Below are 228,703 nucleotides of genomic sequence, written 5' to 3'. Positions count from 1 at the left end.
CGCATAGTTTTGCTGCGGCATTTGCGGCGCATACTGCGGCTGTGCGCTGGCCTGAGGGCGACCATATTGTTCTGCCCCGGGAATGGGGTCGGAGCCGCGGCTCTGACCGCCGCCAAACAGCCCGGAGAGGAACCCGCCGCTGCTCGGTTTTGCCGCCTGTAGCTGCGTCACCTGGCTTTCCAGCGCCTGGATACGATCGTTGAGCTGCTTGATGGCGGCTTCCTGGATCAGTATCGTTTGCGCCATGTAATAGGGCGCGGCGGGCTGCTCTTTGATGTGTTGCGCAATCCGCTCCTCGGCGCTGGCATCGCGCGAAGCGCTCTGCGTTCCGGCCTCTTTCAGGCGGGAAAACAGTCCATCAATAAGGCGTTGTTCTTCAGATTGCATGGTACTTTCCTCTGTCATACTGGTCGTTTAGCGTCAGAGTGCGACCGAACATGCCATGTTGTAAATATGTTGATGCGTAAAGCTATGCATAAATGTGTTACCGTTTACGCCAGCCAGCGGCTGAAAAATAATCTTTTTGAATAAGTAAATCTGGAATCACACTTAATGCAATGATAGGTTTACGCGATAAATCCTTTTGTTGCCTGTGATGAGCAGGTTTTGCTAGAGCAATGTAACGTTTGTTTTACGCTTATTGCCGGCGATTTTGCCGGTACCATTGCTGACTATTCGTATTCATTTTCCCGCGATATGCGGAACCAGGGGGTCTTCGGTAATGACATTGCCAATCTTTCTCATCGGGCCACGCGGCTGTGGTAAAACGACAATCGGCCATGCGCTGGCGCGGGCGCGTCATTACCAGTTCACCGATACCGATCATGCGCTGCAGGAGCGCGAGCAGCGTACGGTCGCGACTATTGTTGAGCAGGAGGGCTGGGCGCGTTTTCGTGAGCTGGAGTCAGAGGCGCTGAAAGCGGCCGCGCGACCGGAGACGGTGGTGGCGACCGGCGGCGGCATTATTCTGGCTGAAGCTAACCGCCAGTTCATGCGCGAAAACGGCGTGGTGATTTACCTGCAGGTGCCGGTTTCGGCGCTGATCGAACGCCTTGAAGCCTATCCGAAAACCGAGCAGCGCCCGACGCTGACCGGTAAACCGGTGCGCGATGAAGTCGGCGAAGTGCTGGCGCAGCGGGAAGCGCTGTATCGCGCAACCGCGCATCATATTATTGATGCCACCGCGACGCCGGATGACGTCGTCGGACACATTCTGGCGACCTTACAGAATGTCTTCGCGCCGCAAGAGGCTCAATGCGTCGAGGCCGCAAGAGAGTAACGGGACGCCGGCCGCGCTGTGAGTTAAGACTTTACTGACGGTAAACGACGCAGGGGCCCCTATACTTAATAGCTCTGATGGCCGAAGAAGGAAGAGCTATGCCAACCCAACCTCCATATCCGAGAGAAGCGCGTATTGTTGCCGTTGCGAAAGGTCCCGCAGGCCAGGGGGAGACCTGGTATCAGCTGCGTGCCGATTTCCCGACTCCCGATTCACTGATCAGCGAACACCCCACGGAACAGGAAGCGCTGGACGCGAAACAGCGCTACGAAGACCCGGATAAATCATAATCTCGCCCGCCCGGCATTCTCTTTGCTCAGAGCAATTCCGGGCCTCCATCACATTTTTAATTCATCAGCGCTGCTGATGATTCCCTAAGGTACGGATTTTTCAGGCATGCGCCTGAGGCCACATCAATCTTTACATTCAACGGCGGCGGTAAGCTGCTACGCTTCTGGACGGTTGATTTTTAGTCAACGGGGGGGCGAAGTGGTGTGCAGTAAGCCTGTGCTGAAGCAGTGGTAGTGAAAAGGTACGTGATATGAGTACAACGATGGCTATTTTAACCGTTGGCGTGGTACCGGTGGCTGAAGTTTTGCCGCTTTTAACCGAACATATCAGGGAAGAGCAGATCACTCATATTAGCCTGTTAGGCAAAATGACGCGTGAAGATGTTATGGAAGATTATGCCCTTGATTCCGGCGATGAACGCCTGCTGACGTTATTGAATGATAACCAGCCGGCCGAGGTTTCGCGCCAGAAGGTCGAGCGTGATTTAAAGCATATTATCGCGATGCTCGACAGGCAAGAATATGATGTCATTCTGTTTTTGAGTTCCGAAATGCTCAGCGGCCTCACGGCGCGCAATGCCATTTTACTGGAGCCGCAGCGGATTATTCCGCCGCTGGTGGCATCGATTGTTGACGGGCATCAGGTCGGGGTTATCGTTCCCGTTGAGGAGGTGCTGCCCATGCAGCAGCAAAAGTGGCTTTCGTTAGAAAACGCGCCTTACTACGCGTTGGCCAACCCGATCAGCGGCAGCGATAGTGATTTATTGAGCGCCGGACGGGCGCTGCTGGAGCAGGGCGCAGACGTGCTGGTGCTGGACTGCCTGGGTTACCACCAGCATCATCGCGACGTATTGCAAAAAGCGCTGGATGTGCCGGTTCTGCTGTCAAATGTGCTGGTTTCCCGGCTGGCTGCAGAACTATTAGTTTAACATGGTCCGATAGATTAATTTTACGTGACAGGGGCAAGGAGCGCCCCCTATATTGAGGCTTCAACAAAAGATCATAAGGGCTTGTTTATGCTTCAAAGCAATGAATACTTCGACGGAAAAGTGAAATCGATTGGCTTCACCAGCAGCAGCACCGGCCGCGCGAGCGTCGGGGTGATGGCAGAAGGGGAATATACCTTTGGTACCGCGCAGCCGGAAGAGATGACGGTGGTGAGCGGTGCGCTGAATGTGCTGCTGCCGGGGGAAACCGAGTGGAAAGTGTATGCCGCCGGTGAAGTGTTCAATGTACCAGGCAACAGCGAGTTTCATCTGCAGGTGGCTGAGCCAACCTCTTATCTGTGCCGCTATCTGTGATTCCTCGCCTTCCTGCCGCGGCAGGAAGGCATGTTGCCCGCTTTGTCGAGCGCATCCGGCGCTGATTAGCGCTGTGCTTCTCCGCCGAGAGCTTCCACCAGATTCTGAATCAATGCCGCCAGTTCGCCGGTCATCAGAATAAAGTCGGCGTCAAAACGCTGAGCGAAATCTTCCCGGTCAATATCTTCATTCTGGTCACGCAGTTCGTCGCAGAACTTCAGACGTTTGATTGAACCATCATCGCACATCAGGAACTGAATACGCTGCTGCCAGTCGAGCGCCAGTTTGGTCACGACTTTCCCGGCTTCAATATGCACGGCGATTTCATCGCTGACCAGATCCTGTTTCTTCGCCCGAATGACGCCGCCGTCTTCCAGCATGGCTTTCAGTTCGGCTTCATCCAGCAGCTGGAAACCCTGAGCGACGCTCCCGGAGCGGACCCATTCGGTCAAGGTCAGCTCGATCGGATTTTCCAGCGCCAGCGGAACGACCGGCAGAGAACCTAAGGTTTTACGCAGCAGCGCCAGCGTATCTTCCGCTTTCTTGGCGCTGGCGCAGTCGACCATGATCAGCCCGTTGACGGTATCGATCCACATCATTGTCTGGCTGAAACGGCTGAAGGCGCGCGGCAGCAGCGAGTGCAGCACTTCGTCTTTCAGCGAATCTTTCTCGGTTTTTTTCAGCTTACGGCCCTGATCGGCTTCCAGCTTGAGGATCTTTGCTTCCAGCGCCTGTTTGATCACCGGTGACGGCAGGATCTTCTCTTCTTTACGTGCGCAGATCACGATCTGACCATTTGCGGTATGCGTCAGCGCATCGCTGTGCGAACCCATCGGCGATACCCAACCGGTCTTCGCCATATCCTGGCTACCACAAGGGGTAAATGTCAGCCCGGCCAGCTGTTTTTCCATCTCCTCGGCACGCAATGAAATCTCGCGGCTGAGACGGTAAACCATTAAATTTTTGAACCACAGCATGATAATTTCCACGGCGTTGTCGTTAAATCCAGCGGGCATGATAGCGAATTGTCGCTATGCTTGCATTGTTAATCGGGGAGAGGAGCTTACAGTGCGTATTGGTATTGATCTGGGCGGCACAAAAACAGAAGTCATTGCTCTGAGTGACCAGGGAGAGCAGTTATTCCGCCACCGTTTGCCGACTCCACGCGAGGATTATCGGCAAACAATAGAGAATATCGCGACGCTGGTCGGGATGGCGGAGGACGCGACCGGGCAGCGCGGCAGCGTTGGCGTCGGGATCCCGGGGTCGATTTCGCCCTATACCGGGGTAGTGAAGAATGCCAACTCCACCTGGCTCAACGGTCAGCCGTTTGATAACGATCTGAGCCAGCGCTTAAACCGCGAAGTACGCCTGGCGAATGATGCCAACTGCCTGGCGGTTTCCGAAGCGGTAGACGGCGCCGCCGCCGGGGCGCAGACCGTGTTTGCGGTGATCATCGGTACCGGATGCGGGGCCGGCGTGGCGATACAGGGCCGTTCCCATATTGGCGGTAACGGCACCGCCGGGGAGTGGGGTCACAACCCGCTACCGTGGATGGATGATGATGAACTACGCTATCGCGCCGAAGTGCCGTGCTATTGCGGTAAGCAGGGATGTATTGAAACCTTTATCTCCGGGACCGGTTTTGCCACGGACTACCAGCGTTTGAGCGGCCAGTCGCTCACGGGCAACGCGATTATGCAGCGGGTTAGCGAGCAGGATCCGCTGGCCGAGCAGGCGCTGAAGCGTTACGAGATGCGTCTGGCGAAGTCGCTGGCCCACGTGGTCAATATCCTCGATCCGGATGTGATTGTCCTCGGCGGTGGGATGAGCAACGTTGAACGCCTCTACCAGACGGTTCCTGAACTGGTGAAATCATGGGTATTCGGCGGGGAGTGCGAGACGCCGATTCGAAAAGCCGTACACGGCGACTCCAGCGGCGTGCGCGGCGCGGCCTGGCTGTGGCCGCTGTAAATCAGCGTGACCCCGTTGCCCTGGTCAGCAGGGGCAACGGGGAGTTAATCACAGAGCGGGGATCTCATCCAGGTGAGAGTAAATCGTCAGCCCTCTTTTTTTCCCTTCCTCGACATCAAGATCGGCGCCCCGGGACTCCCCCGGTATACGCAAAATCGCGTCGCAGCGGCTAATCAAACGATGGGCGACGGGATATAAAAACTCTTCGCTGATCGGATCGCCTGTTTCCTTTGAACCAGCGGCTTTGGCCAGAGGTAAAGCGAGCCACTCGCCAATCACGGGAATATGCCCTTTACGATAAATATTCAGCGCAACCTGTGCCATGGCGTTCAGGTTGGCAGCAATCAGTTCCGGGCGATCATTGGTGCCGCTGCGGACGGGACCCGCAACCAGGATAAGACAACTTTTCATCTCTCAGACCTTCTTAATATGTGAGCGGGAAGACGGGAAACCCGATGGATATCCGCAAAGGCGTTTTTACCTGGCGCGTATCTGTCGGGGACATTGCTTCTGCACGTTTGTGCACGAATGGCGGTGATAATAGATTTTTTCCGCTTTTAGTGGCTTAAACGTCATGTTGATGCCTGTTTATTCTCTCTTTAGAAAATAAAACGAAACTATCATGCATATTCATGCATGATCAAGATGATTCGTGAAATTGCGGCAAGGATAATGCACCGGAGAAGTGCGACCTTTCCGCGAAAGGAAAGGTCTGCGCAGGGGAAAGGCTCGGGGGTTACTCGATGGAAAACATTTTATCCAGCCGGCTGTAGCCAAGACCGTTGATTTTCTTAACTTTGATCTGCACCGGAATGCGCTCTTTCATTGCTTCAACGTGGCTTATTACGCCGATCACCTTACCGCTGGCATTCAGGGCGTCGAGCGCATCCAGCGCGGTATCGAGCGTTTCGCTATCGAGCGTGCCGAACCCTTCATCAAGGAACAGCGAATCGATGCGCGTTTTGTGACTCACCAGATCGGACAGCGCCAGCGCCAGCGCCAGGCTGACAAGGAAACTTTCACCGCCGGAGAGGGTCCGCGTATCGCGTACCGCATCCGCCTGCCAGGTATCAACCACCTCCAGCTCCAGTGCTTCGCTGGCCTTGCGCTGGAGCTGGTAGCGCCCGTGCAGGCGATTGAGCTGATGGTTCGCCAGCCAGACCAGGTTATCCAGCGTTAGCCCCTGGGCGAATTTGCGGAACTTATCGCCCTCTTTAGAACCGATTAGCGCATTAAGCCATGCCCAGTCCTCGAGCTGCTGCCCGGCAAGCGCGATCTCCTGATGCAATGCCTGCTGGCGTTGCTGGTTTCCGGCATTCTGTTTCAGCTGTTGGCGGATCTCTCCCTGGCGGGCGCTGTTTTCCCGCAGCTGCGGCGCCAGCTGGAGCAGACGGGCCTGGACCTGTTCCAGCGGTAGGGTGAGGTCGACGTCTGTCGGCGGTTGCTGCTGATGCCGGGCGAGCGCGTCGCGAGCGCGCAGCGCCAGAGCGTTATTTTGCTGTACGGCATTTTCCAGCGCCTGTTTAAGCCGCTCCAGCCGCTGGCGCGTCTCTTCGTCGAGCAGAGCGGCGAGAAAGGCCTGCTGGTCGGCAAACGGGCTGCTGGAGAGGGCGGCAGCGAAGCGGGTTTGCGTCTCCCGCAGCGCTTCCTGCTGCTGGCTCTCCTGCTGGCTCAGCGTCCGCCACTGGCTTTGCAATGCCAGGCAGTCGTCATGCACCTGACGCCAGCCCGTCAGCGGCGCCGGATCGGCTATCTCGTCCGTTGACGGAAGGGGCTCCGGCTCTGTCGGTGGAAGTGTTTCCAGCAGCGGCGTCAGCTGTTGAAGCTGCTCCTGAAGCGCGACGGATTGGTTCTGTTGTTCCTGCCACAGGCGGCTCTCGGCTTCCCGCTGCGCCAGCCACTCCGCCGTCCGATCGGCCTGCGGAACGCTGAGCGCGAAGGGCGAGAGTTCTGTCTCCAGCTGCGCGCGCCGTTGTTCCTGCTCCTGCTGGAGCTGCCTGAGCTGTTGCTCGCCCGCCTGCTGCCGGGCCTGCCAGGCCAGTCGCTGCTGGTGCTGATACAGCTGCTGTTCGCTCTCTTGCTGGGCCGCCAGCCAGCCGGGAATATCATCCTGCGGCTGCAGGTCGCAATGGAGTCCGCTGACGGTTGTCTGCCATTGTGAGGTGAGCGCTTGCTCCTGCTGAAGGAGAGAGTCCAGCTCTTCTTTCTCTTTAACCTGTTGTTTAAGCAGTGCCTCAAGCTGGCCGCGCAGCTGGGCGCCTTCTTCCGCCAGCTGTTTGACTTCACGCTCCAGACTATCCCGGCGGGCCTGATTCACGCCGGGCTCCAGCGCCCGGTATTGTGCGACGGCCGGGTGTTCGCTGGAACCACAGAGCGGACAAGGGGCTCCGGGCTGCAGGCGAGCGCGCTCTTCCTCCAACCCGACAATGCGCGCTTCCAGCTCACAAATAGCCTTCACATCGCTGAATTGCTGATGTTTTTCTTTGTAGGCCAGGCGGCGCTGGGCCAGGGTTGTTTCCAGCTTTTCCTGTTCCTCACGACGAGCCTGCTCCGTGGTTTGCAGCTGCTGCTGACGCTGGCGAAGCGGCAACAGGCGGCTATGCAGCGTCGAAAGCTGCTGGCGTAACGGGCGGGCGGCGGCGTGCTGCGCCAGGCTGGCGGTGACCTGGTCGGCATCCAGCGTCAGCGTCGCAGGCGGCAGCTCTGCCAGCTTGCGGGCGATTTCCGCCAGGCTCTGTTGCACGACGTTCTGTTGCCGGGCATCGCTCGCCTGCTGCTGGAAGACGGCCCGCCAGCCCGCCAGCGAGTTTCCCCACTGGCGATAGCGATCGTGTTCGTTAAGCCACAGGTTGAGGGCGTGATGGGCATCCTGCAAGCGGGTCATCTGCCGGCTGGCGGCAAGGCGGATCCCGGCGCGCAGCCGCAGCTTGTCCTGTAAGCGAGTATTCACTTCCTCCACCTGGCGGTGGGTTTGCGCCAGCGCGGCGCTTTGTTCCTGCTGTCGGGTCCACAGCGGACGAAGCTGCTCTGCCGGCTGCGCGTTGAGCAGCGCTGCAAGCTGCGGCTGGGCCTGATCCAGCGCCTGCTGCGCGTCCTGCAGCCGGACCTGAGCCTGCGAGGCTTCCGCGCTGAGCTCCTGCTGGCGCAGCAGCCACTGCTGCGCGGCCTGCAGGCGGGCTTGCTCCGAAAGCTGTAGACGCTCTTCATCAGTAAGTGCTTGCAAACTTTGCTGTAGCGCCTGCTGCTGCTCATCACTCAGCAGCAGAACGCCGGAGGCCTGGGCCTGAAGTTTCTCCAGTTCGTTGCGGGCAAGCTTATGCTTTTCAAACACCTGTGCTGAAATTTGGCCATAGATTTCGGTGCCGGTCAGCTCTTCCAGCAGCTCAGCGCGTTCTTTTGGTTTGGCGTTGAGGAACGCGGCGAACTGGCCTTGCGACAGCAGCATTGAGCGGGTAAAGCGACCGTAATCCAGTCCGGTGAGCGAAGCGGTCAGTTCGAGCTTATCTTTGACTTTATCGGCAAGGATCTGCCCATCGTCGCAGCGGGCCAGCTCAACGCGCGGGGCCTGCAGGTTGCCCTCCGGCTGATTGCGGGCGCGGTTCTGGCTCCAGAAGGCGCGATAGGCCGTCCCTTTGACCTCGAATTCCACTTCCGCCAGACACTCGGCGGTATCGCGGGTCATCAGATCGTTTTGCGATTGCGACACGCTGCTCAGACGGGGCGTTTCGTGATACAGCGCGAGGCAGATCGCGTCCAGCAGAGTGGTTTTCCCGGCGCCGGTGGGGCCGGTGATGGCAAACAGCCCGTTGCTGGCGAACGGTTCTGCGGTGAAGTCGATTTTCCATTCGCCTTTTAACGAGTTGATATTTTTCAGGCGCAAACTCAGAATTTTCACAGGTGCTCCTCACCATTCAGACTATGCAGCGTTTCGTTGAACAGCTGCGTCAGGCGTAGCCGCTGCGCCTCTTCCAGCGTTTCCTGCGCCAGCCGGCGTTCAAACACCTCCTCGACCTGCAGTTCGCTCAGCGTCTCCCGCCGCTCTCCCGCCAGGATGCGTTCACGTTGGGCGCGGCTGCGGCGAACCAGCAGCACTTCCACCGGCAGATCTTCGGTCTGGGCCTGAATTTTTCGCTGAATATCATGGAGATATTCGTCACTGGTAATTTCAATATCCAGCCAGACGACCGGCTCCTGAGGGGCGTCCCGCCACTGGGTAAGCTGTTCGCTGATGCTGGAGAAATCGCCTTTCAGCACTGCCAGCGGCTGCGTCACCGGCACCGTCAGAGGAAGCACCTCCGCCAGGTGCCCGTCGCTGAAGGTCACCAGATTGACGCTTTTGCTTTTGCCCGTCTCATCAAAGCTGAGGGCGATGGGCGAGCCGCTGTAGCGAATATGGTCGCTGCCGCCGATCTTCTGCGCCCGGTGAATATGGCCGAGGGCAACATAATCAACGGGGGGAAAATGGCTGGCGGGGAACGCCTCCAGCGTGCCGATGTAGATATCGCGCACCGCATCGCTCTTGCTGGCGCCAACGGTGGTCAGGTGGCCGCTGGCGACGATCGGCAGCGGACGATCGCCGCGCAGGGCGCAGGCGGCTTCGTACTGCTGCTGATAATAGTCGCTGATAGCGTTCAACAGCAGCTGCTGTTTTTCGCCGCCGGAGTGTCCGGCCTGGCTGGTGACCAGCTCGCGCGGGCGCAGGAAGGGGACCGGGCAAAATATGGCGCCGGGCGTGCCGTCGCGCTGCGGCAGAATAAAGGGAGCATGGCCGGCGCTGGCCACCACCGTGGTTTTCAGAAAGGCCAGAATATCGCGGGATTCATTCAGCGTCGCCACCGAATCGTGGTTGCCCGCCAGCACCACCAGCTGGCAGCCGGTTTGCTGAAGCTGAACCACGAATCGGTTATACAGCTCGCGGGCGTAGCTTGGCGGTGAGCCGGTATCAAAGATGTCGCCGGCGACAATAATGGCATCGACCTCGTGCGCCTGCGCGCTGGTCAGCAGCCAGTCGAGAAAGGCCGAGTGTTCGGCGGCGCGGCTCTTGCTGTAAAAATTCTGGCCAAGGTGCCAGTCAGAGGTGTGGATGATGCGCATAAGTATTCCCTGGCGAAAAAGCATAGGCGCATTATATACCTGTCATCCCGCAGGTTGCCCCTTTAACGCCAGCAGGATCGATTGTTACTCCTTGTCATTATTAAAAATCCGCTATCATATGACGGTCATTTTCTTCATAAATCTGTCACAAAACTGACGCATAATGGCGCCGCACTCTATACTGATGGCTAAAAAATACAGGGTAAATAATGGCGAGAAGAATTCTGGTCGTTGAAGATGAAGCTCCGATCCGCGAAATGGTCTGCTTTGTTCTTGAGCAAAACGGCTTTCAGCCCGTCGAGGCGGAAGATTATGACAGTGCGGTGAATCAACTCAATGAACCCTGGCCTGATTTGATTCTCCTCGACTGGATGCTGCCGGGCGGATCGGGTCTCCAGTTTATCAAGCTGCTCAAGCGTGAGGCGATGACCCGCGATATTCCGGTCGTCATGCTCACCGCTCGCGGTGAAGAAGAGGATCGCGTACGTGGTCTGGAAACCGGTGCCGATGATTACATCACTAAGCCTTTTTCACCGAAAGAGCTGGTGGCGCGAATCAAAGCGGTGATGCGCCGTATTTCGCCGATGGCGGTGGAAGAAGTGATTGAAATGCAAGGGCTTAGCCTTGACCCTTCCTCCCACCGCGTGATGACCGGTGAAAGTCCGCTGGACATGGGGCCGACGGAGTTTAAATTGCTACACTTCTTTATGACTCACCCGGAACGCGTCTACAGCCGCGAACAGCTGCTGAATCACGTCTGGGGGACCAATGTGTATGTAGAAGACAGAACGGTGGATGTGCATATTCGCCGTCTGCGTAAAGCGCTGGAACATAGCGGCCATGACCGGATGGTACAAACGGTCCGCGGCACGGGATATCGTTTCTCCGCCCGTTTCTGAATCTCGACAGGAGTGTGAACCGTGCTGGAACGGCTGTCATGGAAAAGGCTGGCGCTTGAGCTTTTCTTATGTTGTATCCCGGCCCTGATTCTTGGGGCGGTGGTGGGTTATCTGCCGTGGTTTTTACTGGCGGCAGTAACCGGACTTCTCATCTGGCATTTCTGGAATTTATTACGTCTTTCATGGTGGCTATGGGTCGACCGTAGCATGACGCCACCGCCGGGAAGAGGCAGCTGGGAACCGCTGCTCTACGGCCTTCACCAGATGCAGATGCGCAATAAAAAGCGCCGACGCGAACTGGGTAGTCTGATCAAACGCTTTCGTAGCGGGGCTGAGTCTTTGCCCGATGCGGTGGTGCTGACGACGGAGGAGGGGGCCATCTTCTGGTGTAATGGCCTGGCCCAGCAGATCCTCAATTTGCGTTGGCCGGACGACAGCGGACAAAATATTCTCAACCTCCTGCGCTACCCTGAATTTGCTCATTACCTCAAAAACAGGGATTTCTCAAAGCCGCTCAATCTGGTCCTCAATACCGCTCGTCATCTGGAGATCCGCGTCATGCCCTACAGCGACAAACAGTGGCTGATGGTGGCGCGCGATGTCACGCAGATGCACCAGCTGGAAGGCGCGCGGCGCAACTTTTTTGCCAACGTCAGCCATGAGCTTCGCACGCCGTTAACGGTACTGCAGGGCTATCTGGAGATGATGCAGGAGCAGGTGCTGGAAGGGATGACGCGCGAAAAAGCGCTGCATACGATGCGCGAGCAAACCCAGCGCATGGAGGGGTTAGTCAAGCAGCTGCTGACGCTGTCGCGGATTGAAGCGGCGCCGACGCTGGCCATGAATGACAAAATCGACGTGCCGATGATGCTGCGGGTGGTGGAGCGGGAAGCCCAGACGCTCAGCCAGCAGAAGCAGACGCTCCACTTCCACGTCGATGAGACGCTGGTGGTACTGGGCAACGAAGAGCAGTTGCGCAGCGCGATCTCCAATCTGGTGTATAACGCAATCAACCATACGCCAGCGGGGACAGAGATTACCGTCAGCTGGCAACGGGCGCCGCATGGCGCGTTGTTCAGCGTCGAGGATAACGGTCCGGGGATTGCGCCCGAGCACATTCCGCGTCTGACCGAGCGATTCTATCGCGTGGATAAGGCGCGTTCGCGGCAAACCGGCGGCAGCGGTCTTGGGCTGGCGATCGTCAAACATGCGGTGAATCATCACGACAGTCGTCTGGAAATTGAGAGTACGGTAGGCCAAGGGACGCGTTTTAGTTTCTTACTCCCGGAACGTTTAATTGCCAAAAAAAGCGCCTGAACGCACCCTTGTCAACATGACTTGCCAATGACCAGCTTCGGCTGGTCATTTTCGTTTGCAGTCACTTTTTAGCCGCGTAATTAATGAACGCCTGCTGCTTTTTTGTTCGCATGATTAGCCGGAGGTTTTCCTTAGATATGGTCAATAATCCCGCTCATAAAAATAGACTTAGCATAATCATCTGCTTTTGCGATCCCGCCTTGCATTAAAACGTTATAAGCGTTTAAATTGCCCCCCATGCAGTCGCAGACAGACTGTTTTTGCGTGGTAATTCAAAAAACAATTCTTTCCCACGCGTGTTCGGGAGCATATCCCGCTGATTTTTCCGGCAACCACCGCTGTATCCTCCCTCAGGGGAAGACACGGTATTTTCCGTTTGTTAACAACACCACATCCACAGGCAGTAATGAATTTATGACCCATCAGTTAAAATCTCGCGACATTATCGCGTTGGGCTTTATGACCTTCGCGTTGTTCGTTGGCGCAGGCAACATTATCTTCCCTCCGATGGTGGGTTTACAGGCTGGTGAACACGTCTGGACCGCCGCTATTGGCTTTCTGATTACCGCCGTGGGTTTACCGGTGCTGACGGTCGTGGCGCTGGCGAAAGTCGGCGGCGGCGTGGAAAGCCTGAGTACGCCGATCGGCAAAGTGGCCGGCATCCTGCTGGCCGTGGTCTGCTACCTGGCCGTTGGCCCGCTGTTTGCGACGCCGCGTACCGCAACGGTCTCTTTTGAAGTCGGGATTGCCCCGCTGACCGGCGACGGCGCGATGCCGCTGATGATTTACAGCGTGATCTATTTCGCGCTGGTGATCCTGGTTTCGCTCTATCCGGGTAAACTGCTGGATACGGTAGGCAATTTCCTCGCCCCGTTGAAAATTATTGCGCTGATCATTTTGTCCGTTGCGGCAGTTATCTGGCCGGCTGGCCCGATCAGCAATGCGCTGGAAGCTTACCGCACCGCGCCGTTCTCTAACGGCTTCGTCAACGGCTATCTGACCATGGATACGCTGGGTGCCATGGTATTCGGTATCGTCATTGTTAACGCCGCACGCTCCCGCGGCGTAAGTGAAGCGCGCCTGCTGACTCGCTACACCGTCTGGGCCGGACTGATGGCCGGCGTGGGGCTGACGCTGCTGTATCTGGCGCTGTTCCGCCTCGGGTCTGATAGCGCGACACTGGTGGATCAATCCGCTAACGGCGCGGCGATTCTGCATGCCTATGTCCAGCACACCTTCGGTGGCGCGGGGAGCTTTATGCTGGCGGCGCTGATTTTCATCGCTTGTCTGGTCACTGCGGTGGGCCTGACCTGCGCCTGCGCTGAATTCTTCGCGCAGTATCTGCCGTTATCCTATCGCTCGCTGGTGTTTATCCTCGGTATTTTCTCGATGGCGGTCTCCAACCTGGGGCTGAGCCATCTGATTCAGATTTCGATTCCGGTACTGACGGCTATCTATCCGCCATGTATCGCCCTGGTGGTCTTAAGCTTTACCCGCAACTGGTGGCATAATTCGTCCCGCGTCATTGCGCCGGCCATGTTTATCAGCCTGATGTTTGGTATCATTGACGGCATTAAATCGTCGGCATTCGCGGACATGTTACCGGCCTGGACCTCGCGTCTGCCGCTGGCTGAACAGGGTCTTGCCTGGCTGATGCCTACCGCCGTGATGGTGGTTCTGGCGGTGATCTGGGACCGTGCGGCAGGACGTCAGGTGACCTCCAGCGCGCATTAACCGACGGTTTTAATCAGTGTTAAGCCACGGGACTTTGGGTCCCGTGGTTTTTTGTTTTTCAGGTAATCCTCTTTTGCGCCTGCTCCGGCGAAGGCCTGAAGAGAAAAACGGCATGGAATACGATGGAAAGTAGTAACAAACTTAAGCGCGGGCTAAGTACCCGGCATATCCGCTTTATGGCGCTGGGATCCGCAATTGGTACCGGCCTGTTCTATGGTTCAGCTGACGCCATTAAAATGGCGGGCCCGAGCGTCCTGCTGGCCTATATTATCGGCGGCGCGGCCGCGTATATTATTATGCGCGCGCTGGGCGAAATGTCGGTACATAACCCTGCCGCCAGCTCATTTTCCCGCTATGCGCAGGATTATCTCGGCCCGCTGGCGGGCTATATCACCGGCTGGACCTACTGCTTTGAAATTCTGATTGTCGCGATTGCCGACGTGACGGCTTTCGGAATTTATATGGGCGTCTGGTTTCCGACGGTACCGCACTGGATCTGGGTGCTCAGCGTGGTGCTGATTATCTGCGCCGTCAATCTGATGAGCGTTAAGGTCTTCGGCGAGCTGGAGTTTTGGTTCTCGTTCTTTAAAGTTGCCACCATCATCATCATGATTATTGCCGGTTTCGGCATCATTATCTGGGGTATCGGCAACGGCGGACAGCCCACCGGCATCCATAATCTGTGGAGTCACGGCGGCTTCTTCAGCAACGGCTGGCTGGGAATGGTGATGTCGCTGCAGATGGTGATGTTCGCCTACGGCGGGATAGAGATCATCGGTATCACCGCCGGTGAAGCGAAAGACCCGGAGAAATCCATTCCGCGCGCGATTAACTCGGTCCCAATGCGCATTCTGGTGTTCTATGTGGGCACGCTGTTCGTGATTATGTCCATTTATCCGTGGAATCAGGTGGGCACTGACGGCAGCCCGTTCGTGCTGACCTTCCAGCATATGGGCATTGCGTTTGCCGCCAGTATCCTTAACTTTGTGGTGCTGACCGCCTCGCTGTCGGCGATTAACAGCGACGTCTTCGGCGTCGGACGTATGCTGCACGGCATGGCCGAGCAGGGCAGCGCGCCGAAGATTTTCGCCAAAACCTCGCGTCGCGGGATCCCGTGGGTGACGGTGATGGTGATGACCGTTGCGCTGCTGTTTGCGGTCTATCTTAACTACATCATGCCGGAAAACGTCTTCCTGGTGATTGCGTCACTGGCCACTTTCGCCACCGTCTGGGTGTGGATCATGATCCTGCTGTCGCAGATTGCCTTCCGCCGTCGCCTGTCGCCGGAAGAGGCGAAAGCGCTGAAGTTTAAGGTGCCGGGTGGCGTCGCCACGACGGCCGTGGGTCTGGTGTTCCTCGTCTTTATTATTGCGCTGATTGGCTACCATCCGGATACCCGTATCTCGCTGTACGTCGGTTTCGCCTGGATTGTGCTGCTATTGGCTGGCTGGAAGTTGAAAACTCGCCGCGACCGCCAGCTGGCGCAGGCACAGTAACGCTCCCCCGCGCCTGCCGGATTTGGCAGGCGCGTTCTCCACCCCCATTATCCTCCCCCAATAATTCCTGTGATGATGAGTCATACGCCGGTGGGCTGTGGCAAGGTGTGCCCATTCTAAAGAGAGAGGAATGACGATGTTGAAGGCATGGCACCTGCCTGTGGCTCCGTTTATCAAGGAGCAGCAGGAACGACTCTTTATCACTTTATGGCTCAGCGGCGACGATCTGCCGCAGCGGGTGACGTTGCGTGCGGAAGAAGATAATGAAGAGCTCTCGCTGCCGATGCACCGACTGCGCCAGGAGCCGCATCCGGGCGTCGTGGCGTGGCGGGGCGAAATCAATCTTGCCAGCGGCCAGCCGCGTCGGCGCTACAGTTTTAAGCTGCTGTGGGCGGATCGTCAGCGCTGGTTCACGCCGCAGGGCTTTAACCGTTTTCCGCCGGCGCGACTGGAACAGTTCGCCGTCGATCTGCCGGATAGCGGCCCGCAGTGGGTGGCCGATCAGGTCTTTTATCAAATTTTCCCTGACCGTTTTGCGCGCAGCGAGACACGAGAAGCGGAACAGGATCGGGTCTATCATCATCACGCCGCCGGGCGCGATATTGTCCGGAAATCGTGGGATGAGCCGTTAACCGGCGAAGCGGGCGGGTCGACGTTTTTTGGCGGCGACCTCGATGGGATCAGCGAGAAACTGCCGTATCTCAAGCAGCTTGGCGTAACCGCGCTCTATCTGAACCCGGTATTCGTCGCCCCCAGCGTGCATAAATACGATACCGAAGATTATCGCCGCGTCGATCCGCAATTCGGTGGCGACGGTGCGCTGCTGCGTCTGCGCCACAACACGCAGCGAGAAGGGATGCGTCTGATTCTTGACGGTGTGTTTAACCATACCGGCGATTCGCACGCCTGGTTTGACCGCCACCAGCGCGGCAGCAGCGGGGCGTGTCACCATGACGATTCGCCGTGGCGCGACTGGTTTACCATCTCTCCAGAAGGGGAAGCACATAGCTGGCTGGGCTACGCCAGCCTGCCTAAGCTGGATTATCAGTCCGCAAGCCTGGTGAATGAAATCTACGCCGGAGAAGACAGCATTGTCCGCCACTGGCTGAAAGCGCCGTGGAGCATGGACGGCTGGCGGCTGGACGTGGTGCATATGCTGGGTGAAGGCGGCGGGGCGCGCAACAACCTGCGCCATATTGCCGGTATTACCGCGGCGGCGAAGCAGACGCAGCCCGAATCCTTTGTCTTCGGCGAGCACTTTGGCGACGCCCGCCAGTGGCTCCAGGCGGACGCTGAAGATGCCGCCATGAACTACCGCGGTTTTACCTTCCCGCTGTGGGGATTCCTCGCCAATACCGATATCTCTTACGATCCGCAGAAGATTGACGCGCAGACCTGCGTCGCCTGGATGGATAACTATCGCGCCGGGCTGTCGCATCAACAGCAGCTGCGGATGTTTAACCAGCTGGACAGTCACGATACCGCGCGCTTTAAGTCGCTGCTGGGCAAAGATGTCGCACGCCTGCCGCTGGCGGTCGTATGGCTGTTTTGCTGGCCGGGCGTCCCCTGCATCTACTACGGCGATGAAGTGGGCGTCGATGGCAACAACGATCCCTTCTGTCGTAAACCCTTCCCGTGGGATCCCGCCCTGCAGGATACCGTGCTGCTGGGACTGTATAAGCGGATGGCGAAGCTGCGCAAAGCCAATAAGGCACTGCGATACGGCGGCTGCCAGGTGATTTATGCCGAAGAGAACGTGGTGGTATTTGCTCGCGTGTATAAGCAGCTGCGCGTGCTGGTGGCCATCAACCGCGGCGAAGCCTGCGAAGTCGTTGTCGAGGATTCGCCGCTGCTGGACGTTGGCGAATGGCAGGTGAAAGAGGGCGCCGGCACGTTGCATGATGGTGTGCTGAGCCTGCCTGCTATTTCCGCCAGCGTCTGGTTCAGCCGTCAGGAGTAGAGCTGGTTCAGGAACGGGTGCGGAGAATCGCCTCCCGCCACCAGCGCTGGGCGAGGCCGTCGTTGTCGCTGCGCCAGGCGATATAGGTGAGATCTTTCTCGCGGCAGGAGAGGACCGGCTTTTCTATCAGCTCTCCGTTCTCCAGCCACGGCTGCGCGATATGGCGAGGTAAAAAACCGCAGCCCAGCCCGGCGCGCAGCAGCGCCACCTTACTGGCAAAATCGTCGACGCGAATTTGCGGCTGTTCGGCGAGGAGATTGCTGTTGAGCGGATGGCAATAGCGGGCGCTGTCGCTAATCACCACCGCGCGATGCAGGCTCAGCTGCTTGTTATTGAGCGGCTGCGTCGCCTCGGCGAGCGGGTGAGCGGGAGCGACAACGAAGACATTATCCAGCGCACCGACCATTTTCCACGACCATTCGGCGGAGGTGGGCGGTTCGTTGATGGCGCCGAGCATAATATCTGCGCCGTTGCGGGTCAGCTCTTCCCAGGATCCGGCCAGCGTATGGTGGGTAAAGTTGAGCCGGGTTTGCGGATTTTGCGCGTAAAAAGCGTCGATCAGCGGCAGCAGACGTTCAAAAGGGAAAGAGGCATCGAGCGCGATAGCCAGATCCCGCTCCCAGCCGGCTTCCAGCTGTACGGCCTGTTTTTCCAGATCTTTTGCGGCGTTAATCAGCAAACGCCCCTTCTCGAGCACCATTCTGCCGGTATCGGTAAACTTCGCCCGATGACCGCTGCGATCCAGCAGGGTGATATCCAGATCGCTTTCCAGCTTCTGGATCATATAGCTCAGGGCGGCAGGGGTCTTATACAACGACTCTGCGGCGGTGGCGAAAGATCCGTGGGTATCTAACGCGTCCAGAATCAGCAGAACATCAAGGTTTAAGCGCATCCATTACTTACCGGTTAACAAGGGTGACTCAGTTTTACCGAAGCCGGATGGTCAATGCCAGTGAATAATTTAGAACCCTTTCGCGTAAATTTTTGATTAGTATTGCTAACCAGACAGCCAACTTTTTATATTTTGACCCGATGGTCTTGCTCTCTTTCCGCCTTCATACCTCTGAAATTTATCGCCCGTAGCTTATGTATTTAGCAATAGCACGGAGAATTTCTTTAATAACTCGTTAGAAATAACTGACTATACTCAGCAGGCTTTATCCGTCACGATTCAGACCCACAGCAACTTGTTTTATATCTCTTTAACTCATTGATTAAGAAGGTATGTCATGTCTATTCGGGAACTGATCGATCCAACCAACTCGACCCTGATTTTTATTGACCATCAGCCGCAGATGTCGTTTGGCGTTGCCAATATTGACCGCCAGACGCTGAAAAACAACACCGTTGCCCTGGCTAAAGCCGGCAAAATTTTTAATGTTCCGGTTATTTATACTTCCGTTGAGACCAAAAGTTTTAGCGGCTATATCTGGCCAGAATTACTGGCGGTCCATCCGCAGGTTAAACCGATTGAACGTACATCGATGAACTCCTGGGAAGATGCCGCTTTTGTTGAGGCGGTCAAAGCCACCGGACGCAAAAAATTGATTATTTCTGCGCTGTGGACCGAAGTGTGCCTGACCTTCCCGGCGCTGATGGCTTTGGAAGAGGGGTTTGAAGTCTACGTGGTTACCGACACCTCCGGCGGCACCTCCGTTGACGCCCATGAACGGTCAATTGACCGCATGGTGCAGGCCGGTGCAGTTCCGGTCACCTGGCAGCAGGTCCTGCTGGAATACCAGCGCGACTGGTCACGCAAAGAGACGTATGACGCGGTCATGGATCTGGTTCGCGAACACAGCGGCGCTTACGGGATGGGCGTGGATTACGCCTACACCATGGTGCACGGTGCGCCGGAACGTAAAGCCTGAATACACTTCATCCTTCAGGCAGCCTCTTTGTTGGCTTCGTTGGCCCGCCCCGGTCACTGACTTATGTCAGTTCCCGGGGACGTACAAGCTTGCCGCCTCGAGGCAGCATGAATGATTTTGTGTATTGTCATTGATGGAGAATAACGGCAATTTCCGCCATTCTCCGCAGCAAGGAGCCCGGTCATGACGCAACAGAAATCGGTGACCCTGGTAATAAGCCATACGCTCGATCCCGAGCACGGGAAACGCTATGAGCAGTGGTTAGGCAAAATTATGCCTGTCGCGGCAGAGTTTCCCGGCCATCTGGGCGCTAACGTGATTCGCCCGACCGCCGGGCAGAATTTGTGGAGCGTCATTATTCGTTTTGACACCATTGAACACCTCTATGCCTGGACGCAGTCAGAAACGCGTCGCGAACTGGTTGCGGAAATTGCGCCGCTGCTCAATGAAGGCGATCGCACGGAAGTGCGGACCGAACCCGCATTCTGGTTCACTCCACCGGCAGCGAATGTACGCCAGCCGCTACGCTGGAAGCAGTTTCTGATGACGCTGCTGGTGATCTTTCCCAGTACTAACCTGGTGCCCTGGCTGACCGGGATGTTCCTTCCCTCGTTGCGGGGAAGCCTGCTGCTGCATTTGATAAATGATGCCTGTGTGGTCGCGCTGGTGGTCTGGTTCTGGATGCCCATCGTGACCCGTCTGTTTGCTGGCTGGTTAAAGAAAAACTGAGTCAGCCTCCTGAAGGAGAGCGTTATGTCGCAAACTGCCACACTGATCCTGACCAACGGCCGAATTCATACCCTTGACCGCACGAACCCGCTGACCGAGGCGATCGCGATCGCCAACGGCAAGATCCTCGCCACCGGCAGCCGCGATCGGATCATGAGTTTTGCTGCGCAAGGGACGCAGATCATTGATCTACAAGGCCATACGGTGATCCCCGGCCTGAACGATTCCCACCTGCACCTGATCCGCGGCGGGCTGAATTATAATCTCGAGCTGCGCTGGGAGGGGGTTCCGTCGCTGGCGGACGCGCTGCGCATGCTGAAAGATCAGGCCGATCGCACGCCGTCTCCGCAATGGGTGCGCGTTGTCGGCGGCTGGAGTGAATTTCAGTTCGCCGAACGGCGCATGCCCACCCTCGAGGAGTTGAACGAGGCGGCGCCGGATACGCCGGTATTTGTCCTCCATCTCTACGATCGCGCGCTGCTGAACCGTGCGGCGCTGAAAGCCGTGGGTTACACCAAAGAGACGCCGGATCCGGCCGGCGGTGAAATCGTGCGCGATAGCCGCGGTAACCCCACCGGGATGCTGATCGCCAAACCTAACGCGATGATTCTCTATGCGACCCTGGCGAAAGGGCCGAAGCTGCCGCTGGAGCAGCAGGTCAATTCGACGCGCCAGTTTATGCGTGAGCTGAACCGGCTTGGCCTCACCAGCGCGATTGATGCCGGGGGCGGTTTCCAGAACTACCCGGAAGATTATGAAATTATTGAACAGCTGCATGCGCAAGAGCAGATGACCGTGCGTATTGCCTATAACCTGTTTACCCAGCGGCCAAAACAGGAGCTGGATGATTTCGAACGCTGGACCGATATGCTGAAACCGGGACAGGGGACCGACTTTTTCCGTGCCAACGGCGCCGGCGAAATGCTGGTCTTCTCGGCGGCGGATTTTGAAGATTTCCTGCAGCCGCGTCCGGACCTGCCGGAAGGGATGGAAGACGAGCTGGAGCGGGTGGTACGCCATCTGGTGGAACACCGCTGGCCGTTCCGCCTGCATGCCACCTATGATGAATCCATCAGCCGGATGCTGGATGTTTTTGAGAAGGTGAACCGCGATATTCCGTTTAACGGCCTGCACTGGTTCTTTGACCATGCGGAGACCATTACCGAGCGGAATATTGAACGCGTGAAGGCGCTCGGCGGCGGTATCGCGGTACAGCACCGAATGGCTTTCCAGGGCGAATATTTTGTCGATCGCTATGGCAAAGAGGCGGTTAAGCATACGCCGCCGGTGGCGAAAATGCTGGCGCTGGATGTGCCGGTGGGACTGGGGACCGATGCGACGCGTGTCGCGAGCTACAACCCGTGGACCGCGCTCTACTGGCTGGTCTCCGGGCGTACCGTGGGCGGCATGGCGATGTATGACGACAGCAACCGTCTGCCGCGCGAGGTGGCGCTGGAGCTGTGGACCGCGGGCAGCGCCTGGTTCTCCAGTGAACAAGGTAAAAAAGGGCGTATTGAGAAAGATCAGCTGGCCGATCTGGTGGTGCTGTCCAAAGACTATTTCAGCGTGCCGGAAGAGGAGATCAAAGGCATTGAGTCGGTGCTGACGGTGGTTGATGGCAAAGTGGTTTATGCCGCAGGGCATTTTTCGCCGCTGGCGCCGCCGCCGATTCCTGTTCTGCCGGAGTGGTCTCCGGTGGTCAAGGTGCCGGGCCACTATCGTTCCGCTCCGCCTGCGGCGGCGAAAATCGGGGCGATAGTCCAGATGCACCAGTGCTGCGGCAGCTGCGGCGTGCACGGTCATCAGCATGATATTGCCCGTCAGTCGTCGGTGCCGGTATCGGACGAGCAGGCGTTCTGGGGCGTGATGGGCTGTTCCTGCTTTGCGTTTTAGCCTCTGACAGGTTAACGCGCTCCCCCGGCGAGGCCGCCGGGGGAGCGCGGAGCGCGACCATCTGATGACGCATCAACGATATGCCGGGCTTAGCCCCGGTTCTGAGAGCCAAATAGCTGGATCCGGCGGGCGACCATCTCGCGCACGGGCAGCAAGCCTTGGCGGATAACTTTGCGCGGATCGTTAATATCGTGACCGTTATCGGCGGCGAACAGCGCTTTCACGGCTTCGCACCAGGCGTACATATTCTCGGTGTTGACGTTAATTTTTGCCGTACCGCAGGCAATTGCTTTGCGCATATCGTCGTCAGCAATACCGGTCCCGCCGTGAAGTACCAGCGGTACTTTAACAAGCTCTGATATGGCTTTCATTTCGGCAAAGCCGAGTTTAGCCTTCCCTTTATAAAGCCCGTGCGTAGAACCGAGCGCTGCCGCGAGGCAGTCTACCTGCGTTTCGCTGACCAGGGTAAAGCACTCCTGCGGATCGGCATAGATAACCTCAGAATTCACGATGCCATCTTCACTGCCGGCAATGGTTCCCAGCTCGGCTTCAACGGAGATGCCTCTGCTGTGCGCCAGGTCGACCAGATGGCGGGTGATCGCCAGGTTTTCCGCAAACGGCAAATGGGAGCCATCAAACATAATCGAGCTAAAGCCGGCTTCAATGGCCGCTTCGCAGGCCTCGCGCGTGGTCCCGTGATCGAGATGCAATGCGACAGGAATATCAATCTGTAGATAGTCCATCGCATTGACCACGATGTCATGAATGCATTTCAGGCCCAGCATATGTTTTACCGTACCGCCGGAGACCCCCAAAATAATGGGTGAGCGGAGCTGTTGCCCGGTGCTTAATACGGCGCCAACCCATTCCAGATTATTAATATTGAACTGCCCTACGGCATAACCGTCCCGTAGGGCATGCTGAAGCATGTCCTTCATAGAAACTAACATAATCACCTCGGAATCAATTATTCATCAAAATACTGCGTTAAGTTTCTTTCGTAGCTGTTTAATGCATTATGAACAACGGCAAGATCCGGCATGGATTCACGAACACCTTTTTTCTCAATAGAGATTGCGGCGGTCAGGCTGGCAAAAAGAATAATATTATCGATATGCCATGAATAATGAACGCCGTAAGTGAAAGCACCATGAAAAACATCGCCGGCGCCGGTCGTATCGACGGCCTGACATTGCCAGGCGGGGACAATGTGCAGCATCCCGCTCTTTAAAAAGGCACAGCCTTTTTCTCCAAGAGTAATAAAAGCCTCACCCCGGCAGATTTTATTCAGTTCGAGAAGGGCTGTTTTTAGCTCTTTCTCAGTGCTCAGCGCGCGGTAGCTCATATAGTCTCTGGCGAAATGTTCACTGACGACGAAATAATCAGTCCAGGCCGCCAGTTTGATATTACTGGCACGTAATGAGCCGCCATCCATGACCACGCGGGCCGCGGGGAGTTTTTTAATTAAATACTCGCTGATTTCCGCTTCATGACCATCAATTAACAGGGTCACCGGTTCTTCTGAAGCAATAAGGCGCTGTGCGAGATCGTCAAGTTTCAGTTTTTGATCGTAGGTCAACGAAGGTGGCGTTTGCATTTTACGGGTAATAATGGTTCGCGAGCCCGTTAAACGGTTAACCAGCACCGATGCCAGCGGGGTGATCATCTCATCGGAAAAGACGATGTGGCTGGTATCGACTCCGGCCTGAGCAAATTCATCGACGATACGCTGACCGTAAATATCCGCATTGAGATGACCGATGTAATAGACATCCTCGCCCCATAATCCCAGCAGCCATGCGGCATTTGCCGCCGGACCGCCGCCGCTTTCAATAAAGTCGTGGCAGAAGTTTTTGGTGTTTTCCTGCGGCCACTCATTCAGAAAGAAGAACTGATCAAAACATGAAAATCCTATGGACAATATAGCCATAACTACTCCTGATAATGTCGTCAGCTGCGGGAAGAATGCTTCCCGCAGGGAAAAATGAAACCCTATTCATTTTTCTTATTCGCCGTCAGCGCTTCGTAGCTGAGCGTATCTCCTACCACGCGCACTGAGCGGAAGCAGAAAGGCACCAGCAGAGCGATGAGCAGGGCGAGGCAAATCAAATAGATGGTTATCTGGCCAAACTGGGTAAACGCATTACCGATAATGATGCCCCATACCGCGAAATCAAAATCGGCAAAGGTGCTGTTCTCAAAGCCCAGGCTGCCTAAAGCCGGGAGCAACATCGCCGGCAGGAAGGCGAGGAAGATGCCGCCAATGAACGAGGCAATGACGCAGCCGCGCTTGCCGCCCAGCTTGTCGGCGAAGACGCCGGAGGTCCCGCCGCAGAAGAAATGCGGCACCATGCCGGGAATGATTAGCGCCATGCCGAAGGCGCCCAGCAGCAGCATTCCCACCAGACCACCGATAAAGGAGCTGATAAAACCGACGACCACCGCCGTTGGACTAAACGTAAAGAACACCGCGCAGTCTACGGCCGGAATCGAATCGGGAATCAGCTTCTGGCTAATCCCCTGGAATGCCGGTACCAGATCGCCAAGGATCAGACGCACGCCGTTGTAGACGATGGCGACGCCGACGGCAAACTGCAGCCCGGTCAGGATAGAGAAGATCAGCATGTTCTGATCCGTGATTGTCCGCAGGTATTCGGTGCCGGCCACGGCGCTACAGACAAAGTAGATAACGAACATCACGATCCCGGTAGTGACCGTGGTATCGCGCAGAAAGCCCCATTTTTCAGAGATTTCGGTATCGGCGAAAGAGTTCGCCGGGTTGCCGGTTTTGCTGGCGATCCACGCGGAGATGTAATACCCCAGAGAGCCAAAATGCCCCATCGCAATGCCGCCATCTTCGGTGACCTGCTTGGTATAGCGCTGACCGATTGCCGGGGAGATCGCCGACCAGGAGCCGAGTAAGAACCCGCCAATCAGTACCAGCATCCAGCCGCGGAATTCTGCCGCCTGCAGTACCGCAGAGAACAGACAGGCGAGGAAGAATGAGTGGTGACCGGTAAGGAAGATATATTTATACTTAGTGCAGCGAGCAATAAGCAGGTTAAAAATAAAACCTAACAGCAATATACTCATGGTTTCAACACCCAGTACCTTCTGGGCGACGGAAACAATAGCCTCGTTGTTAGGAATAACGCCACGAATATTAAATCCGGCTTCGATAATTCCGCCGAGCGGATTGAGGTTGGCAACGATAACCCCTGCACCGGCGCTGAGCATTAAATAACCGAGGATGGGCTTTAAGGTACCGGTGAGAAGTTTATTTCCGGGGGAACGCAGTGCCACTAAACCGACAAATGCGATAATCCCCATCAGAAATGCGGGTTGGCTGAATATTTCTGATAAGAATGTAAGTATAGCCTGCATGATCGTATCCTTAGAGCCTATCCCATTAGGCTATTTTATTTGCCATTTTGGCCCTGGGCAGTGCTCAAAATCCTCACGTACTGCGTGTACGCTCCGGTTTTTCCGCGCTGTCCGTGTCCAAACTGGCTGCAACAATGTACGCCTGCTGGGGTAGGCTCTTAATAATGATTAAGAATGAGTTGCAGCAATTTTTGTCAGAGCGTCGGTAATATCTTCAGCAATTTTTGCTTTATGTACATAGCTGCGAATAATGGCGACCTGACAATGCGCAGGGAACTGATTGGCTAATTCTTTGATGGTGATATAGAGATCGGCTTTCTCTCCGACGGCATTAGCAAAATCAACAGAGGCGACGTCAGCTTTGATCCCTAATTCATCACATATTTTTTTGACATTGCTTGCGGCCATTAATGAACTGCCAATCCCGTTACCACAAACTGTTCTGATAACTAACATAATGACGACTCCATTTTATTGTGGATGAAATTGAATACGGCATTGATGTCATGCTCTTCGCGAAGGAACGACACAATATCTGATTCAATCAGTGTGGCGATTATCTGGATCATTTTTATATGGTTATCGGCGTCGGCGCCGGCGATACCGATAATGACGCTCACCGGGTCAAACTCTTCGTGACCAAAGTGAAGCGGCTGGCGGGTGGTGATTAAAGAAAAGCCGGTGCGGATGGCCCCCTTTTCGGGGCGCGCGTGGGGCATCGCCAGGCCGCTATCAATAACAATGGCGGGACCAAAATCCTTATAGACGTCGAGCATCGCGGTGATGTATTCGGGGCGACAAATTTGCTGGCGGGCAAGTAGCGTCCCGGATAATTCGATAGCCTGACTGGCGCTGGTAATGTTCTGATCAAGTGCGATTAACCGGCGATCAAAAATGATTTCCATAATCCAATCCTTAACGCATTTATTTTCTGAGTTAAATCATGACGAAATAGAACACAGGAAATCATGGTTCAGATCACATTTGAATTTTTAAACCTTGAAGTTGATCACAGCGAAATGATTTTTGCGTTATTTTTTTAGGGAAAATAACATTTATTATTATGTTAATTATCAATTAGTTATAATTTTGTATTCAATTATTGAAATAATATCAGGTGGGAAAGATTAAAAATAGGAGCGATTTATTTTTTAGAAGTGTTTTGCGTATCACAAATATCATGGCAGTTTTTTATCAAAGTTTGAGTTTGCTAACAAAAAAAGCCATCTGAAAAGCATGAGGGAGCGGCGACTGCGCGATAGAGCGCAAAATGTGCTGCGGCAGGAGATAAAAAAGGCCCGCATGCGCGAGCCTTTTTCTGAACATGGGCCGATTACAGGCTGGACACGTTCTCGGTCAGGTATTTAGCTACGCCTTCCGGAGAAGCGGCCATACCTTCTTTTCCTTTTTCCCACTGTGCCGGGCAAACTTCACCGTGCTCTTCGTGGAACTGCAGCGCGTCAACCATACGCAGCATTTCGTCGATGTTACGACCCAGCGGCAGGTCGTTAACCACCTGGTGGCGAACTACGCCGTTAGCGTCGATCAGGAACGAGCCGCGCAGCGCCACGCCTTCGTCCGGGTGTTCGATACCGTAAGCTTTCTGGATTTCACGTTTGATATCAGCAACCATCGCGTATTTAACCGGACCGATACCGCCCTGGTCTACCGGGGTGTTACGCCATGCGTTGTGAACGAATTCAGAGTCGAAGGAGACGCCAACGACTTCTACGCCGCGCTTCTGGAATTCTTCATAACGTTTGTCAAAAGCGATCAGCTCAGACGGGCAAACGAAGGTGAAGTCCATCGGCCAGAAGAACAGGACGGTTGCTTTACCGTTGGTGTGTTGTTTGAAGTTGAATTTCTCAACGATTTCGCCGTTACCTAAAACAGCTGCTGCGGTAAAATCCGGAGCCTGACGAGTGACCAGAACCATATGATTCTCCTGTTAATAATAAGGTTAATTGGAACGCAACGCGGGCAAGTATAGGGACAGGTTCATGCGAACTCAACGTGACGTTGACAATCAATGAGATAGGTTTTGCCTATCAATTTATATCGGAAAACGGTGTTCAGAATAGCCTTTCTGTGAGAAAGCGCAATCTTTATAGTTCGCGCCTGGTGGCCTGCGCCATCATTCGCGGATAAAAATGCCAGAACTGCTGCTCGAGTTTATCGTAGTGCGTATCCAGATCCTGCCAGGAGTCGCGCAGGGCATCAAGGCGCGGACGACGGCTGGCCATGCCGTTGAGGACGCGCTGAATAAAGTCCATATCTTCATAGCGTTCAAGCCAGCGCTCCGACCACAAATAGGCATTGAGATTCACGAAGCGCGGCGGCGAATCGGGTAATACCGGCGTGACCTGTGCCTGGGCATAGCGGACAAACTCGTTGAGCGGCATATCAGGTGAAATACGCGCCCAGTGATGCGACAGGAAGTGATCCCACATCACATCCAGCGTAATGGGCGCCACGCGGCGGGTCTGCGGGCGAAACCAGTCGCGGGCTGCTTTGACTTCCGGCAGATTATCGGTCATGACATCGATGCGCCGGTGCATAAAAATACCGTCGACAATGTCGGCCGGGTAGTCCGCCTGGGGATTGCCGCGAACGAAATCTGCCAGAAGATTGCCGGGCAGGGAGCTGTCGGCGAGATGGGCTAAGTGCAGGTGTGCAAGAAAATTCATATACCTTTTATCCTTCAAACTGCCTCTTTATTGGCTTCAGCTTCCCGGCTCATCTTTGAGCCTCGTCCTCTCGGACCGCCACTCCGCGGCGTTCAAATCTGTTCCTGACGAATTTGTCATTCAGCTGCCGCGTCGATGCATCTTGAATGGTTTTGTGTATAGATTATGTTATTCGTCCAGAGGGGTAAAGGTTGCAGGGAGGACGCCCCGGCACTAGACTACCCGCCTCTTTATTTAGTCTGAGCCACCGTCATGCGCGTTACCGATTTTTCCTTTGAACTACCCGAATCCCTGATTGCCCACTACCCGCAGCCGGAGCGCAGTCGCTGTCGCCTGCTGTCGTTAGACGGTCCGACGGGAGCGCTGACGCATGGGACTTTCACCGATTTACTCGACAAACTTAACCCGGGCGATCTGCTGGTCTTTAACAATACCCGGGTGATCCCGGCGCGCCTGTTCGGCCGAAAAGCCAGCGGCGGCAAGATTGAAGTGCTGGTCGAGCGCATGCTGGATGACAAACGTATTCTGGCGCACATTCGCGCATCTAAAGCCCCGAAGCCGGGCGCCGAGCTGCTGTTGGGCGATGATGAAAGCATCAACGCCACGATGGTGGCACGTCACGACGCGCTGTTTGAAGTCGAATTTAACGATGAACGTCCGGTACTGGATATCCTCAACAGCATCGGCCATATGCCGCTGCCGCCGTATATCGATCGTCCGGACGAAGACGCCGACCGCGAACTGTATCAAACCGTCTACAGCACCAGGCCGGGGGCCGTAGCCGCGCCGACCGCAGGCCTGCACTTTGACGATATGATGCTGGAGAAGCTGCGCGAGAAAGGGATTGAAATGGCGTTTGTGACGCTGCACGTTGGCGCGGGGACATTCCAGCCGGTGCGCGTGGAGACCATTGAAGATCACATCATGCACTCCGAGTACGCCGAAGTGCCGCAGGAGGTCGTTGATGCGGTGCTGGCGGCGAAAGCGCGCGGCAACCGGGTCATCGCGGTAGGCACCACCTCCGTCCGTTCGCTGGAGAGCGCGGCGCAGGCGGCGAAAAACGACCTGATTGAGCCGTTTTTCGGCGACACGCAGATTTTTATCTATCAGGGGTATCAGTACAAAGCGGTTGATGCGCTGGTGACCAACTTCCATCTCCCTGAATCAACTCTGATTATGCTGGTTTCCGCCTTTGCTGGCTATCAGCACACCATGAATGCCTACAAGGCTGCGGTAGAACAAAAATATCGCTTTTTTAGCTACGGGGACGCGATGTTTATCACGTACAATCCGCAGGCTATTTTTGAGCGTGTCGGGGAATAACTCCGCGACATGAGTGTTTAACGTCAGACTGTTTTTCTGACGCAGGAGTTAAAATGAAATTTGAACTGGATACCACCGACGGACGCGCCCGCCGCGGCCGCCTGGTGTTTGATCGCGGCGTGGTTGAAACGCCAGCCTTTATGCCCGTTGGTACCTACGGCACCGTAAAAGGGATGACGCCGGAAGAAGTTGAAGCCACCGGCGCGCAAATTATCCTCGGCAATACGTTCCACCTGTGGTTACGTCCGGGCCAGGAAATCATGAAGCTACACGGCGACCTGCATGATTTTATGCAGTGGAAAGGGCCTATCCTGACCGATTCCGGCGGCTTCCAGGTGTTCAGCCTCGGCGATATCCGCAAAATTACCGAGCAGGGCGTCCACTTCCGCAACCCGATTAACGGCGACCCCATTTTCCTCGATCCGGAAAAATCGATGGAGATTCAGTACGATCTCGGTTCCGATATCGTGATGATCTTCGACGAATGTACGCCGTATCCGGCGGACTGGGATTACGCTAAGCGCTCGATGGAAATGTCGCTGCGCTGGGCGCAGCGCAGCCGCGACCGTTTTGACTCTCTTGGCAATAAAAATGCGCTGTTCGGCATTATCCAGGGCAGCGTTTACGAAGATTTACGTGATATCTCCGTTAAAGGTCTGGTAGATATCGGCTTTGATGGCTACGCTGTCGGCGGTTTGGCTGTCGGTGAGCCGAAGGAAGACATGCACCGTATCCTGGAGCACGTTTGCCCGCAGATCCCGGCCGACAAACCGCGCTATCTGATGGGCGTCGGCAAGCCAGAAGATCTGGTTGAAGGGGTGCGTCGCGGTATCGACATGTTCGACTGCGTCATGCCAACGCGCAACGCGCGTAACGGCCACCTGTTCGTCACCGATGGCGTGGTGAAGATTCGTAATGCGAAGCATAAAAGCGACACCGCGCCGCTGGATGCCGAGTGTGATTGCTATACATGTCGCAATTATTCACGCGCTTACTTGCATCATCTCGATCGTTGCAACGAAATATTGGGTGCGCGCCTCAATACCATTCATAACCTTCGCTACTATCAGCGTTTAATGGCTGGTTTACGTAAGGCTATCGAAGAGGGTAAATTAGAGGGCTTCGTGGCCGATTTTTACCAACGTCAGGGGCGACCTGTTCCTCCTTTGAACGTTGATTAATTTTAATAATGAGGGAATTTGAATGAGCTTTTTTATTTCTGATGCGGTAGCAGCAACCGGTGGCGCGGCGCAGGGTAGCCCGATGTCTCTGATTCTGATGCTGGTGGTGTTCGGTCTGATTTTCTACTTCATGATCCTGCGCCCACAGCAGAAGCGCACCAAAGAACATAAAAATCTGATGAACTCTATCGCCAAAGGCGATGAAGTGCTGACGAATGGCGGCCTGGTAGGTCGCGTCACGAAAGTGGCTGAAAGCGGATACATTGCTATCGCGCTGAACGATACCACTGAAGTGGTTATCAAACGTGACTTCGTCGCTGCCGTTCTGCCGAAAGGCACCATGAAGGCACTGTAATCCACTTTTCCCTAAGGGAACTGCCGTGTTAAACCGTTATCCTTTGTGGAAGTACATCATGCTGGTCGTCGTCATTATCGTCGGCCTGATGTATGCGCTCCCCAACCTGTATGGTGAGGATCCGGCCGTTCAAATCACTGGCGCGCGCGGTGTCGCCGCCAGTGAGCAAACGCTGATCCAGGTCCAGAAAACGTTACAAGAAGAAAAAATTACCGCTAAGTCTGTGGCACTGGAAGAGGGCGCAATCCTTGCGCGCTTCGACACCACCGATGTCCAGCTGCGCGCACGTGAAGTGCTGGTGGACGTGTTAGGTGATAAATACGTCGTGGCGCTGAACTTAGCTCCGGCGACTCCTCGCTGGTTAGCGGCTATCCATGCCGAGCCGATGAAGCTGGGTCTTGACCTGCGCGGCGGCGTACACTTCCTGATGGAAGTGGATATGGACACCGCGCTGGGAAAACTGCAGGAACAAAATATCGACAGCCTGCGCAGCGAGCTGCGTGAAAAAGGCATCCCTTACTCCACCGTGCGTAAGGAAGACAATTATGGTCTGAGCATCGCTTTTCGCGATAGCGCCGCACGCGATCAGGCCATCTCCTGGCTGAGCCCGCGTCACCGCGATCTGGTTATCTCCACGCAGGGCGCTACTGGCCTGAAAGCGGTGATGACCGATGAGCGCCTGAAAGAAGCCCGCGAATACGCCGTGCAGCAGAACATCAACATTCTGCGTAACCGTGTTAACCAACTAGGTGTTGCCGAGCCGCTGGTACAGCGTCAGGGCGCCGACCGTATCGTGGTTGAACTGCCGGGTATTCAGGATACCGCTCGGGCGAAAGAAATTCTTGGCGCTACGGCGACGCTGGAATTCCGTCTGGTTAACAGCAACGTTGACAGCGCCGCAGCCGCTTCCGGCCGTGTCCCTGGCGACTCTGAAGTGAAAGATACCCGTGAAGGTCGGCCGGTTGTGCTGTACAAGCGCGTGATTCTGACCGGTGACCATATCACCGACTCCACTTCCAGCATGGACGAGTTCAACCAGCCGCAGGTTAACATCTCGCTGGACAGCGCCGGCGGCAACATCATGTCTAACTTCACCAAGGACAACATCGGCAAACCGATGGCGACCCTGTTCGTGGAGTACAAAGACAGCGGTAAGAAAGATGCCAACGGTCGTGCCATTCTGGTGAAAGAGGAAGAGGTGATTAACATCGCCAACATCCAGTCTCGCCTGGGTAACAGCTTCCGTATTACCGGTATCAGCAACCCAAATGAAGCGCGTCAGCTCTCTCTGCTGCTGCGTGCGGGTGCGCTGATTGCGCCGATTCAGATCGTTGAAGAACGTACCATCGGCCCGACTCTGGGTATGCAGAACATCAAGCAGGGTCTGGAAGCGTGTCTGGCCGGTCTGGTGGTGTCTATCCTGTTCATGATTTTCTTCTATAAGAAATTCGGTCTGATCGCGACCTCTGCGCTGGTGGCTAACCTGGTGCTGATCGTCGGTATCATGTCCCTGCTTCCTGGGGCCACGCTGAGTATGCCGGGGATTGCGGGTATCGTGTTAACCCTTGCGGTAGCGGTCGATGCTAACGTACTGATCAACGAACGTATTAAAGAAGAGTTGAGCAACGGACGTTCCGTTCAGCAGGCGATTGATGAAGGTTACCGGGGCGCATTCAGCTCGATCTTCGATGCGAACATTACGACGTTGATCAAAGTTATCATCCTGTACGCGGTCGGTACCGGTGCAATTAAAGGGTTTGCGATTACTACCGGTATCGGTGTGGCAACCTCGATGTTTACCGCTATCGTCGGCACCCGTGCCATCGTGAACCTGCTGTACGGCGGCAAGCGCGTTAAAAAGCTGTCTATCTGAGGAGTGCGTTGTGGCACAGGAATATACTGTTGAACAATTGAACCACGGCCGTAAAGTCTATGACTTTATGCGCTGGGACTACTGGGCTTTCGGCATTTCAGGTTTTCTGCTGATTGCCGCCATTGTCGTGATGGGCGTGCGCGGTTTTAACTGGGGTCTGGATTTCACCGGCGGTACGGTGATCGAAATTACCCTCGAAAAACCGGCCGAACTGGACCAGATGCGCCAGGCGCTGCAGAAGGCGGGCTTTGAAGAGCCGCAGGTGCAGAACTTCGGCAGCAGCCGCGACATTATGGTACGTATGCCGCCGGTACATGATGCCAACATCAGTCAGGAGCTGGGCAGCAAGGTCGTTAACGTGATTAACGAATCGACCAGCCAGTCCGCGACGGTTAAGCGAATCGAGTTCGTGGGGCCGAGCGTCGGGGCTGACCTGGCGCAAAGCGGCGCGCTGGCGCTGCTGGCGGCATTAATCTGTATCCTGGTGTACGTTGGTTTCCGTTTCGAGTGGCGTCTTGCCGCCGGGGTCGTTATCGCTCTGGCGCACGACGTGGTCATTACGATGGGCATCCTCTCGCTGTTCCATATCGAGATTGACCTGACTATCGTCGCCTCGCTGATGTCGGTTATCGGCTACTCGCTGAACGACAGCATCGTGGTATCTGACCGTATCCGTGAAAACTTCCGTAAGATCCGCCGCGGTACGCCGTATGAGATCTTCAACGTGTCGTTGACCCAGACGCTGCATCGTACCTTGATCACCTCCGGAACCACGTTGGTGGTGATCCTGATGCTGTATCTCTTTGGTGGCCCGGTTCTGGAAGGCTTCTCGCTGACCATGCTGATCGGTGTCTCCATCGGTACGGCCTCGTCTATCTACGTGGCGTCCGCACTGGCGCTGAAGCTGGGCATGAAGCGTGAGCATATGCTGCAGCAGAAGGTAGAAAAAGAAGGGGCGGATCAGCCGTCAATTCTGCCGTAAATCCGGCGCGTTCAGATAAAGCAATCCCGGTCGCAAGGCCGGGATTTTTTTATTACAGCCCGGCCAAATTTCGCTACTCTCCACTCATTAGCTTAATGAGATGGAGATCCCCCATGTCCGCCATAGTCCTTTCTGCCGTCGCCGAACCCACCGTCTGGCACGATGTGCCTTCCGTTACGCTCAGCGATCAAACGCTACGCCAGCGTAAAGCCAGGGTACTTGCGCAAATGCGCCGGCATGGCTATGACACGCTGATCGTGTATGCCGATAAAGAGCACGGCGGAAACTTCGAATATCTCACCGGCTTTATCCCTCGTTTTGAAGAAGCATTGCTGGTACTGCATCGCGAAGGGGAGGCGGTGCTGGTGCTGGGCAATGAAAACCTCAAGCTGGCGGCCTTTGCCCGGCTGGAAAACCGGGTGATCCATGCGCCGTGGTTCTCGTTGCCGAATCAACCCATGAGCAATGAAAAGAGTCTGCCTCAGCTGCTGCAGGATGCCGGTATTAGCAGCGGGAAAACGCTGGGCCTGGTAGGCTGGAAGCTATTCACCGGCAGCGCTGACGACCGTTCACAGATGTTCGATCTGCCTGCTTTTATCGTTGACGCCATTCGGCAGGCTGCAGGGCCGCAGGCGGTTGTGGTCAATGCCACGGCAATATTTATCGCGCCAGATGGCGGAGTGAGAACGGTAAATTCAGCCAATGAGCTGGCGCATTATGAATATGGCGCCAACCTGGCGTCGACGGCGATCCTCACGGCTTTGAATGCCATCGAGCCGGGGAAAACGGAAAAACAGATCGGCGCGCTGCTGGCAGCAGAAGGCCAGCCCAACAGCGTGGTGATGATTGCCGCTACCGGCGATCGTTTCGCCGATGCCCGTCTCTATCCTGGCGATAAGGTTATCCGTCGCGGCGATAAGTTTTCGCTCACTACCGGGTTTAAAGGCGGCTTAAGCAGCCGGGCAGCCTATGTAGTCGGCGATGAAACGGAGCTGGCGCCGGAGGTGGCGGACTACCTCGATGTGGTGGCGAAGCCCTATTTCCGGGCGGTAGTCAGCTGGCTGGAGAACCTGCGTATCGGTATGCGCGGCGGTGAGATGTATGATCTTATCGAGCGGGTGTTACCGAAAGCAGAGTATCACTGGCATTTGAACCCCGGCCATCTGGTCGCCGACGAAGAGTGGCTGTGTTCTCCTGTAGGGCCGGACTCTCAGGCCAGTATCCGCAGCGGCATGCTGCTGCAAATCGATATTATCCCCTCACGGGCGGGCTATGCCGGGGCCAGTATTGAAGATACCGTAGCGGTTGCGGATGAGGCGCTACGTGAGGAGCTGGCGGAGAACTGGCCGACTCTCTGGCAGCGCATCGTTACCCGGCGGGCCTATATTCGCCAGCAGCTGGGGATTGTCCTGCCGGAGGAGGTGCTGCCGTTTTCCAACACCGTGGGCTATCTCCGTCCCTGGCTGCTGGATAAGCAGCGGGCCCTGGTTTGCTCGGCGGGTTAATCGCAGACGGCGATCGCTCCTGACAGTACGCTGTCAGGAGCCCTGCCATACACTCCTCCTGAACCCAAACAATGGACAGGAGGATGTATGAACAACGTAATTAACTGGTTTGAAATTCCGGTCGCTGACATGGATCGTGCCGTGGCGTTTTACGAGCCGGTGCTGCAGGTGACGCTGCGTCGGGAAAATATGGATTGTGCCGAAATGGCCGTTTTTCCGTATCAGGATCCGGCCCCCGGCGGCGCGCTGGCGAAGTTTGACGGGGTTAAACCTGCCGATCAGGGATGTATTATCTATCTGCATACTGACAATCTGGCCGCCACGCTCGACCGCGTGAATTCCGCTGGCGGGAGCTGCGTCTTTGGCCCGCTTGAGCTGTCGAACGATATTGGCACCATCGCGCTGTTTATGGATAGCGAAGGTAACCGGATTGGCCTCCATCAACCTAAATACCTGTCCCATTAATGCGTTTGACGCCTGCGGGACGGGCCTGACCATGAGATAAGCTAAAAATGAGCCGACGCGCCGACCGCCTTTTTCAAATCGTGCAGATCCTGCGGGGGAGAAGATTAACCACCGCCGGACTGCTGGCGGAGCGGCTCGGCGTATCGGAGCGCACCATCTACCGGGATATCCGCGACCTGTCGCTCTCCGGCGTGCCGGTGGAGGGTGAGGCCGGAAGCGGATATCGCCTGCTGGCAGGCTACAGCTTACCGCCTCTGATGCTGACGACCCAGGAGTCGGAAGCGCTGGTGGCCGCGATTCGGCTGCTGCAAACCTGGGGGGGCGAATCGCTGTCCCAGGCGCTGGAGTCGGCTCGGGAAAAGATGCTCGCGATTTTACCTGAGGAGAGTCGGCGTAAGGCCGAACAATCGCGGCTATTTGCGCCGGATTTTGGCGCCCAGGGCTACAGTAAGGCACAGTTTGATCTGGTGCATCGGGCGGTTTCCGGTCAGCGGGTGCTGGCGCTGCACTACCGCGACGAAGCGGGAAAGGTGTCGCAGCGTGAAGTGCTGCCGCTGGGGCTCTTTTTCTGGGGCGAACGCTGGCTGCTGGTGAGCTGGTGCGAGCTCCGCGACGATTACCGCTGCTTTCGTCTCGATCGCTGCCTGGACGTGGCTGCTACCGGGCGCCTTTTCAGCGAGCGGGCCGACCGTTCATTGAGTGATTTTCTGCGTAAGGTGAGGTGCGAGGAGCGTGAGCCATAATGCGCGTCAATCGATATCCCCGGCGCAGAGGCCGGGGACCATCAGGCAGGATTAGAAGTTGTAACCCACCACGAAGTAACCACCCCAGCCGGTAGAGCGTACGTTGAAGTCGCCATCGCCGAAGTTGAGCTTCGCATCATCGGCCCACTGACCGCCGTTATGCCAGTAACGGGCCACAACGGAGTAGTGCCAGTGCGCGTAGTTCAGCGCCAGGATGTGGCTGGAGGCGATGGAGTTGCTGGTGCGCGCGTGCTTGCCGTTCATGTCATAGAAGTTGTCATCGCCCAGATCGGAACCCCAGTCAAAGTTGGTGAAGCCGATGTAGCTCAGCGAGCCGCCCCACAGGTCGGTCAGCGGGACAAAGTATTTCACTTTGAAACGGTAGCCGTCCCATTCGTTTTCGTTGGATGCGCCATAGTTCTGCCACTGATATTTCGCATAGACGTTCAGAGACAGGCTCATCGGCAGACCGGTATCGATATCGGTACCCAGACCCATATACCAGGTGCTCTGCTCCTGAGAATCGTTACGACCCATATCGTAGATATAGTTGTTCGCGAAATACCACTCTTTGAACGGGCCGAAGCTGAGATCGGTGTTGGTCAGCTTATCGATAGAGAAACGCGGTTCGATTTCCATAAACAGCGGAGAACCGTTGTTCCAGATACCTTTTGCCGTGCTGTTGCCGCCAAAGAACACCGGCGCATCGATATAGCCATAGAAATCAAACCAGTCTTTTTTAGCAAACGCTTCGTATTCCAGATAGGTATCGTTACGGATTTGCGGTCCAAAACGGGTGTGGTAGCTACCCACCACGTTTACACTCTGGTGCCACCAATCAGACAGGTACTGCGGTTTTTCGTTTTCTGCCGCGCCAGCAGTGAACGATGTGGACAGCGCCAGTACGGCGCCTGCTGCCAGTAATGTTTTTTTCATAATGATGCCACTGTTTAAATTAAGCCAAAAGGCGTTAAGAACGTTGCCGAAGCGTTTCTAAATATTTCGTCTTTCTGTGGGGGTCTATTATAGAAATCATTGCTCACAAAAATACGTGTTGTTTCACATAACGTAAACATACGTAATCGATTGCGTTCACGATTCTATGCATTTCCTGACAGAATGCCACTGAAATTCATCCATACAGTCAATTTTTACTGAACTGTTTAGAAAAATTGTAAATGGATTTCTGGACGGGGGGCCCGGGTGTCGGCGACACCCGGTGAAGGGGATTATTGTGCGGTGGCGGGCTGGATATCGTGAATGCGCAGGAAGCCGAGCTGCTCCGGCGTGATGCCGTTCAGACGTAGCGGAATATCAACGTCGCTCGGCGCCAGGATGCTGGCGGGGGCGCTAATCAACCGATCGTGCACGTTAACTTCCTGATAATTCTGCGTGGTGCCGCTGATTTGCCCCCAGGCAACGGTGGCGCTAAACGCCGGTAGCGGGTCGTTTGATTCCCCCTGAATACGCAGCGTCAGGCGGGTACCGTCGGCGTCGGCGGCAATATCACGCAGCGACATACGCAATGTGCCGATTTGGCTTTCGAGGCGCGCCGGAGTCCTGGCGCCGGGCAAAAGATAAACGCCGCTGGTGGATTTCGCATTCAGAGCGTTTTGCTGGCTAATTTTCACCGTCTGCTGATTAAGCTGAGTCATCTCTTTGCTCAAGGTGCTTACGCTTTCATGCATTTGACGGACTTCGCTTTGCTGCGCGCAGGCGCTGAGTGTGAACAGCGTGGTCAGCATCGCCAGCTTCAAATAACGTCTTGTCATGGTCATGGATTCCGTTTTCAGGGGATACTTTATGGTAGATCGTCTCCGTCCACGAGCCATAGATCCTTTGTCTCAAAAGCTCTTTCTTTGTTGTCGGGGCACTTCGCGGTAAACTACCCGTCAGTTTAACTTCCTGTCAGGACGCGCTATGCATTGCCCTTTCTGTTTCGCCGTAGATACCAAAGTGATCGACTCTCGTCTGGTGGGTGAGGGCTCTTCTGTGCGTCGTCGTCGGCAGTGCCTGGTTTGTAACGAACGTTTCACCACCTTCGAGGTGGCAGAGCTGGTGATGCCGCGTGTGGTCAAGAGCAACGATGTGCGGGAGCCCTTCAATGAAGATAAGCTGCGCAGCGGAATGCTGAAAGCGTTGGAAAAACGGCCGGTCAGCGCCGATGATGTGGAAATGGCGCTCAATCATATCAAAACCCATTTACGCGGTACCGGTGAGCGCGAAGTCCCGAGCAAAATGATCGGCAACCTGGTGATGGAGCAGCTGAAAAAGCTCGATAAAGTTGCCTATATCCGCTTTGCTTCCGTCTATCGCAGTTTTGAAGATATCAAAGAGTTCGGCGAAGAGATCGCCCGCTTACAGGACTAAGCCATGCATGATGAAATGTACATGGCGCGAGCGCTTAAGCTGGCGCAGCGCGGGCGCTTTACGACCCATCCCAATCCGAATGTCGGCTGTGTGATCGTCAAGGACGGCGAGATTGTCGGCGAAGGTTTTCACTATCGTGCCGGCGAGCCGCATGCGGAAGTTCATGCGCTGCGCATGGCCGGCGAAAAAGCCCGGGGCGCCACTGCCTATGTGACGCTGGAACCCTGCAGTCATCACGGCCGAACGCCGCCGTGCTGCGACGCGCTGATTGCCGCGGGCGTTACCCGCGTCGTGGCCGCCATGCAGGACCCTAACCCGCAGGTGGCCGGGCGCGGCCTGTATCGCCTGCAGCAGGAAGGAATTGACGTCAGCCACGGCCTGATGATGGGCGAAGCCGAAGCGCTGAACAAAGGCTTTCTTAAGCGGATGCGCACCGGTTTCCCTTACATACAGCTAAAAATGGGCGCTTCGCTGGATGGTCGCACCGCGATGGCCAGCGGCGAAAGTCAGTGGATTACCTCGCCGCAGGCGCGACGCGACGTGCAGCGCCTGCGTGCGCAAAGCCATGCGATCCTGACCAGCAGCGCGACCGTCCTGGCAGACGATCCGGCATTAACCGTACGCTGGGAAGAGCTCGATGCCGATATTCGCGCCCGCTACCCGCAGGAAAATCTGCGTCAGCCGCTGCGTATTGTGATCGATAGCCATAATCGCGTTACTCCTGAGCACCGCATCGTGCAGCAGGCGGGAGAGACGCTGTTTGCCCGCACTCAGGCCGATGATCGCAGCTGGCCGGAAAGCGTGCGAACGCTGATCGTGCCGGAACATAACGGCCATCTCGATCTGGTGTTACTGATGATGCAGCTTGGCAAACAGCAGGTTAACAGCATTTGGGTGGAAGCGGGCCCGACGCTCGCCGGCGCGCTGTTGCAGGCCGGACTGGTGGACGAGCTTATCGTCTATATTGCGCCTAAACTGTTAGGCAGCGACGCACGCGGGCTATGCGTGCTGCCGGGGCTTGAGAAACTGGCCGATGCCCCCCATTTCAAATTCAACGAGATACGCCAGGTAGGCCCCGATCTTTGCCTGCATTTAGTGGGCGCATGATCTCCCCCTGGCAAGGGAAAACAGCATCGCTACGCGAAATCATTCAAGATGCGTCGAGGCAGCCAACCCGAGAACCCCCGCTTGCTTACAGCGGTAAGCGACCGGGATCGACAGGCGCAGCCAACGCGGAGGCAGTTTGAAGGATGAAGTGTATAAATTATTATGATAGAATCCGCCCCCCTTGCGGGGCTATATGAACCCGAAGGAAGAGTATGAACATTATTGAAGCTAACGTTGCTACCCCGGACGCTCGCGTCGCCATCACCATTGCGCGTTTCAACAACTTTATCAATGACAGCCTGCTGGAAGGTGCTATTGACGCACTCAAGCGCATCGGTCAGGTAAAAGATGAAAATATTACCGTTGTTTGGGTTCCAGGCGCGTATGAGCTGCCGCTGGCGGCTGGCGTGCTGGCTAAAACCGGTAAATATGACGCAGTGATTGCTCTGGGTACGGTGATTCGTGGTGGTACCGCGCACTTTGAATATGTGGCTGGCGGAGCAAGCAATGGCCTCGCACATGTCGCGCAGGACAGCGAAATCCCGGTAGCCTTTGGTGTTCTGACGACAGAAAGCATTGAACAAGCCATCGAACGCGCTGGTACCAAAGCCGGTAACAAAGGCGCAGAAGCTGCGCTGACCGCGCTGGAAATGATTAACGTATTGAAAGCCATCAAGGCCTGAATTTTTTTGTAAGGGGAATTCCGTGAAACCTGCTGCTCGTCGCCGCGCCCGTGAGTGTGCCGTCCAGGCGCTTTACTCCTGGCAGTTGTCCCAGAACGACATCGCTGATGTTGAATACCAGTTCCTGGCGGAACAGGATGTCAAAGATGTCGACGTTCTGTATTTCCGCGAACTGCTGTCCGGAGTGGCGACTAACAGCGCATACCTCGACGGCCTGATGAAGCCGTACCTGTCCCGCCTGCTTGAAGAGCTGGGTCAGGTGGAGAAAGCGGTACTGCGTATCGCCCTGTTCGAGCTGTCTAAACGTGACGATGTTCCGTACAAAGTTGCGATTAACGAAGCTATCGAACTGGCGAAAACCTTTGGCGCCGAAGACAGTCATAAGTTTGTTAACGGCGTGCTGGACAAAGCAGCCCCGGCAATTCGTCCCAACAAAAAGTAAACTCCAGGCCGGGTCTCGCGGGATGTCATCCACGCAAGGTCCGGCCTTATTCTTTTCTTTTGCTGAGGCATAACGTATGGCATGCGGCGAATTTTCCCTGATTGCCCGTTATTTTGATCGCGTAAAAAGCATGCGTCTCGATGTGGAAACCGGCATCGGCGACGACTGCGCTCTCCTGAACATTCCCGAGAAAAAAACGCTGGCAATCAGCACCGACACCCTGGTGGCGGGCAACCATTTTTTACCTGATATCGATCCTGCCGATCTGGCTTACAAGGCGCTGGCGGTCAATCTGAGCGACCTCGCGGCGATGGGCGCCGAACCGGCGTGGTTGACGCTGGCGTTAACGTTACCGGAAGCGGATGAAGCGTGGCTGGCAGCGTTCAGCGACAGCCTGTTCATGCAACTCAACTATTACGATATGCAGCTGATCGGCGGTGATACCACTTGCGGTCCGCTGTCGATGACCCTGGGTATTCACGGTTTTGTCCCGCCTGGGCGCGCTTTGAAGCGTTCCGGGGCGAAACCTGGCGACTGGATATACGTCACCGGCACCCCCGGCGACAGCGCCGCAGGATTGGCCATTTTGCAGGATCGTCTGGTGGTGGCGTCAGCCGCTGATGCCGACTACCTGCTGGCGCGCCATTTGCGCCCGATGCCGCGCGTATTGCAAGGACAGGCGCTGCGCGATCTGGCCAGCTCGGCCATTGATCTGTCCGACGGTCTGATTTCCGATCTGGGGCATATTCTGAAGGCCAGCGGCTGCGGCGCGCGGATCGATCTTGACGCAATGCCGTTATCCGATGCGCTGCTGCGCCATGCAGAGAGGGAGCAGGTGCTGCGCTGGGCGCTCTCTGGCGGTGAAGACTACGAACTGTGCTTTACCGTGCCTGAACTTAACCGCGGCGCGCTTGATGTGGCTATCGGCCAGCTTGGGGCGCGCTTTACCTGCATTGGACAGATTAGCGCCGAGGCGGACGGTTTGCAGTTGATGCAATCCGGTAAACCGGTCCAGCTGGATTTACAGGGGTACGATCACTTTGGTGCGTAGTAAAGATATCGCAAAAAGCCGCCTCAATATGCTGAATCCCTGGCATTTGCTGGCGACCGGTTTTGGCAGCGGGTTAAGCCCCGTGGTGCCCGGCACAATGGGCTCGCTGGCGGCGATTCCGTTCTGGTATCTGATGACCTTTCTTCCCTGGCAGCTCTATTCGCTGGTGGTGATGATGGGCATCTGTATCGGGGTTTATATCTGCCATCGCACGGCGAAAGATATGGGTACCCACGATCACGGGAGCATCGTCTGGGACGAGTTTGTCGGGATGTGGATCACCTTGATGGCGCTACCGACGCTTGACTGGCAATGGGTCGCCGCCGGGTTTGTGATCTTCCGCATTTTTGATATGTGGAAACCGTGGCCGATTCGCTGGTTTGACCGCAATATCCACGGCGGGATGGGGATCATGGTCGATGATATCGTCGCCGGCGTGATTTCGGCGGGCGTGCTGTATGTCATAGGCCATCACTGGCCGATTGGTCTTTTCTGAGCTCACTCCTCGGGTGAGTTTGCCCGGGCCAGTGGCCCGGGCGGCCCGCTTATTTAAAACCCACAATCGGATGCGGCTGGTACGGCGCTTCCAGCTTTTCTACCTGTTCAGGCGTCAGCGTTAAATCCACCGCGCCCAGCAGGTCGTCGAGCTGCTCCTGTCTGGAGGCTCCGACGATTGGCGCCGCGACGCCGGGTTTACTCAGCAGCCAGGCCAGCGCCACCTGGGCGCGATTGGCGCCGAGTTCTTCCGCCACTTCAGCAAGATTCTGCGCAATCTGCGCATCGTTTTCATCGGTTGCGCTGTAGAGCGATTTGCCAAACTCATCAGAGACCAGGCGGGCAGTGGTTTCGCCCCACGGACGGGTGAGGCGACCCCGCGCCAGCGGGCTCCAGGGGATGACTGATACGCCAGCACGATGGCACAGCGGCAGCATCTCGTTCTCTTCTTCACGATAGATCAGGTTGTAATGATCCTGCATGGTGACAAAGCGCGCCCAGCCGTTGCTCTCCTGAAGCTGCAGCGCCTGCGCAAACTGGCGGGCGTGCATCGATGAGGCGCCGATATAGCGTGCTTTCCCGGCCTTAACAACCTCATTTAGCGCTTCCAGGGTCTCTTCAATCGGCGTGCTGTAGTCCCAACGATGGATCTGCAGCAGGTCGACATATTCCATACCTAAGCGGCGCAGGCTGTCATCGATAGAGCGCAGGATCTGCGCACGCGAGAGGCCCTCCGGCAGATCCCCGACCTGGTGATACACCTTTGTGGCCACCACTACTTCGTCACGGCGGGCGAAATCGCGCAGCGCACGGCCGACAATCTCTTCACTGCTGCCGTCAGAGTAGCTGTTTGCGGTATCAAAAAAGTTGATGCCGCCTTCCAGCGCACGTTGAATGAGCGGACGGCTGCTCTCTTCAGGTAGGGTCCAGGCGTGCTTGCCCCGATCCGGCTCGCCAAAGGTCATACAGCCGAGGCAAAGTCGGGAGACCCGCAGGTGGGTTGCTTCAGGTGTGATGTAGTGCATGAACGGCTCCTGCTATCAACATAAAGGGTATCCTTTAAGCATAGCAGGCGCCGTTAGCGGAGAGGGTTCAGGCCAGCCAGGCGGTGATTTTGGCTTCGATACCGGCGGCATCAAGGCCGAGGTCGGCGCGCACTTCTTCCTGGGTCCCCTGGGGAATAAAGAAGTCCGGCAGGCCGATATTCAGCACCGGAACCACACGACGATGGGCCATCAGCAGCTCATTCACGCCGCTGCCCGCACCGCCCATAATGGCATTCTCTTCCACCGTCACCAGCACATCGTGATCGGCGGCAAGCTGCAAAATAAGCGCATCATCGAGCGGTTTGACAAAACGCATATCGACCAGCGTGGCGTTGAGCTTGTCTGCCACCTGCGCCGCTTCCGGCAGCAGAGTGCCGAAGTTGAGTATCGCCACTTTTTCGCCCGTGCGTTTCACCACGCCTTTGCCGATTGGCAATGAAGCCAGCGGCTCCAGCGTGGCGCCGGTGCCGGTCCCGCGCGGGTAGCGAACCGCGCTCGGCCCTTGATTGTAGTGATAGCCGGTGTAGAGCATCTGACGGCACTCGTTTTCGTCGCTCGGCGTCATGATCACCATATCCGGAACACAGCGCAGGAAGGAGAGATCGAATGCTCCCTGATGCGTTTGTCCGTCGGCGCCGACGATTCCCGCGCGGTCGATGGCAAACAGAACCGGCAGCTTCTGGATAGCGACATCGTGGATCACCTGATCGTAGGCGCGCTGCAGGAAGGTGGAGTAAATGGCCACCACCGGCTTGTAGTCGCCGATCGCCAGGCCGGCGGCGAACGTCACCGCGTGCTGTTCCGCAATCGCCACATCGAAATACTGGTCAGGGTATTTTCTGGAAAACTCGACCATCCCCGAGCCTTCGCGCATAGCCGGCGTAACGGCCATCAGCTTGCTGTCTTTCGCCGCGGTTTCGCACAGCCAGTCGCCAAAAATTTTCGAGTAGGAGGGCAGGCCGCCGCTGCTTTTCGGCAGGACCCCGCTGGTATGGTCAAATTTCGGCACCGCGTGGAAGGTAATCGGGTCTTTTTCCGCCGGCTCATAGCCGCGACCTTTTTTGGTCATAATATGCAGGAACTGCGGTCCTTTCAGGTCGCGCATATTTTTCAGCGTATTGACCAGACCGAGGACATCGTGACCGTCAACCGGGCCGATGTAATTAAAGCCCAGCTCTTCAAACAGGGTTCCGGGAACGACCATCCCTTTGAGATGTTCTTCGGTGCGTTTGAGCAGCTCTTTAATCGGCGGCACGCCAGAGAAGACCTTTTTGCCGCCTTCGCGCAGCGTGGAGTACAGTTTTCCGGAGAGCAGCTGCGCCAGATGGTTATTCAGCGCGCCGACATTTTCGGAGATCGACATTTCGTTGTCGTTCAGCACCACCAGCAGATCGGGTTTGATATCGCCCGCATGGTTCATGGCCTCAAACGCCATACCTGCGGTAATGGCGCCGTCGCCAATGACGCAGACCGCACGTCGCTGTTTGTCTTCTTTCGCCGCGGCAATCGCCACCCCGATACCCGCAGAAATGGAGGTCGATGAGTGGCCGACGCTCAGCACGTCATATTCACTTTCGCCGCGCCACGGGAACGGATGCAGCCCGCCTTTCTGCCGAATGGTGCCGATTTTATCGCGGCGTCCGGTCAGAATTTTATGCGGGTAGGCCTGGTGGCCCACGTCCCAGATCAAACGGTCAAAAGGCGTGTTATAGACGTAGTGAAGCGCCACGGTCAGTTCGACCGTGCCGAGGCCGGAGGCAAAATGCCCGCTGGAACGGCTGACGCTGTCCAGCAGGTAGCGCCGGAGTTCGTCGCACAGTTTCGGCAGGCTGTCTTTCGGCAACAGACGCAACTCCTGGGTGGAATCCACCAGTGCCAGGGTTGGGTATTTGGCAATATCAAAACTCATCAGAGACTCTTATTGTTTATTTATCGCGCTGAATTATGTAATTCGCGAGCGCTTCCAGTGCCGTAGTATCCAGAGATTGCGCGGCCAGCTCACTCAGCGACTGACGGGCATCTTCAATCAGGTCGTGCGCTTTTTTACGCGCTTGTTCAAGTCCCAGAAGCGCAGGATAAGTACTTTTGCCTAGCTGCTGGTCAGCTCCCTGACGTTTGCCAAGGGTCGCAGTATCCCCTACCACGTCAAGAATGTCATCCTGGACCTGGAAGGCGAGACCGATATTTTGCGCATAGCGATCGAGCGCCGGCAGGGCCGCACGACCGCGTTCACCTGCGCTCAGCGCGCCCATGCGCACCGCGGCGCATATCAGCGCGCCGGTTTTGTGGCGATGAATACGCTCCAGCGCCTGCAGGTCAACCTGGTGGCCTTCGGCTTCCAGATCCAGCGCCTGTCCGCCGCACATACCGGCGACTCCGCTGGCGTGGGCCAGCGTCGAAACCATCGCCAGACGATCGCTGTCCGGCACTTCAGGCATCGGCGCATCACTCAGTATAGAAAATGCCAGCGTTTGTAGGGCGTCTCCGGCAAGAATTGCGTTCGCTTCGCCAAATTTAATGTGGCAGGTCGGCAGACCGCGGCGCAGATCGTCATCGTCCATGGCGGGCAGATCGTCATGCATCAGAGAGTAAGCATGGATGCATTCAACGGCGGCGGCCGGTGCATCCAGCGTTGTCCGGCTGACGCCGAACATTTCGCCGGTAGCATAGACGAGGAACGGACGCAGGCGTTTACCGCCTAATAGTGCGCCGTACTGCATGGCTTCAACCAGTGGAGTGTTCTGAAAAGGCAGCGGAGCGAGGAAACGGCGTAGCGCGTCGTTGGCCTGCTCAACGCAAGCGTGTAATTGTTGCGAGAAGTCCATTTATTCAGCATCCGGTGTAAACGGCGTCAGCGGGCTATCCTCGCTGTCGGCCAGCAGAATCTGGACGCGCTGTTCGGCCTGCTGCAATCGGGCCTGCCCCTGACGCGCCAGCTGTACGCCGCGCTCAAATTCGCTGAGCGCCTCTTCTAACGGTAGCGCGCCGCTTTCCAGACGATTAACAATCTGCTCCAGCTCGCCCAGGGCGGTTTCAAAGCTGGCCGGGGCCTCATTTTTCTTTGGCATAGTGAATATAGACTCTTGTAATGTCGCGACACCAATATGGTAACGAAGTCACGTGGTTAAGCAAATATACACCTCATCCTTTCGCGGAATCGTTGCCGAAAGCGCGCAAACGGGTGGCTGACAAGTGGGTTATGCCCCCGTCGCGCGCGGGCATCCTGAATGATTTTATGTAAAACGCGCAATGCGAGGCGCAATGTACTCAATGGTGATATACTGCGCTCCCTGGATGCAGGCACCGCGGTGCACTGCAGTACAACTTTTGCTTAAAGCCCCGTCGGGCTTGCCAACGAACTATTGTCGCCATGAAGTTTATCATTAAATTGTTCCCGGAAATCACCATCAAAAGCCAATCCGTGAGATTGCGCTTCATTAAGATCTTAACCGGGAACATTCGTAACGTTCTCAAAAACTATGATGAGACGCTTGCCGTCGTTCGTCATTGGGATCATATCGAAGTTCGCGCGAAAGACGAAAATCAGCGTCCGGTTATTCGCGATGCGCTGACCCGAATCCCGGGTATCCACCATATTCTGGAAGTCGAAGACGTCCCGTTTACCTCACTGCACGATATTTTTGAGAAAACGCTGCCGCTGTGGCGCGAAGCGCTGGAAGGCAAGACTTTCTGCGTGCGCGTAAAACGTCGCGGCAAGCATGAGTTTACCTCTATCGAAGTGGAACGCTACGTCGGCGGTGGCCTGAACCAGCATATCGAAACGGCGCGCGTGAAGCTGACTGACCCGGACATTACGGTCAATCTGGAAATTGAAAACGATCGTCTGCTGCTGGTAAAAGGGCGCTACGAAGGCATCGGTGGTTTCCCGATCGGCACGCAGGAAGATGTGCTGTCGCTGATTTCCGGCGGCTTCGACTCCGGCGTTTCCAGCTACATGCTGATGCGTCGCGGCTGTCGCGTGCACTACTGTTTCTTTAACCTTGGCGGCGCCGCGCATGAAATTGGCGTTCGTCAGGTGGCGCACTACCTGTGGAACCGCTTCGGCAGTTCGCACCGCGTTCGTTTCGTGGCGATTAACTTCGAACCGGTCGTGGGGGAGATCCTCGAAAAAGTCGACGATGGTCAGATGGGCGTGGTGCTGAAGCGCATGATGATCCGCGCGGCGTCGAAAGTCGCCGAGCGCTATGGCGTGCAGGCGCTGGTGACCGGCGAAGCGCTGGGCCAGGTGTCCAGCCAGACCCTGACCAACCTGCGTCTGATTGATAATGTCTCCGACACCCTGATTCTGCGTCCGCTGATTTCGCACGATAAAGAGCACATCATCGACCTGGCCCGTGAAATCGGCACCGAAGATTTTGCCCGCACCATGCCGGAATATTGCGGTGTGATTTCGAAGAGCCCGACCGTGAAAGCGGTGAAGGCGAAGATTGAAGCAGAAGAAGAGAACTTCGACTTTAGCATCCTCGATAAAGTGGTGGCGGAAGCGAATAACGTGGATATTCGCGATATCGCCCAGCAGACTCAGCAGGACGTGGTGGAAGTTGAAACCGTGACCGGCTTTAGCCCGAACGACGTCATTCTGGATATTCGTTCCGTAGACGAACAGGATGAGAAGCCGCTGAAGGTTGAAGGCGTTGACGTTGTGTCATTGCCGTTCTACAAGCTGAGCACCCAGTTCGGCAATCTCGACCAGAGCAAAACCTGGTTGCTGTGGTGCGAACGCGGCGTGATGAGCCGTCTGCAGGCGCTGTACCTGCGTGAGCAGGGCTTTGAGAACGTGAAGGTTTACCGCCCGTAAACCGCGAACAATCACGGTCATCCCGGATAAGGCTCTCTGCCTTGTCCGGGCGACCGCCTCGGCAAATCAGGCTTCGTAGTAGTTATAAATTCCCGCCGCCATGACCAGCTGTGACGCAACCTCATGGGCTTTTTCACGCCCGACCAGCAGGTCGATCATTTTGAGTGCAAAATCGATGGATGTTCCAGGCCCCTGGCTGGTGAGCAGGTTGACCCGCGGATCCCAGACCACGCGCTTGTCCTGCCACTGCTCTTCAGGGATGCGATCCTTGAGGGCCGGAAAACCGGTCATGTTGCCGATCGGGAAAAGGTTATGCGGCACCAGTACGGTCGCCGCCGCCGCGCAGATGGCGGCGACAATGCGTCCGGAAAGATGAAACTGGCGGACCGTTTCTACCAGCAGCGGGCTGTCACGGAAATATTCCGCGCCTTTTATCCCGCCGGGAAGAACGATAATGTCATAATCGCCGTCGGCGACCGCTACCAGCGGCGCATCCGCCAGCAGCTTGACGCCTCGCGAGCAGACGATGGTCAGGCTGCCATCGCTGGCGACGCTGGCCGTGGTGACCTGCACGCCGCCGCGGACCAGTAAATCCATTGTGGTGACCGCTTCGGTCTCTTCGCTACCAGGGGCGAGGCAAATCAGTGCCGACGCGCTCATATTCATTCTCCTTACGCTTTACCAGTTCAAACAAACGGGCGTTTTCCGGTACGGCAAGGCCGTGAGCGCGGGCGCGCTTCAGTAGAAAACCGGTGATATAGTCGATTTCCGTACGACGCTGCGCGCGGATATCCTGCAACATCGAAGAGATATTTTCTGCCGTACTTTCAATTACCTGATGGACATAAAATAACAGGTTTTCCGGTGAAGTATGAATACCTTCGCGCTCCATGACCGCAGCGACCTCCCGGCAGATGACCTCAACTTCCTGCGGGTAGTCGCGCAAATCGCCGTTGCGGCACTCTTTCAGCGCCGTCAGCGGGTTAATTACGCAGTTGACCGCCAGCTTGCTCCACGTTGCCGGGCGGATATTATTATGCCAGGCGACGTCCGGCAGGACGCGTTGCAGGGTATCAGCCAGGTCGCTGTAATCCTGCGGATAGTCTTTCGCCGGGCCGATATGCGTCGTGCCGTTGGCGACGTGCACAATGACGTTGCCGTCGCGGCGTGCGGCCTGGGTTGTCGAGCCCTGCAGCAGCGGCTGCTGCACGCCTTTCAGTTCATCAATGGTCCCCATCCCGTTATGGATAAGCAGGATCGGAGACGCGGCGGGTAGAGTGTGCGCCAGATTTTTTACCGCGGTGGAGACCTGCCAGGCTTTTAGCGTCACCAGCAGCAGGTCGCTGCTGGCGAGAAAGTCAGGATCGTTGGCGGTTAACGACTCATTAAAAATCGTCCCGTCAGTCTCGATCAGATTGACGCTACAAAAGGGTTGTGGGACGCGTAACCAGCCCTGGACATCGTGTCCGTGTTTGCATAACGCGGTTAGCCACAGCTGCCCCAGCGCACCGCATCCGAGTACGGTTACTTTCATTGTTCCTCCTCACCTGCGACTACCCCAGGCATTTATAGCTAAAGTATATACTCGTTGCGCTACCGGCTGCAGCCCACACCGCGGTGGCCTGGCGGGCATTGCGCATCTGAACATCGGCTATGCTTGCGGGATAACCAGTTGAGTTATGTCGCGTTGCGGGTATTATGCAACGCAAAAGAAACAGAAGGAGAGGAAAAGATGCCATCTTTCGATATTGTCTCTGAAGTCGATCTTCAGGAAGTTCGAAACGCCGTAGAGAATGCGACCCGTGAAGTGGAGTCGCGTTTTGATTTTCGTAACGTTGAAGCGAGCTTCGAACTGAACGAAAAAAACGAGACCATCAAGGTCCTCAGCGAATCTGATTTCCAGATTAACCAGCTGCTGGATATTCTGCGCGCGAAGCTGTTAAAACGCGGCATTGAAGGCAGTTCTATCGAAGTGCCGGATGAGTTCGTACACAGCGGGAAAACCTGGTTTGTCGATGCGAAGCTGAAGCAGGGGATTGAGAGCGCGACGCAGAAAAAAATCGTCAAGCTGATCAAAGACAGCAAGCTGAAGGTGCAGGCGCAAATTCAGGGCGAAGAGATTCGCGTCACCGGTAAAGCGCGCGACGATCTGCAGGCGGTTATGGCGCTGGTGCGCGGCGGCGACCTGGGACAGCCGTTCCAGTTCAAAAACTTCCGCGACTAAGTCGGGTGTGCGCTGGCGTATCATCTGTAAACGTCAGCCAATAAAAAAAGCGGGGCATTCCCCGCTTTTTTTATACCCCTTTGATGGCCTGCTCAATTTCGAAGCGGTTGGTCACCTTGCTGTCGATTTTGATATACACCGAACGTTCGTCGGGCACCACCAGAACCTGTTTGACCCCATCTGTGCGCTGCAGACGCTCTTGCAGCGCGCCATCGGCCACCACCTCATCGGGAATTTCGACCCGCAGGCTGCTGACGTACGGCGGTTCGCTCATCGTCCCGGCAACCAGCAGCCACAGCATCGCCAGCAGCGCGCCAAGCAGGAATACGGTTTGTGAATCAAAGAAGCCGTCTACCCAGCCGCCCAGCGCGCCGCCAATCGCCACGCCAAGGAACTGGCTGGTCGAATAGATGCCCATCGCGGTACCTTTATAGCCCGCCGGCGACTCTTTACTGATTAAAGAGGGAAGCAGGGCTTCCAGCAGGTTGAAGGCGAGGAAGAACAGCTGAACGCCGGCGACCAGCTCCCAGAAATAGCCGCCTGCCCCCCACAGGACAATTTCGGCCACCAGCAGCAGCGCGACGCAGAACAGGAACACGTGTTTCATCTTGCGCTTCACTTCGGCATAGATGATAAACGGCACCACCGAGACAAACGAAATCAGCATGGTGACCAGGTAAATTTTCCAGTGTTCGGCGGCGGGGAAACCGGCGGCTTCCAGCTGCCCTGGCAGGGCCACAAAGGTGGACATCAGCATGATATGCAGGCACATAATGCCGAAGTTGAGCTTCAGTAGTTTCGGCTCGGCAAGTACTTTGCTGAAACAGCCCTTTACCATACCCGATTCGCGGTTCAGGACGTGGTTGTGACTGTCTGGCACCACCCACAGCGTCAGCAGGATGCCGATCGTCGCCAGGACGGCGATCATCCAGAACAGCGCATGCAGGCCCAGCTGGTGAGTAATAATCGGTCCCAGCACCATGGCGATGGCAAAGGTGACGCCAAAACTGACGCCGATAAAGGCCATCGCCTTCGTGCGGTTCTGTTCGCGGGTTAAATCGGAGAGTAGCGCCATGACCGCTGCGGCAATAGCGCCGGAACCCTGCAGCGCGCGTCCAAGAATAATGCCCCAGATGGAGTCGCTTAGCGCGGCGATTACGCTACCGATAACGAAGATTAACAGGCCGCCGACAATCAGCGGTTTACGACCAATACGGTCGGAGAGCAGGCCGAACGGAATCTGGAATACGGCCTGAGCCAGGCCATAGATACCAATGGCCAGGCCAATCAGCGCTTCGCTGGCGCCCTGTAACGCCATGCCATAGGTGGTCAAAACCGGCAGAACCATAAACATGCCGAGCATACGCAGCGAGAATACGGTCCCCAGACCCCAGGTCGCGCGCAGTTCACCTGGCGTCATTTTATTGTCGTTCATTACCACCTCAATCTAAAAACTGCGACTAGTGTAGTGGTGGTAGCCAGAAGCGTAAATAAATGTTTGTTTAACAGATATTACCGCTGTGTTGCATGATGAGGTAAACGCGGGGAAAACAAAGAAACCAGTGGAGAAGACTCCACTGGTTAATGGCATTTATTGTAAATTAAAGTCAACCCATTGGCTGCCGGCATCGGCGGATTTCACGCATTGCTCCACCCAGTAGACGCCGTGCAGACCTGCTTCAACGTCCGGGTACCAGAAGCTCTCCAGAAACGCGCGATCGCCCCGATCCATCGCATCGATGGCTATCGCATAGCGCCGGTAGAGGTTTGCCCACGCTTCAAACAGCCCCTCCGGGTGGCCGCCACCGATACGATCGTCTGCCAGGGCCGCGGCGCTGAGATACGGCATGCCGCGTTCAAGTACCCGCGCCGGCTCACCTTGTACCTCGTAGCTGAGCTGGTTAGGATGCTCATCCCACCACTCGATGCTGGCTTTCTCACCGACGATCCGCACCTTCTGCGAGTGCATCGCGCCGCTATTGACCGCGCTGGTCCACATTGAGCCGACGGCGCCGTTATCGTATTCCATCAGCACAAAGGCGTTATCTTCCAGCGGCGCGCGCGATGCAACGAAGCTCTGGCGGGAACACATCAGACGGCGAATGTTGAGGTGCGGTGCCATCGTTTCGGCCACAAAGAGCGGATGCGTTGCCAGGTCGCCCAGCACGTAGCTTGGTCCGGCATACTTCGGCGTAACGCGCCAGCGGGTTGACTCCGCCTGCAGCTCAACGGCTTCATTATGAAAACCGTGGGCAAACTGCATATTGATAATTCGAATCTGTCCGAGCAGCCCGTCGGCAATCATCTGGCGCGCCTGCTGAATCATCTGATACCCGGCATAGCCGTAAGTGACGCCGACGATTTTGTTATGCTTGATGCTCAGCTCCCGCAGCTCCTGGGCTTCCGCGGCGGTAAAGCAGAGCGGTTTTTCGCAGATGACGTGCAGTCCGGCTTCCAGCGCCGCTTTGGTAATGGCGAAGTGGGTATTGTTCGGCGTGGTTACCGATACCACTTCAATACCGTCAGGGCGCAGGGCCTCTTCGCGGAACAGCGTTTGATAATCGGCATAGCAGCGTCCCGGCGCGATCCCGAGCTGTTCACCAAACTGACGTCCGCGTTCGGCATCAATATCAAAAGCGCCGGCCAGCAAGGTAAAGACATTGTCACGTAGCGCGGCCGAGCGGTGGCTGTAGCCGATCTGGCTGGTGGCTCCGCCGCCGACCATTCCCCATCGCAGGGAGCGGGACAGGGGTTTCATGCCGTTTAACATGGTGTTCTCCTTGATACAAAGTACGGATGTCTGATGAGATTCGCTCCCTGCTCCAGGAAGCGGGACAGGACCCTGGCGCCACTCCTGGCGACGAAACTGTCGCCTGAGGAATGGCAAGGTAGATTAAAAATATTTATTTCATTTTTAGTATTATATGAAATTAAATTTTTATTTATGAGAGAGGGATCGAAAAATTATCAAGATTATCCTCACCGTCCAGTGGGGCGCTGAAAAGCGACGATTTGGCTAAAAGCGTATCAAATTAGATGATTAACCCTGCTTTTATTGATGTTTATGGACAGGGATGTGTGAGCGCGCGAGGGGATGTGCTGAGATAATGAGCAATATGATTTCATTTAGTATTTAAATGAAATTTATTTTTCTTTTTCTCCGCAATAAAGACAGCGGAAAAGTCGGCGCAACGGGGGATTACGCCGACATCTGTTTATGTGGATTGGCCCGCCTGGCCTGCCGCCCGCTGAATGGCGGCAACGATCTCCAGGGAACGCAGCGCATCGGCAGCATCGATCAGCGGTTTCTCCTCGCCGGTGATGACCTGCAAAAAGTGGTCAAGCTGCAGCATGAAGGGATCGATAGCTTCGACCTGAAGCCTGTCACTCAGCAGCGGGTGGAGCCAGCCGCGCGCTTCGCCATAGCGCCACCACTGCATCTGCGGGATCGCCAGCGCGCCGCGGGTACCGGAAATCAGATAGCAGTTTTCCGGCGCGTGGGCGTAGATCGCATTTTCTCCCGAGTTCATCTCCCAGCTCCAGGGGCCGACGCCGCAATCGGTGAGTACCGCGCTACCTAATGCTCCGCTGGCGAAACGAAGGTTTACCACCGCGCTGTCTTCGTTGGCGAAACGGCGTACGGCATGGGAGGTAAAGGCCTGCACCTGGTCGATTTCACCAAACAGGTAGCGCATCAGGTCAATATCATGGACCAGATTGACCAGCAGCGGTCCCGCGCCGGGTTCACGGCGCCAGGCAACGTCAAAATAATCATCCGGCTTTTGCAGTACCCAGTGCGCGGAGACGGTGACGATTTGCCCGAGTTCGCCGCTGTCGATCAATGTCCTTGCCGCGGCGATCAGCGCGTTGTGCCGCCGGTGGTGCCCCACCAGCACCGGAACCTGATGGCGAGCAGCGGCGTCGACCAGTTCCCGGGCGCGTTGCGGCGAGTCGGCGACAGGTTTTTCGACCAGCACCGGGATCCCGCGTTCGATGCAGGCCAGAGCGCAGGGCAGGTGCAGAATATTGGGCGTGGCGTTAATCACCCCCTGCGGCTGGACCGCGTCCAGCATGGTTTCAACGTTGTCATACCCTGCGATACCCAGCGATTGCGCCAGCGCCTGCGCCTGAGGTGAAGGATCGGCCAGAGCGACCAGCTCAGCCCGTGGGTTAGCGCGGATCACCGCAATATGTTTGCGTCCGATGGCGCCCGCGCCAATGACGGCAAGACGAATTTTGCTCACGACAGACTCCTCAGCGTGGGGGACGGGGCAGGGGAGGTAGATTCAGCATCGCTGGCAAATAGCCCCTTCACCACCAGACCGACGACGGTTAATGCCGCCGGGATCCCAAGGATTAAAAAGACGTTTTCGAAGCTGAGATTGAGCGCCATCATTTCCGCGCCGGCAAAGGCGCTGAGGATGGCGCCCATTCGGCCGACGCCGTGCATCCAGCTGGAGCCGGTAGCGCGCGCCTGGGTCGGATAATAGCGGGCGGAAAGCGCATTCATGCCGGTATTCGCGCCGTTCAGGCAAGCGCCGCTGACGAAGGCCAGCAGGCACAGCAGCGCAAAACTGGCGGCAGCGTAGCCCATGGCCATCGTAAACAGGCCGCCGATGGCATAAATCAGCCCCAGCGCGCGATGGGGATTGATGCGATCCATTAGCCAGCCGGCAAACAGAGAGCCTACGGTGCCGCCGGCCTGATAAATCGCCGTCATCACCGCCGCCTGGCTGACGGTCAGTCCCACCTCTTTGACCAGCGTCGGCAGCCAGCTGCCGAGGATATAAACCAGAAACAGGCCCATAAAATAGACCAGCCATAGCATCAGTGAGCCGAGGCGGTAGTGGCGCGAGAGGACCAGGCGCATGGCGTTGGTATTGGCGGGCTGCGCCGGGAGCGTGAATTCAGCGTTATCCGCAATTTGCCCCGGATAGAGCCGTTGTAATATCGCCCGGATTCGTGCCGCCGGCGCGCGTTTAACCACCAGAAAGCGCACCGACTCCGGCAGCAGCCAGATAAGCAACGGCGCGAACAGCAGCGGAAGAACCCCGCCGAGCGCCATCAGCGAATGCCAGCCAAAGCGCGGGATCAGCCACGAGGCGGAAAAGCCGCCCGCCGCCGCGCCAAAGGTAAAGCCGCAAAAAATCACCGTAATCAGAAATGAGCGCTGGCGCTCGGGGGCATACTCCGATACCAGCGTGCCGATATTGGGCATCGCCGCACCGAGTCCCAGTCCGGTCATAAAACGGAAGAAAATCATCTGTTCGATGTTCTGCGAGAAGGCGGTGACGATCGTCCAGAAACCAAAGAAAAAGACGCTGTTGACGATGATTTTCTTTCGCCCCAGCCAGTCGGCGAGCGGCCCGGAGAGGAGCGCCCCCAGAGCCAGGCCAATCAGCGCCGCGCTGATGACGAAGCCGAGCTCGTAGTTGGTTACCCCCCATTCATGCTTCAGCGTCGGGGCGATAAACCCCATAATCGCAATATCAAAACCGTCGAGCGCAATCACGCAAAAGCCTAAGAAAACCACCAGTTTCTGGAAACGGCTGAGCGGATTACCGTTGATTAACTCTCTGACATCCAGGCGTTGGGTCTGAGTCATAGGGTTTTCCTTATGCGCAGGTGTGCAGGTAAGACTGCGCGGCATTGAACAGCAACCGCGCGCGGTTGAGGGCGGGCAGAGCGCCCTGGGCGCCGCTTAACGGGACTTCCAGCGATACCGGTAGCGTCGTCGGCAGCGCGGACATCAGCCCATGCAGATCCAGCCCGCCTTCGCCCGGCACCTTCCGCGCGGCGCGGGCCTGGTGGATCAGTTCCTGTTCGTTATCGGGAATCTGCGCCGGAGCGTCACACAGCTGCATATAGTTGAGGCACTCTGGCGGCAGGTCGGCGAGGCTGGAGAGCGACTCTCCCGCGCGCCAGAAGTGGATGGCGTCAATCAGAATCCCAATATCCGCTCGCCCGCTGGCCGAAATCAGCCGCCTGGCGTCAGCGATAGTACGCAGCTGGGTCCACGGCATGGGCTCCAGATTCATGGTTAAGCCATACCCCCGGCCGGCTTCGGCGAGCGCGGCAAGATTTTCAGCGCTGCGGGTCAGGTGGTTATCGTTGCCGGCCACCAGCACCTGACGAGCGCCCAGGCGCGCGGCGGTTTCAAGGAAGTTTTCCAGGCGGGCATTAAGCGAAAAGTCGCTCGTCAGACGCACGATTTCGACATCTGATACGCGAATACCGGTCTCCATCAGCGCAGAGAGCGTTGCGCGAACGGTCGCGGTATCGCCGAGCATATCGTAGTCAGGATCGGTCGGCGTGGCAGGGAGCAGACGCAGGCCGACATGAGTAAAGCCGCTTTGTGCCGCGATCCGCACCTGTTCCGGTGGCGGAACGTCGAGCACGGTGAGCGCGGCGAGGGACAGGGTTCGCATGTTCATAAAAGACTCCGGTACAGTTGCAGGTGATTGTTGTTATGTGTACTGCCGTCCCTGGTAAGATGTCGGTTACGATGCTGTTTTTGTTATATTGGCGGCCAGTGTTTTCCCCACCAGATAGCCAAAGGTCATGGCCGGACCGAGCGTAATACCGCCGCTGGGGTAGTACCCCTGCATCACGCTCGACATATCATTGCCAATGGCGTAGAGGCCAGCGATCGGCTGCTGATGCGCATCCAGCACTCGCGCCTGTTCATCGGTTTTCAGCCCGCTAAAAGAGCCCAGCGAACCCGGTAAAATACGCACCGCATAAAAGGGCGCATGGCGCAGCGGACCCAGCGTTGGATGATGAGGATGCCTGGCATCCCCCTGGGCCCGGTTATAGGCCGAGACGCCGCGCTGAAATTCCGGGTCCTCTCCTCGCGCGGCGTAGTCGTTAAAACGCGCCACCGTCTCTGCCAACTGCCCGCCATCGATGGCGCAATGTTCCGCCAGCGCCGCCAGCGTGGGGGCCGAGTGGAGATAGCCCGTGCGCAGCCATGCTGCCGGCGAAAATGGAAAGGGGCGGGCGTGGCCCAGACCATAGCGGCGCAGCGTCCGGCTATCGGCCAGCAGCCACGCTGTCGGCTGCTCTCCCGCAGGCGTTGCGGCCAGCAGCGCGGCAATAAAGTCGTGGTAGGAGTCGGCTTCATTAGTAAAACGCTTTCCATTGGGCAATACGGCGATAAACCCCGGCTTCGCGCGTTCAACCAGGTGCGGGAAGACCAGCTGCAGGCCGCTTGCGAGGGTGACGCGGGAGACCGGTGCCCAGGCCATGGCGTGTTTGAGCGAGGCGTCGAACTGACCGCCGACCGACTCCCCGAGCCGGATACCGTCCCCCTGATTACCCGGCGGCGCGGCGGAGAAGTGGCCATAGCCGTCCGCTGCATGGGGAACCTGCTGCGCCAGGCGTTGGCGATCGTGTGGAAAGCCGCCGCAGGCGAGGATCACGGCGCCGGCGTGAACCTCAATATCGCCATCATCGCTACGCAGTACCGCGCCGCTGACCCCGGTCGATGATGTCAGCAGGCGAGCGACGGGGGCATTCAATTGAATACTGACGCCAGCGTCGAGCGCCGAACGCAGCAGGCGGCCCATCAACGCGTTACCATTAACCAGATACTGCCCGCGGCCAGTTCGCAGTCGCTGCCAGCCGTGGCGCAGCAGACGCCGGGCGGCATACAGCGCCGATCGCGGGGAGCGGGTTGCATTAAAAAAGTGCGCCATGTCGCTACCGCCGGCGATGCCCATGCCGGCGAGGCTGATGGTTTCCAGCGGCGGGCGCAGACGATGCAGCCAGTCGCCAAGCAAGCGTCCGTCAAACGGTTGTGCCGTCACCGAACGCCCCCCCTGGGCGTAGCCCGGTGACATGTGAAAATCCGGCATCTTACTGCCGGAGAGAAACTGCACCGCCGTATGGCGGCGGAAGAAATCGATCATCTCCGGGCCCTGCTGCAGGAAGGTGAGCAGGCGGGCATCGGCGGGCTGACCACCCATTTCATGCTGCAGATAGGTTAGCGGCGCGTCCTCTTGTTCCTGAATGCCCTCTTCGCGGGCGAGCGGGTTGCGCGGTATCCACAGCCAGCCGCCTGACCAGGCGCTGGTGCCGCCGACGACCGACTCTTTTTCGGCCAGCAGGACGCTGGCGCCCTTGAGGGCGGCGGTCACCGCGGCGGAAAGCCCCGCCGCGCCGGAACCGACGACCAGCACATCCACCTTTTTATGCCCGCTCATCTCCGGCTCCTTATTGCAGTGGTGAAAAATCAACAGGACGCAGCAGGACCGACTCCAGCCGCTCAACGGCCGCCAGTTCGCGGTTTTTACGCGAGAAGGTCAGCCAGCGTTCGTCCTGCGCCATGCGCGCCCGGCGTACCAGGCGATCGTCGAGGCTCTCGTAAGCCCAGATATGCACCACCTGATTCACGACGCCGATTTCGGTGAAGAAAAAACCGATCAGCTTACCGAGGTGCTCGGTCTGGACCGCGTAAGCATCGCTTTTGTACAGCGCCAGCCAGTCGGCCATTTTCAGCGGATTGAGGGTGTAGGTGCGTTTTTCATAGATCATGATGTTTCTCCTGTTGATGGGGTTAGTTGGTGTGTCATATGACGGGCACAGAGATAGCCGAAGGTCAGCGCCGGGCCGAGCGTAATGCCGGGACCGGGGTAGGTGCCCGCCATCATGGAATCCATATCGTTACCAACGGCATAAAGGCCTTGGATCGGCTGACGTTGTTGATTAAGGACCTGGGCATTCTCGCTGGTGACCAGGCCTCGCGACGTGCCTAAATCTCCGGTGTAGAGGGTGATGGCATAAAACGGAGCCTTCAGCAGCGGGGCATTGCAGGCGTTCGGTTGATGGCCCGGATCGCCCATCGCGCGGTTATAGCTGTTACCGCCTTTGGCGAATTGCGGATCTTCTCCCTGCGCGGCATCGCGGTTGTAGCGGGCCACCGTCCCGGCGAGCGCTTGTGCGTCAAGTCCCAACTGTTGAGCAAGCCGGGCGAGGGAGTCCGCTTTGTGCAGGTAGCCGGCCTCGATCAGCGCATCGTTGTTAACCGGCGCGGGCCGCGCAAGACCGAGGCCGTAGCGTTTCATCGCCAGGGCATCGCAGATCAGAAAACAGGGGGCGTTTTCGGGTTGGCTTTGCATGGCGCTGGCGAAGTGGTGGTAAGAGTTTGATTCGTTGACGAAACGTTCCGCCTTTTGGTTGACGGCGATAACTCCCGGCTTGGCCCGGTCGGTGACCAGGTGCGGGAAGCGTTCTTCGCGCCCGTCGGCGTGGCGCAGTACCGAGACCGGCGCCCAGAAAAAATTGGACGGCAGGTCGGCGCCTTCGCAGGCGTTGAGTGCGCTGGCGAGACGGAAGGCGGCACCATCATTGCCGGCTGGCGACATGGAGTAATGCTCGCGGGTATGCGGCCGGTAGCGTGCCGCCAGCTCTCCTGCGGCAAAGCCGCCGGCGGCCAGCACCACGCCGCAGCGCGCCTGTAAGGTCTCTTGTCGGCCGTCGCATTCAATATTGACGCCGGTGACCGCGCCCTGATGCTCAATCAGAGAAAGGACGTTGACGTTCAGCCGGAGCGTCATGCCTTTGCGCAGCGCCACGGTGGCCATGCGGGCAATCAGGGCGTTACCCATCGCCAGCCGGGTACCGCGCGGGTGGCTGATGCGGTCGCGCGCATAGCGTAGCAGCAGTTTCGCGCAGTGCGATAACGAGCGCAGCGAGCGGCGCATGTCCAGAAAATGCTGGATATCCACGCGGTTGACCATCATGCCGCCAAATAACAACATTCCCGGTGGGGGAGCGCGCAGATCGCGAAAGCGATCGCCGAGCTGGCGCCCGTCGTACTCCACAACCTCCAGCGCGCGTCCGCAATCAACGGCGCCCGGCTCATCAGGATAATAGTCCGGTGAGAGGGAGCGCAGACTGTACTTCACCGCGCCCTCTTTTTCGAGGAACGCCAGCGCCTCGCGCCCGGAAGCGACAAACGCATCGACGATGTCCGGACGATAGTTCTGTTCGCCGACGATCGTTTTCAGGTAGGTTTTGATCGCGTCCGCCGCGCCGCTTTTCCCCTGCGCACGCGCCTGATCGGTATCGTTGATCCATACCGCTCCGCCGGAGATTGCCGAGGTACCGCCAAACTGCGGCGCTTTTTCCAGCATCAGCACCGACAGCCCTTTGCAACAGGCCGTGACCGCGGCGGCAAATCCGCCGGCGCCGCTACCGATGACAATCACATCCCAGCTTTTCATGCCGCGGCCCCCTGTTCCTGCGGGATGGCTCCGATGAACTGCCCCATGAGCTTCATCTGCGCCAGCGCCATTTCGGGGCCGGTTTGTACCACGCAGCCGCGCGCCTGGGCGAAAGTCAGCAGCGGCGTGATTGCCGGTGCGGTAACGACGTCCGCGACATGGGTTGTCGGGGTGAGGGTTTCCAGTAAAGCCTGCGGCAGCGGCAGCGGATCGAAGTTTGCCATCCCGGCCGGAGAGCCGTTTACCAGCAGATCGAGACCGTTCAGGGTGTCAGGCAGCGCGGTGAGTTGGACCTGGGGGAAATGGGTGGCGAGGCGGTTATGCAGCAGCTGCAACGTGGTCGGATTCTGGTCGTGTAGCGCCAGCTGGCGGATACCGGCTTCACACAGCCCCCAGGCGATGGCGCTGCCGACGCCGCCGCAGCCGGAGAGCAGCGCGCTCTTTCCTTCAGCCTGAAAACCGTGGGCCGCCGCGGCCAGAGAGAAACCGACGCCATCCAGCATATCGCCCTGCAGACGACCATCCGCCAGTTTGCGAATGACATTCACCGCGTTGAGATGGCGGGCACGCGGCGTTAACTCATCCACCAGCGTGGCGGCGCGCTGTTTATGCGGCACGGTGACCAGTACACCGCTCATGTTCAGCCATCCGCGTAACGCCAGCAAATAATCCGCCACCGCTTCCGGGGCGATATCGACCGGGATCATCACGCTGTCCATCTGCTGGTCGGCGAAGTAGCGGTTGAAGTTTTCCGGTGATTTAACCTGAGTAATCGGATGGCCGATAACGGCAACGACCTGCGTGAATCCACTGACCATTTCAAACCTCATTTGTTAAATGAATGTTGTGAAAGTATTTCAGCGGAACCTGAGAGCGACAACGCAGAATTCGGACGTATTGGTTGTTAATCGCACCACCACTGCGATAATCGCAGTGAATCGATGGCAATGTTGCAGAAATGTGAGCTGATATGCAAAACACAATACATCCGCGCGATTTGATAGTCGGTCTGCAAAAAGGACTGGCCTTGATCCAGCTTTTTTCCAAAGATTTTCCCCGGCTCAGCGTACCTCAGGCGGCGAAAATGAGTGGCCTGACGCAGAGCGCCGCGCGACGTTTTCTGCTGACGTTGCTGCACGAACGCTATGTACAGACCGACGGGCGCTACTACTGGCTGACGCCAAAAGCGCTGCGCCTGGGGCAGGCCTATGTTGATTCGGCCCAGTTCCCGCGCATGGTCCGCCCCATCGTTGAGTACATTGCCAGCCGCACGGAAGAGCATGCGTCGGTAGGGGTGATTGATGAAGATGAACTGGTGTATATCGCGCGCAGCAAACATACGCCGTTTAACTCGACCTCGGTGCGGTTAGGGGAGCGGGTGCCAATATTCTGCACCGCCGGCGGGCGACTCTGGCTGGCCTCGCTGCCGGAAGACGAGTGCGAGATGATTTTGCGGCGAATCAAACGCGAACAGCGCACGCCGTATACGGTGACGGACGTGGCGATGCTGATGGACAAAATTGCGCTGGTGCGGCGCCAGGGGTTTGCCACTATCGAGCAGGAGTTTGAAATTGGGATGCTGGTTCTGGCGGTGCCTCTATCCGACAGGGAAGGGATGTACTGGGGGGCGCTGAGCCTGACCTCTCATCAGTCGCGGACTTCGCTGGATGCGTTGTGTCGCGACCATCTGGATCTGCTGTATAGCGCGCAGGCGATGCTGGTGGGATAACTCCGGGCAATAAAAAACCCCGCCGGAGCGGGGTTTGTCAGAGCGACAATCTTATCTGACGTAGGCCAGCAGATTGTGTGAATCCGGCACCATAAAGTCGACGGACATCATGACCGACAGCGCGGTAATGGCGACGATAGAAAAGACGAACAGCTTACGCGCCCAGACTTTATCATCCGCCACTTTGTAACCGCGCAGCGCCATCCCCAGCCACCAGACGCTCACCGCGGCCGCAACGACCAGGTATTTATACCCGGCGTAGCCACCCAGCGACAGCATCAGCGTAGCGACAGCAAAAGCCACGATGTACAGCGTAATGTGGTTTTTCGCCACGGAAATACCTTTCACGACCGGCAGAACCGGAATGTTCGCCGCCTGATAATCCTTGAAGCGGAAAATCGCGATGGCGTAGGAGTGAGGCATTTGCCACAGGCTGAAGATAGCCAGCAGAATCGCCGCGCCGCTATCGAAATTACCGGTCACCGCACAGTAGCCAATCACCGGCGGCGCAGCGCCGGAGAGAGAACCAATCAGCGTGCCGTAGACGGAGTGGCGTTTCATGTACAGGCTGTAGACGCCGACATAAACCACGAACCCCATCACCCCCAGCCAGCAGGCCAGAGGGTTAGCGCCAAACCACAGGAGCATGAAGCCAGCAATACCCAGCAAGGTGGCGTATACCAGCGAAACTTGTGGCGAGATCAGCCCTTTGACCAGCACCCGGTTTTTCGTCCGTTCCATCTTACGATCGATGTCACGGTCGATGTAGTTGTTGAATACACAACCCGAGGCGACCACCAGGGACACCCCAAGGAGCGTCCATGTAAACAGCGGATAGTCGATGTGGCCCTTGGAGGCCAACAGGAAACCGCCGATCACGGAGATCAGGTTGCCAAAAATGATGCCAGGTTTCGTTACTTGCAGGTATTGCTTAAACATACTTGCCGCTCTTAGTGCATCATCATGTTGTAGTTCAGGTTCCACATAATCCAGATGGAGCCAACAACAACGATAGCAATGATGATTACGGTGAAGATAAACGCGGTCAGGTTCCAACCTTCGTCAGACTTGCTGTTCATGTGCAGGAAGTACACCAGGTGTACCAGAATCTGCACAACAGCAGTGACCAGGATAGTTCCCAGAATAGCCGCATGCGATGCGGAGCCACTCATAACCATAGCAAACGGAATAACCGTCAGAATGATCGACAGGACGAACCCTGTCATGTAGCTCTTTACGCTGCCGTGAGAAGCGCCGTTATGATCGCTAGAATGACTCATTACATTGCCCCCATCAGATAAACAACCGAGAACACGCAGATCCACACAACGTCCAGGAAGTGCCAGAACAGGCTCAGGCACATGATACGGGTGCGGTTAGTGTTGGTCAGACCACGACGTGAAACCTGAACCATCAGCACCGCCATCCAGATCAGACCGGAGGTGACGTGCAGACCGTGGGTTCCGACCAGCGCGAAGAACGCTGACAGGAAGCCGCTGCGATCCGGGCCCATACCTTCAACAATCAGGTGATGGAATTCATAGAGTTCCATCGCGATGAACCCTGCCCCGAAGAGGAAGGTCAGCGCCAGCCAGGAGACAACCTGGCTCTTGTTGTTTTTGTACATGGCGATAGCCGCCATGCCGTAGGTGATGGAGCTGAACAGCAGCAGCGCGGTTTCAACCAGAACGAACGGCAGTTCAAAAATATCTTTACCGGTCGGTCCGCCAGCCGTGCCGTTCACCAGAACGGCATAGGTAGCAAACAGGGTGGCGAAGATAATGCAGTCGCTCATCAGGTAGATCCAGAAGCCGAATACCTTCATCGGCCCTGTATCGTGGTGCCCGTGTTCATGCGCGTGGGCGTTATGCGCAAGAGTATCAGTTGCCATTTTTCAGCCCTGCTTTGTTAATCTCATCGAAATGCTGATTTTCCAGTTTTTCGACTACTGCAACCGGCACGTAGTAATCCACGTCCTCGTCAAAGCTCTTAATAATCCAGGTCACCAGGATACCGACGAAGCTTGCAATCGCCATCCACCAGATGTGCCAGATCATCGCGAAACCAAACACCGTTGCGAAAGCAGCAATAACGATGCCCGCGCCGCTGTTTTTCGGCATATGAATCTCTTCATAGCCAGCCGGTTTCTTATACGCTTCGCCTTTTTCTTTCATTTCCCAGAACGCGTCACGTTCGTGAACGACAGGAACGATAGCGAAGTTGTAGAACGGAGGCGGAGAAGAGGTTGCCCACTCCAGAGTACGGCCGCCCCACGGGTCACCGGTCAGGTCGCGGTTCTGTTCGCGATCGCGGATAGACACGTAGAACTGAATCAGCTGGCAGAGGATACCGCAGGCAATCAGCGCCGCACCGCATGCCGCAACAACCAGCATCGGGTGGAACTGCGGGTCAATCTGCTGGCTCAGGCGACGGGTCATCCCCATGAAGCCCAGCACGTACAGCGGCATAAATGCAACGAAGAAGCCGATGATCCAGAACCAGAAAGCGCGTTTGCCCCAGGTTTCGTTCAGCGTGAAGCCAAAGGCTTTCGGCCACCAGTAGGTCAGACCAGCAAAGCAACCGAATACCACACCACCGATAATGACGTTATGGAAGTGGGCAATCAGGAACAGACTGTTGTGCAGCACGAAGTCCGCGCCCGGTACCGCCAGCAGAACGCCGGTCATACCACCAACAGAGAAGGTCACGATGAAGCCGATAGTCCACAGCATGGCTGAGTTGAAGACGATGCGGCCCTGGTACATGGTGAACAGCCAGTTGAAGATCTTAACCCCGGTCGGGATGGCGATAATCATGGTGGTAATACCGAAGAAGGCGTTGACGTTCGCGCCGGCACCCATGGTGAAGAAGTGGTGCAGCCAAACGATGAACGACAGAACGGTAATACACACTGTTGCCCATACCAGCGAGGTGTAGCCAAACAGACGCTTACGCGAGAAGGTTGCAGCGATTTCGGAGAACACCCCGAAGACCGGCAGAACCAGGATATACACTTCCGGGTGGCCCCAGGCCCAAATCAGGTTGATGTACATCATCATGTTGCCACCCATATCGTTGGTAAAGAAATGGGTGCCCAGGTAGCGGTCCAGGGTCAGCAGCGCGACGGTGACGGTCAGGATTGGGAAGGAGGCGATAATCAGGATGTTGGCGCACAGAGATGCCCAGCTAAATACTGGCATCTTGAACATCGTCATGCCAGGGGCACGCATCTTGATAATGGTCACGAAGAAGTTAATACCGGTTAACGTCGTACCAATACCGGATAGCTGGAGAGCCCAGATCCAGTAATCGACCCCAACGCCCGGACTGTACTCGATTCCCGACAGCGGCGGATAGGCCAGCCAACCGGTCTGAGCGAATTCACCGACGCCCAGAGACAAGTTAACCAGAATCACGCCCACAACGGTGAACCAGAAGCTCAGGTTGTTGAGGAACGGGAAGGCAACGTCGCGCGCACCGATCTGCAGCGGAACCACGAGGTTCATCAGACCGATAACAAACGGCATCGCTACGAAGAAGATCATGATAACGCCGTGGGCGGTAAAGATCTGATCGTAGTGGTGAGGCGGCAGGAACCCTGCTTCCCCGGCCGAGGCCAGCACCTGCTGGCTACGCATCATAACGGCGTCAGCGAAGCCACGCAGCAACATCACGATTGCTACGATGACATACATGATACCGAGTCGTTTGTGGTCGACCGAAGTCAGCCACTCATTCCAAAGGTAGGACCACTTACCGAAGTAAGTGATTGCCGCCAGAAGCGCCAGTCCCCCGATGATAATCGCAGCCACCGTAACCACAATAATGGGTTCGTGGTAGGGCACTGCATCCAGTGTAAGTTTTCCGAACATCGTTTTCTTCCTCGGCCCCTTAGTGAGCGGTTTCCGCGTGGCTCATGTCCATGCCTTCCATCCCTTCGTGCGCTGCGTGCTCGCCTTCAGGTTGGGACATATCCATGCTCTTGCCATGAGACATAAATTTGTTCACAACATCTTTAAACAAATCCGGTTTCACGTCAGAGAAGTATTCCACTTTGTTGTATTCGCTAGGCGCAGCCAGTTTGTCGAAGGCCGCCATGGAGTCCATAGTGTTCGACGACTGTTTCGCTTTCGCTACCCACTGATCGAAGGTTGCACGATCCGGCGTGGCGATAGCTTTGAACTTCATACCAGAGAAGCCCGGGCCGCTATAGCTTGCGGAGATACCGTCATAAGTGCCAGTTTCATTCGCGATGAGGTGCAGCTGAGTCTGCATCCCGGCCATTGCGTAAATCTGGCTGCCTAAACGTGGGATAAAGAACGAGTTCATCACGGAGTTAGAGGTCACTTTGAAGTGTACCGGTACGTTCGCCGGGAAGGCGATTTCGTTGACGGTAGCAATACCCTGTTCCGGATAGATGAAGAACCATTTCCAGTCCATCGAAACAACTTCGATGACGATCGGTTTCTCTTCGTGAGCAAGCGGTTTGCTTGGCTCAAGTGCGTGAGTGGTTTTCCAGGTCAGAACGGCCAGGAACAGGATGATCAGAATAGGAACCGTCCAGACCACAGCTTCAACTTTGTTGGAGTGTGACCAGTTCGGGCTATACTTCGCATCTTTATTACTCGCACGATACTTCCAGGCAAATCCTACTGCCATTAAGACGGCGGGAATAACGACAATCATCATCAGGCCAAAGGCCGTCAGTATCAGAGAACGTTGCTCCAGTCCAATCTGTCCTTTTGGGTCAAGGAGCGCAGAATCACAACCACTGAGTAATACAGTACCTGCGATTAATGACATCCATCCCAAACTTTTATTGTATTTCCTAAGTCTCATTGAACGACCTCAATTCCACGGAATCTGGTGGCGCTTAAAGTGTACGGGCATTTTACGGGAAGGTTGCATTACTGTAAACATGATTGGGGCTGTGTCAGTTCTGTGTTAGCGGGTTCTGCTCGCTTTGTCACATATGTAACCGAGTGTGACGCTGATGCTTGCAAAGCACGTTATATGCAGGATCTATAACGAAAGAGATAAGAATGGATGGGCTTATGGGGTAATGAGTATAAACATCCGAAAAATAACACAACTAATTAACAATTAATTATCAAATAAAAGACATTGCGCGGCGGCGATATTAAATCGCTTTTGCTGAATCGGTTAAATTATTTAATGTTTTGAATAAAAGTTGTCAATAACTTCCAAAAATGTAAAGCGCACAAAACAACAAATGAAAAATGAACAATATAAAATCGTTAATAAGCCGTTATAATTACGATCAGTGATTACAACGGCTAATAACAGCGCAATGATGCGTTAAATCAGCGCACTCTTCCGTAACGCCAGATAATCCAGCAGACTTCCGAGCACAACGCCGGCGATGGCGGTGAGGGCCGCAATTTCCAGTAGCGTGGGCAGGAAGGAAAAAGAGGTGAAGTCGAGGGCATTGAGTATCAGCAACAGCAGCCATATGCCCAGCATCAGCGAACCCACGGCCAGAATCAGCAGCGCCAGCGTATAGGTCTGTGGATAGTCCGTGCGCGGAATAAAGCTTCCGGTGCGTTGCGTGTACTCCAGGGTTTGCCGGCAGAGCAGCAGGAGCACAATTCCCGGGACGGCGGCAAAGACAGAGAACAGATAAAACGTCGGCCAACCGTGAGCTTCGACGAACCAGCCGGCAATGGGCCCGACGTACACGCGACCGACTGCCGATAGCGCGGACAGCAAAGCAAACTGGGTGGCGGAAAACGATTTATTACACAGGGTCATTAACAGGGCGACAAATGCCGCCGTGCCCATACCGCCGCACAGGTTTTCGAAAAAGACCGCCGTCGCCATGGAGTAAAGATGTTTATCGGTAATCGACAGCAGCCAGTAGCCGGCATTGGATACGCCCTGTAGCACGCCGAAAATCAGCAGGGCGCGAAACAGAGTGAGGCGCTGCATGAGTACGCCGCCGTAAAGTGCGCCAACAATCGTCGCGAAAAGTCCCAGCGTTTTATTGACCATTCCCACCTCGCCGGCATCAAAACCGACTCCGCGAATCAAAAACGTGGTGGTCAGACTCATCGCAAAGGCATCGCCGAGCTTATAAAGGACGATTAACAGCAGGATCAGCCAGGCGTTGTTACGTCCGAAGAAGTCGCGCAGCGGTTCGGCGACCGCCTGTTCGAGGCTTTTTGGTACCGGAATCACATCGCTCGGTTCTGGCGCCAGCAGGGTGGCGATAATGCAGGGAATCAGCAGCACGGCCATCAGCCAGTACATTCCCTGCCAGCCGAGCCAACGGTCAGCCAGCCACAGCGCCAGGCCACCGGAGACCAGCATCCCCAGGCGATAGCCCAGCACGCTGATGGCCGCGCCAGCGCCGCGCTCCTCTGCCGTCAGCACATCGGTTTTCCACGCATCGAAGACGATATCCTGCGATGCGGAGCAGAAGGCGATAACGACCGCTAATGCGGCCATCCAGCGGAGCTGGGTCGAAGGCTCAAGGAATCCCATGGCGGCAATGGCGATAAGCAGCAGAAACTGCGTGGTCAGCAGCCAGCCGCGGCGCCGGCCAAGAAACGGCGGCGTGTAGCGGTCCATTAACGGCGACCAGAGAAACTTAAAGACGTAAGCCTGGCCAACCAGCGAGAAGAAGCCGATCGTTTTCAGATCGATATTTTCAACGGTCATCCACGCCTGGAGCGTGCCGGAGGTCAGCGCCAGAGGCAAGCCGGAAGCAAACCCTAGGATCAGCAAAATAGCTGATTTAGGCTGCTGGAAAATGCGTAAGTAGTGGTTGGACATGGCTTATGGCGCCAACCCGGCGCAAGGCCGGGTTGGCGAACGATCAACGCGCGTTTTGCTTGATGAAATCATGAATGCTGGTGTCCTGCGCCATATCGGCGATGGTATCGGTCAGGACGCTGTTCACCGCATTGGCGATATTCTGGTTGGAGGCCTGGAAGGCGCCTTCAACAGAGTAGCTTGCGCGATAGTTTTTGGTCATTTTGGTGCCGTTCGCGGCGGTGGCGATAATCGCGATATCTGCCTTCGTGGCGATGTTGTAGCGCACGTTGCCCTGGGAAACGTCGGCATACAGTTTATTCACGATAATCTGCAGATCGACTGCGCCGTTCGGCCCAATCATATAACCGCGCGCGGTCATTTGTTTTTCCAGCACTTCCTGCAGCAGGAAGCGCAGGTCGCGGGAGGCGGTCAGCGTAACCTGTTGGTTATCGCGGGTGACCTTCGCCAGCGCCTGATCCGGACGCTGGTCCGCACCGTTAATGCTGACGGTGACGCCCATCAGGCTTGGGTCCTGCTGCGGCAGGCTCATTTTCGGCGATACATCAATGGTAGTCGGAGGCGTCGCGCATCCTGCCAGCATAAACATCGCGACCAGCGGGAAAAGAATTTTCTTAAACATGTTCAGGGTCTCAGCGCATGGTGTTGTTATACCCGTCATACTTCAGGCAACGGTTGCGTTAGCGGCTCTTGTTCGCCCTCGTCACTCGCTTCAGCAAGCGCCTGAGGACTCTCCCGTTTGTAGCCTTTCCGTCGCTCAAATCTATTTCGGGTCATTGAGGAAAATTACCGCCATCATAACATCGCCAACGGCGAGGGGAAGTGGCAACGCATGTAAATTCATCGCGTTGTACATTTTATCGCCGTCTCCCATTTTTATCGCGATCCAGGCGGACGTTCTGGGGGAGAGAGTGAGTAAACTTGATACTTTTGAATGAAAATATCAGAAGAATGCTAATTTTTTGTTGTTTTCCCCTAATGGAAGCGGTAAAAGCGGCTAACATTTAAAAGGAATGGCGGCATCTCAGCGTTGTCGGAGGAGAAAATTCATGATGATACGTGAACAGATCGAAGCAAAACTTAGGGCAGCGTTCGACCCCGTGTATCTCGAAGTCGTGGATGAAAGTTATCGCCACAATGTCCCGGCTGGCTCTGAAAGTCATTTTAAAGTGGTGTTGGTGAGCGATCGTTTCACCGGCGAGCGTTTTCTGAACCGTCACCGTATGATCTACGGTACGCTGACTGAGGAGCTGTCGAGCACTGTGCATGCGCTGGCGCTGCATACCTATACGATTAAAGAGTGGGAAGGGCTTCAGGACACGGTATTTGCATCTCCTCCTTGTCGCGGTGCGGGAAGTATCGCCTAGAAATCGTATTTGCAACCGCGGGAACTTTTCCAGTATGTTGCGTGAAGATTTATCAAAAAACGGCCTGCGGGCCGTTTTGTTTTGTCTGAAAATGTGTGCAGTGGGCGCTTTTAAAGACAAATTTGCGCGGGAATTGTGAAAAATGCCGCAGCCGTGGGCGACAACCGTTCTCGACTCACAAAAGTGATGCCGCTATAATGCCGCGTCTTATATGAATGTCTTCGGGATGATTCTGGCGACAGGGAATGTGTTTCTGATTGAAGAGGGCATCCCGGTTCTGCGAAGCAACGTACACGCGCTTCCAGAGTTGACCGAGCACTGTGATTTTTTTGAGGTAACAAGATGCAAGTTTCAGTTGAAACCACTCAGGGCCTTGGGCGCCGTGTAACGATTACTATCGCCGCTGACAGCATCGAGAATGCTGTCAAAAGCGAGCTGGTCAACGTGGCGAAAAAAGTTCGCATTGACGGCTTCCGTAAAGGGAAAGTGCCGATGAATGTTGTTGCTCAGCGTTATGGCGCATCCGTTCGCCAGGACGTGCTGGGCGACCTGATGAGCCGTCACTTCGTTGACGCGATCATCAAAGAGAAAATCAATCCAGCCGGCGCACCGAACTACGTTCCGGGCGAATACAAGCTGGGTGAAGACTTCACCTACGCGGTAGAGTTCGAAGTTTATCCGGAAGTTGCGCTGCAGGGTCTGGAAACTATCGAAGTTGAAAAACCGGTTGTTGAAGTGACCGAAGCTGATGTCGACACCATGCTGGACACGCTGCGTAAGCAGCAGGCTAACTGGAAAGACAAAGATGGCGCTGTTGATGCAGAAGACCGCGTAACCATCGACTTCACCGGTTCTGTTGACGGCGAAGAGTTCGAAGGCGGCAAAGCGACTGACTTCGTACTGGCGATGGGCCAGGGTCGTATGATCCCAGGCTTTGAAGACGGTATTAAAGGCCACAAAGCGGGCGAAGAGTTCACTATCGATGTGACCTTCCCGGAAGAATACCACGCAGAAAACCTGAAAGGTAAAGCGGCTAAGTTCGTTATCAACCTGAAGAAAGTTGAAGAGCGCGAGCTGCCGGAACTGACTGCTGAATTCATCAAACGTTTCGGCGTTGAAGATGGTTCCGTAGAAGGTCTGCGCGCTGAAGTGCGTAAAAACATGGATCGCGAGCTGAAAGGCGCCGTGCGTAACCGCGTGAAGTCTCAGGCTATCGAAGGTCTGGTTAAAGCGAACGACATCGACGTGCCGGCTGCCCTGATCGACAGCGAAATCGACGTTCTGCGTCGTCAGGCTGCTCAGCGTTTCGGTGGCAATGAGAAGCAGGCTCTGGAACTGCCGCGCGAACTGTTCGAAGAGCAGGCTAAACGCCGCGTAGTTGTCGGTCTGCTGCTGGGCGAAGTGATTCGTACCAACGAGCTGAAAGCTGACGAAGAGCGTGTTAAAGGCCTGATCGAAGAGATGGCTTCCGCTTACGAAGATCCGAAAGAAGTTGTTGAGTTCTACAGCAAAAACAACGAACTGATGGACAACATGCGTAACGTCGCGCTGGAAGAGCAGGCTGTTGAAGCCGTTCTGGCAAAAGCGAAAGTGTCTGAAAAAGCCACGACCTTCAATGAACTGATGAACCAGCAGGCGTAATTTCGCCCACGGTTTAACGTTCAGGTAAAACCCGTTGCCGAGAGGCGGCGGGTTTTTTTTTATCGCAGCAATAGCTTCAGGATGAGTGCGAAAACGCGATATCAATGATAGCGTTACGACAAAAGCTTGTTATGCTTGAATTATGATTGCATCGTCCCCACAACGAGGAGACGAAACTGCACGCGTGAAATCATGCATAATGACGAAGCGTGTCTGTCGGGATTTGTTCAGGTTACGGGCGTAAGGCCGATATCCAGGTAATTTGAACGATGACGGACAGAAGACTCTGGCTGATAATCCGTCCATAAGGTTACAATCAGTGCGGCAGGTTTATTCAAAATTAATCCAGGAGACGGAAATGTCATACAGTGGCGAACGAGATAACTTTGCACCCCATATGGCCCTGGTGCCGATGGTCATTGAACAGACCTCGCGCGGTGAACGTTCTTTTGATATCTACTCCCGTCTGCTCAAGGAACGCGTCATCTTTCTGACCGGCCAGGTGGAAGACCACATGGCGAATCTGATCGTGGCGCAGATGCTTTTTCTGGAAGCAGAGAACCCGGAAAAAGACATTTATCTGTACATTAACTCTCCGGGCGGGGTGATCACCGCCGGGATGTCGATTTACGACACCATGCAGTTCATCAAGCCTGACGTGAGCACCATTTGTATGGGCCAGGCGGCATCGATGGGCGCGTTCCTGCTGACCGCAGGGGCAAAAGGCAAGCGTTTCTGCCTGCCGAATTCCCGTGTGATGATCCACCAGCCGCTGGGCGGCTATCAGGGTCAGGCGACGGATATCGAAATTCACGCCCGCGAGATCCTGAAAGTGAAAGGGCGGATGAATGAACTGATGGCACACCATACGGGTCAATCCCTTGCGCAGATTGAGAACGACACCGAGCGTGACCGTTTCTTGTCAGCCTCCGAAGCGGTGGAATACGGCCTGGTCGATTCCATTTTGACCCATCGTAATTGATGCCCCTGGCGCAAGGGGGCCGCTATACTTGTCTGGAGTAGGGCGGCACAACGCTTATCAGCGGCTTGCGCCTGAGAATGGCATTTGCGTCGTCGTGTGCGGCACAAAGAACTTAATAAGAGGTTTGGACTCATGACAGATAAACGCAAAGATGGTTCGGGCAAACTGTTGTATTGCTCTTTTTGCGGCAAAAGCCAGCATGAAGTGCGTAAGCTGATCGCCGGGCCATCCGTGTATATCTGCGACGAATGCGTTGATTTATGTAACGACATCATTCGCGAAGAGATTAAAGAAGTCGCGCCGCATCGTGAACGCAGTGCGCTGCCGACTCCGCACGAAATCCGCCACCACCTGGACGATTACGTTATCGGCCAGGAGCCGGCGAAAAAAGTGCTGGCCGTTGCGGTATACAACCACTACAAACGCCTGCGCAATGGTGATACCAGCAACGGTGTTGAGCTGGGTAAAAGTAACATTCTGCTGATCGGGCCGACTGGTTCCGGTAAAACGCTGCTGGCGGAAACGCTGGCGCGTCTGCTGGATGTACCGTTCACCATGGCGGACGCCACCACCCTGACCGAAGCCGGTTATGTCGGTGAAGACGTCGAAAACATCATTCAGAAGTTGCTGCAGAAATGTGACTACGACGTACAGAAAGCGCAGCGCGGTATCGTGTACATCGATGAGATCGACAAAATTTCCCGTAAATCGGATAACCCGTCGATTACCCGCGATGTCTCCGGCGAAGGCGTGCAGCAGGCGCTGCTGAAGCTTATCGAAGGAACCGTTGCCGCGGTACCACCGCAGGGCGGGCGTAAGCATCCGCAGCAGGAGTTCTTGCAGGTTGATACCTCCAAGATTCTGTTTATCTGCGGCGGCGCGTTTGCCGGTCTGGATAAGGTTATTTCCCATCGTGTCGAAACCGGTTCAGGTATTGGTTTCGGCGCGACGGTAAAAGCCAAATCTGACAAAGCGAGCGAAGGTGAGCTGCTGTCTCAGGTTGAGCCGGAAGATCTGATCAAATTTGGTCTGATTCCGGAGTTCATCGGTCGTCTGCCGGTCGTTGCAACGCTGAATGAGCTGAGCGAAGAAGCGCTGATTCAGATCCTGAAAGAGCCGAAAAATGCCCTGACCAAACAGTATCAGGCATTGTTTAACCTGGAAGGCGCTGAGCTGGAGTTCCGCGATGAAGCGCTGGACGCGATCGCCAAAAAAGCGATGGCGCGTAAAACCGGTGCTCGTGGTCTGCGTTCCATCGTTGAAGCCGCGCTGCTCGATACCATGTACGATCTTCCGTCAATGGAAGACGTGGAAAAAGTGGTCATCGATGCTTCCGTTATCGACGGACAAAGCAAGCCGTTGCTGATCTATGGCAAACCGGAAGCGCAGCAGGCGTCTGGTGAATAATTAGCCAACTTGCTCAAGCAGTTAACAAAAAGGGGGGATTTTATCTCCCCTTTTATTTTTCCTGCATTCCCGCCGTTGAATGTGTGGAATACATCCCCATATACTGGATTACATATTAACGGCGTCGCGATGACGAGTCGTGCCGCTGGCTACCTGGCGGACTTTAAACTAAGAGAGAGCTCTATGAATCCTGAGCGTTCTGAACGCATTGAAATCCCCGTATTGCCGTTGCGCGATGTGGTGGTTTATCCGCACATGGTCATACCCCTGTTTGTAGGGCGGGAAAAATCTATCCGTTGTCTTGAAGCGGCTATGGACCATGATAAAAAAATCATGCTGGTTGCGCAGAAAGAAGCTTCGACGGATGAGCCGGGTGTAAATGATCTTTTCACCGTCGGGACCGTGGCGTCAATTTTACAGATGCTGAAGCTGCCTGATGGCACCGTCAAAGTGCTGGTTGAAGGCCTGCAGCGCGCGCGTATTTCTGCACTGTCTGATAACGGCGAGCATTTTTCAGCGAAAGCAGAGTACCTGGAATCGCCGGTGATCGACGAACGCGAGCAGGAAGTCCTGGTGCGCACCGCGATCGGTCAGTTTGAAGGCTACATCAAGCTGAACAAGAAAATCCCGCCGGAAGTGCTGACGTCGCTCAACAGCATCGACGATCCTGCGCGTCTGGCTGATACCATTGCTGCGCACATGCCGCTTAAGCTGGCAGATAAGCAGTCCGTCCTCGAGATGTCCGACATTAACGAACGTCTGGAATATCTGATGGCGATGATGGAATCGGAAATCGATCTGCTGCAGGTTGAGAAGCGTATTCGCAACCGCGTGAAAAAGCAGATGGAAAAGTCTCAGCGTGAGTACTATCTGAATGAGCAGATGAAGGCCATCCAGAAAGAGCTTGGCGAGATGGACGATGCCCCGGACGAGAACGAAGCGCTGAAGCGCAAGATCGACGCGGCAAAAATGCCGAAAGAGGCGAAAGAAAAAACCGAAGCGGAACTGCAAAAGCTGAAGATGATGTCGCCGATGTCGGCGGAAGCGACCGTCGTACGCGGCTACATCGACTGGATGGTGCAGGTGCCGTGGAGCGCGCGCAGCAAGGTCAAAAAAGATCTGCGTCAGGCTCAGGAGATCCTCGATACCGACCATTACGGCCTGGAGCGCGTGAAGGATCGTATCCTTGAGTATCTCGCAGTACAGAGCCGCGTCAACAAGCTGAAAGGGCCGATTCTGTGCCTGGTTGGACCGCCGGGGGTGGGTAAAACCTCGCTGGGCCAGTCCATCGCTAAAGCCACCGGCCGTAAGTACGTGCGTATGGCGCTGGGCGGCGTGCGTGATGAAGCGGAAATCCGCGGTCACCGCCGGACCTACATCGGCTCAATGCCGGGCAAACTGATCCAGAAAATGGCGAAAGTGGGGGTGAAAAACCCGCTGTTCCTGCTGGATGAGATCGACAAAATGTCCTCCGACATGCGCGGCGATCCGGCCTCAGCGCTGCTGGAAGTGTTAGATCCGGAACAGAACGTGGCGTTTAACGACCACTATCTGGAAGTGGACTACGATCTGAGCGATGTGATGTTTGTGGCGACCTCTAACTCCATGAACATTCCGGCGCCGCTGCTGGATCGTATGGAAGTGATTCGTCTGTCCGGTTATACCGAAGACGAAAAACTGAACATCGCCAAACGTCACCTGCTGTCTAAGCAGATTGAGCGTAATGCGCTGAAGAAAGGCGAGCTGACCGTAGAGGACAGCGCGATCGTCGGGATTATTCGCTATTACACCCGTGAAGCGGGCGTGCGTGGGCTGGAGCGTGAAATTTCCAAGCTGTGCCGTAAGGCGGTTAAACAGCTGCTGCTGGATAAGTCACTGAAGCACATCACGATTAATGGTGATAACCTGCATGATTTCCTTGGCGTGCAGCGCTATGACTACGGTCGTGCGGATAGCGAAAACCGCGTCGGCCAGGTCACCGGTCTGGCATGGACGGAAGTGGGCGGCGATCTGCTGACCATCGAAACCGCCTGTGTGCCGGGTAAAGGCAAGCTGACCTATACCGGTTCGCTGGGCGAAGTGATGCAGGAGTCTATTCAGGCTGCGCTGACCGTGGTCCGTTCGCGTGCGGATAAGCTGGGAATTAATTCGGATTTCTACGAAAAACGTGATATTCACGTTCACGTTCCGGAAGGGGCGACGCCGAAAGACGGTCCGAGCGCCGGTATTGCGATGTGTACCGCGCTGGTCTCCTGTCTGACGGGGAATCCGGTACGCGCTGACGTCGCGATGACGGGGGAAATTACCCTGCGTGGTCAGGTGCTGCCAATCGGCGGTCTGAAGGAAAAACTGCTGGCGGCACATCGCGGCGGCATTAAGACTGTTCTGATTCCTGATGAAAATAAACGTGACCTTGAAGAAATTCCAGATAACGTTATTGCCGATTTAGATATCCATCCGGTGAAACGAATCGAAGAAGTTCTGACACTTGCGTTGCAGAACGAACCATTCGGCATGCAGGTCGTCACGGCAAAATAGTGATTTCGCGCAAATAGCGCTAAGAAAAGTGGGGCTGGGAAGTAAATTCGTACTTGCCAGCCTTTTTTTGTGTAGCTAACTTAGATCGCTGGCAGGGGGTCATCTACAACTCTGTTGTAAGGGCATGACAGTCCTGATATAACTGCTGCGCGGTCGCACCACGAAGGATTCTGGTGCGATATAAATTATAAAGAGAGGAAGAGAACAGTGAATAAATCTCAACTGATTGACAAAATTGCTGCGGGTGCGGACATTTCTAAAGCTGCAGCCGGACGTGCGTTAGATGCTTTAATTGCTTCTGTTACTGAATCTCTGCAGGCTGGAGATGACGTTGCGCTGGTCGGGTTTGGTACCTTTGCTGTGAAAGAGCGCGCTGCCCGTACTGGTCGCAACCCGCAAACAGGTAAAGAAATTACCATCGCTGCTGCCAAAGTGCCGGGTTTCCGTGCCGGTAAAGCGCTGAAAGACGCGGTAAACTGATCGGCTTCCCATCAGGGAATGTGACGAAGTACAAGGGCGCATCGCGAGATGTGCCTTTTTTATTTGCCCGGAACCCGACTTTATGTGTGTTTGTACGCACTTGTGGGCTGACAATCACCCCATTTTCTTGTCAAAATAGGTCCTCACGCGCGGCAGCCATCACGTGCTATGCTGCGCGAGCTAAAGTCATCTACAGCGGAGCGTTGTTACACCATGATGGACAACCTACGCACGGCCGCCAATAGCGTCGTGCTCAAGATTATTTTCGGTATCATCATTATCTCGTTCATTTTGACCGGGGTGAGTGGTTACCTGATTGGCGGCAGTAACAATTATGCCGCGAAAGTTAACGACCAGGAAATTGGTCGCTCACAGTTTGAAAATGCCGTTGCCAGCGAACGTAACCGTATGCAGCAGCAGCTTGGCGATCAGTTCTCTGAACTGGCGGCCAACGAAAACTACATGAAAACCATGCGTCAGCAGGTGCTGAACCGTCTGATTGACGAGTCGCTGCTTGACCAGTACGCCCGCGAACTCGGACTGAGCGTCAGCGATGCTCAAGTCAAACAGGCTATCTTCCAGACTCAGGCTTTCCAGACTGACGGCAAATTTGATAACGAACGTTTTAGCGGTATCGTGAATCAAATGGGCATGACCACCGATCAGTACGCGCAGGCGCTGCGCAACCAGCTGACAACTCAGCAGCTGATTAATGCCATTGCCGGTACTGACTTTATGCTGCCCGGTGAATCCGATCAGCTGGCTGCGCTGGTATCCCAGCAACGCGTAGTGCGTGAAGCCACCATCGATGTCAATGCACTGGCGGCGAAGCAGACGGTGACCGATGAGGAAGTCAACGCTTACTACCAGCAAAACCAGGCCCGTTTCATGGCGCCGGAGCAGTTCCGCGTGAGCTACATCAAAATGGATGCGGCTGGCATGCAGGAGAACGCCTCTGACGAGGAAATCCAGTCCTGGTATGATCAGCATCAGGATCAGTTCACGCAGCCGCAGCGTAACCGCTACAGCGTGATTCAGACCAAGACCGAAGCCGATGCCCAGACGGTTCTGGATGAGCTGAAGAAAGGGGCCGATTTCGCCACCCTGGCGAAAGAAAAATCTACCGACATTATCTCTGCCCGCAACGGTGGCGATATGGGCTGGATGGACGATGCTGCGACGGTACCAGAGCTGAAAAATGCCGGTCTGAAAGAAAAAGGCCAGCTTTCTGGCGTGATTAAATCTTCCGTTGGTTTCCTGGTTGTTCGTCTTGATGATGTTCAGCCGGCGAAGGTTAAACCGCTGGCCGAAGTTCGCGATGATATCGCGGCGAAAGTGAAGCAGGAAAAAGCGCTGGATGCTTACTACGCGCTGCAGCAGAAAGTGAGCGATGCCGCCAGCAATGATAACGAATCGCTGGCCAGCGCCGCACAGGCTGCGAATGTGAAAGTGACCGAAACCGGCTGGTTTGGGCGTGACAATTTGCCAGAAGAGCTGAACTTTAAACCGGTTGCCGATGCTATCTTCAACGGCGGTCTGGTGGGCGAGAACGGTACGCCGGGCAGCAACTCCGATATCATCACCGTCGATGGCGATCGCGCCTTTGTTCTGCGTATCAGCGAGCACAAAGCGGAAGCCGTGAAGCCACTGGCAGATGTGAAAGCGCAGGTTATCGATATCGTCAAACATACCAAAGCTGAACAGCAGGCGAAGCTGGATGCAGACAAGCTGCTGGCCGCGCTCAAAGATGGTAAAGGTGACGAGGCGATGAAAGCCGCAGGTTTAAGCTTCGGCCCGGCGCAGACGCTGGCACGTACCGGTCAGGATCCCTTGAGCCAGGCGGCGTTTGCTCTGCCGCTGCCGCAGCAGGGTAAACCTGTCTACGGTATGGGTAGCGACATCAAAGGCAACGTGGTGCTGCTGGCGCTGGATGAGGTCAAAGCCGGCGACATGCCGGAAGCGCAGAAAAAAGCCATGGTGCAAGGCATCACGCAGAACAATGCTCAGATTGCTTTCGAAGCGCTGATGAGCAACCTGCGTAAGTCCGCGAAAATTAAACTCGGCGATGCTATCGACCAACAGCAATAATTTCGTGACGCTTCGCAAAAATCAGTAACGTGATGTAATCCTCAAAGGCCGCTTTCGCGGCCTTTTCCATTTCTGCGGTTTGTCTTTTGTACTCTATTTCCACCCTCGCTATTGTGATCCCGCTGTCTACAAACAAGGAGATAACAGCATGAAACGTGGATTGAAAACGCTTATTGCCGCCGCCGTACTGGTTTGCGCGGCAGGACATCAGGGTGTACTTGCCGCCCCTTCCAGCGGGAAAATGTCGGCGACGGCAAAGGAGAGCGTGCAGACGCCGCAGGCGAAGGTGCCTGAGACGTTAAACGCGACTGAGAATGATGGAATCAGGGTGAGTATCAATAGTGCCAGCGCAGAGGAGCTGGCAAAGGCTTTGAATGGCGTCGGTCTGAAGAAAGCGCAGGCAATCGTGAGCTATCGCGAAGAGTACGGACCATTTAAAACCGTTGACGATCTTAAGCAGGTCCCGGGGATGGGGCACTCGCTGGTGGAGAGAAATCTGTCACATCTGAAGTTATAAATTTTCAGCACAAGTTTGCACAGTCGTCATTATTTGCCAGAATGAAGAGGTCACATAAGTGGTGTGACCTCTGACCTCAAAACAACAATGAAAGATAAGGCATGTGCGCTATGCAGACACAAATCAAAGTTCGCGGCTATCATCTCGACGTCTATCAGCACGTCAATAATGCGCGTTATCTGGAATTTCTCGAAGAGGCGCGTTGGGACGGCCTGGAAAGCAGCCCGGCTTTTCACTGGATGACCGCACGCAACATCGCCTTCGTGGTGGTGAATATCAATATCAATTATCGCCGCCCGGCGGTGTTAGGCGATGTGCTTACCGTCACCAGCAAACTGGAACAGCTGAACGGGAAAAGCGGAACATTAAGCCAGGTGGTAACTCTCAATCCTAACGGCGAAGGGGTAGCCGATGCGCTAATCACCTTTGTCTGCATCGATCTTAAAACGCAGAAGGCGCTGCCGCTGGAGGGGGAACTGCGCGAGAAACTGATTCAGCTGGAGCCTTGCTGACAGGCCAGTCGGAGGCATGTGTCCCGGATGCGCTATCGCGCATCCGTCTCAGCTAACGGCCATAGAGAAAATGCCGGGCGGTGGCTGATGCCTTACCCGGCCGACGGTGCGTTGCGGATTTGGTACTGGAATTGCGCTGACCGGCTACGGGCTTGATGTCATGCGCGGATCTTACAGGCCCGGTATGGCGTCAGCCGCTACCGGGAAATGACCGGTTACTGTAGCCCGGTTTTCTGTTTCATCACTGCCATAATACCCGGCCGATCGGCCTCGTACTGGCTTAGCCCGTTGGCGCGCAGGTTACAGGCCGCGCACTGTCCGCAGCCGTCGCCTTTAATGCCGTTATAGCAGGTCAGGGTTTCATGGCGCACCAGTGCTAACTGGCCCCAGTAATCGGCTAAGGCCCATGTCTCGGCTTTGTTAAGCCACATCAGCGGCGTCTCGAAGCGAATATCTTTCGCCATTCCGAGGCTGACGGCATGGTGCAGCGCTTTCACGAACTCATCGCGGCAGTCCGGGTAGCCGGAAAAATCGGTTTCGCACACGCCGGTAATGATCGCCTCTGCCTTAACCTGGTAGGCGTAAATCGCCGTCAGGGTTAAAAACAGGATATTACGCCCGGGCACGAAGGTATTCGGGATACCGCTGGCTTCCGGCTCATAGTCCGGCACCGGGATGTTATCGCGGGTCAGGCTGCTGACGGCAAGCTCGTTAAGCAACGTCACGTCGAGCACCTTATGGGCAACGGCGCCCAGCTTTAACGCCAGAGAGCGAGCGACGTCAATTTCCGCGCGGTGGCGTTGGCCATAATCAAAAGTGACGCAGTGCACTTCATCGTACTGTTGCAGAGCCTGCACCAGGCAGGTCGTTGAATCTTGTCCTCCGCTGAAGACAACTACGGCGCGTTTCATGGCAATTCCTGACAATCAAAGTGAAAGCGATATGGTAGCGCCTGATGGGCGCGGCGACCAGCTTCATCACGGCGGCGATGCCGGTAGCCAGGCGCTGGTGAAATCAAACCAGCCCCGGGCGTTAAGCTGCAGGCCGTTTACGCCCGGTGGGGCACTGATGCGATAATTGTAATTAAATAGCGGCGTCATGATGGCATCGTCCATCAGGATATTGAAGACATTGCGCAACGCTTCGTTGCGGCTGCGTTCTTCAGGCTGCGCCTGGACGGCATCGAGGGTGGCCTGCAGATGAGCATACTGTGCCCCGGTCAATAAATGAGGCCACATCGTATCGCAACGCAGCCACTGTTCCAGCGTGTATTCCGGCGCTTCGCCGATCAGCCGATCGCCCATGACCAAATCCGCCTGCGCCAGTTCCTGGCAACCGTGCCAGTTTTTGGCGTCGTGAAAAATGAGCTTCAGTTCACAACCGAGGGCGGCAAGCCGTAGGCGGAGCTGTTCTGCCATCGTGTGCAGTTCGACCGGCAGGTGATACAGCAACGTAAGCTGTTCGGGCAGAGGAATATCCTGATTCTCTGGCCCCTGGGGAATGGTCCATCCGGGCAACACCTCGTTGCTGGGGGTAATCAAATCTTCGTCGAGCGGAAGCGTCTTCAGCAGTGAAGAGCGGTGAATCAGCGATACCAGACGTTGCGCCTGAGCTTTGCTGAGGCGAGGGCTCTGACGCAGCGCCAGGTAGCAAAACCCGAGGCTGATGCTATTGCTGACCTGACGAAGATTTGCCAGCTTGTCCGGATCGCCAATGGTAATCTGCACCGGGTGGCGGCAGCTGGTGCCCAGATTCTGCTCAAACAGCTGGGGAGTGATCCAGTACTCCACCGCCTGGATCAGCGGGTGGTTCAGATGATAGCGCGGATGATTCTCCAGCCGCACCAGCTCCGGGCTGAACAGTTTCAGACGGAACGGCCCGCTACCGACCGTGGGTTCATCGGGATGCGCCAGTAAGCTGCCGTCGCTGGCGAGGCGGAACGGTAGCCAGTAATCCGGGCGATGCAGCGTAATCGTCAGACACTGCGCATGCGTGACATCAATTCGGTTAATGCTGGCAAACAGGGTACGCAGGGCGGGCAGCTCCAGCAACATCAGCAGCCGCCGCCGAAGCTGCAGCGTTTCTATCGGATCGCCATTATGCCAGAACAGCGTTGAGCGGATATAAAACTGCCAGCGCAGGCCGTCCGGCGATACCTGCCAGTGGTGGGCTAAATCACCGACCGGAGCGCTATTTTGTGCTCCGAAGCGCGTCAGGCCAGAAAAAATTTGCCCGGCAAGATGTTGTTCGGCGCGACCGGGTAAAAACCCCGGCTGCAGAGCGTCAAGCGGGCGATAGTAGGGAATGCGCAAAGTCGGCGTATTGTTTTGCCACTGACCGCCAAGAAAAGGTGACAGCAGCGCCTTCAGCTCTTCCGTCGCCAGCTGAGCCAGCTCCAGCGCATTTTTCTGCTGGCCGTTATTCAGCGCCAGCTCCATCATCTCATTACGTAAGGCGTCTGGCGCGGTATGAAAAATCAGCGTGCCGCGTTTTCCACGCCCGGGAGTCGCCTGCCAGCTCAACCAGCCGGCCTCCTGCGCCTGGCGAAGCAGCGTTCGAATATGGCGCTCGCTGCAAAAACAGCGTTCTGCCAGCTCACTTACGGTCACCTGCTGTGGCGCGCCGGAGGAGGGGAGCCACAGGCGCTGGTACTGGTTCAGCCGGTTCAGTAATCTCATATACACTTCATCCTTCAACCTGCCTCTGCGTTGGCTACGCTTGCTCACCCCGGTCACTTACTGGAGTAAGCTCCCGGGGATTCGCGCACTTGCCGCCTTGATGCAGGCCGGATGATTCTGTGTATATTCATCTCACCTGACAAGACTGCCTCTGCGCTGCTTGCGCTTGCTCACCCGGTGATTTACTGGAGTAAGCTCCCGGGGATTCGCGCACTTGCCGCCTTGATGCAGGCCGGATGATTCTGTGTATATTCATCTCACCTGACAAGACTGCCTCTGCGCTGCTTGCGCTTGCTCACCCCGGTCACTTACTGGAGTAAGCTTCCGGGGATTCGCGCACTTGCCGCCTTGATGCAGGCCGAATGATTTTGTGTATCTTCATCTCACCTGACAAGACTGTCTCTGCGCTGCTTGCGCTTGCTCACCCGGTCATTTACTGGAGTAAGCTCCCGGGGATTCGCGCACTTGCCGCCTTGATGCAGGCCGAATGATTTTGTGTATATTCATCTCACCTGACAAGACTGCCTCTGCGCTGCTTGCGCTTGCTCACCCCGGTCACTTACTAGAGTAAGCTTCTGGGGATTCGCGCACTTGCCGCCTTGATGCAGGCCGAATGATTTTGTGTATATTCATCTCACCTGACAAGACTGCCTCTGCGCTGCTTGCGCTTATTCACACCTGTTACCCAGGCTGTCCTTCGGCCTCGCCCCTTCGGAGCCTGCGCGAGCACGGTTTGTAAAACCGGAACAATAAAATTTATCTATTCACTATTACTTCCGTATATCTCAGGTGATACTGGAACTCAAGTAAAACTCACCGTGCTTTTGGGAGCTCACATGGCAAGACTCGCTGCTTTTGATATGGACGGCACGCTGCTGCTGCCGGACCATCGTCTGGGAACGTCAACGCTCTCAACGCTGAAGCGCCTGCGCGATCGTGACATTACCCTGACCTTTGCCACGGGACGCCATGCGCTGGAAATGCGCCACGTCATCGGTGAGTTCTCGCTGGATGCTTACTTAATTACCGGCAACGGTACGCGGATTCACGCGCTGGATGGTGAAGAACTGCACCGTAGCGATCTTGATCCTGGCGTCGCGGAAGCGGTGCTCCACCGTCGCTGGGATACGGCGGCCAGTATGCACGTCTTTAACGACGGTGGCTGGTTTACCGGGCAAGCGATGCCCGAGTTGCTCAAAGCGCATATTTTCAGCGGCTTCCGCTATCAGATATACGATCCCAGGCGGATGCCGACGGATAACGTCACCAAAGTCTGCTTCTGCGGCGATCACGACGATCTCCAGCGGCTCAACGTTCAGCTGGCTGAAGCACTCGGGGATCGCGCGCATATTTGTTTTTCAGCGTTCGACTGCCTGGAAGTGCTGCCGAATGGTTGTAATAAAGGCGCTGCGCTGGCGGTACTCAGCCAGCATCTGGGCCTGTCGATGCAGGATTGTATGGCGTTTGGCGACGCCATGAACGACCGCGAAATGCTCGGTAGCGTGGGGCGCGGGGTCATTATGGGTAACGCAATGCCGCAGCTCAAAGCTGAACTGCCGCATTTACCGGTTATTGGAGACTGTCGCCATGAAGCGGTCTCCCATTTTTTAACTCATTGGCTGGATAATCCCGATCTTCCTTATTCCCCCGAATAAACAGACCCTTCCAGCAAGCCAGGCACCCTTGGTGTCTGGCTTTTTTTATTGGGTGTTCACCATCTCCGCGATTTTTGCCTGCCACGGAGTGATATCGCCGATCTGGCTCGCGACCCACTGCGGGTTGTAATAGCTTTCCAGATAGCGTTCGCCGCTGTCGCACAGCAGAGTGACGATAGAACCGGTACGGCCCTCAGCGCGCATACGCACGGCAAGCTCAAGCACGCCCCACATATTGGTGCCGGTGGAGGCGCCGACTTTGCGACCAAGCAGCGTTTCCAGCCACAGGGCGGTGGCGACGCTGGCCGCGTCCGGGACCCGCAGCATCTCATCGACGACATCAGGAATAAATGATGGCTCGACGCGCGGACGACCGATACCTTCGATTTTGCTTCCGACCGGGCTGCGCAGGCCGGCATCGCGGCTCTGCCAGTAGTCGAGGAACACCGAGTTTTGCGGATCAACCACCAGCAGCTGCGTATCATAGCCCTGACAGCGGATATAGCGGCCAATCGTGGCCGAAGTCCCGCCGGTCCCCGCACTCATCACGATGTATGAGGGCTGCGGATGCGGTTCATGGGTCATCTGCCGAAAGATGCTGTCGGCAATATTGTTATTGCCGCGCCAGTCCGTCGCCCGTTCAGCGAAGGTAAACTGATCCATATAATGGCCGTTCAGTTCGCGAGCCAGTCTTTCGGAGGCGGCATAGATTTCACACGCGCTCTCGACAAAGTGACAGCGTCCGCCATAAAACTCAATCTGCTCAATTTTGCGTTTTGCCGTACAGGAAGGCATGACGGCGATAAACGGCAGACCGAGCAGACGCGCAAAGTAGGCTTCAGAAACCGCCGTCGAGCCGGAAGAGGCTTCGATAATCGTCGTCCCTTCCTTAATCCAGCCGTTACACAGGCCGTAAAGGAACAGAGAGCGCGCCAGGCGGTGTTTCAGGCTGCCGGTAGGATGGGTGCTCTCATCTTTCAGGTAGATCTGAATACCCGGGAACCCGGGCAGCGCGAGGCGAATAAGGTGCGTGTCGGCGGAACGCTGATAATCGGCGTTGATTTCACTGATTGCGTGTTTTACCCAGGCGCTATTCATCGTCATTTCCTGTTTGTCATTTTGTGCCCAGCTTAACGGAAGTGTGAGGAAAAATTGTTGCTATTTAGCCTTTCAATTACAATGAAGGGAGAAAATTTTTCTCCGGAGGTGCCTCATGCTAGATAAAATTGACCGTAAGCTGCTTTCTTTACTGCAAACTGACTGCACCCTCTCTTTGCAGGCGCTGGCTGATGCCGTTAATCTGACCACCACGCCCTGCTGGAAACGGCTGAAGCGGCTGGAAGATGAGGGGATCCTGCTCGGGCGCGTGGCGCTGCTGGATGCCGAAAAGCTGGGGCTCGGTCTGACGGCATTTGTACTGATTAAGACCCAGCATCACAGCAGCGACTGGTACTGCCGCTTCGTCAGCGAAGTCACGCAGATGGCGGAAGTCCTCGGCTTCTGGCGTATGGCGGGAGAGTATGATTACCTGCTGCGGGTGCAGGTGGCGGATATGAAACGCTACGATGATTTTTATAAACGGTTGGTGAACAGCGTCCCCGGGCTGTCTGATGTCACTTCGAGTTTCGCGATGGAACAGATAAAATACACCACTGCCTTACCTATTGATTAACGGCGTTTGCCGCGACGATTTATACACTCAGGATTTAACTGCTTGCGATTATTTGCTCAACTTAGCTGGTACTTCCGCCGGGAGTGGCGCCGTTATCTCGGTGCTATTGCCCTGCTGGCCATTATCGCCGTTTTACAGCTGATTCCGCCAAAGGTGGTGGGAATCGTGGTTGACGGCGTCACCAGACAACATTACACCGCGGAGAAGGTGTGGATGTGGATCGGCGCGTTGGTCCTGATCGCGGTGATGGTCTATCTGCTGCGCTACGTCTGGCGCGTGCTGCTTTTTGGTGCCTCTTATCAGCTGGCCGTGGAGCTACGGGAGGACTTTTACCGTCAGCTCAGCCGTCAGCATCCGGCTTTTTATCTGCGCCACCGCACCGGCGACCTGATCGCGCGCGCCACCAACGATGTTGATCGGGTGGTTTTTGCTGCGGGGGAAGGGGTGCTGACGCTGGTGGACTCGATGGTGATGGGCTGTGCGGTATTGATCGTGATGTCGACGCAAATCAGCTGGCAGCTCACCCTGCTGGCGCTGCTGCCGATGCCGGTGATGGCCCTGGTTATCAAGCGTAACGGTGATGCGCTCCATGAACGCTTCCGCGTCGCGCAGGCGGCATTCTCCAGCCTCAACGATCGTACTCAGGAGAGCCTGACCAGCATCCGCATGATTAAGGCCTTTGGCCTGGAGGACCGGCAATCGGCGCAGTTTGCTGCCGATGCGGCGGATACCGGCAGGAAAAACATGCGCGTGGCGCGGATTGATGCGCGCTTTGATCCGACTATCTATATCGCGATTGGCACGGCTAACCTGCTGGCGATCGGCGGCGGGAGCTGGATGGTGCTGCAGGGCAGTATGACCCTCGGCCAGCTAACCAGCTTTGTGATGTATCTCGGTTTGATGATTTGGCCGATGCTGGCGCTGGCATGGATGTTTAACATCGTGGAACGCGGCAGCGCGGCCTACAGTCGGATCCGCACGATGCTCGAGGAGGCGCCGACCGTCAACGATGGTCATGAGCTGGCCCCGGAAGGGCGCGGTGCGCTGAGCGTCGCCGTACGCGAATTTATCTATCCGCAGGCGAATAAGGCCTCGCTGGAGAAGGTCAACTTCGTGCTCCAGCCTGGGCAAATGCTGGGCATTTGCGGGCCAACCGGCGCAGGGAAAAGCACGATTCTGGCGCTGATTCAGCGCCACTTTGACGTCACGCAAGGGGATATTCGCTTCCATGATATTCCGCTGACGCGGCTGCAACTCGATAGCTGGCGCGCCCGGCTGGCGGTAGTGAACCAGACGCCGTTTCTGTTTTCCGACACCGTCGCCAACAACATCGCGCTCGGCAGGCCCGATGCAACGCCGGAGCAAATTGAGCATGTTGCGCGGCTGGCCAGCGTGCACGACGATATTCTGCGCCTGCCGCAGGGATATGAAACGGAAGTCGGCGAACGCGGCGTGATGCTGTCCGGCGGGCAAAAACAGCGCATTTCCATCGCCCGCGCGCTGTTGCTGGAAGCCGAGATTCTGATTCTTGACGATGCGCTGTCGGCGGTGGATGGCCGGACCGAGCATCAGATATTGCATAATCTGCGGCAGTGGGGGGAGGGGCGAACGGTTATTATCAGCGCCCATCGCCTGTCGGCACTGACTGAGGCCAGCGAGATTCTGGTGATGCAACACGGGCATATTGTCCAGCGCGGTCGTCACGATGGACTGGTGGCGCAGCCCGGCTGGTATCGCGATATGTATCGCTATCAACAGCTGGAAGCGGCGCTGGACGATGCGCCGCAGGATCACGAGGAGGCCGCTGATGCGTAGTTTTTCCGAGCTCTGGCCGACGTTAAAACGCCTGCTGGCCTACGGTTCCCCGTGGCGTAAACCGCTGATTATCGCGGTGGTGATGATGTGGATTGCCGCGGCCGCCGAGGTCAGTGGTCCGCTGCTGATCAGCTACTTTATCGATAATATGGTGGCGAAGAACTCGGTGCCGCTGAAGCTGGTCTGCGGTCTTGCCGCGGCCTACCTCGGCCTGCAGATCCTTGCGGCGACCCTGCACTATAACCAGTCGCTGCTGTTTAACCGCGCCGCCGTTGGCGTGGTGCAGCAGCTGCGCAGTGATGTGATGGATGCCGCGCTGCGCCAGCCGCTGAGCGAATTTGATACCCAGCCGGTCGGGCAACTGATCTCCCGCGTCACCAACGACACGGAAGTGATCCGCGATCTGTACGTCACGGTGGTGGCGACGGTGCTGCGTAGCGCGGCGCTGATAGGCGCAATGCTGGTGGCGATGTTCAGCCTTGACTGGCGCATGGCGCTGGTGGCGCTGACTATTTTCCCGGCGGTGTTGATCGTGATGATGATTTATCAACGCTACAGCACGCCGATCGTGCGTCGGGTACGGGCCTGGCTGGCCGATATCAACGACGGCTTTAATGAAGTCATCAACGGGATGGGTGTGATCCAGCAGTTCCGCCAGCAGGCGCGTTTTGGCGAGCGGATGCGCGAAGCCAGCTATGCGCACTATCTGGCGCGGATGCAAACGCTGCGCCTCGATGGTTTCCTGCTGCGTCCGCTGCTGAGCCTGTTCTCAACGCTGGTGCTCTGCGGGCTGCTGATGCTGTTTGGATTCAGCTCGGCCGGCACAATTGAAGTCGGGGTGCTGTACGCCTTTATCAGCTACCTGGGGCGCCTGAATGAGCCGCTGATCGAGCTAACAACCCAGCAGTCGATGCTTCAGCAGGCGGTCGTCGCCGGCGAGCGCGTCTTCGAACTGATGGATCGCCCGCGTCAGGCGTGGGGCCAGGACAGTGCGCCGCTGCGCAGCGGCACCGTGTCAATTGAGAATCTCTCTTTTGCTTATCGTGGCGATCGTCTGGTGCTGCAGGACATTAACCTGGATATTCCGTCCCGTGGTTTTGTGGCGCTGGTGGGGCACACCGGCAGCGGTAAAAGCACCCTGGCCAGTCTGATGATGGGCTACTACCCGCTGAGCAAAGGGGAAATTCGTATCGACGGTCGCCCGCTCGCTTCACTGAGCCACAGCGCGTTGCGCCAGGGCGTTGCCATGGTGCAGCAGGATCCGGTGGTGCTGGCGGATACCTTTTATGCCAACGTCACGCTCGGTCGCGATATCAGCGAGGCGCAGGTCTGGGAGGCGCTGGAGTCGGTGCAGCTGGCAGAACTGGCGCGCGGAATGAGCGAGGGGATTTATACGCAGCTGGGCGAGCAGGGGAATAATCTGTCGGTGGGACAGAAGCAGCTGCTGGCGCTGGCGCGGGTGCTGGTGGATACCCCGCAGATTTTGATTCTCGATGAAGCGACGGCGAATATCGATTCCGGCACCGAACAGGCGATTCAGCAAGCGTTGGCTAAAGTTCGTCAGCACACCACGCTGGTGGTGATTGCACATCGTCTGTCGACGATTGTTGAGGCCGACACCATTCTGGTGCTCCACCGTGGGCAGGCGGTTGAGCGTGGCAATCATCAGCAGTTGCTGGCAGCAAAAGGGCGCTACTGGCAAATGTATCAGCTGCAGCTGGCCGGCGAAGAGCTGGCTGCCAGCGCGCAGGAAGAGTCGCTGATCGCCTGATGCACTATAAGCAAGCACCTGTGCTGGCGCGGTTTAGCATGGTGCAAAAATGCAACGCCTGATGCACTGAAATGGTGCGTTTTTGGCTGTGGTCGGCGTTTTTCCGCTACCTTCTGCCACTGTTGTGCTGTTTTCTTCGTTAAAAGGGCCGCTATGCGGCCCTTTTTCATTTCTGGCATAGCCCTTGCTTTATTCCCTGTGTGTTAGCTGCTGCCATTACGAATTCAGAGCGGAGGGGACTTATGAAGCTGGTTACCGTGGTAATCAAACCATTCAAACTGGAAGATGTGCGTGAAGCGTTATCTTCCATCGGCATTCAGGGCCTGACGGTCACTGAGGTAAAAGGGTTTGGCCGTCAGAAAGGCCACGCCGAGCTGTACCGTGGTGCCGAATACAGCGTCAATTTTTTGCCAAAGGTGAAGATTGATGTCGCGATTGCCGACGATCAGCTTGATGAGGTCGTTGATGTGATTAGTAAAGCGGCCTACACCGGAAAAATTGGCGATGGCAAAATTTTCGTCGCCGAGTTGCAACGCGTTATTCGCATCCGCACCGGCGAAGCCGACGAAGCGGCACTGTAACGTCCAGACCACACAGTGATGGGGATCGAGAAAATGAAAATAGCAACAATGAAAACGGGTCTGGGTTCGCTGGCACTGCTTCCGGGGCTGGCGATGGCCGCACCGGCGGTGGCAGATAAAGCCGACAACGCCTTTATGATGATTTGCACCGCGCTGGTGCTGTTTATGACCATTCCGGGCATTGCGCTGTTCTATGGTGGCCTGATTCGCGGTAAAAACGTGCTCTCTATGCTGACCCAGGTCATCGTCACCTTTGGGCTGGTATGCGTGCTGTGGGTGGTTTATGGCTACACCCTGGCGTTTGGTACCGGCGGCAGCTTCTTCGGCAGCTTCGACTGGGTATTATTGAAAAACATTGAGCTGAAAGCGCTGATGGGGACCTTCTATCAGTACATCCACGTCGCTTTCCAGGGCTCCTTCGCCTGCATCACCGTTGGCCTGATCGTGGGCGCGCTGGCTGAACGTATTCGCTTCTCCGCGGTGCTGATTTTCGTCGTCGTCTGGATGACGCTCTCCTATGTGCCGATTGCACACATGGTATGGGGCGGTGGTCTGCTGGCGACGCACGGCGCGCTGGATTTCGCCGGTGGTACCGTAGTGCATATCAACGCCGCCGTTGCCGGTCTGGTGGGCGCCTATATGATGGGCAAACGCGTTGGCTTTGGCAAAGAAGCGTTCAAACCGCATAACCTGCCGATGGTCTTCACCGGGACGGCAATCCTGTATGTTGGCTGGTTTGGCTTTAACGCCGGTTCCGCGAGTGCGGCGAACGAAATTGCCGCGCTGGCTTTCGTCAACACCGTTGTGGCGACCGCTGCGGCTATTCTGGCCTGGACCTTCGGCGAATGGGCGACCCGCGGTAAACCTTCTCTGTTAGGTGCCTGTTCCGGGGCGATTGCTGGTCTGGTTGGCGTTACCCCGGCATGTGGTTACATCGGTGTAGGCGGCTCACTGATTGTGGGTCTCGCCTCCGGCCTGGCGGGTCTGTGGGGGGTAACGGTTCTGAAACGCTGGTTGCGTGTTGATGACCCGTGCGATGTGTTCGGCGTACACGGTGTCTGCGGTATCGTGGGCTGTATCCTGACCGGTATCTTTGCCGCAACCTCTCTGGGCGGCGTCGGCTATGCGGAAGGCGTTACCATGGGCCATCAGCTGCTGGTACAGCTGGAAAGTATCGGCATCACTATCGTCTGGTCCGGCATTGTGGCCTTCATCGGTTATAAAGTGGCGGATATGACCGTAGGTCTGCGTGTTCCGGAAGAGCAGGAACGCGAAGGTCTGGATGTCAACAGCCACGGCGAAAACGCCTACAACGCCTGATAAATTGAGTCATCTCCAGTAGCAGCAAAGCCTCCCGTCGGGAGGCTTTTTTTCGTCATGAGGGATAGCATCAGGCGTTATCCCTCGCCCATGACATCTTACGCGTTACGGTTACGCATGACCCCTTCCTGCACCGTTGATGCCACAAGCGTGCCATCCTGAGTATAAAACTCACCGCGAACGAAGCCCCGGGCGCTGGACGCAGAAGTGCTCTCAACGCTGTACAGCAGCCAGTCGTTAATGTTGAACGGGCGATGGAACCACATTGAGTGGTCGATCGTCGCTACCTGCATCCCCGGCTCCAGGAACCCGACGCCGTGCGGCTGGAGCGCCACCGGCAGGAAATTGAAATCGGAAGCGTAGCCCAGCAGATATTGATGGATACGAATATCCTCCGGCACCGCGCCGTTAGCGCGGATCCACACCTGACGGGTTGGCTCCGCAACGTGGCCCTTCAGCGGGTTGTGAAACTCAACCGGGCGGATTTCCAGCGGTTTGTCGCTGAGGAACTTATCTCTGGCCTGCGGCGGCAGCAGGTGTGCCAGCTTGCGCGCGATGTCGGTTTCGGAAGGCAGACCATCCGGCGCAGGGGCGGCCGGCATCGATTTCTGGTGCTCATAGCCGGGTTCTGGCGCCTGGAAAGAGGCGGTCATATAAAAAATGGGTTTCCCGTTTTGAATGGCCGCGACCCGACGGGCGCTGAAGCTGTTACCATCGCGCAGCACTTCGACGTCATAAATAATCGGTTTCTGGCTATCGCCAGGGCGCAGGAAATAGCTGTGGAATGAATGGATCAGACGCTCGGCAGGCACGGTTTCTTTCGCCGCGTACAGCGCCTGACCGACGACCTGGCCGCCAAAAACCTGACGTAAACCCAGATCTTCACTCTGCCCGCGGAATAACCCTTCTTCAATTTTTTCCAGATTCAATAATGCCAGCAGATTGGTTAGTGCCTGACTCATATTTACCCTCAATCAATGATAACTGCCTTGCGCAGCGCGTATTGAGGCCAAGTATAACCTGGAATCGCAAGTGGTCCGATGGGTGTAATAATCTGAATAAAGGGCCATTTGCAGGAAGAGAACTGAGATCTGTGCCACACTTATCCACGATGCCAATGTTACTGCTCGCCAGTCGGCAGGACATACTCCTGCAAGTAAAGGGATGAAAAGGAGAACATAATGAAATTTGCCTATATGTTAAGTGCTTTAGCCGTTGCAACCGCGTTGACCGCCTGCGCGAATAATCACGGCGCCACGACGGCCAATAACGCGGCTGCCCCCGATCCATATGGCATTGCGTCACTGACTTCTTCGCAGCAGCAGCCTAATGTATCAGGGACTATCTCGATCCGGCAGAGAGTCGCCCTACCGCCGGATGCGGTACTGACTGTCACCTTATCGGATGCGTCACTGGCCGATGCGCCGGCGCATGTCCTGGCGCAGAAAACGGTTCGTACCGAAGGTCAGCAGCCGCCGTATAACTTTGTCCTGCCTTACAACCCGGCGGATATTAAACCGAATGCCCGCATTTTGCTGAGCTCAGCCATTACGGTTAACGGTCAGATGATGTTTATCACCGATACCGTGCAGACGGTGGTGAATGGGGGAGGGAACCGGGCCGACCTGATTCTGGTGCCGGTACAGCAGACGGCCGTACCGGTCGCCAGCAGCGATGCTCCTGCCGCGCAGTAAGCCATCTATGCCCCTGCCGAGGGGCATTTTTTTACCTTCAGTAAATCCAGCGATAGTGCTGCAGATCGATATGGCCGCTGCCGGACACCTGGACACCTTCAGCCAGCAGCGCCTGGCGCTGGCGCTGCAGATCCGGGCCAGTAAGGGAAATGTCGCCGTGGCGGTTGACCACCCGGTGCCAGGGAAGCGTGGAGCCTTCAGGCAGGCGCTTGAGGACCCCGCCAACCTGGCGCGCCGCACGGGGTGAACCCGCCAGCCGTGCGATATCGCCATAGGTGGCGACGTAACCTTCCGGAATTGAGGCCACAATTTGCCAGACCCGCCGGGGAAAAGTGTCGTGAGAATCCATCGTGCGTCCTGTAAACCGGGAAAGGCTCAGAATAAGCGCTGACTGAGTGGCTGTACAGCGTGGGGCTGTACGGGGCTGACGATAGTGAAATCGAGCGCGAGGCCAGAAATCGACATCCCGTGCACGTTGCCGTGCGAACCGATGGCTATCAAGCTTTCGAAAAATTTCAGGTACCGGGAACGAGGATTGATAATCAGCGTGGCCCGCAGAGAAGCGCGCTGCTGTGAGAGAATCGGGCAGACGAGGCGGCCGCGGGCTTCGAAGGGCCGTCTGCGCAAATCACTACGCCGCAGGACGCCGACCGTGGAATAGAGCATCTCAGCCGGGGCAACGTCGCGTTGCCGGTCTCGCCAGGGTTAGACAAGCTTTTCGCCCGTCGCTGCACAATAAACCAGCATCCGGTTGGGGTGAGCTTGCAATTCGTTGGTCCAGTAGGGATAATGCGGCTGCGCGTTGGATAACGACGCTCTCAATGGGGGCTCTGTTGGTTCTCCCGCAACGCTACTCTGTTTACCAGGTCAGATCCGGAAGGAAGCAGCCAGAGCAGACGACGTGTGTGCCGGGATGTAGCTGGCAGGGCCCCCACCCAATTCTGGGGATCCCTGTCTCTTTCCTTGTTTTTCCCATGCTCCAGCGTACAGCAAAAAGACCCGCTTTCGCACTCTGCATGTTGGACTGTTTTTCCCTGATTATTGTGCTCCCGAATCGTGCCAGCACGAGAAGTAGCGGAAAGTTTGCGGATCATCGTGCCTGCCAGTACCGCCTCTAAAAACCCCCTCGGTTTATGCTTTAAAAACATATGTCATAAATTTGAAATAATAATGAAATATTAATGTCATTTTCATGTCACAAATAACTGGCAGATTATCTCTGGGAATTTATTACCCGATCGGCAGCTGAAAATATATGTCTGGATCAGTTTGTTAACTTCGTGTATTAATTATGATAAATTTATTGCACGGGAAGCATGACGATGACTACAGTAGTTTTGAACGTAAAAATTGATGCGGAGTTAAAAGAAAAGCTGCGTCATTATGCGGAAGTAAATAACGAGAATCTGGGTACTGCAACGGAGAAACTGCTGCTGCTGGCATTTCAAATAGCAGATTCAGCAGGTGAGGCGGGGGTTTCGGAAGAGGATATCGATAGCCAGCATACCGAAGAGGAAGCTTCTCCATTAACCCCTAAAGAAATCAAAGCATTAAGAAAAATTCTGAAGAAGAAAAAATGAAACAACAACTCTCTACAGCCAGCAACTATAGCGAAGCCTGCGACTTGTTACGTTCAGGATATGTTAAGCATGTTCGCCTCAACTGGAATATCGGTAGTGATGAGTTCTTTCGCATTGCCTCCGACTGGTGTGATACCGGGGCGAAAATAAAAAAAGATGAAGATGGTTTTATTATCTCGTTAAAAAGCTTTCCTATCCCACGCCAGCATTAATGAAATTTATTCATTGATGTCATCGGGCTGACATATAGCAATGACATCATGAAGTGCAATTTATAAAAAACATCTCATATGCGTCATGGATGATGACTTTTGACGGGCTGAACCCAGCCCGTCGATATTTTATTATATTATTTTACGCATTCGCGTATTTTCACTCTGTTGCGTCAGACCCGCCCACACTGGCTGCAGGGTTGTAAACGCATTGCGCAACTCCTCATCGTCGAGGGTGAAAGGTAAACGCAAGTAGCGGTCAAAGGCGCCAGCCAGACCGAAGCGTGTCCCGGTACCAATATGAATCCCAAGACTCTCCGCTCTTGCTGAGAAGATCGTCGCCAGCATGCCCGGTAATTCTACCCAAAACGACAGTCCGCCTTCAGGCGATGTGAAGCGCCAGCGGGGAAAGTATTCCGTCATGAGCGCGCCACACATATCGCGGCGCGCGGCCAACATTGCTCGACGCGCCGGGAACCAGGTGCGATCGTTTTCGAGCAGCCAGCTGCAGGCCAGCTGTTCAAGCAGCGGGGTGCCCAGGTCGAGTGAATCCCGGGCCTGAACTAACGAGGCAATGGTACGTGAGGAGGCGCGGATCCAGCCGATACGCAATCCCCCCCAGAAACTTTTTCCGGCCGAGCCAATCGTGATCACCGGCGCCTCGGGATTGAAGGTCGCCAGCGGCGGCGGCGGCGGAGCGTTGTACCATAAGTCCACCATTGTCTCATCGACCACCAGCGTCGTACGCGTTTGTGCCGCCATATCGGCCACCCGCTGACGGGTGGCGCTATCCATACAGCGACCGGTCGGGTTATGAAAATCAGGCATCAGCCATGCCAGCCGCGGCGCGGTTTGCGCAATGGTTGCCGCCAGTCCGTCGCAGTCCCAGCCGTGCTGCGGCAGGGCGACGCCGACCGGCCGGCAGGAGGCGCCCTGAATGGCGCTGATCGCCATGGGATAGGATGGCGCATCAATCACCACCCGGTCGCCTGGTCCGGTTAGCAGGCGAAGCACCAGCGAAAATGCGCTCAGTGCGCCGTTCACAATCATCACTTCCTCGCTGCGGGTTGGAAGACCTCGTTCGCAGTAGCGGCGGGCTATCGCCTCCCGCAATACCGGCAGACCGTGCTGATCGTAACCGGTATTGGACAGATGCTGCGGCAGCATTGTCAGGGCCTGATGATAGGCCTGGTGAATCTCAGGTCCGGCGCTCAGAGCGGCGGTGGCCAGATTGACCGATGAGGGACGGAAGTCCACTTTTGTCACCGTGTCCGCTCGTTCCGGCAGCGCGATACGCGAACCGCTTCCCTGACGACTGTAAAGATATCCCTCTTCACGCAGCTGGCCGAGCGCGCTGGCGATGGTGGTGCGGCTGACGTTCAGGGCCGCGGCCAGCTCCCGTTCGCCCGGGAGGCGCGTCTCCAGCGTCAGGCGACCATCGAGAATCAGCAGACGCAGGGCGTCCGCCAGCTGGCGCCAGAGCGGCGTTCGGGTCGAAGACTCTTGCCAGTGGCCCAGCAGGCGTACCAGCGATTGCGTACCGAAGCGACGAGAAACCATAGCGATCCACTTTTAAAAAACTGGCCATTAATTATCAATCCATTTTTGCTGATGATGGCGAGGTCCGCAATCATCCAGAGGTAAAATAAAAAATGTTACGTCGATTAGTGCAGCTCTATATCGGTCTTGTTCTGTACGGCGTGTCGACCGCGTTGTTTGTTCATGCCAATCTGGGTGCCGATCCGTGGGATGTTTTTCATCTTGGCGTGGGTAAGCAGTTTGGCCTCGATTTTGGCACGGTGATTATTCTGACCGGGGCTGCGGTACTGCTGTTGTGGATCCCGCTGCGTCAAATGCCGGGTCTGGGAACGGTCAGCAATGTGATCGTGCTGGGGCTGGCGGCAAACGCCACGCTGGCCGTTCTGCCGCCGATGGAGTCGCTGGTGTTGCGCGGTCTGATGCTGATCGGCGCTATCGTGCTGAATGCTCTGGCCACGGGGATGTATATTGGCGCCGGTTTTGGCCCCGGACCGCGTGACGGGCTGATGACCGGTTTGCATGCCCGTACCGGATGGTCTTTGCGGGGGATCCGCACCGTCATTGAGCTATCGGTCCTGGCGATCGGCTGGGCGCTGGGCGGTACCGTTGGCGTCGGCACCGTGCTTTATGCGCTGACGATTGGGCCGCTCATCCAGCTGTGTTTACCCTGGTTTCGCCAGCCGACGGTGCGCAAAGCGGTCAACGCTACCGGTGAGGTCGTCTCCTGATTTTATCCCGTGACCAGGGATGAGGGCTAAACTTAGCCTTACAGATGCGGCCGGGTTCGCCGGTCGCGCTGTTCACTTCGGAGATCATACTCATGAAGTACGTTGATGGTTTTGTCGTTGCCGTGCCCGCGAAAAATAAGGAGGCCTATCGCGAGCTGGCAGCAAAGGCCGCGCCGCTGTTTAAAGAGTTTGGTGCGCTACGGGTGGTGGAGTGCTGGGCGGACGATGTGCCGGACGGTAAGCTCACCGATTTTCGCATGGCGGTGAAAGCCGAGAGCGACGAAGAGGTCGTGTTCAGCTGGATAGAATATCCGTCAAAAGAGGTGCGCGACGCGGCGAATGCCACCATGATGGCCGACCCAAGGATGAAAGCATTCGGCGATAGCATGCCGTTTGATGGTAAACGAATGATTTTCGGCGGCTTCCTGCCATTACTGGATGAATAATCTGTCCCGCCGTCCCTTTCCTGTGCAAGGGGACGGCAGGGGCGGGGTCAGGATACTTTGGTAAACAGATGGCGATAATCGCGCACCTCGCCGTCGATACGAAACAGACCGCCGCCGCTATAGTGCAGGGTCTGCGGCCACCTGGGCTGCGGTTTTACGCGTGCCGCCACCACTTCAAAAATAAAGAAGTTATAGCTGTCCACCAGCGCATCGTCGAAGATCCGGCATTCAAAGCTGGCGTGGCATTCGGCAATGGACGGCGCGGAGACCTGTTCACTGGCTTCCGCGGTGAGCCGGAAGGCGGCAAACTTGTCCACCGCGTCACCGTCACAGTTCCCGATTCTGGCGACCGTCTCCGCCATTGCGGCATCTGGCAGGTTGATAACGCACTCCCCGCTGCGGCGAATCATGTCGAAACTGATATTGCCGGCGGAAATCATGCAACCTACCAGCGAGGGGGAAAACTCCAGCACCGTATACCAGCCAAGGGTCATGATATTATTTCGATCCTGCCAGCGGCTGCTGATTAAGACGACGGCGCCGGGTTCCAGCCAGTGGCGCACATCGTGTAAAGGCCAGGGATATTTTTGCATCTGGGACGTCTCCCTTCATGGATTTACCTTAAGCGTAGCGCAATGCGCTTTAAGGTTATTTTCCGCCCACAGAATAAACTGCTCTTTCGGCAAGGCCGGGCTGTATAGCCAGCCCTGGGCGTAGAGCACATCGTGCTGACACAGCCAGTCGCGCTGTTCTGCTGTTTCGACGCCTTCGGCAATGGTGGCCAGATGGAGCGCTTTTGCCATTTTGATGATATGCGGCGTCAGCGGCTTATATTCGAGGGTATCGACGAAGGATTTGTCAATTTTCAGGATATCGACATCCAGTTTTTGCAGGTAGCTGAGGCTGGAATAGCCGGTCCCGAAATCATCGATTGAAATACTGTGCCCCACCTGACGATAGCGGGCGATCACCGGCAGAGTGGTCTCGGGATCGACGAAACCGCGCTCCGTCAGCTCAAGCGTAATTTGCGCCGGCGCGATCTCCCACTGCCGCAACAGATCGGCCAGAAGGGCTGGCAGGGTAGGCGAGCGCAGATCGTCGACCGACAGATTAATCGAAATGTGGAGTTCCGGATGCATGTGCAGCCACCGGCCGAGTTCGGCGAAAATTTTCCGCACAATATCTTCGGTTAAATGGGTAATGAGCCCGGTCTCTTCGGCAAGCGGAATAAAAATATCCGGCGATAAAAAGCTGCCGTCGGGCTGCTGCCAGCGCGCCAGGGCCTCGGCGCCGACGATTTTGCCATCTTTCAGCGAGACGATGGGCTGGTAATGGACCCGAATCGCGTCGGAGTGCAGCGCATCCAGCATCCCATAGCGCGGCGAGCGTAAGGTGCGGCGCAGTCGCAGTAGCAAAAATGAGGTCAGCAGACTGATAAACAGGCCGAGGGGAAGCCACAGCACCAGCTGATGGCGGAATTTTTCCTGCAGCGGTAGCGTGGATGACCAGGTGGCGATAGCCAGCCCCAGTTCAGGAATACGATGGAGGCGATAAACCGTGTTATCGACGGTGAGCGTCTGGCCATCCAGGTGCTTGATTTGCTCCCAGACCACCGGGTCGAGAGGTTCGCTGCTGGTAATGACCTGCTTTTCTTTCATGCCAAACAGAATGGCGTGAATATTTTCATGGCCGGGCGAGATGATATCGATAAATGAGGCGGGATCGATCATCACGACATGATTCTGACTGCCTAACGCCGTCATTTTGTGCTTCAGACCGAGATCGTTGACCGTAGTGAGCCAGGCCCGATAGCCGTCGGTGGTGAGGTGGTCGGGGGCTGGAAAGGAGACCGGGGTACTGCGATCTTCAAGAGAAGAACATTGCGGTACCGAACCTTTGAGCCACAGTACCTCCTGCACATAGCGATGGGTATAGGCGATTCGGCGCATCGCGAGCAGATGCTGTGGGCTGCAGGCGGCAGCGCTGTGGGCATCGGCTTCCTGCAGCGCTTCTCTTGCCTGGCTCGCCACCTGCTGAATGCGCATCAGCACGCGGGAAGAGTAGTTATCCAGTTCGGAATAAAACAGTATTGTTGCCTGGCTGGTCGCCAGCCAGATGCTTAAGGCAATCGGTACAATAACGGCGAGTATCAATACCCCGGTCACCAGACTCACCAGATTCCTGGTCGTCATGCGCATGTCCTTATGTTATTGGGGTTTTGATGAGTATATCCGATAGCGGAGAAAGGTCGCAGACGAGCGACAATTATTATTGGATTTAAAAAATGCCCGAATCACGACATGGCGCGGATATCGGGCTAACAGTGGATGATCCGCAGCGGTCGAGGCAATGAGCGGTGCGAATTAAAACGAGGGCTGGAGCTGGATGCCGATAGCTTGCGTTATCAGCATCCGGGTTCAGTTTACCGCGTAATCATGACAGCCAGATGTTTTTTAATGAGCATCCGGCGCAGTAATATCGGCGCTGATCCGCAGATCGTTTTCATCGAAAACCATACAGAAGCGGTCGTCGAAGGCGACGTCGATTTTCTGCCACGGGCGGAAGTGAACATCGCCGGGCAGCAGAATTTTTACGTTGTCATGTCCATAGCACTGGCCGAACAGGTAGGTGTTGTTCCCCAGGCGTTCAACCACTTCACATTGAAACTCCACGACCGTGCCGCTGCGAACGTCGGTCGACAGGTGTTCCGGGCGAATCCCCAGCGTCACCGCATCACCGGGTTGCAGCGGCGAGGTGGTGATATTCAGCGTCAGGCTATGATGCTGCGCCATCTGTACGGTGAGCTGCCCCGGCTGCCAGGCGCTGACCGTGGCGGGCAGGAAGTTCATTTTCGGTGAGCCGATAAAACCGGCGACGAACCGGTTGACCGGGTTGTAGTACAGCGCCATCGGCGACCCCATCTGCTCGACTTTCCCGTAGTTCATCACCACGATTTTATCGGCCAGGGTCATCGCTTCCACCTGATCGTGGGTGACATACACCATCGTGGTTTTTAGCTCATGGTGCAGTTTGGCGATGTGCAGACGCATCTCGACGCGCAGCTCCGCATCCAGGTTCGAGAGCGGTTCATCAAACATAAACACCCGCGGGTTACGTACGATGGCGCGGCCGATTGCCACACGCTGGCGCTGGCCGCCGGAGAGCTGTTTCGGTTTGCGGTCCAGCAGATGGGTCAGCTGTAGCGTTTTAGCCACCATTTCGACCTGACGACGAATCTCGTCCTTTGGCACTTTATTGACTTTCAGGCCATAGCCCATATTTTCCGCCACCGTCATGTGCGGATAGAGCGCATAGGACTGGAAAACCATGGCCACCCCGCGGTGGGCGGGCACCACATCATTCATCACCTCATCACCGATCAGCACCTCGCCATCGCTGACCTCCTCAAGTCCGGCGATCATCCGCAGCAGGGTCGATTTCCCGCAGCCGGATGGCCCGACAAAGACCGCAAATTCACCGTCTTCGATATCAAGATTGACCTGGTGCAGCGTCACGGTAGTACCAAACCGTTTGGTGACATTCCTCAGTCGTATATTGGACATCAACATTCCCCGGGGTTAGTAATCGTTATTTGCCGTTGGGATTAGGGTTGCAGTGGTTTTTTGTATTACGTGTAACAACCAGGCTGAACAATGCTCAACAGCGCTGAAATCATGGGATGACTATAACTTCCAGTATTTTTGAGCCCTACATCGATGTTTCATTTCTGCAATCACGATCACACAACTGGTAGTCTGGTGTAGTTTTATACGCCTTCAAAGCGTAGCGTATAACAAATCAGGAAAATCTGGATTTAGCGTTGTAAGTCGCCATTTATCAGTTGATTCAAACACAGCGATAAATGAATTCATCAAATAAAAACCAATAAATTGTTATACCTTCACATGAGGTTGATAATGAAAAAGAACATCCTTGCTGCACTTATCCTCACGACTCTGGCTGCCGGGCAGCTTGTCAGCCTGCAGGCGCACGCCGCCGGTCAGCTGAACGTCTGGGAAGACATCAAGAAATCCGACGGGATTAAAGCCGCGATCGGCGATTTTGAAAAACAGTACGACGTTAAGGTCAACGTGCAGGAGATGCCTTATGCACAGCAGCTGGAAAAGCTGCGCCTTGATGGTCCGGCCGGGATTGGCCCGGATGTGCTGGTGATCCCGAATGACCAGCTCGGGGGGGCGGTTGTGCAGGGGCTGCTGTCGCCGCTGACGCTGGATCAGGCGAAGCAGGAGGTATTCACCCCGGCGTCAATTAATGCCTTCCGGCTGGATAACGTGCTGTATGGCGTGCCGAAAGCGGTGGAAACCCTGGTGCTGATTTACAACAAAGAGCTGATCGACAAACCGCTGGATAGCCTGCAGGCGTGGTTTGACTATTCGAAAGCGCAGCGGGCGCAGAACAAATATGGCCTGCTGGCCAAGTTCGATCAGATCTATTACAGCTGGGGGGCGATTGGCCCGATGGGCGGCTATATCTTCGGCAAAAACGAGAAGGGCGGTTTTAATCCGCAGGACGTCGGTTTGAATAAACCCGGCGCGGTCGAAGCCGTTACCTTCCTGAAAAAATTCTATAGCGACAAGGTCTTCCCGGCGGGGATCCTCGGAGATAACGGGCTGAATGCTATCGACTCGTTATTCACGGAGAAGAAAGCGGCGGCGGTGATCAACGGTCCATGGGCGTTCCAGCCGTACGAAGCGGCGGGGATTAACTACGGCGTTGCGCCGCTGCCGATGCTGCCAGACGGCAAACCGATGAGCTCGTTCCTTGGCGTAAAAGGGTACGTGGTGTCGACCTGGAGCAAAGACAAAGCGCTGGCGCAGCAGTTTATTGAGTTTATCAACCAGCCTCAGTACGTGAAGGCGCGCTATGTGGCAACCGGCGAGATCCCGGCGCTGAAAGCAATGATTGACGATCCGCTTATCAAGAATGACGAGAAAGCCAGCGCGGTGGCGGTGCAATCTGCTCGCGCCACGGCGATGCCGGGTATCCCGGAAATGGGCGAAGTGTGGGGGCCGGCGAACGCGGCGCTGGAGCTCAGCCTGACCGGCAAACAGCCGCCGCAGGCGGCGCTCGATAATGCCGAGAAACAGATCAAGATGCAGATCGAGGCTATGCAGGCCAGCAACCAGTAATCGTGATGTCCGTCATTTTAAGGTGACAGGCGCGTTGGCCGCTGACCTGTTACCCGGATTATCAGGGCATAGATGTAAAGAAGCGGGAGGAGGACCTCCCGTTTTCAGAAGGAGTGGTGTGTGATTATCAATCCCAGCGAAAATATTGCCGAGTCGCGCGGCGCAGGACGTCATGCGTGGTGCGGCCTGCTGCTGGCTGTCGTGCCGGGTTTTGGCCAGTTTTATCATCGCCAGTGGCTGAAGGGGCTTGTCTTCCTGGTCCTGTTGAGCAGTTTCATGGGGGTTTTTTATGACTTCCTGCAGGAAGGCCTGTGGGGGCTCTACACCCTGGGCGAGGAAGTCCCGAGGGATAACTCCATTTTCCTGTTGGCGGAAGGGATCATCAGCGTGCTGATCGTCGCTTTTGGCCTGCTCATTTACTCTCTTTCGTTGCGCGACGCCTGGGTTAACGGCAGAAAGCGCGATGAAGGCGTGGCGCTGAACAGCGTGCGCAAACAGTATCAGATGCTGTTGAACCAGGGGTTTCCCTATCTGATGATCAGCCCCGGCTTTATTTTGCTGGTGTTCGTTGTCATCTTCCCGATTCTTTTTGGCTTTGCCATCGCGTTCACTAACTACAACCTCTACCACACGCCGCCGGCGAAGCTGGTGGATTGGGTGGGTTTTAAAAACTTTATCAATATTTTCACGCTCTCTATCTGGCGCTCGACCTTCTTTGACGTGCTGCAGTGGACGGTGGTGTGGACGCTGCTGGCAACGACTCTGCAATGCACCGTCGGTGTGCTGCTGGCAATCCTCGTGAACCAGAAAGATCTGCGCTTTAAACCGATGATTCGCACTATTTTTATCCTGCCGTGGGCGGTTCCGGGGTTTGTCACGATCCTGGTGTTTGCGGGGATGTTTAACGACTCGTTTGGGGTGATCAACAACGCGATTCTGTCGTTCTTTGGCATTGGCCCGAAGGCGTGGCTGACCGATCCGTTCTGGACGAAGACCGCGCTGATCATGATGCAAACCTGGCTGGGTTTTCCGTTTGTCTTTGCCATGACCACCGGCGTGCTGCAGGCGATTCCTGACGATCTTTATGAAGCTGCGACCATGGACGGCGCCAGCGCCTTTACCCGCCTGCGGACCATTACGTTACCGCTGGTGCTGTACTCGATCGCGCCGATCATTATCACCCAGTACACCTTCAACTTTAACAACTTCAACATCATTTACCTGTTCAACAACGGCGGTCCAGCGGTCGCCGGTTCGAACGCCGGCGGGACGGACATTCTGGTGTCGTGGATCTACAAACTGACGATGTCGTCTTCGCAATATGCCATTGCGGCGACCATTACTATCCTGCTGTCGATATTTGTCGTCGGCCTGGCACTGTGGCAGTTCCGCGCCACAAAATCCTTCAAAAACGATGACATGGCGTAAGGGAAGCAACATGGCTAAATCACCCAGTATTAAACGCGAAAAGTGGATTCGCCTGTCACTCACCTGGCTGATTGTTATCCTGGTCTCGGTGGTGATTATCTATCCGCTGGTCTGGACCGTCGGCGCGTCGCTGAATGCCGGAAACAGCCTGCTCAGCACCTCGATTATTCCGGAGAACCTGTCATTCCAGCACTATGCCGACCTGTTCAACGGCAATGTGAACTACCTCACCTGGTACTGGAACTCGATGAAAATCAGCTTCATGACCATGGTGCTGACCTTAATCAGCGTCAGTTTTACCGCCTACGCCTTTTCCCGCTTTCGTTTTAAAGGGCGGCAGAATGGACTGATGTTGTTCCTGCTGCTGCAGATGATCCCGCAGTTTTCTGCGCTGATTGCGATCTTCGTGCTCTCGCAGTTGCTGGGACTGATCAACAGCCATCTGGCGCTGGTGCTGATCTACGTTGGCGGCATGATCCCGATGAATACCTGGCTGATGAAGGGCTATCTCGACGCGATCCCGAAAGATCTGGATGAGTCGGCAAGAATGGATGGTGCCAGCAGCTTCCGTATTTTCTTTGAGATCATTATGCCGCTGTCAAAACCGATTCTCGCGGTGGTGGCGCTGTTTTCATTCACCGGTCCGCTGGGCGATTTTATTTTGTCGAGCACCATCCTGCGTACGCCGGACAAATACACGCTGCCGATTGGCCTGTACAACCTGGTGGCGCAAAAAATGGGCGCCAGCTACACCACTTACGCAGCAGGAGCGGTGCTGATTGCCGTTCCGGTCGCGATTCTCTACCTGGCATTACAAAAATACTTTGTTTCCGGCCTGACCTCTGGCAGTACAAAAGGATAACCCCATGAAAAGATTAACACCCGCGTTGCTTGCTGTTTGTCTGGTATGCAGTTTTTCCCCCGCTGCACTGGCCGCCGAGGCGCTGCAAACGCGCGCATTTCGCGCGCTGCCTGCGGATTTTATTAAAGGCGCTGATATCTCTACGCTGCTGGATGCGGAAAAGCACGGAGCAAAGTTTTATAACCACAACAACCAGCAGCAGGATCCGATCGCCATTTTGAAGGCCGATGGCGTGAACTATGTCCGCCTGCGCCTGTGGGTTGACCCGAAAGATGCGCAGGGTCAGGGCTACGGCGGCGGTGATAACGATCTGGCGGCGACGCTGGCGCTGGCAAAGCGGGCAAAAGCGCAGGGTATGAAGCTGCTGCTGGATTTCCACTACAGCGATTTCTGGACCGACCCGGGTAAACAATTCAAACCGAAAGCCTGGGAAAAAATGGATTATCCGCAGCTGAAAACGACCATTCACGACTACACCCGTGACACCATCGCCCGCTTTAAACAGGAAGGCGTTCTGCCGGATATGGTGCAGATTGGCAATGAGATAAATGGCGGCATGCTGTGGCCGGAAGGCAAAAGCTGGGGGCAGGGCGGCGGTGAATTTGACCGTCTGGCTGGCCTGCTGAATGCGGCAATCGACGGCCTGAAAGAGAATCTGCAGAATGGCGAGCAGGTGAAAATCATGCTTCATCTGGCTGAAGGCACTAAGAACGATACCTTCCGCTGGTGGTTTGATGAAATCAGTAAGCGCAACGTACCGTACGACATCATCGGTCTGTCGATGTACACCTACTGGAACGGCCCGATTAGTGCGCTGAAAGCGAATATGGATGATATCAGCAGGCGCTATAACAAAGATGTGATCGTCGTGGAAGCCGCCTATGCCTATACCCTGGAAAATTGCGATAACGCGGAAAACAGTTTCCAGGCCAAAGAAGAAAAAGAGGGCGGTTATCCGGCCACGGTACAGGGACAATATAATTATATCCACGATTTAATGCAGGCCGTTGCCGATGTTCCCGACCAGCGCGGGAAAGGTATTTTTTATTGGGAACCGACCTGGATCGCCGTGCCGGGAAATACCTGGGCTACATCGGCGGGAATGAAATATATCCACGATGAATGGAAGCAGGGTAATGCCCGGGAAAATCAGGCGCTGTTTGATTGCCAGGGAAAAGTATTACCTTCAGCAAAAGTCTTTAATTAATCGTTAAGTTTTACACTTCAGGATGTTTATTATGAATAAATTTGCGCCTTTGAGTCCGAAGGTCAATGCGCTATTGCATGGCGCTGACTATAACCCGGAACAGTGGGAAAATTATCCCGGTATTATCGATCAAGATATTGCCATGATGCAGCAGGCTAAATGCAATGTCATGTCGGTGGGGATTTTCAGCTGGGCCAAACTTGAACCTCAGGAAGGCGTATTTGAATTTGGCTGGCTGGACAGCATTCTGGATAAGCTGTACGCCGCCGGTATTCACGTATTTCTGGCTACGCCAAGCGGCGCGCGCCCGGCCTGGATGTCGCAGGCCTATCCGCAGGTGCTGCGAGTGGGGCGCGACCGGGTACCGGCGCTGCACGGCGGACGGCATAACCACTGTATGACGTCACCGGTTTATCGGGAGAAGATTTTTAAAATCAACAGCCTGCTCGCGGAACGCTACGCACAGCATCCGGCGGTTCTCGGCTGGCATATTTCCAATGAATATGGCGGAGATTGCCATTGTGAACGCTGTCAGGCGCGGTTCCGCGACTGGCTGAAAGCGCGTTATCAAACGCTGGATAATCTCAATCACGCCTGGTGGAGCACTTTCTGGAGCCATACCTACAGCGACTGGTCGCAGATTGAGTCGCCGGCACCGCAGGGGGAAGTGTCCATTCACGGGCTGAACCTTGACTGGCGTCGCTTTAACACGGCGCAGGTCACGGACTTCTGCCGCCATGAGATTGCCCCGCTGAAGGCGGCGAATGCCGACCTGCCGGTGACCACCAACTTCATGGAGTACTTCTACGATTACGACTACTGGCAGCTGGCGCAGGCGCTGGATTTCATCTCCTGGGATAGCTATCCGATGTGGCATCGCGACAAAGATGAAACCACGCTGGCCTGCTATACCGCGATGTACCATGACATGATGCGCAGTCTGAAGGGCGGTAAGCCGTTCGTGCTGATGGAATCAACGCCGAGCGCCACCAACTGGCAGCCGACCAGTAAGTTGAAAAAACCGGGGATGCATATTCTCTCCTCCATGCAGGCTGTCGCCCACGGGGCAGACTCAGTTCAGTATTTCCAGTGGCGTAAGAGCCGTGGCTCGGTGGAGAAATTCCACGGCGCGGTCATTGACCACGTTGGTCATCTGGATACCCGCGTCGGCCGCGAAGTCAGCCGGCTGGGTGATATGCTCAGTCGTCTGCCTGGCGTGGTGGGCTGTCGCACCGATGCGAAAGTGGCGATTATCTTTGACCAGCAAAACCGCTGGGCGCTGGATGATGCGCAGGGCCCGCGTAATCTCGGGATGGAGTATGAAAATACCGTTAATGAACACTACCGGCCATTCTGGGAGCAGGGTATTGCGGTCGATATCATCGATGCCGATGGCGACCTGAGCGCCTACCAGCTGGTTATCGCCCCGATGCTGTATATGGTTCGCGATGGGTTTGCCGCGCGCGCCGAAGCGTTTGTCGCCGACGGAGGCCATCTGGTGACCACTTACTGGACGGGGATCGTTAATGAGTCCGATCTTTGCCACCTTGGTGGTTTCCCGGGACCGCTGCGCAACCTGCTGGGGATTTGGGCGGAGGAGATTGATTGCCTGAATGACGGCGAGCGCAACCTGGTTCAGGGGCTGGCAGGCAACGAAGGCGGGTTACAGGGGCCGTATCAGGTGCGCCATCTGTGTGAGCTGATTCATGCCGAAAGCGCCCGGCCGCTGGCAACCTATCGTGATGATTTCTACGCCGGCCGCCCGGCGGTGACCGTGAATCATTTCGGCAAGGGGAAGGCCTGGCATGTCGCCTCACGCAACGACCTGGCTTTCCAGCGCGATTTCTTCGCGGTTATCAGCCGGGAGCTGGCCTTACCGCGGGCGATCGAGAGTGAGCTTCCGCCGGGCGTGGTCGCCACGGCCCGCACCGATGGTGAAACGACCTATGTTTTCTTGCAGAACTACAGCGCTCAGCAGCACAGCGTAAGCCTGCCGCAGGGCTATCAGGACAGTCTCTCCGGTGCGGCCATTAGCGCGCCGTTGACCTTAACCGCATGGGACTGCCGTATTCTCAGTCGTAAAGCGTAATCACTGCGTTATCCGAGCCTGCTCCTGCGAGCAGGCTTTTTTTTACCTTGATATTATCAGGAGTGCATGATGGTAAGTTTAAAATCCTTTCTGCATTATTTCGCCCAGCCTCGCCAACCGGTGCCGTTAAGTGATGTTGAAAAGCAACAGCTACAGGATTTAATTCAGGCGTTTGGTGGGGAGGGAAATATTGTTAATGTCGACGCCTGTATTACGCGTTTACGGGTCACGGTGAATAATCTGGCTATTGTCGATTCTCAGGCGCTACAGCAGCAAGGGGCGCTGGGTGTAATTATTATCGGGCAACAGGTGCACGCTATTTTTGGCAAGCAGTCTGATACCTTACGTCAACTATTAGATGAGCATTTTACCAGCCGTAAATAAAATTCATAAATAAAAAGGGATAACTCAATATAGAGTTATCCCCAAAACAAGACAAAGAAAACAATGGCAATAATCATTACCGGAGGGTAATTACGACCTTACAGCTGGAGATAAAAAGCTTCAGATAACAAAAATACGTTTACCACCAGGCTTCGACCTGGACGCCGAAGTTCCACGTATTGCTGGCGGTTTGATCTTCAAACGGTTTACCATTCTCGGAATCATTGAGATAGGAGGCAAAAATACGTAATTCAGGGCGTGACATAAAGTCCGGGCCATCGGCCAGACCCAGCGCAATGGTGTATTTCTCGCCGGCTTGTTTGTAGTCGGTATTGTTCTTATAGCTGTCTTTCTGGTAGAAACCGCCGACTTCGCCAATCAGACGGACATACTCGGTGAACTGATACTGTCCGCGTGCGACCAGAGAGAGTAAACGCGTTTTATTGGTGTAATCGGTGATGTCGTCGGCGGAGCCCCAGGTCAGCACATGGTTAATCGAGAATTTGTCGGTAATCGGAATCAGACCGGTGTTGATCACGCGATAGCCGGTGGCATCGTTGACATAGTTCCACATGTCGTACCAACCGCCGCCCTGGGAGACCATGTTCTGCGCCAGCCCTTTATTTGCATACTGCAGAACCAGCTTGTTGTAGCCGCCCAGCATATCCTGGCTGATTTCGCCGGTCAGCATCACGCCGTTATCGGCATCGTACAGCCCGCCGTAGCTATCCTGTTTTTTGGTGGTGTTGGGCATCGCGTAATCGATACCAAATTCGGTCCAGGCGCCGGACCACGGTTTCCAGCCCGCATAGCGCAGATCGACATAGTTGATATTGACGTTACTGTCGCCGTCGACGCGGTAATCGACGTCGTTTGCATCACCGCGGATCCAGGCAAGTGAAACGGCGCCTGGGCCTAAGGTATAGTTTTCGATCCCGGCACCGGAACCGGAGATGTTCCAGTATTTGGTATCGATGATGTGCAGATCGTGGCGCTGATAGTAGCGCTTGCCGCCCCAAATGACCGCGTTAGGATCGCCGGGGATCAGGCCTTTAATTTGCAGGTTCAGCTGACGCAGGCCAAACTGCGCATCGTCATTGAGGGTGGTTTCGTTATCGTTAGAACCGTCAGAGACCATGCTGACCATGCTATCGAGATAGAAGCTGACGTCATCCTTCTTATACACCTCAGAACCCAACTCCAGCTCGCCATAGGTATCAGATTCGTTACCCAGACGACCAATTTTGTTTTTTTGCCATTCGGCCAGACTGCCATCCCCGGAGACCCCAACCCCGGCACGCATATAACCATGAAAATCAATTCCAGGAACAGAGGCGGAAGCCGCGAGCACGGATGGTGAAATCAGCGCGGCGGCCAACGCAACAGAGACTGTGCGCAGCGTAGTGTTCATGTCTATCCTCTTATTGTTTTGTATTACGTTCACATTAACGGTGTCATGAAATGCCTAAACGTAACTTCAGGCAATTTAATGATCGTGATAGTGTGATTAAGTGCAAATAAAATGGCGTAATTTGTTACGGTCAGTGAGTCCATTCACAATTTGATGTGTTGTGAGCGTAATACTTTTATTGTCATTTTTTAGCATGGGAACGTTGCAGGGCGCGTTTTTTTAAATGGCCCCTGTTACAATCCAGGGATAACAACATAAGGAACCGGACCATGAAGTCGAAAAGCGCAACCTTAGAAGATGTCGCGCGTCATGCAGGCGTCTCCTATCAGACCGTGTCCAGGGTGCTCAATAAATCTGCTAATGTATCCGAGGCCACGCGTCGTAAGGTGGAGAAATCCATTGAGCTATTGCGGTATGTCCCTAACCGCCTGGCTCAACAGCTGGTGGGCAAGCAAAGTCGGACCGTCGGTCTGGTGACAATTTCACTGTCGTTGCACGCGCCTTCTCAGGTTGCCGCAGCGGTAAAACGCTATGCGAATGTGGAAGGTTATCAGGTGCTCATTTCTATGATTGATGAGAGCGTCAATCAAAGTATTCAGGAATCCATCAATGAGCTGAAGTCCCAGCTGGTTGATAAGGTGATCATCAACGTGCCTCTGGAGACCGAACAAGCCCAGAAAATCGCGGCTGACAATGATGATATCGTTTGTCTCTTCCTCGACGTCGATCCCTATAGCTCCGTGTTTAACGTTTCGTTTAACCCGGCTGACGGCACCCGCGCGAGCGTCAAATATCTGTATGAAATGGGTCATCGGGATATTGCGCTGCTGGCCGGGCCGGAAAGCTCCGTCTCGGCAAAATTGCGTCTGAAGAGCTGGATAGAGACGCTGGCTGGCTATGGGCTACAGCCGGTGACGGTGATTCGCGGGAACTGGGACGCGCAGAGCGGCTATGCGGGCGCGCTGCAGATGTTGCGTGAGACGCCGAAATTTACGGCGGTGCTGGTGGGGAATGACCAGATGGCGCTGGGGGTACTGAGCGCATTTCATCAGCATCAGGTGCCGATTCCCGGTGAGAAGTCGGTGATTGGCTATGATGATACGTATGAAAGCTCATTCTTCTATCCGGCGCTGACCACCGTGTCGCTGGATCTGGATTTGCAGGGTAAAGAGGCCGTACGCCGTATTCTTGCTAGCGGCGATGGCGAAACGTCGCATACCTCTTCAATCCTGCCTGCCCGGCTGGTCGTGCGTCATTCTACCGGGCCAAAAACGGAGCAGGGTAAAGACCTACAGGCCATTGCAGAACAGCTGCGTGCGCTTGCACATCAACTGAATCCTTAATCTCTCACGGGCGGTTCGCGCCGCTCGATTTTACATCCCTGAGCTTCTCATGGTTGATCTTTGTCTTTTTGCGGCGTAACCTTATTGTTATGTTATAACATATCTGTTGAGGTTATCATGAAAGACAATATCCATCCGCATTACCGTACCGTTGTGTTCCATGACACCAGCGTGAATGAATATTTTAAAGTGGGATCGACAATCAAGACCGAGCGCGTAATTGAACTGGATGGGGAGACCTATCCTTATGTCACCCTCGATGTGTCGTCCAAATCGCACCCGTATTACACCGGTAAGCAGAAAGCCCTCAACAGCGAAGGCAGCACTGCACGTTTCCGCCAGCGTTTCGGCGGCTTTATTGATGCTAAAAGGAACTAAGGATGCAGGTACTCAACTCGTTGCGCAGTGCGAAACAGCGCCACCCCGATTGTCAGATTGTGAAACGCAAAGGGCGGCTGTACGTTATCTGCAAAAGCAATCCTCGTTTTAAAGCCGTGCAGGGACGTAAGAAGAGACGCTAATCTCCTGATGTACGGAAGCTCTCCAGCGTGGCGCGCTGCTGACCATCGGGGCTAAAGTTTCCGCTGGCCAGCCATCGCTGCATCGCTTTATCTATCAGTGGCCACTCGCTGTCGATTATCGAAAACCAGTCGGTATCGCGGTTGTGGCCCTTTATCACTAACGCCTGGCGAAAACGTCCCTCAAAGTGAAACCCCAATCGTTGCGCCGCCCGGCGCGAGGGTTCGTTCAGGCTATTACATTTCCACTCATAGCGGCGATAGCCGAGCGTATCGAAGACGTAGCGCATCAGAAGCCACTGGGCTTCCGTCGCCATTGCGGTCCGACTGAGCAGCGGCGAGAAGTGCACGTGTCCGACTTCGATCACGCCATTTTGGGCATCAATACGCATCAGCGCCAGGGAGCCGACGGGCTGTCGGGTGCGTTCATCCACGACGGCGAAATGGAGAGGATCGCTGAGCTTTTCCACGCTGGTTATCCAGGCGCTGAACGTCTCTACGCAGTTGTCCGGTTCGCGCAATAACCACGTCCAGCTTCGGGTATCCGGGGCCAGCTGATGTGCGGCAAAGAGCGCGCTGGCGTGAGCGGCAGTCAGCGGCTCCAGGCGGCAATAACGTCCCTGTAGAATTTGACGTTGCGGAAACGGGCGCGGCTGCCAGTCGGGCAGGGCCTGGCCAACGGGTTGTCCGAACGAATTATGTTGCTGCATGGGGGGGCTCCTTATCTGCGGGGGAATAGCGTGAGACTAAAGTTTTACTGGTTCCATAAAAAGATCCATCAGAGTATGTTTTGATGGTGCCACGAGGAGCCGAGATGAATATTCCTGATGATGCCTTCTTCACCCTACTGGAACACACCTTGTCCCGGCGAGGTCATGAAACCCTTCAGCGCACGCTGTATCGTGCGCTGCGCGAGGCGATTTTACAGGGAGCGCTGGCAGGCGGTAGTCGGCTGCCGGGTTCACGTGCTATCGCGACGCGGCTCAATTTGTCGCGTAATACGATTAACGGGGCGCTGGAGCAGCTGACCATGGAAGGCTACCTGCAGCGCAGCCGCCAGGGGACGTATGTGGCGACGCTGACCGCCTCCGGTGAGCGGGAAGGGCTACCGCTGACCATTGCGTTGCCGGAGCGGCTGATCGCGCTACCTCCCGGCACCCGTCGCGATTCGCCGACGCTGATATTTACTCCCGGCACGCCGGCGATTAACTATTTTCCTTTACCGCTCTGGCGGCGGCTGCTCGACAAGGTGCTGCGTGATGAGGGCAGCGCGCTGCTGGGTTACGGAGAGGCGGCAGGGGAACCCGCGCTGCGGGAAGCGATTGTCCGTCATCTGGCGCTATCTCGCGGGATCCGCTGCGACGCCCGGCAAATCGTGATTACCGAAGGCGCGCTCGAAGGCGTCAACCTCTGTACCCATCTGCTGAGCGAAGCGGGCGACACCGCATGGGTTGAAGAGCCGGGATATCCCGGCGCGAAGAGCGTATTTATGAAGGCCGGGTTACAGGTAAAAGGGATGCCGGTAGACAGTGAAGGGATGTGTCCGGACATGGACGAGAACCTGCCGCCGCGGCTGATTTTTACCTCGCCTTCGCATCAATATCCCTGTGGCGCGGTGATGAGCGCAGGCAGGCGTCTGGCGCTGCTGGAATATGCCCGCCAGCATGATGCATGGATTGTTGAAGATGATTACGACAGCGAGTTTCGCTATAGCGGGGAACCTGTTCCGGCCATGTCAGGGATGATGAAACAGGCGCCGGTGGTCTATATCGGCACCTTCAGCAAGACGCTGTTTCCGGCGTTGCGCATTGGTTTCGTGGTGATGCCTCCCGCCCTGGCGCAAGCCGCTCAGGGATTCGTGGGATCGCTGCTGCGCGGTGGTCACCGGGCTGAGCAACGAGCGCTGGCGTTGTTTATCGAAGAGGGGCATTACGCGCGTCATCTGGCGGCGATGCGGCGCTTGTATCGCCGGCGACAGCAGCAGCTCCGTGAGGTGCTGGCAGCGGAGCTGACGCAACCTTTTGCTCTTCTCGGTGGCGAGGGCGGACTGCACCTGGCGGTAGCCATTGACGGGATAGACGATGGAGCGGTGGTGGAACAGGCGCGGCAGTATCAACAAGCACCGGCGGCATTAAGCCGGTTTTACCTTGATACACAACGCGCGCGAAGCGGGCTGGTGCTGGGATATGGCAATACGTCCGCCTCGCATTTTGGCCCTGCGGTGCGGACGTTGAATCGTCTTATTGAGCGGTATCGACGCGGGTGAGGCTGAAGATATCGTAGAACGAGAGTTCACCTTTCGTCGCCACCATTTTTTGTAGCTGGGTTTTCTGCTCGCCGGCCACGCGGGGTGACTGCATAATGCGTTCGATCAGCTGCTGAGGGACATATCGCGTGTTGTACCACTCCCCGTTGTAGCAAACGCGAAAATCCAGGACATCGATATCTTCGTAGCGGTAGCGCGGGTAGACGTCAAAAAAGAAGAAGCCGTTTAACAGGGCGAACAGAACCACCAGTAGCCAAACTGAATCGGCCAGCGTTTCCGATGTCAGCATGACCACGAACGTCGCGAGGAACGCGGCGTACATTGCGACGAACAGCCACGGATGATTGCGAATAAAACTGATACTAAAGCGCGGACGGTTGTCGCGCTTCTCTTTCACATTGAGCTCATCAATCGTGTTTGTCAGCAGTTGCTGTATTTCTGTCATCTTGGTCCCCGAATTCTGCTAAGGCTCAGCCTGAAGGCTATTTTATGTTGCGGGAATCTCTCGGGAAAGTAACAGATCAGTTGCAGAAAAGCATAACAGTTACGCTTTTTCCGCTGTCAGCATCTTAATGATTTGCGCCGGGTTGCCGCCGACCACGGCATTGGCCGGAACATCTTTCACGACCACGGCACCGGATGCAATAACGGCATTATCGCCGATAGTAATCCCGGGATTAATGACCGCCCGACCGCCAATCCACACATTATGGCCGATAGTAACGGGTTTACCGTACTCTTTACCGCTGTTGCGTTCGGCGGCATCTAAGGGATGCGTGGCGGTATAGATGTGGACGCCGGGCGCCAGCATACAATTATCACCGATGTGAATCGGACAGACATCAAGCATCACACAATCAAAGTTTGCGTAGAAATTGGTGCCGAGGAAAATATTGTAACCATAATCACAGCGGAAAGTGGGTTCAATATAAGCATCGCTTGCCCGGCCAAACAGTTCAGTCAGACATATTTTCCGCCATTCCCGCTCGTCCGGAGCCGAATGGTTGTAGCGATGCAGCAATTGCCTGGCGCGCAGGCGGTCTGCCCGTAGCGTGGCATCACCAGCCTGATACAGTTCACCGGCGATCATTTTACGTTTCTCTTCACTCATGATGCTTTCCTGATTAAGGTAGGTAGGCGTCACAGTATAAAAAAGAAACCGGTTTCATGAGCGCGCTTTAGTGACTTATGCGAGTAATATCACAATTATACCCAGAGTAGGGGAGGACCCGGTTAACCGTCTGACTGAGATGTGAAATGAATTAGCGAATGAACTTCCACACCGATGTCGGGATTTTGTCGTAGAGCTTATTCATGGTCAATTCAGCAAGACGGTGGTCGGCCGCTGAGTAAAATACAGCCAGTTCGTTATCTGAAAGTTCATATTTGTTTTTTTCAATTACGCGTTCCAGCGTATCAATTGTCTGACAGCGACGTAAGCGCATCAAATAGTCTGTTTTGGTTAATGGTTCACCAGACATAACTTCACCTTTTGATTGTAATAATACTAACAAGAAAGACTTGCCGGATTTTCCCGACTGGCGTTGACAAAACATCGGAATAACCGATTTCCCGATTTGCGCCATTTCTGTAGATCGGCCGTGTTAATGCCATAACTGCTGAACAACATAAAAGTGTCATCCAGGTATTCGTCCAGCTGAGCGATCAGTTTATTATCCTCAGCATACTTAATTTTATAATTAAGCGCGAACGTGGCTATGTGTTCGATCAATTCATTAAGTTGAAGATTGATAGCCGACGTTGGATCATTCACCCACCCGTGGTTACTCTCTTCCAGGTTTGCAAGGCAGTCATGATACAGGGTTTCGCAAAGAAATCGAAGCTGCGCGATATCATGTCTTTTTGGCGAGTATTCGTCCATAACGCATCCCCTTTTTAGTGGTTTAAACGACGACTAACAAGCACCGTTGTGGGATGAACACGACTAACAGACCTGACACATACATTGTAATCCTGTTGTTTTAACTATAATCCACTCTTAAAAAGATTTCACCGTGCTATTACGAAAAATTACAATTATCGCCGTTAATTTATCTTAAAAATATCTGAACTTATTATGCCACGGCAATCAATGTGGTGATTCTGCGAAAGCAAAGCTTATGGATCATTGATTTAGCAGGCACTTTTCTTTGGCACCAGTTCTCACCCCCCAGATAACACTGGGTTAAGAATATTCTTAGTTAAGATAAGGGTAAAGCGGCAAAAGAATAATCTGATAAAAACAAAGTAAAAGCTTATCGCCGGAAATTGTATATCAGGATACAAAGTAAACCGTAGCAATGCGTGCGTTTCAATATACGCTATCCGAAAAATTTCCTCAACGAATCCCGAAGCGAGCGGGGGCACAGGCGAAAAAAAGGGCCGCTGGTGCGGCCCTCAGTGGAGAGATTAATGATGCTCAGTCGGATGGCTGTGCTCAATGTCTTCCGATTTCTTGCTGAAGCGGCGGCGAACCACCACAAAGAAGACCGGAACAAAGAAGATAGCCAGAACCGTTGCCGTCACCATCCCGCCCATTACGCCGGTACCTACGGCGTTCTGTGCGCCGGAACCTGCGCCGGAGCTAATGACCAGCGGCATAACCCCGAGGATAAACGCCAGTGAGGTCATCAGGATTGGACGCAGACGCATACGTACCGCTTCCAGGGTCGCTTCAATCAGACCCTTGCCTTCTTTATCCATCAGATCTTTGGCGAATTCTACGATAAGTATCGCGTTCTTCGCCGACAGACCAATGGTGGTCAGCAGGCCTACCTGGAAGTAAACGTCGTTCGTCAGACCACGGAACGTTGCCGCCAGCAGTGCACCGATAACCCCCAGTGGGACAACCAGCATAACGGAGAACGGTATCGACCAGCTTTCATACAGCGCCGCCAGACACAGGAATACCACGATCAGCGAGATGGCATACAGCGCCGGCGCCTGGTTACCGGACAGACGTTCCTGATAGGACATACCGGTCCAGTCATAACCAATACCCGAAGGCAGTTTTTTGGCCAGCTCTTCCATCATCGTCATCGCTTCACCGGTACTTCTGCCCGGAGCCGCCTGACCGAGGATTTCCATCGACGGCAGACCGTTATAGCGTTCCAGACGCGGTGAACCATACTCCCAGTGTGAGGTGGAGAAGGCTGAGAACGGCACCATCTGTCCATCGCTACCGCGAACGTACCAGTTGCCAATATCTTCCGGCAGCATACGGTATTTCGCTTCGGACATGACGTACACTTTCTTCACGCGACCGCGGTCGATGAAGTCATTGACGTAGCTACCGCCCCAGGCTGCGCCCAGCGTGGTATTGATGTCGCTGATAGAAACGCCCAACGCCTGCGCTTTCTCCTGGTCAATATCCACCTTGAACTGCGGCGTATCTTCCAGGCCGTTAGGACGAACGCCGACCAGCAGGTCAGGGTGCTTCGCCACTTCACCAAACAGCTGGTTACGTGCCTGAGTCAGTTTTTCGTGACCTAAGCCGCCCTGGTCGATCAGCTGGAAGTCAAAGCCGGTTGCGGTACCCAGTTCGACGATAGCCGGCAGGTTAAAGGCGAAGACCATCGCATCTTTAATCTGCGAGAAACGGGCCATCGCACGACCGGTAATCGCTTCAACCTTGTTCTCGCTGCCCGGACGTTCGCTCCAGTCTTTCAGTGAAACGAACGCAATACCGGTGTTCTGACCACGACCCGCGAAGCCAAAGCCGTTAACGGCGAACACAGATTCGACGTTGGCTTTCTCTTTCGTAAGGTAGTAGTCCGTCATCTCATCCAGCACTTTCTGCGTACGTTCCTGCGTAGCGCCGGCAGGAAGCTGCGCCATGCTCAGGAATACGCCCTGATCTTCATCTGGCAGGAACGAGCTCGGCAGACGGACGAACAGCCAGGCCATTCCGACGACGATAATCAGATACAGCACCAGGTAACGACCGGTACTGCGCAGAATGTTACCTACGCTATCGGTGTAATGGTGCGTGCTCTTATCGAACATGCGGTTAAACCAGCCAAAGAAGCCTTTGTGCTCGCCATGACCGCCTTTAGCGATAGGTTTCAGCATCGTGGCGCACAGCGCCGGGGTCAGGATTAATGCAACCAGCACCGACAGCGCCATCGCCGAAACGATGGTGATGGAGAACTGACGATAAATCGCACCCGTTGAACCACCGAAGAAGGCCATCGGGATAAATACCGCAGAAAGCACCATCGCGATACCGACCAGTGCGCCCTGAATCTGGCCCATGGATTTACGGGTTGCTTCCTTCGGCGGCAGGCCTTCTTCCGCCATGACACGCTCGACGTTTTCCACCACCACGATGGCGTCATCGACGAGCAGACCTATCGCAAGCACCATACCAAACATGGTCAGGGTGTTTATCGAGAAGCCAAAAATGGCCAGGATGGCGAAAGTACCCAGCAAGACGACCGGTACCGCGATGGTTGGAATCAACGTGGCGCGGAAGTTCTGCAGGAACAGATACATAACCAGGAAGACCAGGATGATCGCTTCGACCAGCGTTTTAACCACTTCATGAATCGAGATTTTCACGAACGGCGTGGTGTCATACGGGTAAACAATCTTCAGGCCTGACGGGAAGTACGGCTCCATTTTCGCCAGTTCAGCGCGAATGGCGTTGGCGGTATCCAGGGCGTTGGCGCCGGTCGCCAGTTTGATACCCAGACCGGAAGCCGGCTGGTTATTAAACTTCGCGACGATGTCATAGTTTTCACCGCCAAGCTCAACTTTCGCTACGTCACGCAGACGAACCTGCGAACCGTCCTGGTTCACTTTCAGCAGAATATTGCTGAATTCGTCAGCGGATTTTAGACGGGTCTGCGCGATGATAGAGGCGTTCAGCTGCTGGCCTTTCACCGGCGGCGTACCGCCTAACTGACCGGCTGCTACCTGGGCGTTCTGGGCTTTAATCGCGCTGATCACATCGACCGGCGTCAGCTGGAAGTTGTTCAGTTTGTTCGGATCCATCCAGATACGCATCGCGTACTGGGAACCAAACAGCTGAACGTCACCCACGCCGGACGTACGGCTGATCGCATCTTTCATGTTGGCGCCAACGTAGTCGGAGATATCCTCCTGCGTCATGGTGCCGTTGGTGTTGATAACGCCGACAACCATCAGGAAGCTGCTGGAGGATTTCTCCACGCTCACGCCCTGTTGCTGTACTTCCTGCGGCAGCAGCGGCATGGCGAGCTGCAGTTTGTTCTGCACCTGTACCTGCGCGATGTCCGCATCCGTACCAGACTGGAAGGTCAGGGTAATCTGTACCGTACCGGTTGAGTCACTGTTGGAGGACATGTACATCAGGTTATCGATACCGTTCATGTTCTGTTCGATAACCTGCGTCACGGTATCCTGCACCGTTTTCGCATCAGCACCCGGGTAGGTTGCGGTGATCGAGACCGCCGGCGGCGCAATCGTTGGATATTGCGCAACAGGCAGCTTCAGGATCGCAAGTCCCCCGGCAAGCATGATGATTATGGCGATCACCCATGCGAATATGGGGCGATCGATAAAGAAATTAGGCATGTCTTAACGGCTCCTGTTTAAGTTAAGACTTGGTTTGTTCTGACTGAGCGTTGCTGGCAACTTGCTGTTGATCGTCAGAGGCTACTTCCTGCGCTTTAACCTGCACGCCTGGTTTGACTTTTTGCAGTCCGGTAACAATCACGCGATCGCCGGATTTCACTCCGCTGGTGACCAGCCATTTATCGCCAATCGCCTGCGTTGCAGTAACCTGACGAACTTCGACCTTATCACCTTCGCCGACAACCATAACGCTGGCATCACCACGCGGCGTGCGGGTTACGCCCTGCTGTGGAACCAGCAGTGCATCCGGGTTGGTCCCTTCCTGCAGACGAGCGCGGACGAACATCCCTGGTAACAGGGTGTGATCCGGGTTCGGGAAGATAGCGCGTAAAGTGATAGAACCGGTGGTCTGATCAACGGTGACATCAGAAAACTCCAGCGTACCGCCCTGCGGATACTTCAGCCCGTCGTTGGTAACCAGTTCGACTTTGGCTTTGCCGTTTTCTTGTTTCAGCGTTCCGTTTGCCAGCTCTTGTTTCAGACGCAGGAAATCGTTGCTCGACTGGGTCACATCAACATAGATAGGGTCCAGCTGCTGAACGGTGGCCAGCGCAGTAGCCTGACCATTCTGCACCAGTGCGCCTTCGGTCACGGCGGATTTACCAATTCGTCCGCTGATAGGCGAAGTCACTTTGGTATAAGCCAGGTTAATACGCGCCGTTTCCACAGCGGCTTTCGCGGCTACAACGGCGGCGTTGCTCTGCTGAGCGTCGGCGACGGCAGTATCATAATCCTGTTGACTGATGTATTTGGTGCCGAGCAGTTTCTGATAACGTTTAACCGTCAGCTGCGCGATATTGGCCGCGGCCTGTGCTTTGGCTAAATCGCCTTTTGCGCTTTCGTAGCTGGCCTGGTAAGTTGCCGGATCGATCTGATAAAGGGACACGCCAGCCTGGATGTCACTACCTTCCGTAAAGTTACGTTTCAGAATAATGCCACTTACCTGAGGACGGACTTCTGCAATACGGTAGGCGCTGGTGCGGCCCGGTAGCTCGGTGGTGATTTGCAGAGGTGCGGATTTGAGCGTCACAATACCGACTTCCGGCATATGCTGGGCTCCTTGCTGAGCCGGTTTGTCGTCACATCCTGTTAGCGCTAAGCTGCCTGAGAGCATCAGAACGACCGCCAGAGGCGTTAACCCTCTGTTTTTGTTCATATGTAAACCTCGAGTGTCCAATTTCAAATTGTTCAGTGGCTCAAACGACCACAAACCCACTACTGTGTTTCTATTATGGTCATGCTATGGTACATACATTCATAAATGTATGTAAACGTAACCTCTGTAAACTCATCGACCTATGGCACGAAAAACCAAACAACAGGCACTTGAAACCCGGCAACACATTCTGGATGTTGCTCTGCGTTTGTTTTCGCAGCAAGGCGTATCATCTACCTCGTTGGCAGCAATTGCAAAAGCTGCCGGGGTAACGAGGGGGGCTATCTACTGGCATTTCAAGAATAAATCAGATTTATTTAATGAAATATGGGTGTTGTCGGACGCAAGTATTAGCGATCTTGAAGTTGAGTATCGGGCAAAATTCCCCAACGATCCACTGTCAGTTGTCAGGGGGATCTTAGTCCATGTTCTTGAAGCCACCGTGACAGAAGAGCGGCGGCGGCTGATGATGGAAATTATCTTCCATAAATGTGAGTTTGTCGGTGAGATGGCGGTGGTGCAGAAAGCCCAGCGCAGCTTATGTCTTGAGAGCTATGAACGTATCGAACACACGCTAAAAGAGTGCATTGCGGCCAACATGCTGCCGGCCAATTTGTTAACCCGCCGGGCGGCGGTTTTAATGCGCAGCTACCTCTCCGGGCTGATGGAAAACTGGCTCTTTGCACCGGACTCCTTCGATCTTGAAAAAGAAGCGCGCGACTATGTTGCCATTCTTCTTGAAATGTATCAGTTTTGCCCTACGCTCCGGGCTCCCTCGGAAGCTAAGAATTAACGTACTGGCAAAATAAAAAAGGTGAGTATTTGCTGATGGTCGCGGCTATTCGTGCGATTGCAGAAGTGCTATTCTGCGGGCTGCGACGACCCCCGGTATTCTCCGGCTATTGCAACCACTCATGTTAACACTATGCTGCATACTATCCGTTGGCGAAATGCCACTTCCGCTTTTGTAATTGTACTGTTGTTATTTGTCGGCTGTCTTAGCATTAATCAGGCTCTGGCTGCCGATGTCCCTGACCGATCTGATATTCAGAATCAACTCAATACGCTAAATAAGCAAAAGGAACTGACGCCACAGGATAAGCTGGTTCAGCAAGACCTGGTGCAGACCCTGGAAGCACTCGATAAAATCGAGCGGATTAAGTCGGAAACGACTCAGCTGCGGCAACAGGTTGAGCAGGCGCCAGCGAAGATGCGTCAGGCGGTCGATAGCCTCAACGCCTTAAGCGAGGTGCCTGATGATGAGGCGACGCGGAAAACGCTCAGCACGCTCTCTTTGCGGCAGCTGGAATCTCGTCTCTCCCAGACGCTGGACGATCTGCAAACCGCGCAAAACGATCTGGCGACCTACAACAGTCAGCTGGTCTCCCTGCAAACCCAGCCGGAACGCGTGCAAAATGCGATGTACGCGGCTTCCCAGCAGCTACAGCAGATACGCAACCGTCTGAACGGCACCACCACCACGGGCGACGAAGCCCTGCGCCCGAGCCAGCAGGGATTGCTGCTGGCGCAGCAGGCGCTGCTTAACGCGCAAATTGAGCAGCAGCGTAAGAGCCTCGAAGGTAACACCGTGTTGCAGGATACGCTGCAAAAGCAACGTGATTACGTCAGCGCCAACAGTAATCGTCTCGAACATCAGCTGCAGCTGCTGCAGGAAGCGGTTAACAGCAAACGCCTGACGCTAACGGAAAAAACCGCTCAGGAAGCGGTCACGCCGGATGAGACGGCGCGTATCCAGTCCAACCCGCTGGTCAAACAAGAGCTGGATATTAACCATCAGCTGAGTCAGAAGCTCATCGCGGCGACTGAGAACGGCAACCAGCTGGTGCAGCGCAACATTAAAGTGAAAAACTGGCTCGATCGGGCGCTGCAATCTGAACGTGATATCAAAGAGCAGATTTCAGTCCTCAAAGGGAGCCTGTTACTGTCGCGCATCCTTTACCAGCAGCAGCAGACGCTCCCGTCGGCGGACGAGCTGGAAGATATGACCAACCGTATTGCCGATCTGCGTCTTGAACAGTTTGAGGTCAACCAGCAGCGTGATGCGCTGTTCCAGAGCGATGCGTTCGTCGCCAAACTGGAAGAAGGGCACAGCAATGAAGTGACCCCTGACGTACATAATGCTCTGCTGGACGTCGTGGATATGCGCCGCGAACTGCTCGATCAGTTTAACAAGCAGCTCGGCAATCAGCTGATGATGGCCATTAACCTGCAGATCAACCAGCAGCAGTTAATGAGCGTCTCAAGCAATCTGAAAGCCATCCTGACCCAGCAGATTTTCTGGGTGAATAGCAACAAACCGATGGACTGGGACTGGATTAAATCCTTCCCGGAAGCGTTGAAAGGGCAGTTTAAGGCGATGAAAATCACCGTAAACTGGGAGAAAGCGTGGCCGGCGGTGTTTGTTGCCTTCCTTGCCGGTCTGCCGCTGCTGCTGATTGCTGGCCTGATCCGCTGGCGCCTGCAGTGGTTGCGTAATTACCAGGCCCGGCTGGCCTCGCAGGTCGGTCAGCTGCGTAACGACACGCAGCTCCATACGCCCAAAGCGATTCTGATCGACCTGATCCGCGCACTGCCTGTCGTGCTGCTGATACTGGCGGTAGGTTTGATTCTGCTGACGATGCAGCTGAACATCAGCGAACTGCTGTGGGCATACAGTAAAAAACTGGCGCTGTTCTGGCTGGTGTTTGGCCTGTGCTGGAAGGTGCTGGAAAAAGACGGCGTGGCGGTAAGCCACTTTAATATGCCACCGCAGCTGACCAGCCACTGGCGTCGGCAAATTGTGCGCGTCAGTCTTGCGCTGCTGCCGCTGAATTTCTGGTCGGTGGTCTCTGAACTGTCGCCGCTGAATTTGATGGATGATGTGCTGGGGCAGTTCGTTATCTTCCTCAATCTGCTGCTGATCGCGGTACTGGTGTGGCCGATGTGTCGCGAGAGCTGGCGTGATAAAGAGTCGCACAGCCTGCGTCTTCTTACCGTCACCGTGCTCTCGATTGTGCCTGTCGCGCTGATGGTGCTGACGGCTACCGGCTACTTCTATACCACCCTGCGTCTGGCCGGCCGCTGGATTGAAACCGTCTACCTGGTGATGCTGTGGAATCTGCTGTACCAGACCGTTTTGCGCGGCCTGAGCGTTGCCGCACGGCGTATCGCCTGGCGGCGTGCGCTGGCCCGTCGCCAGCATATGGTCAAAGAGGGGGCTGAAGGGGCTGAACCGCAGGAAGAGCCGACCATCGCCCTGGAGCAGGTCAACCAACAAACGCTGCGCATTACCATGCTGGTGATGGTCGCCTTGTTTGGCGTTGTGTTCTGGGCGATTTGGTCCGATCTCATCACCGTCTTCGCCTATCTCGACAGTATCACCTTGTGGCACTACAACGGCACCGAAGCTGGAGCCAGCGTAGTAAGAAGCGTGACGATGGGAAGCCTGCTGTTTGCGATTGTCGCCTCCATGGTCGCCTGGGCGTTGATCCGCAACCTACCGGGGCTGCTGGAAGTGCTGATCCTCTCTCGGCTCAACATGCGCCAGGGGACGTCCTACGCCATTACCTCGATCCTCAACTACGCGATTATCGCGATTGGTGCGATGACGGTATTTGGCGCGCTGGGCGTCTCGTGGGACAAGCTGCAGTGGCTGGCGGCCGCATTGTCGGTGGGTCTGGGCTTTGGCCTGCAGGAGATTTTCGGGAACTTCGTTTCCGGCCTGATTATCCTCTTCGAACGCCCGGTGCGCATCGGCGATACGGTGACGATCGGGACCTTCTCCGGTACCGTCAGCAAGATCCGCATTCGTGCCACCACCATTACCGACTTTGACCGTAAAGAGGTGATCATCCCGAACAAAGCGTTTGTGACCGAGCGTTTGATCAACTGGTCGCTGTCCGACACCGTGACCCGCGTGGTGATCCGCATCGGCGTGGCGTACGGTTCCGATCTGGATAAGGTCAAGGAGGTTCTGCTGCAGGCGGCACATGAGCATCCGAAAGTGATGCAGGAGCCTGCGCCGTCGGTCTTCTTCACCACCTTCGGCGCCAGCACGCTGGATCATGAGCTGCGTTTATATGTGCGCGAACTGCGCGATCGCAGCTATACCGTCGATGAACTGAACCGGGCGATCGATCGCCTGTGCCGTGAAAACGACATCAACATCGCCTTCAACCAGCTGGAAGTCCATCTGCGTAACGAAAAAGGGGATGAAGTGACGGAGCTCAAACGTGAGGTCAAAGGAGACGATCCGTCTCCGGCTATTGGATAAGACTCAGCAGGGGCGGCCAGTGCGCCGCCCCGTTTCCGACGGGCCGTCGGTTAGCGTGTATCCGCTTCATCTGACGTCTGCCCGCTGCGGTTGAGTTTGTTTTCATAGTCACGTTTAATGATCTCCAGCGCCCCGAGGACGGTTTGCGCTGACACCTGGTTCTCTTCCAGCAGCATAATCAAATCAACGGCCAGTTTGACCTCATCCGGGGCGTTTTCCAGCGACATAGTGACTCCTTCAGTTAGCGCGTTAAGCGTGCCAGCACGCCCTCTATTTTTTCCAGCGCATCGCGACAGCGTGCTAAACGTCCGGCGCAGGCCTCGACCTCTTTCGCCAGCCGCTGCTGTTCCTCAAGCGTCGTCGCCAGCGCCAGCTGGCGCTGGCGATCGTTTCGCATCGCCAGCAGTCGTCGTTCGTACTCCTGATGCTGAAGTCGCCGCCGCTGCCAGCGGTTTATTGCGGGGGAGGCGCTGTCCCAACTACGCAGCGACCAGGTCGCCGCCTCCCGGCTGAGGGCGGCGATTTGCGCGACCAGCCGCTCCGCCAGCCAGGCGACCTGCGGAAGCTGCTGCTGTTCAACGGCCTGCCGCAGTTCAGTAAAGTGCTGCTGCGCCTCCTCGAGACAGTCCTGCATCAGGGTGCTACGAGTACGGAACAGCTGGCGATCGAAGCGGGCGCTGAGCGTGGCATGATGCGCCAGCGGCGCAACCTGCGCGGCCAGCTGGGCCAACTGATTTTCCAGCGTTTGTAAAAGCCGCGTTGTTTTCAAATAACTCCTCCCTGGTCTGATAGGCAACTGTGCTACAGTAGCCATATCTGCTTGATAACGATTCGCATTATGCCACGTATCATTTTAATCATCATAGGCTGGCTGGCGGTAGCGCTGGGGACGCTGGGCGTCTTTTTGCCTTTATTGCCGACCACCCCGTTTATTCTGTTGGCGGCCTGGTGTTTTGCCCGTTCTTCACCGCGTTTTCACCACTGGCTGCTGTATCGTTCCTGGTTCGGCGGCTATCTTCGTCACTGGCAGCAATATCGTGCGATGCCGCCCGGCGCCAAGCCGCGGGCGATTGTGATGATTCTGCTGACCTTCGCCGTGTCGCTGTGGCTGGTTAAGCTTACGTGGGTTCGCATCATGCTGCTGGTGATTCTGGCCTGTCTGTTGATATTTATGTGGCGTATTCCGGTTGTTGACGCGACGCAACAAAAGCACTGATGCGCCATAATGAGTGTTGCAATTGTCGCTTACAGACAGTAAATTCGAGCGTTTTCGAGCGCGGGTACGCCTGGTCAAAGGTTAATCAAATGTTTCTTTGACCCGTTTGGCCTGCCCGTGAGTAACACCGTTTTTATCAGGCATAAACTTATGACCCCAACTGCACAGCAGCTTGAATATCTAAAGAACAGCATCCAAAGCATTCAGGACTATCCGAAACCGGGTATTCTTTTCCGCGATGTCACCAGCATGCTCGAAGACCCGAAAGCCTATGCGTTGAGCATTGAGCTGCTGACCGAGCGTTATAAAAACGCCGGCATCACTAAAGTGGTGGGCACCGAGGCGCGTGGTTTTCTGTTTGGCGCACCGGTTGCGCTGGCGCTGGGCGTGGGTTTTGTGCCGGTACGTAAACCGCGCAAGCTCCCGCGTGAAACCATTGCCGAGAGCTACGAGCTGGAATACGGTACCGATCAGCTGGAAATTCATGTCGATGCGATCAAAGAAGGCGATAAAGTTCTCGTCGTTGACGATCTGCTGGCGACCGGCGGCACCATCGATGCAACCGTGAAGCTGATTCGCCGTCTGGGCGGCGAAGTGCACGATGCCGCCTTTGTGATCAATCTGTTTGATCTGGGCGGCGAGCAGCGTCTGGAAAAACTGGGAATCAACTGCTTTAGCCTGGTCCCTTTCCCGGGTCACTAAGCAAATCCCTCCACATAGCCTCGCTGATTGAGCGGGGCTGTGATAGCATGACCCCCTCGTGATTTCACCTTCCAGCGTTTCAGAGCCAGCCCATGAGTTATCAGGTCTTAGCCCGTAAATGGCGCCCACAAACCTTTGCTGACGTCGTCGGCCAGGAACATGTGCTGACCGCACTGGCGAACGGCTTATCGTTAGGGCGCATTCATCACGCTTATCTCTTTTCCGGCACCCGCGGCGTGGGGAAAACCTCCATCGCACGTTTGCTCGCAAAAGGGTTGAACTGTGAAACCGGTATTACCGCCACGCCGTGCGGCGTGTGTGATAACTGCCGCGAAATAGAGCAGGGGCGCTTTGTCGATCTGATTGAGATTGATGCCGCTTCCCGTACCAAAGTCGAAGACACCCGCGACCTGCTGGACAACGTCCAGTACGCGCCGGCCCGTGGCCGCTTTAAGGTCTATCTGATCGATGAAGTCCACATGCTGTCACGCCATAGCTTCAACGCGTTGTTAAAAACGCTGGAGGAGCCGCCTGCGCACGTCAAATTCCTGCTGGCGACCACCGATCCGCAGAAGCTGCCGGTGACGATCCTGTCGCGCTGTCTGCAGTTCCATCTCAAGGCGCTGGATGTCGAACAGATCCGCCATCAGCTTGAGCATATTCTCGGCGAAGAGCAGATTACCTTTGAATCCCGCGCGCTGCAGCTGCTGTCGCGCGCGGCGGACGGCAGTCTGCGCGATGCCTTAAGCCTGACCGATCAGGCGATTGCCAGCGGCGATGGTCGTTTGACGGCGGAGTCGGTCAGTACCATGCTCGGCACGCTCGACGACGATCAGGCGCTGTCATTGATTGAGGCGCTGGTGGCAGCCGATGGCGAACGCGTCATGGCGGGCGTTAACGAAGCGGCCTCCCGCGGCGTTGAGTGGGAAGCGCTGCTGGTTGAAATGCAGAGTCTGCTGCACCGGATTGCGATGGTCCAGCTCTCTCCTTCGGCGCTGGGCGCCGATATGGCCGCGGTAGAGCTGCGTATGCGTGAACTTGCGCGCACCGTGCCGCCCACCGATATACAATTGTACTATCAGACGCTCCTGATTGGCCGCAAAGAGTTGCCGTATGCGCCGGATCGGCGCATGGGTGTGGAAATGACGCTGCTGCGTGCGCTGGCATTCCATCCGCAAGCGCCGCTGCCGGAACCGGAGGTGAAGCCGCAACCGGCAACGCTGGCCGCGCCTGTACAGGCGGCGCCGGTATCCGCTTCGCCGGTGCCGCCGCCGCAGAATCTGCCGCAAACCACCAGTCAGGTACTGGCGGCACGCAGCCAGCTGCAGCGTAGCCAGGGAGCACCCACCCCAAAAAAGAGTGAACCGGCAGCCGCATCCCGCGCGCGGCCGGTGAATAACGCTGCGCTGGAGCGACTGAGTTCAATAACCGAGCGCGTGCAGGCTCGCCCGGCCGTCGCTGCGGTGCAGGAAAAGGTTCCGGCCAAAAAAGAAGCCTATCGCTGGAAAGCGACGACGATGGTCGAAACGGTGAAAGAAGAGGTCGCGACGCCGAAGGCGCTGAAGAAAGCGCTGGAGCATGAAAAAACGCCGGAGCTGGCGGCAAAACTGGCGCTGGAAGCGGTCGAACGCGACGGCTGGGCGGCAGAGGTTAATCAGCTGGCGGTGCCGAAGCTGGTAGAGCAGGTGGCGCTGAATGCGTGGAAAGAGCAGGACGGTAACCGTATCTGTCTGCATCTGCGCCCGAGCCAGCGGCATCTTAATTCCGCCGGCGCGCAGCAAAAGTTGGCCGAAGCGCTCGGCGTGTTGTACGGTTCACCGGTTGAATTGACCATCGTGGAAGACGATAATCCTGCGATGCGCACGCCGCTGGAGTGGCGGCAGGCAATTTATGAAGAGAAGCTCGCGCAAGCGCGCGAAGCGATTATTGCGGATAACAACATTCAGACGCTGCGCCGGTTCTTCGATGCGGATCTGGATGAAGAGAGTATTCGCCCCATTTGATTGCAAGTTTGACTTGCGGTCAGCATCCTTAACGATGACTTACTGAGAGAGAAGCCTATGTTTGGTGGAAAAGGCGGCCTGGGTAACCTGATGAAGCAGGCCCAGCAGATGCAAGACAAAATGCAGAAAATGCAGGAAGAGATCGCGCAGCTGGAAGTGACCGGCGAATCTGGCGCAGGTCTGGTTAAAGTGACCATCAACGGTGCGCATAACTGCCGTCGCGTGGAGATTGATCCGAGCCTTCTGGAAGACGACAAAGATATGCTGGAAGATCTCGTCGCTGCGGCGTTCAACGATGCGGCGCGCCGTATTGAAGAGACCCAGAAAGAGAAGATGGCTTCCGTCTCTTCCGGCATGCAGCTGCCGCCTGGCTTTAAGATGCCGTTCTGATGCAAACCAGCCCGCTGTTAACTCAGCTTATGGAAGCATTGCGCTGTCTGCCGGGCGTTGGCCCGAAGTCAGCGCAGCGCATGGCGTTTACGCTACTTCAGCGCGATCGTAGCGGCGGGATGCGTCTGGCGCAGTCATTGACGCGCGCGATGTCGGAAATCGGCCACTGCGCCGATTGCCGCACCTTCACCGAGCAGGAGGTGTGCAATATTTGCAGCAATCCGCGCCGTCGTGAAAATGGTCAGATTTGCGTGGTGGAAAGCCCCGCGGACATCTACGCCATTGAGCAAACCGGGCAGTTTTCCGGGCGCTACTTTGTCCTGATGGGCCACCTGTCGCCGCTTGATGGCATCGGGCCGGATGATATCGGGCTCGATCGTCTGGAGCAGCGTCTGCGCGACGAATCAATGCAGGAAGTGATCCTCGCCACCAACCCGACGGTGGAAGGCGAGGCGACCGCCAACTACATTGCCGAACTCTGCGCGCAGTATGGCGTAGAAGCCAGCCGTATCGCCCACGGCGTACCGGTAGGCGGCGAGCTGGAGATGGTTGACGGCACCACGCTGTCGCACTCCCTTGCCGGCCGGCACAAGATTCGTTTTTAATCAAACGGAGGCGCTTTTTGGCGCCTCCGCTTGAAAATTTCCCCTCCAGTCCCCATCTCCCCTTCAACGGTTTTTTTACCATTAACAATGGCATTGTTGAGGTTGATTTAGATGAAAGGACAAGAAACTCGTGGTTTTCAGTCAGAGGTTAAACAGCTTCTGCACCTGATGATCCATTCTCTTTATTCCAATAAAGAAATTTTCCTGCGTGAACTGATTTCCAACGCCTCCGATGCGGCCGACAAGCTGCGTTTCCGCGCGCTGTCCCAGCCGGACCTGTATGAAGGCGACGGCGAGCTGCGCGTGCGCGTCTCTTTTGACAAAGACAACCGCACGCTGACCATCGCCGATAATGGTATCGGGATGAACCGTGAGGAAGCGATCGACCATCTCGGAACGATTGCCAAATCCGGGACAAAATCTTTCCTCGAATCAATGGGTTCCGATCAGGCAAAAGACAGCCAGCTGATTGGTCAGTTTGGTGTCGGCTTCTACTCAGCGTTTATCGTGGCCGATAAAGTCACCGTGCGTACCCGCGCGGCGGGCGATAGCGCGGAAAACGGCGTGTTCTGGGAATCTGCCGGCGAAGGCGACTACACCATTGCCGATATCACCAAAGCCGATCGCGGTACTGAAATTACCCTGCACCTGCGCGAAGGTGAAGATGACTTCCTCAACGACTGGCGCGTGCGTTCGATTATCAGCAAATATTCCGATCATATCGCGCTGCCGGTAGAGATTGAAAAGCGCGAAGAGGTTGACGGTGAAACGGTGATCTCCTGGGAGAAAATCAACAAGGCCCAGGCGCTGTGGACCCGTAATAAGTCGGAAATCAAAGACGACGAATATAACGAATTCTATAAACACATTGCCCACGACTACAGCGACCCGCTGACCTGGAGCCACAACCGCGTGGAAGGCAAGCAGGAGTACACCAGCCTGCTGTATATCCCGTCGCAGGCGCCGTGGGATATGTGGAACCGCGATCACAAGCATGGCCTGAAGCTGTACGTGCAGCGCGTGTTTATCATGGATGACGCCGAGCAGTTCATGCCGAACTATCTGCGCTTTGTCCGCGGCCTCGTCGACTCTAACGATCTGCCGCTGAACGTGTCGCGTGAAATTCTGCAGGACAGCAGCGTTACCCGCAACCTGCGCACCGCGCTGAGCAAACGCGCGCTGCAGATGCTGGAAAAACTGGCCAAAGACGATGCGGAAAAATATCAGACCTTCTGGCAGCAGTTTGGCCTGGTGCTGAAAGAAGGCCCGGCGGAGGACAGCGCGAATCAGCAGACGATTGCTAAGCTGCTGCGTTTCGCCTCTACCCATACCGATTCCGCCGCGCAGACCGTGTCGCTGGAAGAGTATGTCTCTCGTATGAAAGAAGGGCAGGAGAAGATCTACTACATCACTGCGGACAGCTATGCCGCGGCGAAGAGCAGTCCGCACCTCGAGCTGCTGCGTAAGAAAGGTATCGAAGTTCTGCTGCTCTCTGACCGCATCGACGAGTGGATGATGAGCTACCTGACCGAGTTCGACGGCAAGGCGTTCCAGTCGGTCGCGAAAGCCGACGAATCGCTGGATAAGCTGGCGGATGAAGTCGACGAAAGCACCAAAGAGGCCGAAAAGGCGCTGGAACCGTTCGTTGAGCGCGTGAAAACGCTGCTGGGCGAGCGGGTGAAGGAGGTTCGACTGACGCACCGCCTGACCGATACGCCGGCTATCGTCACCACCGACGCGGACGAAATGAGCACCCAGATGGCGAAACTGTTTGCCGCTGCGGGCCAGTCTGCACCGGAAGTGAAGTACATTTTCGAACTCAACCCGGCTCACCCGCTGGTGAAACGCACGGCGGACACGCAGGATGAGGCCCGGTTTAGCGAATGGGTCGAGCTGCTGCTCGATCAGGCCCTGCTGGCTGAACGCGGTACCCTGGAAGATCCTAACCAGTTTATTCGCCGCATGAACCAGCTGCTGGCTTCCTGATCGCTTCGCTGTTGGTCCACCCCGGCCTGCGCACCTTACGCGCGGGCCGGGGTGGACGCCCCTCTGATGGCGTAAAATCCGCCTTTCAAGCAAAATAAACCTTCCATTAACCGTTTCAGCCGCTCCGCCTTCCTTGAGCCATCTGCGTTCTGGTGGTATGGTTTAGCGTTTTTGAAAAATTGAATCGACTTTTGAGGGGATTTTCGTAATGCGTATTATTCTGCTTGGCGCTCCGGGCGCGGGTAAAGGAACTCAGGCTCAGTTCATCATGGAGAAATACGGAATTCCGCAAATCTCTACCGGTGACATGCTGCGCGCTGCGGTGAAATCTGGCTCCGAGCTGGGCAAACAGGCAAAAGACATTATGGATGCCGGCAAGCTGGTGACCGACGAACTGGTGATTGCGCTGGTTAAAGAGCGTATCACCCAGGAAGATTGCCGTAACGGTTTCCTGCTCGACGGCTTCCCGCGCACCATTCCGCAGGCTGACGCCATGAAAGAAGCGGGCATCGCCGTTGATTACGTTCTGGAATTTGATGTACCGGACGAACTGATCGTTGACCGTATCATTGGTCGTCGCGTACACGCCGCTTCCGGTCGCGTGTACCACATCAAATTCAACCCGCCGAAGGTTGAAGGCAAAGATGACGTGACCGGCGAAGAGCTGACCACCCGTAAAGATGACCAGGAAGAGACCGTACGTAAGCGTCTGGTGGAATACCATCAGATGACGGCGCCGCTGATCGGTTACTATCAGAAAGAAGCTGAAGCGGGCAACACCCGCTACGCGAAGGTTGACGGTACGAAAGCCGTTTCCGACGTCCGCGCTGAACTGGAAAAAATCCTCGGTTAATCCCGTTGGTTCTCATCCTGCCGCGGCGGGATGAGAACATCTCTCATTCTACCTTTTTCTCTGATTGGTTCCGTTTAGCGCCATTTCAGCTACAATTGGCTGCGATTCAAATGGTTAAGAGGCGGTAATGCATCAGACGAAAACAGGTATCTTGTTAGCCAACTTAGGCACTCCCGATGCGCCCACGCCCGATGCGGTGAAGCGCTATCTGCGACAATTTCTCAGCGACAAGCGGGTGGTTGATACGCCCCGTCTGCTGTGGTGGCCGCTTCTGCGCGGCGTGATACTGCCCCTGCGCGCGCCGCGGGTCGCGAAACTTTATCAGTCCGTGTGGATGGAGGAAGGCTCGCCGCTGATGGTTTACAGCCGTCGACAGCAGCAGGCTCTGGCCGCGCGTCTCCCCGATACCCCGGTTGCCTTAGGCATGAGCTACGGCTCACCTGCGCTGGAAAGCGCGGTGGATGAACTGCTGGCTCAGGATGTTGACCATATCGTGGTGTTGCCGCTGTATCCGCAATACTCCTGTTCCACCGTGGCGGCAGTATGGGATGAGCTGGCGCGAATCCTGGCTAAAAAACGGGCCATCCCCGGGATCTCTTTTATTCGTGATTATGCCGATGATGCCAGCTATATCGATGCGCTGGCCGCCAGCGTTCGCGCATCGTTTGCCGTGCACGGCGAACCGGATGTGCTGCTGCTTTCTTATCACGGCATACCGCAACGCTTTGCCCACGAAGGCGATGATTACCCGCAGCGCTGCCGCGATACCACCCGCGAACTGGTCTCTGCGCTGGGACTTTCGCCGGATCGCGCCATGATGACCTTCCAGTCGCGCTTTGGCCGCGAGCCGTGGCTGACGCCTTACACCGACGAAACATTGAAAATGTTGGGCGAGAAGGGGGTGAAGCATATTCAGGTCATCTGCCCGGGCTTTGCGGCAGATTGTCTGGAAACGCTGGAGGAGATTGCGGTGCAGAACCGGGAAGTCTTCCTCGAAGCCGGCGGGCAGAAATATGAATATATCCCGGCGCTTAATGCGGACAGGGCGCATATCGAAATGATGGTGAACCTGACGGCGCCGTATCGCTAATCGCGTGTGGCAGGGGGAATATGCTATTATTCCCCGCTTGTTCACTGCCATTAAATCGCCACTATGAAATTTCCCGGTAAACGCAAATCCAAACACTACTTTCCCGTTAATGCCCGCGATCCGCTGCTGCAGCAAACGCAGCCGGAAAATGAAGCCAACGTCGCGTGGGTGGTCGGTATCGATCAGACGCTGGTTGATATCGAAGCCAAAGTAGATGAGGCGTTTATCGTGCGCTACGGCCTCAGCGCCGGCCATTCGCTGGTCATCGAAGATGATGTCGCCGAAACGCTCTACCAGGAGCTGGTACGGAATCATTTAATTACCCACCAGTTTGCCGGCGGAACGATCGGCAATACCATGCACAATTATTCGGTGCTGGCAGATGACCGCTCGGTATTGCTGGGGGTCATGTGCAGCAATATCGAAATCGGCGGCTACGCCTATCGCTATCTGTGCAACACCTCCAGCCGGACTGACCTGAACTATCTGCAAGGAGTGGACGGAGCCATCGGTCGCTGCTTTACCCTGATTAGCGACGCGGGCGAACGAACCTTTGCCATCAGTCCGGGCCACATGAATAAGCTGCGTCCGGAAAGCATTCCGGAAGAGGTGATTGCCGGCGCCTCTGCGCTAGTGCTGACCTCGTATCTGGTGCGCTGCAAACCCGGCGAGCCGATGCCGGATGCGACGATGAAAGCCATCGAGTATGCCAAAAAGCATGATGTGCCGGTGGTGCTGACGCTGGGAACGAAGTATGTCATTGCCGATAACCCGGAATGGTGGCAGCAGTTCCTCAAGGAGAACGTCTCTATTCTGGCGATGAATGAAGAAGAAGCCGAAGCGCTGACCGGGCTATCCGATCCGCTGCTGGCTTCGGATAAGGCGCTGGAGTGGGTGGACCTGGTACTGTGTACCGCCGGACCTGCGGGGCTGTATATGGCCAGCTTTACGGAAGACGAAGCCAAACGTAAAACTCAGCATCCGCTGCTGCCGGGGGCGATTGCCGAATTCAACCAGTATGAGTTTAGCCGCGCAATGCGTCATCAGGATTGCGTGAACCCCTTACGGATTTACTCGCATATTGCGCCGTACATGGGTGGGCCTGAGAAAATCATGAATACCAACGGTGCCGGTGACGGGGCGCTGGCGGCGCTGCTGCATGATATCACCGCCAATAACTACCACCGCAGTAACGTTCCGAACTCCAGCAAACACAAGTGCAAGTGGCTGACCTACTCGTCACTGGCGCAGGTGTGCAAATATGCCAACCGCGTCAGCTATCAGGTATTGAACCAGCACTCCCCGCGTTTAACCCGCGGCCTGCCGGAGCGAGAAGATAGTCTGGAAGAGGCATACTGGGAGCGTTAAGCCCGTTTCTCCTCTTGCGCTGCGGGGGGAGAACGCAACAGTAGCAAAGGCTGGCTGAGCGCCTCTCGCTGTCCGGGAGGCGCCATGGTAGGGGATTATCCGGTAACGACTTCACCCGCCGGCGGCGTCTCCAGCAGGAGCAACATAGCGCGTGCGATTTCTCGCTCGCCCATCACCACCTGATTCGCGCCGCGTTCGGTAATGTAATCCACTTCATCGTCATAATGCGCCCGGGCGATAATCTCGATATTCGGGCATTTCTCGCGGGCGGCAGCGACGATTTCCCCAGCCTCATAGCCGTTAGGAATGGTCAGCAGCAGCCAGCGGGCGCAGTCCAGATGCGCCAGATTCATGATCTCTTCATTCGCCGCATTGCCCAGCACCGCGCGAATACCGCGCGCGCGCAGCTCATCGACGCGGGTACGCGACGTCTCAATAACCACCAGCGGAATACCCTGGGCCATCAGCTTTTCGCCCAGCAGGCTGCCGACGCGGCCAAAGCCCACCAGCAGCGCGTGGTTGCAAATATCGACCGGAATCTGCTTCTCTTCTTCGAGCACTTCTTCGAAGGTCTGTTCATCCAGCGTTTCGGTTTTATCGAGGTATTTTTCCAGCACTGCGAAGAGCACCGGGTTAAGCATGATAGAGATAATCGCCCCGGCCAGTACCAGATTTTGTCCTGCCTGCGGCAGCAGATTCAGCGCCATGCCAAGCCCGGCAAGAATAAAGGCGAACTCACCGATTTGCGCGAGGCTGGCGGCGATGGTCAGCGCGGTGCGCGGCGAGTGGCCGAACATCCGCACGAGGAAAAAGGCGACCACCGACTTGCCGAAGATAATGATCGCCAGCGTAGCCAGCACCGCCAGCGGTTGCTCCAGCAGGATCATCGGATCAAACAGCATTCCCACGGAGACAAAGAACAGCACCGCGAACGCATCGCGCAGCGGCAGCGTGTCGTGCGCGGCGCGGTGGCTGAGTTCGGATTCATTCAGTACCATTCCGGCGAAAAATGCGCCAAGCGCAAAGGAGACGTCGAACAGCTCAACCGCACCGAAGGCGATCCCGAGAGCGAGGGCCAGAACCGACAGGGTAAACAGTTCGCGGGAGCCGGTTGCGGCGCTGCGGGACATAATCCACGGTACCAGACGACGACCCACCAGCATCATAATGGCGATAAAGGCGATCACTTTGCCGATGGTGATCCCCATATCGACGGCCAGCGACGCCAGGCCAACATCGCCTTTCTCCGCCATACCGGCGACGGCCGGCAGCAGAACCAGCGTCAGAACCATCACTAAATCTTCGACGATGAGCCAGCCGATGGCAATCTGCCCTCGCTGGCTATCAATAAGCTGCCGTTCCTCCAACGCGCGCAGCAGCACCACGGTACTGGCGGTAGAGAGACACAGGCCAAATACGATGCCGGTCATCAGCGACCAGCCCAACACGGCAGAAAGCGCCATACCCAGCAGCGTTGCCACGGCTATCTGGGCAATCGCGCCGGGAATGGCGATCGACTTTACCGCCATCAAATCCTTTAAGGAGAAGTGCAGCCCGACGCCAAACATCAGCAATATGACGCCCAGCTCAGCCAGCTCCGGCGCCAGTTTGGTATCGGCAACGAAGCCAGGGGTAAAGGGGCCGGATAACACGCCTGCTAATAGATAGCCCACCAGTGGCGAAATGCGCAGCTTATTGGCAATCATGCCGAAGATAAAAGCGAGTACGAGCCCACCGACAATGGTGGTGATAAGCGGTGTTGCGTGGTGCATTCCGTCTCCTTGTATGTGGTGAGCCAATCCATTTTCAGTATTAAACACGCCATCCTTCAGGCTGCTTCTGCGTTAGCTTCGCGCATTCACCGAATCATCCCTGCTCCAGGCAGTCACTCGCGCTACTTTGCGGCAACCCGGAGGAGGCTGTGTCTAAACCTAAAAAACCGAGTAATAGTTTATGACAGTTTTCGCTGTTTTGTTTATGAATAATTGTTGAATTATGCAGAAAAATGGAATTAACCCGCAAAAAGGCACAGATCGGAAAACTACGGCAGCTAATGAGCGGGAGTGCTGTCAGCATAAGGGATTACGGCGGCCAAAGTTTCACTTTAGCCGCCAGATAATCAGGGTTTTTGGCGGTTGTCAGGAAGGAATATCGTCAATATGCCGAGAAGTGGCAGGAAAGCACAGATTTTATAAACCAGCTCGATACTGGTGTGGTCCGCTAACAGCCCCAGAACGGCGGCTCCGAGGCCACCCATACCAAATGCGAAGCCGAAAAACAGACCGGAAACCATGCCGATACGCCCCGGTAACAGCTCCTGGGCGTAGACCAGGATAGCCGAAAATGCCGATGCGAGGATAAATCCAATAATCATGGTCAAAATTCCCGTCCACTCCAGCGTCGCGTAGGGTAAAACAAGGGTAAAGGGAGCCACGCCGAGGATCGAGCCCCAAATTACATATTTACGCCCAATTTTATCGCCAACTGGCCCGCCAATCACCGTTCCTGCGGCAACGGCAAACAGGAAAATAAACAGATGAACCTGCGCATTCTGGATCGATAATCCGAATTTATGCATCAAATAAAAGGTGTAATAGCTGCTGATGCTCGCCATATAGAAATATTTCGAGAAAATCAGCATCAACAGGATGCCGACCGCAAGAATAACTTTGTTTTTCGGCAGCGGACTGGCGACGACGGCCTTCGGTTTACCTTTATTCATTCGATGCTGTGCGGCATACCAGCGGCTGATTTGCGACAGCACGACGATGGCCAACAGCGCGGCCAGGACGAACCATGCGACGTTACCTTTGCCATATGGCGCGATAATTACCGCCGCCAGCAGCGGGCCCAGAGAACTGCCAAAGTTACCGCCAACCTGGAATAGCGACTGCGCCAGTCCGTGACGGCCGCCGGAGGCCATCCGCGCCACGCGCGACGATTCCGGATGGAATACCGAAGAACCGGTACCCACCAGCGCGGCGGCAAGCAGGACCGTGCCAAAGCTCCCCGCCAGCGCCAGTAAAACCAGGCCGCAGAGCGTAAAACACATGCCGATCGGCAGCGACCATGGCATCGAGTGTTTATCGGTCCAGTAGCCGACCACCGGCTGAAGCAGCGAGGAGGCCAGCTGGAAGGTCAGCGTGATCATCCCGATTTGCACGAAGGTCAGGGAGAACTCCGACTGAAGCAGCGGGTAAATCGCCAGAATCAGCGACTGGATCATATCGTTCAGTAAATGGGAAAGGCTGATTGCGCCCAGAATACCAAACGAGGTGCGTGCTTTTTGCGGCGCAGCAGCGGGGCCGGATAAGGGTTGAACGGTCTGATTCGTCGCCATAGGTTCACTTTGAGCGTGTTATTGTGGATGCAGGTGGAATTATTATCTGACTAACATACCTGCCACTAAGGTTTGAAGGAAGTCTCAATTCGGAAAACATATTTGTCTGTCGACGTAACTCGCTATACTTTCGGCACTTGTTTATTCAGTCAGGGAGAGAAATATGCATTTTTTAAAACGGGCGGTGGCGCTGGGGCTATTTACCGCGCTGTCTCTGGGAAGCTTATCCGCACAGGCATATGAGCAGGATAAAACCTATAAAATCACCATCCTGCATACCAACGATCACCACGGTCACTTCTGGCGTAATGATTACGGTGAATATGGTCTGGCGGCGCAAAAGACGTTGGTCGACGGGATCCGCAAAGAGGTCGCCGCTGAGGGCGGCAGCGTTCTGCTGTTGTCCGGCGGCGATATTAATACCGGTGTGCCGGAGTCGGATTTACAGGATGCAGAGCCAGATTTTCGCGGTATGAACCTGATTGGCTATGATGCGATGGCAGTGGGCAACCACGAGTTTGATAATCCGCTCAGCGTGCTACGCCAGCAGGAAAAGTGGTCAAAGTTTCCGTTCCTCTCCGCCAATATCTACCAAAAAAGCACCGGCGAGCGTCTGTTTAAACCCTGGGCGCTGTTTAAACGCGGGGGATTAAAAATCGCGGTCATTGGCCTGACTACCGATGACACGGCGAAGATAGGTAACCCGGAATATTTCACCGACATTGAATTCCGCAAACCGGCGGACGAGGCCAAACTGGTTATCCAGGAACTGCAGCTGAATGAAAAACCGGATGTGATTCTGGCGACCACCCATATGGGCCATTATGACAACGGAAATCATGGTTCTAACGCCCCTGGCGATGTCGAAATGGCGCGCAGCCTGCCGGCAGGATCGCTGGCGATGATCGTCGGCGGTCATTCGCAGGATCCGGTCTGTATGGCCTCGGAGAATAAAAAACAGGTCGATTATGTACCGGGCACGCCGTGTGCGCCGGACAGACAGAACGGTATCTGGATCGTTCAGGCGCACGAGTGGGGTAAATATGTCGGTCGCGCGGATTTTGAGTTCCGCAACGGCGAGATGAAGCTGGTGCATTATCAGCTGATCCCGGTCAATCTGAAGAAGAAGGTGACCTATGATAATGGGCAGAGCGAACGCGTGCTCTATACGCCGCAAATCCCGGAAAACCCGCAGATGCTGTCGCTGCTGACGCCATTCCAGAATAAAGGCAAAGCGCAGCTTCAGGTCAAAATTGGCAGCGTGAATGGGCATCTTGAAGGCGATCGCAGCAAGGTACGTTTTGTGCAGACTAATATGGGACGCCTGCTGCTGGCGGCACAAATGGCGCGTAGCAATGCCGATTTTGCCGTGATGAGCGGCGGCGGTATTCGTGACTCCATCGAAGCCGGGGATATTACCTATAAAGATGTCATGAAAGTGCAGCCGTTCGGTAACGTGCTGGTGTATGTCGATATGAGCGGTAAGGAAGTGACGGAATATCTGACCGCCGTGGCGCAGATGAAACCTGACTCCGGCGCCTATCCGCAGTTCGCCAACGTCAGCTTCGTGGCGAAAGACGGCAAGCTGAACGATCTGAAAATCAAAGGCGAACCGGTCGATCCGACGAAGACCTACCGGATGGCGACGTTGAGCTTTAACGGGACCGGCGGTGACGGCTATCCGCATATCGACACTAAGCCGGGTTATGTGAATACCGGTTTTATCGATGCCGAAGTGCTGAAAGAGTATATCCAGAAAAACTCACCGCTGGACGCGGCCGCCTATGAGCCGAAAGGCGAGGTGAGCTGGCAGTAACGCGTGAGGATGAGCCCGGTGGCGCTGCGCTGACCGGGCTACCGGTTCGCCACGATCTGGTGGATGAGTAGCCTGGTCAGGCGCGACGCGCCGCCTTCGGGATAGTTCCGGTTTACAGGTCCCTGTGCGCCGAGGCGCAATTAATCGCGGCGAGCGATATCGGCGAATTTGGCGTCGAGAATCTTCGCTAAATCGCTGGCCGCCAGTTCGATATCCAGCCCGCGCTTGCCGCCAGAAATATAAATGGCGTTAAACGCCTGGGCCGGGGCATCAATCAGCGTCGGTAGCCGTTTCTTCTGCCCGAGCGGGCTGATGCCGCCGACCAGATAGCCCGTCGTACGCTGGGCGACCATGGGATCTGCCATGTCCACCTTCTTCGCGCCCAGGGCTTTGGCCACTTTTTTCAAATCCAGCTGCCCGGCCACCGGCGTCACCGCCACGGCCAGATGTTTCATATCGCCGTTGACCGCGACCAGCAGCGTCTTATAAACCTGGTCTGCGTTCAGCCCCAGTTTGCGTACCACTTCGTCGCCGAAGTTGGTTTCATTGGGGTCGTGATCGTAGCTGTGGATCTTAAAAGCAATTTTGTTTTTTTCGAGTAACTTAACGGCGGGAGTCATACTTATCCTTCTTACCAACCGATCTCACGTGCTGTCAGCATACGCCTGTTGAATGTGTAAAAAATAGTACCATCTTGCGCAATAGTATTGGCAGTGATGGTCACTTTGAGCGACAATCGAACGATCCGGAATGCAAATTCCGGGATAATAATAATGATGAAATTCCTCTTTGACGGGCCAATAGAAATATTGGCCATTTTTTTTTACGTCAGCATATCGGGCAGATTCCCTTCACCATATAAATGCAGCGCACCGACGGCGACAACATAGCGCCCCGGCGGCAGCGCCAGCAGCGTCTCGCGCCACGCCTGATTGCGCTGATGCATCAATACATCGTACAGCGACTGGCTAAAGGTTGTCGGCAGCGTGGTGACGCCTTTGGCGGGCGGCTGCTCCAGCCACCAGCCGATCATCACCTGCAAAAGACGGGCGTTTGTGCGCCAGTGGGTCAACGTATCCTCCAGCAGCGCCAGCCCGCCGTCCGGCAGATTGCGCAGCAGCGCTATCTGGCTGTCGGTGCCTTCCAGCTCCATTACCCGCACGTTGCTCTCGCGCGCCGCCATCAGCAGCTGGTAGTCAATACCGTAATCCGCACGCAGACCCAGCTTCTGGGCCTGCGTCGCCTGTAACACCATGGCGACCTGCCAGAGCGGCTGACTGTCAAACAACGCCGTCGACAGCCCGAGTTCCGCGGCCCGGCTCTCCAGCTCGACGAGCTGCTGCGGGTTTAAACGCTCGGCCAGCGGCGGACAGGGGGGGAGGTCTGCAAAGGGCGTTTCGTTCCCGGTGATATCCGCCTCAACGATGAGGGCGTCGGCCTGACGAATTTTTTTCAGCAGCCTGGCGGGAGGAGGGGACATGTCGCGGGTGCCCATATGAATACTGCCGACCAGATGCAAATAGCGCTCTCCGGGAAGGGTAATATCCAGTGCGGGCCAGGAATAAGACGCGCCGACGGCGGCACGCCACAGCATTTTTATTCGGTTTAACAGGCCCATACGCGCTCCGTAGTGTGAAGCCTTCATGCTAGCGCGTATGGGTCATAACATCTAGTCTTTCGGTTTAAAGCGCAGCAGCCGGTTTGCGTTGCTGACCACGGTAATGGAAGAGAGCGCCATAGCGGCCCCGGCTACCACCGGGTTAAGCAACGTTCCGGTCAGCGGCCATAAGATCCCGGCGGCGATAGGGATCCCCAGCGAGTTGTACACAAAGGCCCCCAGCAGGTTCTGTTTCATGTTGCGCAGCGTGGCTTTTGAAATTGCCAGCGCATCCGCCACGCCGTTCAGACTATGACGCATCAGGGTGATGGCTGCCGTCTCAATGGCTACATCGCTCCCACCGCCCATCGCAATCCCGACGTCGGCCTGGGCCAGCGCCGGCGCGTCGTTGATGCCGTCACCGACCATCGCCACCTGATGCCCCTGGCTTTGCAGGCGCTTGATAGCGTCAGCTTTACCGTCCGGCAGCACGCCGGCGATCACTTCGTCGATGCCTGCTTCTTTGGCAATCGCGTTGGCGGTCGTGGGGTTATCCCCGGTCAGCATCACCAGACGATAACCCTGGCGATGCAGGCGAGCCAGCGCAGCGACGCTATCGCTACGCAGCGGGTCGCGAATAGCGAACAGTGCCGCGACCTGGCCATCGATCGCCAGCAGCACCGGCGTTGTCCCTTGTGATGCCTGGGCGGCGATCTCGTTTTCGACGGCGGCGGTGGCAATCTTTTGCTCATTGAGCAGCGCCTGGTTACCGAGCAGCAGAGTATGGCCTTCGGCCTCGCCGCTGACGCCGAGCCCGAGCAGGGTGCGGAAGTTGTTGACTACCGGCAGCTGGCTATCGGCGGCTTTCTCGATGATCGCCCGCGCCAGCGGGTGACTGGAGCCTTGCTCCAGTGCCGCCGCAAGACGTAGCGCGGTGGACTCATCAACATCGGCAAAGGTTTTTACCGCCACAACCTGCGGTTTACCTTCGGTCAGGGTGCCCGTTTTATCAAAGACGATGGTATCGAGCTGGCTGGCGCGCTGCAGCGCATCCGCATCGCGAACCAGCACGCCATATTCCGCCGCGCGACCCACGCCGGAGATAATCGACATCGGCGTCGCCAGACCCAGCGCACAGGGACAGGCGATAATCAGCACCGTGGTGGCGATCACCAGGGTATAGACAATTTGCGGCGCCGGCCCGAAGAAGTACCAGATTGCCGCACTGAACAGGGCGATAACCACCACGGCCGGCACGAATACGGCGGAGATTTTATCCGCCAGCTGGCCGATTTCCGGTTTGCTGCTTTGCGCCTGGCGCACCATGCGGATGATACGAGCAAGCGTCGTCTGGCTGCCGACGGCGCTGGCGGTAAACAGAACGCTGCCGTCCTGGACCACGGTGCCGGCATGCAGCGTGTCGCCATCCGTTTTTTGTTGGGGAATAGGTTCGCCGGTCAGCATCGCCTCATCCAGCCAGGCTTCGCCCTGGCTTATAACGCCGTCAACCGGAACCCGGTCGCCGGTAGTCAGGCGCAGGGTCATCCCCGGCTGAACGTCGGCCAGCGGCACGCTTTTTTCCCCCTCTTCGCTGACCACTCGCGCCGAGGGCGGCGTCAGATCGAGCAGTTTTTCCAGCGCTTTTGAGGAGCGCTGACGGGCGCGGGCTTCCAGCATATGGCCGAGGTTAATTAAGCCGATAATCATTGCGCTGGCTTCATAGTAGAGATGGCGAGCCTCCATCGGGAACCACTGCGGCCACAGGTTGACGCTCATGGAATAGAGCCATGCTACGCCGGTTCCCAGCGCCACCAGCGTATCCATGGTGGCGGTACCGTTTTTCAGGCTTTTCCATGCGCTGCGATAGAAATGGCCGCCGGCGAAGACCATCACCGCGAGGGTGACAAGCCCGATAACCAGCCACAGGGAACGGTTATCATCGCTGACCATCATATTGTCACCGATCATTCCCCAGACCATGACCGGCACCCCCACCAGCAGGGCAACAATCGCCTGCCAGCGGAAGCGTTTCATGGTGGCGATAGCGGTTTCCTGCTGGCGTTCGCGGCGTTGCAGATCATCTTCGATCGCTTCGGCACCGTAGCCTGCCTTCTCCACCGCCTGAACTAATTCTGCGGCGGACGCGCTGCCCATAACCAGCGCAGTGCGTTCCGCGAGATTTACCCGTGCCTGCGTGACGCCCGGTACGCTTTGCAGCGCGTTTTGTACCCGGGAAACACAGCTGGCGCAGCTCATGCCGCTTAACAGCAGCTGTTGGCTTTCATCATCAGCCGTCGCTGCCGGAAGCTCAGAAGAGACCGCTGTCAGCGCTTCCGACGGGATTGATGACTCCGCCAGCGGTTTAGCCTTTGGGTGGCTTAACTCTGCGCCGTAACCGGCCTGCTTGATCGTTTCGATAAGCGCTTCCGCACTGGCGCTACCGGTCACGTGTGCTTCGGTGACGGTGACTTCAGCCAGCTCAACGTCCGGGCGCTGTTCGAGGCTTTCTTTTACGCGTTTGACGCAGTGACCGCAGGACAAACCGTCCAGGGCCAGGTCGATGGTTTGAGACATAACACACTCCTTTATGACAGGGATGACTGACTGTGATAAAGGTTAAACCTTCCAGCAAGGGGAAGGTCAAGGTGTTTATTTGCGACGGCGTGTTTAGTGTTCCAGCGCAATCGCGCAGACATGTTCCAGAGAGGAAAGGCTGCTGTACAGTTCGGGTAGGGTCATTTTTTTTCTCACCACCATCTTGAGGTTGACCTCTATTTTTCCCTTTTTTAAATCACGAATGGTGATGGTTTCGATAATATTTTTTTGCTGCGTAATACTCGCTATTAGCGTTTCTAAGCCGGATTTTTCATCAAGAATAATGCGGATTTTTACTTTACCGGGTGACTGATTTTTAGTTTGTAAAAAAATGACGCAATAGCTGAGCTTGATCGCCAGCAGAAATAATCCGGTGGCGAGAAGAGCATGCAGATAAAAACCGGCGCCGCTGGTAATGCCTACCCCTGCGGAAGCCCATACGATTGCCGCTGTCGTCAGCCCGGAAATCGCATCGTCATGGCGGTGGAGGATCACGCCCGCACCGAGAAACCCGACGCCGCTGATGATCTGCGCCGCCAGGCGCATCGGATCGCTGCGGATATTGGCGGAGATCTCAGCGTAATACTCCGCTGACTGGATCGAGACAATCGTCAGGACGCAGCTGGCTACGGAAATAATCACGCAGGTTTTAAAGCCAACCGGTTTACCTTTTGATTCTCTCTCCAGACCGATGATGCCGCCGAGAATAAAAGCCACGCCAATTTTGCATAGCGTAATGAAAACAGATTCTCCCTCGCCAGATAAAATGACCGCCAACGTATTCATTTTTCCTCCGCAAAACCCTGCCCGCGAAGCCATGGTATTCCTCTTGCCTGTGCCGGAATGCTAGGCGCGGTAACGGTGAATATAGTGTTCGAGCAGCGCCAGAAGATGGGTGTTATCGATACTTTCGAGGATGCGTACTGTCGCGCCTTGCGGCTCGGGAACCCCCACGTCCAGGCGCAGGCCGTCGCGGCCGTAGCGGCAGGTCATACCGCGAGTGATGCCTTCCAGAGAGACGTCGAGGTAATCTTCTGTCGTCGTCGCCATCGTCGGATCGAGCAACCAGGCAACGGTTACAACATCATGGATCCAGCATCCGGGCAGGTTGCGGGTCTGCATCGAGTAGGCGATCCACGGGCGAACAGTCTGGGCCAGGTAACGGCTAAGCCCGTTTTTTACCGAAGTCAGACGATCCAGATCGCGATGAAGCATTTGCGTTTTCGTGGTGACATCCATCGGCACCAGCGTGACAGGCGCGCCGCTGGTGAGTACGGCGTGTGCCGCTTCAGGATCCAAACCAAAATTGGTGTCTTTGATATAGCCGGCAACGTTGAACACCCCGCCCATGATCACGATGTTTTTAACCGTATGAACGATTTCGGGATAGAGTTGCAGCGCTATCGCCACGTTGGTGAGTGGCCCGGTGGCAATCAGCGTTATCTCGCCGGGATGGCTGCAGATCAGCTCACCGATGGCCTGCGGTGCCAAAGGCTGCGCGGCCTGACACGTTGGCGGCGCAGGGACGTCCGACCATAGCTGACGTAAGCCAGCGCGATCGACGCCACGATCGAGTTTTTCGCGCCAGGGCTGCGGGTCTTCTCTGAGGGCGCGGGCGGCGCCGCGGTAGACCGGAACGGGGATATCCAACTGTCGGACGAGGGCTTTGGCGACGGCATAGCCGGTTTCTACCGGCGTATTGCCTGCCACGGTGGTGATCATTTCCAGGGTGATTTGCGGGGCGGCAATCGCCAGCGCCAGCGCCAGGCCGTCATCGATATTGGCGCCCGGAACGCCGTTCCCCGGGTCGCAGTCGATAATCACGCGCATGGATTCATTTTCATCTTGTCTCAGGTTGTACTTCATGTCCCTGGCAGCCACACGACTCTCCCACTCGTAAATAAAACTCAAATTCAACGCGGCGAACCTTGCCGTCCCAGTTTTTCAGCATGTCGATCGCCGCCCGGGCCATTTTGTCGACGGGCTGGCGGACGGCCGTTAAGGAAGGGACGTTGTAAGCCGATTCTTGTGTAGCGTTAAAGCAGACCAGCGCCACATCCTGGGGCACACGCAGCCCGTGCTCTGCCAATGCGCGTAAGCAGCCCAGCGCCTGCTGTTCATTGGTGGCAAACAGCGCGCGCGGCGGCTTACCCTGCAGCATACGTTTTGTCGCCTCATAGCCTCCTGCCCGCGTGTAATTGGTCGAAAAAATCCAGCCAGGGGTGACCGCAAGCGACGCTTCTTCCAGCGCTAACTGCCATCCCCGAATACGATCCTGGGTGTTGAGCATTTCACGCGGACCACAGATGATGCCGATATCGCGGTAGCCGTGATCGATAAGATGTTTCGTCACCTGCCAGGCCGCCAGCTGTTCATCCACCTGAATAACGCTGACGTTTAATCCGGCATCGACGCGATCCAACATCACGCAGGGCGTGCCGCTCTCTGCAATCAACTCAATATACGGGTGCCGGTCAACGCTGGTATAAATCAGGCCGTCGACCTGGCGATTGAGCATGTTGTTGATCAGTTCACGCTCTCGTCCGCTGTTATCTCCCGCATCCCCCAGCAGGAGCACCTTACCGTCAGCAAACGCTTCGCGCTGCAGGGCGTGCGCCATGGAGGCAATAAACGGGTTTGAGATATCCGGGGCCACAAGCCCGTATGTTTGCGTGCTCCCCGAGGCCAGCGCGCGGGCGATACCATTGGGCCGGTAACCGGTTTTCTTAATCGCCTGCAGCACGCGCTGTCGGGTCGCTTCAGCAACGGGGCGAGGACCGTTATTAATAACGTAACTCACGACCGCGACAGATGTTCCCGCCTCCTTTGCGACATCGGAACGTGTTACGCGCTGTGAATGTGATTGGGTCACGGGGCACCTACCTGGTTGAGTTCAGAGCATTCTCTTTTCCGCACAGCATAAGGTGTTGTCAGCCAAAAATCTTTGGTAACGCACGCGCACTCGCCGTTCTCCGTACTCAAATCGCGTCCTCAGGTAAATTGAGATCGCGCCCGCGCGTCTCCGGAGCGAAAAAGGTGGTCACCAGACCGATGGCGGCCATCAGCGAGAAATAGACGGCGATAGGCCACCAGTGCCCGTAGAACGAGAGCAGCGCCGAGGCCACCAGCGGCGCGGTACCGCCCGACATAATCGAGCCCAGCTCTTTGGCGAAGGCCATTTTGGTATAGCGGTTAGTCACGCCAAACAGCTCAACGCCCCAGGCCGCCTGGACACCGAAAATACCCAGCGAAGCGAGCCCCATGCCGGTAATAATGGTAGGGATAACAATCCACGGCTCACGGGAGTCGAGCAGCATAAAAGCCGGAAATGCGTACAGGATCAGTAACAGGCAGAACCAACGATAGATGATGCGTCGACCGAAGCGATCGGAAAGCCAGCCCGCCAGCGGAATAATGGCGAATCCCAGAATCGAGGCGATAAATACCGCCACCGTCGGGACCGATTTATCAACCATCAGAACCTTGGCGACATAGCCAATGATAAAGCCCTGGGCGAGGTAGGAAGGGCCATTTTCGCCGATGCGTAAGCCGACCATCGTCCAGAACGCCCGGGTGCGTCGCCAGAAGCTACGGGTGTCGTGTTGTTTCATTACCTGGCCGCGGCGCAGCGATTTTTCACGTTCGGCCTTGAGCAGCGCTTTTTGCCGTTCAAAGACCGGCGTTTCACGGATATGGCGGCGAATGAACAGCGCCGTCGCGGCGATGAGAATGCTGCTGAGGAAAGGGATGCGCCATCCCCAACTGAGCAACGCATCTTTGTCCATTTGTAAGACGACGAGCCACACCAGAGAGGCGAGTAAAGTGCCGCTGTTGGAGCCGAGAGCGATAATGGAAGAGACCAGCCCGCGGCGCTTCACGGGGGCGTATTCTCCGAGCATCACGGTGCCGCCTGAGAGTTCTGCTCCGGCCCCCAGCCCTTGAGAGAATCGCAGAATAACCAGGCACACCGGCGCCCATACGCCAATCTGGGCGTAGCTGGGAATTAAGCCGATTAGCATGGTTGAGAATCCCATCAGGCCGATGGTGATCACCATGACAATTTTCCGCCCGTGCCGGTCGCCTATCCAGCCAAACAACAGCGCGCCGATGGGGCGCGCAATAAAACCAACGGAATAGGCGGCAAAGCTGGAGAGAAGCGCCATGACAGGGGTAGCCTGCGGAAAAAAGACATCGCCAAAGATAATGCCGGCGGCAAGCCCGTAGAGGGCAAAATCGGCATATTCCATCGTGGTGCCTAACCAGCAGGAAAACGTCGCTCGCCAGAATTCGCGGCGCCCTTCGGGGGTTTCCATGCGCTCCTGGGCAGCTTGCTGGCCGTCAGTCAGGGGAACAGAGGATGAATGCGTGTTCATAAGAACTCCTTGAAGTAAGCTGTCGACAAAAGCCGCAGGTTTTAACGCTTCATGTTCTACTCGCGTAGATATTATATTTCTTCGGTAAATTAATAAATCTACCCGCGTAGAATTAAAAGATGAAAGAGTCAGGATTGCGAAAGCGATCACTTATAACAGGCAATTGTTACAGAAAATGATTCCCCGGACGCGCTACGCTGCAAGGAAGAGAGTTTCCTGAGGCGTCGCCGGTAGGCGATGAAGGGAAGTGGGTTATAATGATGCTCTGTAGGCGCCAATCGACGGAGGACTCGTGAATATCAGCGATGTGGCAAAAAAAACCGGCTTAACCAGTAAAGCGATTCGCTTTTATGAAGAGAAGGGACTGGTCACGCCGCCGCTGCGTAGTGAGAACGGCTATCGCAGCTACAGTCAACGACACCTGGATGAACTGACCTTACTGCGCCAGGCGCGGCAGGTCGGCTTTAATCTTGAGGAGTGCCGCGAATTGATCTTTCTGTTTAACGATCCGTCGCGGCACAGTGCGGACGTTAAGCGCAGAACGCTGGATAAAGTTGCGGATATTGAGCGCCATATCAGCGAATTGCAAAATATGCGCAGGCATCTGCTGGCGCTGGCGGAATCCTGTCCCGGCGATGACGGCGCCGATTGCCCAATTATCGACAACCTTTCCGGCTGCTGTCACCGCAAGACGCAGGCTTAGCGGCGTGGCGCGGTGGCCTGCACGCGCAGCGTAATACCTTCGACGGCCAGTACCTCTACGTGGCTGCCTGCGGCAAGGTCCTCATCGGCCACCACCGGCCACGAGCTGTCGCCGACGCGCACATGACCATGGCCGTTGATCAGCGGGCTTTCCAGCATGAAGACGCGGCCGACCAACTGCTTGCCGCGCTGGTTGAGCTGCGCGTCGGCCGGTTTCTGGCGCGCGACCTGTCTGCGCAGCCAGTGTGACCACAGCCAGGCGGCCAGCAAAGTCAGCGCGGCGAACAGCGTGCCCTGCCACTCCCAGCCGAAGGGCAGAGCCCAGGAGAGGAGTCCGGTGACCACGCCAGCGATGCCGCTCCACAGCAGATAGCCGTTGCCGCCCAGCATTTCAGCGGCCAGCAGTAGCCCGCCGAGGCTCAGCCAGAAAATATGCGGATGGGCGAGAATGAGCGCGATCATGATTTTTTCCGTTCGCCAGAACCTTCTTTAATAAGCTCGCTGATACCGGCGATGGAGCCCATCAGGCTGCTGGCATCGAGCGGCATCATCACCACTTTGCTGTTATTAGCGGAACCAATTTTCTGCAGCGCATCGGTGTATTTCTGGGCGACAAAGTAGTTAATCGCCTGAATATCGCCGGAGGCGATAGCGGACGAGACCATCTGCGTTGCGCGGGCTTCTGCTTCCGCAGAACGTTCGCGGGCCTCAGCCTGTAAGAATGCCGACTGGCGTTCCCCTTCCGCTTTCAGGATCTGCGACTGCTTTTCCCCTTCGGCTTTGAGAATTTCGGCCTGGCGTATCCCTTCGGCTTCAAGAATATAGGCGCGTTTGGTTCGTTCGGCTTTCATCTGGGCGTTCATCGAGGCAATAAGTTCAGCCGGCGGGCGCACGTCGCGAATTTCAACGCGGGTAATTTTGACGCCCCACGGGTTCGTTGCTTCGTCGACAATATGCAGCAGGCGGGTGTTAATGCTGTCGCGCTGAGAAAGCATTTCGTCAAGTTCCATCGAGCCAAGAACGGTACGAATGTTGGTCATCGTCAGGTTAACGATCGCCTGCTGTAAATTGCTGACCTCATAAGCCGCTTTTGGCGCATCAATGACCTGAATAAAGCACACTGCATCAATCGTCACGTTGGCGTTATCGCGTGAAATAACCTCCTGGGAGGGAATATCAAGCACCTGCTCCATCATATTAATCTTACGGCCAATGCGATCCATAAATGGTACCACCAGGCTTAAACCCGGCTGCAGCGTCATGGTGTAGCGGCCGAAACGCTCAACGGTCCACTGGAAGCCCTGGGGGACGATTTTAACGCCCGCCATAACGACAACCAGCGCGACGAAAATGAGTACGGGGATAAAGATCAGCATCAAAAAACCTCCTGTTTTATTGCCTGATGAGGCGCCAGAAAAAATGACGCAGGTTTAAATTGAGTATATCTTTCTCCTCATCCAGGCGAAAGGAAACTGGAGTAAACTAGCTGGGTTGTGGGAAAAAAGTGGAACAATAATGAAGGAAAATAACGCTATTTTGCGTCTTGAGCATGTTGGCTTTCAGGTCGACGAGACGGTCATACTTAATAATATAAACCTCCAGCTGCGGGCCGGAGAATTTAAGCTGATTACCGGGCCTTCCGGCTGCGGAAAAAGCACCTTGCTGAAAATTATCGCCTCGCTGCTGAGCCCCACCTCCGGGCAGATTTTTTTTGCCGAACGCGATATTACGACGCTGTCGCCGGAAACCTACCGCCAGCAGGTCTCCTACTGCGCGCAGACCCCGTCGCTGTTTGGTGACTCGGTCTATGACAATCTGATTTTTCCCTGGCAGATTCGCCGTCAGCAGCCGGATCCTAAAGCGCTGATTGCTGATTTACAACGCTTTGGTCTTGCGGAAAATACGCTGGAAAAATCAATCAATGAGCTTTCTGGGGGAGAAAAACAGCGGGTTTCGCTGATCCGTAATTTGCAATTTTTGCCCCAGGTATTGTTGCTCGATGAAATTACCAGCGCGCTGGACGAAAGTAATAAACACAACGTCAACGATATTATTCATCGTTATGTGACGGAAAAAAATATTGCGGTGCTGTGGGTCACCCACGATCGCAATGAAATTGCCCATGCTGATGAGGTGATTACGTTGCAGCCCGCCGGCGGCAACGCTCAGGAGGTGTCTCATGAACGGGCATAATATTACTAACGAATCGCTGGCGCTTTCGATGGTGCTGGTACTGGTGGCGATTATTGTAAGCTACCGGGAAAAACTGGCGCTGGAAAAAGATATCGTCTGGAGTATCTGCCGGGCGGTGGTGCAGCTGATTATTGTCGGCTACGTCCTGAAATATATCTTCAACGTTAACCACGCGCTGCTGACGCTGCTTATGGTGCTGTTTATTTGCTTTAACGCGGCGTGGAACGCGCAAAAGCGCAGCAAATATATCGATAAGGCCTTCATCTCATCGTTTATCGCCATTACCACCGGCGCAGGGCTGACCCTGGCGGTGCTGGTCTTCTCCGGCTCCATTGCTTTTGTGCCGATGCAGGTGATTCCGATCGCCGGGATGGTGGCCGGAAACGCGATGGTGGCGGTCGGGCTGTGCTACAACAATATGGGACAGCGCTTTAACAGCGAGCAGCAGCAAATTCAGGAGAAGCTCAGCCTGGGCGCCACGCCGAAAATGGCGGCTGCCGGGCTAATTCGCGACAGTATTCGCGCGTCGCTGATCCCGACCATTGATTCGGCTAAAACGGTGGGGCTGGTGAGTTTGCCCGGCATGATGTCAGGGCTGATTTTTGCCGGGATTGATCCGGTGAAGGCCATTAAGTATCAGATAATGGTGACGTTTATGCTGCTCTCCACCGCCAGTCTGTCGACGATTATCGCCGGCTATCTGACCTACCGGAAGTTCTTTAACGCCCGCCATCAGCTGGTGGTGACGCAGTTGAAAAAGCACGTATAAACGAGATAGTTCCCCGGATGGCGGCGCGTGCGCCTTCTCCGGGCTACCCGACAGTACCGCCCTCGGCCCCGGTCAGCGCTGCGCGACCGGGGGGACTGAGACGGATAAGGGGATTAGTACAGCAGCGAATAGAGCTGGCGACGGTACTTCGCCGCTAAGGCATCGCCGGTACCCAGTGCGGCAAGGATCTCCTGCAACATCTTGCGGACCTGGCCGTCTCCGGCGCCTAAATCCTTCTGCAAATGGCTGAACAGCAGCGCCAGCGCTTCTTCGTTACGGCCAACCTGATGCAGCTGCAGCGCGAGCTGAGCGGCCAGCGCGGCGTCTTCTGGATGCTGTTCAACCTGCTGCTGCAGCTGTTGAATTTCCGGCGTATCGGCCGCCTGTTTCAGCAGCTCAATCTGCGCGACCAGCCCCTGATAGCGGGTATCCTGATCCTGCAGCGGAACGGTTTTCAGCACCGCTTCGGCTTCGTCGGAACGCTGCAGCGCGATCAGCGTTTCCGCCAGCAGCAGGCCAATCTGGCTGTCCTGGTTCGACATCTGCCACGCGTCTTTCAGCAGCGGCAGAGCCTCAAGATATTTTTCTTCCTGCATCAGCGCCAGCGCCTGCTGAGCTTTCAGCTCCTCTTCGCGGGGCAGGACTTTATCCAGCAGCGCGCGGATGGCTGATTCCGGCTGCGGGCCTTCGAAACCGTCTACCGGCTGGCCGTTCTGGAACAGATAAACCGTCGGGATTGAGCGCAGGCCAAACTGTGAGGCAAGCATCTGCTCAGCGTCGCAGTCCACTTTCGCCAGCGTGAACTGCCCGTTGTATTGCGCAGCCAGCCCTTCCAGAACCGGCGTCAGCTGCTCGCAGTGCTGGCTGCGCGCTGACCAGAAATAAAACAGCACCGGCGCAGTAACGGATTGCTCCAGCGTCTGGTGCAGGTTAGCTTCGGTAATATTGATAACATTCTGTACTGACATGAGCGCATCTCTTTAGTCGATTTTGGGTATACATGGGGGCGACAGCCGGAGCTTCAACTCAGCCCTGGATAATTTTGTCCATCAGTCGCGTCGGCAGCAGGCGTTTGAGCAGCGCCACGGCGTGGGTGACAAGGGTCACCGGATAGCGCAATTGCGGTTTGTCGCTGGTAAAAGCATGGCGCACTTTTTCCACCACCGCTTCCGGGCCGAGGGTAAAGCGTGCGGCGATACCCGGATTCTCCACCGGCTTATCGCGCTGGGTTTGGTTGACGTTGGTGGTAAAACGGGTGGTGATAGGACCGGGCTCAATCAGGCTGACCTTAATGCCGCTATAGCGCAGCTCCATACGCAGCGCATCGGACCAGGCTTCCAGCGCATATTTGCTGGCCGCGTAGGCGCCGCGACCGGGGCTGGAGATGATCCCCATGACCGAGGAGGTCATGACGATACGCCCTTCGCCGTGCGGCTCCATTGCCGGCAGAAGTAACATCGTCAGCTGGTGTGCGCCAAAAAAGTTGGCGGAAAACTGCGCCTCCATCTGTTGACGGCTAATGGTGGCGAGCGGGCCATAGACGCCGTATCCGGCATTATTAAACAGCCCGTACAGGCGATTATTGGTCAAGGCGATGACCTCCGCAGCGGCGCGTTCAACGCTTTGCGGGTCGTCGAGGTCCAGCAAAATACCGGTCAGCCCGAGCTCCTGCATCCGCGCCACGTCATCCGCTTTACGGCAGGCGGCCAGGACGTTAAAGCCCTGGCGTTTTAAATCGAGGGCGCTTTCAAGACCAATACCGCTGGAACAGCCTGTAACTAAAACCGATTTTTGCATAACTTTACCTGCAAGCGACGCCTGAAGATCAGGAGTCATGATTAACTAAGGGTGCCAGCCGGGTTGCCATCCAGTCGGCAATAAAAGGCTGGGCATCGCGATTGGGATGGATGCCATCATCCTGCATCCACTGGGGTTTCAGATAGACCTCTTCCATAAAAAAGGGCAGCAGAGGAATATCAAACTCTTTGGCCAGGGCCGGGTACAGGGCGCTGAAGGCTTCATTATAACGACGGCCATAGTTCGCGGGCAGGCGAATTTGCATCAACAACGGCTGAGCGTTGGCGGCTTTGATATCCTGAATCACCGTCCGCAGAGTCTGCTCGGTTTGCTGGGGCGGGAAGCCGCGCAGCCCGTCGTTGCCCCCCAGCTCGACCAGCACCCAGCGCGGCTGATGCTGTTTGAGCAGCGCCGGGAGTCTTGCCAGTCCTTGCTGCGAGGTGTCGCCGCTGATGCTGGCGTTGATGACCGGCGTTGTGGTCTGCCACTTATCGTTGAGTAGCGCAGGCCAGGCGGCGCTGGCGGCCATGCGATAACCGGCGCTCAGGCTATCGCCAAGAACCAATAGCTTGTCTGCGGCCATGGCGCGGCAGGCAAAAAAAATCAGAAACAGGAAAGGCAAATGCCAGCGGAAAACATACTTGAAGTTCATCATCTTAAGAAGTCCGTCGGTCAGGGAGAGCATCAGCTTTCCATCCTTACCGGAGTTGAGCTGGTTGTCAAACCGGCGCAGACCATCGCCCTGATTGGCGAGTCGGGTTCGGGGAAATCGACCCTGCTGGCGATCCTTGCCGGGCTGGATGACGGCAGCAGCGGCGAGGTCTCCTTACTCGGCCAGCCGCTGCATACGATGGATGAAGAGGCGAGGGCGCGGCTGCGTGCTAAACATGTCGGCTTTGTCTTTCAGTCATTTATGCTGATTCCAACCCTTAATGCTCTGGAAAACGTCGAGCTTCCGGCGCTGCTTCGCGGTGAGACCGATAACCAAAGCCGTGGCAGCGCCCGGGCTTTGCTGGAGCAGCTGGGGCTGGGGAAACGTCTCCATCATCTGCCGGCGCAGCTTTCCGGCGGCGAACAGCAGCGGGTGGCGCTCGCCCGCGCATTTAACGGCCGGCCTGAGCTGCTGTTTGCCGATGAGCCTACCGGCAATCTTGACCGCCATACCGGCGACAAAATTGCCGATCTGCTGTTCTCCCTTAATCGAGAGCATGGTACCACGCTGATTCTGGTGACCCACGATCCGCTGCTGGCGGCGCGCTGCGATCGGCGGCTGCGTCTGGTGGACGGCCAGCTGCGGGAGGAAGCATGATTGCCCGTTGGTTCTGGCGCGAATGGCGCTCGCCCTCGCTGCTGATAGTCTGGCTGGCGCTGAGCCTGGCGGTGGCCTGCGTACTGGCGCTGGGGTCGATCGGCGACCGAATGGAAAAGGGGCTCAGCCAGCAGAGCCGCGAATTTATGGCCGGGGATCGGACGCTGCGCAGCTCGCGCGAGGTGCCTGCGGAGTGGATTGACGAGGCGCGCAGGCTCGGGCTCACCGTCGGAGAGCAGCTGAGCTTCGCCACCATGACCTTTGCCGGCGATACGCCGCAGCTGGCGGACGTGAAGGCGGTCGACGATACCTATCCGCTCTACGGTCAGCTGGAGACGCAGCCGCCGGGCCTGAAACCCCAGGCCGGAAGCGTGCTGCTGGCTCCGCGCCTGATGGCGCTGCTGAACTTAAAAATCGGCGATACACTCGATGTCGGCGATGCCACGCTGCGCATTGCTGGCGAGGTGATACAAGAGCCGGATGCCGGCTTCAACCCTTTCCAGATGGCGCCGCGGCTGATGATGAACACCGCCGATGTGGCGAAAACCGGCGCGGTACAGCCCGGCAGCCGCGTCTCCTGGCGCTATAAGTACGCCGGAACCCCGCAGCAATTGGCGGACTATGAAAAGTGGCTCCTGCCGAAGCTGGGGCCTGAACATCGCTGGATCGGCCTGCAGCAGGACGACAGCGCCTTAGGCAAATCGCTGGAACGCTCGCAGCAGTTTTTGCTGCTGTCCGCGCTGCTGACTCTGTTACTGGCGGTGGCCGCGGTGGCAGTGGCAATGAGCCATTACTGCCGCAGCCGCTATGATCTGGTGGCGATCCTGAAAACCCTGGGCGCCGGACGCGCGCAGCTGCGTAAGCTGATCGTCGGGCAGTGGCTGATGCTACTGGCGCTGGCGGCGGTGGCCGGCGGCGCGATGGGGGTGGGGCTAGAGCAGATTCTGCTGCTGATGCTAAAACCGGTGCTACCGGCGGCCTTACCGCCGGCCAGCGGCTGGCCGTGGCTGTGGGCGATCGGCGCGATGGTGGTGATTTCGCTGCTGGTGGGGTTACGACCTTATCGCCTGCTGCTGGCAACGCTGCCGCTGCGGGTTCTGCGTCAGGATATCGTTGCCAACGTCTGGCCGCTGAAATTCTATATTCCGCTGGTGTGTGCGGTGGTGGTGCTTCTGCTGGCCTGGCTGATGGGCGGAAGCCCGCTGCTATGGGCGGTACTGGCCGGGGCCGTGGTGCTGGCGATGCTGTGCGGCGCGTTGGGCTGGGGGCTGCTGTGGATGCTGAAGCGGTTGACGCTGAAAGCGCTGCCGCTGCGTCTGGCGGTGAACCGTCTGCTGCGCCAGCCGTGGTCAACCCTGAGTCAGCTGGCGGCATTCTCGCTGTCGTTTATGTTACTGGCGCTGCTGCTGGTGCTGCGCGGCGATCTGCTGGATCGCTGGCAGCAGCAGCTGCCGCCGGAAAGCCCCAATTACTTCTTGATCAATATTGCGCCGGAGCAGGTCGCTGCGGTGAAAACGTTCCTCGCCGGACACCATGTTACGGCGACCGAATTTTACCCGATCGTGCGCGCCCGCCTGACGCAAATTAACGGCCAGGCGGCGGAGAGCAATAAAGACGAAGCGTTGAACCGTGAGCTGAATTTGACCTGGCGCAGCGAGCGGCCGGATCATAATCCGCTGGTGGCCGGCAGCTGGCCGCCCAAAGCAGGAGAGGTGTCAATCGAGGAAGGACTGGCGCAGCGGCTGGCGATCAAACCTGGCGATAGCGTGACCTTTACCGGCGATACTCAGGAGTTCAGCGCGACGGTCACCAGTGTACGCAAAGTTGACTGGGAAAGTCTGCGGCCAAACTTCTTCTTTATCTTCCCGCCGAATGCGCTTGACGAGCAGCCGCAGAGCTGGCTGACCAGCTTCCGCTGGGATAACGGCAATACGCTGTTGACGCAGCTTAACCGCGAATTCCCCACCGTCAGCCTGCTGGATATTGGCGCGATTCTCCGTCAGGTGGGTCAGGTGTTGACGCAGGTCAGTCGGGCGCTGGAGGTGATGGTGGTGCTGGTGACCGCGTGCGGCATTTTGCTGCTGCTGGCGCAGGTCCAGGTCGGTATGCGCCAGCGCTATCAGGAGCTGGTGGTCTGGCGCACGCTGGGGGCCGGAAAGTCGCTGTTGCGTACCACGCTGTGGGCGGAGTTTGCGCTGCTGGGGGTGGTTTCCGGAATAGTGGCGGCCATCGGCGCGGAGGTGGCTTTGGCGATGCTACAAACCAAAGTGTTTGATTTTCCGTGGTCGCCGGACTGGCGACTGTGGGTGATGTTACCGCTGTGCGGCGCGCTCCTGCTGTCGTTATGCGGCGGCTGGCTGGGGTTGCGTCTGTTAAAAGGCAAAGCCTTGTTTCGCCAGTTCAGCCAGTGACTGGAGGGAGACCTCATCGGGCAAGCGCCTGGCGACGCTGCGCTTGCCCGAACCGACGGGAAAATAGAGCCTGTTGATATATTGGAACCGTAGACCGGGTCAGGCGTCAGCCGCCGCCCGGCAAAATACGCGCGCTATCGCGAAATAAACGCTATTGCAGATGACCGTGGTTCAGCGCGGTGAGCGGTTCATTGACGTCGAAAACTTTGCTGATAACCTCATCAACGCCGAGTGATTTCAGGCGCGCGGTATGCTTATTGAGATAAGCGAGGGCGGTCTCTTCATCCTCGAAAAGATAGATCCCGCCCGCTTCGTGGTTCTTTTCGCTTTCAGTCCAGACCTTCCAGATAAACCCCGGCTCCTGATTGATGGACTCGGCCAGCTCCACGAGCTGGCGGGACATCTCGCTGCCGAAGGGGCCGTTAAAGGCAAAGTGCAGCTGCAGTAGTTTTTTCGACATGCTTCCTCCATGGATAATGTTTGAGCGGCAGTACTTCATTTTAATGACAGAACGATGAAATGATAATCGCTGACTTTTTAAACGCACAAAATGATAACTCACTGATTTTTAACAGCACTAAACATTAAAAACCCAACAACACGTCATGCCAAATCACGGTTAATATTCAGCTGGAAACTATAAGGTTGCTTATTACTCAAGGAAAAAGCATGGCACATAAAATAAAAGCGCTGGCGGTGACGATCGGCGCAGCACTGGCGTTAACCTCTTTCGCATCCCAGGCTGAGATTACGCTACTGAAACAGGACCCGCAGGCCGGAGATCCGCTGAGCCGCCTCAACTTTACCGTCGGCGGGAGTATTCGTCCGCAGTTCAACATGATGTCCGGCGACGGCGATAAAGGGTCTTATAAACGTAATGGTTTTGATGGCGGGACCCGTTTCCGCTTCGCCGCTGATTATTATCTGTTTGATGATATTAGCTGGATCAGCTATTACGAGCTGGGGGTCAATATTCCGGCGTTGTTTGACTGGGATAACCACTATGCGGAAGGCGCCAATAATACGAGCCGCCGTATGTTGTACACCGGGCTGAAGAGCGACACCTGGGGGACACTAACCTACGGTCAGCAAAACAGTATTTACTACGATGTGGTTGGGGCGAAAACCGATATCTGGGATTACGACATGATCGCCCAGGCGCCGGGTAACGGCATTAACGGCGACTACGATGGTTCGTATCGTTCCCGTAATATGCTGAAATATAAGAAAACGGCGGGTGACGTTGACCTCTATGCTTCTTATTTGTTTGAAGATAATGAATATCTGCCGGGCAATGGCCTGCGCTATAAACGTAAAGGCGGCGGTTCCGTGGGCGTGGATTATCACATCACTAAGGACCTGACCTGGGGGACCGCGTGGAACTACACCCGTGCCGAGATGCACGACCCGTCAACAGCAGACAACAAAACCTATGATCAGAATATCCTCGGTACGGCGCTGAGCTGGAAACCGGATAACTGGACCTTCTCCTTCGGTGGCGGCTGGTATCAGAACTTTATGACCACGAAGAAAACCGATGTTTACGACTATTTCGCCGGGGATGCCTGGGGGATTGAGTACTTCGCCGGTTATACCTTCCCGATTGGTCAGTACGCGGTGAAAACGATTCAGCCGTACTTTATGGGCGATCGCCTGGAGTACGTCAACGGCCGTAACTATCAGCGAATTGATAACGGGCTGGGGATCAGCTTCCAGCTGGATTACGGTTTCCGCGTTGATTATGAGCACGTCTTTACGTCCAGCACCGACAACCTGGGCGATATGAACCTGGTGCGTCTGCGCTACGACTTCTAAGCGGCTGCGACTCCCCGGTGGCGCTGCGCTTACCGGGGTTACAGGCTCACCCATAGCCCCGGCTAAGGCGTCGACGCCGCAAGCCGGGGCTGTAGGGAATTTGATTACTTCGTCAACCAGGAGGCGACGTCATTCCAGCTGCCGCGAAAGATAATTTTTTCCGCTTTTTTGCTCAGCTGATAGCGATACATCGGGTCGTAGTACTCTTTCAACAGCGGCACCAGCCAGGCAAAATGGGCATCGGTCGTAGCATCTCGCTGCTGCGAAGCCAGCGCCTCGTCAAGCAGGGCGGTGAGCTGGGCAAAACGCTGTAGTCCCAGGCGACGGCGAATGGCAAACAGACCGTGATGCAGGTATTCGCTGTACTCCTGCCAGCCTTTCTCTTCACCGTAAGCATCAATAAAATCACGGTGCATACGGTCAAAATACTCTTCCCGCAGGCGCTCCAGGCGGATCTCAAACGGGTCTTCCACTACCGCCAGCGGCGATTGCGCCATGCGCTCACGCATGCATTCCGGCAGGTGGTTCGCGCCGATCATATGTCCTTCATCTTCCAGCACCCAGCGACGATGCTGCCCGGCTTTTTTCAACATCGCCACCGCCAGATGGTTTTCAAATGTTGCCTGGGCGTGCTGGTCACGCAACGTGCGGCCGAACGATGAGCCGCGATGGTGGGCGAGCCCCTCCAGATCGATACCGTCGGGTCGGGAGCAGACCAGCTGGGTCTTGCCGTTGCCGGTACAGCCGCCGATCAGCACTATCGGGCGTTGGACCAGCTCTTCGGTGAACTGGATAGCGGCCTGGCGCAGCGCCTTATAGCCGCCGACGATCAGCGGGTACTCGATGCCGGCCTCATGTAGCCACTGTTGCACGATGTGCGAACGCTGGCCACCGCGGGCGCAGCACAGATAGCCCTGCGGATAACGTAAACAGGCATCACGCCATGCGGCGAGACGCTTTTCCCGCACCTCGCCGTTGACTAACTGATGGCCCAGCGCTAATGCCGCGTCCGCGCCGTGTCGTTTATAGCAGGTGCCGACGGCGGCGCGTTCGGCGTCGTCCATCAGCGGCAGATTCAGTGCCGCAGGAAGTGCGCTTTGGCGGAATTCGATCGGGGCGCGGACGTCAATGATTGGCGTGTTCGCCGTGAGAATGGTGCGGTAATCCGTCCCATTTTTCATGGGTCATCCTTCTGAAGTCAAACTGAAAGCGTCTTTAAAATAAGAAAATCTTTAAAGCAAGGAGGGGATTCTACGCGCCTGAATGTCTGCCGGGGAAGGGCGAAGATCAATTCCCCGGCAAATAGCCGTTTTCATTCGGGCGCACAGGCGGCGGATGCGCCGGGCGCCAGAATGTGTCAGGAGGGTTAAGCCAGCTGGGATTGCGCCCAGAAGATACCGCTGGCGTACTCCGGCGGCAGAATAGGTTTTAAGGCTTCCAGCGTGGCGCTCAGGCGGTCGGTATCGCTGTCGGTCAGGTTAAGGTGACCCACTTTGCGCCCCGGACGCACTTCTTTGTCGTACCAGTGCAGATGCACCAGCGGCAGCTTCAGCCAGTCGTAGTTCAGATCGCTACCGATCAGGTTGATCATCACCGAAGGGCTGTTCACTACCGGCGGCGGCAGCGGCAGGCCGGTAATCGCCCGCAGATGCAGTTCGAACTGGCTGATCGAGGCCCCGTTCTGGGTCCAGTGACCGCTGTTGTGCACGCGTGGCGCCAGCTCGTTAATCAGCAGGCCGTCAGCGGTGACAAAACACTCCATCGCCATCACGCCCACGTAGTTCAGCTCGTTCATAATGGCGGTAAGCATGCTTTCCGCCTGGTCCTGCTGGCGGGCATTGGCCTGCGGGAAGGCGACGCTGGTACGCAGAATGCCCTCCTGGTGCAGGTTGCGGGTAAGCGGGTAGAACACCGTGCTGCCATCCTGCGCGCGGGCGCCAACCAGCGACACTTCGGCGGAAAAGTTGATGCCTTGCTCAACAATACATTCGCCATAGTTTTCATCCGGCAGCTGCGCAATGTCGTTTTCGCGCAGTCGCCATTGGCCGCGACCATCGTAACCGCCCACGCGACGCTTAACGATGGCCAGTTCGCCCAGACGTGCGAATACCGCCGGCCACTCGCTTTTATCAGCCAGCAGCTGCCACGGCGCGGTGGCGAGCTCCAGCTTATCAAACAGCTGTTTTTGCGTCAGACGGTCGGCAATGATCGGGAACACATCGCGGTTAACAAACGCCGGGTGGCGCGCCAGTTCACGCGTGAGCGCCGTTTCCGGCCAACGTTCGATTTCGGCAGTGATCACGCTTTGCTGAAACGGCACCGCTTCAGGATCGGCTTCCAGACCGACTGGCCAGACGGCGATACCCAGCGGTTCACCGGCCTGGCGCAGCATCCGGCCTAGCTGGCCGTTGCCAAGGATGCAAACCTGCTTCATGCCGCACCCCGCGGATCCGGATTCTCCAGCACCTCATCGGTCTGGGCCTGGCGCCAGGCGCTCAGGCGCTGATGCAGTTCGGCATCGTGCACCGCCAGAATCTGCGCCGCCAGCAGGGCCGCATTGGCGGCACCGGCTTTGCCGATGGCCAGCGTGCCGACGGGAATTCCGCGCGGCATCTGAACAATAGAGTAGAGACTGTCTACGCCGCTTAACGCCGCGCTTTGCACCGGCACACCTAATACCGGCACCAGAGTTTTCGCCGCAATCATGCCCGGCAGATGCGCCGCGCCGCCCGCGCCGGCAATAATCACCTGATAACCGTTGCTTTCCGCGTCTTCGGCAAAGCTAAACAGCTTATCGGGCGTCCGGTGTGCGGAGACCACTTCAACATGGTACGGAACGTTCAGGGCATCAAGGATTTCTGCGGTAAACTGCATGGTAGCCCAGTCGCTTTTGGACCCCATCACGATGGCGATACGCGCCGAATTATTGCGGGAAGACATGCGTCTTAAAACTCCTGTGGGTGTGCTTCACACTGCTTTAGAGGCCACAGAGAATAACATGATCTTTCGGCAAGGAAAACGGTTGCGTCACCGGTGATGGGGTGAAAATGCGCTGGAAATTAAAACGGGAATGCGATCAGCTCAACGTCGTCTTTGCTGACTTTGACCATCGACCCTTCGCTGTGCCAGGCGCCGAGGACGACGCGAAATGCCGGTTTGCCGTTGGCCTCTAGCGGGTGGACGGCAGGGCGATGCGTGTGACCGTGAATCAGCCACTGCACCTGATGTCTTTCCAGCGCGTCGACCACGGCCTGCGGATTGACATCCATGATTTCCAGCGACTTGCTGCTGTTGGCCGCTTTGCTGTCGGCGCGCATTCTGGCGGCGATACGGCGGCGAATAAACAGCGGCAGGGCAAGGAACAGACGCTGAATCCACGGTGTATGGACTTTGGCACGAAAAGCCAGATAGCCCGGATCGTCGGTGCACAGCGTATCGCCGTGCATGATCAGGACCCGACGGCCATACAGATCGAGCACGTTTTCTTCCGCCAGCAGCCGCATCCCGCAGGCGCGTGCGAAGCGCTGGCCCACGAGAAAGTCGCGGTTGCCGTGAACAAAATAGCAGGGCACGCCGGATTGAGTTAATGCGTTGATTGCCGAGGCGATTTGCTGATGCAGCGGGTTCGGATCGTCATCGCCAATCCAGGCTTCAAACAGATCGCCAAGGATATACAGCGCGTCCGCCTCGCGGGCTTCGCCGGCTAAAAAGCGTAGAAAACCGGCGGTGATCGCCGGTTCTTCTGTTTGCAGATGCAAATCCGCAATAAAAAGTGTCGCCACGAATTACTCGCTGACGGTGACGCTTTTGATCACCACATCTTCTTTCGGCACATCCTGATGCATGCCGCTGCGGCCGGTAGCCACCGCTTTGATTTTGTCGACCACGTCCATACCTTCAACCACTTCGGCAAATACGCAGTAGCCCCAACCCTGCAGGTTTTCACCGGAGAAGTTCAGGAAGTCGTTATCGACAACGTTAATGAAGAACTGCGCGGTGGCGGAGTGAGGTGCCTGAGTACGGGCCATGGCCAGAGTACCGCGGGTGTTTTTCAGACCGTTGTTGGCTTCGTTCTGGATCGGGGATTTGGTGGTTTTCTGCTCCATGCCTGGCTCAAAGCCGCCGCCCTGGATCATGAAACCGTTGATAACACGGTGGAAAATGGTGTTGTTGTAGAAACCTTCGCGGCAGTAATCCAGGAAGTTTTTAACTGTTTCCGGCGCTTTGTCGTCAAAGGTTTTGATGACGATATCGCCATGATTAGTGTGGAAAGTAACCATTTTTGCATCCTGTTCCGATGATTGTGGTGCTTAAACCCAAAGTTGGGCGTGACATAGGGGGCTGTTATAGCATAACCGCCGGGTTCGATCACCTTGCATTGTGTGCTGCTTCGGGGTTGAATTAAGGTTAGAATACGCGACCTGATATTCACACACGTCTACACGGAATCTTCGATGTTAAAAATTTTTAATACACTGACGCGCCAAAAAGAAGAGTTTAAGCCTATCCATGCCGGGGAAGTGGGCATGTACGTGTGTGGAATTACCGTTTACGATCTCTGTCACATCGGCCATGGCCGTACTTTCGTCTCTTTTGACGTGGTTGCCCGCTACCTGCGTTTTCTCGGCTATAAGCTGAAGTACGTGCGCAACATTACCGATATCGACGATAAAATCATTAAGCGTGCTAATGAGAACGGCGAAAGCTTTGTCGCGCTGGTCGATCGCATGATTGCCGAAATGCACAATGATTTCGATGCGCTGAATATTCTGCGTCCGGATATGGAGCCTCGCGCCACCCATCATATTCCCGAGATCATTGAAATCACTGAACAACTGATCGCCCGCGGTCATGCGTACGTGGCGGACAACGGGGATGTGATGTTCTCGGTACCGACCGATCCGAATTACGGGCAGCTGTCGCGCCAGGATCTGGACCAGCTGCAGGCCGGCGCCCGCGTGGATGTCGTTGACGTCAAGCGTAACCCGATGGACTTCGTGCTGTGGAAAATGTCGAAAGAGGGCGAGCCAAGCTGGCCGTCGCCGTGGGGCAACGGTCGTCCTGGCTGGCACATTGAATGTTCGGCGATGAACTGCAAACAGCTGGGCAACCATTTTGATATCCATGGCGGCGGTTCGGATCTGATGTTCCCGCATCATGAAAACGAAATAGCCCAGTCCACCTGTGCTCACGACGGGGAATACGTTAACTACTGGATGCACTCCGGGATGGTGATGGTTGACCGCGAGAAAATGTCAAAATCGCTGGGCAATTTCTTTACCGTACGCGACGTGCTGAAGTACTACGATGCGGAGACCATTCGCTATTTCCTGATGTCCGGCCACTATCGTAGCCAGCTGAACTACAGCGAAGAAAACCTCAAGCAGGCGCGTTCTGCGCTGGAGCGTCTGTATACCGCGCTGCGCGGTACCGACAAATCGGTAGAGCCGGCCGGCGGCGACGCCTTCGAAGCGCGCTTTATTGAAGCGATGGATGACGATTTCAATACCCCGGAAGCCTATTCCGTGCTGTTCGATATGGCGCGTGAAGTCAACCGCCTGAAGACGGAAGATGTCGCCGCGGCTAACGCCATGGCCGCACATATGCGCAAGCTCTCCGGCGTGCTGGGGCTGCTTGAGCAGGAGCCGGATGTCTTCCTGCAAAGCGGTGCGCAGGCTGACGACGGTGAAGTTGCGGAAATCGAGCGGCTGATTCAGCAGCGTCTGGATGCGCGTAAAGCGAAAGACTGGGCCGCTGCGGATGCGGCGCGTGACCGTCTCAATGAGATGGGGATCGTGCTGGAGGACGGCCCGCAGGGAACCACCTGGCGCCGGAAGTAAGCAATAAAAAAACGCCCGGCTTGCCGGGCGTTTTTATGAGCAATCTTAAACCACCTCCTGTGGAGGTGGCGATCGTTCATTAAGCAGGATCAGGCGATAACGGTGACGCTCTGGCCTTCAAAACTCACCGTCTGACCGGCGACGATTTTGCAGCGTTTACGGGTTTCTACCGCGCCATCCACCTTCACCAGGCCATCGGCAATCGCTATTTTTGCCTGCGCGCCGCTCTCACTCCAGCCTTCCAGCTTCAGCAGATCGCACAGTTCAACGTGTGGGTGTTTGCCCAGAGAAAAATTCGCCATCTCAGGCCTCCTGAATGTCGTGATATTCTTCGCACGCCTGTAGCGTGTTTTGAATCAGTGTAGCAACGGTCATCGGGCCAACGCCGCCCGGGACTGGCGTAATGTATGACGCGCGTTCTGCGGCATCTTCAAAGACGACGTCTCCGACCACTTTGCCGCTTTCCAGACGGTTAATACCGACATCCACAACGATGGCGCCTTCTTTGATCCACTCGCCCGGAATAAAGCCCGGTTTACCGACCGCAACAATCAGCAGGTCAGCATTTTCGACATGCTGACGTAAATTCCGGGTGAAGCGGTGGGTCACGGTAGTCGTGCAGCCCGCCAGCAGCAGTTCCATGCTCATCGGACGGCCGACGATGTTCGATGCGCCAATCACCACGGCGTTCAGGCCATAGGTGTCGATATTGTAACGCTCAAGCAGAGTGACGATTCCGCGCGGTGTGCACGGGCGCAGACGCGGGGCGCGCTGGCACAGGCGGCCGACGTTGTAGGGGTGGAAACCGTCAACATCTTTGTCCGGGGCGATACGCTCCAGTACTTTCACGTTATCAATTCCGGCAGGCAGCGGCAGCTGTACCAGAATACCGTCGATAGTGGTATCGGCATTCAGCGTATCAATAAGCTCCAGTAATTCCGCCTCGCTGGTGGTTTCCGGGAGATCGTATGAGCGGGAGACAAATCCCACCTCTTCACACGCTTTGCGCTTGCTGCCGACATAAATCTGCGACGCCGGGTTACTGCCGACCAGTACAACGGCTAACCCTGGGGCGCGTTTTCCGGCCGCAGTGCGGGCCTTCACTTTTTCCGCAACCTCAGAGCGTACCTGCTGCGCAATCGTTTTACCGTCAATAATTTTTGCTGCCATCAGAGAGAGGATTCCATCTGTATCGTATCGAAAGGGGGATGCGGATATTTTGTCAGAAGCCAGCCTCGCTGTCAGTCCTCGTTTGAGTTTTTATCCCTCTTTGAGCAAACTCAGGGCTAAAAACACCGCTGTTTAAAGGGCTATTGGGGGCATTTTGGGGGCGTCAGGACTCTTTATTGTTATCGCCGATGTATCAGTACTGAAAACCGGCGCCGGGCGATCTTTGCACAACCTTTGTTTTATATGTAGGCAAGTTAGTTATGCTGCCGCAGTTTGATGGCAAAATGCATTGACTCACTGAGCGTTGACCGTATAATTCCAGGCGGTTTCACTCGTCGAAGCATCCGCATTTCAGTGCGCCCTTAGCTCAGCTGGATAGAGCAACGGCCTTCTAAGCCGTAGGTCACAGGTTCGAACCCTGTAGGGCGTACCATATTCATTTCTCTTAACGTCTCTCGAAGTCTACTAAATCCAGCATACACGCGGCATTCGCCAATATCTCATTATCTCAACGTCTACTATAGTCTATTGAAATCCACATTCATGTGGGGGTACATTTGGGGGTAGATTCCTGTTCAATGAAATGAGATACCCCCAAAATGAAGCTCACAGCCCGCCAGGTCGATACATCCAAGCCCAAGGACAAACCCTATAAGCTGTCTGATGGCGGCGGTCTTTACCTGTTGGTGAACCCCAATGGCTCGCGATACTGGCGCCTGAAGTACCGCATCGCTGGTAAAGAGAAGTTACTGGCGTTGGGGGTATATCCTGATATCACTCTGGCGGAAGCCAGACAGAAGCGCGCTGATGCAAAGAAAGTCCTCGCTGCTGGTGGTGATCCGGGACAGGAGAAGCAGGAAGAGAAACAAGCGAAAGAGCAGGCTGTGGCAAACAGCTTTGAGCGCCTTGCCATGGAATGGCATTCCCATAAAAGCACATCGTGGTCAGAAGGCTATGCCGAGCATCTTCTGATGTACCTGAAGAAAGACATCTTCCCCTTCATCGGGCAAAAGGCGATTACGGATATCAGCCAGGTTGAAATGCTTAACACCCTGCGAAAGATGGAACAACGTGGCGTTCTGGATAAACTCAAGAAAACCCGTCAGGCCTGCCGGCAGATATTCACCTATGCCATTATTACCGGTAGAGCGGAGCACAACCCTGTATCCGATCTGGCTGGCGCGCTGAAGTCGCCCAAGCAACAGCACTACCCACACCTTTTAGTTGACCAGATCCCGGATTTTCTCCGTGCGCTAAGTGAATACAGCGGCAGCACCATCACCCGCAACGCCACTCGATTGTTAATGCTTACCGGGCTCAGGACAATTGAGCTCCGTGCCTCTGAATGGGTTGATATCGACTTTGACAAAGGCGTCTGGAACGTCCCCGCAGAGCGAATGAAGATGCGGCGCCCACATCTCGTTCCTATCTCAACTCAGGTTCGCGAACTGCTTGAAGAAATCCACCAGCTTACCGGGCGAGGGAAGTATGTTTTCCCGGGTCGAAATGATGCTGGTAAGCCAATGAGTGAGGCCAGTATTAACCAGGTGATTAAGCGTATTGGCTACGACGGTAAAGCGACCGGGCACGGCTTCAGGCATACCATGAGTACCATACTCCACGAACAGGGCTATAACACCGCCTGGATTGAAACGCAGTTGGCCCACGTCGATAAGAACTCCATCCGCGGGACATACAACCATGCTCAGTATTTGGATGGCCGCCGGGAAATGCTCCAGTGGTATGCCGACTATATGGCGGCTCTTGAGAATGGTGAAAATGTGGTGCATGGCTCGTTCGGAAAACGTGCCTGACTGGATGCATAGACAGTATATACAGACGATAGTAGACTTAGGTAGACAAGCAAAGAATAGGCTATGTCTAGGTTGATCCCCGAAAACCCGTACACCTCTGCGGGCTGGCATAGCCTTCAAGATCAGAGGGTGTGAGGTGGCATGTGATAAAAAGTAAGCTTCTGAAAATAAAAAAATGGATTGATGCTAATGAAGCCGCTGAACGTTTATCCCTATCTCTTGAAGATAAAGTGTCTGCCTTAGACCTTCTAGAGCTAGCATTAGATAAAGAAATTATCTTATCTGTAAAATTCCCCAGAACAAAACATTTTGTCATAAGGGAAGTAAAGGTAGCATCAATGCCTTATGTTAAACGCTTAGAGGAGACTTTCGATTTTTATTTGATGGGTAAGTTCAAGAAGGTAACAGGGTGTCCTGAGAGAGGTAGCTCGGAATATAATTCTTTGTTTGAGGCTTATTTAGTCGATGAATGTTTAAAAAATAACTTTTCTCTTACGCCTTCTAATGAATGTGGTTTGGCGGGAGAGTTTCCTTCTATTTATAATGTCGAGTATGAATATTTCGATTATGCTAAGGACTTGGAATACATGGATGATGTTATTTTTGAACTTCCAATGATTGGTGCTGAGTTTATTGACATAACATCTCTAATTGAAACAAACAAAAAAAGAAAGCCATCTGAATTAATGAATATTGATGGTGTTTTTCTGCGTTCTTCAGATGGTAAGCTTTATAATCTGATGAATCGATTTGACGAAAGTCATGCTTCTATTTTTGATGGCAAAAAAGATGACGGGAAAAATGTTGGCTATCTAGATAATAGAAATTACTATCCTGCCGAAGGCCTGCCTGCTGGATGTGAAATTGGTATTTCACCTGCAAATCTTTTTGATTTTGAAAGGCGACTCTCGGACGATGGAGATGAGATTGATGAAGACATTTCAAACAAAGCGTTAGTTGTTTTAGGCGCAGTTCTTCAAGAAGTTACGGAGCGACCGGTAAAATGGAGTCAAGGGAAGTTAGCTTTATCAATTGATTCTAAAAATATTAGTGGTATGAAGGAAAGAACTGTAAATGGTATCTTTTCTCTTGCTAACAAGGCTTTAAAATCAATTTGTTAGATTTGCATCAAAGGTTTTTTCTTTGTTTGCAATGAGAATTTTTTATTGAGTTGCTGTAATGCCCCAGTCATCTAATGACGTCTAATGCAGGTTATTAATATGTACAGGGGTATATATGTCACAATCTTTTATTCGCCTATCCGAGGTGCTTCGACGCACTGGCTACAGTAAAGCGTGGATTTATCGCCTTCTTAAAGAAAAAAGGTTTCCTCAGCCCGTAAAAATCGGTTCGCGTTCGATCGCATTTGTTGAAAATGAAATTGATGAATGGATTAACCAACGCATTGCTGAATCACGTGGTGAGGTGGCCTGATGCAAAAAGAAAACCGCCCGTTACAGGCGGCTAACACAGATATTCGCGGATCTGATGTTACGCCACCAGCCTGCGCCGTTCAAGCCTCAAGACGTACTCCGAAGAAACACCGCGCCCGTACCTACATGCTGCGCTGTGGGGCTGGTGGGTGGACAGAAAACGATATCCTGCGCAATTGCAACCTCTCATCTGGCCGGAACTATGCCACTGAGGTCGAACGCCGCCTTGATATCACTCTGGAGCGCATCGAGCAGAAGAATCCGGACGGCATCGGTGCACATCTGCGCTACCGGTTTGCCTGCCGCGCTGACGTGTTGAAGGTTATCCAGTACGTCAACCATATGGCCGCTATTAACCAGCACCACGGCCTTTCTGCGCAGGATATTACCGACATTTTGAACCTATACCCGGACAACTTCACCGCCGCATAACGGAGCCAACAAAATGAAAATCGAAAAAAGCAGATTAAATTCTGAGGCCTCCCCTCAACCTGGTATTAACCACAGCGTAATTAACGGTAACGACTTTGCCGCTATTGTCCCTGTTATTTCCGGTCAGATTGGCGGGCGTGAAACCAATATTGCGAGCGCCAGAGCTTTGCATAAAGCGCTGGGTGTGGGCCGCGACTTTACCAACTGGATTAAAGGCCGCATCGACCAGTACGGATTTGTAGCCGGGACTGACTACATCCGTGTTGAAAATTTGAGCTCACCAAAACGGGCGAGCGCAAAATTTCGCCAGCAAATCGAGCATGATTACCTTCTCTCGCTGGATATGGCTAAAGAAGTGGCAATGGTTGAGCGTAACGAGCAGGGGCGAGCCGTGCGCAGGTACTTCATCCAGTGCGAGGAAGCGTTACAGCTGAGTGCGCCGGAAATCGCCGCGAAGTACCGCCGCCACCTCAAAGCCCGCATTGGCGCTGCCAGCCTCTTTAAGCCGATGTGCGCCGCTCTGGAGGCTGCCCGCGCAGAACAGGGGAAAGAGACGCAAGTCCGCCACTACAGCAACGAGAGCAATATGATCGCCCGCATTGTTTTGGGTGGAGTGACCGCTAAGCAGTGGGCGCAGGTGAACGGTATCGACGGCGAACCGCGCGATAGCATGAGTGCCGGCCAACTGGAGCATCTCAGCTACCTGGAGAGCACCAACATCACGCTGATTGATATGGGTATGGGGTACGACCAGCGCAAAGCGGAATTAACCCGCCTGTCTCAGCGTTGGCTGGCTAAACGTCTGGGGGCTAACGATGAATAATCCCACCAGCACACCGCTGCCAAATCACTCCTACCGCGACGCGCAGGGCCAGACGGTGAACGTCGTATCTGTGGCGCACAACCGAGTGACGTTCTATCGCGAGGGGTACCAGTTCCCGTGCGTACAGCCCATTGAGCGCTTCATTAAGGAGTACACGGAGGTGAGGCAATGATTACCGCCGTCCAGGGTCAAAGCCTTTCTCTGGCTGGCCTGATGTATGCAAAAGTTAACGCTCTGCGGGCGGTGCGCCACCGCGGGAACCTGTCAAAACTTGTCACTTTGCGGTCCACTGATAGTGGCGCACAAAACGCCTGGCGGAGTTTCGAGACAATTACGCCCGCGGGTAAGCGTTCGGAAACTGACTATCTGGAAGATAGCGTGTCCGGCGCCGGCGGTGGATGCGGGGCCCATCACACCGCCAGCTATAAATTGCCGCACCGTGACAAAAAGGGCTTGCGGCCTGACGGTATCCCGGTCTATGGTTATAGCGCACCAGCAAAATCTGGTGCCGGGATTGGCGTCCTGGTAATGATTAAGGCGACACATGACGCGCCAAGCGTCTTTTTTTGTGCCGTTAATCCAACTCACGATTTTTTCAGCGATGCGGTTATAATCCGTGCCGCTCACAAAATTATGGTGGGCTGGATGGGGGCTTCTTCGGAAGCGCCGGTTTCCTTGATCGCCGGTTACGCCAACCCTGTCCAGTCCACCACCAGTAAGATTGGCGTCTTTGGTGGTGGGGTTAAAACCACGATCAAGGAGGCGGCCAAATGGCTACTACCCCTACCCAAAATCCGCAATTTATCTGGATTATCGCAGCAGTTCGCCGCGATATGCCGACAATTAAACCCCAACTTCACCATATCGCCGCACCTTCTGAGCGTGAAGCCCGCCGTTCTCTGGTTCGCGAACACGTCTGCTTTTTTGCCGGCCGCATCCGTCTGGAGGTGGCTCATGCGTAACTATTTCCGCATCACCGGCTACGCCGTTAATAAGCGCGGTTTAACGGTTGGTATCGGTTATCAGCTCATATCCAGCGACACCAAAACAGCAACGGCCCACGCAGTGCTTCAGGCGCAGCGTGAAGGTCTCAGCCATGTGCGCATTACCCGCGTTCAGGAGGTATCGGCATGATGAATATTGCTCAAAGAGATCGAATCCTGGCGTCTGTAAACCAGGTCATTGGGCGCAAAGAGAGTGTTGTGCCTAATACCCCAGAAAATAATTCTCACGATCGTTTATTGCGGATAAGCGCTGGTCTCTTGCACCTGTTAAATGAGGTTCTCCCTGGCATGGCCAATACAGCTGAACGCGACGAAATAGCCGTGTGGGTAGATGCGATGTATTCCATCACGATGATAGAAGCGTTGGATGCAAAACCACCTACGCCCACCACCGTGCCAGCCTTGCGCAATGAGATACCAGTGCCGACTGGTAATGATGCCGCAACCACAGTGCGTTATGCCGCAGAACTGCAGGTATTGTGGGAGCTTCATCTTGATACTCGCTTGCGAGAAGTCAACCCCAAAGCTGGCGCCAGACTATGGACGCTAATTAACGAACTTAACTACGCAGCTCAGCGTACGGAAAGCAGATACAACCGCCTGTTGTTAAAGCTGGAGGGCATGAAATGAGAGAGTTTCGTGTGTTTTCCACGTGTCTCGATCGTGCCGGTTACCCGGTGCCTGTTACATGGCGCGGGTATGCCAGTAGTTCAGATGTTGCGATCAGAAAAATGGAGCATGAGGCTAAAAGCAATGGCTGGAGCGTTGCGCTGATTGTTTTTGTACAGCAAAGAAGAGTGGCGCGCGATAAGTCGCTGGTGGAGATAAAGGCATGAGCAATATTTACCCACTCCCGAAAAAGCCGGGTAGTACCGATCCATTCCGTGCAGAGCCTACGCCTGAAGGGCTGAGAATAACCAGCTCTGGTGGCGATGGTCGTGAAACAGTTCAGCTTATCGCTTATGACGAAGCCGTGAACCGTCTGGACGCGGGAGATTATGACGATTCCAGCACGGGTTATGACATTCACCTTGCTGTAGCAGAGGGCGGAAACTGTGGATATTTCGACTTTACCGCGCAGCATAACGTCACTATGTGGCGATGGCTGATTGCCGCGGCGTTCATCACCGAGATGAAGCTGAAAAACGGTACGACCATTGTTACTGAGCCGGACGGCACGTCATCGCAGGTGGCGGTTTATTCCAATGGCAAAGCGTCTATCACGGTTTATCCATTCTCTGAGCGCCTGGCGATGGCAAATAACATCGAGGGGGCAATGATTGAACGCTACGGCTCAGAAGAGGGCGCGGAAAACGCCATTGTGTTTTATCAGGCCATGCTGGATGTGGAGGCCGGAGAACTAACCGCATTCGGACGAGAAACGCTGGCAGAACTACACGATCACTTCATCAGCGATCTGCAGCAAAACGGATGGCCTGAAATGCCATTGACGCACTGAGGGGGCCAGATGATTACTAAGAACTTCCGGCTTAATGCGCTGGCGAACCAGTACGCAGCGGCGCTGTATGACCATATTACCGCCACCAGCCACGGCGACTACTTCATGATTGATGCGGGTGGTGAGCCTGTGCGTGTAGAGATTGCTGGTGGAGTGAAAGGTATCCGTAACCTTATCGACGGCTACGCGCTGGAGGCGCTGAAAGAACATTACCCGCAGTGGGAAAGCGTAGGGATCGAGCTGCTTAGCCGCTGCGTTACCGCTGCCGGTCTGACCGGTCGCGGTCGTGAGATATGGCAAAGCATGGTTAACGATATGGGCGCAACCGTGGCAGGCAATCACGGGGGTAAGAATGCGTAATATCGACCTTATTCGCGAAGTGACTCATGCCGCCGCTGGCCGCTGGCCTTCGGTGCTGGCGGGCCTGCATATCAATGTGCCGGATTCACCGCGCAGGCATGGCCCGTGCCCGTCCTGTGGCGGTTCGGATCGCTTCCGTTTCGATGATGGCGGCCGCGGCAGCTTTATCTGCAACCAGTGCGGCGCCGGTGACGGCCTTGACCTAATTCGAAAGGTGAACAAATGCGATACCTCAGAGGCCGCGCGACTGGCGGCTGATGTGCTGGGTATTGATTACCGGGCAGCAGTACAGGACGACGCCACCGCCAGCCAGAGGCGGGAGCAGCTGGAAGCCGAGCGTACACAACTGGAGCAGGAGCGCCTGCAGCGGGCGGCAGTGGACGCACAGCAGCGCCGGGCTACGTTTTCCCGTCTGTACGATGAGAGGCGCCAGAACGCCACTCAGGGCGAATCTGAATACCTGACTGATAAGGGGCTGAACGGCTTCACCTTCCCCATTCTTTCCGATGGTTCAATTTTGCTGACCCTGGTAGATGAGGCTGGCGCAGTCGTGGCAGCGCAGACCATTACGCGTGAAGGAGTGAAGCGGCTGGTGGCCGGCTCTGCAAAGCGCGGCGCATATCACGCCGTGAACACGCCAGAAGACCCGCAGACCGTGTTAATTGCCGAGGGGTTGGCTACTGCTCTAACGTGTCACTTAATTTGCCCTGATGCTCTGACAGTAGCAGGAATAGACGCGGGCAACCTGCTGCCCGTCGCGGAAGTGATGCGCCGAAAGTACCCGCTGGCGCAGATCGTCATTGCCGCCGATAACGACAGATTAGACGACAAGCCCAACACTGGCACAGAGCGTGCCGAGAAAGCGGCCTTATCCGTGGATGGTTATGTATCCGTGCCGCCGACAGACTATAAGGCCGACTGGAACGACTACCACCAGCAGCACGGGCTGGCAGCCGCTACAGCAGCCTTTAACGATTCGATGTATCAACCGCAGGGGGACCGCGTGAAACCGCAGTTACAGGCCATTGAGGGCGGAAAGTCCGGTCAGCCAGAGAAAGACCCGCTTAAGCCGCATGTTGAGAGCCGCGCAGACGGCGTTTTCTGGGTAACACCGAAAGTGGACAAGGACAGCGGGGAGGTTATCAACCAGGAAGCGTGGCTGTGTTCGCCGCTGGAAGTGGTGGGCACCGGCCGGGATGATAAAGACCAGTACCTGATTATCCGCTGGCAGGCATTCGGTGTCAGCGCGCTGACGACTGCCGCAATCCCCCTGGCTGATATTGGCGAGCGTGAAGGCTGGCGCACCCTGAAGGCGGGCGGGATTAACGTCACCACCAAAAGCAGCCTGCGCGCGATCCTGGCCGACTGGCTACAGCGCAGCGGCGCGCGGGAGCTGTGGCGCGTTGCCCACGCGACGGGCTGGCAGTGCGGGGCATACATCATGCCGGACGGCGAGGTTATCGGAACGCCGGAACATCCGGTGCTGTTCAACGGCCGCAGCTCGGCGGCGGCCGGCTACACCGTCAAAGGCACTGCTGAGGACTGGCGCGGCAGCGTGGCGCACCTGGTAGCCGGTAACTACTCCATGATGACTGCGACCGCCGCAGCGCTGGCGGCGCCGCTGATTGGCCTGGCGGGCGCCGATGGCTTCGGGATCCACTTCTATGAGCAGTCGAGCGCGGGCAAGACCACCACGGCGAACGTGGCCAGCAGCCTATATGGCAACCCGGATTTACTGCGCCTGACGTGGTACGGCACGGCGCTGGGGCTGGCGAACGAAGCCGCCGCACACAATGACGGCCTGATGCCGCTGGATGAGGTCGGCCAGGGATCCGACCCGGTAAGCGTGTCGCAGTCTGCCTATGCGCTTTTTAACGGGGTTGGGAAGCTGCAGGGTGCGAAGGAGGGCGGCAACCGGGACTTAAAGCGCTGGCGCACCGTGGCAATCAGCACCGGCGAGATGGATTTGGAAACCTTCATCGCGGGCGCCGGCCGCAGGACCAAAGCCGGGCAACTGGTGCGGCTGCTGAATATCCCGCTGAGTAAGGCGGTTCACTTCCATAAGCACCAGAACGGCAAGCAGCACGCGGATGCGCTGAAGGAGGAATACCAGCACCACCACGGCGCCGCTGGGCGGCAGTGGATTAAGTGGCTGGCCGACCACCAGCAGCAGGCTACAGAAGCTGTCAGGGAGTGTGAGGCCCGCTGGCGCGGCCTGATACCTGCAGACTACGGCGAGCAGGTACATCGCGTAGCCGCCAGGTTCGCTATTCTGGAGGCGGCGTTGCTGCTGAGCGCCGAGATCACCGGCTGGGATGCACAGACCTGCCGGGATGCGGTACAGCACAGCTATAACGCCTGGCTGCGGGAGTTCGGCACCGGCAACAAAGAGCATCAGCAGATCATCGAGCAAACGGAGGCGTTTCTTAACGCCTACGGCCTGAGCCGGTTTGCGCCGTTCCCTTACAGCCCGGCCGACCTGCCAATAAAAGAACTGGCCGGCTACCGGCGGCGCCATGGGGAACACGACGAGAGCCCGATATCGTTCTATACGTTCCCGGCAACGTTCGAGAAGGAAATCGCCGCGGGCTTTAATCACAAGCAGTTTGCCGAAGTACTGAAAAGAGCGGGAATGCTGACGCCGCCGAGCAGCGGACGCGGATATCAGCGCAAGTCTCCACGTATCCAGGGGAGGCAGATCAACGTTTACGTCCTCAACTACCTGCCGGAGGACTACAACCAGCCAGAGGAATAGTATTTCTCACATACGAGTAAAAGGTGTTGGTTCAGTCAGTTCAGTTGGTTCAGTAATTAAAGGTTACTGTTTTATAAGCATTTTAATTATGAATCTGAACCAACACTGAACCAACAAATGCCTGTTTTGAACCAACGCCAGCGCGTAGAGTTTTTTCCCTGGCAGGCGGTGAACCAACAGAATGCCTCGCTGAACCAACGCAAAATTGCTGAAGTTGGTTCAGGAAAACCCAGTAACGGCGCGGGCTTGCGGGCAGCGAACCAACTGAACCAACTGAACCAACACTATTTCTGTTTATTATCAGAAAAAAAACAGAGACTGACCGAGAGAGAGGTGAGCATGACAGCACAAATTTCAGCATACGGGCGGCTGGTGGCCGACCCTGAGACCCGGACAACGGGAAAAGGTACAAACATGGCTATGGCCCGCCTGGCGGTAGCTCTGCCCTGTAATGCGGCAGATAACGGAGAGGCTACTTTCTGGCTGGGTGTCATTGCCTTTGGTAAGCAGGCTGACGCACTGGCCAAACATAGGAAAGGCGACCTTGTCAGCGTGGCGGGCAATATGCAACTCAATCATTGGACGGGGCAGGATGGTGCTGCTCAGCAGGGCTATCAGGTAATTGCGGACAGTGTGCTCAGTGCCAGAACGGTACGCCCAGGCGGTAAAGCAGGGCTGCAGGGGCAAGCTACGGATGCCCTGCGCCGTGCCCATGAGCAACAACCACTAGACAACGGTTATGAGGGATACGACCAGACGCCGCCGTATGAAGAAGATTCCTGAGACTGATGACGTCCAAGCCTCAAAGTGAGGATGTGTAAAAATATCAATTGGTTGAGTGGTCTAAAATTCCGCCAGCTACCAACTGGCGGAATAATATTGCGTGTCTTACGACCACGTACAGGCATGAGTGGATTGCCGGTGCCGGATCTTATTTCACCAATCTCAGGCCGCTTTTCTTGTTCATTGGGTAAAGGCGCTCTATTTCTTCGTAATTCAAAGAAAAGACCTGGGCCAACTCATCTTCATCATAATCAAGTTCCTGTTTGACATGGTTGAAAATTTCAGCGAGTAATGTTGGTTTCTCGTCGTTGGCTGATAGTTGGACCGGTTCATTAAGCCTATATCCTCGTGAGGACATTTGGCGCCATATGTACTCGTTCTGACCTTGATTTAAAAATCCCAGCGTCTTAGCTCTGAAAATAATTGATGCCATTGATACCCTCCAATAGGGCTTCAATGTTGCAGCCTTTTCTACACTCATGTCTCGAAGGTATGGAGACACATCGCGCGCAGGCATCAAAAATTCCGCAGCGAATGTATCCGCTTCGCTTTCCATATTCTGGTTGGGTGACTTATGCATCACCAGGTGCCCAAGCTCATGTGCTAGCGTAAAACGATACCTATCAAGAGGTTGATTTTTATTGATAAAAATTACAGGAGGTAGCCCTGGTAAATTGTAGCTCACCCCAGACAGCCCCGTATCATCCATATCGCAATCAATAATTAGGCATCCAGCCCTCTCAAGCACTTCAATCAGGTTTTTTACTGGTCCAGCAGGCATGTACCAAGCTTTTCTAACGTTCCTGGCTATTTCGCCAGCATCCCCATTGTAATCATCGGGATCGTAGCTTGGCATTTCAAACTCTGGTTCAAATTCAACAAACTGTAATAGCTTTCTGATGTGAGCAATTCTGACATTTATTTCCGCTATTAAGCGGTCCAAAACTTTTATGCCCACAGATGCTTTTTTTCTATACATCGGCGCGGCACTTATTGGGCCGCCGTAAATGCGCTCAGGCATGCAAAAAAAACTAACCGGGCATGATAAAGCAACTGACAACTTATCGGCTTGTTCGTCAGTAACAGTTTTGAGACCCTGCTCTATTTTAGAAAGAGTCCCTTGAGACATGCCGACTCTATCAGAAAGAGCCTTTTGGCTAATACCCAGCATTCTTCTACGAAGCTCAATCATCTCATGCCTGATTACTTTGTTGAAATCAGGATGTTGTGCCATCTTTTCCTACCACTTTATCTTTTGCACTTTTGCGAGATTTAATAACTTTCTTGGCAACTGTTTCTGCTGGTTTGTTGACCACGTTAGGCTCAATTACACGAGGCATCTCAATGATGTTTTCAGCGTTAATATCAATCGCCCATGCAACGAATTTATCTTTCCTTTGAACAATTGCAATTTTATCAATATTGATACCATCGCGGTCGAGCACATACAAAAGCTCCAGCCTGACCTCACCGCCAAACATATCAATTTCAGGATCATGGTATTTCATCGCTGATTGAGTTTGAAGGTTAGACGAAAGAAAGTTTGAGTCTGCTTTCTTAAATTTAAGGAAAAAACGGTCATTAATCGCAAAACCCTGGTTGTAGGGGATTTTAGCAAATCTTATGCCCGTATGCTCGCCAGTGGACAGCTCCTTCATCATTTCGAAAAAGTAATCATTCCAAACCAAATTAGCACGTACACGCTTATGTTGCATTCTGGGTGCCACTGGCCCAGCAATCCATGAATCCCACGCTGCGTAAACGGCTTTACGCAAGAGAGGGAAGTATGGTTCAAGCTCAAGCATCGCTTCTTCTTTGGAGATTAGAGACATAAAACATACTCTGTTAGTGATGGTAAAAGTAAGATTATCACCAACAACAAAAATGACAACAAAATATTCCTAAAAATATTCCATTTTTTGTATGTTTTTGATTTTAATGATAATTTTCTGAGTTTGATTTGCCCGTATTCTGTTGTAAGGGAGTGGTGAAACGCTGCTGTAATGTCCTGCTCAATGGCTCTACATGATATCAGATGGCTGATGTGATCAGGATAAAATAAAGAGGGGCTTAAACATTTTCGAGCCCACTGAACACAGAATCGCAAAAACCCCCTAGATCAGCGTTCAAGCATTTCACGTAGAATCATGCCGCTCATAAAATGCCCATATCTTATTTATAGGCAGAAACGGTGTGTTCTGGCTATGTATGGCAGAAATGGTGTGTTCTGCCTATAGATAGGCAGGTTTGACGTGTTCTGGCTATGTATAGGCGTATAGGCACATCAGGGGTGATAACTCTTAGAGTTAACTTGCTGCGCTGGGAGGGATTGGGTATCTCAGGTCGATTTGTGGCGCATCGCTTAGAAGCGGGCCAGATTTTGCCATCAGGTATCCGGCGATTTCTTCAGGCGTCAAATCTACCTGGAGCATGTCTTCATGCTGGAACCATTCATTAGGCCAGTAATGAGGTCGGACGGATTGGCATCAAAGTTGTTCTCCAGCAATCCCAGCGCGTAGCTTTGTTCCGATTCCTTGCCTTCAGCATTGCACACGAAACTAATTATCTGAACGAGTTCATCCCAGGTTAAATCCGCAATGTATTTCTCCTGATTAAATGCCATCCGGGTAAAGTTCTTTGCGTCGGCCCATGAGGAAAAGTCACGGAAATCAGAGAATTCATACGGATTAACGACCTGCCTGTTCCAGTCATTAATCATCGCTTTTAGCCCTTCATCATCTTCGCCGGCGCCGTTATCAATTTGCGACAGTATCTCTTTGGCCATATCCGCCAGTTCCTTTAGTTTCTGACGGCTGATTTTGGCTGGTTTCATGCGTTCAGGTAAGGGCATCAGGTCTTCCTTGTTAAGTTGAGACTCAGCAGCGAAAAGTCATTATGCAATCTTCGTCAAGTACTCGCCAAAAGTCTATAAAACAATCAATTTTCCTTCTGGTAACGATCGAAATTATTCTTTCATTAATTGCAATGTATGTAATGATCATTTCAATATGTGAAATTATAATGGCTGTATAAATATCAGGAGGTGGCCATGTCGAAACAGTCCGTCAAACCTGTCTTGCTCAGCGAAGCACAGATTCAGGCAATAAGAAAAATTCAGGAAAAGCAGCGTCTGCAATCAGGTATCGGTGTTGCGCCAACTGTCCATGAAATCGCTCGAGGACTCGTGGATAAAGCACTAGCGTCCCTTTCTAAGGAGTGCATGCCTGACGGCGTTTGTTCTTAATTTTTATCATTACCTAATTGAGGTTTTTTCAATGGTAGCTAAGTCGATCGTCGACATTGACGTAAATGACGACAAGTTTGTCGCGTTTATGGAGCGGTTTCGCGAATACCAGAGTGCGCTGGATGATTTGCCGGAAGCCTGGCGCGTGGCCGCCGTCGGCATTGGCGAGGGCAGCAAAGAGACCGAGAAGGCTAAAGGTGAGGCGAAGGAATTAGGCGCGGAGTTTAATGCCGTTGCCGAAGCAATCCTGACCATTAACAGCGGTCTCGACCGGCTGAATAACAACCTCGACGACTCGAAGAAAAAGCAGGATGAGTTCAACAAAAGCGCCCGTTCTGGAAAGGGATTCATCAGCGACGCCACGAAGGATGCCAAATCGCTGGCAGGGCATATCAAGGAAGCGACGGCCAGCCTCCTGTCCTGGGGTGGTATTGTCGGGATATTTACCGGCGTCCTGGGCGTTGGCGGCCTGTTTGGCATCAACCGGCTGGCGGCCACCACCGGCGCCCAGCGGTTTACTTCTCTCGGGCTCGGGACGAGCATCGGCGCGCTGGATTCCACCGCCATAAACTACCAGAAAGCGCTGGGTAATCCGGCGGGTACGCTGGGCGCTATCCGTGATTCTCAAATGGACCTGTCTAAGCGCTGGACGTTTCAGGCGATGGGGATTAACGACCCCGACCAGGACCCGGCCAAACTGCTCCCGCAGATGATCCGCAACGCGCGCGATATCTTCGTGCAGAACGGCAGCACGCTGCAAGGTGCGCAGGCGCACGGCCTGACAAACTTCTTTACGCTGGACGACCTGAACCGCTTCAAAAACATGAGCGATGAGGAAATCACCGCTATGGAGAAGCGCGCGCAGCAGGATGCGCGCATGTTGCAAATTACCGACCAGCAGGCGCGCCAGTGGCAGGATTTTAACGTCCAGCTCGACTACAGCAGCCAGAGCATCAGGAACACGTTTGTGCGTGGGCTGGGGCCACTCACGCCGCAGCTGAGCAAACTGTCAGATTCCCTGTCCGGAGCGATTGATGCTGTCCTGAAATCACCTGAGCTGGGTAAATGGATTGATGGCCTGGCTGGTGGCATTGAGAAGTTCGGTAACTATCTTGCATCCCCGGACTTCACTAACGATGTTAACCAGTTCATGACAAATATCAGGGAAATGGGCGTAACTGTCGATAACGTCGTTAAGTTTCTTAAGGGTGAAACATTTAATGACTGGATGAAAAAATCGGAGGATAGCGCAAACTCTGCAGCTGACTGGGTAAAAGATAAAACTGGATTTGATCCGAGAAGCGTTGGCCCCACAATGAAAGAGTTTTTAGCCCCGTCGTGGGGCAAGATTAAATCGGCGTTTATTTATGGTGACTTAAATCCCGTTTTTTCAACGCCTGCAGACATCTCTGATAAGTCTCGCACTATTGCCGATCGGTTCAATAATCCCGGTAATTTGCGCTCAGCTTATGGGTACGATACCCATAACACCAAAAGCGGTAAGTTTGCCGTGTTCCCTACACTGGATGAGGGCGTGTTAGCGGCGACTAAGCAGCTTCAGATTTATGGTGCCCGCGGCATCAATACGATTGATGAAATTTCCAGGCGCTGGGCTCCGTCAAAGGAGAACGACACGCAGGAATATATTCGTCATGTCGTAAGAACTACCGGGTTTAATGAACATCAGCAGCTTAACCTTAACGACCCGAAAGTGCTGGCAAAACTTATTTCGGCGATGGCATCTAAAGAAGGTGCCGGCAACAGGGTGACTGAGGGCGCCATCATCCAGATTTTTAATAACACAGGGGGTAATGCGATTGTGTCTGCTGCTCAGCTTGGTGCCCGGTAATGGTGTCTTTTGCCCAGCAATGAGTTCCCTTGTTAACGTTTCAATTATATGCCACCAGCGACCTTATGGAGATATCTATGTTAATGAGTAAAGCCGAGTATGCGCGTCATCGCGGGGTAAGCCGGCAGACGGTATATGACTGGGTGGCGAAAGGCGAGGTCGTGGTCTCTGGCACGAAAATCGATGTAGAAGCGACGGAACGTAGTTTGCAGAAGGAAGAGCAAACCCCGGACGAACGCCATCCTCGCGTGTTGGAAATGACGTGGGGGCAATTCTGGGCGGCGGTTAAGGCATTAGACGGAAAATCCCCTGCACCTCGTACTGAAGACGAGATAAAGCAACGTGTCTTGCATGCGGCGAGAGAGTTGAACTGGACAGTTGAGTTTATCGAAGATGGTGGAATTTACATGTGTGACGGCGATACTGAGTTTTACCTCACAACGTATAACCAACTCATTCAAAATGCAGACATAGCAATCCGGCTTATCCGCTGTGATGTTTGTTATACCGCCTCTGAGTGCCCTAATGATGAAGATGAATGGAGTAAAGAAGGGATGGCAGCGCTGGCCGAGTGGGCAAGCTAATAAAAACAGGTCGCTGTAAGGTGTCAACCATGACGTGAAAAACCGAGAAACGAAACCCGACAGGTTGACACTTTTATCGAAAAACCGTCGGACACGAAACCGATATCTTTACATTTTCCTCAGTGAGTATAGCTGCAAGCACCGCCGTTACTGGGTTTATGCGATTTAAACCTCATCGCGAAAGTGTCAACCTGATGCTTAGAAATGCCAGGTATTTGAGGAAAAGTGTCAACCTGACCTCCTAAGATTTCCTAATGATTTCGGAAATCCATTTCTCTGTTTTCTGGCCAGCAGACCGCGATACGCAAGATTCTTGTCAGGCTATATCCCTCTTTTTAGGCTATTTCCCCCATGGAAGGCTGTGCTTCCAATACCGGTGAATGCTGTAAACTGCGAAGTGCGCCCCTACCCCATGAGATGTTAAGAATTGCTAAGGTTTCTGGCGGGGGAGGCGGATAATTGCGCTGACGGACTTACCCTATGAGGTATACAGATTTATTCATATTTACGGGGGGATTATGGATAAAGATCTGAGGCAGATGCTGCTGACGCTGCGTAAAGAGCGTGAAGATTTTTGCCAGTTGAGGCGCGAGCTTCGTGAGCAGGGTAATGACTGGCTGCCGTACCCTGAACACTTACGGGCTATTCCATGTGGCGCGACAACCCGTGCGGGCACTCCGTGCAAAATGACTACGATATACCACAATGGTCGCTGTAAGTTACACGGTGGGAAAAGCACCGGGGCAAAGACCAGGGCCGGCCGTAAACGTCAGCGCGACGGCTATAGGGCATGGCTGGAGAAACAGCGAGACAGCAAGGCGGGCAGGAAGCGAACGCGCGAATATACCCGCGATATGGCCAGAATTTGTGCATCAACCTTATCGGAGATTGTAGCCAGCGAAACGGACAGAGCGTTACAACCAGTCGATGGTATTAGCTTACGCCTTTCAGGTGGTACGCTGGTGGCAGTGCTGCCGCATGGCCATAGCATCGCGGTAACGCTGACGACCACTAGCCCACGATATGGTGGCGCCCGATGGTGGTATGTTTGTCCGGATTGCGGGGGACGAAAAGCCTTCCTGTATCTTCACAATGAATCACTGTGCTGTCGACGGTGTGCCGGTATTCATTACGCCAGCCAGAGCAAATAGCTTTATCGGGAGATGGCGGGGCAAGATCACGAACAGTTCCAGAGCTATACTCCATATCAATTTGCCATATCTCGTAATGAGCATGGTCGCATACACGGTTTTTTCATCGGCAATGTATTCTATGTTGTGTGGCTCGATCCCGACCACCAGTTATACCCCGGCAAATAGTTAACCCGTTGATTTAAGCATCCATCCTCACTTTGGGTTTAAGGTTCACATCATTTCTGACGCTATCGGTTAACAGAATTATGCACTGTAGGTCTGCTCAGTGCGTTGAGAAGAACAGGAGCATGCAGCCTGTAACAACGGCGATAACGATGAGAACGATCAGTTGCGTTCTAATCATCTCTTAACCTGCTGGCATTTTCGGGGGGATCAGGTTTTTTACGGCGTTCCCGTTTTCTGATTGCTCGCAAAATAGACTCAGATAAAAAGCTGGTGGGATCTCCCGGAGGTTCCGTCGGCAGTTGGGCATCTGGCGTTGTTCGTTTCGGTCTTTTAGGCACTTATCAGTCCTCCCGCTCGGTTTTTATTCTCAATAGTCTGATTTCTTGCTGTGCTATGACTACCAGTTACCGAAGTTGTTCCCCCCGGCCCAAGTACGAATCCGTCCAATATCTTCCAGCGATTCCTGTGCGCATTGAGATTAGACAGAAGTTTTCCCTCTTCGTTTTGTTTGAGCTGGAGGCGTGCGGCTAGCTTGCTGCGAAGGGCATCGAGCAGCCATGCTGTTCTGTCGCCTCCTGATGCCGCTACCGCCCGATTAAAAGTGTCATACAATTCAGCCGGAACGCGGAATGCTACAGGGTTGGGTGTGCTCATTAGGCCGCCTTGTCAGTATTTTATATATACAGTATACCACTGTGTAACGTTGTTATACGGAGGTGGGGAGGCTGGCTATGCCTGGCTCTGACTGCCTGCCATCAGCATTACCTACCTTTTCTAACGGGGCACAGCATGTCGTTGCGAAAGATCAATATTGACTAATGCTTCAACGAATACTTTGGATGTTCATCTACTGCTCGGAGAGAGCCAAATGAACATCAAACTCGTTACCATATCCATACTCGCTGCCGCTTTCGTCTTTGTATCAGATATGGCCATCGCCAAATCGAACCAGTTAACTGACGACCAGGTTAAGCAAAGAATTATCGACGACTCTATAGCATCCTACCCAGGCACCTGCGCTTGTCCGTTCAATACGGCACGGAACGGAAGCTCATGCGGCCGCCGCAGCGCCTGGAGCAAAGCGGGAGGTTATTCACCCACCTGCTACAAAAAAGAGGTCACGAAGGAGATGGTCAAAGAATGGCGTCAGCAGAATCAGTAACGGTAACTGTCTGCTGAATGTGTGATTTTGCTGTCTGAAACATCGTGAATGTTGGTTCAACCCGCTAAATGTTGGTTCAAAATAGGGTGGTGTTGGTTCAGTTTTTTGAGAAATATATAAACAAAACAATGGTCTTTACGTATTGAGGCAACTGAACCAACCGAACCAACACATTTTGCATGTATATAGAGAAATTTTTCCGCACATAAATTTGGGCGCGATTTTGTACCGGTGGATATTACCGACATGTGAGAAGGTACCCTGAGCCCCAAATTGCACGATAAATAGTCAATTCTCATCCGCAGAAAAATATATGGGGGTACATTTGGGGGTATGTGTGATTTTATGAATCTATATAGTTAAATAAAATCAATTTTTTATGTGTTTATATCGAATCCTGTAGGGGTACCATTCAAAATCAACAGTTATCAACTTCCTCCAGTCGCTGATTTTTCCTCGTGGGACATATTTGGGACATCTTCTGCAAAAATGGCGTCAATTTATCGCTCAGCTCCGTGAAATGGTGAGGTGTCAGGTGGCATCTTTGCGTATCATCTCTACGTGTTCCCACTGCTTGTAGAACAGAAAGCGGAACGCCAGACTGAATTAGCCAACTGGCGGCCATCGGTTCGACCAGACAATCTAGTTAGAGGAAAGTGAATTGATAAAGGACTACCTGATTGTGGCCTACCTGACGGCAATTGCTGGCTGGCCCGTCACGCTGACATTACTTGGTCTTTCTGCAGGGGTGGCTCTCTGTTTGAGACGCAGGGTGCTGGGCGTTGTCCTCATCGTTTTGTGCATGCTGGTGGCCATCGCAGCGTGGCAGTTTGAACGTTATATGTAGAATCATACCCCCCTCATCAGTAGGCCAGTCGATGAGGTCGGACGGATTGGCATCAACCTTGTTCTCCAGCAATCCAGAGCCTGGCTGTGTTCAGATTCCTTACCTTCAGCACTGTACATGAAATTGATTATCTGAATGAGCTCACCCCAGATTTAATCCGTAATGAATTTTTCCTGATTAAATGCCATCCGGGTAAAGTTATTTGCACTGGTCCATGAGGAAAAATCCCGGAAATCAGAGAATGTTTGTGGGTGGATAACCCGGCTGTTCCAGTCGCCGATCATCGGTTTTAGCCCTTCATCGCCTTCTTCAGCGCCGTTATCAATTTGCGACAATATCTCTTCGGCCATGTCCGTTAGTTGTGTAAGTTTCTGGCGGTTTATTTTGCCTGCCTTTGGCGCCAACGTCGTCAGCCTGATCTTCGGGGCCATTATCGTTGTACTGGTAGGCTGCCTGTCGATGATTGAACGACATAAGCCGGCACTACATTCCGTGCGCAACGATGAGGAATCACCGAGATGAAGAGAAAAGGAGTGTATCTGCTGTTACTTATGGCTTCGCTGCTGAGTATCGGGCCAGCGATGTCCGATGCGCGGGTCCATAAAGTGGCGAGCATATGGGTGCTTTCGCCAATGGCCTGGGAAGCATCCCGGCACTTACCGCCTGGGGATTGATTAACGTCCCGCCGCCGTCAATGCTGGCGGCGGTCTTTTCCGGGCTCTCGGTTAACTGACGTACAGCGCTATCAGCGCCACCGTTGCCGGGAGTGCCTGCACATACAGTATTTTTCGACTGGCGGTTGCGGCGCCAAACAGCCCGGCGATCACCACGCAGATCAGAAAGAACGCTTTAAACTCAAACCCGCTCTCTGGACTCCACAGTCCCCACAGCAAACCGGCGGCCAGAAAACCGTTATACAGACCCTGATTGGCTGCCATCACCCGGGTCTCACGGGCAAAACTGGCGCTAAGGCCGAATGCCCGGCGCCCGGTTTTACTCTCCCACAAAAACATCTCCAGAATCAGAATGTAGATATGGATGGCGGCGACGACAAAAATAAGCGTATTGGCTAACACGGTAGTCCTTAGTCAGGTTAGAGCACAGGAAGCCCTGGTAAAACCCGCTTTTTATCGCGTGTTTAACCGTTTATATCAAAGAATAGCCGCATCACCCTGGCTATGTTGGAAATTCGGCCTGGAGAATGTCTTCAGGGTGATCATGCGTTGGCTGTTGAGGGGAATTTACAGGATGGGAACGAAACCGTTAATACTTTCTTTGGATGGACAAGAGGCCATCCCTCTGAATACGGTGTCCGGGACGCTGGGTCACCTCGGTATTGATCTCCGCGCGCTCGCGAATTCAGGAATGTGCAGTTTTGATCCGGGCTTCAGCAATACCGCCGGGTGTGAGTCGGCGATTTCCTATATCGATACGGAAAATAGCGTCCTGCTGCACCGTGGCTACCCGGTTGACCAGCTGGCCCGGCAGTGTGAGTTCCTGGAGGTGGCGTACATTATGCTGCACGGCGAGGCGCCCGATGAGGAGCGTTATCAGGTCTTCCGGGAAAAAATTACCCGCCATACCCTGGTGCATGAGCAGATGTCGAAAATGTGCAGCGGATTTCGGCGCGACTCCCATCCGATGGCGCTGATGTGTGCCATGGTGGGCGCACTGGCCGCGTTCTATCACGATGTGCTGGATGTCGAAAACCCCGAGCATCGTGCGCTGGCCGCCACCCGCTTGCTTTCCAAAATGCCTACGCTTGCGGCGATGAGCTATAAGTTTTCCATCGAGCAACCTGCGGTCTACCCGAGAAACGATCTCTCTTATGCCGGGAATTTCCTGCATATGCTGTTTGCGGTTCCAGCGGAAAAGTACCAGGTGAACCCGGTTATTGAGCAGGCGTTGAACCAGATTATGGTGCTCCATGCCGATCACGGGCAGTGCGCATCGACCACAACGGTGCGTGCGGCCGGCTCCTCCGGGGCGAATCTCTTCGCCTGCGTGGCGGCCGGTCTGGCGTCGATGTGGGGGCCGATGCACGGTGGCGCCAACGAGGCCAGTATGCAAATGCTGGGGGATATTGAGAGCATCGAACAGATCCCGGCGTTTATCAGTAAGGTGAAAAGGGATCCTTTGGCTTTCCGCCGGCTGGGCTTTGGCAACTCGCGCTACAAATATCTCGATCCCCGGGCGGCCATTCTGCGCGAAACCTGCCATAAGGTGCTGGCAGAGCTGGGCATGTCGGACCGACTGCTTCAGGTGGCAATGGCTCTGGAAGAGGTGGCGCTCAACGATCCCTACTTTGTGGAGAATGGACTTTCGCCGAGCGTCGATTTCTATACCGCCGTGATCCTGAAAGCGATGGGGCTACCTTCGTCGATGTTTGTCGTTATGACCGCGGTGGGACGTACGCTGGGGTGGGTCGCGCACTGGAATGAAATGCACGAGTCGCCGCTGAATATTTACCGTCCACGTCAGATTTACACCGGACAAGCGGCGCGGGATTACGTTTCGCGTCGCGGGATAAAATAAGCGCATGCCCGGTCCGGTGATGAAAGGCATTGCCGGACTTTCCACATGCGGGGCAGGACAGGGAGCGGTTGGCCGGAGATACGTCGTTATGCTATCTGAAACGCAGCCGGTAGCGATGCAACAGGATGTCTGAGGAAGAGATAGCGTCGAGGGGCTGGCCTTTATCGGAAGAGTAAATTGCGCTGAAGTTTATATATCCGTGTTATCCGGGTTATTTGAAACGGCAATCCATAGCAGGGACAGGGAAAATAAAGCCAGCGCGGCGACGGAACCGATAATTCCGAGATAAATAAATAGTGTCATAAACATAGTGTGACCTTCGGTGTGGTTAATCTGTGTGGGTTATATTTTTTTGAAATCAATCGATAAGCTCTCTTCCAGAGCATCAATCGCAATCTGCAAGAGGGGGCCTTCATCGGACCAGTTCTTCCTGGCTCCCGGGCTTTTCAGCAGCGTCAGCAGTCCTGCAGCACCCACAGGCGCACCGCTTCTGATAATTTCAAGCACGGCGTCCCCGATAATCGCTCTGACCGTCGGTAGCTCGGATGGAAGGCAAAAAAAAGTGTTTGCCGCTTTCATGTTGAAACCTCGAAGGACGCGTTCGGCGCGAGTTGCTGGCTCTTACGTTGGCTCAGGCAAATGACTCTGCATATCATTGTGGGCCACCTACGACGATGCACCTTTTTACAGGCGAAAGATACAAATTAATTCCCTTCAGAGAACATTTTAAAAAAACTTAAGTTATTGAAGGGGATAGTGAGTCTTACAGCGGTGCAGCCGCCGTGACCATTATAATTTTCCGTTTACGCGTTGATTATCCGACAAAACGTCGATTGCGGTTTGCAGGGCGATTTTATCATCGCGGCTTTTTTGCGTGCGCTGAAGCACCTGCAGATACTCACGTAGCGTTCTGGCGTTGATCGGGCGGCCAAGCTTTCCGACTTCAAGCACGGCATTACCCAGAATGATTTTAACGGGCGGGAGTTGGGCTGGGTACCAGTCGAGGATGTCTTCCGATTTCATAGCAAAAATCTCCGGGAGAGACAGAATACCACAAAATACGCGTAACATGGGGTGCCGGCAGGAATAAGCGCCTGATAAAGTTGTCAGTTATAGTCAGTTTGTGCATAGTTTTACTGGCAAAAAATACTGTTAAAAAGCTGTGAAAAATAATGCTTGTCAAAGGCTGGTTTACGTGCGTTAATGGCCTCAACGGTTTGAGTCTTAAAAATTATCTGCAACAGTTCCTGGAATTTTCTCATCGCATTTATCTTCTGATATCTCCTTTTGGGTATTTTTCTCTTCGATAAGTTTTTTTGCAGACCAGATATGCCCAAGGGCAAATTAAAAAAACGAACAACATATCTTAGACAATCACTAAAATAAGTCATGATTAAGTTGGTGAAAAACCTCAGATTAATCATGCAGAGAACGGTCGCAAAAGAAAGCGTATTCTTGGCCTGCTGTTCAGCACGGTGATTTCTGCACTATCCTTGAAAACCACAGATGAGTTTTCGCCAGAGTATAACCTCTAGTCCCTGCGGTAGTGAATGTTGTCACACATAAAGGTTAACATTATGACTGAATACATTCATTTCAGATGCCCGTGTTGTCATGGGTCACAATACAGAACATCGAATTACGATGTGACGGAAAAAAATCCCTTTGGCGCAAAATGTATCTTTTGTAAAACATCAATGATTACATTTGATAATATTGCTCCTTACATTTCCAACGGCGCGGCGACAATGGCGTGTCGGAAATAACGAAAGGGCCCCGGACGGGGCCTTTTCTTTTTCATCACCCAATGGATGGCATCGCCATCATTATGCTTTCAGCCAGGTGGTAGACTCATGAAGAAAGTTATTGTTTTTTTCAATGCATTACCGGCAGTTGTCGCGAAAATAGTGCCGGGGGTAACAACAATATTACGTGAGTATCCTAACGGTGAACAAAAACAGCTGCAGATCATGTCTGCTGAATTTCCTTCCTTGACGGGCGATCATCGCATTGTGCATGTTGCCTCCGATCGCGATTTAACCTCAGCCGAGATTCAAAACGCGGCGATAAAACTGTTGTCATAGCGCGGCGATAGCCGGTCGCCCGCGGCAGGATGAGTCCACTTCTATGCCGCGCCGACAGGGGCGACAGCATGATTTAATGGGTGAATGTCCGGTGAGCGCCTATAATTTAAAGGCGTGTGTTGCTATTCGAGGTAAAGTTGTATGATTACGCACCCGGAAGTTCGGCGCTGGGCATCGGTGATGCTGACCTCCGCTTTACGCGGAGAGATGTCCCAGGAAGAAATATTGAAACAGGTTCATATGATTTGTGAGAATCATGGTTCGGCGTGCCTGGAAGATGTTATCGATGAAATCTTAATTGAAGCGGGCCGTATTGGCTCAGGGCATAGCGACGGCACGTTTTATCGACATTGAACCTGAACATTAAAAGGCTATTGTAAAAGATCCTTTTTCATCGGAGATGGTCAGCTCTTTTCTTTCCGCCGCCCACACCATCTCCTGATTCTTAGAACTAAAATAAGACCCGCGCATAATTTTTTCTTCACCAAAATCAAATGTGATCTCAACAGGATGAACGGTGATGTCAATCATATAGAGATGGCCATCGACGTAACCTTTTACGCTGGCCGTGACCTGTTTCCCAATCCCGATATCGGTACGACAATTTTGAGCGTGAATTGTTGAGTTTTCAGTCATTTCTTATCTCTTGTTTGTCTGTAATCATTCGATATGAATAAACATTACCATATCTCATTCATCATATAAGCGTTAAATTAAGACTCATACTATTTATCTTATTTTTATCGGGATTTCTGCATTTAATAGGGTGATTGTGCTGTTTTTAGTGAAAACACCTGAATTTGCGCATCATGATACCTCAATCCGAGTTTGCCACCAGCGGGATACCTTCCGACAAATAAGTAAAACCGGTGTTATATGGATGCGGTTAATAATATCTGACGATGGAGTATCACCATCGCGAGAGATGAACAGAAAATCAGGAATGAAGCATCCTGATTTCAGCGCAACGCGATGCTATCAGGTAAATAGCGGATTAAAACCCGATAAAATCCTCATCATGGTCATTTCCCGATGCGCCCTGGGGTTGTGTGTTTTTTAATCAGTTAGTGGTATGATAGACCACATTCATTCAGCGGGTAAAGGTCTATGTCATTCTTCGACAACGCAGTGAAGCGCTTGAGTTCCACCTCTGATACCACGGTAACCTGTCCGCAATGCGGGCATAAATCACGGCAGCCGGTGAACAAAATTAAAAAAGGGGCGACATTAATGTGTCCGCGCTGCAAGTCCCTGTTTATTGCCACTAAATAATGCTTTCACCTCTTCCGTCACGCCCCGGTGGGGCATGGCGGGAGAGGCGGCTGCCGCCTGGGCTTCAGCGTCGCTACGAGCTTGCGCCAGTGGCGATATGGCCAGGAGAATCAGGCATGCGAGAGCGTCGGGAACATCAGCTTACGCTCCTTAAAGATATTTTCTTTTGCCGCATAGATGAAAAGAAAATCATCAATTTCAATTTTTTCGTATTCACCTGCCCGGTCTTCCCTGGGCGTAAAGCCTAAAATAACCTGGCGGGTATGTTGCGCCGCAAGTTCATTCACGATCCTGGTCATCGAACTGGTGCTGTCACAGAAAATATCAAAACAGAGCAATGCATGATCGTTTTGCATGGCGATCGCCACGGCATTATTTTTCTCCGAGTAATAGACAAAGTGCTTCATAAACGCCGAGCAGTAGAACATCAGCAGACCGAAGTTATTGTGTGCCGAGAGGCGGGAGAACGGGTTGGCTTTCTGATAATAGTACTTGAGGATATTCACATCGCTCTCTTTATCCATATCCAGCTTGCGAAAATCCCCGGCAACGGGCGTAACCGGCAGGGCGTACTGGTATTCATCGGTCTGTTCAAAGCCGAATTTAGGATAGAAATCAACGGTTGTGGAGTTAGCGAAGAGAAAAATACCGTCAGCCTGATCCTGCCAGTCAGCCAGAATATGGTTAATCAGCTGGCTGGCCAGACCCTTTTCGCGATAATCGGTGGCGGTCATCACGGTCCCAATCTGGATATAGCGCCTGGGCTCCCCCTGCCACATTAGATCGATAATGTTAGCCGACGCATTGGCAATCACTTTATTATGATCAACAAACGCATAAGGAATATAGGACTCGGTCCAGTAGCCTTTTTTGTACCACTCTTTAAAAGAGAGGTCAAAGGTCTTAATTGCCAAATTAATGAAGCTGTTTCTTAACACATCATCATGGACAACCTGCTTGACTAATTTGTATTTCATTGGTCTGTATTCCTTTTTATAAGTTCTGAGACCTGACACGACGACGACCATTTTAATAGCAAAATATTGACTCACTTATAGCGTTGAGTATGAACTTTTCACGATGTTTGTACAGTTTGTCCCTTCAGTGGTTTCTCAGGACGTTGGCTCGGTCACAGTACGCCGGGCAGGAAGGGGGGAGAAGCAGACGAATGCGCGGACAGGTGAGCGCCGATCCTTGACCGCCATCATTTTTGCGAGCGCATTTGCCGATAAAAGTTTCACTGGTAAAACTTATTAGCCCTGAGATTTAATTTCTATTAACTCTCACGCATTCCACTTTGTACAAGCTTGACAACATATTTTCTCATTGCTAATAGTTAAGCCACATCTTAAATAATAAACAAAGTTTAATATATGAAACTCAGCGTCGGGAGTTATGACAACAGCACAACCGTAGATAATGAGGCAGAAATACTGGCTGACTTTCAGCAGCGAAGTCAGCAGGCATATCAGAGCGGCGAAAATATCATGACTTTTTGTTATGGTGAAAGTCCACGGGAACGTATTGACTGGTTTATTTCTGCCGCCAGTAAAATGGGCACGATAATATTTGTTCATGGCGGGTACTGGCAATCCTGTAATAAAGAGGATTTTGCTTTTATTACTGCCGGGCCGCTGGCCCGCGGGTTTGATGTGATGTTGGTGGAATATACGTTAGCGCCGCAGACGACGTTAACAGAGATCCATCGGCAGATTGGCGCGGCGCTGGATGCCATTGGCCGCCAGCCGGGTCTGTGCAGCCCGGTTTATCTGAGTGGACACTCCGCAGGCGGCCATCTGGCAGCCTGCTGGCAGGCGCATCCGGTCGCCGATGCGGTCCTGGCAATCAGCGGGATTTATGAGCTTGAGCCTTTGCTGAGTACGGCGGTCAACCGGTCACTGCAGCTGACGCCCGCGGAGGTGAACGACCTCAGTCCGCTGCGTCATTTAGCGGAGAAGATCTCCCCTCTGACGCTGTTTTACGGCACCGCCGAGCGAACCGAGCTTATCGCGCAGAGTGAAAACTATGCTCAGCGGTTGCGCCAGCGGGGGAGGCCGGTTGACGTAATAGCCCTGCCGGGAGCTAACCACTACACCATCCTTGACGCGCTGTTTGCCACCGATGGCGCACTTTTCAGCCAGCTTTACCACGACGAGAATCCTTTATGCGAGACGTAATTCACACCGGCCTTCCGGATATCGGTCAGCCGTTCTCCTGGGCGACACGCGGCGGCGGGATGCTCTTTACCGCGCATGGCCCGGTTCGGGCTGATGGCACCATTGAAACCGGCCCGGCGGAACAGCAGATCGCCCTGACTTTCGATAATCTCACCCAGGCGCTACAGGCGGCCGGGAGCCATAGCGATAATGTTCTCCAGGTTATTATTTATCTGACTGACGTCAATGATGTTGCACGCCTTGATGATATTTACCAGCGCTATTTCAATGCCCCTTATCCTAATCGTTCGACGGTGATCGTTGATAAATTAGTGGTGCCGGGAATGAAAATAGAAATTACCGTCAGCGCTACGGCCTGAAAATAAAAATAAATATTCACCTGCCAGTCATATTTATTATGGCTAAGGATACCTATGTTCGCAGAAATTAAACCGTCGACTCCCGACCCTATTATGTCGTTAATGGAAGCCTATTTGCAGGACCGCAATCCGCGGAAAGTGAATTTGGGCATCGGCTTATATTATGACGAGCGAGGGGAGGTACCGCTGATGCGGGCCGTCGAGCTGGCAGAACAGCGCCTGCTGGCGCAGCAGCTGCCGCACGGCTATCCGCCGATTGAAGGCAGCGTAAGCTTTGCCAGCCAGATACAGACCTTGCTGCTGGGGCCTGCCGCCCCGGAGCATGCGCTGGCGACGGTGCAAACCGTTGGCGGTTCTGGGGCGTTGAAGCTGGCGGCCGATTTTCTCGTTCACTTTTTACAGCGTAAAGAGATTTGGGTCTCTGATCCAACCTGGGCCAACCATCAGGCGATTTTTTCCGGCGCAGGGCTGCAGGTGAACCGCTATCCCTATTTTGACAATCTCCGCGGCGAACTGCGCTTTGCCGACATGCTGGCGACCCTGCAGACGCTACCCGCCGGCACGGCGGTGCTGCTGCACCCATGCTGCCATAACCCAACCGGGACCGATCTGAGCCACAGCCAGTGGCAGACGCTTTTGGGCGTGGTTCAGGCGCAGGGACTGCTGCCATTTTTCGATATCGCCTATCAGGGTTTTGGCGCCGGGCTGGAAGAGGACTGCTATGCGCTGAGGCTGGTGCTGGAAAGCGATCTGGATTTTATCGTCGCCAACTCTTTTTCGAAAAATATCGCCCTGTACGGCCAGCGGGTCGGGGGATTAACCGTGCGCTGCGCCAACGCGCAGACCGCCGCCAACGTCCAGGGGGCCTTAAAGACCTTAATTCGCCGTAGCTATTCCTGTCCGCCGACCCACGGCAGCCGGATCGTCGACATGGTGTTAGCCGACGCGCAGCTCCGCCAGCTGTGGCAGGAAGAGCTGGCGGCCATGCGTCAGAGGATCCAGCAGATGCGCCTGCGTTTGTCCGCCGGCCTGGAACAGGGCGGTTCTCAGCTGGATTACCGGCGCATCCGCGATCAGCGCGGGATGTTCAGCTATACCGGTCTGGACGAACGGCAGGTGAGCGAGCTGCGCCAGCGCTATGCCATTTATCTGGTGGCACCGGGACGGATGTGTCTACCCGGTCTTAATGGTGACAACATTGATTATGTCACCGCCGCTATTCTCGATGTGACCACCGCCGCTCGCTAAGGCAGGAACGAATGAAAGATCGCAAGCGTTTTGATGAGATTGCACAGCGCCAGGGCGGGCTGAAGAAACAGCTTACCGCCGGGCAAATGTCGATGTTGGCGATCGGCGGCGCGATTGGTACCGGGTTGTTTCTGGGGAGCGCCTACGCCATTCAGATGGCCGGACCGTCGGTGCTGGTGAGCTATCTGATAGGGGGGGTGATTGCGCTGCTGCTGATGGGCTGCCTGGCGGAGATGACTTCAGAGCATCCGACCCCCGGCTCATTCGGTGACTATGCCGAGTTTTATCTCAGTCCGCTGTGTGGATTCCTGGTGCGCTACTCCTACTGGTCCTGCGTGGTGCTGGCGGTGGGTACCGAGGTGACGGCCATTGGAATGTATATGCAGTTCTGGTTCCCGCATACGCCGGTCTGGCCCTGGGTGCTGCTGTTCTCCGCCCTGGTGATGGTGATCAACGTTATTGGCGTGAAATGGTTCGGACAGGTGGAGTATGCGCTATCGACGATCAAGGTTCTGGCGATCGTGGCTTTTATCGTCATCGGCCTGGGGATCCTGGCCTTCTCCGCCAACCCAACCTACGGCCTGCATAATTTTACCGATGGCGGTGGGTTTATGCCGTTTGGGATCAGCGGCATGTGGTTTGCGACCATTGTTTCTATCTTCAGCTATCTGAGTATTGAAATGATCGCCGTGGCGGCAGGCGAGGCGAAAAACCCGGTGGTGGCGGTGAAGTCTGCGTTTAAAGGGACCATCCTGCGCCTGTTTATTTTCTATATGCTGTCGATTGCGCTCATGCTGGCGATTGTGCCGTGGCGTCAGTCCGGCACCAGCGAAAGCCCCTTCCTGGTGGCGATGAACGTGATTCACTTGCCGTATGCCGGCGGTATTTTTAACTTTATCGTCCTGATCGCGGCGCTCTCGGCCATGAACAGCCAGCTGTATATCACCACGCGGATGATGTTCTCGCTATCGCGTGCCGGGCAGGCACCGGCTGCGTTCGGTCGGATCAGCGCGCGCGGGATCCCGGTGAATGCGTTGGCCCTCTCCTGCGTCGGCATCATGGTCTCTATTGTCCTGAGCGTGCTCTACCCGCAGCAGGCGTTTGCCGCGATGATGTCTATTTCGGTCTATGGAGCCTGTTTCACCTGGCTGATGATCTTTATCACCCACCTGTTTTTCCGCCGCCAGCATACGCAAACGGTGCTCAAATTTCGCTTGTGGGGCTATCCCTGGAGCCCGTTGCTGGGGGCTGCTCTGATGCTGGCGCTGCTGATTTCAACAGCGTTTACCGATTTCTTCCGCATGACGCTGTGGTTTGGCATTCCGTTTACGCTGCTGCTGACCGGGCTCTATTTTTATAGCCGCCGTTCCCGGCCCATCTTATCGACGATTCATCCGCCCGAAGCCGATCGGGCGCCATAAGATAACCGCTCGCCTCTGGCCGCAGGCGAGCGGTTATTCGCTACGCTTTCCCCCAGTCGCAGATAATAACGTGGTGACGACTACGACAGTCAGGGAGCGAACTGGACTGTCCGGCGTTGTCACCTTCCGTCTCTTTTGGCGGCGGTGAAAAATACCCCGCGCAGGCGGTCAGCGGTAACACTAAAGTAAGAATAAGAAGTCTGGACACAGAAAAACCTGGCAGCGTGGGGGAAGTGCCCGTTTTTATCATTAAGAATATGATCGGGGTGGAGCTATTTTGTTTAATTATGGATAATGGCGGCGCGAGAAAATAAACATAATGCCTGTCAGTTTATTCTCAACAAAATATTCCCTGAGTCAGCCATCATGATGCCAGCAACGCTTACAGCGGTTGCTCCGGTATTGAGTTTTTCCGGGTTATGATAACGGGTCAGCAAGCGGATATATTAACGCAAGAAGGAATGCCTCGATGGCCGATAAACACTGGTCAATCACCGAACGCCTGCATCTGACGGTAACCAACCCGAATGTGATCATTCGCGGCAGCCACAGCTACTACAGCGACTGCTGGGATCGCGGATTTGAACGTTGCGTGGTGCGCTACCTGCACGGCGATGCCGTCAGCGAAGGGTGGGAGCCCTTAGGTCATGTAGATAAGCTCTTTATTGGTAATTTTGTCTGTATCGCGCCGGAAGTGGTGATCCTGATGGGCGGCAACAGCACGCACCGGATGGACTGGATCAGCCTCTATCCGTTTGTATCATGCGTTAACGAAGCCTATCAGCATCGCGGTGATACCGTGCTCGGAGATGGTTGCTGGATTGGCATGCGGGCGATGATTATGCCGGGCGTCACAATTGGCGAAGGCGCCGTGGTGGCGGCGGGAGCGGTGGTCACCAAAGACGTTCCGCCATATGCCGTCGTCGGCGGAAATCCGGCTACCTTTATTAAGTATCGTTTCCCCGAACCGGACATTGAGCGACTGCTGAAGCTGGATCTCTATCAATTAGAGGAAGAGACATTGTTGAACCTGCAGCCGCTGCTCTCCAGCCCGGATATTAGCGCGCTGGAGCAGGCGGTGGCGCAGCATCGATCCGCCTGAAAGCCGGAGCTCGTCCCTGCCGGGGCCGCGGATCTGTTGCGCGGCGACGGCGGGGAGTCCAGATAACCGGCTTTACCGCCGCTGAAGCACGCCTCTTTAATGCGCCCGCGCGCGGGTGTTTCCCGGAATAGTCCGCGTCCTGCGGAAAATCAGTCGCTGCGCTGGGCGTAATACTTCTCTGTCTGTGCGGCGACGTAGCTTGTCCCGCCGCATGAGCGGAGCATTGGGCATCATCATCCGCTTTTTCCTGGGCAATGTCGGTAGAGAGCCGGGGGGAATAGCAGCATGTGTCTCCATGAATAGTCTGGCCGCTCGGGGGCTTCCCGAAACGTCAGAGGCACAACAGGCCTTCATTTTTCTGAAGTAATGACGCAGATGTTAATAAACCATTGCCGGTTTTGTTTAGAAATAAAAACTGGCTAAGCGAAATAAGTGCAGAATGATATAACGCGTTCAAGGTAATGACCCCTATCATAAATAGGGAGGGGAAATGTGTTATCATCGCGCCTTTCCCTTTTCGTTTTGGGCTCTTTTTTATGCAACAACCTGTTGTTCGCGTGGGAGAATGGCTGGTTACACCCTCTGTTAACCAAATCAGCCGGAAGGGGCGCCAGCTTACTCTGGAACCGCGCTTAATCGATCTTTTGGTCTTCTTTGCCCGTCACCCTGGTGAAGTGCTCAGCAGGGACGAGCTTATTGATAATGTCTGGACACGTAACGTGGTCACCAGCCACGTCGTCACGCAGAGTATTTCCGAGCTACGTAAGTCGTTGAAAGATGGCAATGATAGTAGCCTCGAATATATTGCGACGGTACCCAAGCGCGGCTATAAGCTCACGGTGCCGGTCATCTGGTGCACGGAAGAGGGGGAAGAGCCCGCGATGGCGATCTCCCCTGCGGTCCCCGCTGCGACGCCTGACCTGACGACCCCGACGCGCGCTGCCGGCGAGATTGAGCAAGGCCAGACGCCGTCCGCAAAACCGGAGAAGCGCCGACGTATTACTACCTTCTGGGTATGGATCCTGTTCCTGCTGGCGCTGGGTTCCTGCGTGGCCCTGGTGGCGCTGTCGTCGATCGAGTCGCGGCCACCGGTGAATAAAGCGCGCCTGCTGCTGAACCCGCGCGATATCGATATCCATCTGCTGAAAGGTAACTCCTGCACCAACTGGGCATCGCAGCATTCGTATGCGGTGGGCCTGGGCAGTCTGGTGACCACGTCGCTCAACACCTTCTCGACCTTTATGGTGCATGACAAAACCAACTACAACATTAATGAGCCAAGCAGTTCAGGTAAAACGCTGACGATTGAGTTCGTCAACCAGCGGCACTATCGCGCGCAGCAGTGCTTTATGTCCGTGCAGATGGTGGATAACGCCGACGGTTCAACGATGATGGACAAACGTTATTTCATTACCAGCGACAACCAGCTGGCGATTCAAAACGATCTGCTGAGCAGCTTATCGGAGGCCTTAAAGCAGCCGTGGTCGGAACGCATGCAGGCGATGCTGAAACAGTATCAACCGTCGCACAGCACGGCGCTGACCCATTTCTACGAGTCGCATCAGTTATTAATGAACGGTGATGTCGATTCCTTAGGTAAGGCCAGCGCGCTGCTTGATGATGTGATTAAAGACTCGCCTGAGTTTGCTTACGCCTATGCGGAAAAAACGCTGGTGGATGTTTTGCGTCATTCGCAGCAGCCGTTAAATAAAGAGCAGCTCAACGCGCTGTACGCTGAAATCACCCGGGTTGGCGATATGCCGGGGATCAAAGATACGGCGGTATTTTACCAAATTAAAACAGTGGATTTGCTGGGCCAGGGTAAAGTCGATGAAGCGTATAACGCGATTAATACCGGGATCGACCTTGAGATGTCGTGGATGAATTACGTGCTGCTGGGTAAAGTCTACGAGATGAAAGGGGAGAACCGGGAAGCTGCGGATGCTTATCTGACGGCCTTTAATTTACGCCCGGGCGAGAACACCTTTTACTGGATTGAAAATGCAGTATTCCAGACCTCGGTTACCCGCGTGGTCCCGTACCTCGATAATTTCCTCTCTTCAGAATAAGTAAACCCTCATCATACTCAGGATGTTGAGTGTGGTGAGGTTAATTTTATGTTTCTCATGAGCACCCTGATTGTTATATGTATTTAACGCTATAATGGCGAAATACAACACAAATTCAACACGCGGAATCGGTTATAACCTGCTGTAAAACAACGATGTTTATCTTTTTATGATATCAACATGTCATCCTGATATGTTAATTGAAAAAGGTCAAAATATCATTTGTCTGATGTTTGTTGTTATTTCACTTTATCTTTAGGACTTATCTTCTTTGAATCAGTAATCTTGTTGACAGTTGGTCGGGTCAATTAAAGGTTCTATATCATGATCTGTACCTCCCAAATAAACTTAGGAGAAAAGCAAACATGAGTTCTGCCAAGAAGATAGGGCTATTTGCCTGTACCGGCGTCGTCGCTGGTAATATGATGGGGAGCGGTATTGCATTATTACCTGCGAACCTCGCCAGCATCGGTGGTATTGCTATCTGGGGATGGGTTATTTCTATTATTGGTGCGATGTCTCTGGCTTATGTTTATGCCCGACTGGCGACCAAGAACCCACAGCAGGGTGGTCCAATTGCCTATGCCGGGGAAATATCTCCTGCGTTCGGTTTCCAGACCGGCGTCCTTTATTATCATGCAAACTGGATTGGTAACCTGGCCATCGGTATTACCGCCGTTTCTTATTTGTCTACTTTCTTCCCGATTCTGAATAACCCCATTCCAGCCGGTATCGCGTGTATTGCGATCGTCTGGATATTCACCTTCGTTAATATGCTCGGCGGGACCTGGGTAAGCCGTCTGACCACCATTGGTCTGGTGCTGGTATTAATTCCGGTAGTGATGACCGCGGTTATCGGCTGGCACTGGTTTGATGCGGCGACCTATCAGGCAAACTGGAACACCTCCAGCACGCCAGACAGCCATGCGGTAATCAAAAGTATTCTGCTCTGCCTGTGGGCATTCGTCGGCGTTGAGTCTGCCGCCGTCAGCACCGGGATGGTGAAAAACCCGAAACGTACCGTTCCGCTGGCAACCATGCTGGGAACCGCGATGGCCGGCGTGGTCTATATCGCTGCGACTCAGGTTATCGCCGGGATGTACCCTGCGGCTCAGATGGCTGCCTCCGGTGCGCCGTTCGCTATCAGCGCCTCAACAATTCTTGGCGGCTGGGCTGCGCCGGTCGTCTCTGCCTTCACCGCATTTGCCTGCCTGACTTCTCTGGGCTCCTGGATGATGCTGGTTGGTCAGGCCGGGGTCCGTGCCGCTAACGATGGCAACTTCCCGAAAGTGTACGGTGAAGTGGATAACAACGGTATTCCGAAAAAAGGCCTGCTGCTGGCGGCGGTGAAAATGACCGCGCTGATGGTGCTGATTACCCTGATGAACTCCAGCGGCGGTAAAGCGTCTGACCTGTTCGGTGAACTGACCGGTATCGCCGTCCTGCTGACCATGCTGCCTTACTTCTACTCCTGCGTTGACCTGATTCGTTTCGAAGGCATTAACATTCGCAACCTTGTCAGCCTGATTTGTTCCGTCCTGGGCTGTGCGTTCTGCTTCATCGCCCTGATGGGGGCAAGCTCCTTCGAACTGGCCGGTACCTTTATCGTCAGCCTGATTATCCTGATGTTCTACGGTCGCAAAATGCATCAACGTCAGCACGAAAACGACACCACTGACAGCTCTGCCGCCAGCGCGCATTAATCCGTAACCCCTTTTCCTGGAGCTCCTTCCTGCACCTGTCACCACGTGACGGGAGGGGCTCTCCATATCTGGAGATTCGACTATGAACGTTATCGCAATCATGAATCACATGGGCGTCTACTTTAAAGAAGAGCCTATCCGTGAACTGCATCGCGCCCTTGAACGCCTGGACTTCCGTATTGTCTATCCGAACGACCGCGAAGATTTACTGAAACTGATCGAAAACAATGCCCGTCTGTGCGGCGTGATCTTCGACTGGGATAAATACAATCTTGAACTGTGCGAAGAGATCAGCAAGCTGAACGAATATATGCCGCTGTACGCTTTCGCCAACACCTACTCGACGCTGGACGTTAGCCTGAACGATCTGCGTATGCAGGTGCGCTTCTTCGAATATGCGCTGGGTGCGGCCGACGACATTGCCGATAAAATCAAACAGAATACCGATGAATACATCGATACCATTCTGCCGCCGCTGACCAAAGCGCTGTTCAAATATGTGCGTGAAGGTAAATACACCTTCTGTACTCCAGGCCATATGGGCGGTACCGCCTTCCAGAAAAGCCCGGTAGGCAGCATCTTCTATGATTTCTTTGGTTCAAATACCATGAAATCCGATATCTCGATTTCCGTTTCTGAACTGGGTTCCCTGCTGGACCACAGCGGCCCGCATAAAGAAGCTGAAGAGTATATTGCGCGTGTCTTTAACGCCGAACGCAGCTACATGGTGACCAACGGCACCTCAACGGCGAACAAAATCGTCGGTATGTACTCTGCGCCTGCTGGCAGCACCGTACTGATTGACCGTAACTGTCACAAATCGCTGACTCACCTGATGATGATGAGCGATATTACGCCGATTTACTTCCGTCCGACCCGTAACGCCTACGGCATCCTCGGCGGTATTCCGCAGAGCGAATTCCAGCACGCCACTATCGCCAAACGCGTCAAAGAGACGCCGAACGCCACCTGGCCGGTGCACGCGGTTATCACCAACTCCACCTACGATGGTCTGCTGTATAACACCGACTTCATCAAGAAAACGCTGGATGTGAAATCTATCCACTTTGACTCCGCGTGGGTGCCTTACACCAACTTCTCGCCAATCTATGCCGGTAAATGCGGGATGAGCGGTGGCCGTGTGGAAGGGAAGGTGATCTATGAAACCCAGTCCACGCACAAACTGCTGGCGGCGTTCTCTCAGGCTTCGATGATTCACGTTAAAGGCGATGTTAACGAAGAGACCTTTAACGAAGCCTACATGATGCACACTACCACCTCTCCGCACTACGGCGTGGTTGCCTCGACGGAAACGGCCGCGGCGATGATGAAAGGTAATGCCGGTAAGCGTCTGATCGATGGCTCTATCGAACGTTCTATCAAGTTCCGTAAAGAGATCAAACGTCTGAAAGGCGAATCCGAAGGCTGGTTCTTCGACGTCTGGCAGCCGGAACATATCGATGGCCCGGAATGCTGGCCGCTGCGTTCTGATAGCGCATGGCACGGTTTCAAAAACATCGATAACGAACACATGTACCTCGACCCGATCAAAGTCACGCTGCTGACTCCGGGGATGAAGAAAGACGGCACCATGGATGAGTTCGGTATTCCGGCAAGCATCGTGGCGAAATATCTCGACGAACACGGCATCGTGGTAGAGAAAACCGGTCCGTACAACCTGCTGTTCCTGTTCAGCATCGGTATCGACAAAACCAAAGCGCTGAGCCTGCTGCGCGCGCTGACCGACTTTAAACGTGCCTTCGACCTGAACCTGCGCGTGAAAAACATGCTGCCGTCTCTGTATCGTGAAGATCCGGAGTTCTATGAAAACATGCGAGTTCAGGAACTGGCGCAGAATATTCACAAACTGATTGCGCATCACAACCTGCCGGATCTGATGTTCCGCGCTTTCGAAGTGCTGCCGACCATGATGATCACGCCGTACGCTGCGTTCCAGAAAGAGCTGCACGGTCAGACGGAAGAGGTCTATCTCGAAGAGATGGTGGGCCGTGTCAACGCCAACATGATCCTGCCGTATCCTCCGGGAGTTCCGCTGGTGATGCCGGGTGAAATGATCACCGAAGAGAGCCGTCCGGTGCTGGAGTTCCTGCAGATGCTGTGCGAAATCGGCGCCCACTACCCGGGCTTCGAAACCGATATCCACGGCGCATATCGTCAGGCGGATGGTCGCTACACCGTTAAAGTGCTGAAAGAAGAAAACAACAAGTAATTGAAGCTCCAGGGGAAGTGGCGTGCCACTTCCCTTTTTCACGCTGCAGGAGACCTCATGAAAACACCCTCACAACCGCGCGCGATCTATTACATCGTAGCGATCCAAATCTGGGAATATTTCAGCTTTTACGGCATGCGTGCCTTACTTATCCTCTACCTCACCCATCAGCTTGGCTTTGATGACAGCCACGCCATCAGTCTGTTCAGCGCTTACGCTTCCCTGGTTTACGTTACCCCCATTCTCGGCGGCTGGCTTGCCGACCGCCTGCTCGGCAATCGCACGGCGGTCATTGCCGGCGCGCTGTTGATGACGCTCGGCCACGTCGTGCTGGGCGTTGAATCTGATGCAACCTGGAGTCTGTACCTCGCGCTGGCGATCATTATCTGCGGCTACGGCCTGTTCAAATCCAACATCAGCTGCCTGCTGGGCGAGCTTTACGCCGTTGATGACCATCGCCGCGACGGCGGTTTCTCGCTGCTGTACGCCGCCGGCAACGTCGGCTCCATCGCGGCACCCATCGCCTGCGGGCTGGCGGCGCAGTGGTATGGCTGGCATATCGGTTTTGCGCTGGCGGGGATCGGCATGTTTATCGGCCTGCTGATTTTCCTCAGCGGCCATCGTCACTTCAGCCACACCCGCGGCGTCGACAGGCAGGCGCTGTGCGCGGTGAAATTTGTGCTGCCGACCTGGGGCTGGCTGGTGGTCATGCTCTGCGTGGCGCCGGTGTTCTTCACGCTGCTGCTGGAAAATAACTGGTCGGGCTATCTGCTGGCTATTGTCTGCGTCTTCGCCGCCCAAATGGTGGCGCGCATTATGGTGAACTCTCCGCAGCACCGTCGCGCGCTGTGGCAAATCGTACTGCTGATGCTGACCGGCACGCTGTTCTGGGTTCTGGCGCAGCAGGGCGGTAGCTCTATCAGCCTGTTTATCGATCGCTTTGTTAATCGCCGACTGTTCACCATTGAGGTGCCGACGGCTCTCTTCCAGTCGGTGAATGCCGTTGCCGTGATGGCGGCAGGCGTGGCGCTGGCCTGGCTGATGCGCCCGGAAGGCAGCACGCGATCGGTGCTTCGCGTGTGGCTGAAATTTGCTTTTGGCCTGGTGCTGATGGGCTGCGGTTTTATTGTGCTGGCCCTGAACGCACGTCATGGCGCCGTCGATGGCCAGGCCTCAATGGGGCTGATGGTCGGCGGACTGGCGCTGATGGGCTTCGCCGAGCTGTTTATCGACCCGGTGGCGATGGCGCAGATCACGCGCCTGAATATGCCGGGCGTGACCGGGGTACTGACCGGAATTTATATGCTGGCGACCGGCGCGGTGGCCAACTGGCTGGCGGGTATCGTCGCGCAGCAGACCACCGAATCACAGATTAGCGAAACGGCTATCGCCGCGTATCAGCATTTCTTCTCCCAGATGGGGGAGTGGACGTTGGGCTGCGTAACGGTGATTGTCATCCTGGCCTTCGCTGCCGCCTGCAGCGTCGGCAAGCGCCGCGCCGCGACCGGTGAACTTCCCGGAGGGGGCGCGTAGCCATGGTTTCCGGGCGGCAAAACCCGGGCGCTACGGGCTCGTCGCCCGCTCAGGCGCTGCGCGCCGCCGGGATATGTCGCCAAGCGAAAGGATCAATACATGGCCGACGCAGGTGCGAAAACAGCGCCTTGCATCGTTTGACTGTTAGGAGGAGGATGTTCTGGATAGATGGCAATCCATCGATGAAAAAAACTTTAGTTTTGCTATTGCTGAGTGATATCAGCCTTAAGTAAGGCCAGGTTATTTATGATTCTATCGTTCGGTCTTTGGCGATAACGTCAACGATCGGCCGCGCACTGGTGTAGAGACCCGCACTGACCAGGCCGCGCTGGATAGTGGCCTGGCGCAATTTATCGAAGCAAGTTTGAAAGCAGGGTTATGAGGAACCAACATGTCTGAACAACAAGCACAAAGTGCCGATGAGGCAATTGACCTTAATAATGAACTGAAAACCCGTCGTGAAAAGCTGGCTCAGCTTCGTGAGCAGGGTATCCCGTTCCCGAATGATTTTCGTCGTGACCATACTTCTGACCAGTTGCACACTGAATTCGATGACAAGGATAACGAAGCACTCACCTCCTTGAACGTTGAAGTCTCCGTTGCTGGTCGTATGATGACCCGTCGCATCATGGGGAAAGCCTCTTTCGTCACTCTGCAGGACGTCGGCGGGCGTATTCAGCTGTACGTTGCGCGCGACGATCTGCCGGAAGGCGTCTATAACGAACAGTTCAAAAAGTGGGACCTTGGCGACATTATTGCCGCCCGCGGTAAGCTGTTTAAAACCCAAACCGGCGAGCTGTCTATCCACTGTACTGAGCTGCGTCTGCTGACCAAAGCTCTGCGCCCGCTGCCGGACAAATTTCACGGCCTGCAGGATCAGGAAGTCCGTTACCGTCAGCGCTATCTGGATCTGATCGCCAACGACGAATCCCGCCGCACGTTTAAAGTCCGTTCGCAGATCCTCGCGACGATGCGCCAGTTCATGGTAGGCCGCGGTTTTATGGAAGTCGAAACCCCGATGATGCAGGTGATCCCCGGCGGCGCGTCTGCCCGTCCGTTCATCACCCATCACAACGCGCTGGATATGGACATGTACCTGCGTATCGCGCCGGAACTGTATCTGAAGCGTCTGGTTGTGGGCGGCTTCGAACGCGTATTCGAAATCAACCGTAACTTCCGTAACGAAGGCATCTCCGTGCGTCACAACCCAGAGTTCACCATGATGGAACTCTATATGGCGTACGCGGATTACAAAGATCTGATCGAGCTGACCGAATCCCTGTTCCGCACCCTGGCGCAGACCGTGCTGGGTAAAACAGAAGTTCCATACGGCGACCAGATCTTCGACTTCGGCAAACCGTTTGAAAAGCTGACCATGCGTGAGGCTATCAAGAAATACCGTCCGGAAACCGAGATGGCGGATCTCGATAACTTCGACGCGGCGAAAGCCCTTGCGGAGTCCATCGGTATTCACGTTGAGAAGAGCTGGGGCCTGGGTCGTATCGTCACGGAAATCTTTGATGAAGTGGCGGAAGCGCACCTGATTCAGCCGACCTTTATCACCGAATACCCGGCGGAAGTCTCTCCGCTGGCGCGCCGTAATGACGTGAATCCGGAAATTACCGACCGCTTTGAGTTCTTTATCGGCGGCCGCGAAATCGGTAACGGCTTCAGCGAGCTCAACGACGCGGAAGACCAGGCGCAGCGCTTCCAGGACCAGGTGAATGCGAAAGCCGCCGGGGATGATGAAGCGATGTTCTACGACGAAGACTACGTCACTGCGCTGGAGTATGGTCTGCCGCCGACCGCCGGTCTGGGCATCGGGATTGACCGGATGGTGATGCTGTTTACCAACAGCCACACCATCCGCGACGTGATCTTGTTCCCGGCGATGCGTCCGCAGAAATAACCGCGAGATGTGAAAAATAAAACCCCGGCCCGGTGCCGGGGTTTTGCGTTTATTGGCCGGGTGGCGGCTGCGCCTTGCCCGGCCTGTCGACCGCATTCAGCCTCGAGGCCTGGGTAAGCGTAGCGCCGCCGGGCGAAAGCACCGGTTTGCCGGGGCTTTTTATGCGGTCATGTTCAGGCGCCGACGCTGCCCCAAACCATCTTGCCCTTGTGGAAGGTCGCGGTACGCGGTGAAATGCGTGCCACCGCTTCGGCGGAGCAGGAGGCATCGACCAGCACAAAGCTGGCCTCATCCTGCTCTTTCGGCCAGACGCGCTGGCCTTGATCGTTGAGCGGCAGTACGTTGCCGGTGGCAATTGCCAGCGAACGCGAAAGGGTCTGTTCGTTGGGGCGAATATAGAGCTGGGCGTAGAGATTGGCTTTTTCCAGCATGTCGCCCAGGCCGTATGGCGACCAATGGTCAATCACGCTGTCGGTGCCGGTCATTACAAATACCCCTTTATCCCGCAGCTGCTGCAGCGGCATGTGCAGGGTACCGATCGGCACGGTGGAGGCGATGGTGATGTGCTGGGCCGCCATGCGGCTGGCAATGGCCTCAACCTGCTGTTCGTTCAATGTCGCCAGCGCAAAAGCGTGGCTGATAGTCAGCTTGCCTTTTAGCGCCGGGGTTTTCTCTACGGTCTCTACCATATAGTTTATCGCCGCGACGCCCGCCGGGCTGGTTTCGTGGAGATGGATATCGACCCCTTTGTTATAATCCAGCGCTATCTGGAACATGGTATCGAGGGATTTCTCCATCGCTCCATCAACGTTGGTCGGATCGAGGCCACCGACGTAGTGTGCGCCGGCCTGCATGGCTTCACGTACCAGCGGTTCTGATTTTGACAGCAGGAGTCCGTGCTGCGGAAAAGCGACAATCTCGCAGGCGAAACCCGGCTGGCGGTGCGCGAGGACTGCCTGCAGATCTTCGAGGTTTTTCAACCCGGAGGTGGGTTCGATATTGCAGTGGCTGCGGGCTATCGTTGACCCTTTTGACTGGAGCAGGTCGATCAGTTTTTCCGCGTGCTGGCGGGTGTACGGCTGGAGCTCAGGCAACAGCTTCTGCTCAAGCTTAATCATGTCCTGAATCGTGGTGCCCGCCGGGCGGTTGAGTGAACGCCACGGGCCGCCGTAAAAGGTTTTATCCAGATGGATATGCATATCGCGCATCGCCGGGAGCATCAGCTTACCGCCGGCATCATAGCGGGGCAGGGAGGCATCAGGGTGGCTGCGATGGTTGTGGAGCGCGATAATTTTGCCGTCGGCAATCTCGAGGGTTTGCCGTTCGGTACGAGTGTGTACTACTACGTCATTTTCATACTCAAAGCCGCTTTCCAGCAGGACATTATCGAGATAGTAGTGGGTGTCGTCGGGGCTGATAACCTTTTGGTTGTCGCAGGTCGTCGCGGATATCGAGCGCTCATCGGCGTAAACGACGGGTGCGGCGGCGGTGACCATTTTTCCGCTCTGGCTGAGAAATTCGCGACGGCTATTGTCTTTATTCATGAATCTTCCTTTTTCTTTCTTTTCATTTGCTCAGTCGTGCACAAGATGGGTACCGGTCTCTCCGCGCAGCGCAGCGGGTAAACACTCCGGCGTGGTGATAATCACCCGCTTGCCGCCATGCTTTAAAAACGCGAGGCTGGCGACGATTTTGGGCAACATGCTGCCGGCCGGAAAGTGACCTTCCTGCATATAGCGGGTCATATCGCTGATATTGACCGTCCCCAGCGCCTGCTGCCGGGGCTGCCCAAAGTGAATGCACACTTTTTCAACGCCGGTGGTGATGGCCAGGATATCGGCGTGAATCTCCCGTGCCAGTAGCGCGGTTGAGAGATCCTTATCAATCACCGCATCAACGCTCTGATAATCTCCCTGCGCGCAGCGGACTACAGGGATGCCGCCGCCGCCGGCGCCGATCACCACGAACCCTTGTCGGGTCAGCGCTTTAATGGCTTCGGCTTCCACGATGCGTTTGGGTTCCGGCGAGGCGACCACCCGCCGATAGCCACGCCCGGCATCTTCGACGAAGTGCCAGTCCGGATGCGTCTGCCGGAGATCATCGCGCTGGGCTTCGCTAAAAAAAGCGCCAATCGGTTTCGTCGGGTGGGTAAAGCCGGGGTCATTTTTATCGACTTCGACCTGGGTGACGACGGTCACCGCTTTTTGTTCGCCGCGGTGGGCCAGGCGATTATTGAGCGCCTGCTGAATCAGGTAGCCGATTCCACCCTGGGTGTCGGCAACGCAGTTGGCCAGCGGCGTCAGCGGCAGACCTTCGCACTCATGAGCGATTTCAGCGCGGCGTAAATCCAGTCCGACCTGCGGCCCGTTGCCGTGGGTCAGGACAAGATGGTAGTCCGACGCCAGCATGGCCAGCACCGTATCCGCCACGGCCTTGACCGCTTCAGCCTGATGTTCAATTGACTGGCTGGCGTTATCTTTGATGATACTGTTGCCGCCAATGGCAACGACCACAAGTTCTTTCATCGTGTAGGTTCCCGGTACAGAAGGTAATGGCGTTGTTGTTATCAGATTTATCGCCCGGTCAGCCCGGCCAGGGCGCTTTCGCCCCGGGCCGGGGATGTTTTTAAGCGCCGTAACGTTCGACCCAGCGCAAAATGGCTTTTTCAAAACAGGCAAACGGCGGGTGGACGATGCCGGCGCCGATCATACCGATGCCCGCATCTTTGTGGGCGATGGCGGTATTGATCACCGGCAGAATACCGCTGCTGCCGACGCGGGTAATATCGATAGCGGTCGGCACACCCATAAACCCGAGCAGCGGGATAGTGACGTTGGGGTTTTCACCGAGGGTGATTTCACGCATCTGGCGGGAGAAATCGATGGCCTCGTCCACCGTTCCGCCAACCAGTGCGACGATGGCCGGTGCCGTTGCCATAGCGAAACCGCCAATGCCGTAGGTTTCGGTAATCGCGCTATCGCCGATATCGAGACCGGAATCCTCCGGCTTATAACCGGCAAACATCGGGCCGATCACCTGCTGCGCCGGGCCGGTGAACCACTCTCCCGGCAACCCGCTGACTCGCAGACCGAACTCGACGCCGTTACGCGCCATGGTGGTAACGACGGTGCTGTACTCAATGCCGTGGGCGGCATCCATCGCGGCTTTACACATCGCCATCCACGTCGGGCCGGAGAAATAGTCGCTGCTGGCGACGAATTCAAAGACTTCACGCTGCTGTTCGACCGGATAGCCGGCCTGAATAATGCCCGGCGTCAGCGCCTGGATCAGTAGCGTGGTACCGGCATTGTTGCGGTTGTGGCACTCATCGCCCATATGCAGGGCCTGCGCCAGCATCAGGCGCAGATCGATTTCGCCAATCACCTTCATGGCGTCGCGCAGCATCGGCCCCTGGACGTCACGCATCCAGTTCAGACGGTCGATAACGCTCTGGTCGTTAGCCCCCATGCGCAGGATCTTCGCCATCTGCTCGCTCATGTTGGTATAAGCGATGTTGCCGTAGGTTTTGTTCTCGACAATATGCATAAACATGGAGGCGGAGGTGACGCCGGCCATAGACCCGACGCAGTCATGTTCGTGACATGGCGAGAAGGTGATTTCACCTGAAGCGGCCAGTTCGGCGGCATCAGCCAGATCGTTTGCCAGCCCTTCAAATACCAGCGCGCCGGTGACCGCACCTTTCATCGCTCCGCACATCTTTTCCCACGTTACCGGCGGCCCGGCGTGGAGAATGGTTTTTGCCGTCATCCCAGGCACCACGTTGATGGCCTGGTCGAAGCCCGTCAGCACCGGATGCGACTGGATAATGCGTTCCAGCGCCTGCTGGTTGGCGGCGGCGATTTTATCCGCCAGCGCGGAGTCGGCAAGCGCGTCGAGGGCATTGACCACCCGCATATTGCCCTGGCCTGGCGGCGTCCAGTCGAGCTGGGTCACCGCCGTATGCTGCTTTTTCAGATCATCGCTGAACATCGCGATCCCGACATTAATAACGTTCAGCGGCTGGCTGAATAGTGACTGATTCATCAGGCGTTCTCCCCTTTGCAGATAAGTTCACGCGCCAGCAGGCCGGTCTCGGTACTGCTGTTGGCCAGAATGACGCCCGCCTCGCTAAGCATCAGGCGCTGTTGTTCCCGCGATGGCGTATCGATATCGGTGCCTAAAACGTAAGCGAGGATCGTCAGCCGACGGCCATCGGCGGCGGCAATGGCTTTTGCCTCTTTGATCGCCTCGATCGTCGACCCGACCGGATCTTCATGCGACCCAAAGCCCAGCACGAAGTCCATCACGATCGCCGCAACTTCTGGATCGCGCGCTTCCTGCAGCAGGCGGCTGATGCGGTTGGTTGGGTCGATCATCGGGTGCGGTTTACCATTGGTGAAGTCGTCATCGCCGAAATCGAGGAAGGTGTGCTTGATGCTGTGGTTGATATCGCTCAGGCGATAAGCCGGATCCGGCTGAATGTTACTGTAAACTTCGGCCTGTTTTTCCAGGACGGCGAACATGGTTTCGTCGCACAGCGTGCCGCCGCAGAACAGGCCGCGAATGTATTTCTGCTGCGGCGTGAGCTGTGCACGAATTTCAGCAATCAATGCCGGGTCCAGCGGGGGCAAATCGAGATTTTGTTGCTTAACGCCGCTCAGCAGTACCGCCTTCAGCGCCGCTTCTCTGGTGCCGCGGGCAAACTGCAGACCTTGCTCATCGGCCGGTGGTTCGGCGCGGCCCAGGAAGCACACGACAACCGGTTTACGGCAGGCGCGTGCGCGCTCCAGCACTTTTTTCGCCACGGTCGGGGCGGGCGGCTTCGAGACGAGGGCGATAATTTCCGTTTGCGGATCCGCTTCCAGCATCTGAATGGCATCGAGCATCATCATGCCGCCGATTTTTTCACTCAGGTCGCGACCGCCGGTGCCGATAAGTTGTGATATGCCGCCGCCGAACGCGTGAATACGCACGCTCAGCTCCTGGCTACCGGTGCCAGAGGCGCCGATAATACCGATGTTGCCGCGGCGTACCGCATTTGCGAAGCACAGACCGGTGCCGTTAATGATGGCGGTCCCGCAGTCTGGCCCCATCAGCAGCAAACCTTTCTCATGGGCCAGTTGTTTCAGCGCGCGTTCGTCCTCGAGAGAGACGTTATCGGAAAACAACATCACGTTGAGACCGTTTTGTAACGCCTGTCGTGCTTCGCGGGCGGCGAACAGTCCGTTGACTGAGATAACCGCCATATTGCTGTCCGGAAGATGTTTTTTAGCGCTGGCGAGGGTGGCATAGCGCGCTTCGTGCTGGCCGCTTTGCGCTTTTTGGCTAAATAGCGCTTCGATCCCGGCGAGAATTTGCTCGTTATCGGCGCCGTCCTGGCCATTAATGACGATCATCAGGTCGCCGTTTTTCGCTGCTTCCAGCTCCGGTGTCAGCAGTCCCAGATTCTTCAGGACTCCTTTGTTCATTTCGGTCGCCATCGCGACAAATGCCTGCTCTACGCCGTCGATCTTATTGGCGCGGGTGGATATCGACATTAATGAGACGGAATCAAAATAGGTATTCTTCTTCACGACTATTTTAACTGACATAATTCCCTCCATACGTTTGGCTCAGCGCGCAGGCATCCGCCATGCCCAATAGCATGTCGCTGCCGGAACTTGAGCCAATATTTTTAATATTGGCAATTGCCGCAATAGAAAAGATTGTCGGTTGATTAATCATGAGGTTAATCAATCCGGCGATACTTTCGCGATAGCGCTGATTAATAGCTGCCTCCAGCGTAATCGCGCTGAGCGGCGTGGTGTTATGTCTGGCACACTGCAGCGCCGCTAAAAATACATCCCGGTATTGATTAGCCGGATGTCCGTTAATAAATAAAATAACGCTAAGGCCTACCAGGTAATCATCCGCCGATGGCGTCAGGCCAATACCTAGTCCGAGCATATTAGTGATGGCGGCACTGATATTTTTATTTTGCCGAAGGGCGTTAAATAATGTTTTCCGGCGATACTGTAATTCGCGCCCCATCGCTTTATAAAACGGGTTGTCGCCGCGATAAAGAAATAAGGTATCGTCCTCATGCAGTTGCTCAATGATAATGTTTTGCCAGCGTCGCCAGGCTATCCGGGTCAATGCTGCCGCGCTTAATACGGCCGTTGGCATTTGCCAGCGCTCACAGCGCTGGAGGTCTATCCATTTATCATTGCCAATATACATTCCTGAATCGGTGAACCGGACGCTTTCCCCTGGCCGGAACAGGTTGTCAAAGTAGGTGAGTGCTAACCTACAGCTGTTGGGCGCATTGTCATATGCGGCGCACAGCAGCGTCAGGAGCCCTGGCTTGTCGGGAATCCGCAGGTTGACCGCACGCGAGAAGACCTGCTCGACCCGTCCGCCGCCGCGTTGAGTGAGAAAGCTCTCATCCGCAGTTAGCGCTTGCACACACCGCCGTAAGGAGGTGTCGATGGCCGTTCTCCTTCCTCAGGCGCCGGCGGCAACCAGCAGGTGGGCGATTTCAGCAAAGCCCTTATCCCACGCCAGTTCCAGCGGCGTTTTGCCATATTTATCGGTCATATGGGGATTGGCGCCGTGGTCCAGCAGCAGCTTAACGATCTCCTGCTGCGTTGCGCCGCCATCGTTTAAAACAATCGCTTCCAGCAGCGGCGTCCAGCCGACAAAGTTAGTGTGGTTGACGTTAATATCGGTTTCGGTCAGCAGAATTTTTACGATCTCAAGATGACCCTTTTCGCAGGCCGGCGTCAGACCGACGCCGCCGAAACGGCTTAAGCGCGTAAGGTCAGGTTTCGCTGGCAGAATTAAATGCAGCAGCTCGACGTCATTATTCAGGCAGCTCAGTAAGAACGGGTTAAAACAGGTCTGGTCCTGCTTATCAATATCGACACCAGCGGCAATGAGCACAGACACGCAGGCATAATGTTTATTCAGGCTGGCCAGAGTAATAGCGGTTCGCCCCTGGCGATTGCTGGCATTAATATCGACGCCACGGGCTAAACAGGTTTTTAATTGTTCGACATTGCCTTGCTCCGCAGCCAAAAGATATTCAGCAATAATATTTTCCGTGGTCATCATCTTACTCCTGTGGTGGCGGCTGAGACTTTTTGATGACCTGAGCATAGCAACCAAAAATAGATAAAAGAACCCGCTTAAATTTTATTCGCGATAACCCCACTCATTGTTGAATATTTTTTAATAATGGATGCAGACTGTGCGGCAGTGCAATGTTTGTTTCTTGCATGCGATTTCCCGTAATTCAAGAGGGGATTATTTCTATATAGTTCCCGAACGAAACCAATTTCCACGACCACTATCACGAGGGGGAAGAGATGAACGGACTCACCGCAACGGGGATTACTGTCGGCATTTGTGCCGGGATCTGGCAGTTGATCTCCTCGCAGGTTGGGCTTGATCCGCGCTGGGGATTGCTTGGCACGATCGGCTTTGTCGCCTTTTGCAGTTTTTATGCGGCAGGCGGCGGTAAAGAGGGGTTTGTGAAGAGTCTTTTTGTCAACTACACCGGCGCCGCGTGGGCATTTCTGGCGGCGATGGCCGCGGGTGGGCTGACTGCCGCCACCGGGATATCATCCTTCTGGGCCAGCGTTATCACCACGGTGCCGTTCTCCGCGGTGATTGTCTGGCAGGGGCGCTTTTCCCTCACCGCGTTTATTCCCGGCGGCTTTCTTGGCATGACGCTGTTTTTCGCCTCCGGGATGAACTGGCCGGTGACGCTGCTGGGTTTTTTGGCCGGCAACGGCGTGGGGCTGATTTCCGAATATACCGGTCGTAAACTGAGCGAGGCAACCTCAAAAAGCTCGCGCTGAACCATGACGCCGCGGAGAATTTCGCGGCCCGCGCGGGCCGACAATTCGTATGGTGTTAAAAGATATTCAAAAATGATTGCCGATGGCAGGGACAGGAAATAGAGTCGATTGCAGAGTGGGGCTAATGAGCGGTTGACGAAAGCAGGAGCGGGCCAATGAACTCAATTTTTACTGAAGAAAATCTGCTGGCATTTACCACGGCGGCGCGCTTTGGCAGTTTCAGCAAAGCCGCAGACGAGCTGGGGCTGACGACATCAGCCATCAGCTACACCATCAAGCGCATGGAGACGGGGCTGGACGTGGTGCTGTTTACCCGTAATACCCGTAGCATCGAGCTGACCGAGTCCGGCTACTATCTTTTCCGTAAGGCCACGGATTTGCTCAATGATTTTCATGCCATCAAGCGCAGCATAGATACCATAGCCCAGGGGATTGAGGCCCGGGTCCGTATCTGCATCAACCAGCTGCTTTATACGCCGCGGCACACGGCGCGTCTGTTGCAGGTGCTCAAAAAACAGTTTCCAACCTGCCAGATTACCGTTACCACGGAGGTGTATAACGGCGTCTGGGATGCGATAATTAATCAGCAGGCTAATATCGCGATTGGCGCGCCGGATACGCTGCTCGACGGCGGCGGCATTGACTACACTGAAATTGGTGCCATTCGTTGGGTCTTCGCCATTGCCCCGGATCATCCGCTGGCGTTTATGCCGGAACCCATAGCGGAAAGCCAGCTACGGCTTTACCCCAATATTATGGTGGAGGACACCGCCAGCACCATTAATAAGAAAGTGGGTTGGTTACTGCACGGGCAGGAGGCGATTCTGGTGCCGGACTTTAATACCAAATGCCAGTGCCAGATCCTCGGTGAAGGCATTGGTTTTCTGCCGGATTATATGGTTCGTGAGGCCATGGCGGAAAACCGGCTGATTACCCGCCAGATTCATAACCCGCGCCAGGATTCAGGAATGCTGCTGGCGACCCAGCATGCGGCCAGTGGGCAGGTGACGCAGTGGATAAAGAAAGAGTTTCGCCCCGGTGGGATATTAACTGCTATCTATAGCGATTTACTTCACCGCGAGACGACGATGAAATCGTTTCAATCTATTTCCTGAAATTTTTCTGGAATACCTTATGTGTTATAACACCAGATATAAAAACATAAGGTGTTAATTAAATGAAAAATTTAAAGTTAATTGTTGGTAGCTTGATCTGCGCTGGTTGTTTATTCGCACCATTATCTGTCATGGCGGGTTATAAGATAAATACAATCCCGGTTCATTTCGATAAAGGTACCAGCGGAACCACCATTAAAAATGCCCTGAGCGGCGCCGATGTGAAAGATTACACGCTGGTGGCGAAAGCAGGTCAGCTAATGCACGTCACCATGAAGAGCAAATGGCCCCATCCTTATTTCAACGTGATCAACCCCGCGAACGAAACCATTTTTAATGGCTCGATGACAGAAGGTGCTTTTGAGCAGCGCCTCGAAACCAACGGAAAATATACCGTCCGCGTGTATCAGATGGGCGGCGCGCGCGATGAAGGAAAAACCAGTGCCTATGAGCTGGCTTTGAAAGTCACGGACTGACTTTTCCAGTATGCAACCGCCGTCTTCATGCTGCGCCGCGGGCCGGGTGAAGACGGCGTTTTTTACGCGTATTTACCCCGCATAAGGGACACCCAGCTCCCATCTCGACTGCCAGTGGGCGATATACTGGCAGGCCACGGCTTTCTGATGACGTATCACCACGACGTTTTCACTATTTTTTGTTTCGGCGGACGGAGCATAGTTAAATGACCCGGTTTCAACCGTCGCCCCATCGGCAATAATCGTCTTATCGTGTTGGATGTGATAGTGGCCATCAATACGTAATGCCACCCCGTGCTCCGCAACATACTTCATTATCTTTTGGCTGGCTTCCACCGCGTTGCGTCTTTTATCGACCACGATTTGCACCTTGACGCCGCGGTCATGGGCGGCGACAAGCGCCCGCGCAATATCAGGCGCCTGAAAAGAGTAGGCAATCATCTGGAGCGAGGTTTGCGCCTGATTAATGGTCTCTAATACCAGTTGGCGGGCAGAGCCTTCGGGGGAAAAACCTACCTCTATATCGGGCGCCGCCGCAACCTGCGAAGAGAGGGAAAGTGCGAGCGCCGGAAGGGCGAATTTCAGCGAAAAGAGACGCGACATATCGGGTTGCCTTGCGGGGCACAATGAAAGATGTGAGCAGTCTATGCCCCTGCGATGGTCATGGGAATAGACCTGCCGGGCGGTACACGGCGGCGTGTGCGAGCCAGGTGAGCGTGGTCATCACGCTAACATGTTGAAACCGTTAGCCTGATACCGGCAGCGGATGACAAAGCGGGCGCTCTTTTCCTCTCATCATGACGGGAGTGAAAATCGGATCAATTTGTAACGGCCCTCCTGAAAGGATCGCTGACGTTTCAAATCCCCCTCTTCTTTAGGCGGAAAATCTTCTCTGGCGGATTGCCAGCGGCGGGCCTGTGACTTGTCTGCAAACTGCTGGGCGCCTCTCATTTTTTGCGCGTTTATGCCGCAATGTTAGATATCTGTCAAAGTTCTGTTATCAGGCAGTTTTAAAATTTTCATTTCAGTTATTTAATTATAAAAGTTTCATATGTGTTGTTAATGAAATAAAACGTCTGAAATTTTCCGGGTGATAAATCGTATGTTTTATGAACTGCTGTTTTAATAATTCACTAAAAAACCACTGAATTAGGTGGTTCTGATAAACATGTGCAAAAACAGCGCGCTCAGAAGTGAAACTTCTGGCTGGCGATCCGGCAGGTATCAGCAACACGCATTTACGAAATGAATCTTTCATTTCATCTCAATGAACTGGCATATCACTGAACCCCAAGGAACAACTATGAACATCAAGAAAACGATTGTTGCCTCTTTGTTAGTCTGTATGTTGCCCGCTGCGGTGATGGCAAAAGATCTCTCCGTCGGCGTTTCCATGGCGCTTTTCGACGATAACTTCCTGACTATCCTGCGTACCGCCATGCAAAAAGAGATGCAAAAAGAGGGGGTGAAGTCGCAGGTAGAGGATGCCAAGGGTGATGTCGCGCAGCAGCTGCAGCAGGTGCAGAACTTTATTGGTCAGGGCGTCGATGCCATCATCGTCAACCCGGTCGATACCAACGCCGTGAAGCCGATTATCGATCAGGCGACCAAAGCCGGCATTCCGCTGGTCTTCGTTAACCGCCGTCCGCAGATTACGCTGACCGACAAAATGGCCTACGTCGGTTCGGATTCGGTGCTGGCCGGCCGTCTGCAGATGGAAGCGCTGGCGAAGGCGATGAACGGCAAAGGCAACGTGGCGATTCTGCTGGGCGACCTGGCGAACGAATCAACTCGCGATCGTACCAAAGGCGTAGAAGAGGTGGTTGCGAAATACCCGGATATCAAGATCGTTCAGAAGCAAACGGCGAAATTCATGCGTAACGATGCCGTAGATGTGGTGAGTAACTGGATGACCAGTGGGGAAGATATTCAGGCGATCGCCTCCAATAACGATGAAATGGCGATTGGCGCGCTGCAGGCGCTGGGGAGCAATCCGAAGCACATTCTGATTGCCGGCGTCGATGGGACCCCTGACGCACTGCAGATGCTGAAAAACGGCAAGATGATCGCCACCATTTTCCAGGATGCTAAAGGCCAGGGGGAAGGGGCGGTGGATGCAGCCGTCAAACTGGCGAACGGGGAAAAAGTCGAAAAAGTCATCGATGTCCCTTACCAGCTGATTACCAAAGAGAATATGTCTGAATTTGTCAGCCGTAATCAAAAATAATCATTTCTGGCTCAGCGGTACGGAGGGGGAGGTATGAACGCTTTTGCACTTGAAGCCGAAGGTATCAGTAAGTTCTTTCCTGGCGTGAAGGCGCTCGATAATGTCTCATTACGCGTGCGCCCGGGGACGGTGCACGCCCTGATGGGGGAGAATGGTGCGGGAAAGTCGACGTTAATGAAGTGCCTTATCGGGATTTACCGTCCCGATAAGGGCGCGATCCGGGTGAAGGGCGAACCGGTGCAGTTCCAGGATACGATGGATGCGCTGCGCGCGGGGATCTCCATGATCCACCAGGAGCTGAATCTGGTGCCGCATATGACGGTGGCAGAAAATATCTGGCTGGGGCGCGAGCCGATGAAATACGGTTTTGTCGACCATCGACAGTTGGCCCGCCAGACGCAGACACTGCTCAATAAACTGAATATCCGTTTATCCGCCGACCGGCTGGTGGGCGAGCTCAGCATTGCCGCCCAGCAAATGGTGGAAATAGCCAAAGCGGTATCGTGGAACGCGGATATTGTCATTATGGATGAACCCACCTCGGCGCTGACGGAAAGTGAAGTGGCCCACCTGTTCACCATCATTCGCGATTTACGCGAACAGGGTAAAGCCATTATTTATATCAGCCACAAGATGGATGAGATTTTCGCGATTACCGATGAAATTAGCGTCTTTCGCGACGGGACCTGGGTGGGCAGCCGGCAGACGGGCGAATTTACCCGTCAGTCGCTTATTACCCAGATGGTGGGCCGCGAATTAACTCAGCTGTTCCCGAAATTCAATAATACCATTGGCGAAGAGGTGCTGACGGTCCGTAATCTGTCGCGCAAAGGCTATTTTGAGGAGGTGAATTTCAGCGTCCGCCGTGGCGAAATTCTCGGCGTTGCGGGTCTGGTTGGCGCCGGGCGCAGTGAAGTGATGGAGAGCCTGTTCGGGATGGAGCGCTTTGACAGTGGCGAAGTGTTGATTGACGGCCAGCCGGTGATCATCGACTCGCCTTCCGTGGCCATCGAAAAAGGGATGGCGCTGCTGACCGAAGACCGCAAAAAGTCCGGACTGTTCCTCGTGCTCTCGGTGATGGAAAACATGAGTATCGTCAATATGCCGGAATATATCGGCAAGAGCGGGTTTGTCAAACATATGAAGATGGCGCAAGACTGCATGGAACAGATCCGTCGTCTGAATATTAAAACCCCGACCATGGATCAGATTATTAATAACCTGAGCGGCGGTAATCAGCAAAAGGTCTTAATTGCCCGCTGGCTTTTAGCGCAGCCCAAAATATTAATTCTTGATGAGCCAACCCGCGGGATTGACGTGGGGGCGAAAGCTGAAATTTATCACCTGATTAGCGAACTGGCGAACCGCGGCGTTGCGGTGATTATGGTCTCTTCTGAACTGCCGGAAATTCTGGGCATGAGCGATCGCGTTATGGTCATGCACGAAGGACGTATTACCGGCATCCTCGACAAAGACGAGGCCGATCAGGAAACCATTTTGTCGTTGGCATCCCACTGAGGTGTAGAGAATGAGCAATATGAAACTGACCGCAACAGCTGCAAATGCGCGATCCTCTTTCCTTGGTAATTTACGGCATAAATTACCGAAAGATACCGGTATCTTTATTGTTATGGTGGTCATCGCCCTGACCTTTGAAATTGCCGGCTGGTTTGTCCGCGACCAGTCTTTCCTGATGAACACCAACCGCCTGGTGTTGATTGTCCTGCAGGTCGCCATTATCGGGATTATCGCCGTCGGCGTCACGCAGGTCATTATCACTACCGGGATTGACCTCTCCTCCGGCTCGGTCATTGCCCTTGCTGCCGTGGTGGCGGCAAGCCTGGCACAAACCTCGGATAGCCTGTCGCCGATGTTCCCGTCACTGGTTAACCTACCGGCGGTCATTCCCATTTGCGCCGGGATTGGCGTCGGGCTGATCTGCGGATTAACCAACGGCTTTTTGGTCACCCGTACCGGGATTCCGCCGTTTATCGCCACTCTCGGGATGATGGTCTCTGCCCGCGGTCTGGCGCAATATTACACCCAGGGAAATCCCATCAGTTTCTTGTCCGATAGCTTTACGTCGATTGGTCAGGGGGCGATGCCGGTGATTATTTTCTTCGTGATTGCCGCTCTGTTTCACATCGCGCTGAAACACACCCGCTACGGTAAATATGTTTACGCCATCGGCGGCAACATGACCTCGGCAAAAGTATCCGGCATCAATGTGAATAAGTATCTGGTTATCGTCTACACCATCGCCGGCGCGCTGTCGGGGCTGGCCGGGGTTGTGCTGGCGGCGCGCGTCAGCAGCGGGCAGTCCAGTATGGGGATGTCCTACGAACTGGACGCTATCGCCGCGGCCGTTATCGGCGGCAGCAGCCTGATGGGCGGCGTCGGCCGCATCACCGGCACCCTGATTGGGGCGATGATTCTCGGCTTAATCAAAAGCGGCTTCACCTTCGTCGGCGTCGACGCTTACGTTCAGGATATTATCAAAGGGATTATTATTGTTGCGGCGGTGACGATAGACATGCGCCGTAACCGTAAGAAGCACTAAGCGAATGCAGAGAGAGCCCTGAGGTGATATCAGGGTTATCTCTTCGCGCTGTTAAACCGGGGGATGATTAAAATGGCAAGGCACGCAGGCGCCGGTGCGCTCAGGAGAGGCCGCAAATCCGGTCACGCCCGCTGTTCTTGGCGTTATACAGCTCCCTGTCGGCCCGCGACATCAGCTCTTGCAGCGGGCACTGCCAGCCTTTAGCTACCCCGAAACTGGCGGTGATCTTAAAGGTGATATCGCCGGTCGTATGGAGGGTCAGCTTGCGGATTTCCTGCTGAATCCGCGCGGTATAGCTGGCGACTTCGTCTGACGAAGCGGCCAGAAACAGGACCGCGAACTCTTCTCCGCCGAGGCGCCCCACCACGTCTTCCGGGCGGCTCAACTTACTCAGGGTTTTGGCCAGGGCAACCAGCACCTCGTCACCCATCGGGTGTCCCCAGTTATCGTTTATCGACTTAAAGCGGTCAACGTCGAGCATCACTAACCAGGCCGGAAGCGCCTTGCTGGACTGACTTAATAGCGCATCAGCCCGGGCGTTAAATGCCCGGCGATTAAACAGATGGGTCAGCGGATCCTCTTCCGACTGGCGCTGGTACTGGCGGCTGATGCGGGCATCTTCACGGAGTTTTTTCCCGAGGGTCCCGAGGGATGAAAACAGGCTCTGCACCTCTTCTGCCGTATCGTCATCGATTTGGACGTGGAGTTGTTTTCCGGCAATCAGCGCCGCGGCGAGCTCATTTAAGCGCAGAATGGGGCGTAAAACGCGAGAGCGAATATAGAAAATCATCGCAATGGTCAGGGTATACACCAGCCCAAGCACCACCAGCCGTAGCAGGAAATTCTCTAAGGCCCGATGTTCGGCGGCGGTGTAGTGCTCCTTTACTCCGTTCATATAGGTATTGAGGAGATCATCAAACGAACTGAGGCTGGCGTGATAATCGACGGCAAACTGTTCGGCGCTCACGCTATAGGGCTTACCGCTGTCGCTCTCAGCGCTTAACTGATTGATTAACGCAATGCCCTGATGTTCAAAGTCCCGGCGCGTGTTTTCCAGCGTTTTCTGGAAGTGGGGAAGATAGGTGGCCTCATTGCCCTGCGTTTGCAGCAGCCACCACGCGGTATTGATCCGTTCGATACCGCGAATCAATCCTTCCCGGTTGGCCCGCGGAATCGGGGTGTGTGTGGCCAGCGGAATCAGCACCTGAGAACCGAGTCGACCCGTTGCATCGCGCAGCTCGCCCAGCGCCTGCGCGCGCAGAATCGGACCCAGCGCGCTGGGCTCCAGCAGCAGAAACTCGGTGGTGCGCTCGAACAGCGCCTTATGATAGAAATCCGTTGCCACCACCATATCGTGAATGGCCAAATCTGCGGACTGCGGGTCGCTCAGCACCTGGGTGCGAAAGCGGTCGGCAATACGACGGGAACGCTCCAGCTGCTGCATCATTTCGTCCATCAGCGCCGGAGAGAGCAGGTTTTTCGGGATCTTTTGCATGTCGCGGTCGGTGATGTCGCGATGGGCGACCAGCGCCTGCCAGCGTGACTCTTTCTCCTCAGGCGAGCTTAATATCAGCTCGTTAACGAAGGCGCGCTCACCGGCCAGGTCATTAGAGACCTGCAGTACCCGGTAGAAAATATCGAACTGGGTAACATTGTTATGCGCGCTTTTCCACGTTCCCCACGAGCCGGAAAGCAGCCAGAAGGAGAGAATGGTGGTTAAAAAAATCGTCGCCAGCGCGGATCCCCAGATATAGCGGAGAATATTGGACGATGCTGAGGATCTCTTTTTCGTTTTCACACGTACCCGGGCGTCAGCAGTAAAAAAGAAGCGATTCGAAAATCATTGAATTGAACTGAAATACAACGGAATGTCATGCCGTTATGTCCGCATACCTGCCTGCTCTATGCGATCTATTGGCTGATTTTAGCAGATAATCCACAAATAAATGGCTTTTTGTCCGCGCGGGTAAACAATCTAAGATATTGTTTTAATTTGGTTATGCCTGCAGTTATCTCCTTCCCGGAAGGAGCCGGCGTACCGTCACGGCGGTGAGCTGTCGTTCTGGCACCGCGCGGCGCCAGAACGATCAGCAGAAGGGCGCTTACTTTTCCCTGGCGGCGAGCAGTACGCTATGCAGCAGTACGTTGGCCCCTTTTTCTGCCCACGTGGGCAGAATATTCTCCGCCTCGTTATGGCTAATTCCCTTCTCGCAGGGGATGAAAATCATGCTGGCGGGCGCGACCTTGCTGATATAGCAGGTATCGTGGCCGGCGCCGGAGACCATGCGTCTGGCGCTGTAGCCGAGCATCTGAACCGCCTGCTCGCTGCGCGCCAGACACTGGGCGTTGAAGGCGATTGGCGCGTAGTCAAAAATGCGCTCGATTTGCGCCTGCACCCCGCGTCTGGCCAGCTTGTCGGCAGCGTGACGCAACGCCTGTTCCATTGCCTCCAGCGCGCTGCTTTGCGGATGGCGGAATTCCACGCTGCATTCGACGCGCCCCGGCACCACGTTGCGCGAACCCGGTATCACCTGCGCCATGCCGATGGTCGCCCGTCCGTCGGGGTTGTGGGCGATCCCGATTTGCTCCACCGCCAGCGCCAGCTCGGCGAAAGCGGTCAATGCATCGCGGCGGCTGCCCATCGGCGTGGTGCCGGCGTGGGCGGAAAAGCCCTCCAGCGTGACGTTGAACCAGCGCTGGCCCATTGCCGCGTGGACGAGGCCGATATCAACGTCTTCTTCTTCCAGAATCGGCCCCTGTTCGATATGCACCTCATAACAGGCATGAACCGGGAACGCGGCGGTCGGACGCTCGCCGCGGTAGCCGATCGCCTCCAGTGCCGCGCCGACGCTGATGTCGTCGCGATCTTTGCGGGCCAGCGCGAAAGCTTCGCTGAACTGCCCGGCCCAGACGCCGGATGCCAGCATCGCCGGGGCAAAGCGCGCCCCTTCTTCATTGGTCCAGTTCACCAGCACGATATCGCGTTCGGTCTCAATGCCGCGTTCGTTCAGCGTGCGTAGCGCCTCCAGCCCGGCGAGCACGCCGTAAATCCCGTCATAGCGGCCGCCGAGCGGCTGGGAATCGACGTGCGAACCGGTCAATACCGGAGCCAGCTGCGGATTTTTTCCGGCGCGGCGGATAAACATATTGCCCATGCTATCGACTGCGCAGGGAAAACCGGCTTCTTGTGCCCACTGGCGCAGCAGGTCGCGCGCCTGGCGGTCCTCGTCGCTCAGCGTCAGCCGGGTGACGCCGCCGGCCGGCGTCGCCCCAATCCTCGCCATCTCGTTGAGGGTTGACCACAGACGTTCAGCGTTGATGGCTATCATGGCTTGTCCTTCTTCACGCGATAGCGGAAGTCGCAGCACTTTCCGCCCTGCATGATGGTGGTGGTGCGGGTCAGCTCCACCTCCGGCGCGTAGCCGACGATAAACTTGTCGTCGCGGGCGCAGGAGAGCAGGTGGCCAATCTCGCCGAGGCCCATCTCGTGGTACATCTCGGCGTAGCGGCAGCGGTTGACGTTGTAGTTATACTGCTGGTCATCGGCGTCCAGCACCTTGACCTCCAGGGCATTGTCCTTTTCCCACAGATATTGCAGGGCGACAAAGCTCTGGATGTTCGCGCCGTTCGGCTCCTGGCGGGCAAACGTTTTTCCCGCCTCAATCGCGGCGTTTTCAATGGCTTCGCCGATGACCGCCTGGGCACGAGCTTTACCTATCTCGCGCACCAGGATGTCGTAAATCGGCTTAATAATTTCGGCTTCAATTTTGCGGCGGGCGAGAATGCCCAGCTCATTATTATCACTCATCACATTGCCTCACTGCGTTACTTCGTTGTTGCGCCGCCGAGTACGGTTTGCGGCTGCCATTTGCCGTCGACGACTTTGTAGACGGTAAAGGTTGGCGATTTCAGGTTGCCCTCTTTATCAAAGGCGATGTGTCCGGTGACCCCGGAGTAGTTAATGGCGCGTAGCGCGGGCAGATAGTTGGCCGGGTCGACGGAGTCAGCTTTTTCCATCGCCGCCACCAGCACGCGGGTGGCGTCATAGGCGAACGGCGCGTGCAGCTCGATATGGGTGTGATAGCGCGCCTGGTAGGCCTGCTCAAAGGCTTTGCCGCCCGGCATCTGTTCAACCGGCAGTCCCGGCTCCAGCGCCACCACGCCGTCACCCTCTTTTTGCGCCAGCTGCAGGAAGGTCTGGCTGACGAAACCGCCGGCGCCCATCAGGGTGGCGTTCATGCCCAGCTGTTTGATACGACGCGCCAGCGGAGCGGCCTGGCTATCGACGCCGCCGAAGAAAATCAGATCGGCATTTTTACTGCGGATGGCGGTCAGTACGGCGCTGAAGTCCACCGTTTTGTCGTCAACATACTGGCGATCGACGATTTTGATCCCCTGCGCGTCCAGCGACTTAATAAACTCGTCCGCCAGCCCCTGACCAAAAGCGGTACGGTCATCGATCACCGCGATGCGTTTGGCCTTCAGGGTTTGTACCGCGTACTGCCCGGCAAACTGGCCGCCGTCATCGTCGTGGCCCATCACGCGGAAGCTGGTGTCGAAACCCTGTCTGGTATAGGCGTGTCCGGTAGCGACCGGCGCGACCTGGGCGATGCCGGCATCGTGGTAAACCCGTGCGGCGGGAATGCTGGTGCCAGTGTTCCAGTGGCCGACGACGCCGGCGACGCCGCTATCCACCAGACGCTGAGCGACGGCAACGGCGGTACGCGGGTCGGACTGATCGTCTTCAGATTGCAGTTTAAAGGTTACCGCCTTGCCGCCGATGGTC

At 55.3% G+C, this 228,703-nt stretch carries 220 protein-coding genes, 1 tRNA gene, 1 other RNA gene, 4 pseudogenes and 1 other annotated feature (2 of these 227 only partly in view); of the genes and pseudogenes, 123 read left to right on the top strand and 103 right to left on the bottom strand.

The features are described from left to right. Window positions 1–387, bottom strand: the 5' portion of a protein-coding gene (locus OQV00_RS20995; RefSeq protein ID WP_004858508.1) for a DUF2076 domain-containing protein. 315 nt of this gene lie to the left of the window's left edge; only the first 387 of its 702 coding nucleotides appear in the window; the start codon lies at window positions 385–387; the stop codon falls past the left edge of the window. Between the two features lie 334 nt (window positions 388–721). Here OQV00_RS20995 and aroL point away from each other — a divergent pair, with 334 nt between their 5' ends. The 4 genes from aroL to ppnP all read left to right on the top strand — a co-directional run bounded on the left by aroL (window position 722) and on the right by ppnP (window position 2,870). Beyond that, window positions 722–1,279 (top strand): shikimate kinase AroL, encoded by a 558-nt coding sequence (gene aroL / locus OQV00_RS20990; RefSeq protein ID WP_004858511.1) that lies wholly within the window; start codon window positions 722–724, stop codon window positions 1,277–1,279. A gap of 98 nt (window positions 1,280–1,377) precedes the next feature. Then, window positions 1,378–1,569, top strand: coding sequence for a YaiA family protein (locus OQV00_RS20985; RefSeq protein ID WP_004858514.1), 192 nt, complete (start codon window positions 1,378–1,380; stop codon window positions 1,567–1,569). A 251-nt stretch (window positions 1,570–1,820) separates the two neighbouring features. Continuing rightward, entirely contained in the window at window positions 1,821–2,498 is a 678-nt protein-coding gene (locus OQV00_RS20980; RefSeq protein ID WP_004858517.1) for an AroM family protein, read from the top strand. An 87-nt stretch (window positions 2,499–2,585) separates the two neighbouring features. Further along, window positions 2,586–2,870, top strand: coding sequence for a pyrimidine/purine nucleoside phosphorylase (gene ppnP / locus OQV00_RS20975; RefSeq protein WP_002890284.1), 285 nt, complete (start codon window positions 2,586–2,588; stop codon window positions 2,868–2,870). A gap of 65 nt (window positions 2,871–2,935) precedes the next feature. On the opposite strand, the gene rdgC is transcribed toward ppnP, so the two are convergent. Then, window positions 2,936–3,847: a recombination-associated protein RdgC gene (rdgC, locus tag OQV00_RS20970; RefSeq protein ID WP_004858522.1), complete on the bottom strand. Its 912-nt coding sequence runs from the start codon at window positions 3,845–3,847 to the stop codon at window positions 2,936–2,938. 91 nt (window positions 3,848–3,938) lie between these two features. Between rdgC and mak the strand changes: the two genes are divergently transcribed. After that, entirely contained in the window at window positions 3,939–4,844 is a 906-nt protein-coding gene (gene mak, locus OQV00_RS20965; RefSeq protein WP_015585050.1) for a fructokinase, read from the top strand. A 48-nt stretch (window positions 4,845–4,892) separates the two neighbouring features. On the opposite strand, the gene OQV00_RS20960 is transcribed toward mak, so the two are convergent. The 3 genes from OQV00_RS20960 to sbcD form a co-directional block, all read right to left on the bottom strand. After that, window positions 4,893–5,255, bottom strand: a complete 363-nt coding sequence (locus tag OQV00_RS20960) for a hypothetical protein (protein ID WP_004858526.1) — start codon at window positions 5,253–5,255, stop codon at window positions 4,893–4,895. Window positions 5,256–5,580: 325 nt separating this feature from the next. Beyond that, window positions 5,581–8,739, bottom strand: coding sequence for an exonuclease subunit SbcC (gene sbcC, locus OQV00_RS20955; protein WP_137056357.1), 3,159 nt, complete (start codon window positions 8,737–8,739; stop codon window positions 5,581–5,583). Beyond that, the gene (gene sbcD, locus OQV00_RS20950) at window positions 8,736–9,938 is read right to left on the bottom strand and encodes an exonuclease subunit SbcD (protein ID WP_032716742.1); all 1,203 of its coding nucleotides are present in this window, start codon (window positions 9,936–9,938) and stop codon (window positions 8,736–8,738) included. The genes sbcC and sbcD overlap by 4 nt, the downstream gene beginning before the upstream one ends. Window positions 9,939–10,147: 209 nt before the next feature. Between sbcD and phoB the strand changes: the two genes are divergently transcribed. From phoB to malZ, 5 genes are all read left to right on the top strand, one after another. Beyond that, a complete protein-coding gene (phoB, locus tag OQV00_RS20945; protein WP_004204861.1) occupies window positions 10,148–10,837 on the top strand; it encodes a phosphate response regulator transcription factor PhoB in 690 nt (229 codons plus the stop codon). 21 nt (window positions 10,838–10,858) lie between these two features. Next, window positions 10,859–12,154, top strand: coding sequence for a phosphate regulon sensor histidine kinase PhoR (gene phoR, locus OQV00_RS20940; RefSeq protein WP_004858536.1), 1,296 nt, complete (start codon window positions 10,859–10,861; stop codon window positions 12,152–12,154). Between the two features lie 414 nt (window positions 12,155–12,568). Beyond that, entirely contained in the window at window positions 12,569–13,888 is a 1,320-nt protein-coding gene (gene brnQ, locus OQV00_RS20935; protein WP_004858542.1) for a branched-chain amino acid transporter carrier protein BrnQ, read from the top strand. Between the two features lie 122 nt (window positions 13,889–14,010). Continuing rightward, window positions 14,011–15,384, top strand: coding sequence for a proline-specific permease ProY (proY, locus tag OQV00_RS20930; RefSeq protein ID WP_004858545.1), 1,374 nt, complete (start codon window positions 14,011–14,013; stop codon window positions 15,382–15,384). 136 nt (window positions 15,385–15,520) lie between these two features. Continuing rightward, the gene (gene malZ, locus OQV00_RS20925; protein WP_103072964.1) at window positions 15,521–17,344 is read left to right on the top strand and encodes a maltodextrin glucosidase; all 1,824 of its coding nucleotides are present in this window, start codon (window positions 15,521–15,523) and stop codon (window positions 17,342–17,344) included. Here the strand turns inward: malZ and OQV00_RS20920 are convergent. Continuing rightward, window positions 17,335–18,236, bottom strand: a pseudogene (locus tag OQV00_RS20920) (LysR substrate-binding domain-containing protein). The gene malZ and the pseudogene OQV00_RS20920 sit on opposite strands and share 10 nt — an antisense overlap. Before the next feature lie 337 nt (window positions 18,237–18,573). Between OQV00_RS20920 and OQV00_RS20915 the strand changes: the two are divergent. From OQV00_RS20915 to OQV00_RS20905, 3 genes are all read left to right on the top strand, one after another. After that, window positions 18,574–19,215: a hydrolase gene (locus OQV00_RS20915; protein ID WP_004858552.1), complete on the top strand. Its 642-nt coding sequence runs from the start codon at window positions 18,574–18,576 to the stop codon at window positions 19,213–19,215. A gap of 183 nt (window positions 19,216–19,398) precedes the next feature. Continuing rightward, window positions 19,399–19,944 (top strand): antibiotic biosynthesis monooxygenase, encoded by a 546-nt coding sequence (locus OQV00_RS20910; protein WP_044350262.1) that lies wholly within the window; start codon window positions 19,399–19,401, stop codon window positions 19,942–19,944. A gap of 24 nt (window positions 19,945–19,968) precedes the next feature. After that, on the top strand, window positions 19,969–21,837 hold the full coding sequence (locus tag OQV00_RS20905; RefSeq protein ID WP_113991272.1) for an amidohydrolase: 1,869 nt from the start codon (window positions 19,969–19,971) through the stop codon (window positions 21,835–21,837). Window positions 21,838–21,926: 89 nt separating this feature from the next. Here OQV00_RS20905 and fba read toward each other — a convergent pair whose 3' ends face one another. The 7 genes from fba to acpH form a co-directional block, all read right to left on the bottom strand. Then, complete coding sequence (fba, locus tag OQV00_RS20900; protein WP_004858561.1) at window positions 21,927–22,787, bottom strand: class II fructose-1,6-bisphosphate aldolase; 861 nt, start codon at window positions 22,785–22,787, stop codon at window positions 21,927–21,929. Window positions 22,788–22,804: 17 nt separating this feature from the next. After that, entirely contained in the window at window positions 22,805–23,767 is a 963-nt protein-coding gene (locus OQV00_RS20895; RefSeq protein WP_004858562.1) for a carbohydrate kinase family protein, read from the bottom strand. A 62-nt stretch (window positions 23,768–23,829) separates the two neighbouring features. Next, entirely contained in the window at window positions 23,830–25,221 is a 1,392-nt protein-coding gene (locus OQV00_RS20890; protein WP_004858563.1) for a PTS ascorbate transporter subunit IIC, read from the bottom strand. Between the two features lie 168 nt (window positions 25,222–25,389). Continuing rightward, window positions 25,390–25,677 carry a PTS sugar transporter subunit IIB gene (locus OQV00_RS20885; protein ID WP_004858566.1) on the bottom strand — a complete coding sequence of 96 codons (288 nt, stop codon included), beginning with the start codon at window positions 25,675–25,677 and terminating at the stop codon, window positions 25,390–25,392. Next, window positions 25,671–26,126 (bottom strand): PTS sugar transporter subunit IIA, encoded by a 456-nt coding sequence (locus tag OQV00_RS20880; RefSeq protein ID WP_004858568.1) that lies wholly within the window; start codon window positions 26,124–26,126, stop codon window positions 25,671–25,673. Before OQV00_RS20880 ends, OQV00_RS20885 begins: the two co-directional genes overlap by 7 nt. 428 nt (window positions 26,127–26,554) lie before the next feature. Further along, a complete protein-coding gene (locus OQV00_RS20875) occupies window positions 26,555–27,157 on the bottom strand; it encodes a peroxiredoxin (protein ID WP_004858569.1) in 603 nt (200 codons plus the stop codon). A gap of 169 nt (window positions 27,158–27,326) precedes the next feature. Beyond that, window positions 27,327–27,908, bottom strand: coding sequence for an ACP phosphodiesterase (acpH, locus tag OQV00_RS20870; protein ID WP_004858570.1), 582 nt, complete (start codon window positions 27,906–27,908; stop codon window positions 27,327–27,329). 252 nt (window positions 27,909–28,160) lie between these two features. On the opposite strand from acpH, the gene queA reads away from it, so the two are divergent. The 8 genes from queA (at window position 28,161) to OQV00_RS20830 (ending at window position 36,335) form a co-directional block, all read left to right on the top strand. Further along, window positions 28,161–29,231: a tRNA preQ1(34) S-adenosylmethionine ribosyltransferase-isomerase QueA gene (gene queA, locus OQV00_RS20865; RefSeq protein ID WP_032689270.1), complete on the top strand. Its 1,071-nt coding sequence runs from the start codon at window positions 28,161–28,163 to the stop codon at window positions 29,229–29,231. 53 nt (window positions 29,232–29,284) lie between these two features. Next, window positions 29,285–30,412, top strand: coding sequence for a tRNA guanosine(34) transglycosylase Tgt (gene tgt, locus OQV00_RS20860; protein WP_044347607.1), 1,128 nt, complete (start codon window positions 29,285–29,287; stop codon window positions 30,410–30,412). A 22-nt stretch (window positions 30,413–30,434) separates the two neighbouring features. Then, window positions 30,435–30,767, top strand: a complete 333-nt coding sequence (yajC, locus tag OQV00_RS20855; protein WP_004099423.1) for a preprotein translocase subunit YajC — start codon at window positions 30,435–30,437, stop codon at window positions 30,765–30,767. A gap of 25 nt (window positions 30,768–30,792) precedes the next feature. Continuing rightward, a complete protein-coding gene (gene secD, locus OQV00_RS20850) occupies window positions 30,793–32,640 on the top strand; it encodes a protein translocase subunit SecD (protein ID WP_015585040.1) in 1,848 nt (615 codons plus the stop codon). Between the two features lie 10 nt (window positions 32,641–32,650). Next, a complete protein-coding gene (gene secF / locus OQV00_RS20845) occupies window positions 32,651–33,622 on the top strand; it encodes a protein translocase subunit SecF (RefSeq protein ID WP_004858587.1) in 972 nt (323 codons plus the stop codon). A gap of 113 nt (window positions 33,623–33,735) precedes the next feature. Continuing rightward, the gene (locus tag OQV00_RS20840; RefSeq protein ID WP_266279364.1) at window positions 33,736–35,127 is read left to right on the top strand and encodes a M24 family metallopeptidase; all 1,392 of its coding nucleotides are present in this window, start codon (window positions 33,736–33,738) and stop codon (window positions 35,125–35,127) included. Between the two features lie 87 nt (window positions 35,128–35,214). Then, a complete protein-coding gene (locus OQV00_RS20835) occupies window positions 35,215–35,592 on the top strand; it encodes a VOC family protein (RefSeq protein WP_015585038.1) in 378 nt (125 codons plus the stop codon). Between the two features lie 47 nt (window positions 35,593–35,639). Then, window positions 35,640–36,335 (top strand): helix-turn-helix transcriptional regulator, encoded by a 696-nt coding sequence (locus OQV00_RS20830; protein ID WP_032716748.1) that lies wholly within the window; start codon window positions 35,640–35,642, stop codon window positions 36,333–36,335. Between the two features lie 51 nt (window positions 36,336–36,386). On the opposite strand, the gene OQV00_RS20825 is transcribed toward OQV00_RS20830, so the two are convergent. Together OQV00_RS20825 and OQV00_RS20820 are read right to left on the bottom strand one after the other, a co-directional pair. Beyond that, window positions 36,387–37,271 carry a nucleoside-specific channel-forming protein Tsx gene (locus OQV00_RS20825; protein WP_004858604.1) on the bottom strand — a complete coding sequence of 295 codons (885 nt, stop codon included), beginning with the start codon at window positions 37,269–37,271 and terminating at the stop codon, window positions 36,387–36,389. Between the two features lie 293 nt (window positions 37,272–37,564). Continuing rightward, entirely contained in the window at window positions 37,565–38,107 is a 543-nt protein-coding gene (locus OQV00_RS20820; protein WP_004858607.1) for a SadB/YajI family lipoprotein, read from the bottom strand. Window positions 38,108–38,255: 148 nt separating this feature from the next. Between OQV00_RS20820 and nrdR the strand changes: the two genes are divergently transcribed. The 6 genes from nrdR (at window position 38,256) to pgpA (ending at window position 42,484) form a co-directional block, all read left to right on the top strand. Continuing rightward, window positions 38,256–38,705 (top strand): transcriptional regulator NrdR, encoded by a 450-nt coding sequence (gene nrdR, locus OQV00_RS20815; RefSeq protein ID WP_004858609.1) that lies wholly within the window; start codon window positions 38,256–38,258, stop codon window positions 38,703–38,705. A 3-nt stretch (window positions 38,706–38,708) separates the two neighbouring features. Next, window positions 38,709–39,812, top strand: a complete 1,104-nt coding sequence (gene ribD, locus OQV00_RS20810; RefSeq protein ID WP_064357448.1) for a bifunctional diaminohydroxyphosphoribosylaminopyrimidine deaminase/5-amino-6-(5-phosphoribosylamino)uracil reductase RibD — start codon at window positions 38,709–38,711, stop codon at window positions 39,810–39,812. 212 nt (window positions 39,813–40,024) lie between these two features. Beyond that, window positions 40,025–40,495: a 6,7-dimethyl-8-ribityllumazine synthase gene (gene ribH / locus OQV00_RS20805; RefSeq protein WP_004858618.1), complete on the top strand. Its 471-nt coding sequence runs from the start codon at window positions 40,025–40,027 to the stop codon at window positions 40,493–40,495. Window positions 40,496–40,517: 22 nt separating this feature from the next. Beyond that, window positions 40,518–40,937, top strand: a complete 420-nt coding sequence (gene nusB / locus OQV00_RS20800) for a transcription antitermination factor NusB (RefSeq protein ID WP_004858621.1) — start codon at window positions 40,518–40,520, stop codon at window positions 40,935–40,937. Window positions 40,938–41,013: 76 nt separating this feature from the next. Then, window positions 41,014–41,988 (top strand): thiamine-phosphate kinase, encoded by a 975-nt coding sequence (gene thiL, locus OQV00_RS20795; protein ID WP_266279361.1) that lies wholly within the window; start codon window positions 41,014–41,016, stop codon window positions 41,986–41,988. A gap of 28 nt (window positions 41,989–42,016) precedes the next feature. Then, entirely contained in the window at window positions 42,017–42,484 is a 468-nt protein-coding gene (gene pgpA / locus OQV00_RS20790) for a phosphatidylglycerophosphatase A (protein WP_004858630.1), read from the top strand. A 49-nt stretch (window positions 42,485–42,533) separates the two neighbouring features. Here the strand turns inward: pgpA and OQV00_RS20785 are convergent, their stop codons facing one another. The 4 genes from OQV00_RS20785 to xseB form a co-directional block, all read right to left on the bottom strand. Then, window positions 42,534–43,508, bottom strand: coding sequence for an aldo/keto reductase (locus OQV00_RS20785; RefSeq protein WP_004858633.1), 975 nt, complete (start codon window positions 43,506–43,508; stop codon window positions 42,534–42,536). A gap of 67 nt (window positions 43,509–43,575) precedes the next feature. Beyond that, complete coding sequence (dxs, locus tag OQV00_RS20780; protein ID WP_044347619.1) at window positions 43,576–45,438, bottom strand: 1-deoxy-D-xylulose-5-phosphate synthase; 1,863 nt, start codon at window positions 45,436–45,438, stop codon at window positions 43,576–43,578. A gap of 16 nt (window positions 45,439–45,454) precedes the next feature. After that, a complete protein-coding gene (ispA, locus tag OQV00_RS20775) occupies window positions 45,455–46,354 on the bottom strand; it encodes a (2E,6E)-farnesyl diphosphate synthase (protein WP_004858640.1) in 900 nt (299 codons plus the stop codon). Further along, window positions 46,355–46,597: an exodeoxyribonuclease VII small subunit gene (xseB, locus tag OQV00_RS20770; RefSeq protein ID WP_004858644.1), complete on the bottom strand. Its 243-nt coding sequence runs from the start codon at window positions 46,595–46,597 to the stop codon at window positions 46,355–46,357. Window positions 46,598–46,899: 302 nt separating this feature from the next. Here xseB and thiI point away from each other — a divergent pair, with 302 nt between their 5' ends. Further along, entirely contained in the window at window positions 46,900–48,348 is a 1,449-nt protein-coding gene (gene thiI / locus OQV00_RS20765) for a tRNA uracil 4-sulfurtransferase ThiI (protein WP_004858647.1), read from the top strand. A 66-nt stretch (window positions 48,349–48,414) separates the two neighbouring features. Here the strand turns inward: thiI and yajL are convergent, their stop codons facing one another. After that, entirely contained in the window at window positions 48,415–49,008 is a 594-nt protein-coding gene (gene yajL, locus OQV00_RS20760) for a protein deglycase YajL (protein ID WP_004858649.1), read from the bottom strand. Further along, window positions 48,971–49,882 carry a 2-dehydropantoate 2-reductase gene (gene panE / locus OQV00_RS20755; protein ID WP_064368311.1) on the bottom strand — a complete coding sequence of 304 codons (912 nt, stop codon included), beginning with the start codon at window positions 49,880–49,882 and terminating at the stop codon, window positions 48,971–48,973. Before panE ends, yajL begins: the two co-directional genes overlap by 38 nt. A gap of 198 nt (window positions 49,883–50,080) precedes the next feature. Here panE and OQV00_RS20750 point away from each other — a divergent pair, with 198 nt between their 5' ends. Continuing rightward, window positions 50,081–50,572: a YajQ family cyclic di-GMP-binding protein gene (locus OQV00_RS20750; RefSeq protein ID WP_004858653.1), complete on the top strand. Its 492-nt coding sequence runs from the start codon at window positions 50,081–50,083 to the stop codon at window positions 50,570–50,572. Window positions 50,573–50,642: 70 nt separating this feature from the next. On the opposite strand, the gene OQV00_RS20745 is transcribed toward OQV00_RS20750, so the two are convergent. The 9 genes from OQV00_RS20745 to OQV00_RS20705 all read right to left on the bottom strand — a co-directional run bounded on the left by OQV00_RS20745 (window position 50,643) and on the right by OQV00_RS20705 (window position 61,616). Next, entirely contained in the window at window positions 50,643–52,007 is a 1,365-nt protein-coding gene (locus OQV00_RS20745; protein ID WP_004858655.1) for an MFS transporter, read from the bottom strand. A gap of 156 nt (window positions 52,008–52,163) precedes the next feature. After that, window positions 52,164–53,342 (bottom strand): Gfo/Idh/MocA family protein, encoded by a 1,179-nt coding sequence (locus tag OQV00_RS20740; RefSeq protein ID WP_004858665.1) that lies wholly within the window; start codon window positions 53,340–53,342, stop codon window positions 52,164–52,166. 445 nt (window positions 53,343–53,787) lie between these two features. Beyond that, complete coding sequence (locus OQV00_RS20735; RefSeq protein ID WP_015585033.1) at window positions 53,788–54,816, bottom strand: Gfo/Idh/MocA family protein; 1,029 nt, start codon at window positions 54,814–54,816, stop codon at window positions 53,788–53,790. Next, window positions 54,813–56,177 carry an MFS transporter gene (locus OQV00_RS20730; protein WP_015585032.1) on the bottom strand — a complete coding sequence of 455 codons (1,365 nt, stop codon included), beginning with the start codon at window positions 56,175–56,177 and terminating at the stop codon, window positions 54,813–54,815. The genes OQV00_RS20735 and OQV00_RS20730 overlap by 4 nt, the downstream gene beginning before the upstream one ends. A 10-nt stretch (window positions 56,178–56,187) precedes the next feature. Further along, a complete protein-coding gene (locus OQV00_RS20725; protein ID WP_100663396.1) occupies window positions 56,188–57,006 on the bottom strand; it encodes a sugar phosphate isomerase/epimerase family protein in 819 nt (272 codons plus the stop codon). A 66-nt stretch (window positions 57,007–57,072) separates the two neighbouring features. Further along, window positions 57,073–58,776 (bottom strand): FAD-dependent oxidoreductase, encoded by a 1,704-nt coding sequence (locus OQV00_RS20720; protein WP_165552223.1) that lies wholly within the window; start codon window positions 58,774–58,776, stop codon window positions 57,073–57,075. A gap of 10 nt (window positions 58,777–58,786) precedes the next feature. Continuing rightward, window positions 58,787–59,107, bottom strand: coding sequence for an NIPSNAP family protein (locus OQV00_RS20715; RefSeq protein ID WP_004858687.1), 321 nt, complete (start codon window positions 59,105–59,107; stop codon window positions 58,787–58,789). Next, window positions 59,104–60,798: an FAD-dependent oxidoreductase gene (locus tag OQV00_RS20710; RefSeq protein WP_015585030.1), complete on the bottom strand. Its 1,695-nt coding sequence runs from the start codon at window positions 60,796–60,798 to the stop codon at window positions 59,104–59,106. The genes OQV00_RS20715 and OQV00_RS20710 overlap by 4 nt, the downstream gene beginning before the upstream one ends. Next, window positions 60,795–61,616 (bottom strand): shikimate dehydrogenase family protein, encoded by an 822-nt coding sequence (locus OQV00_RS20705; RefSeq protein ID WP_004858692.1) that lies wholly within the window; start codon window positions 61,614–61,616, stop codon window positions 60,795–60,797. Before OQV00_RS20705 ends, OQV00_RS20710 begins: the two co-directional genes overlap by 4 nt. A gap of 152 nt (window positions 61,617–61,768) precedes the next feature. Here OQV00_RS20705 and OQV00_RS20700 point away from each other — a divergent pair, with 152 nt between their 5' ends. After that, window positions 61,769–62,527 (top strand): IclR family transcriptional regulator domain-containing protein, encoded by a 759-nt coding sequence (locus tag OQV00_RS20700; RefSeq protein WP_004858693.1) that lies wholly within the window; start codon window positions 61,769–61,771, stop codon window positions 62,525–62,527. Between the two features lie 51 nt (window positions 62,528–62,578). Here the strand turns inward: OQV00_RS20700 and cyoE are convergent, their stop codons facing one another. The 7 genes from cyoE to OQV00_RS20665 form a co-directional block, all read right to left on the bottom strand. Next, a complete protein-coding gene (cyoE, locus tag OQV00_RS20695; protein ID WP_266279356.1) occupies window positions 62,579–63,466 on the bottom strand; it encodes a heme o synthase in 888 nt (295 codons plus the stop codon). 11 nt (window positions 63,467–63,477) lie between these two features. Beyond that, a complete protein-coding gene (locus OQV00_RS20690) occupies window positions 63,478–63,807 on the bottom strand; it encodes a cytochrome o ubiquinol oxidase subunit IV (protein ID WP_004858696.1) in 330 nt (109 codons plus the stop codon). Continuing rightward, window positions 63,807–64,418: a cytochrome o ubiquinol oxidase subunit III gene (locus OQV00_RS20685; RefSeq protein WP_004129790.1), complete on the bottom strand. Its 612-nt coding sequence runs from the start codon at window positions 64,416–64,418 to the stop codon at window positions 63,807–63,809. The genes OQV00_RS20690 and OQV00_RS20685 overlap by 1 nt, the downstream gene beginning before the upstream one ends. Then, a complete protein-coding gene (cyoB, locus tag OQV00_RS20680) occupies window positions 64,408–66,399 on the bottom strand; it encodes a cytochrome o ubiquinol oxidase subunit I (RefSeq protein ID WP_004858703.1) in 1,992 nt (663 codons plus the stop codon). Before cyoB ends, OQV00_RS20685 begins: the two co-directional genes overlap by 11 nt. A 19-nt stretch (window positions 66,400–66,418) precedes the next feature. Next, window positions 66,419–67,366, bottom strand: coding sequence for a cytochrome o ubiquinol oxidase subunit II (cyoA, locus tag OQV00_RS20675; RefSeq protein ID WP_004858705.1), 948 nt, complete (start codon window positions 67,364–67,366; stop codon window positions 66,419–66,421). Window positions 67,367–67,846: 480 nt separating this feature from the next. Then, window positions 67,847–69,322 carry a muropeptide MFS transporter AmpG gene (gene ampG / locus OQV00_RS20670; RefSeq protein ID WP_004858707.1) on the bottom strand — a complete coding sequence of 492 codons (1,476 nt, stop codon included), beginning with the start codon at window positions 69,320–69,322 and terminating at the stop codon, window positions 67,847–67,849. 43 nt (window positions 69,323–69,365) lie between these two features. Continuing rightward, window positions 69,366–69,944 (bottom strand): lipoprotein, encoded by a 579-nt coding sequence (locus tag OQV00_RS20665; RefSeq protein ID WP_004858708.1) that lies wholly within the window; start codon window positions 69,942–69,944, stop codon window positions 69,366–69,368. A 427-nt stretch (window positions 69,945–70,371) separates the two neighbouring features. Here OQV00_RS20665 and bolA point away from each other — a divergent pair, with 427 nt between their 5' ends. The 9 genes from bolA (at window position 70,372) to OQV00_RS20620 (ending at window position 80,854) form a co-directional block, all read left to right on the top strand. Then, window positions 70,372–70,689 (top strand): transcriptional regulator BolA, encoded by a 318-nt coding sequence (gene bolA / locus OQV00_RS20660; protein ID WP_015585028.1) that lies wholly within the window; start codon window positions 70,372–70,374, stop codon window positions 70,687–70,689. Window positions 70,690–71,031: 342 nt separating this feature from the next. Further along, window positions 71,032–72,330 carry a trigger factor gene (tig, locus tag OQV00_RS20655; RefSeq protein ID WP_004858711.1) on the top strand — a complete coding sequence of 433 codons (1,299 nt, stop codon included), beginning with the start codon at window positions 71,032–71,034 and terminating at the stop codon, window positions 72,328–72,330. A 358-nt stretch (window positions 72,331–72,688) separates the two neighbouring features. Beyond that, complete coding sequence (gene clpP / locus OQV00_RS20650; RefSeq protein ID WP_004858713.1) at window positions 72,689–73,312, top strand: ATP-dependent Clp endopeptidase proteolytic subunit ClpP; 624 nt, start codon at window positions 72,689–72,691, stop codon at window positions 73,310–73,312. A gap of 132 nt (window positions 73,313–73,444) precedes the next feature. Continuing rightward, window positions 73,445–74,719, top strand: a complete 1,275-nt coding sequence (clpX, locus tag OQV00_RS20645; protein WP_004858716.1) for an ATP-dependent protease ATP-binding subunit ClpX — start codon at window positions 73,445–73,447, stop codon at window positions 74,717–74,719. A 183-nt stretch (window positions 74,720–74,902) separates the two neighbouring features. Continuing rightward, window positions 74,903–77,257: an endopeptidase La gene (lon, locus tag OQV00_RS20640; protein ID WP_266280708.1), complete on the top strand. Its 2,355-nt coding sequence runs from the start codon at window positions 74,903–74,905 to the stop codon at window positions 77,255–77,257. A gap of 207 nt (window positions 77,258–77,464) precedes the next feature. Continuing rightward, on the top strand, window positions 77,465–77,737 hold the full coding sequence (hupB, locus tag OQV00_RS20635) for a nucleoid-associated protein HU-beta (protein ID WP_002444653.1): 273 nt from the start codon (window positions 77,465–77,467) through the stop codon (window positions 77,735–77,737). A gap of 213 nt (window positions 77,738–77,950) precedes the next feature. Further along, window positions 77,951–79,825 carry a peptidylprolyl isomerase gene (ppiD, locus tag OQV00_RS20630; protein ID WP_004858720.1) on the top strand — a complete coding sequence of 625 codons (1,875 nt, stop codon included), beginning with the start codon at window positions 77,951–77,953 and terminating at the stop codon, window positions 79,823–79,825. Window positions 79,826–79,973: 148 nt separating this feature from the next. Then, entirely contained in the window at window positions 79,974–80,342 is a 369-nt protein-coding gene (locus OQV00_RS20625) for a helix-hairpin-helix domain-containing protein (protein ID WP_266279354.1), read from the top strand. Between the two features lie 110 nt (window positions 80,343–80,452). Next, window positions 80,453–80,854, top strand: coding sequence for a YbgC/FadM family acyl-CoA thioesterase (locus tag OQV00_RS20620; RefSeq protein ID WP_004858725.1), 402 nt, complete (start codon window positions 80,453–80,455; stop codon window positions 80,852–80,854). A gap of 215 nt (window positions 80,855–81,069) precedes the next feature. Here the strand turns inward: OQV00_RS20620 and queC are convergent, their stop codons facing one another. Together queC and OQV00_RS20610 are read right to left on the bottom strand one after the other, a co-directional pair. Beyond that, a complete protein-coding gene (queC, locus tag OQV00_RS20615; RefSeq protein WP_004858727.1) occupies window positions 81,070–81,765 on the bottom strand; it encodes a 7-cyano-7-deazaguanine synthase QueC in 696 nt (231 codons plus the stop codon). Window positions 81,766–81,831: 66 nt separating this feature from the next. Continuing rightward, window positions 81,832–83,532 (bottom strand): SgrR family transcriptional regulator, encoded by a 1,701-nt coding sequence (locus OQV00_RS20610; protein ID WP_048022759.1) that lies wholly within the window; start codon window positions 83,530–83,532, stop codon window positions 81,832–81,834. A gap of 836 nt (window positions 83,533–84,368) precedes the next feature. On the opposite strand from OQV00_RS20610, the gene cof reads away from it, so the two are divergent. Further along, window positions 84,369–85,187 carry an HMP-PP phosphatase gene (gene cof / locus OQV00_RS20605; RefSeq protein ID WP_004858732.1) on the top strand — a complete coding sequence of 273 codons (819 nt, stop codon included), beginning with the start codon at window positions 84,369–84,371 and terminating at the stop codon, window positions 85,185–85,187. 45 nt (window positions 85,188–85,232) lie between these two features. Here the strand turns inward: cof and OQV00_RS20600 are convergent, their stop codons facing one another. Continuing rightward, complete coding sequence (locus OQV00_RS20600; protein WP_069476201.1) at window positions 85,233–86,285, bottom strand: PLP-dependent cysteine synthase family protein; 1,053 nt, start codon at window positions 86,283–86,285, stop codon at window positions 85,233–85,235. Window positions 86,286–86,400: 115 nt separating this feature from the next. On the opposite strand from OQV00_RS20600, the gene OQV00_RS20595 reads away from it, so the two are divergent. The 5 genes from OQV00_RS20595 (at window position 86,401) to amtB (ending at window position 92,346) form a co-directional block, all read left to right on the top strand. Continuing rightward, entirely contained in the window at window positions 86,401–86,859 is a 459-nt protein-coding gene (locus tag OQV00_RS20595; protein ID WP_004858739.1) for an Lrp/AsnC family transcriptional regulator, read from the top strand. A gap of 42 nt (window positions 86,860–86,901) precedes the next feature. Continuing rightward, window positions 86,902–88,674, top strand: a complete 1,773-nt coding sequence (locus tag OQV00_RS20590; protein WP_004858741.1) for a SmdA family multidrug ABC transporter permease/ATP-binding protein — start codon at window positions 86,902–86,904, stop codon at window positions 88,672–88,674. Beyond that, the gene (locus tag OQV00_RS20585; RefSeq protein WP_004858742.1) at window positions 88,667–90,445 is read left to right on the top strand and encodes a SmdB family multidrug efflux ABC transporter permease/ATP-binding protein; all 1,779 of its coding nucleotides are present in this window, start codon (window positions 88,667–88,669) and stop codon (window positions 90,443–90,445) included. Before OQV00_RS20590 ends, OQV00_RS20585 begins: the two co-directional genes overlap by 8 nt. Window positions 90,446–90,687: 242 nt before the next feature. After that, the gene (gene glnK / locus OQV00_RS20580) at window positions 90,688–91,026 is read left to right on the top strand and encodes a P-II family nitrogen regulator (RefSeq protein WP_004858743.1); all 339 of its coding nucleotides are present in this window, start codon (window positions 90,688–90,690) and stop codon (window positions 91,024–91,026) included. 33 nt (window positions 91,027–91,059) lie between these two features. Continuing rightward, complete coding sequence (amtB, locus tag OQV00_RS20575; RefSeq protein ID WP_004858745.1) at window positions 91,060–92,346, top strand: ammonium transporter AmtB; 1,287 nt, start codon at window positions 91,060–91,062, stop codon at window positions 92,344–92,346. A 98-nt stretch (window positions 92,347–92,444) separates the two neighbouring features. On the opposite strand, the gene tesB is transcribed toward amtB, so the two are convergent. Then, window positions 92,445–93,308, bottom strand: coding sequence for an acyl-CoA thioesterase II (gene tesB, locus OQV00_RS20570; RefSeq protein ID WP_004858746.1), 864 nt, complete (start codon window positions 93,306–93,308; stop codon window positions 92,445–92,447). A 219-nt stretch (window positions 93,309–93,527) separates the two neighbouring features. Here tesB and OQV00_RS20565 point away from each other — a divergent pair, with 219 nt between their 5' ends. Next, window positions 93,528–94,040 (top strand): YbaY family lipoprotein, encoded by a 513-nt coding sequence (locus OQV00_RS20565; RefSeq protein WP_004858747.1) that lies wholly within the window; start codon window positions 93,528–93,530, stop codon window positions 94,038–94,040. 37 nt (window positions 94,041–94,077) lie between these two features. On the opposite strand, the gene OQV00_RS20560 is transcribed toward OQV00_RS20565, so the two are convergent. Together OQV00_RS20560 and OQV00_RS20555 are read right to left on the bottom strand one after the other, a co-directional pair. Next, window positions 94,078–94,389, bottom strand: a complete 312-nt coding sequence (locus OQV00_RS20560) for an MGMT family protein (protein ID WP_004858749.1) — start codon at window positions 94,387–94,389, stop codon at window positions 94,078–94,080. A gap of 26 nt (window positions 94,390–94,415) precedes the next feature. Beyond that, window positions 94,416–94,706, bottom strand: a complete 291-nt coding sequence (locus OQV00_RS20555; protein ID WP_152308882.1) for a dTDP-glucose pyrophosphorylase — start codon at window positions 94,704–94,706, stop codon at window positions 94,416–94,418. 165 nt (window positions 94,707–94,871) lie between these two features. On the opposite strand from OQV00_RS20555, the gene ffs reads away from it, so the two are divergent. From ffs to OQV00_RS20540, 3 genes are all read left to right on the top strand, one after another. Further along, window positions 94,872–94,968: signal recognition particle sRNA small type (gene ffs, locus OQV00_RS20550), an RNA gene on the top strand. 394 nt (window positions 94,969–95,362) lie between these two features. Beyond that, window positions 95,363–95,620, top strand: a complete 258-nt coding sequence (locus OQV00_RS20545) for a hypothetical protein (RefSeq protein ID WP_015585023.1) — start codon at window positions 95,363–95,365, stop codon at window positions 95,618–95,620. Then, the gene (locus OQV00_RS20540) at window positions 95,617–95,832 is read left to right on the top strand and encodes a hypothetical protein (RefSeq protein WP_004858752.1); all 216 of its coding nucleotides are present in this window, start codon (window positions 95,617–95,619) and stop codon (window positions 95,830–95,832) included. Before OQV00_RS20545 ends, OQV00_RS20540 begins: the two co-directional genes overlap by 4 nt. Window positions 95,833–95,964: 132 nt before the next feature. On the opposite strand, the gene yczR is transcribed toward OQV00_RS20540, so the two are convergent. Continuing rightward, window positions 95,965–97,392 carry a MocR-like transcription factor YczR gene (yczR, locus tag OQV00_RS20535; RefSeq protein ID WP_266279349.1) on the bottom strand — a complete coding sequence of 476 codons (1,428 nt, stop codon included), beginning with the start codon at window positions 97,390–97,392 and terminating at the stop codon, window positions 95,965–95,967. Window positions 97,393–97,484: 92 nt separating this feature from the next. Between yczR and yczE the strand changes: the two genes are divergently transcribed. Next, window positions 97,485–98,099, top strand: a complete 615-nt coding sequence (gene yczE / locus OQV00_RS20530) for a membrane protein YczE (protein WP_004858761.1) — start codon at window positions 97,485–97,487, stop codon at window positions 98,097–98,099. Between the two features lie 92 nt (window positions 98,100–98,191). Continuing rightward, window positions 98,192–98,545 (top strand): DUF1428 domain-containing protein, encoded by a 354-nt coding sequence (locus OQV00_RS20525; RefSeq protein ID WP_004858763.1) that lies wholly within the window; start codon window positions 98,192–98,194, stop codon window positions 98,543–98,545. A 47-nt stretch (window positions 98,546–98,592) separates the two neighbouring features. Here the strand turns inward: OQV00_RS20525 and OQV00_RS20520 are convergent, their stop codons facing one another. The 3 genes from OQV00_RS20520 to OQV00_RS20510 form a co-directional block, all read right to left on the bottom strand. Beyond that, on the bottom strand, window positions 98,593–99,138 hold the full coding sequence (locus OQV00_RS20520; protein WP_266279347.1) for a flavin reductase family protein: 546 nt from the start codon (window positions 99,136–99,138) through the stop codon (window positions 98,593–98,595). A 15-nt stretch (window positions 99,139–99,153) separates the two neighbouring features. Next, complete coding sequence (locus OQV00_RS20515; protein WP_064367774.1) at window positions 99,154–100,737, bottom strand: EAL domain-containing protein; 1,584 nt, start codon at window positions 100,735–100,737, stop codon at window positions 99,154–99,156. A gap of 261 nt (window positions 100,738–100,998) precedes the next feature. Then, entirely contained in the window at window positions 100,999–102,108 is a 1,110-nt protein-coding gene (locus OQV00_RS20510; RefSeq protein WP_004858768.1) for an ABC transporter ATP-binding protein, read from the bottom strand. A 354-nt stretch (window positions 102,109–102,462) separates the two neighbouring features. Here OQV00_RS20510 and OQV00_RS20505 point away from each other — a divergent pair, with 354 nt between their 5' ends. The 6 genes from OQV00_RS20505 to OQV00_RS20480 all read left to right on the top strand — a co-directional run bounded on the left by OQV00_RS20505 (window position 102,463) and on the right by OQV00_RS20480 (window position 109,665). After that, window positions 102,463–103,695, top strand: a complete 1,233-nt coding sequence (locus OQV00_RS20505; protein ID WP_015585019.1) for an extracellular solute-binding protein — start codon at window positions 102,463–102,465, stop codon at window positions 103,693–103,695. A gap of 120 nt (window positions 103,696–103,815) precedes the next feature. Further along, window positions 103,816–105,123 carry a carbohydrate ABC transporter permease gene (locus OQV00_RS20500; protein WP_004858770.1) on the top strand — a complete coding sequence of 436 codons (1,308 nt, stop codon included), beginning with the start codon at window positions 103,816–103,818 and terminating at the stop codon, window positions 105,121–105,123. Between the two features lie 10 nt (window positions 105,124–105,133). Continuing rightward, window positions 105,134–105,985, top strand: a complete 852-nt coding sequence (locus OQV00_RS20495; protein WP_004858771.1) for a sugar ABC transporter permease — start codon at window positions 105,134–105,136, stop codon at window positions 105,983–105,985. Between the two features lie 4 nt (window positions 105,986–105,989). Then, entirely contained in the window at window positions 105,990–107,192 is a 1,203-nt protein-coding gene (locus tag OQV00_RS20490; protein ID WP_266279345.1) for a glycoside hydrolase family 53 protein, read from the top strand. Between the two features lie 31 nt (window positions 107,193–107,223). After that, window positions 107,224–109,281, top strand: coding sequence for a beta-galactosidase (locus OQV00_RS20485; protein ID WP_015585017.1), 2,058 nt, complete (start codon window positions 107,224–107,226; stop codon window positions 109,279–109,281). Window positions 109,282–109,350: 69 nt separating this feature from the next. Then, window positions 109,351–109,665, top strand: a complete 315-nt coding sequence (locus tag OQV00_RS20480; RefSeq protein WP_015585016.1) for a glucose PTS transporter subunit EIIB — start codon at window positions 109,351–109,353, stop codon at window positions 109,663–109,665. 139 nt (window positions 109,666–109,804) lie between these two features. On the opposite strand, the gene OQV00_RS20475 is transcribed toward OQV00_RS20480, so the two are convergent. Continuing rightward, complete coding sequence (locus tag OQV00_RS20475) at window positions 109,805–111,076, bottom strand: maltoporin (RefSeq protein ID WP_004858775.1); 1,272 nt, start codon at window positions 111,074–111,076, stop codon at window positions 109,805–109,807. Window positions 111,077–111,345: 269 nt separating this feature from the next. Between OQV00_RS20475 and OQV00_RS20470 the strand changes: the two genes are divergently transcribed. From OQV00_RS20470 to ykgO, 3 genes are all read left to right on the top strand, one after another. Beyond that, the gene (locus OQV00_RS20470; protein ID WP_004858776.1) at window positions 111,346–112,419 is read left to right on the top strand and encodes a LacI family DNA-binding transcriptional regulator; all 1,074 of its coding nucleotides are present in this window, start codon (window positions 111,346–111,348) and stop codon (window positions 112,417–112,419) included. A gap of 117 nt (window positions 112,420–112,536) precedes the next feature. Next, the gene (locus OQV00_RS20465) at window positions 112,537–112,797 is read left to right on the top strand and encodes a type B 50S ribosomal protein L31 (RefSeq protein ID WP_004858777.1); all 261 of its coding nucleotides are present in this window, start codon (window positions 112,537–112,539) and stop codon (window positions 112,795–112,797) included. Window positions 112,798–112,799: 2 nt separating this feature from the next. Next, the gene (gene ykgO, locus OQV00_RS20460; RefSeq protein WP_003859006.1) at window positions 112,800–112,940 is read left to right on the top strand and encodes a type B 50S ribosomal protein L36; all 141 of its coding nucleotides are present in this window, start codon (window positions 112,800–112,802) and stop codon (window positions 112,938–112,940) included. On the opposite strand, the gene OQV00_RS20455 is transcribed toward ykgO, so the two are convergent. Beyond that, window positions 112,937–113,647, bottom strand: a complete 711-nt coding sequence (locus OQV00_RS20455) for a GNAT family N-acetyltransferase (RefSeq protein WP_015585015.1) — start codon at window positions 113,645–113,647, stop codon at window positions 112,937–112,939. The two genes, ykgO and OQV00_RS20455, sit on opposite strands and share 4 nt — an antisense overlap. Before the next feature lie 104 nt (window positions 113,648–113,751). Here OQV00_RS20455 and pdxR point away from each other — a divergent pair, with 104 nt between their 5' ends. After that, window positions 113,752–115,203, top strand: coding sequence for a MocR-like pyridoxine biosynthesis transcription factor PdxR (pdxR, locus tag OQV00_RS20450; RefSeq protein WP_104896844.1), 1,452 nt, complete (start codon window positions 113,752–113,754; stop codon window positions 115,201–115,203). On the opposite strand, the gene OQV00_RS20445 is transcribed toward pdxR, so the two are convergent. After that, window positions 115,178–115,648: a YlaC family protein gene (locus tag OQV00_RS20445; protein ID WP_004858780.1), complete on the bottom strand. Its 471-nt coding sequence runs from the start codon at window positions 115,646–115,648 to the stop codon at window positions 115,178–115,180. The two genes, pdxR and OQV00_RS20445, sit on opposite strands and share 26 nt — an antisense overlap. Between OQV00_RS20445 and OQV00_RS20440 the strand changes: the two genes are divergently transcribed. Beyond that, window positions 115,642–115,776, top strand: a complete 135-nt coding sequence (locus OQV00_RS20440) for a hypothetical protein (RefSeq protein ID WP_223306663.1) — start codon at window positions 115,642–115,644, stop codon at window positions 115,774–115,776. The genes OQV00_RS20445 and OQV00_RS20440 overlap by 7 nt on opposite strands. On the opposite strand, the gene maa is transcribed toward OQV00_RS20440, so the two are convergent. From maa to acrA, 5 genes are all read right to left on the bottom strand, one after another. Continuing rightward, window positions 115,748–116,314, bottom strand: coding sequence for a maltose O-acetyltransferase (maa, locus tag OQV00_RS20435; RefSeq protein WP_004858781.1), 567 nt, complete (start codon window positions 116,312–116,314; stop codon window positions 115,748–115,750). The genes OQV00_RS20440 and maa overlap by 29 nt on opposite strands. Window positions 116,315–116,465: 151 nt before the next feature. Beyond that, entirely contained in the window at window positions 116,466–116,684 is a 219-nt protein-coding gene (locus OQV00_RS20430) for an HHA domain-containing protein (protein ID WP_004858783.1), read from the bottom strand. A gap of 26 nt (window positions 116,685–116,710) precedes the next feature. Further along, complete coding sequence (tomB, locus tag OQV00_RS20425) at window positions 116,711–117,085, bottom strand: Hha toxicity modulator TomB (RefSeq protein WP_004858785.1); 375 nt, start codon at window positions 117,083–117,085, stop codon at window positions 116,711–116,713. 527 nt (window positions 117,086–117,612) lie between these two features. Beyond that, on the bottom strand, window positions 117,613–120,759 hold the full coding sequence (gene acrB / locus OQV00_RS20420) for a multidrug efflux RND transporter permease subunit AcrB (protein WP_004858787.1): 3,147 nt from the start codon (window positions 120,757–120,759) through the stop codon (window positions 117,613–117,615). Window positions 120,760–120,781: 22 nt separating this feature from the next. Continuing rightward, the gene (gene acrA / locus OQV00_RS20415) at window positions 120,782–121,975 is read right to left on the bottom strand and encodes a multidrug efflux RND transporter periplasmic adaptor subunit AcrA (RefSeq protein WP_004858789.1); all 1,194 of its coding nucleotides are present in this window, start codon (window positions 121,973–121,975) and stop codon (window positions 120,782–120,784) included. Window positions 121,976–122,117: 142 nt separating this feature from the next. Here acrA and acrR point away from each other — a divergent pair, with 142 nt between their 5' ends. Further along, on the top strand, window positions 122,118–122,768 hold the full coding sequence (gene acrR / locus OQV00_RS20410) for a multidrug efflux transporter transcriptional repressor AcrR (protein ID WP_004858790.1): 651 nt from the start codon (window positions 122,118–122,120) through the stop codon (window positions 122,766–122,768). Window positions 122,769–122,900: 132 nt separating this feature from the next. Continuing rightward, window positions 122,901–126,248, top strand: a complete 3,348-nt coding sequence (gene mscK / locus OQV00_RS20405) for a mechanosensitive channel MscK (protein ID WP_004858793.1) — start codon at window positions 122,901–122,903, stop codon at window positions 126,246–126,248. Between the two features lie 50 nt (window positions 126,249–126,298). On the opposite strand, the gene rsmS is transcribed toward mscK, so the two are convergent. Together rsmS and priC are read right to left on the bottom strand one after the other, a co-directional pair. After that, window positions 126,299–126,475 carry a pleiotropic regulatory protein RsmS gene (rsmS, locus tag OQV00_RS20400; protein ID WP_004858795.1) on the bottom strand — a complete coding sequence of 59 codons (177 nt, stop codon included), beginning with the start codon at window positions 126,473–126,475 and terminating at the stop codon, window positions 126,299–126,301. Window positions 126,476–126,489: 14 nt separating this feature from the next. Next, window positions 126,490–127,017 (bottom strand): primosomal replication protein N'', encoded by a 528-nt coding sequence (gene priC / locus OQV00_RS20395; RefSeq protein WP_004858796.1) that lies wholly within the window; start codon window positions 127,015–127,017, stop codon window positions 126,490–126,492. 69 nt (window positions 127,018–127,086) lie between these two features. Here priC and OQV00_RS20390 point away from each other — a divergent pair, with 69 nt between their 5' ends. The 9 genes from OQV00_RS20390 (at window position 127,087) to OQV00_RS20350 (ending at window position 136,461) form a co-directional block, all read left to right on the top strand. After that, a complete protein-coding gene (locus OQV00_RS20390) occupies window positions 127,087–127,464 on the top strand; it encodes a DUF454 family protein (protein WP_004858799.1) in 378 nt (125 codons plus the stop codon). A 150-nt stretch (window positions 127,465–127,614) separates the two neighbouring features. Beyond that, on the top strand, window positions 127,615–128,166 hold the full coding sequence (gene apt, locus OQV00_RS20385) for an adenine phosphoribosyltransferase (RefSeq protein WP_266279341.1): 552 nt from the start codon (window positions 127,615–127,617) through the stop codon (window positions 128,164–128,166). 92 nt (window positions 128,167–128,258) lie between these two features. Next, window positions 128,259–130,169, top strand: a complete 1,911-nt coding sequence (dnaX, locus tag OQV00_RS20380; RefSeq protein ID WP_044346343.1) for a DNA polymerase III subunit gamma/tau — start codon at window positions 128,259–128,261, stop codon at window positions 130,167–130,169. Continuing rightward, window positions 129,499–129,563 (top strand) — a sequence feature (DnaX frameshifting element). Its footprint overlaps the gene before it by 65 nt. A gap of 57 nt (window positions 130,170–130,226) precedes the next feature. Beyond that, window positions 130,227–130,559, top strand: coding sequence for a YbaB/EbfC family nucleoid-associated protein (locus tag OQV00_RS20375; RefSeq protein WP_004858807.1), 333 nt, complete (start codon window positions 130,227–130,229; stop codon window positions 130,557–130,559). Beyond that, complete coding sequence (gene recR, locus OQV00_RS20370; RefSeq protein WP_004858810.1) at window positions 130,559–131,164, top strand: recombination mediator RecR; 606 nt, start codon at window positions 130,559–130,561, stop codon at window positions 131,162–131,164. Before OQV00_RS20375 ends, recR begins: the two co-directional genes overlap by 1 nt. A 111-nt stretch (window positions 131,165–131,275) precedes the next feature. Continuing rightward, window positions 131,276–133,150 carry a molecular chaperone HtpG gene (gene htpG / locus OQV00_RS20365; protein ID WP_004858812.1) on the top strand — a complete coding sequence of 625 codons (1,875 nt, stop codon included), beginning with the start codon at window positions 131,276–131,278 and terminating at the stop codon, window positions 133,148–133,150. Between the two features lie 208 nt (window positions 133,151–133,358). Then, a complete protein-coding gene (gene adk / locus OQV00_RS20360) occupies window positions 133,359–134,003 on the top strand; it encodes an adenylate kinase (protein ID WP_004858815.1) in 645 nt (214 codons plus the stop codon). A gap of 127 nt (window positions 134,004–134,130) precedes the next feature. Continuing rightward, window positions 134,131–135,093: a ferrochelatase gene (gene hemH, locus OQV00_RS20355; protein WP_015585010.1), complete on the top strand. Its 963-nt coding sequence runs from the start codon at window positions 134,131–134,133 to the stop codon at window positions 135,091–135,093. A 63-nt stretch (window positions 135,094–135,156) separates the two neighbouring features. After that, entirely contained in the window at window positions 135,157–136,461 is a 1,305-nt protein-coding gene (locus tag OQV00_RS20350; protein WP_097357517.1) for an inosine/guanosine kinase, read from the top strand. Between the two features lie 95 nt (window positions 136,462–136,556). Here the strand turns inward: OQV00_RS20350 and ybaL are convergent, their stop codons facing one another. Continuing rightward, a complete protein-coding gene (gene ybaL / locus OQV00_RS20345) occupies window positions 136,557–138,233 on the bottom strand; it encodes a YbaL family putative K(+) efflux transporter (RefSeq protein WP_004858820.1) in 1,677 nt (558 codons plus the stop codon). Between the two features lie 347 nt (window positions 138,234–138,580). Beyond that, on the bottom strand, window positions 138,581–139,801 hold the full coding sequence (locus OQV00_RS20340; protein ID WP_004858822.1) for an MFS transporter: 1,221 nt from the start codon (window positions 139,799–139,801) through the stop codon (window positions 138,581–138,583). 163 nt (window positions 139,802–139,964) lie between these two features. On the opposite strand from OQV00_RS20340, the gene ushA reads away from it, so the two are divergent. Continuing rightward, window positions 139,965–141,617 (top strand): bifunctional UDP-sugar hydrolase/5'-nucleotidase UshA, encoded by a 1,653-nt coding sequence (gene ushA, locus OQV00_RS20335; RefSeq protein WP_004858825.1) that lies wholly within the window; start codon window positions 139,965–139,967, stop codon window positions 141,615–141,617. 140 nt (window positions 141,618–141,757) lie between these two features. On the opposite strand, the gene ybaK is transcribed toward ushA, so the two are convergent. From ybaK to OQV00_RS20300, 7 genes are all read right to left on the bottom strand, one after another. After that, on the bottom strand, window positions 141,758–142,237 hold the full coding sequence (ybaK, locus tag OQV00_RS20330) for a Cys-tRNA(Pro)/Cys-tRNA(Cys) deacylase YbaK (RefSeq protein ID WP_004858826.1): 480 nt from the start codon (window positions 142,235–142,237) through the stop codon (window positions 141,758–141,760). 203 nt (window positions 142,238–142,440) lie between these two features. Further along, the gene (locus OQV00_RS20325; RefSeq protein ID WP_004858828.1) at window positions 142,441–143,235 is read right to left on the bottom strand and encodes a TraB/GumN family protein; all 795 of its coding nucleotides are present in this window, start codon (window positions 143,233–143,235) and stop codon (window positions 142,441–142,443) included. 51 nt (window positions 143,236–143,286) lie between these two features. Next, window positions 143,287–145,788, bottom strand: a complete 2,502-nt coding sequence (gene copA, locus OQV00_RS20320) for a copper-exporting P-type ATPase CopA (protein ID WP_266279338.1) — start codon at window positions 145,786–145,788, stop codon at window positions 143,287–143,289. 93 nt (window positions 145,789–145,881) lie between these two features. Next, window positions 145,882–146,595, bottom strand: a complete 714-nt coding sequence (locus tag OQV00_RS20315) for an MgtC/SapB family protein (RefSeq protein ID WP_004858832.1) — start codon at window positions 146,593–146,595, stop codon at window positions 145,882–145,884. A gap of 60 nt (window positions 146,596–146,655) precedes the next feature. After that, entirely contained in the window at window positions 146,656–147,675 is a 1,020-nt protein-coding gene (locus tag OQV00_RS20310; RefSeq protein ID WP_162893476.1) for a nucleoside hydrolase, read from the bottom strand. Continuing rightward, entirely contained in the window at window positions 147,650–148,681 is a 1,032-nt protein-coding gene (locus OQV00_RS20305) for a LacI family DNA-binding transcriptional regulator (RefSeq protein ID WP_004858836.1), read from the bottom strand. Before OQV00_RS20305 ends, OQV00_RS20310 begins: the two co-directional genes overlap by 26 nt. A gap of 106 nt (window positions 148,682–148,787) precedes the next feature. Then, a complete protein-coding gene (locus OQV00_RS20300; protein WP_004858838.1) occupies window positions 148,788–150,182 on the bottom strand; it encodes an MFS transporter in 1,395 nt (464 codons plus the stop codon). A 292-nt stretch (window positions 150,183–150,474) separates the two neighbouring features. Here OQV00_RS20300 and cueR point away from each other — a divergent pair, with 292 nt between their 5' ends. Beyond that, on the top strand, window positions 150,475–150,885 hold the full coding sequence (cueR, locus tag OQV00_RS20295) for a Cu(I)-responsive transcriptional regulator (protein WP_004858840.1): 411 nt from the start codon (window positions 150,475–150,477) through the stop codon (window positions 150,883–150,885). On the opposite strand, the gene OQV00_RS20290 is transcribed toward cueR, so the two are convergent. Together OQV00_RS20290 and OQV00_RS20285 are read right to left on the bottom strand one after the other, a co-directional pair. Next, window positions 150,882–151,346, bottom strand: a complete 465-nt coding sequence (locus OQV00_RS20290; protein WP_100663384.1) for an NfeD family protein — start codon at window positions 151,344–151,346, stop codon at window positions 150,882–150,884. The genes cueR and OQV00_RS20290 overlap by 4 nt on opposite strands. Beyond that, window positions 151,343–152,260 (bottom strand): SPFH domain-containing protein, encoded by a 918-nt coding sequence (locus tag OQV00_RS20285; RefSeq protein ID WP_004858844.1) that lies wholly within the window; start codon window positions 152,258–152,260, stop codon window positions 151,343–151,345. Before OQV00_RS20285 ends, OQV00_RS20290 begins: the two co-directional genes overlap by 4 nt. 139 nt (window positions 152,261–152,399) lie before the next feature. On the opposite strand from OQV00_RS20285, the gene fetA reads away from it, so the two are divergent. Both fetA and fetB read left to right on the top strand, forming a co-directional pair. Further along, window positions 152,400–153,077, top strand: coding sequence for an iron efflux ABC transporter ATP-binding subunit FetA (fetA, locus tag OQV00_RS20280; protein ID WP_044346327.1), 678 nt, complete (start codon window positions 152,400–152,402; stop codon window positions 153,075–153,077). Beyond that, window positions 153,064–153,846, top strand: coding sequence for an iron efflux ABC transporter permease subunit FetB (gene fetB / locus OQV00_RS20275; RefSeq protein ID WP_004858848.1), 783 nt, complete (start codon window positions 153,064–153,066; stop codon window positions 153,844–153,846). The genes fetA and fetB overlap by 14 nt, the downstream gene beginning before the upstream one ends. 113 nt (window positions 153,847–153,959) lie before the next feature. Here the strand turns inward: fetB and OQV00_RS20270 are convergent, their stop codons facing one another. The 3 genes from OQV00_RS20270 to tesA are packed head-to-tail and all read right to left on the bottom strand — an operon-like array spanning window position 153,960 to window position 156,295. Further along, window positions 153,960–154,814: a co-chaperone YbbN gene (locus tag OQV00_RS20270; protein ID WP_004858849.1), complete on the bottom strand. Its 855-nt coding sequence runs from the start codon at window positions 154,812–154,814 to the stop codon at window positions 153,960–153,962. 58 nt (window positions 154,815–154,872) lie between these two features. Further along, on the bottom strand, window positions 154,873–155,682 hold the full coding sequence (locus OQV00_RS20265) for an SDR family oxidoreductase (RefSeq protein WP_160873212.1): 810 nt from the start codon (window positions 155,680–155,682) through the stop codon (window positions 154,873–154,875). Continuing rightward, the gene (gene tesA / locus OQV00_RS20260; protein WP_032689237.1) at window positions 155,672–156,295 is read right to left on the bottom strand and encodes a multifunctional acyl-CoA thioesterase I/protease I/lysophospholipase L1; all 624 of its coding nucleotides are present in this window, start codon (window positions 156,293–156,295) and stop codon (window positions 155,672–155,674) included. Before tesA ends, OQV00_RS20265 begins: the two co-directional genes overlap by 11 nt. Here tesA and ybbA point away from each other — a divergent pair. Together ybbA and ybbP are read left to right on the top strand one after the other, a co-directional pair. Then, on the top strand, window positions 156,266–156,952 hold the full coding sequence (gene ybbA, locus OQV00_RS20255) for a putative ABC transporter ATP-binding protein YbbA (protein ID WP_032716774.1): 687 nt from the start codon (window positions 156,266–156,268) through the stop codon (window positions 156,950–156,952). The genes tesA and ybbA overlap by 30 nt on opposite strands. Next, complete coding sequence (gene ybbP / locus OQV00_RS20250) at window positions 156,949–159,363, top strand: putative ABC transporter permease subunit YbbP (protein WP_104896515.1); 2,415 nt, start codon at window positions 156,949–156,951, stop codon at window positions 159,361–159,363. The genes ybbA and ybbP overlap by 4 nt, the downstream gene beginning before the upstream one ends. A gap of 151 nt (window positions 159,364–159,514) precedes the next feature. Here the strand turns inward: ybbP and OQV00_RS20245 are convergent, their stop codons facing one another. Then, window positions 159,515–159,823, bottom strand: coding sequence for a monooxygenase (locus OQV00_RS20245; protein ID WP_064357419.1), 309 nt, complete (start codon window positions 159,821–159,823; stop codon window positions 159,515–159,517). A 209-nt stretch (window positions 159,824–160,032) separates the two neighbouring features. Here OQV00_RS20245 and OQV00_RS20240 point away from each other — a divergent pair, with 209 nt between their 5' ends. Beyond that, window positions 160,033–161,178 carry a porin gene (locus tag OQV00_RS20240; protein WP_266279334.1) on the top strand — a complete coding sequence of 382 codons (1,146 nt, stop codon included), beginning with the start codon at window positions 160,033–160,035 and terminating at the stop codon, window positions 161,176–161,178. Between the two features lie 104 nt (window positions 161,179–161,282). On the opposite strand, the gene mnmH is transcribed toward OQV00_RS20240, so the two are convergent. The 5 genes from mnmH to ppiB all read right to left on the bottom strand — a co-directional run bounded on the left by mnmH (window position 161,283) and on the right by ppiB (window position 165,458). After that, window positions 161,283–162,359, bottom strand: coding sequence for a tRNA 2-selenouridine(34) synthase MnmH (gene mnmH / locus OQV00_RS20235; RefSeq protein WP_182924823.1), 1,077 nt, complete (start codon window positions 162,357–162,359; stop codon window positions 161,283–161,285). 185 nt (window positions 162,360–162,544) lie between these two features. Next, a complete protein-coding gene (purK, locus tag OQV00_RS20230) occupies window positions 162,545–163,612 on the bottom strand; it encodes a 5-(carboxyamino)imidazole ribonucleotide synthase (RefSeq protein ID WP_015585002.1) in 1,068 nt (355 codons plus the stop codon). After that, window positions 163,609–164,118 (bottom strand): 5-(carboxyamino)imidazole ribonucleotide mutase, encoded by a 510-nt coding sequence (gene purE, locus OQV00_RS20225; RefSeq protein ID WP_004858870.1) that lies wholly within the window; start codon window positions 164,116–164,118, stop codon window positions 163,609–163,611. The genes purK and purE overlap by 4 nt, the downstream gene beginning before the upstream one ends. Window positions 164,119–164,237: 119 nt before the next feature. Beyond that, entirely contained in the window at window positions 164,238–164,960 is a 723-nt protein-coding gene (lpxH, locus tag OQV00_RS20220) for a UDP-2,3-diacylglucosamine diphosphatase (protein ID WP_004858872.1), read from the bottom strand. 3 nt (window positions 164,961–164,963) lie between these two features. Then, window positions 164,964–165,458: a peptidylprolyl isomerase B gene (ppiB, locus tag OQV00_RS20215; protein WP_004858873.1), complete on the bottom strand. Its 495-nt coding sequence runs from the start codon at window positions 165,456–165,458 to the stop codon at window positions 164,964–164,966. A 174-nt stretch (window positions 165,459–165,632) separates the two neighbouring features. Here ppiB and cysS point away from each other — a divergent pair, with 174 nt between their 5' ends. Continuing rightward, window positions 165,633–167,018 carry a cysteine--tRNA ligase gene (cysS, locus tag OQV00_RS20210; RefSeq protein WP_004858875.1) on the top strand — a complete coding sequence of 462 codons (1,386 nt, stop codon included), beginning with the start codon at window positions 165,633–165,635 and terminating at the stop codon, window positions 167,016–167,018. Between the two features lie 89 nt (window positions 167,019–167,107). Here cysS and ybcJ read toward each other — a convergent pair whose 3' ends face one another. Further along, on the bottom strand, window positions 167,108–167,320 hold the full coding sequence (ybcJ, locus tag OQV00_RS20205; protein ID WP_064357417.1) for a ribosome-associated protein YbcJ: 213 nt from the start codon (window positions 167,318–167,320) through the stop codon (window positions 167,108–167,110). 1 nt (window position 167,321) lies between these two features. Further along, on the bottom strand, window positions 167,322–168,188 hold the full coding sequence (gene folD, locus OQV00_RS20200; RefSeq protein WP_004858880.1) for a bifunctional methylenetetrahydrofolate dehydrogenase/methenyltetrahydrofolate cyclohydrolase FolD: 867 nt from the start codon (window positions 168,186–168,188) through the stop codon (window positions 167,322–167,324). A 356-nt stretch (window positions 168,189–168,544) separates the two neighbouring features. On the opposite strand from folD, the gene OQV00_RS20195 reads away from it, so the two are divergent. From OQV00_RS20195 to OQV00_RS20125, 14 genes are all read left to right on the top strand, one after another. Then, window positions 168,545–168,621, top strand: a tRNA-Arg gene (locus OQV00_RS20195). Between the two features lie 166 nt (window positions 168,622–168,787). Next, complete coding sequence (locus tag OQV00_RS20190) at window positions 168,788–170,002, top strand: tyrosine-type recombinase/integrase (RefSeq protein ID WP_049088955.1); 1,215 nt, start codon at window positions 168,788–168,790, stop codon at window positions 170,000–170,002. Between the two features lie 143 nt (window positions 170,003–170,145). After that, window positions 170,146–171,123, top strand: coding sequence for a hypothetical protein (locus OQV00_RS20185; protein ID WP_049088956.1), 978 nt, complete (start codon window positions 170,146–170,148; stop codon window positions 171,121–171,123). 115 nt (window positions 171,124–171,238) lie between these two features. Next, the gene (locus OQV00_RS20180) at window positions 171,239–171,436 is read left to right on the top strand and encodes a helix-turn-helix transcriptional regulator (protein WP_049088957.1); all 198 of its coding nucleotides are present in this window, start codon (window positions 171,239–171,241) and stop codon (window positions 171,434–171,436) included. After that, window positions 171,436–171,867, top strand: a complete 432-nt coding sequence (locus tag OQV00_RS20175; RefSeq protein ID WP_049088958.1) for a hypothetical protein — start codon at window positions 171,436–171,438, stop codon at window positions 171,865–171,867. The genes OQV00_RS20180 and OQV00_RS20175 overlap by 1 nt, the downstream gene beginning before the upstream one ends. 13 nt (window positions 171,868–171,880) lie before the next feature. Further along, entirely contained in the window at window positions 171,881–172,690 is an 810-nt protein-coding gene (locus OQV00_RS20170) for an antA/AntB antirepressor family protein (protein ID WP_049088959.1), read from the top strand. Beyond that, window positions 172,683–172,862, top strand: coding sequence for a DUF4222 domain-containing protein (locus tag OQV00_RS20165; protein WP_110225173.1), 180 nt, complete (start codon window positions 172,683–172,685; stop codon window positions 172,860–172,862). Before OQV00_RS20170 ends, OQV00_RS20165 begins: the two co-directional genes overlap by 8 nt. Continuing rightward, window positions 172,859–173,824, top strand: a complete 966-nt coding sequence (locus tag OQV00_RS27275; RefSeq protein WP_443986795.1) for an ash family protein — start codon at window positions 172,859–172,861, stop codon at window positions 173,822–173,824. The genes OQV00_RS20165 and OQV00_RS27275 overlap by 4 nt, the downstream gene beginning before the upstream one ends. After that, window positions 173,821–174,324, top strand: coding sequence for a hypothetical protein (locus OQV00_RS20150; RefSeq protein ID WP_266279326.1), 504 nt, complete (start codon window positions 173,821–173,823; stop codon window positions 174,322–174,324). Before OQV00_RS27275 ends, OQV00_RS20150 begins: the two co-directional genes overlap by 4 nt. After that, on the top strand, window positions 174,321–174,530 hold the full coding sequence (locus OQV00_RS20145) for a hypothetical protein (protein WP_017146466.1): 210 nt from the start codon (window positions 174,321–174,323) through the stop codon (window positions 174,528–174,530). Before OQV00_RS20150 ends, OQV00_RS20145 begins: the two co-directional genes overlap by 4 nt. Beyond that, entirely contained in the window at window positions 174,527–175,153 is a 627-nt protein-coding gene (locus OQV00_RS20140; RefSeq protein ID WP_117265329.1) for a hypothetical protein, read from the top strand. The genes OQV00_RS20145 and OQV00_RS20140 overlap by 4 nt, the downstream gene beginning before the upstream one ends. Window positions 175,154–175,162: 9 nt before the next feature. Beyond that, complete coding sequence (locus OQV00_RS20135; RefSeq protein ID WP_004848449.1) at window positions 175,163–175,513, top strand: hypothetical protein; 351 nt, start codon at window positions 175,163–175,165, stop codon at window positions 175,511–175,513. Then, on the top strand, window positions 175,506–178,268 hold the full coding sequence (locus tag OQV00_RS20130) for a TOPRIM and DUF927 domain-containing protein (protein ID WP_266279323.1): 2,763 nt from the start codon (window positions 175,506–175,508) through the stop codon (window positions 178,266–178,268). Before OQV00_RS20135 ends, OQV00_RS20130 begins: the two co-directional genes overlap by 8 nt. Before the next feature lie 339 nt (window positions 178,269–178,607). Further along, window positions 178,608–179,051 (top strand): single-stranded DNA-binding protein, encoded by a 444-nt coding sequence (locus OQV00_RS20125; RefSeq protein ID WP_266280704.1) that lies wholly within the window; start codon window positions 178,608–178,610, stop codon window positions 179,049–179,051. 148 nt (window positions 179,052–179,199) lie between these two features. On the opposite strand, the gene OQV00_RS20120 is transcribed toward OQV00_RS20125, so the two are convergent. From OQV00_RS20120 to OQV00_RS20110, 3 genes and pseudogenes are all read right to left on the bottom strand, one after another. Then, a complete protein-coding gene (locus OQV00_RS20120) occupies window positions 179,200–180,285 on the bottom strand; it encodes a helix-turn-helix domain-containing protein (RefSeq protein ID WP_049085546.1) in 1,086 nt (361 codons plus the stop codon). Then, the gene (locus OQV00_RS20115; RefSeq protein WP_064188049.1) at window positions 180,269–180,883 is read right to left on the bottom strand and encodes a hypothetical protein; all 615 of its coding nucleotides are present in this window, start codon (window positions 180,881–180,883) and stop codon (window positions 180,269–180,271) included. Before OQV00_RS20115 ends, OQV00_RS20120 begins: the two co-directional genes overlap by 17 nt. Before the next feature lie 474 nt (window positions 180,884–181,357). Continuing rightward, a pseudogene (locus OQV00_RS20110) lies at window positions 181,358–181,902 on the bottom strand (hypothetical protein). A gap of 198 nt (window positions 181,903–182,100) precedes the next feature. Here OQV00_RS20110 and OQV00_RS20105 point away from each other — a divergent pair. The 4 genes from OQV00_RS20105 (at window position 182,101) to OQV00_RS20090 (ending at window position 185,879) form a co-directional block, all read left to right on the top strand. After that, entirely contained in the window at window positions 182,101–182,295 is a 195-nt protein-coding gene (locus OQV00_RS20105; RefSeq protein ID WP_163585702.1) for a hypothetical protein, read from the top strand. Window positions 182,296–182,326: 31 nt separating this feature from the next. Next, entirely contained in the window at window positions 182,327–184,144 is a 1,818-nt protein-coding gene (locus tag OQV00_RS20100; RefSeq protein WP_163585701.1) for a hypothetical protein, read from the top strand. A gap of 77 nt (window positions 184,145–184,221) precedes the next feature. Next, the gene (locus tag OQV00_RS20095; protein WP_163585700.1) at window positions 184,222–184,728 is read left to right on the top strand and encodes a hypothetical protein; all 507 of its coding nucleotides are present in this window, start codon (window positions 184,222–184,224) and stop codon (window positions 184,726–184,728) included. 518 nt (window positions 184,729–185,246) lie between these two features. Further along, on the top strand, window positions 185,247–185,879 hold the full coding sequence (locus OQV00_RS20090; RefSeq protein ID WP_163585698.1) for an HGGxSTG domain-containing protein: 633 nt from the start codon (window positions 185,247–185,249) through the stop codon (window positions 185,877–185,879). 498 nt (window positions 185,880–186,377) lie between these two features. Here the strand turns inward: OQV00_RS20090 and OQV00_RS20085 are convergent, their stop codons facing one another. Beyond that, the gene (locus tag OQV00_RS20085; RefSeq protein WP_163585697.1) at window positions 186,378–186,701 is read right to left on the bottom strand and encodes a hypothetical protein; all 324 of its coding nucleotides are present in this window, start codon (window positions 186,699–186,701) and stop codon (window positions 186,378–186,380) included. Between the two features lie 214 nt (window positions 186,702–186,915). Here OQV00_RS20085 and OQV00_RS20080 point away from each other — a divergent pair, with 214 nt between their 5' ends. Further along, window positions 186,916–187,209: a hypothetical protein gene (locus tag OQV00_RS20080; protein ID WP_163585699.1), complete on the top strand. Its 294-nt coding sequence runs from the start codon at window positions 186,916–186,918 to the stop codon at window positions 187,207–187,209. Between the two features lie 428 nt (window positions 187,210–187,637). Here the strand turns inward: OQV00_RS20080 and OQV00_RS27095 are convergent. Further along, window positions 187,638–187,828 (bottom strand): annotated as a pseudogene (locus OQV00_RS27095) (integrase); the annotation flags it as partial. A gap of 42 nt (window positions 187,829–187,870) precedes the next feature. Here OQV00_RS27095 and OQV00_RS20075 point away from each other — a divergent pair. Further along, window positions 187,871–188,056: a hypothetical protein gene (locus tag OQV00_RS20075; RefSeq protein WP_015585000.1), complete on the top strand. Its 186-nt coding sequence runs from the start codon at window positions 187,871–187,873 to the stop codon at window positions 188,054–188,056. Window positions 188,057–188,208: 152 nt separating this feature from the next. Here OQV00_RS20075 and OQV00_RS20070 read toward each other — a convergent pair whose 3' ends face one another. Both OQV00_RS20070 and OQV00_RS20065 read right to left on the bottom strand, forming a co-directional pair. Further along, entirely contained in the window at window positions 188,209–188,487 is a 279-nt protein-coding gene (locus OQV00_RS20070) for a hypothetical protein (protein ID WP_050545420.1), read from the bottom strand. Window positions 188,488–188,781: 294 nt separating this feature from the next. Beyond that, window positions 188,782–189,132: a DUF1304 domain-containing protein gene (locus OQV00_RS20065; protein WP_004858886.1), complete on the bottom strand. Its 351-nt coding sequence runs from the start codon at window positions 189,130–189,132 to the stop codon at window positions 188,782–188,784. Window positions 189,133–189,304: 172 nt separating this feature from the next. On the opposite strand from OQV00_RS20065, the gene OQV00_RS20060 reads away from it, so the two are divergent. Then, window positions 189,305–190,591, top strand: coding sequence for a citrate synthase (locus OQV00_RS20060; protein ID WP_064359652.1), 1,287 nt, complete (start codon window positions 189,305–189,307; stop codon window positions 190,589–190,591). 189 nt (window positions 190,592–190,780) lie between these two features. Here OQV00_RS20060 and OQV00_RS27180 read toward each other — a convergent pair whose 3' ends face one another. From OQV00_RS27180 to OQV00_RS20050, 3 genes are all read right to left on the bottom strand, one after another. Beyond that, window positions 190,781–190,894, bottom strand: coding sequence for a YnaM/YnfT family protein (locus tag OQV00_RS27180; RefSeq protein ID WP_350340430.1), 114 nt, complete (start codon window positions 190,892–190,894; stop codon window positions 190,781–190,783). Window positions 190,895–190,933: 39 nt separating this feature from the next. Beyond that, complete coding sequence (locus tag OQV00_RS20055; protein ID WP_004858894.1) at window positions 190,934–191,170, bottom strand: hypothetical protein; 237 nt, start codon at window positions 191,168–191,170, stop codon at window positions 190,934–190,936. Window positions 191,171–191,380: 210 nt separating this feature from the next. Continuing rightward, window positions 191,381–191,614 carry a hypothetical protein gene (locus tag OQV00_RS20050; RefSeq protein ID WP_032716782.1) on the bottom strand — a complete coding sequence of 78 codons (234 nt, stop codon included), beginning with the start codon at window positions 191,612–191,614 and terminating at the stop codon, window positions 191,381–191,383. 554 nt (window positions 191,615–192,168) lie between these two features. Between OQV00_RS20050 and ymcF the strand changes: the two genes are divergently transcribed. From ymcF to OQV00_RS20035, 3 genes are all read left to right on the top strand, one after another. Further along, entirely contained in the window at window positions 192,169–192,357 is a 189-nt protein-coding gene (gene ymcF / locus OQV00_RS20045; protein WP_071824640.1) for a cold shock small protein YmcF, read from the top strand. 87 nt (window positions 192,358–192,444) lie between these two features. Then, window positions 192,445–192,675 (top strand): hypothetical protein, encoded by a 231-nt coding sequence (locus OQV00_RS20040; RefSeq protein ID WP_004858901.1) that lies wholly within the window; start codon window positions 192,445–192,447, stop codon window positions 192,673–192,675. Window positions 192,676–192,816: 141 nt separating this feature from the next. After that, the gene (locus OQV00_RS20035; protein WP_004858906.1) at window positions 192,817–193,029 is read left to right on the top strand and encodes a hypothetical protein; all 213 of its coding nucleotides are present in this window, start codon (window positions 192,817–192,819) and stop codon (window positions 193,027–193,029) included. Between the two features lie 9 nt (window positions 193,030–193,038). Here the strand turns inward: OQV00_RS20035 and OQV00_RS20030 are convergent, their stop codons facing one another. Beyond that, window positions 193,039–193,311 (bottom strand): hypothetical protein, encoded by a 273-nt coding sequence (locus tag OQV00_RS20030; RefSeq protein WP_004858909.1) that lies wholly within the window; start codon window positions 193,309–193,311, stop codon window positions 193,039–193,041. A 471-nt stretch (window positions 193,312–193,782) separates the two neighbouring features. On the opposite strand from OQV00_RS20030, the gene OQV00_RS20025 reads away from it, so the two are divergent. Further along, on the top strand, window positions 193,783–193,947 hold the full coding sequence (locus tag OQV00_RS20025; protein ID WP_213672526.1) for a YnfU family zinc-binding protein: 165 nt from the start codon (window positions 193,783–193,785) through the stop codon (window positions 193,945–193,947). 110 nt (window positions 193,948–194,057) lie between these two features. Here OQV00_RS20025 and OQV00_RS20020 read toward each other — a convergent pair whose 3' ends face one another. After that, window positions 194,058–194,924, bottom strand: coding sequence for a GNAT family N-acetyltransferase (locus tag OQV00_RS20020; RefSeq protein ID WP_004858913.1), 867 nt, complete (start codon window positions 194,922–194,924; stop codon window positions 194,058–194,060). Window positions 194,925–195,320: 396 nt separating this feature from the next. On the opposite strand from OQV00_RS20020, the gene OQV00_RS20015 reads away from it, so the two are divergent. Genes OQV00_RS20015 through OQV00_RS20000 form a run of 4 tightly spaced genes read left to right on the top strand, consistent with a single transcriptional unit; the run spans window position 195,321 to window position 199,152 of the window. Then, window positions 195,321–196,124, top strand: coding sequence for an alpha/beta hydrolase (locus tag OQV00_RS20015; RefSeq protein WP_064357328.1), 804 nt, complete (start codon window positions 195,321–195,323; stop codon window positions 196,122–196,124). Beyond that, window positions 196,112–196,483, top strand: coding sequence for a RidA family protein (locus tag OQV00_RS20010; protein ID WP_004858918.1), 372 nt, complete (start codon window positions 196,112–196,114; stop codon window positions 196,481–196,483). The genes OQV00_RS20015 and OQV00_RS20010 overlap by 13 nt, the downstream gene beginning before the upstream one ends. Window positions 196,484–196,537: 54 nt before the next feature. Continuing rightward, window positions 196,538–197,731 carry an amino acid aminotransferase gene (locus OQV00_RS20005; protein ID WP_266279315.1) on the top strand — a complete coding sequence of 398 codons (1,194 nt, stop codon included), beginning with the start codon at window positions 196,538–196,540 and terminating at the stop codon, window positions 197,729–197,731. An 11-nt stretch (window positions 197,732–197,742) separates the two neighbouring features. Then, complete coding sequence (locus OQV00_RS20000; RefSeq protein ID WP_004858925.1) at window positions 197,743–199,152, top strand: amino acid permease; 1,410 nt, start codon at window positions 197,743–197,745, stop codon at window positions 199,150–199,152. 40 nt (window positions 199,153–199,192) lie between these two features. Here OQV00_RS20000 and OQV00_RS19995 read toward each other — a convergent pair whose 3' ends face one another. Next, window positions 199,193–199,360, bottom strand: coding sequence for a hypothetical protein (locus OQV00_RS19995; protein ID WP_155075085.1), 168 nt, complete (start codon window positions 199,358–199,360; stop codon window positions 199,193–199,195). A gap of 261 nt (window positions 199,361–199,621) precedes the next feature. Between OQV00_RS19995 and OQV00_RS19990 the strand changes: the two genes are divergently transcribed. The 7 genes and pseudogenes from OQV00_RS19990 (at window position 199,622) to lysS (ending at window position 209,698) form a co-directional block, all read left to right on the top strand. Continuing rightward, the gene (locus OQV00_RS19990; protein WP_004858928.1) at window positions 199,622–200,254 is read left to right on the top strand and encodes a CatB-related O-acetyltransferase; all 633 of its coding nucleotides are present in this window, start codon (window positions 199,622–199,624) and stop codon (window positions 200,252–200,254) included. Between the two features lie 536 nt (window positions 200,255–200,790). Further along, window positions 200,791–202,323 carry a lysine decarboxylation/transport transcriptional activator CadC gene (cadC, locus tag OQV00_RS19985; RefSeq protein ID WP_015584987.1) on the top strand — a complete coding sequence of 511 codons (1,533 nt, stop codon included), beginning with the start codon at window positions 200,791–200,793 and terminating at the stop codon, window positions 202,321–202,323. Between the two features lie 365 nt (window positions 202,324–202,688). Then, window positions 202,689–204,026 carry a cadaverine/lysine antiporter gene (cadB, locus tag OQV00_RS19980; protein WP_004858934.1) on the top strand — a complete coding sequence of 446 codons (1,338 nt, stop codon included), beginning with the start codon at window positions 202,689–202,691 and terminating at the stop codon, window positions 204,024–204,026. Between the two features lie 82 nt (window positions 204,027–204,108). Continuing rightward, entirely contained in the window at window positions 204,109–206,256 is a 2,148-nt protein-coding gene (gene cadA, locus OQV00_RS19975; protein WP_004858936.1) for a lysine decarboxylase CadA, read from the top strand. 57 nt (window positions 206,257–206,313) lie between these two features. After that, window positions 206,314–207,789: a dipeptide permease DtpD gene (gene dtpD / locus OQV00_RS19970; RefSeq protein ID WP_004858940.1), complete on the top strand. Its 1,476-nt coding sequence runs from the start codon at window positions 206,314–206,316 to the stop codon at window positions 207,787–207,789. A 292-nt stretch (window positions 207,790–208,081) separates the two neighbouring features. Next, window positions 208,082–208,171, top strand: a pseudogene (locus OQV00_RS27175) (hypothetical protein); the annotation flags it as partial. Between the two features lie 9 nt (window positions 208,172–208,180). After that, window positions 208,181–209,698: a lysine--tRNA ligase gene (gene lysS, locus OQV00_RS19965; RefSeq protein ID WP_004858943.1), complete on the top strand. Its 1,518-nt coding sequence runs from the start codon at window positions 208,181–208,183 to the stop codon at window positions 209,696–209,698. A 173-nt stretch (window positions 209,699–209,871) separates the two neighbouring features. Here the strand turns inward: lysS and OQV00_RS19960 are convergent, their stop codons facing one another. The 6 genes from OQV00_RS19960 to OQV00_RS19935 all read right to left on the bottom strand — a co-directional run bounded on the left by OQV00_RS19960 (window position 209,872) and on the right by OQV00_RS19935 (window position 216,787). Continuing rightward, window positions 209,872–211,242, bottom strand: coding sequence for an amidohydrolase family protein (locus tag OQV00_RS19960; protein ID WP_266279311.1), 1,371 nt, complete (start codon window positions 211,240–211,242; stop codon window positions 209,872–209,874). 30 nt (window positions 211,243–211,272) lie between these two features. Further along, window positions 211,273–212,223 carry a carbamate kinase family protein gene (locus tag OQV00_RS19955; protein WP_015584985.1) on the bottom strand — a complete coding sequence of 317 codons (951 nt, stop codon included), beginning with the start codon at window positions 212,221–212,223 and terminating at the stop codon, window positions 211,273–211,275. A 100-nt stretch (window positions 212,224–212,323) separates the two neighbouring features. Continuing rightward, window positions 212,324–213,742 carry a YlbE family protein gene (locus OQV00_RS19950; protein WP_004858953.1) on the bottom strand — a complete coding sequence of 473 codons (1,419 nt, stop codon included), beginning with the start codon at window positions 213,740–213,742 and terminating at the stop codon, window positions 212,324–212,326. Beyond that, window positions 213,742–215,289, bottom strand: coding sequence for an acyl-CoA synthetase FdrA (fdrA, locus tag OQV00_RS19945; RefSeq protein ID WP_086817154.1), 1,548 nt, complete (start codon window positions 215,287–215,289; stop codon window positions 213,742–213,744). Before fdrA ends, OQV00_RS19950 begins: the two co-directional genes overlap by 1 nt. Then, window positions 215,279–216,142: an oxamate carbamoyltransferase subunit AllH family protein gene (locus OQV00_RS19940; protein ID WP_266279308.1), complete on the bottom strand. Its 864-nt coding sequence runs from the start codon at window positions 216,140–216,142 to the stop codon at window positions 215,279–215,281. The genes fdrA and OQV00_RS19940 overlap by 11 nt, the downstream gene beginning before the upstream one ends. A 39-nt stretch (window positions 216,143–216,181) precedes the next feature. After that, entirely contained in the window at window positions 216,182–216,787 is a 606-nt protein-coding gene (locus tag OQV00_RS19935; protein ID WP_004858963.1) for an ankyrin repeat domain-containing protein, read from the bottom strand. A 257-nt stretch (window positions 216,788–217,044) separates the two neighbouring features. Between OQV00_RS19935 and OQV00_RS19930 the strand changes: the two genes are divergently transcribed. The 3 genes from OQV00_RS19930 to OQV00_RS19920 all read left to right on the top strand — a co-directional run bounded on the left by OQV00_RS19930 (window position 217,045) and on the right by OQV00_RS19920 (window position 219,130). Next, window positions 217,045–217,539: a DUF1097 domain-containing protein gene (locus OQV00_RS19930; protein WP_044352006.1), complete on the top strand. Its 495-nt coding sequence runs from the start codon at window positions 217,045–217,047 to the stop codon at window positions 217,537–217,539. A 155-nt stretch (window positions 217,540–217,694) separates the two neighbouring features. Beyond that, window positions 217,695–218,654 (top strand): LysR substrate-binding domain-containing protein, encoded by a 960-nt coding sequence (locus tag OQV00_RS19925; protein ID WP_004858969.1) that lies wholly within the window; start codon window positions 217,695–217,697, stop codon window positions 218,652–218,654. 62 nt (window positions 218,655–218,716) lie between these two features. Next, window positions 218,717–219,130 (top strand): hypothetical protein, encoded by a 414-nt coding sequence (locus tag OQV00_RS19920; RefSeq protein ID WP_004858972.1) that lies wholly within the window; start codon window positions 218,717–218,719, stop codon window positions 219,128–219,130. A 72-nt stretch (window positions 219,131–219,202) separates the two neighbouring features. On the opposite strand, the gene OQV00_RS19915 is transcribed toward OQV00_RS19920, so the two are convergent. Beyond that, window positions 219,203–219,733: a phospholipase D family nuclease gene (locus OQV00_RS19915; RefSeq protein ID WP_071359206.1), complete on the bottom strand. Its 531-nt coding sequence runs from the start codon at window positions 219,731–219,733 to the stop codon at window positions 219,203–219,205. Window positions 219,734–220,433: 700 nt separating this feature from the next. Here OQV00_RS19915 and OQV00_RS19910 point away from each other — a divergent pair. The 3 genes from OQV00_RS19910 to OQV00_RS19900 are packed head-to-tail and all read left to right on the top strand — an operon-like array spanning window position 220,434 to window position 223,917. Further along, window positions 220,434–221,357, top strand: coding sequence for a sugar ABC transporter substrate-binding protein (locus tag OQV00_RS19910; RefSeq protein WP_004858977.1), 924 nt, complete (start codon window positions 220,434–220,436; stop codon window positions 221,355–221,357). A gap of 33 nt (window positions 221,358–221,390) precedes the next feature. Beyond that, a complete protein-coding gene (locus OQV00_RS19905; RefSeq protein WP_004858981.1) occupies window positions 221,391–222,875 on the top strand; it encodes a sugar ABC transporter ATP-binding protein in 1,485 nt (494 codons plus the stop codon). Window positions 222,876–222,894: 19 nt separating this feature from the next. Beyond that, on the top strand, window positions 222,895–223,917 hold the full coding sequence (locus tag OQV00_RS19900) for an ABC transporter permease (protein ID WP_172418225.1): 1,023 nt from the start codon (window positions 222,895–222,897) through the stop codon (window positions 223,915–223,917). 100 nt (window positions 223,918–224,017) lie between these two features. Here the strand turns inward: OQV00_RS19900 and OQV00_RS19895 are convergent, their stop codons facing one another. The 4 genes from OQV00_RS19895 to OQV00_RS19880 all read right to left on the bottom strand — a co-directional run. Further along, on the bottom strand, window positions 224,018–225,715 hold the full coding sequence (locus OQV00_RS19895) for a GGDEF domain-containing protein (RefSeq protein WP_266279303.1): 1,698 nt from the start codon (window positions 225,713–225,715) through the stop codon (window positions 224,018–224,020). 304 nt (window positions 225,716–226,019) lie between these two features. Then, entirely contained in the window at window positions 226,020–227,246 is a 1,227-nt protein-coding gene (locus OQV00_RS19890) for a Zn-dependent hydrolase (RefSeq protein ID WP_266279301.1), read from the bottom strand. Beyond that, window positions 227,243–227,725, bottom strand: a complete 483-nt coding sequence (locus OQV00_RS19885) for an L-2-amino-thiazoline-4-carboxylic acid hydrolase (RefSeq protein WP_004858992.1) — start codon at window positions 227,723–227,725, stop codon at window positions 227,243–227,245. The genes OQV00_RS19890 and OQV00_RS19885 overlap by 4 nt, the downstream gene beginning before the upstream one ends. A gap of 17 nt (window positions 227,726–227,742) precedes the next feature. Beyond that, window positions 227,743–228,703, bottom strand: the 3' portion of a protein-coding gene (locus tag OQV00_RS19880; protein ID WP_004858995.1) for a branched-chain amino acid ABC transporter substrate-binding protein. 197 nt of this gene lie beyond the right edge of the window; the window shows 961 of its 1,158 coding nt (coding positions 198–1,158); its start codon lies off the right edge, out of view — the gene reads right to left on this strand; the stop codon is at window positions 227,743–227,745.

Origin of the sequence: Klebsiella sp. DY2415, from assembly GCF_026314315.1 — a bacterium.
Taxonomy (GTDB): domain Bacteria; phylum Pseudomonadota; class Gammaproteobacteria; order Enterobacterales; family Enterobacteriaceae; genus Klebsiella; species Klebsiella ornithinolytica.
Note: the sequence above shows the minus strand (reverse complement) of the source record. Positions and strands in the feature narration are given on the sequence as shown.

Coding starts and splice junctions, on each gene's coding strand:
- queC (WP_004858727.1), bottom strand. CDS start 81,765: ATGAAACGCGCCGTAGTTGTCTTCAGCGGAGGACAAGATTCAACGACC.
- OQV00_RS20620 (WP_004858725.1), top strand. CDS start 80,453: ATGCAGACACAAATCAAAGTTCGCGGCTATCATCTCGACGTCTATCAG.
- OQV00_RS20595 (WP_004858739.1), top strand. CDS start 86,401: ATGCTAGATAAAATTGACCGTAAGCTGCTTTCTTTACTGCAAACTGAC.
- OQV00_RS20730 (WP_015585032.1), bottom strand. CDS start 56,177: ATGACTCAGACCCAACGCCTGGATGTCAGAGAGTTAATCAACGGTAAT.
- OQV00_RS20445 (WP_004858780.1), bottom strand. CDS start 115,648: ATGACAGAAATACAGCAACTGCTGACAAACACGATTGATGAGCTCAAT.
- fetA (WP_044346327.1), top strand. CDS start 152,400: ATGAAGGAAAATAACGCTATTTTGCGTCTTGAGCATGTTGGCTTTCAG.
- OQV00_RS20715 (WP_004858687.1), bottom strand. CDS start 59,107: ATGATCTATGAAAAACGCACCTACACCCTCAATCCGCTGAAAATGGCC.
- OQV00_RS20340 (WP_004858822.1), bottom strand. CDS start 139,801: ATGGCGACGAATCAGACCGTTCAACCCTTATCCGGCCCCGCTGCTGCG.
- acrB (WP_004858787.1), bottom strand. CDS start 120,759: ATGCCTAATTTCTTTATCGATCGCCCCATATTCGCATGGGTGATCGCC.
- nrdR (WP_004858609.1), top strand. CDS start 38,256: ATGCATTGCCCTTTCTGTTTCGCCGTAGATACCAAAGTGATCGACTCT.
- OQV00_RS20505 (WP_015585019.1), top strand. CDS start 102,463: ATGAAAAAGAACATCCTTGCTGCACTTATCCTCACGACTCTGGCTGCC.
- OQV00_RS20100 (WP_163585701.1), top strand. CDS start 182,327: ATGGTAGCTAAGTCGATCGTCGACATTGACGTAAATGACGACAAGTTT.
- OQV00_RS20720 (WP_165552223.1), bottom strand. CDS start 58,776: ATGAGCGGGCATAAAAAGGTGGATGTGCTGGTCGTCGGTTCCGGCGCG.
- OQV00_RS20545 (WP_015585023.1), top strand. CDS start 95,363: ATGACTACAGTAGTTTTGAACGTAAAAATTGATGCGGAGTTAAAAGAA.
- OQV00_RS20170 (WP_049088959.1), top strand. CDS start 171,881: ATGAAAATCGAAAAAAGCAGATTAAATTCTGAGGCCTCCCCTCAACCT.
- malZ (WP_103072964.1), top strand. CDS start 15,521: ATGTTGAAGGCATGGCACCTGCCTGTGGCTCCGTTTATCAAGGAGCAG.
- ybbA (WP_032716774.1), top strand. CDS start 156,266: ATGCCAGCGGAAAACATACTTGAAGTTCATCATCTTAAGAAGTCCGTC.
- lysS (WP_004858943.1), top strand. CDS start 208,181: ATGTCTGAACAACAAGCACAAAGTGCCGATGAGGCAATTGACCTTAAT.
- clpX (WP_004858716.1), top strand. CDS start 73,445: ATGACAGATAAACGCAAAGATGGTTCGGGCAAACTGTTGTATTGCTCT.
- OQV00_RS20135 (WP_004848449.1), top strand. CDS start 175,163: ATGATTACTAAGAACTTCCGGCTTAATGCGCTGGCGAACCAGTACGCA.
- OQV00_RS20910 (WP_044350262.1), top strand. CDS start 19,399: ATGACGCAACAGAAATCGGTGACCCTGGTAATAAGCCATACGCTCGAT.
- OQV00_RS20070 (WP_050545420.1), bottom strand. CDS start 188,487: ATGGCCCCGAAGATCAGGCTGACGACGTTGGCGCCAAAGGCAGGCAAA.
- OQV00_RS20600 (WP_069476201.1), bottom strand. CDS start 86,285: ATGAATAGCGCCTGGGTAAAACACGCAATCAGTGAAATCAACGCCGAT.
- OQV00_RS20510 (WP_004858768.1), bottom strand. CDS start 102,108: ATGTCCAATATACGACTGAGGAATGTCACCAAACGGTTTGGTACTACC.
- OQV00_RS20105 (WP_163585702.1), top strand. CDS start 182,101: ATGTCGAAACAGTCCGTCAAACCTGTCTTGCTCAGCGAAGCACAGATT.
- OQV00_RS20895 (WP_004858562.1), bottom strand. CDS start 23,767: ATGGCTATATTGTCCATAGGATTTTCATGTTTTGATCAGTTCTTCTTT.
- OQV00_RS20520 (WP_266279347.1), bottom strand. CDS start 99,138: ATGCAAAAATATCCCTGGCCTTTACACGATGTGCGCCACTGGCTGGAA.
- brnQ (WP_004858542.1), top strand. CDS start 12,569: ATGACCCATCAGTTAAAATCTCGCGACATTATCGCGTTGGGCTTTATG.
- ppiB (WP_004858873.1), bottom strand. CDS start 165,458: ATGGTTACTTTCCACACTAATCATGGCGATATCGTCATCAAAACCTTT.
- OQV00_RS20020 (WP_004858913.1), bottom strand. CDS start 194,924: ATGAAATACAAATTAGTCAAGCAGGTTGTCCATGATGATGTGTTAAGA.
- OQV00_RS20905 (WP_113991272.1), top strand. CDS start 19,969: ATGTCGCAAACTGCCACACTGATCCTGACCAACGGCCGAATTCATACC.
- OQV00_RS20325 (WP_004858828.1), bottom strand. CDS start 143,235: ATGGGCCTGTTAAACCGAATAAAAATGCTGTGGCGTGCCGCCGTCGGC.
- acpH (WP_004858570.1), bottom strand. CDS start 27,908: ATGAATTTTCTTGCACACCTGCACTTAGCCCATCTCGCCGACAGCTCC.
- recR (WP_004858810.1), top strand. CDS start 130,559: ATGCAAACCAGCCCGCTGTTAACTCAGCTTATGGAAGCATTGCGCTGT.
- OQV00_RS20125 (WP_266280704.1), top strand. CDS start 178,608: ATGACAGCACAAATTTCAGCATACGGGCGGCTGGTGGCCGACCCTGAG.
- OQV00_RS20180 (WP_049088957.1), top strand. CDS start 171,239: ATGTCACAATCTTTTATTCGCCTATCCGAGGTGCTTCGACGCACTGGC.
- OQV00_RS20700 (WP_004858693.1), top strand. CDS start 61,769: ATGCAAAACACAATACATCCGCGCGATTTGATAGTCGGTCTGCAAAAA.
- OQV00_RS27275 (WP_443986795.1), top strand. CDS start 172,859: ATGATTACCGCCGTCCAGGGTCAAAGCCTTTCTCTGGCTGGCCTGATG.
- ampG (WP_004858707.1), bottom strand. CDS start 69,322: ATGTCCAACCACTACTTACGCATTTTCCAGCAGCCTAAATCAGCTATT.
- acrR (WP_004858790.1), top strand. CDS start 122,118: ATGGCACGAAAAACCAAACAACAGGCACTTGAAACCCGGCAACACATT.
- dtpD (WP_004858940.1), top strand. CDS start 206,314: ATGAAAACACCCTCACAACCGCGCGCGATCTATTACATCGTAGCGATC.
- sbcD (WP_032716742.1), bottom strand. CDS start 9,938: ATGCGCATCATCCACACCTCTGACTGGCACCTTGGCCAGAATTTTTAC.
- OQV00_RS20175 (WP_049088958.1), top strand. CDS start 171,436: ATGCAAAAAGAAAACCGCCCGTTACAGGCGGCTAACACAGATATTCGC.
- OQV00_RS20390 (WP_004858799.1), top strand. CDS start 127,087: ATGCCACGTATCATTTTAATCATCATAGGCTGGCTGGCGGTAGCGCTG.
- glnK (WP_004858743.1), top strand. CDS start 90,688: ATGAAGCTGGTTACCGTGGTAATCAAACCATTCAAACTGGAAGATGTG.
- fba (WP_004858561.1), bottom strand. CDS start 22,787: ATGTTAGTTTCTATGAAGGACATGCTTCAGCATGCCCTACGGGACGGT.
- acrA (WP_004858789.1), bottom strand. CDS start 121,975: ATGAACAAAAACAGAGGGTTAACGCCTCTGGCGGTCGTTCTGATGCTC.
- OQV00_RS20565 (WP_004858747.1), top strand. CDS start 93,528: ATGAAATTTGCCTATATGTTAAGTGCTTTAGCCGTTGCAACCGCGTTG.
- OQV00_RS20690 (WP_004858696.1), bottom strand. CDS start 63,807: ATGAGTCATTCTAGCGATCATAACGGCGCTTCTCACGGCAGCGTAAAG.
- OQV00_RS20750 (WP_004858653.1), top strand. CDS start 50,081: ATGCCATCTTTCGATATTGTCTCTGAAGTCGATCTTCAGGAAGTTCGA.
- OQV00_RS20015 (WP_064357328.1), top strand. CDS start 195,321: ATGAAACTCAGCGTCGGGAGTTATGACAACAGCACAACCGTAGATAAT.
- OQV00_RS20585 (WP_004858742.1), top strand. CDS start 88,667: ATGCGTAGTTTTTCCGAGCTCTGGCCGACGTTAAAACGCCTGCTGGCC.
- tesB (WP_004858746.1), bottom strand. CDS start 93,308: ATGAGTCAGGCACTAACCAATCTGCTGGCATTATTGAATCTGGAAAAA.
- OQV00_RS19950 (WP_004858953.1), bottom strand. CDS start 213,742: ATGAATCAGTCACTATTCAGCCAGCCGCTGAACGTTATTAATGTCGGG.
- OQV00_RS20055 (WP_004858894.1), bottom strand. CDS start 191,170: ATGAAAGCGGCAAACACTTTTTTTTGCCTTCCATCCGAGCTACCGACG.
- OQV00_RS20785 (WP_004858633.1), bottom strand. CDS start 43,508: ATGCACTACATCACACCTGAAGCAACCCACCTGCGGGTCTCCCGACTT.
- OQV00_RS20270 (WP_004858849.1), bottom strand. CDS start 154,814: ATGTCAGTACAGAATGTTATCAATATTACCGAAGCTAACCTGCACCAG.
- fdrA (WP_086817154.1), bottom strand. CDS start 215,289: ATGTCAGTTAAAATAGTCGTGAAGAAGAATACCTATTTTGATTCCGTC.
- ispA (WP_004858640.1), bottom strand. CDS start 46,354: ATGGACTTCTCGCAACAATTACACGCTTGCGTTGAGCAGGCCAACGAC.
- OQV00_RS20315 (WP_004858832.1), bottom strand. CDS start 146,595: ATGAATACGTTGGCGGTCATTTTATCTGGCGAGGGAGAATCTGTTTTC.
- OQV00_RS20475 (WP_004858775.1), bottom strand. CDS start 111,076: ATGAACACTACGCTGCGCACAGTCTCTGTTGCGTTGGCCGCCGCGCTG.
- OQV00_RS20090 (WP_163585698.1), top strand. CDS start 185,247: ATGGATAAAGATCTGAGGCAGATGCTGCTGACGCTGCGTAAAGAGCGT.
- OQV00_RS20285 (WP_004858844.1), bottom strand. CDS start 152,260: ATGCTGATCTTTATCCCCGTACTCATTTTCGTCGCGCTGGTTGTCGTT.
- OQV00_RS20060 (WP_064359652.1), top strand. CDS start 189,305: ATGGGAACGAAACCGTTAATACTTTCTTTGGATGGACAAGAGGCCATC.
- OQV00_RS20705 (WP_004858692.1), bottom strand. CDS start 61,616: ATGGTCAGTGGATTCACGCAGGTCGTTGCCGTTATCGGCCATCCGATT.
- OQV00_RS20740 (WP_004858665.1), bottom strand. CDS start 53,342: ATGTTAAACGGCATGAAACCCCTGTCCCGCTCCCTGCGATGGGGAATG.
- pdxR (WP_104896844.1), top strand. CDS start 113,752: ATGAATATTCCTGATGATGCCTTCTTCACCCTACTGGAACACACCTTG.
- purK (WP_015585002.1), bottom strand. CDS start 163,612: ATGAAGCAGGTTTGCATCCTTGGCAACGGCCAGCTAGGCCGGATGCTG.
- ybaL (WP_004858820.1), bottom strand. CDS start 138,233: ATGCACCACGCAACACCGCTTATCACCACCATTGTCGGTGGGCTCGTA.
- OQV00_RS20610 (WP_048022759.1), bottom strand. CDS start 83,532: ATGAGATTACTGAACCGGCTGAACCAGTACCAGCGCCTGTGGCTCCCC.
- ribD (WP_064357448.1), top strand. CDS start 38,709: ATGCATGATGAAATGTACATGGCGCGAGCGCTTAAGCTGGCGCAGCGC.
- OQV00_RS19885 (WP_004858992.1), bottom strand. CDS start 227,725: ATGAGTGATAATAATGAGCTGGGCATTCTCGCCCGCCGCAAAATTGAA.
- OQV00_RS20130 (WP_266279323.1), top strand. CDS start 175,506: ATGCGTAATATCGACCTTATTCGCGAAGTGACTCATGCCGCCGCTGGC.
- OQV00_RS20515 (WP_064367774.1), bottom strand. CDS start 100,737: ATGACGACCAGGAATCTGGTGAGTCTGGTGACCGGGGTATTGATACTC.
- cyoA (WP_004858705.1), bottom strand. CDS start 67,366: ATGAGACTTAGGAAATACAATAAAAGTTTGGGATGGATGTCATTAATC.
- OQV00_RS20115 (WP_064188049.1), bottom strand. CDS start 180,883: ATGTCTCTAATCTCCAAAGAAGAAGCGATGCTTGAGCTTGAACCATAC.
- OQV00_RS20625 (WP_266279354.1), top strand. CDS start 79,974: ATGAAACGTGGATTGAAAACGCTTATTGCCGCCGCCGTACTGGTTTGC.
- OQV00_RS20030 (WP_004858909.1), bottom strand. CDS start 193,311: ATGACTGAAAACTCAACAATTCACGCTCAAAATTGTCGTACCGATATC.
- OQV00_RS20080 (WP_163585699.1), top strand. CDS start 186,916: ATGAACATCAAACTCGTTACCATATCCATACTCGCTGCCGCTTTCGTC.
- yczE (WP_004858761.1), top strand. CDS start 97,485: ATGTTACGTCGATTAGTGCAGCTCTATATCGGTCTTGTTCTGTACGGC.
- OQV00_RS20685 (WP_004129790.1), bottom strand. CDS start 64,418: ATGGCAACTGATACTCTTGCGCATAACGCCCACGCGCATGAACACGGG.
- OQV00_RS19935 (WP_004858963.1), bottom strand. CDS start 216,787: ATGACCACGGAAAATATTATTGCTGAATATCTTTTGGCTGCGGAGCAA.
- htpG (WP_004858812.1), top strand. CDS start 131,276: ATGAAAGGACAAGAAACTCGTGGTTTTCAGTCAGAGGTTAAACAGCTT.
- cadB (WP_004858934.1), top strand. CDS start 202,689: ATGAGTTCTGCCAAGAAGATAGGGCTATTTGCCTGTACCGGCGTCGTC.
- OQV00_RS19925 (WP_004858969.1), top strand. CDS start 217,695: ATGAACTCAATTTTTACTGAAGAAAATCTGCTGGCATTTACCACGGCG.
- OQV00_RS20095 (WP_163585700.1), top strand. CDS start 184,222: ATGTTAATGAGTAAAGCCGAGTATGCGCGTCATCGCGGGGTAAGCCGG.
- OQV00_RS20050 (WP_032716782.1), bottom strand. CDS start 191,614: ATGAAATCGGAAGACATCCTCGACTGGTACCCAGCCCAACTCCCGCCC.
- OQV00_RS20525 (WP_004858763.1), top strand. CDS start 98,192: ATGAAGTACGTTGATGGTTTTGTCGTTGCCGTGCCCGCGAAAAATAAG.
- OQV00_RS20465 (WP_004858777.1), top strand. CDS start 112,537: ATGAAAGACAATATCCATCCGCATTACCGTACCGTTGTGTTCCATGAC.
- ribH (WP_004858618.1), top strand. CDS start 40,025: ATGAACATTATTGAAGCTAACGTTGCTACCCCGGACGCTCGCGTCGCC.
- OQV00_RS20825 (WP_004858604.1), bottom strand. CDS start 37,271: ATGAAAAAAACATTACTGGCAGCAGGCGCCGTACTGGCGCTGTCCACA.
- OQV00_RS20820 (WP_004858607.1), bottom strand. CDS start 38,107: ATGACAAGACGTTATTTGAAGCTGGCGATGCTGACCACGCTGTTCACA.
- OQV00_RS20035 (WP_004858906.1), top strand. CDS start 192,817: ATGATTACGCACCCGGAAGTTCGGCGCTGGGCATCGGTGATGCTGACC.
- cyoE (WP_266279356.1), bottom strand. CDS start 63,466: ATGTTTAAGCAATACCTGCAAGTAACGAAACCTGGCATCATTTTTGGC.
- OQV00_RS19955 (WP_015584985.1), bottom strand. CDS start 212,223: ATGAAAGAACTTGTGGTCGTTGCCATTGGCGGCAACAGTATCATCAAA.
- copA (WP_266279338.1), bottom strand. CDS start 145,788: ATGTCTCAAACCATCGACCTGGCCCTGGACGGTTTGTCCTGCGGTCAC.
- OQV00_RS20495 (WP_004858771.1), top strand. CDS start 105,134: ATGGCTAAATCACCCAGTATTAAACGCGAAAAGTGGATTCGCCTGTCA.
- OQV00_RS19990 (WP_004858928.1), top strand. CDS start 199,622: ATGGCCGATAAACACTGGTCAATCACCGAACGCCTGCATCTGACGGTA.
- tig (WP_004858711.1), top strand. CDS start 71,032: ATGCAAGTTTCAGTTGAAACCACTCAGGGCCTTGGGCGCCGTGTAACG.
- rdgC (WP_004858522.1), bottom strand. CDS start 3,847: ATGCTGTGGTTCAAAAATTTAATGGTTTACCGTCTCAGCCGCGAGATT.
- OQV00_RS20915 (WP_004858552.1), top strand. CDS start 18,574: ATGTCTATTCGGGAACTGATCGATCCAACCAACTCGACCCTGATTTTT.
- OQV00_RS20190 (WP_049088955.1), top strand. CDS start 168,788: ATGAAGCTCACAGCCCGCCAGGTCGATACATCCAAGCCCAAGGACAAA.
- OQV00_RS20120 (WP_049085546.1), bottom strand. CDS start 180,285: ATGGCACAACATCCTGATTTCAACAAAGTAATCAGGCATGAGATGATT.
- OQV00_RS20300 (WP_004858838.1), bottom strand. CDS start 150,182: ATGAACACGCATTCATCCTCTGTTCCCCTGACTGACGGCCAGCAAGCT.
- OQV00_RS20665 (WP_004858708.1), bottom strand. CDS start 69,944: ATGTTTAAGAAAATTCTTTTCCCGCTGGTCGCGATGTTTATGCTGGCA.
- OQV00_RS20140 (WP_117265329.1), top strand. CDS start 174,527: ATGAGCAATATTTACCCACTCCCGAAAAAGCCGGGTAGTACCGATCCA.
- OQV00_RS20890 (WP_004858563.1), bottom strand. CDS start 25,221: ATGCAGGCTATACTTACATTCTTATCAGAAATATTCAGCCAACCCGCA.
- ppnP (WP_002890284.1), top strand. CDS start 2,586: ATGCTTCAAAGCAATGAATACTTCGACGGAAAAGTGAAATCGATTGGC.
- proY (WP_004858545.1), top strand. CDS start 14,011: ATGGAAAGTAGTAACAAACTTAAGCGCGGGCTAAGTACCCGGCATATC.
- OQV00_RS20150 (WP_266279326.1), top strand. CDS start 173,821: ATGATGAATATTGCTCAAAGAGATCGAATCCTGGCGTCTGTAAACCAG.
- OQV00_RS19890 (WP_266279301.1), bottom strand. CDS start 227,246: ATGATAGCCATCAACGCTGAACGTCTGTGGTCAACCCTCAACGAGATG.
- thiI (WP_004858647.1), top strand. CDS start 46,900: ATGAAGTTTATCATTAAATTGTTCCCGGAAATCACCATCAAAAGCCAA.
- OQV00_RS20490 (WP_266279345.1), top strand. CDS start 105,990: ATGAAAAGATTAACACCCGCGTTGCTTGCTGTTTGTCTGGTATGCAGT.
- yajC (WP_004099423.1), top strand. CDS start 30,435: ATGAGCTTTTTTATTTCTGATGCGGTAGCAGCAACCGGTGGCGCGGCG.
- tesA (WP_032689237.1), bottom strand. CDS start 156,295: ATGAACTTCAAGTATGTTTTCCGCTGGCATTTGCCTTTCCTGTTTCTG.
- OQV00_RS20025 (WP_213672526.1), top strand. CDS start 193,783: ATGTCATTCTTCGACAACGCAGTGAAGCGCTTGAGTTCCACCTCTGAT.
- rsmS (WP_004858795.1), bottom strand. CDS start 126,475: ATGTCGCTGGAAAACGCCCCGGATGAGGTCAAACTGGCCGTTGATTTG.
- pgpA (WP_004858630.1), top strand. CDS start 42,017: ATGCTGAATCCCTGGCATTTGCTGGCGACCGGTTTTGGCAGCGGGTTA.
- cadC (WP_015584987.1), top strand. CDS start 200,791: ATGCAACAACCTGTTGTTCGCGTGGGAGAATGGCTGGTTACACCCTCT.
- OQV00_RS19930 (WP_044352006.1), top strand. CDS start 217,045: ATGAACGGACTCACCGCAACGGGGATTACTGTCGGCATTTGTGCCGGG.
- OQV00_RS19960 (WP_266279311.1), bottom strand. CDS start 211,242: ATGAATAAAGACAATAGCCGTCGCGAATTTCTCAGCCAGAGCGGAAAA.
- dxs (WP_044347619.1), bottom strand. CDS start 45,438: ATGAGTTTTGATATTGCCAAATACCCAACCCTGGCACTGGTGGATTCC.
- OQV00_RS20835 (WP_015585038.1), top strand. CDS start 35,215: ATGAACAACGTAATTAACTGGTTTGAAATTCCGGTCGCTGACATGGAT.
- OQV00_RS20880 (WP_004858568.1), bottom strand. CDS start 26,126: ATGGAAATCATTTTTGATCGCCGGTTAATCGCACTTGATCAGAACATT.
- OQV00_RS27180 (WP_350340430.1), bottom strand. CDS start 190,894: ATGACACTATTTATTTATCTCGGAATTATCGGTTCCGTCGCCGCGCTG.
- ykgO (WP_003859006.1), top strand. CDS start 112,800: ATGCAGGTACTCAACTCGTTGCGCAGTGCGAAACAGCGCCACCCCGAT.
- OQV00_RS20145 (WP_017146466.1), top strand. CDS start 174,321: ATGAGAGAGTTTCGTGTGTTTTCCACGTGTCTCGATCGTGCCGGTTAC.
- OQV00_RS19910 (WP_004858977.1), top strand. CDS start 220,434: ATGAACATCAAGAAAACGATTGTTGCCTCTTTGTTAGTCTGTATGTTG.
- folD (WP_004858880.1), bottom strand. CDS start 168,188: ATGGCAGCAAAAATTATTGACGGTAAAACGATTGCGCAGCAGGTACGC.
- OQV00_RS20830 (WP_032716748.1), top strand. CDS start 35,640: ATGAGCCGACGCGCCGACCGCCTTTTTCAAATCGTGCAGATCCTGCGG.
- ushA (WP_004858825.1), top strand. CDS start 139,965: ATGCATTTTTTAAAACGGGCGGTGGCGCTGGGGCTATTTACCGCGCTG.
- ybcJ (WP_064357417.1), bottom strand. CDS start 167,320: ATGGCGAATTTTTCTCTGGGCAAACACCCACACGTTGAACTGTGCGAT.
- amtB (WP_004858745.1), top strand. CDS start 91,060: ATGAAAATAGCAACAATGAAAACGGGTCTGGGTTCGCTGGCACTGCTT.
- cysS (WP_004858875.1), top strand. CDS start 165,633: ATGTTAAAAATTTTTAATACACTGACGCGCCAAAAAGAAGAGTTTAAG.
- OQV00_RS20875 (WP_004858569.1), bottom strand. CDS start 27,157: ATGGTTCTGGTCACTCGTCAGGCTCCGGATTTTACCGCAGCAGCTGTT.
- OQV00_RS20540 (WP_004858752.1), top strand. CDS start 95,617: ATGAAACAACAACTCTCTACAGCCAGCAACTATAGCGAAGCCTGCGAC.
- OQV00_RS20430 (WP_004858783.1), bottom strand. CDS start 116,684: ATGTCTGGTGAACCATTAACCAAAACAGACTATTTGATGCGCTTACGT.
- lon (WP_266280708.1), top strand. CDS start 74,903: ATGAATCCTGAGCGTTCTGAACGCATTGAAATCCCCGTATTGCCGTTG.
- tgt (WP_044347607.1), top strand. CDS start 29,285: ATGAAATTTGAACTGGATACCACCGACGGACGCGCCCGCCGCGGCCGC.
- OQV00_RS19900 (WP_172418225.1), top strand. CDS start 222,895: ATGAAACTGACCGCAACAGCTGCAAATGCGCGATCCTCTTTCCTTGGT.
- OQV00_RS20265 (WP_160873212.1), bottom strand. CDS start 155,682: ATGACTCCTGATCTTCAGGCGTCGCTTGCAGGTAAAGTTATGCAAAAA.
- ymcF (WP_071824640.1), top strand. CDS start 192,169: ATGACTGAATACATTCATTTCAGATGCCCGTGTTGTCATGGGTCACAA.
- OQV00_RS20745 (WP_004858655.1), bottom strand. CDS start 52,007: ATGAACGACAATAAAATGACGCCAGGTGAACTGCGCGCGACCTGGGGT.
- bolA (WP_015585028.1), top strand. CDS start 70,372: ATGATGATACGTGAACAGATCGAAGCAAAACTTAGGGCAGCGTTCGAC.
- cadA (WP_004858936.1), top strand. CDS start 204,109: ATGAACGTTATCGCAATCATGAATCACATGGGCGTCTACTTTAAAGAA.
- OQV00_RS20290 (WP_100663384.1), bottom strand. CDS start 151,346: ATGATCGCGCTCATTCTCGCCCATCCGCATATTTTCTGGCTGAGCCTC.
- queA (WP_032689270.1), top strand. CDS start 28,161: ATGCGCGTTACCGATTTTTCCTTTGAACTACCCGAATCCCTGATTGCC.
- OQV00_RS20310 (WP_162893476.1), bottom strand. CDS start 147,675: ATGAAGTACAACCTGAGACAAGATGAAAATGAATCCATGCGCGTGATT.
- OQV00_RS20840 (WP_266279364.1), top strand. CDS start 33,736: ATGTCCGCCATAGTCCTTTCTGCCGTCGCCGAACCCACCGTCTGGCAC.
- ppiD (WP_004858720.1), top strand. CDS start 77,951: ATGATGGACAACCTACGCACGGCCGCCAATAGCGTCGTGCTCAAGATT.
- hemH (WP_015585010.1), top strand. CDS start 134,131: ATGCATCAGACGAAAACAGGTATCTTGTTAGCCAACTTAGGCACTCCC.
- OQV00_RS20375 (WP_004858807.1), top strand. CDS start 130,227: ATGTTTGGTGGAAAAGGCGGCCTGGGTAACCTGATGAAGCAGGCCCAG.
- OQV00_RS20245 (WP_064357419.1), bottom strand. CDS start 159,823: ATGTCGAAAAAACTACTGCAGCTGCACTTTGCCTTTAACGGCCCCTTC.
- mscK (WP_004858793.1), top strand. CDS start 122,901: ATGCTGCATACTATCCGTTGGCGAAATGCCACTTCCGCTTTTGTAATT.
- thiL (WP_266279361.1), top strand. CDS start 41,014: ATGGCATGCGGCGAATTTTCCCTGATTGCCCGTTATTTTGATCGCGTA.
- yajL (WP_004858649.1), bottom strand. CDS start 49,008: ATGAGCGCGTCGGCACTGATTTGCCTCGCCCCTGGTAGCGAAGAGACC.
- OQV00_RS20485 (WP_015585017.1), top strand. CDS start 107,224: ATGAATAAATTTGCGCCTTTGAGTCCGAAGGTCAATGCGCTATTGCAT.
- purE (WP_004858870.1), bottom strand. CDS start 164,118: ATGTCTTCCCGCAATAATTCGGCGCGTATCGCCATCGTGATGGGGTCC.
- OQV00_RS20005 (WP_266279315.1), top strand. CDS start 196,538: ATGTTCGCAGAAATTAAACCGTCGACTCCCGACCCTATTATGTCGTTA.
- OQV00_RS20560 (WP_004858749.1), bottom strand. CDS start 94,389: ATGGATTCTCACGACACTTTTCCCCGGCGGGTCTGGCAAATTGTGGCC.
- panE (WP_064368311.1), bottom strand. CDS start 49,882: ATGAAAGTAACCGTACTCGGATGCGGTGCGCTGGGGCAGCTGTGGCTA.
- OQV00_RS20885 (WP_004858566.1), bottom strand. CDS start 25,677: ATGTTAGTTATCAGAACAGTTTGTGGTAACGGGATTGGCAGTTCATTA.
- OQV00_RS20480 (WP_015585016.1), top strand. CDS start 109,351: ATGGTAAGTTTAAAATCCTTTCTGCATTATTTCGCCCAGCCTCGCCAA.
- OQV00_RS20960 (WP_004858526.1), bottom strand. CDS start 5,255: ATGAAAAGTTGTCTTATCCTGGTTGCGGGTCCCGTCCGCAGCGGCACC.
- OQV00_RS20165 (WP_110225173.1), top strand. CDS start 172,683: ATGAATAATCCCACCAGCACACCGCTGCCAAATCACTCCTACCGCGAC.
- OQV00_RS20350 (WP_097357517.1), top strand. CDS start 135,157: ATGAAATTTCCCGGTAAACGCAAATCCAAACACTACTTTCCCGTTAAT.
- OQV00_RS20085 (WP_163585697.1), bottom strand. CDS start 186,701: ATGAGCACACCCAACCCTGTAGCATTCCGCGTTCCGGCTGAATTGTAT.
- cyoB (WP_004858703.1), bottom strand. CDS start 66,399: ATGTTCGGAAAACTTACACTGGATGCAGTGCCCTACCACGAACCCATT.
- phoB (WP_004204861.1), top strand. CDS start 10,148: ATGGCGAGAAGAATTCTGGTCGTTGAAGATGAAGCTCCGATCCGCGAA.
- OQV00_RS20240 (WP_266279334.1), top strand. CDS start 160,033: ATGGCACATAAAATAAAAGCGCTGGCGGTGACGATCGGCGCAGCACTG.
- cof (WP_004858732.1), top strand. CDS start 84,369: ATGGCAAGACTCGCTGCTTTTGATATGGACGGCACGCTGCTGCTGCCG.
- OQV00_RS20000 (WP_004858925.1), top strand. CDS start 197,743: ATGAAAGATCGCAAGCGTTTTGATGAGATTGCACAGCGCCAGGGCGGG.
- OQV00_RS20710 (WP_015585030.1), bottom strand. CDS start 60,798: ATGAAAAGCTGGGATGTGATTGTCATCGGTAGCGGCGCCGGCGGATTT.
- yczR (WP_266279349.1), bottom strand. CDS start 97,392: ATGGTTTCTCGTCGCTTCGGTACGCAATCGCTGGTACGCCTGCTGGGC.
- OQV00_RS19905 (WP_004858981.1), top strand. CDS start 221,391: ATGAACGCTTTTGCACTTGAAGCCGAAGGTATCAGTAAGTTCTTTCCT.
- OQV00_RS20985 (WP_004858514.1), top strand. CDS start 1,378: ATGCCAACCCAACCTCCATATCCGAGAGAAGCGCGTATTGTTGCCGTT.
- OQV00_RS19915 (WP_071359206.1), bottom strand. CDS start 219,733: ATGTCGCGTCTCTTTTCGCTGAAATTCGCCCTTCCGGCGCTCGCACTT.
- dnaX (WP_044346343.1), top strand. CDS start 128,259: ATGAGTTATCAGGTCTTAGCCCGTAAATGGCGCCCACAAACCTTTGCT.
- clpP (WP_004858713.1), top strand. CDS start 72,689: ATGTCATACAGTGGCGAACGAGATAACTTTGCACCCCATATGGCCCTG.
- OQV00_RS20555 (WP_152308882.1), bottom strand. CDS start 94,706: ATGCTCTATTCCACGGTCGGCGTCCTGCGGCGTAGTGATTTGCGCAGA.
- apt (WP_266279341.1), top strand. CDS start 127,615: ATGACCCCAACTGCACAGCAGCTTGAATATCTAAAGAACAGCATCCAA.
- OQV00_RS20980 (WP_004858517.1), top strand. CDS start 1,821: ATGAGTACAACGATGGCTATTTTAACCGTTGGCGTGGTACCGGTGGCT.
- OQV00_RS20470 (WP_004858776.1), top strand. CDS start 111,346: ATGAAGTCGAAAAGCGCAACCTTAGAAGATGTCGCGCGTCATGCAGGC.
- ybbP (WP_104896515.1), top strand. CDS start 156,949: ATGATTGCCCGTTGGTTCTGGCGCGAATGGCGCTCGCCCTCGCTGCTG.
- fetB (WP_004858848.1), top strand. CDS start 153,064: ATGAACGGGCATAATATTACTAACGAATCGCTGGCGCTTTCGATGGTG.
- aroL (WP_004858511.1), top strand. CDS start 722: ATGACATTGCCAATCTTTCTCATCGGGCCACGCGGCTGTGGTAAAACG.
- xseB (WP_004858644.1), bottom strand. CDS start 46,597: ATGCCAAAGAAAAATGAGGCCCCGGCCAGCTTTGAAACCGCCCTGGGC.
- OQV00_RS20455 (WP_015585015.1), bottom strand. CDS start 113,647: ATGCAGCAACATAATTCGTTCGGACAACCCGTTGGCCAGGCCCTGCCC.
- OQV00_RS20725 (WP_100663396.1), bottom strand. CDS start 57,006: ATGAACATGCGAACCCTGTCCCTCGCCGCGCTCACCGTGCTCGACGTT.
- mnmH (WP_182924823.1), bottom strand. CDS start 162,359: ATGAAAAATGGGACGGATTACCGCACCATTCTCACGGCGAACACGCCA.
- OQV00_RS20040 (WP_004858901.1), top strand. CDS start 192,445: ATGAAGAAAGTTATTGTTTTTTTCAATGCATTACCGGCAGTTGTCGCG.
- ybaK (WP_004858826.1), bottom strand. CDS start 142,237: ATGACTCCCGCCGTTAAGTTACTCGAAAAAAACAAAATTGCTTTTAAG.
- adk (WP_004858815.1), top strand. CDS start 133,359: ATGCGTATTATTCTGCTTGGCGCTCCGGGCGCGGGTAAAGGAACTCAG.
- maa (WP_004858781.1), bottom strand. CDS start 116,314: ATGAGTGAAGAGAAACGTAAAATGATCGCCGGTGAACTGTATCAGGCT.
- tomB (WP_004858785.1), bottom strand. CDS start 117,085: ATGGACGAATACTCGCCAAAAAGACATGATATCGCGCAGCTTCGATTT.
- OQV00_RS19920 (WP_004858972.1), top strand. CDS start 218,717: ATGAAAAATTTAAAGTTAATTGTTGGTAGCTTGATCTGCGCTGGTTGT.
- OQV00_RS20010 (WP_004858918.1), top strand. CDS start 196,112: ATGCGAGACGTAATTCACACCGGCCTTCCGGATATCGGTCAGCCGTTC.